This is a genomic window from Streptomyces sp. NPDC103540 (assembly GCF_055584445.1).
The window spans coordinates 1-206,798 of sequence record NZ_JBVJMA010000017.1 but is presented as its reverse complement, the minus strand read 5'-3'; the positions used below and the strand labels follow the sequence as shown (position 1 = coordinate 206,798).

Here is a 206,798-nt window from a genome sequence, read left to right as displayed (position 1 = left end):
GCCCGGGGCCCCCCGGGGGGGGGGGGGGCCGCCCCGCCGGGGGGGGGGGGCCCCCCCCCCCCCCCCCCCCCCCCCCCCCCGCGGGGGGGGGGGGCCCCCCCGCCGGGGCCCCCCCCCCCCGGCGGCTGTCGTCGCGGCACGGACCGTCCGGAGGACAGTGCGCGGGCGGCGCCGTTCCCACCATGGAGGAAACGGAGGAAATGGAGGAGGACGCCCGTCCCTCCCCCGTCCGGGGCCGGCCGTGCCGTCGCACGGCCGGCCCCGGACGCCTTCGCCCGTCTCCTCCTCTCCCCCTCCCCCTCCCCTCCCCCGAAGCCCGGAAAGGCACCGCCATGAGCCAGGAGCAGAGCCTGCTGCACCGCATCCTCGACCACTCCAGCCGCCCCGACCCGTACCCGCTCTACGCCGAGCTGCGCCGCACCCCGGTGTGGCACGAGGCCGGCGGCCCGTACGTCGTCAGCGGGTTCCGGGACATCGAACAGCTGCTGCACGATCCCCGCATCAGCTCCGACTCCCGCAACCTGTCGACGGATCCCGGGGATCCGCTGATCGAGGCGGTCGAGGCCGGCGGGGGCGGCGACACGGCCGGCGGCGCGAACGGCGACGGCTCCGGCATGCTCCCGCCCGGCTTCCTGCGCCTCGATCCGCCCGAGCACGACCGGCTGCGCCGGATGACCAACCGCCCCTTCGGCCCGCCGCACACCCCGCACAAGGTCCACGACATGCGCGCCGAACTCACCGCCGTCGTCGACGATCTGATCGACCACATCGGATCCGGGGCCGACACGGAAGAGGTCGACCTGGTCGGTGCCTTCGCCTACCCCTTCCCCGTCACCGTGATCTGTCGGCTGTTGGGCGTGCCCCGCGAGGACGAACCCCGCTTCCACGCGTGGGCCGAGGCCGTCGCGGCGAGCCTCGACCCCGACCCGGACGCGCCCGACCCGACCGCACGGCTGCGCGCCTCCCACGACGCCCGGACGGCGCTCGGCGGCTACCTCGCCGACCTCATCGAGGAGCGTCGGCGCCGTCCCCGCGAGGACATGCTCTCCCGGCTCGCGTCGGGCGACGGTCCGGACGGGGCGATGAGCACGATCGAGCTGCTCACCACCTCCGCGCTGCTCCTCGTCGCCGGCCACGAGACCACGGTCAACCTGATCGCGAACGGCATGCTCACCCTGCTGCGGCACCCGGAGGCCCTCGAACGGCTGCGGCAGGACCCCGGGTTCGCGGCTCCGCTGGTGGAGGAACTCCTGAGGTACGAGCCGCCCGTCCAGTTGCTGCCCCAGCGCACACCCATCGCCCCCGTCGAGGTGCGCGGCACGACCATCCCCCCGGGCGCCTCGATCTGGCTGGTGCTCGCCGCCGGCAATCGGGACCCGGAGCGGTTCACCGACCCGGAGCGCTTCGACCCGGACCGGCCGGACCTGACGCACCTGGGACTGGGCAGCGGCATCCACAGCTGCTTCGGGGCTCCGCTGGCCCGGCTGGAGACGCAGATCGCGCTGAGTCGGCTCGCGGCCCGGCTGGAGCGGCCCCGCCTGCTCGCGGACCCGCCGCCCTACCGTCGCAACGCGGTGCTGCGCGGCCCGCGCGCCCTGCCCGTCGCCCTCGCCGGGGTACGCCCCTGAGCGCCCCCGTCACCGGATCCGGCCGTACCCGAGGGCCGTGCGGGCCTCCCGCCCGTGCGGCCCTCGCGCGTGCGCGAACCCCCTCGGCCGGCGGGCGGAGGGGGTCGAAGGGGCTCGGGGCGGTCGGTGGGGCGCCGTCAGGCCGCGCTCCGGACGGCGGGCTCGGACGGCAGCGCCGCCGGCCGCTCCAGGGCCTCGCGTACGGCGTGCTCCAGGGCCTTCGGCGTGTCGTCCGGGGCCGTCACCCAGCGCCGGACGACGTGGCCGTCGGGCCGGACCAGCACGGCCCCGGTGGGGCCGATGCCGTAGCGGTCGGGGAAGGTGCCGTCCGGATCGCGCAGCGCGTCGCGCGGACCGCCGATCCGGTACGCGCGCAGGCGGACACCGAGTCCGGCCGCCGCCCGCGCCCCGGCGGGCGTCCAGGGCCCCCCGCGCGCTCCCGCGAGCAGGGTGAACCCGGTCCCGAAGAGGTCCAGGACCGACACCCGTCGGTCGCCGCGGGTCAGCCACAGGTGCGGGGCGCGGCTGCCGGGGCGGCCCGTGGGGCGGTACGGGTCCTCGCAGGGGCCGGCGTCCGGGCCGCCCCCGGGGTCGGGGTAGAGGTAGCCGAGCTGGAGGGTCTCGGGGGGCAGCGCCTCGGGCAGCCCGCGGGCGGTCGCGAGGACGTGCCACAGCGTGTGGGCGGCCACGCGGGTGCGCTCCACGTCGTAGGAGTCGAGGAGCGAGTCGTCCGCTTCGCCGCGCAGGACGGCGGCGAGTTTCCAGGCGAGGTTGTGGGCGTCCTGGATCCCGGTGTTGCCGCCGAGGCCGCCGATCACGGGCATGGTGTGGGCGGCGTCGCCCAGCAGCATGACGCGGCCCTCGCGGAACCGTTCGGCCACCACCGCGGAGGCCCCCCAGCGCAGCACGCTGAGCACGTCGGGTGCCAGGTCGGGCATTCCGGTGATCCGGTGCAGCCGGTCGCGGGCGAGGCGGCCGAGCTCCTCGTCGTCCGCCCCGGCGCCGATCGGGGCGTCGGGGATGCCGTGCTCCCACAGCGGTGCCCGGGGCACGCCGCGGGCGAAGAGGACCTCGCTGTCGGGGAACACGACGGCGGTGGGGCGCCGGCCGCGCAGCGCGGGGTCGAGGTCGGCGGCGAACACGGTGCTGAGGAAGCGCGGTTCGCCGCGGCGGCCGTGCAGCGCGATGCCGAGGGCCTCCCGTACGGGGCTGCGCGTGCCGTCGGCGGCCAGGAGGTAGGCGCAGCGGACGGTGCGGGTGTGGCCGGTGGCGCGGTCGAGGATCCGGGCGGTGACTCCGTACGGGTCCTGCTCGAAGGCGTCGAGTTCGTGGCCGAAGAGGACGCGCGCGCCCCGGTCGCGGGCCTCGGCCAGCAGGATCGGTTCGAGGCGGTTCTGGTCGCAGAGCCGACTGCCGGCGGGGCTGATGGGCAGGGTCGGGTCACCGGGCGGGCCGAGCAGGGTGTACGCGTCGTCGGTCAGGGCCCGCGCCCCGAACCAGCCGCTCGGGCGGCGGCTCACGGCGTCGACGGCGGGCTCCAGGCCGACGGAGCGGAGCACCTCGCCCGAGCGGGCGGTGAGGACCCGCGAGCGGGGATGGGCGCCGATGCCGGAGCGGCGTTCCACCACCAGGCAGCGCACCCCCTGGTGGGCGAGCAGCACGGCGGCCGACAGGCCGCTGAGGCTTCCGCCGACCACGAGCACGGGCACGCGCACGGGCTCGTGCACCGGCTCGGGTGCGGGGTCGCCCGCGTCGTGGGGGGTCGGGCCGGAGCGCGTCGTCGTGTCCATGTCGAGGGGCGGCTCAGCGGCCGATGGAGGCCGTCGCGAGGGCGAGGTCGATGCGCTGCTCGCGGGCCCGTTCGGCGGCCCGGGCGGAGGTGGGGGGCGTGTTCATCAGGGCGCGGCAGACGCAGAAGCAGAACCGGCCGCCCTCGCGGCGCGTGCCGTGGCCGCCGAGTTCGGTCAGGGCGAGCCATTCGCGTTCCGCCGGGGCCGGGGTGGTCGTGTGCGCGTGCTCGTGGTGCTTGCTCATGGGTTCGTCCCTCTCCTGCGTCGGTCGTCGCCGGCACGGGCCCGGACGGGGGCATGCGTGCGTCCGGGGCTCCGGGCCGGGTGGTGCGGGGGGCCGCACCACCCCTCCACTGGACCCCGCGCGGGCCCTCGCCGGTGTCCTCCGACCGGCCGATCCGCGGGACGAGGGCCGTGGAGAACGCGAGGGAAGGGGAGACGCGAGGGAAGGGCGGCGCGAGGGAGGGCCGGGGGCAGGACGGGAGGCGGGGCAAGGGGCCGGCGGGGAAGGCCGGTAGGCGGCGGGCGGCCGGCGGCGGGCGGCGCGCCGACGGTCGCGCGTCGTCCCCCCGATGGACCGACCGCAGGACGAGGAGGCCCCGGCCCCTTCCCTACGGTGGCCGCAGGAGGCCGTACGAACACCGGCCCGCAGCGTGAGAGGACCCCTCCATGACCACCGCACCCTCGGGTTCCGTCCCGGTCACCGCGACCGCCGCCACCGCCGTGCCGGTGACCGGCCTGCCGTACCTCGGTTCGGGGATCGGCTACCGCACCGAGATCAAGGACGCGATCACCTCCCCGGCGAGCCGCGTCGACTGGCTCGAAGTGATCACCGAGCACTACCTGTTCGCGCCGCCCGACGTCCGTGACGTGCTGCACCGCCTGCGCCGCCGCTTCCGGATCGTGCCGCACGGACTGGAGTTGTCGATCGGGGCTCCGCGCGAGCCCTCCCCGCGTTACCTGGACGCGCTGGCGCGGCTCGTCGACGAGATCGACGCGCCCTGGTTCAGCGACCACCTGTGCTTCACGCGGGCCGCGGGCGTCGCCCTCGGCACCCTGACCCCGCTGCCCCGGACCCGGGAGATCGCCCGTGAGGTGGGGCAGCGCGCGCGGCGGGTGCAGGCTGCGGTGGGCAGGCCCCTGATCCTGGAGAACGTCACGTACTACATCGATCTGCTGTCGCCGTTGTCGGAGGCGCAGTTCATCGCCGAGGTGATGGAGCACTGCGAGTGCGGGCTGCTGCTGGACCTGACGAACCTGGACATCAACGCGCGCAACCACGGCTACTCGGCGCACGAGTTCCTCGACACGATCCCGGTGGAGCGCGTCGTACAGGTGCACCTGGCGGGCGGGACCGGCGGGGAGGACGACCGCATGGACCTGGACACGCACAGCGAGCCGGTGCCGCCCGCGGTCTGGGAGCTGCTGGAGGAGCTGGTGGACAGGGCGCCGGTGCGCGCCACGCTGCTGGAGCGCGACCAGAACTTCCCCGAGGACTTCGGCGAGCTCCAGGCCGAACTCGACCACGCCCGGCGCGTCCTGGACGGCGTCCGGCCCGCGCGGACGGGGGTGCGGTGATGGGCCTGCGCGAGGCCTTCGCCTCCGTCATCGCCTCCCCCGGCACGCTGGTGCCGGTGCTGCGCGCGCGTCCCGGCGAGGTCCAGGCCCGGTTCGGGCTGTCCGACGCGGAGCTGGCGGTGTTGGCCGGCGTCGACGGGGACAGCTACGCGTTCATGGCCGAGGAGAGCGGCGCGAAGCGCCGGATCCACCTCTCGGTCGGCATCCCCCGTACGGTGGGTGAACTGACGGAGCATCATCCCGAAGTGCTCGACGCGTTCCTGACGACGACGACCCTCGCCGAGGACGCCGACGACCCGATGGGGATCGTGCGGGCCTGCGGGCGTCTGCTGGCCTTCGTCGGGCTGCCGCCCGCCGTCGCCGACTTCGGCCGGTTCGAGCTCGACCAGTACCTGTTGCTGAACGACTCCGTGGCTGCGGAGGCCTGTCGCCCGGGTCCCTTCGCACGGCTGCCCGCGCGGTTCCCGCGGGTCGCGGAGCCCGCGCTGGTGCTGTCCGCGGCGGTGCGGGTGGCGACGTACGGGCACGACGTGACCGACCCCGGGGCGCCGGGCCGTCTCCCCCGCGAGGAGGTGACCGTCCTGCTCCAGCGGGCGTGGGACGCGCCGCTGCGGGCGTACCGGATCGGGGCCGGCACCGGGCTCCTGCTGGCCCGCTGCGACGGCACCCGCACGGGACGCGAGGCCGCCCGCGCCGCGGACCTTCCCGAGGCCGACGCCCTGGACCTGCTGGAACGGCTGGTGGGCGCCGACATCGTGCGGACGGCGCCCGCAATCGTCCACCAGGGTCGTCCGACCGCATGACAGGGCCTCGCGGCCCCGCCTGCTGTCCTGGAGTACGGCCCTTCGGCCGAACGACCCACCCACTCCCCCGAGGAGGGACACCATGAACAGCCCGTACCCCGACCCCCTCGCCGGCGCCTTCGCCCCGGCCCTTTCCCTGACGCCGCTGCCGGACGTGGTCGCGGCCCGCCGGTCCGGCCCGCCGCGGGACTTCAACTGCTTCTGCGTCTTCTGCACCCAGGCGGCCGACCCGTCCGTGGCCCGTCCCCCGCGCGCGGCGGCCGGTCGATCCCCCCGGTGACCCGAGCCGCACCCGGGTCCCGCGGCCCCGACCTCGCGACGGGGGCCCGCACGGAGCGGTGGACGCCGCGCGGTCGCGCCCCGCGCGCGTGAGCCCGGCGGACCACCGCTCCGCCACGCCCCGGTACCTCGCGCGGCGGGGGCCCGGAAAACCGCCGGCGGCCGTCGCGGCCGCCGTCCTATCGTCGGGGACGATGGACATCACCTTCCGGAAGCTGCCGGGAAATCAGCACGAGATCACGGTCACCCGTCTACGCGGCCCCGCCGTACGGCTGCCCGCGCAGCCCACCGGTCCGACGATCCCGCACGACCTCGCCCACGCCGCCGTCGAGGAGGCGCTCGGCATCACGGACGGCTTCTGGGGCGCGACGGCGGCCGGTGCCACCTTCCAGGGGTTCGAGACGATCGAGCCCGGACGCCACCGCCGGTCGGGGCTCAAGGTGCTGCGCCGCGGGGGCGACGCGGTGCTGGCCGCGGAGATGGCGGTCAACTGGGCCTACCGGGCCTGGTCCGGACTTCCCGTCACGGGGCGCGGCGTGGGCCGACCGCCCCTCGACGAGGCCGCCCTGGTGCGTGCCCGCGCCGCCTTGGACGCGGCGGCGACCCGCTGGGAGGCGCTGCCCGAGGACTCCTCACTCACCTGGCACTGGCGGGACTGAGGCTCCGCCCCGCGCAGCCCCACGAGGCGACGGCCCGCGACGCCCCGCGCCGGTCCCCCACCGACCTCACCCCGGACGTCACTCCCGGTGACACCGGCGGTCGAACGCCCCCGGCTTGATGAGAACATGATGACTCCACCACAGCAGTGCGAAAGGGGAGGTCATGGCCTGGGGCCCGGCGACGTACGAGGTGAAGTACCAGGGGACCACGCCCCGGGTGCTGCGCACGGAGAGCAACGGCGCGCACAGCGGCGCTGGTTGGGCGACCCGTGACGCGCCCGGCCCCGACGACGCCCGCTACCCCGAGGCCCGTACCTTCCGCCTCCTGGACGACGCCGGCGTCCCCTTCGTCCACGTGCGCACCGAGCACCCCGGCTCGCGGGGCTCCGGGCAGCCGGCCGTCTACCGCGTCGACGACCACCACGGCGCCCCGTTGGGCCGCGTCACCTACCGGCGGCGGCCCTCCTTCCGCGTCCGCCGGGCGCGGTGGACGCTGGAACCGGTCCAGGGGCCGCACCTGCGCGGCCACCGGGGCCGCCTGGTGTGGTGGGCCGTGTGGTGGCCGACGGGTCTGGTGCTGAGCTGGGTGTGCTCGATCGCCGCCTTCATGGCCGAGGACGACGCGGGCTTCCGTCCGCCCCGCCGGGTCACCTGGCGCGACGCCTCGGGCCGGACCCGGCTGGTGTTCCGGGGCATGTCCGACCGCTACGAGGTGCGGGCCGGGGACACCGATCCCCGGCTGATCAGCGCGCTCGTGGCATTGCACCAGTCCTTCGACCCGTCCGAGGACGCCGGGGCCTTTGGCTGGTACCACGTCTGACCCCGCCCGTTCGGGGCCGGTCGCGGCGGGCCCCGTCGCGGTCGGCGTCGCGGCCCCCTCGCGGTCGCCCGCGGTCGCCCGCGGTCGGCGTCAGGGTGTACTCCGCCGCCGGCCCGTGCGTGCCTCCGGATCGGGACGTCGTGGCGGCCTAGCGTGGCCGCAGACGATCCCGCCGGACCGCCGGCGGGCTCCGGTTCCCTGGAGGCACCCATGACCACGCCGTCCGACCTCGCCGAACTCACCGGCACCTACGTCCTCGACCCCGCCCACACCCGGATCGGCTTCATCGCCCGCCACGCCATGGTGACCAAGGTCCGCGGCGCGTTCCACCGGTTCGACGGGACGGCCCGGCTGGACGGCTCCGACCCGGCCCGCTCCACGGGACGGGTGGTGATCAAGGCCGAGAGCATCGACACCGGCGTCGAACAGCGCGATCAGCACCTGCGCACCAACGACTTCCTCGACGTGCCGAACTTCCCCGACATCACCTTCGAGACCACCGGCATCGAGGTCCTCTCCGACAGCGAGTACCGCGTGACCGGCGACCTCACCATCAAGGACACCACCCGCCCGGTCGCCATCGACTTCGAGTACACCGGGACCGCCGTCGACCCCTTCGGCAACCGGCGCGTCGGCCTGGAGGGGTCGGTGTCCATCTCCCGCAAGGACTACGGCGTGACCTGGAACGCCGCCCTCGAAGGCGGCGGGGTGCTCGTCGGCGACAAGGTCGTCCTGGAGTTCGACGTCTCCGCCATCAAGCAGGACTGAGCGCCCGCGAGCCCGGCGAGCGGCCCGCCGGCCCGTTCCCTCCCCCGCGTCCGCCCGCCCGTACGCGACTTCACCCCGCGTCGGCGGTGCCTCCCTCGGGCTCGGCGCCCCGCTCGGTCGCCGGGGCGTGCGCTTCCGGTGCGGCGGGCACGCCGGAGGAGGGCAGCAGCTGCGGGATGCCGTCGACGATCGGGTAGCTGCGGCGCAGGCGCGGGTTGTAGAGCGCGCTCCCGGCCTCGTCGAGGATCAGCGGCCCCTTGTCGAGGGGGCAGGCGAGGATCTTCAGCAGCGGGCTGTCGGGCTTCATGACCGGGTTCCTTCGGAGGAGGGGTGGGCGGGAGCGGCCGCGTCGTGGCGCGGCAGGGTGAGCAGGACGGTCAGGGCGAGCGCGATGCCGCCCAGCCGCAGCAGCAGCCGCGCCGGATCGGCGGGCAGCGGTTCGTCGAAGGCGATCGTGCCGCTGACGACGGCGAAGACGCAGGCCACCGTCGAGCACACCGGCACGATGAGGGAGGCCCGGCAGCGTTGCAGGGCGGTCTGCGACAGCACCAGTCCGGTGGCCCCCGTCAGCAGGAGCAGGTACGGGTGGGGGGTGGTGAGCAGGGCGGGGGCGGAGCCCAGCAGGTCGGAGGTGTCCAGGCGGCCCGAGACCCCCTTGATGGCGAGGGAGCTGACCCCGTAGATCAGGCCGACGGCGACCGCGTAGGACACTCCGGTGGTGGGTTGGCGGTGGCGGCGGCGGGCGCGCCGTTCGGCGGCGGCGTAGAGCGCGAGTCCGGCGGCGACGGACGGTACGCACAGGGCCAGCAGGGTGCCCGTGGGCGCGCTGCGGCTGACGTCCTCGCCGGCCCCGTAGAGGGAGGTGACGACCATGGCCAGTGCCACGCCGATGACGGCCAGCGCGCGCCGTTCGCGGCCGGAGGCCCGTTCGCCGAGCACCGCCGACGAGAGCACCAGCAGGAAGACCAGCCCGGACAGGAACAGGCCCTGGGCGGCGACGAGGGGCAGGGTGCGGTAGACGGCCAGTTGGGCGGCGAAGCCCAGGGCCAGCGCGGTGGCGCCGCAGATCCACAGGGGTCGGCCGGCCAGCAGGAGCAGGGCCCGGCCGGGGCGGGCGACGCTCAGCGGCGGCATGCCGGCGAGCGCCCGCTTCTCCAGGACGAAGCCGGTGCTGTACAGGAGGTTCGCCACCAGGGCGGCGACCACGCCCCACACCACGGGTTACGCCTTTCTCGCGTGGACGAGGAGGATGGAGGCGAGGGAGGGCCGTGCGCAGGCCATCCGGTCCAGCGGGCGGAGCGGGCGCGGGACGCCGTGGAACGGCGCGCCGGCGAGGGCCACCACCTCGAAGCCGGAGGCCGCCACGAACTCGCGCAGGGCGCGGGCCGTGTAGAGCCGCAGGTGACCGACGACCTCGGTGCCCGGTCGGCCGTGGATGCGGCGCAGGCTCACCTCGGAGAACACGGGCTGGACTCCGGCGAGGAGCAGGGCGCGGTTGTACCAGGCGGCGAGGTTGGGCGTCGAGAGCATCAGGTGTCCGCCGGGCCGCAGGACCCGGTGGAGTTCGTCGAGGGCGCCGTCGGGGTCGACGAGGTGCTCGACGACCTCGCTGAACAGCACGGCGTCGGCGCTCGCGGCGGCGAACGGCAGCCCGTCGCCGGTGAGTTCGCCGCGGACGACCTGGGTCAGGCGCGGCGCCGCCCGGCGCAGGGCGTCCTGGGACCAGTCGATGCCCACGACGTGGTGTCCGCCGAGCACGCGGGCCGCGATGGCGCCTGCCGAGCCGTCGCCGCAGCCCACGTCGAGTACGGTCGCGGGCGGCCGGTCGGGCCCGACGGGGCCGAGCGCGGCGGCCAGCATCCGGGCCTGGCGCAGGGTGCGGGCGTGCCCCGAGGCGACGGGGACGGCGGGGTTCTCGTAGAAGTCGCGCAGTCCCGGCGGGCGCCGGTCCGGGGAGGGGACCGGGTCGCGGGGCGAGGTGCCGGCGACCGCGGCGTCGGAGGCCGATGGGGTCATGACGACCTCTCGTGGTGGTCCTGGGCGGAGCGGGCTCCGTCCGTGGTCGGTTCCGGGCGGCGTGCGTCGTGCCGTCGCGGCTCGCCCGGGGTGAGGGAGGCCGCCGCCATCGACTCCTCGAACAGGCGCAGCAGGTCCGCGCCGGAGGCGTCGGCGAGAAGCGCCCGTGACCAGCGCAGCGCGACGTGCAGGCGCCCGCCGGTGGAGGCCGCCGCGACGCTCAGCCCGCGCGGCATGCGCGCGGGCGCGGAGAACCAGACGGCGCTCGCCCTGCCGGCGTCGCCGAAGTCCAGCGCGTACGGCACGCGTCCGACGTTGGTGACCAGCGCCGTCGACGTCCAGGACGCGGCGGCCCGTCGGGCGCCCCGGGTGAGGGCGCCCCGTACGCCGACGGGCAGCAGCGGCGCGGTCAGCAGGTCCGCCCCGGCGCCCATCGGGGAGCCGGGGTCGGCCGTCAGGGCGCGGGTGCGGCGGGCGGTGGCGCGCAGCAGCCGCTCCAGGGCCGCCGGGTCCGGCCGCTCGCCGGTGAGCAGCCGTGTGTCGCGGGGGTCCTCGGCGGTCATGGGCACCTCGACGAGCCGGGTTCCGTTGCCCATCGGCATCCCGGTGCCGCGCGGGCGGTCGTCGACGGGCACGGTGAGGCGTACGGGGCCCGCCGGCCGGCCGTGCGCGAGGTTCCAGCGGCCGATCATCAGGGTCACGGCGACCAGCAGCCGGTCGTTGACGGTCCAGGGCTGCGGGGTTCCGGTCGGCGCCGCGCGCGGCGGAACGGGCAGGTCCGCCAGCAGCATGCCGTTGCCCACCGCGCGGGCGCGCGCCGGCGCGGGGCGGGAGTCCGGTGCGACGCGTACGGGCCGAGTGCGTACGGTCCGGCCCGTTCCCCCGGTCGTGCCGCGCACCGGCCGCGCGGGGGCCGGTCGCGACCGTCCGGGTATCCGGACGGCCGCGAGGCCGGCGTACCGTTCGGCGGTGGTGGCGAGGATGCGCAGGCCCGACGGCGCGTCGAGGGCGGTGTGGTGCAGGGTCAGCAGCAGTACGGTCCCGGCGGGCGCGGGCGGCTCCGCCCGTCCCGACCCGTCCCCACCGTTCCCGGCGTCCGCGCCGGCCCCGCCGTCCCCAGCGGCCCCGCCGTCCGCGCCGGTCGTCTCGACGACGTCCAGGCGGATCGGCGGGGACAGCGCGAGCGACGGGCAGTCCGTCAGGGCGCGGGCCCGGGCGCGGGCCAGGGCCTCGGGGCCGCGCCCGGTGAAGCTCACCGGTTCGCCGTCGGGTTCGCCGGTCTGCTCCCATGCGAGGGTCCGGTGCAGGCTGCGGCCGGGCACCTCCCGCACCAGGGCGCGGGGGTGCGTCAGCAGCGCCTGCCGGAAGGCGGCGCGCAGCCGTGCGGGGTCCACCCGTCCGGGCAGGTGGACCTCGATGTGCACGGTTTCCGGCTCGTCGGCGTCGAGGCAGTGCCGTGACACCTCGTCGACGGTCGGGAAGGGGATCCGGGCCCCGCCGGGAGGGGTCGTCGACCCTCTCCCGGCGGTGGTCCAGGGTCCGATCACGCGGCGCCACCGCCGTCCGGCTTGCGCAGGGAGGTGCGGGGCGCGCCCCCGTCGCCGGTGCCGGCAGGTCCGGCAGGTCCGGCCGTCACCACCGGTCCGGCCTCCGGCGCCTCGGCGGCGTCGTCGTCGCGCGGCCCGGGGGCGTCGTGCGGCGCGTCGTCCTCGGACGCGGGCCTCAGGGGGGTGACCAGCGCGGCGGAGAGCGCCACCAGTGCGAGCACCTGGGCGAGGCCGCTGTAGGAGCCCTGCGCGGCGGCGATCGGCTCGCCGGCGCCGACGGCCGCGACCAGGCCGGCTCCGGCCATCGCCACCGCCGCGGTCGGTACGAGCGCGGCGGGTCGGAAGCGGGCCGCGACGGCGAGCACGGGCACGACCAGGGCGAGCGGTCCCGCGACCACGGCGACGACCGCGGTCAGGGCCAACGTCCCGAGCAGCAGCCCGGGGGCCGCCGGTTCGGGCAGCCGGTCGTCCGTCCCGTCGTCCTGTCGGCGACGGCCCACGAAGGCCAGGGCCACCAGGGCGAGGAGGGCGAGCGCACCGACGATCAGCCCGGCCCGGTAGGTGCCGGAGGGTTCGAACTCCATGGTCACCGTGCCGGACTTGCCGGCCGGGATCACCCAGGCCTGCTGCCAGCCGTCCAGGCGGACCGACTCCAGTTCCGTACCGCCGAGGGTGGCCTTCCAGCCGTCGTTGGCGTTCTCGAAGGTCCGCAGGTACGCGGCCCCGCCGGAGCCCGCCGACACCTTGACGGTCCGCCGGTCGTCGCTCCAGTCGGCGACGGTGGCCTCGCGGCCGGCCGCTCCGGCGAGCGGCTGCGCGGTGCCCCGGGTGAGCCTGACGTCGGTGATCGCCAGCGGGCCGGCGTCGGCCGCCTCCAGTTCGATCTCGCCGGCCGGGAGGGCCACGGTGCCGTCGGCCTCGTCGCCCGCGCACAGGGTCACGGTGACGGGGCGCCGGTCGACGAGGTCGGTGACCAGTCCGGAGGCCTTCGTCTTGTGCAGGACGCCGCCGAGGGCGAGGTCCGGTCCCTGGCCGCACTCCAGCGAGAAGCGGGCGGAGGGATCCGGGCGGGGCACCCGCAGGTCGGCCAGGGCGGGAACGTGGACCTCGCTGAGCCCGACGGGCAGTTGCAGGCGCGCGTTCGCCACCGGGTTGTGGACGGTGAGCGGTGCGACCCGGCTGATGGTGATGTCGAGCCGGTCCGTCTCGATCTCCGGGAAGCGGACCCGTCCGTTCTCGTCCACGTCGGCCACCGCGGCGCCGTGCGGAGAGGAGATCGTCACCTGTTCGGGCCGGGTGGAGACCCCGCCCGCCGACACCAGGACGACCTCGTCGATCTTCCTCATCCCGGACCAGGCGAGGTGGACCACCGGGCGGTCGCCCGCGATCCAGGCGGTCGTCAGATCGCCGTCGACCAGGTTGCGGGCGCCGAGCAGGGTGGCGCTGCTGCCGGTGGAGTCCACCGTGGCCCGCAGCCGGTTCTCGGGACCGGGAGCGGCGCGGTCGAGCAGCTTGTCCAGGGCGTCGCCGGGCAGGGCGACGGCTCCCGCCGACACCGTGTACTCGCCCGCTTCCCCGGTGGTGAGCCTGCGGTGCAGTCCCGCCTCGGTGGAGGCCGGCGAGAGGCCGCCCACGTCGAGGCCGCGGTGTACGGAGTACACGCTCGTCGGCGCTTGGGTGCGTTCCGCGTCGGCGGGCAGCGCCAGCAGGCGCGTCACCTGGACGCCCGGGATCGACACCTCGGAGAAGCCGGCCCCGGAGAGGCCCACACTGGCCTGTTGCGCCGCGAGGATGGTGATCTTCATCCAGGAGGCCTGGCCGGAGGGGGCCTTGACGGTCTGCGGCCGGCCGTTGGTCTGCAGGGGGCTGTCGGCCGTCCCGCGGTCGGTCTCGACGCGCACCTGTGTGGGCGCCGCGCGCATGGCCTCGCCCGGCAGGGGCGTCAGTTGGATGGAGGCGGGGACGTCGGTGGGCCGGGCGAACTCGACCTTGAGCCACTGTCCGGCCGGCTCGCCGGCGCTGCCCTCGGCCCAGGCCGTGGCGGGGTTGCCGTCGAAGGCGTTCACCGGGTCGTACTGCGGCAGGTGGAACAGCCAGTTGCCGCTGGTGGAGGCCGTCACGGCCTTGGCGCCGCGCAGGACGGCGGTCGTCTGGTGGTCGCTCCCCGCGTTGGGCAGGATCTGCTTGGGCTCCTCGCCCGGGTTCTGCAGGCTGCCGGAGTGGTTGCGCTCGTTCGCGGTGTACGTGTACGAGGTGTTGTTGTTGACCAGGCCGAAGCGGGTGTCGGCGCGGCGCAGTCCGTCCGCGACGGCCTTCACCGGTGCCGTGAGGCCCTTGGGGAGCGGGTCCCCGGCCAGTACCGCCGGGCGGTCCGTCATCGAGGGGTCGGCGGAGAGCTGGAGCAGCGACTCGGGACCGCCGCTGAGCACGGCCGTGTCGGCCACGGCCGAGACGGCGACCCGGTCGGGCCGCGCGACGCGGTCCTGCGGCCGGTAGATCTCCACGGACTGGAGCCGCGGGTACAGCGCCGTCAGTTGGAGCGGGGTGTCGGGGGCGATGCGCCCACCGGTCACCAGCGGCCCGAACCCGGTGACCTTGCGGTAGCCGGAGGCCTCCAGGGTCCGCTTCACGGTCTGCGGCGGGACCCAGCCGATCTGGTCGGGGTCGAGGTCGTTGCGCACGACCACCTCGTGCATGCCGGCCCGCGCCAGGTACGCCTGGAGGCCGGGGACCTCGGCGCCGGACAGCAGCGCCTGCTCGACGGCGTCCGTCATGCGGCGTGCTCCGGGAGTGCCGAAGGGCACGAAGTCCCGCTGCGCCCAGGGGGTGTCGGCCAGCACGTCGAAGGGCTGGTCGATGGAGGAGCCCCAGGTGTAGATGCCGTGCGCCGTCGCGGGGACGACCAGGGCCCGGCTGTGCGGGGCGTTGTCCGCGAGCCAGTCGGCGGCCTTCGCCCAGTGGGAGGGCAGTTTGGTGAAGGCGCCCGGCTGCAGGACGGTGCCGTTGACGTACGGGAGCGCCAGACCGGGCAGCACGACCACCGCGGCGACCGCGGGTACCCAGCGGCGCCCGCGCAGGGCGTGGGAGCCCCTGCTCACGGACAGGACGGCCGTCAGGTGGGCCAGGCCGAGGGCGAGGGCGAGGGCGAGTCCGGGCTGGAACTTGTAGACGTTGCGGAACGGCTTCAACGGCCCGTCCAGCCAGCCCTGTACGACCCCGTGGAAGGGTCCGCCGAAGGCACCGCCGTAGCCGGCGAGCGTGATGAGGACGACGGCCAGGACCGTCAGCAGCAGCCAGCGGCGCTCCGGGAGGTCGCGCCGGGCCAGGCCGGCGAGCCCCAGCGCGGCGGCGAACGCCGAGCCCAGGACGGCGACGACGGAGGTGGCGACGGTCCAGCCGGCGGGCAGCCAGGCCTCGCCGAAGTTCAGGTACGCCACCCAGTTGCCGGCGCCGCGCAGCAGCTCGGTCGCGGACATGGTGGCGGTGGTGGTGTCGGCCTGCTCGACGTACGGCATGAAGTCCTCGCCGTACACGCCGAGCAGCAGCAGCGGAACCACCCACCAGACGGTGGCCAGCACGACGCCCGGGATCCACCAGCCCAGCAGGGCGCGGCGGCGCGGGCCGGCGGGGCGGCTGAGCAGGTACAGGCCGACGGGCAGCAGCGCGGCCAGGGTGGAGGCGGCGTTCACCCCTCCCATGAAGGGGATCAGGAGTGCCGAACGCGCGGCGGCCTTGCGGGGGCTGTGGGCCGCGGACATCAGGGGCAGCAGCACCCAGGGCAGCAGGGCGCCGGGCAGCGCGGCGGCGGACGTCGATCCGACGACGATGGTGAAGGTGGGCCACAGGGCGTAGACGACCGCCGCGAGGACGCGGGAGGCGGGCGTGCCCACGCGCAGCCGCTCGGCGAGCCTGAGCGCTCCCCAGAAGGCGGCGGTCACGATCAGGGACAGCCAGAGCCGCTCGGCGAGCCAGATCGGCACGTGGAGCAGGTCCATGAGCGCGTAGTAGGGAAGGGCCGGGAAGGCGTATCCGACGTACTGGTTGGCTATGCCTCCGAGACCCACGTTGCCGTTCCACAGCGAACCGAGGTCGCCGATGAAGCGCCAGGGGTCGAGGGCGACGCCGAGTTTCGTCTCGAACGTCATCTTCCCCGGTGACACGGCGAGGAACGCCGCCAGCACGACGGCCCAGAAGCCGAACAGCAGGCGTCGTCCGCGCGGCTCGCCGGACGCCTCCGACGGCGTCGGGCCGGGCTGCGGCGCCCGGGTGGGCGCCTGGACCGCAGTGGTCATTTACCGTTCCTCGCTTCGCATGCTCATGGGCTTCGCCTGAGAATCAGCAGCAGATTCCAGGTGGCGATCTCGCGGAGTCCGGGCACCCGGGTGATCGTGCTCGCGAAGAACGGCCAGTAACGCGATCGGGCCGTGACGACCTGGACGTCGTCGCGGCCGCGGACGTGCCGCAGGGTGGGACCGATGTGGACGGCGAAGAGGTTCTCGCCGAGGGTGTGCTTGGCCTCGTGCCCGGTGCGCCGCTTGTAGCGCGCGCGGGCCCGGTCGGCGCCGAGGTAGTGCCACGGGGCGGTCTCGTGACCGCCCCAGGGGGAGAGCCAGTTGGTGAAGGACAGGTAGATCAGTCCGCCGGGGCGGGTGACCCGGGCCATCTCGCTGATGAACGTCTGCGGGTCCGCGACGTGCTCCAGCACGTTGGACGAGAAGCACACGTCCGCCGCGCCGTCGGCGAGCGGCAGCAGGTAGCCGTCCGCGAGCACCGCGTCCTCGGGGGGACGGCCGCGGGAGCCCAGCTCCCTCGGGTCGGGCTCGAAGAGGTAGCTGTGCGCGCCGCGCCGGCGGAACTCCTCGGTGAAGTGGCCGCTGCCTCCGCCGATGTCGACGACGATCTTGCCGGGCAGGTCGACGTGGCGCGCCACCTGCGCGACGGAGTCGCGGGCCAGCATCGTGTAGCAGCGCTCGGGGTCGGTGGGCTCGCGCATGAACGCCCGGAAGAGGGCGGCCGAACGCCTCAGCGACGGATCCTTGAACCCGCGTTCGGTGACCTCAGCCATGACCGCCCTTGCCTGGTGCCCGTCCCTGCGTGGCGGCGCGGGCCGCGGCCTCGGCGGCGACCGCCTGGAACTGACGGACCGTCGCGCTCCAGCGGAAGTTCGCGGCCCGTCGGGCGGCGGCCCGCCCCATGGCCGCGCGCCGCTCGCCGCTGAGGGCCAGGGCGCACCAGGCGGCGGCGAAGGAGCTCTCGCCCTTGGCGAGCACCCCGGTCTCCCCGTCCACGACGGAGTCGCACAGGCCGGGGATGTCGAAGCCGATCGCGGGGGTGGCGCGGGCGGCCACCTCGGTGACGACGAGCCCCCAGCCCTCGACGAGCGAGGGGTGCAGCAGGAGCCACGCCTCGCACATCAGCCGGTGCTTCTCGGCGTCCGAGACCCGTCCGGCGAAGGTCACACCGGGGCCGGCCATGGCCTCCAGCCGGCCCCGCTCGGGGCCGTCGCCCACGATGACCAGCCGGCCGCCGGTGACGGGGCGCACCCGTTCCCACAGCCGGAGGAGCAGGTCGATGCGCTTGTACTCCACGAGTCGGCCGACGGCCAGGAACAGCGGTTCCTTCGCCTCGGGCAGCAGGGGGCCGGGTTCCTCGACGCCGTTGTTGACGATCCTGATGCGGTCCGCGGCCACGCCGATGCCGCGCAGCTCGGCGGCGGTCGACTCGGAGACGGCCACCATGAGGTTGTCGCGGTGGGTGCCCGACAGCGCCCAGTGCTCCAGCCTGCGTCCGAGCCGGGCCGCCGGGCCCGGGTACCGCATCTGCCACAGATCGGTGTGCACGTGGTTGACCAGGCACAACGTCGGTCCGCGGTGCCACAGCGGCGCCAGGTACGGCATGCCGTTGCACACCTCCACCAGCAGGTCGCAGTCGCCGACCTCGCGGGCGAAGGTCGCCTTGGCCCGCAGGAAGTGACCCGCGTCGCCTCCTGCGGAGACCACCCGGTAGTCGCGTGCGGCGGCCGGACCGCCGCACACCAGGGTGACCTCGTGGCCGCCGGCGGTGAGGCCGTCGGCGATGCGGTCGATGAGCAGTTCCGAACCGCCGGCGGCCGGGTTGGCCAGGTCACGACGGGCGAGGAAGGTGATCTTGTGCGGCAGGGGCGGTACGGGCGCCGCGGGCGGTACGGGCGGTGCGACGTGCGGGTCCGCGGTGAGGGGTACGGCGCCGTGGGCGCCGGTGCGGGTGCGAGCGGGGACGGGACAGGAGTCCGTCTGGCCGGGGGCCAGGGCGGACGCGCGCTGGGGCATAGAGGTGCTCCAACTCGGCGGCTGCGGGAGGCAGGCGGGTGAGGGATGGCCGGGCTTCCGGGGATGAAGCGCTGGGCTGGCTCGGTGTGCGGTCACTGCGGGGTGATGCGGGTGCTGGGGGTACTGCGGGTGATGCCGGGCGATGCGGGTGCTGGGGGTACTGCGGGTGATGCGGGTCGTGCGGGTGACGGGGACGATGCGGACGCAGGTGCTGCGCGTGCGGGTGTTGCGGGTGGTGTCGTACTGCCGGTCCGCGGTGCGTGCGCACCGCGGGTAGTTGCGTACTGCGCGCTACGTGCCGCGTACCGCGGGTGCCGGGGTGCCGCGGCGCCGCCGGTCGGGCGGCTCCGCCGGTAACACGGTGCTTACCGCGGGGTAACCTCAGTGTTCGTATCGCGATTGGTTCCGGCTACTCACCGGGGTGACAACTTCGACTCCTCGGCGAGCCCGGTTTTTGTCATCCGGCTGAGTGTCCGGGCCGACGGCCCCGAACCAGCAGGACGACGCCGGCGACGATCAGCACTCCGCCCGCGATCCCGCCCACGAGCGGCACGGTCTCGCCGAGCAGCTCCAGCTGGCCGCTGCCCTCACCGGCCAGCTTGACCTGCTCGCGCCGGGTCTCCTCGCTGAACTCCAGCCGTTCGCTGGAGAGCAGCGTGACCGCGTCGGTCTGCGAACCGGGGGCCCGCAGCGTTTTCGTCGGCGCGAGAGCCGCGTTGATGATCCGGCCGGTGCGCGGGTCCGCGGTCAGCTCGATCCGAGTGTTCGAATACCACTCCTCGGCCGCCACCTGACCGGGGTTCGAGCTGCCCACCAGGACGCCCGGCACCAGGCGGGTGCCCGTCGCGGTGGCCTTGACGGAGCCGACGAAGCGGTAGCCCTCGTGCCCGTCCACCGTGACGACCCGGTCGAACTCCAGCGGCACCGTGGCGCCCAGGCTGCTGTCCCACCAGGTGTAGCCGCGCTTCTCCACGTCGAACGGGAACTTCAGGTACGCCTCGCCCTCGAACCGGGGCTTCTCCTCGCAGCAGTGCACCGGGAGGTTCGTCCTGCGGTCGGTCACCCAGCGCTCGGTGGTCCACTGGAGGGATTTGCGCGGGTCGGCCAGGGGGAGCGACGTCGGCGTGTCGATCTGGGTGGAAACGTCCCAGACCGCGTTTCCGCTGCGCTCGCTGCCGGCGACGTCTCCCACCACCCGACGGGTGATCGTGAGCTGCTGGTCCTTGAGCGTGGCCACGGAGCCGGTGTCGAAATAGCTGCCCTTGCCCTCGAAGACCGTCATGGAGACGGTGTCCGTCGGGGTGCGCTTGGCGCGCGGCTCCACGTACCAGGCGAAGAGTTGGCCGAGGACCAGCAGAAAGACACCGGCACCCAGCAGGATCAGGGACAGGGGTGATGCGGAACGACGCATGCGGGTACTCCGATACGGACGCGAGGTGCGGGAGTTCGGGGCGGTGCGGGAACGGCCGCGCGTACGGATCACAACCCGTCCGGGGCGATAAGCGACTTACCCGGTGGTAACACTGCCGTGAACGGCGAAGCTAGGTGGAGCTTGACCACCTGTCAATGCGCCTCGCATACTGACCGCGCCGGACCGGGCCGGCGCGCTGGGTGACAGACCTCATCGACTGAGAGGCCGATCATCCTCATGTCCAGACTGCTCGCCGCCCTCCTGACCTGCGTCGTCGCCACCGCTCTGGCGACGGGCGCCGCGTTCGCCGTCGTCGCCGCCCTCGACGCCACACCCCCGCAGCAGAACGTGCCGCTCGTCACATTCCCCGACCCGCCCGTCCCCGGACCCTCGGGATCCAAGGGGCCGGGCGAGGGCTAGACCACGCCCTCGGGACCGGCCGGCCCGCGTGCGGGCGGGCCGACGCACTCTTTTCGACCGGAAGTCCAGGAGCGGTGGTTTGGAAGCCTCGTCAGCATGGCGCGACGTACCTCGGCAACGGATCCAGCGGTTCGCCGGCCGCGCTCTGGAGGAGGTCCCCAGGCTGGCGCAGGACATCCTCGCCGCGATCCGGCGGGAGTACCCGAGCCTGGTGTTCATCGACGACGACTCCGGGGAGCCGAAGGCCCTGGTGGCGATCCGGCACGCGCTGGAGCAGTTCGTCGAGCAGATGACCCGGGGCTCGGACCGTCCGAGCGCCCTTCCGGAGATGTTCCGGGACTTCGGACGCGGCGAGGTCGCGCACGGGCGCAGCCTCGACTCCCTCCAGGGGATCTACCGGTTGGGCGTGCGCCTGTCCTGGCGGCGGATGGCGGAGATCGGCCGGGAGGCCGAGATCCCCTCCCTGGCCATGTACGAGCTCGCCGAGTACGCCTTCGAGTACCTCGACGTGATGGTGGCCCAGTCGGTGCGCGGCTACGCCGAGGCCATCGCCCGCCAGGCCGGGGAGCGGCTGCGCCTGCAGCGTCTGCTCATCGACCTGCTGCTGTCCGAGCACCGCTCGGACCGGTCGGCCTTCCTCGCCGACCGGGCGGCCGACGTGGGCTGGCAGCTGCCCGAGCGGGTGGCCGTGGCCGTACTGCTCCGCCCGACCGTGGAGGCGGTCGCCCCCGCCGTGGGCGACGAGGTGCTGCTCGACATGGAGGGCGAGCGACCGCGCCTGGTCGTGCCGGAGCCGGACGCTCCGGGGCGTGCGGAGCTGCTGCACCGGGCCGTCACCGGGTGGTCCGGCGCGATCGGCCCCTCGGTTCCGGTCGCGGAGGCCGCCGCGTCGCTGCGGTGGGCGGAGACCGCCGTACGCATGATCGAGCAGGGCGTCCTGCCGCGCGGGCGGCTCCTGCACAGCGCCGAACACGTCGAGGCCCTGGTCCTGTTGCCGGCGGGCGAGCTGGTGGACGACCTCGCCCGGCGGCGGCTGGCCAGGCTGGACGAGTCGGGCGGACCCGCGCACGCGCAGCGGCTCGCCGAGACGCTGCTGGCCTGGTTGGAGACGCGCGGGGGCGCGCCGGAGGTGGCCGAGCGGCTCGGCGTCCACCCGCAGACCGTGCGCTACCGGCTGCGGCAGCTCCGTGAGCTGTGGGGCGACGACCTGGACGACCCGGACCGCCGCTTCGAACTGGAGCTGGTGCTCCGGCTCCGGCGGCTGCGCGGGGACATCGCCCCCGCCCCCGGCTGATCCCGCGCGCCGGGCGGGCCGTCGCGCCGGTCGGCGGGGCCGGCGGGGCCGGCGGGTCGGCGGGTCGGCGGGTCGGCCCTTGTGTCACCTCGGCCCCCCGGGGCATAGGCGGGAACATCCATGCCGCCGACCACCACCGAGGGGATATGAACAGCGCACTTCTCCTGCCCACCGTCCTCGCGGGCTCGATCCTGCTCACCGTCCTGGCCGGGTGGGTCGCCGACCGGCTGTTGCGCCGGGCCGCCGCACGGCACCCCGAGACACCGCTCTGGGACCTGCTGCGCCCATGTCGTCGAGCCCTGCAGATCGTCCTGTTCGCCGCGCTCCTGCGGGGCGCCCACCGCTACGCCACGGCGCCGTTGCTCCAGGACGACGCGGCCGCCGTGGGCCACGTCCTGTCGCTGGTCCTCATCGGGGTGGGCGCCTGGCTGACCGTGGGGGTGGCCTCGGCCGTGGTCGAGGCCGCGTACGCCCGCTATGCCACCGGCACCCGCGACCCCGCCCGGGTGCGCCGGGTCCGCACCCAGGTGACGCTGATCATGCGCGTCGTCACGGTCCTCGTGGGCCTCCTCGCGGCCTCCGCGATGCTCCTGACCTTCCCGAGCTTCCGCGCGCTCGGCACCTCCGTGCTCGCGTCGGCGGGGATCCTCGGCATCGTGGCCGGCGTGGCGGCCCAGTCCACCCTCGGCAACCTCTTCGCCGGCTTCCAGATCGCCTTCGGCGACCTGGTGCGCATCGGGGACACGGTCGTCGTCGCGGGCGAATGGGGCGTGGTCGAGGAGATCACCCTCACCTACCTCGCCGTGCGCACCTGGGACGAACGCCGGATCACCATGCCCGTCTCGTACTTCACCACGCGCCCCTTCGAGAACTGGTCGCGCGGCGGCGTCCAGATGACCGGCACCGTCTTCCTCCACTGCGACCACAGCACGCCCGTCGACCTCGTGCGCGACAAGGTGTTCGAGGTCCTGCACGACTGCCCGGCCTGGGACGGACGCGGGTGGGACGTCGCCGTCACGGACACCACCACCTCGACCCTCGTGGTGCGGGTCATCGTCACGGCCAAGGACGCGGACGACCTGTGGACGGTGCGCTGCTCGGTACGGGAGCGCCTGGTCGCCTGGCTCGCGGAGAAGCACCCGGACGCCCTGCCCCGCGTGATCGTCGATCCCGCGCCGGCGGTCCGACGTTGAGCCGGACCGCCGTCGCGCGCGTCCTTCCTCCGGCTGTCAGGGGCCGATCTCGAACTTCGGCGCCTTGAGGTCCTTCAGGCAGGCGGTGTCCGGGGCCTCGGGGTCGTTGAAGAAGGAACGGGTGATGGACTGGGCGCACCGGGAGGTCGCGAAGACGACGTGGGGTTCGTAGGGGATCGTCACGACGGTGGCCCGGGGCAGGGTCTCGGCCACGTACGCGCCGTTGGTCGCCGCCGTCTGGGCGTCGAAGGCGCCCGACAGGGCGAGGGTGGGGATGTCGCTGCGCGTCACGTCGCGGATGGAGCGGGGCGCGGCGGGGACGTTCCAGACCTCGCAGTCGGGGCGCAGTGAGGTCAGCAGGGGGGCCTGGGCCTGGACCGACGGGGGGAACTCGGGGAAGGCGTCCCGGCCGCCGCGCAGTGCTTCGGCCTCGGTCTCGTACGGGGTCCACTCGCTGCAGAAGACGCCGTAGACCAGTCCGTGCGACAGCCGGCCGATGGCCTGGGGGCTGTACTTGCCGGACGCCCACTGCTCGGCGATCCGTTGGGGTCTGCCGTGGGCCAGTTCGTCGAGGGCGCGGGGCACCTGGGGGGCCACGTGCGTGGCGGCGGTCATCCAGTTGACCAGGGCGCCGCCGTCGAGGACGACCTTCACGCGCTTCCCGCTGTCGGGGAGGGTGACGGTGGTGGTGACCGGTTTGGCCTCCAGGTCTCGGACGAGCCGTGTGAAGGTGGCCGACAGGTTCGGGTAGCGGCGGTCGCACTCGGGCTGCCGGGCGCAGGCCTTGAACAGGCCGTCGAAGCCCTGTTCGGCCGCCTTCCACGTGATGGCGGAACCTCCGGTGGAAGGCGGCAGGATGCCGTCGATGCCCACGGCGCGGATGCCCTCGGGGTGCAGGCGCATGTAGACGAGCGCCAGTTGCGTGCCGTAGGAGATGCCGAAGACGTTCCATTCCTTCAGGCCCAGTGTCCTGCGCAGGTCCGCGAGGTCGGCGGCGCTCTCGATGTCGTTGTAGGCGCTGAGGTCGGCGCCGCTCGCGGCCAGTTTGTCGCGGCAGGCCTTGGTGGCCTCGACGTGCAGGCGTTCGGTGGACGGCGCGCCGTAGACGAGGCCGGTCGCGCGCGCGTTGAACTCGTCGATCCCGGGGCAGGTGAGCGCCGGGTCGGCGGAGTAGGTGCCGCGCTGCGACATGAGGATCAGGTCGCGGTCGCGGTTCAGGCCGCCGTCGACGGCCATCTTGGCCTCCCCCACGGCGTCGTCGCCGGGTCCGCCGGCGAGCCATACGACGGGGTCGGGTTTCGGCTCGTCCGCCACCGCCGGGATGATCGCGACGCCGAGGGTGATGTCGCGGCCGCCCGGGGCGGTGCGGTTCTCGGGCACGGTGAGGGTGCCGCAGCGGGCCCCTTCGAGTTCGGGGACCGGGTCCGCGGTCCTCGGGCAGGGGCCGGGCCGGAAGCGGGCGTCGCCCACGGTGCGGGCGACCGTCCCGGTCTCTCCCGCCGGTGTCTCCTCCCGCGCGCTCGCGGAGGTCGCGAGCAGCCCGGTGAGGAGGATCCCGGTCGTCGCCGCGGCCGATCCGGTGCGCAGGCGTCGTACGTGCGACCGTGCCATCTGTCCTCCCGCTCGATTCCGAACTCGATTCGGGGTCACTTCGGGGTCACTTCGGGGTGATCGTGAAGGGCTCCCACTTCAGGTCGGCGACGCAGCCGGTGTCCGGCGCGGTCGGACGGGCGAGGAAGGAGGCCAGCACCTTCTGGGCGCAGGGCGACTGCGGGACCACCCAGTGCCCGATGCCGGGGAACCGTAGCGTGGTCGCGCGGGGCAGCATGCGGGCGGTCTTCTGGGCCCAGCTCGCTCCGGTCTTCATGTCGAACGTCCCGTTGAGGAAGAGGACGGGCACCGAGCCGGTGGGGGCGACCCGCTGCTCGGCGGTGCGGTCGGGGACGTTCCAGATCCGGCACACCTGTTCCTGGAAGGCCAGTTGGGGCGCCTGGGCCTGGACCTGTCGCGGCCAGTCGGGGAAGGCGCGGCGGCCCGCGTCCAGGACGTCGGACGCGGAGTGGCCCGGTACCCATTCCGCGCACACCACCGAATTCGTCAGCCCGTGGGCGCTCTCGCCGACGTTCTGGTGCGCGCCGGCGGCACGGGCCCGGGCGAAGCGCTCCGGGCGTCCGCGGGCGAGTTCGTCGATCGCGGCGGGCACCTCGGCGAAGGGGATCGCCTTGGCGACGAGCAGGTTGACCAGGGCGCCGCCGTCGAGGACGACCTTGACGGGCGCCCCGCCCCCGGGCGGCGTGACGTCCAGGGTGAGCGGCCGCTCCTCCAGCTTGCGGACCTGCTCGTTCAGGGTGCGTTCGAGGTCCGGGTAGCGCGCGTGGCAGGTCGGCTCGGCGGCGCACGCCCGGTAGAGGTTGTCGAGGCCCTCGCGGGCTCCGGCCCAGGCGAAGGGCAGGGAGACGGACTGCGCGGGGGCGATCGAGTCGACCGCCACCGCGCGGATCCCCCGAGGGTGCAGGCGCAGGTAGGTGAGGGCCAGGTTGCTGCCGTACGAGTGGCCGTAGACGTTCCACTGCCCGATGCCCAGTGCGGTGCGCAGGTCGGCGAAGTCGGCCGCGTTCTCGGTGCTGTTGTAGGCGGCGAGGTCGACGCCGGCGGCCGTCAGGCGGTCGTGGCACCGCTTCGCGGCGGCGAGCATGAGCCGCTCCGTCTCGGGTGCGTAGGACGGGAGCCCCACGGACTCGGCGTAGAAGCGGTCGAGTTCAGGGCAGGCGAGGCCGGGTTGGTCGTAGCGGTTGCCGCGCTGGGCCATGACGATGAGGTCGCGGTCGCGGTTCAGCCCGGAGGAGACCAGGTACGGGATATCGTCGAAGGTCTCTCCGCCGGGGCCGCCGGCCATGAACACCACCGGGTCCGGGGCGGGTTCGGCCGCTTCGGACGGGATGACCGCGACGGCCAGCCGGATCGTCCGCCCGTCGGGGCGGGCCCTGTTCTCCGGGACCTCCAGGTATCCGCACCGGGCGGTGGCGAGCGCCTCGATCGGCGCGGGCGTCTTCGGGCAGGGGCCGGGGACGAAACGTGAGGTCGGCAAGCCCGTGGTCGAAAGGCCCGGGGCGGCGGAGCCCGAAGTGGCGAGCGCGGCGGTCCCGGCCGCTGTGGCACCGGCGCCGCCCGCACCGGCGTCCCGCGGCGCGGCTTGCGCCGGCGCGGGGCCCAAGGCCGCCACGAGGGCCAGTACGGCCCCGGCGGCGGGCGCCACGAGGGGGAAGCGGTGCTCTGCCATGTGATCCCGATCCTCTGTCGGCAGCCACGGCCGTACCGCCGGGCGATGCCGCCACGGTGGTGTCGGCGCAACGCACACCATCGACGTTACTCGCCGTCCCGAAGAGGTGCACGCGGCGGCCCGGGGCGGCGGGCCCGGGGCCGCAGGAGGCGTCGCGTTGCGCCCGTGTTGCAGGTTCGTGGCCATCGCGTCCCCGAGGTTCCCGCAGGTGGCGGGGTGGTCCTACGGTCCGTCGGGAATCGCGACCAAGGAGTGTCCCGCCATGCCCGTCGACCTGTCGGACGAGAGCCAGTACGACCGTGCGCGCCTGCGCCAGTGGGCGCGCGGCCGCGCCCGCTCCGCCGGAGTGGACCGCCGTGACCTGCTGCGGTTGTTCGCGGCGGGGGCGGCGGCCGGCCCGCTGGGGTTCGCCGCCGCCGGATCCGCCGCGGCGGCGCACCCTGGCACGGCCGCCGTGCCCGCGGCGCCGGCGGCGCCCGGGATCGTGAAACCGCTGCCGCCCGAGCTGTTCACCGCGCGCGGCACCAACGCCGAGACCAACTTCGCCGCGTTGCGCGGGACCGGACACCTCACTCCGGTGGACCGGTTCTTCGTGCGCAACCACACCGTCACCCCCCGCCTGACCGCCGCGGACTGGCGGCTGAACGTGTGGGGCGACGCCCTGGCGGGCGGCCCGGTCGCGTTCTCGTACGACCGGCTGCGCTCCCTGCCGGCCGTCGAACGCACCCTGTTCATCGAGTGCGCGGGGAACGGCCGGAGCTTCTACACCACCCAGCAGGGCCAGACGGTCACCGGTACGGCCTGGACGCTCGGTGCGATCGGCGTGGCCCGCTGGCGCGGCGCGCGCCTGTCGGACGTGTTGCGGCGGGCCGGGGTGACCCGCCGCGCGGTGGACGTGCTGCCCCGGGGCCTGGACGACGAGGTGGTCACCAACGGGGTGAACCTCGGGCGGGTCCGCCGTCCCCTGCCCGTCGCGAAGGCCCTGGACGACGTGATCCTCGCGTACGAGATGAACGGCGAGCCGCTGCCGGCCGACCACGGCGGCCCGGTCCGGATCGTGGTCGCCGACTGGATCGGCATCTCCAGCGTCAAGTGGGTCGGCGACATCGAGGTCAGCGCGCAGGCACTGTACACGCCGTGGAACACCGACCTCTACCGGCTGTTCGGCCCCGAACAGCCGCCCCAGGGCAGTGCCCCGCTGACGCGGCAGACCCTCAAGAGCGCCTTCGAGCTCCCGTCGGGCGCGACCCTGCCGGTCCACCGCACCCGGCTGCTGACCGGCCGCTCCTGGTCGGGCGCGGCCCCCGTGCACCGGGTGGAGGTGAGCACCGACGGCGGGGCGCGCTGGCGGCGGGCCCGCCTGCACGACACGCCGCGCCGGGGTTCCTGGGTGCGCTGGTCGCTGCCGTGGACCCCGCGGGCCACGGGCCCGACCGCGCTGCTGGCCCGGGCGACGGACGCCACGGGCCGTACGCAGCCGGCCACGGCCGCCCACAACACCCAGGGCTACCTGTTCGACGCGGTGGTCCGTCATCCGGTGACGGTGGTGTGAGCGGGGTGGGCCGGGGTTCCGGATGGCCGTACCGGCCGGGCCGCGCGGGTGACTTTCGGCCCCGGTTGGCCCAGGCCGGTCCGGCGTGGCGGCCGCACGGCGTGCAGTGCCGGTCGAGGGTGGACGGATCGTCCGCAACTCGCTGTGGGACGCCATCGTCGGGAGTGTGAGTCATGTTCCGTTTCCTGCCCGTCCTGCCCGTCCTGCCCGCTGCGCTCGCCCTGACCGGGGCGCTCGCCGCTCCCGCCGTCGCCGCCCCGGCCGACCCGAGGCCGATCACCTCTCCCTACGTCCAGGCCGCGGCGGACGTCACCGCCTCCGGCGCGCTGAGGCGGGCCAAGAACATCGACTGGGTGCGTCACGTCAACACCGGCCGGTACTGCGTGAACGTCAGTGAGGAGGTCAACCTGGCGTTCAGCGTGGTCCACGTCGAACTGCCCAATTCCAACCGCCGCAGCTTCAGCACGGACCCCAACTCCGTCTGCGGCCCCGACTCGGTCACCGTCTTCACGTACGACCTGAACGGCAACTACGTGGACAACCCCTTCACGGTCACCGTGTTCTGACCCCGTCCCACCGGGCCGCGCGGCCCGGGACCTCCCGCGGCCCGGCGTTCCCCCGCACAGGGGGGCGCCGGGCCGCGGGCGCGCGGCGGGGGCGGTCCGCGAAACGACCTCCCATCCGCGCGCACGTCGGCTACGAAGAAGTCCTCGGACCCACCCCGTGGTTCAGGCCGTACCGCCGACGAAGGACTCACATGCGATGGACATCCCGCCCCCGACAGGTCGTCCCGGAACGGCGCTCCGGCTGGTCGCCGCAGGCGGTGCCCGCCCGGTGAACCGACCCCTGCCCCTCGGCTCCCCCGGCCCGGCCGGCCGGCCCGATCTCGCCGAGGCCATGCACCGGGTCGCCCACGGCGACAAGGAGGCCTTCTCCCGGCTGTACGACGCCCTCGCTCCCCTGGTGTTCGGCATCGTGATGAAGGTCGTGCGCGACCGCGCGCAGTCCGAGGAGGTCGCCCAGGAGGTGATGATCGACCTGTGGCGGCAGGCCGCCCGCTACCGGCCCGAGGCCGGCAGCGTCACGACGTGGGCGGCGACGATCGCCCACCGGCGGGCGGTGGACCGGGTCCGCTCGGCGCAGGCCGCCACGGACCGCGAGCACGCCTCTGCCGCCCGCGAGCACACCACCGGATTCGACGAGGTCGCCGAGCAGGTCGAGACCCGTCTGGAGGGTGAGCAGGTACGCCGCTGCCTGCGCGGCCTGACCGAGATCCAACGCCAGGCCGTGACCCTGGCCTACTACCGGGGACTGACCTACCGTGAGGTCGCCGAGTCCCTGCGCATCCCGCTCCCGACCGTCAAGACGCGCATGCGCGACGGACTCATCCGGCTCCGCGACTGCATGGGGGTGACCGCATGAACCCGCACGACACCGACCTCCACACCCTCACGGCCGCGTACGCGCTGGACGCGCTCGAAGGCGCCGACCGCGAGGCCTTCGACGGCCACCTGGGCGACTGCGCGGACTGCCGCCTGGACGTCGAGGAGTTCCGGGCCACCGCCGCGCGGCTCGCCGCGGCGACGGCCCGGACACCCCCGGCCGCCATGAGACGGCGGACCCTGTCCGCGATCGACGGCGTACGTCAACTCCCCCCGCGGGTGGCGGTCCCCGCCGCCGCCGAACGCCTCGGCGTCCTGCGCCGGCGCGGCGCGGGCCCGCTCCTGCTGGCCGCCGCCGTGGCCGCCGCGGCCTGCTTCGCGGGCCTGGCCGCCTGGCAGTACCAGCAGGGCGAGCGGTCGGCCGAGCGGGCGGGCCGGGCCGAGCGGCGGCTCGACGCGGTGACCGCCGTCCTCGCCGCCCCGGACGCCCGCACCACGCACGGCAGGGCCACCAACGGGGCGCTGACGACCGTCGTCACCTCGGAGGTCGGGGGCGGGGCCGTCTTCGCCGCCACCGGCCTGCCCGCCCCCGCGCCGGGGAAGACCTACCAGCTGTGGCTGGGCGACGCGGGCGGGATGCGTCCGGCGGGATTCGTCCACGGGGACGGCACCGTCCTGCTCGACGGCGACCTCGGCGGCGCCACCGCGGTCGGCCTCACCCTCGAACCCACCGGCGGCTCGCCCCGGCCCACCACCACTCCCCTGCTGCTCATGACCCTGCCCGCCTGAGCGGTCGGGGTCGCGGTCACCCGGTCACGGGCGGGCGAGGGCCCGGCACCGGTCGGGAAGCCGTACGGTCCCGGGACGGTGCTCGAAGGTGTCCATGACGAGCCACTCGTCCAGTTCGGGGTCGAAGAGGTTCTGGACCCCGAACTGGAGCACCTGCCAGAAGGTCTCCGGGTTCTCCTCGTCGACGTAGATGTCACCGAGGGCCAGCGGCAGGCGGGGGTGATTGCCCGGGGGCAGCCGCGGGAGGACCACACCCACCCTCCAGTGGTGCACCTGCCGCTGTACGTGGGCGTGTCGCAGGGTCTCGCGCCCGACGAACCGGGATCCCGCGAGGATCCGGTTCAGGGACTCCAGGTCGAAGTCCGGGATGCTCGAACAGTCGTGCTCGTACAGGCCGGGCCACTTGTAGGTCAGGGTGTAGAGCGTTCCGCGGTGGATCAGGTTGGTGAACCAGATCGGGTACTGGGGACCCCCGGCGGTCATCTGGCTGTCGCCGTCGCGCCCCTCCCAGGTGAACGGCACGGTGATGTCCAGGTCCCGGACGATCCACTCGCCCTTGCCGCGGAAGTCGCGGGGCAGGCGGGGCGGGGCCGGCGTCGGGGTGGCGTCCCGGCGCTCGGCCACCGTCGCGAAGGAGGTGGTCGCCTCGGCGCCGGCCCCGTGACCCGAGGGGGGTGGAGCGGCCAGGACCAGGGCGACCGCCCCGGCGAGTGCGGCGGACGTGACCGTCCTGCGCGTGCCATTCCAACCCATGGTCCTCCTCGACCGGCGCGAAAGGCGCCGTCACGGCGCCGGGTGGGTCACCGCGATGCGGGGACAGCCGTCCCCGGAATCGTCGATTCCGAAACGTCGGTGGCGACGGCGCGGGCCCGGGCCAGCAGGTGCCTCTTGTCCGGCTTGCCGGCGTCCGTCAGCGGCAGGGCGTCGACGAACTCGACGGTCGCGGGCTCGTACATGGCCCCCTTCCGTTCCCTTACGAGGGCGCGCAGTTCCTCCTCCCCCACCCGGCCGCCCGGCGTGCGGACCACGACCGCGTGGACGCGTTCCACGCGGTGGGCGTCCGGGACCCCGAGCACCGCGCTCTGTCGGACCCCCGGGTGCGAGTTGAGCACGTCTTCGAGTTCGACCGTGTACACGTGACCGCCGACCACCACGATCATGTCCTTCAGCCGGTCCACGATGGTGAGGTAGCCGGCCGCGTCGACGAAGCCGATGTCGCCGGTGTGCAGCCATCCGTCGCGCAGCACCTCGGCGGTCAGCTCGGGCTGCTTCCAGTACCCCTCCATCACGTGGGGGGAGCGTACGCAGATCTCCCCGTGACCTCCGGTGGGCAGGCTCCGGCCGGCGGCGTCCCGGATGGATATCTCCACGCCGTCCAGGGCCCTTCCGGCGGTGCGCAGCAGCTCGGGGCGGAGCGGGTCGTGGTCCTCGGGGGTGAGCATGCTGATGCCGCCGGCTTCGTTCTGGCCGTAGAACTGGTTCAGCACCGGCCCGAAGCGCCGCACGGCCGCCGCGAGGCGGGACGGGGAGGAGGCGCAGCCGCCGTAGGTGAGCACGCGCAGGCTGGAGGTGTCGGTGCGGTCGACGTCGGGGTGGTCCATCAGCCGGTAGAGGAGGGGCGGCAGGAGGAACATGTGGGTGACGCGTTCGCGCTCGACGGCGCCGAGGACCGGGCCCGCCTCGAACCCGTCCAGCAGGACGACGGTGCCGCCGCGCCCCAGGGTGGTGTCCGCCACGATTCCGGCCGCGTGCGCGAGGGTGGTGCACACCAGGGCCCGGACGTCCTCCTCCTCGGACCAGTCGGGTCCGATCGACGTCCACTGCGCGAAGGTCGTGCAGATGGCCTTGGGGTGGCCGGTGGTCCCGCCGGTGTGCCGGATGGTGCAGACGTCACCCGGTCGTGCCGCGCCCGGCAGTACGTCGGCGGACTGTTCGGCGGCGAGCCGTACCAGGTCCGACGCGGCGTCAGGAGCCGTCCCGCGGCCCGGGTCGGTGTCCGCTCCGGCGTCCGGCCCGAGATCGGCTCCGAGGAAGAGCACGTGGTCGAGGGGGACCCGGCGGGCCAGTTCCGCGGCGCGCTCGCGGTGGGCGGGGTCGACGATCAGGGCCCGGGTCTCGACGTCCCGGAGGATGTCGGCGTGCACCTCGGCCGAAAGGCCGGCGTAGAGGTGGTTCACGGCGCAGCCGAGCAGGCCGGCGGCGTAGCGCGCCGCGATGGTCTCGGGGAGGTTCCCGGCGAGGAGCGTCACCGTGTGGCCGCGCTCGATCCCCCGGGCGCGCAGGGCGCGGGCCATGGCGTGGACGAGGCCGCGTAAGGCGCCCGCGCTCACGCGCCGGTCGCGGTACACCAGGGCCTCACGGTCCGGGTCCTTCGCCAGGGCGTCGAGGATCTCCTCGACGTGGCTGCGGAAGTGTGCGGTGGTGGCGTCCATACCGACCCCTATTGGTTGACTTGGGCAACGACTGGGGAGGTTAGCCCCGATGATCCACACGCCCAAATCGGGCGCCGTCATCCGGCCAACGCCCGCACCGACCGCCCGCGCCCCCCGACCGGGCCCCCGCCCCGGGCCGCTCCGGGGTTCCCCCGACTGGCCCCGTGCGCGGGGCCGGCGTTCCATCGAAGGACGGGGCCGGTGCGTGTGACCGGAACCTGACGCGGCTCGCGCGGTCACGTCCGTTCGCTCTCCACGGCAGGAGGCCGCCATGCTCCTCGCGACCCGAGCGACCCGAGCGACCCGAGCGGGAAGGCCGCCGCGCCCGACGCGCCCTGCGGGCCCGGTGGGCCCGACCGCCGGCCCGGACCCGACATGACCGCGCACCCGGGACCCGCCCGGTCCCGCTCCCGTTCCCGCACCCGTTCCCGCACGGTGGGCCTGTGCACCGCCGCGCTCGTCGCCACGGCCCTGCCGGCCGGCGGCGCGACAGGCGACGCGTGGGCGGCGGCCCCCGGCGCCGGCGCCCGGGCCGCGTCCGCGACGTGCGCCGCCTCCCCCACGCCCACGGGCGGCGAGGCGAAGCGGATCCTGGACATCGCCGAGGACACCCGCAGGGAACTGGACCTGAAGGCCGTCGTCCTACGGGTCACCCGCGACGGGAAGGAAGTCCTCACGGCGGCGCTCGGCGAGTCGATGTCGGGGGTCCCGACCACCGCGGACATGCACTTCCGGGCCGGTTCGGTGGCCATCGTCTACATGGGCATCGCGGCGCTGCGGCTCGTCGAGCAGGGCAAGGCCTCCCTCGACGAGCCGATCTCGCGCTGGCTGCCCGACGCCCCGCACGCCGACCGGATCACCCTGCGGATGCTCGGCAGCAGCACCTCCGGGCTGCGCGACTACGTACCGGACCCGAAGTTCCTCGCGGCCCTGTACGCCGACCCGTTCCGCCCGTGGACACCCGACGAGCTGGTGGCGATCTCGGCCTCCCACCCCCTGCTCTACCCGCCGGGGACGAGCTGGAGCTACTCCCACGCGAACTTCGTCCTGCTCGGGCAGGCCCTGGAGAAGATCTCCGGGATGCCGCTGGCCGAGCTGCTCCAACAGCAGATCATGGGGCCCGCGGGGCTGGGCGACACCCGCAACGGCACCACCCCCGAGATCGAGGAACCCGTCCTGCACTCCTACGACACCGAGCGCGGCCCGTACGAGGAGTCCACGTACTGGAACCCCTCCTGGACCACCGCCCCCGGCGCCGTGCTCAACACCCACGTCTGCGACCTCGCCCGCTCCGCGGAGGCCGTCGGCACGGGCGAGCTGCTCTCCGCGGCGGCCTTCCGGACCCAGCTGGACCCCGGCACCGTCGGCCTCGGCGGCGACACCCCCGGCTGCTCGGCCCGGGACTGCTTCAAGCAGCTGCCCGCGCGGCACTTCGGGTACGGGGTGATCGTCCAGAACGGGTGGATCCAGTCGAACCCGTCCTTCGCGGGCTACGCCGCGATCCAGGCCTACCTGCCGTCCGAGCGGCTGGCCCTGGCCGTCTCCACGACGACGGGGCCGAAGGCGCCCGCGTACAACACGGCGCAGACCATCGCGGGCCGCATCGCCGAGGCCCTCGCCCCCGGCCACGACCTGAGCGGAGCGGGGCCGGCCGAGCCGGAACGGAAGTCCTGACGCGCTCAGACACCGTCCGCGGGGCGCGCCCCCCGGTGGACGACGAGCGGGTGCGGGTCCGCGAGGACGCGTTCCGCGAGACCGCCGCGCACGGCGGCGGCGGCCGAACTCCCGGGCTTGCGGGCGGCCTGGTCCCGGAAGCAGGCCAGGAACTCCCGCGCGAGGCCCTCGCGCGGGTGACGGGCCAGGACCTCCGCGCGGAAGGCGTCGGTGAAGTCCTCCGCGTTGCGCCCCGAGATGTCCACGCCGGTCGCCCGCTCCAGCAGGTGGCCCTCCGGGTCCAGGTCCACGTCGACCGCGTCCCACATGTGCCGCACGATGACCTCGGAGAGCCTGCGGCGGCGCTCCGCCGGCCAGCCCGCGCCGGCGGCGAACACCCAGGCCACGTGCCCGCCCGCCTCGTCGAAGGCCACGGTGTGGCTGTCGAACTCCGGGGTCAGACCGAGGTCGTGGAGCAGCGCGGCCACGTACAGCAGCTCGGCGTCGTAGGCGATGCCCCGGGCGTCGGCGTACGCGCAGGCCCACACGTAGGACCGTACGGAGTGGTTGAGGAGGGCCGGGGTGCAGTAGGCGGTGGCCACTTCGAGCGCGGCGGCGCAGGCGGCCGTGTCGGGTGCGGCGGGGACGGTCGGCGCCTCGCCGGAAGGAGGGAAGGTCATGGGGCGAGTATGCCGACCGCCCCGTCCGTCGTGATCACCGGGCGTCCGGCGGCCCTTGCGCGCCCACCGCGCGGTCCAGGGCCGCCGAGACCGCGGTCACGAGCCGCTCGCCCGCGCGGTCGACGCTGCCGTTCTGCGCGCTGATCTGGGCACCCTCCAGGAGGAAGGTGAGCTCGGCCGAGACCTCGTCGGGCGCGTGGGCACCGGCCCGCTCGCACATGGCCGTGAGGCGTCCGCGCTGGGCGGCCTTGTGGTTCTCGATCAGCCGCCGGGCCGGATGGCCGGGGTCGCCCAGGCCCGCGACGGAGTTGACGAAGGGGCAGCCCCTGCGGGTGATGTCCGGCAGCCCGTCGGCGACGAAGCGCGCCACGGCGAGCACCTGGGCCCGGCCGTCGTCCGGGTGTTCGACCTCGATCCGGTCGAAGGCGCTCACGTAGCCCGCCGCGACGATCCGCAGCCACTCCTCGATGAGGGCGTCCTTGGTGGCGAAGTGCCGGTAGAGGGCCATCTTCGTGGTCCGCGCCCGCTCGGCGATGGCCTGGACGCCGACGGCCCTGACGCCCTCGCTCAGGAAGAGCTCCTCGGCCGCGTCGAGGATGCGCTCGCGCGGGGGGAGCCGGGCGACCCGAGAATCCCGGCCCGGCCTCGGGGGGCTGCTCGTCATCGTGGGCCTCGCTTCGTTCGGGGTGGCGGGGGCGCCTCTGCCGATCATGCTACGTTACCGACCACCCCCAAGCGATACCGATCGGTATCGCACGGGACCGATCGGGAACGCAGGTGGAGCGCCGTGGAACCACACGAATACGCCCAGTACGACGCCGTGGGGCTGGCCGGACTCCTCGCCCGGGGCGAGGTGACGACGGCGGAGGTCGTCGGTGCGGCCGAGGCCGCACTGGCCGCCGTGAATCCGCGGATCAACGCCGTCGTGGAGAGCTGGCCCGCCGAGGACGACCCGGTCCCGGGCAGCACCCCCCTCGCGGGCGTGCCGTTCCTCATCAAGGACCTGGCCGTCACCATGCGGGGCAAACGCGTCGAGTGGGGCAGCCGACTCGCCGCCGGCAACGTGGCGCGGGAGGACTCCTTCCTGATGCGGCGGTTCCGCCGCGCCGGGCTGGTGACGATCGGCCGCACCGCCACGCCCGAGTTCGCCTACAGCACCACCACCGAGCCGCTCCTGTACGGGGCCACGCGCAACCCCTGGGACCCCTCCCGGACGGCGGGCGGCTCCAGCGGCGGATCGGCCGCTGCCGTCGCCGCCGGCGTCACCCCCCTCGCGCACGCCACCGACGCGGCCGGATCGATACGGGTACCGGCCGCCTCCACCGGACTGTTCGGGCTCAAGCCCACCCGCGGGCGGGTCTCCCTGGGGCCGGACGCCGACGAGGTGTTCAACGGACTCGCGGTGCACGGCGGGCTCAGCCGCACCGTGCGGGACAGCGCCGCCCTGCTCGACCTGATCCAGGGCCCGGAGACCGGCGATCCCTACTTCGCGGAGCGCCCCCGCCGTCCGTACACCGAGGAGATCACCCGTGAACCCGGCAGGCTGCGCGTCGGCCTGCTCACCACCCCCTGGAACGGGCGCGCCGTGGATCCGGCCGTGACCGGGGCCGCCCTCGCCGCCGCCCGGCTCCTGGAGTCCCTCGGCCACCGGGTGGAGGTGACCGACCTCGATCTCGGGGTCGGCTGGGAGGAGTTCGTCACCGCCAACGCCCGTTTGTGGTCCGCGAACCTGGCGACGTGGATCGACGGCCTCGCCGCGGCCCTCGGCCGGCCCGTGGACGAGTCCACCGTCGAGCCCGAGATGCTCGCGAGCCGCGCGTGGGGGCTGAAGGTGAGCGGCACCGAGTTCGTGCACGCCCTCGACGTGCGCAACCGCGTCGCCCGCGCGATCGGCGCCCACTTCACGACCCGGGACCTGGTGCTGACCCCCACCCTCCCCGAGCCGCCGTTGCCGCTCGGCTCCTACGGCCACGGCGCGGAGGGCGCCGACGGGCGGGCCTGGGCGGAGCACCTCTTCCACCGCTCGCCGTTCACCGCCGCCTTCAACGTGGCCGGCACGCCCGCGATGTCGGTTCCCCTCGCGTGCGACGCGGGCACCGGCCTGCCGATCGGTGTCCAGTTCGCAGCCGGCTACGGCCGCGAGGACCTGCTGTTCCGGCTCGCCGCCCAACTGGAGGAGGCCGCGCCCTGGGCGGGGCGCCGGCCCCCCGTGTGGGCGGGGGCGGCCCGGTCCGCGTGATGCCCGCCGCCGGTCCGACCCCCGTGCGGGGCGGCCCGGTGGGTGCGGGAGGATACGGCGTCGGGTGCGGGGCGACGGAACCCGCCGAGAGCGGTGGAGGGGTGGCCGTGGGGCATACGAGCGCCTATCCGGTCTACCGGAGTTCGGGCGGGGACGTGGCGGCGGTGCTCGACGTGGCCGTCGCGCTGGTCGGGTGCGGGGAGCTCCGCGAGGGGGCGACCGTCGACCTGGACGCGGAGCTGCTCGGGGTCGAGGACGTCGTCACCGCACGGGAGGCGTTCCCCCGGGGCCTGTTCGTCGGGGGCGGCGAGTTCCTGCGCGGGCACGCCCTGCCCGACGACGAGGCGCTGCTGACCCGTCTCCTGCCGATGATGCTGTCCGTCGTGGAACCGGTGGAGGGCGACCTCCTCGACCGGGCTCCCCGCGTACTGCGCCGGGCGGCGTGGGCGCAGGTCACGTGGATGGCGCTGGACTGGCCGGCGGAGCCGGGGTGCGACCTCCCCCCGGAATGCTCGGACACCGGGGTCCAGGCCTGCTTCTCCGGTGACGCCGCCCACGGTCCCGCTCCGGGCGACACCGTGTACGTCCACGTCCGGCCCCACGACCAGCGCCGCGCCCGCCTGCTCGCCCGCCGGATCGGGCACCGCGTCGTCGGACCGCCGGAGTACGGCTGGTAGGTCGTGTCCTGCGGACCAGGTCGGATCACACCGCGCGCCCGACCCGATCCGGAGGAAACGGCCGGGCCCCGGCCGCGCGGTGCGCGCGTCCGGGACCCGGCCGTTCAGGCGCTCAGGCGCTCAGGCGTTCAGGCGTTCAGGCGTTCAGGGGCGCCTCCGCCTTGAGCATGCCGCGCAGCGCCTCGCGGAACTCCCCGGTGTCCGCCTCACCGTGTACGGCCACGGCGTGCTGGACGGCGGCCTCCATGACCTCGTCCTCCTCGCCCGTGAGCGTCAGGGTGCACCCGATCTCGCTGGGGTACTCCCTGCAGTCCATGACCTTGCGCATGACGTGCCTCCCGGTGTCGCGAAGGCTGCCGGCGTCACCGCCGGGCGGCGCCCGGTGGGCGGGCGGGGGCAGGGCCTACGGGTTCACCCCCCACGATCCTCCGTTCTCCGCCGGGACGGAAGCCGGCGGCCCCGCGCCGTGCGTCGGCGGCGGTCGGTTCCCGGCCGCGTCACCCGCAGGGACGCGACCAGGCCGCGCCCCGCGAGAGGGCCGGCCGACCCGTCACCCGGTGGACCTGGTGCCGTCGAAGGAGTACGGCAGGTTCGACTCGGCCGCCACGGACACCGCGCCCGAGGCGCCGGCGGAAACCTTGAGCACGGTCAGGCTCATGATCCGCTGGGTGTGCGAGGCCCACGGGATGCCGGTCGTGCCGGCCCAGCCGCTGCTCGTGAAGGTCGTCGGCCGTCCCGGGGCCGACTCGGTGTACACCTTGCTGACGGCGGTGCAGGCCACCAGCGCGCCGCCGTCCTCGGTGCGCCAGACGGGACCGTGCGGGGCGCGGTTCACGTCGATCCCGAAGTCGATCCTGCCGCCCTTGCCCAGGCCCTTGCGCAGGCCCGCCAGGCCCTCCGCGGCGGCCGTCTTCCGCTCGGTGACGTCCTCGGCCCACTTCACGCCGCCCGCACCGGCGTCGGTGTGCAGGTAGTCGCCGTACCGGCCGCAGACCCCGGCCGGGTCGGCGGCCAGTGCGGCGGTGTCACCGCCGGTGACCGCCCGCCCGTCGGGCCCGACCGCGACTTCGGGCAGGGCCGTCGCCTCGGGAGCGCGGGCGACGAGGGTGGCCCGCCAGGGCTCGCCCTGCTTCGACTGGTGGAAGAGCGACCAGCGCAGCACGGGCTTCTTCGCGGCGTCGCCGACGGTGTAGCCCTGGACCTCGTGGGCGCCGAGGATCCACCGTTCGCCGCCGTCCTCGCCGCCGCTGGTCCACGTGTGCACCGCGGGGTCCGTCCTGGGGGCGTCGGCGGGCCTGGCCTCCCGGTCGGTTCCGTACTTCCGGCTCGTCTCGACGACGGCGAGCTGCTGTTCCAGCAGCGGGCCCGCGGTGTGCGCCTTCCAGTACTCGGCGTCGAAGTTGTCCGCCTCGACCTTCAGCGTGAGGTCCTTGACGACGGCCCGCGCCTCCTCCGCGGAGAGCGGGGGCGCCTTGACCGGGGCGGGCACGGGCGCGGCGGAGGTCGCCGGGCCCGCGGAGGGCTTCGCCTTCGCGTCGGCGGCCCCCTCGGCGTCGGCGCCGGCGCAACCGGCCGTGGCGGTGAGTGCGAGCAGGACGGCCAAGGCCGCCGCGGCGGAGTGCTTCATCGGAGATCCCCCCAGGGAAACGGTGTCGGAGGAACCTGATGATGCACGATGCCTCCGGCACCCCCGCGGCCGCCCTCCCCACCCCGTGAACTGCGAGAACGCGTCCGGCCGGGTCGACTCAGCAGGCGGGGGACGATCCCTTCTGACCCTTGAGGTCGCGGTTGTAGAGCCACCCGGTGGCGTTCGTTCCCTCCACGCGCACGAACGTCCACTGGTTGCCGTACGAGTTGACGATGTAGCACTGGTACCAGAGCTTGGTGCCGTTCTTGACGAGGGCGCCCTTGGTGCACTGCTGGTAGGGCGCGGCCAGCAGGTGGTGGTCGCCGGAGATGTAGCCGTAGGTCCCCGGCTTCGGGTCTCGGTGCGTCCAGCCCGCGCAGCCCGTCGGTGTGGGGCTCGGACCGCTCGGCGGGGCCGAGGAGCCCTTCGCGGAGGGCGAGGCCGAGGCGGAGGGCTTCTTCGAGGCGGAGGCGGACGGCGCCGGCCGGGACCCGGAGGCGGAGGGCGAGGGCGAGGGCGTCGGGGCGGTCGCGTCCGGTCGTCCGCCCGGCGCCGGGGAGTCCGCGGGTGTCGGCTTCGCCGCCCGCGCCCGCTCCTCGCCGCCGCCCGAGGTCACGGCGTAGGTGACGCCTCCGGCGACGAGTACGGCGACGACCGCGACGGCGATCGCGCCGCGGCGCCGGTGCCGCACCCGGTCCGCGCCCTCGGACGCGGTCCCCGTCGCCGTGAGCGGTCCGCCGGGCGGAGGGCCGTACGGAGTGAACCCGGGCGGGGGCAGGGGGGAGCCGGGGGCGTAGGGCTGCTGCGGAAACGATTCGCCGGCCGGGTCGAACCCGGCCGGGGGCGGGGGCCCGAAGCCGGGCACGGGCGCCGGCGCGGGTGCCGGCACCGGCGCGGCGGCGGGGAGCGGCGACGCGGCCGGGGCCGGCGACGCGGCCGGCGGGGTGGCCGGGGTGGCGGAAGCCGCCGGCGGGGTGACCTCGCCGCCCGCCGCGACCCGCTCCAGCATCGCCCGGGCCCGCTCGGCGGTGGGCCGGTCCTCCGGGGCCTTGGCCATCAGCGCCCGCAGCACCGGGGCGAGCGGCCCCGCGCGGCGGGGTTCGGGCAGCGGGTCGCCGACGATCGCCGACAGCGTCGACCACACGGAGGTCCGGCGGAACGGCGAGGCGCCCTCGACCGCCGCGTACAGGGTCATCCCGAGCGACCAGATGTCCGAGGCCGGGCCGGGTTCCCTGCCCTGGGCCCGCTCGGGCGGCAGGTAGTCCAGCGAGCCGACGAGTTCACCGCTGCGGGTCAGCTTCGCCATCGCCTCGTCGTCGGACGAGGCGATGCTGGCGATGCCGAAGTCGGTGAGCACGACCCGCCCTCCGCGCTCCAGCAGCACGTTGCCCGGCTTCACGTCCCGGTGCAGGACGCCCGCCCGGTGCGCGGCGTCGAGGGCGTCCATCAGCTTGGCGCCGATGGCGGCGGCCTCGTGCGGGTCCAGCGGGCCGCGTTCCGTGACCACCTCGTCGAGCGAGGGCCCGTCGACCAGTTCCATGACGATGACGGGCAGTCCCTGCTCGTGCGTCACGTCGTGGACGGTGACCACGCCGGCGTGCCGGATGCGGGCGGCGGCCTGCGCCTCGCGCTCCATCCGGGAACGCAGATCGGCCAGTTCGGCGGGGCCGGCGTCGGTGTAGGCCCGCAGCACCTTCACGGCGACCTCGCGCGCGAGCAGTTCGTCGACGGCCCGCGCGACCACGCCCATACCGCCCCGGCCCACCACGGAGGTCACCCGGTAGCGTCCGCCGAGCACCTTCCCGACCAGGTCCCCGTCGTTCGCTTCCCCCGCTTGACCCGCTGGCACCACGTGCTCCGTTCCACGACCGATCGTCCGTCTCGACGCTTTGACGGGGCACTAGCGTAGATGCACCGGTCACGGGCGGTTCGCGCGGCCGTCCGTCCGCCCCGGCCGGGCGCCCTCGACCGGCCCGCGCACGCCCCGCTCCGCGACGTCTTACGCACCGGCGGCCGGGCGTCGATGATGGTCGGGCCGGTCGGGCGACCGGTCTCGACGCAGGAGCGTGGAATGACGCCACCGGAGAACGCGGCGGACGGGCTCGGCATCGAACCCGGCATGACCGTCATGGAGTCGGGCCACGACGACGACGTGGACGACGGCGTCCGCGCCGACGTGGTCGCGCGCGCCGGGCGGGGACTCGTCGCGGACGACCACGAGGGTCGGGTGGACGCCGTCCTGATGTGGTGGCGGCTCGGCGACGGCGACCTGGCCGCCGAACTGGGTGACCTGCGCGGGGCGTTGGCGCAGGGCGCGGTGGTGTGGGTCCTCACGGCCCGGGCCCGTCACGTCGGGCACGTACCGCCGTCCGAGATCGCCGACGCGGCGCGGGAGGCCGGGTTGCGGCCCTCACCGCCCGTCGACACGGGCGCCTGGCTCGCCACCGGCTGCCGGCGGACGGACGCGTAGCGCGGCACGGCAGCGCGGCGGCGCGGGCGGCCCGGCGCGGCAACACGGCAGGTGGGCGGCGGCACCGCGTAGGCGGCACCGCGTAGGCGGCACCGCGCGGCGCGCCCGCCGATCCCCGGCGGGCGCGACACGCCCGGTGGGGGTGAACCGCGCGTGCGCCGACCGGACCCGGGTGCGCGCGGCGCGAAGCCGGGGGGCCGGGCGGCTGCTAGGCAGACGGTCCCGGCAGGCGCACCCGCCGGGACCACCGCCCGCCGCCCACCCGGGAGACCTCCGTGCCCACCACCCGCGCCCCCGCCGCCTCCGTACGCCGCCTCCGCTCCGGGCTCTGCGCCGCCCTCGCCGCCGCCGCGCTCGGGGCGCTGCCGCCCCCCGCGCAGGCGGCCGGCGCGGATCCCGACCCCGGCGGGACGGGTACGCATCGGGACGCGCGCCTCCAGCGGCAGCTGGACCGGCTCGTGGCCCAGGAGGACGGGCCTCCCGGGGTGATCGCCGTCCTCACCCGGGACGACCGGACGCGGGTCTACACCGCCGGCGTCGGGGACGTGGCCACCGGTCGCCCGCCGCGCCTCGACGACCACATGCGCGTCGCCAGCATCGCCAAGGCGTACAGCGGCGCCGTCGCGCTCCGGCTCGTCGACCGGGGGGCCCTGTCCCTCGACGACACCATCGGCGAGGTCCTGCCGGCCCAGCCCGCCGCGTGGCACGCGGTGACCCTGCGTCAGCTCCTCCGGCACACCAGCGGCCTGCCCGACTACTCGGCCGACCCCGAGTTCCTGCGGATCCTCCAGGCGGACCCCCGTCACGTCTTCGATCCGCGCGCGCTCCTCGGCTTCGTCGCGGACGACGCCCTGCTGTTCCGGCCCGGCAGCCTGTACGAGTACTCCAACTCGGACAACATCGCCGTCGCGCTGATGGCCGAGGCCGCCACGGGCCGCCGCTACGAGGACCTCCTCAAGGAGCTCGTGTACCGCCCGCTCGGGCTGAGCCGGACCAGCCTGCCCCTGGGTTACCGGCTGCCGCGTCCGTACCTGCACGGCTACGACGTCGTCCCGCCGGCCGAGCCCGAGGACATCAGCGAGGTGCTGGGCGCCTCCGGGGTGTGGGCCTCGGGCGGGATCGTGTCCACTCCCGCGGAGTTGGGAGCGTTCGTCCGCGCCTACGGCGGTCCCGCGCTGCTGACGGAGAAGACCCGCAAGGAGCAGCTGACCTTCCGTCCCGGCGACTCCTCGGAGCCCGCGGGTCCCGGGACGAACTCCGCCGGGCTCGCGATCTTCCGGTACACCACCCGCTGCGGCGTGCTGTACGGCCACACCGGGAACTTCCCCGGCTACACGCAGCTCGCCGCCACCACCCCCGACGGAACCCGTTCCCTGACCTTCTCCATCAACACCCAGACGAGCAAGGGCAACAAGCCCGCCCTGCTCGCCCGGCTCCGCACGGTCCAGGAGGACTTCGCCTGCGCGCTGCTCAAGGACCACTGATCCCCGGCCCCGGCCCCGGTCGTGCCGGGGCCGGTGCCGGGCCGGGCCGGGCCGGGCCGGCGGACCGTGCGCGCCGACCGGGACGCGGGGCCGGCGCCGGTTCACGCGGTCGGCTCGACCCAGGGCTTCCAGACCTCCTCGTTGCGCTCCACCCACCGCTTGGCGGCCTCCCTCGGCGTGAGCTTCTGCTCGGCGATCATCAGCGAGACCTCGTTCTGCTGTTCCTTGGTCCAGTGGAACCTCTTGAGGAAGCCGGCCGCCTCGCCGCCCGCGTCCGCGAAGCGCGTGTTCAGGTATTTGCGCAGCGGCGTGTGCGGGTAGGCGCAGGCCACCTTCTGCGGATCGTCGGCGCAGCCCTCCGTGTACGCGGGGAGCTTGACCTCGGTCATGGGGACGCGCCGGAAGAGCCACTGCGGCTCGTACCAGTAGGTGAGGAAGGGTTTGCGTTCCTTGTCGAACTGCTTGATCTGGGTGATCTGGGCCGCCTCGGAGCCGGCGAAGACCACTTCGAAGTCCAGGCCCAGGTTCTTCACCAGCGCCTTGTCGTTGGTGACGTACGAGGGCGAACCGTCCATGAGCTGACCCCTGCCGCGGCTCTCGGGGGTGCGCAGCAGGTCGGCGTACTTGTCGAGGTTCTTCCAGTCGGTGACGTCGGGGTGGGCCTCGGCGAACCAGGTGGGCACGAACCAGCCGATGTGGCCGGTCACCCCGAGCTCCCCGCCGGGGGTGATGGTCTTCTTGCCCCGGACGTAGCGCTCCTCCTGCTCGGGGTGGCCCCAGTCCTCCAGGATCGCGTCGACGCGGCCCTGGCTGAGGGCGTCCCAGGCGGGGACCTCGTCGACCTGGACGGTGTCCACCCGGTAGCCCAGTTCGTGTTCGAGGAGGTATCCGGCGACGGCGGTGTTCGCCTGGGCGCCGACCCACGACTGGACGGAGAGCGTCACGGTCTTCGCGCCCTGGGCCGCGGCGTACGGGGACGCCTGGCGGGTCATGTCCGCGGCTCCGCAGCCGGTGAGGACGGCGAGCGCCGTGGCGGCGGCGAGGGCGGTGGGGCCCCTGCGGCGGCGCGGGGCGCGCCGTTCGTGGGGTGCGCGCATGTCAGGCCTCCTTCGCGGGCTGGGTGAGGCGGTCGAGGAGCAGGCCGAGGCAGACGATCGCGGCGCCGGCGACCAGGCCGGTGGCGAGGTCTCCCTGGGCGAGGCCGAGGACGACGTCGTAGCCGAGGGCTCCGCCGCCGACGAGGCCGCCGATGATGACGACGGACAGGACGAGGACCACGGCCTGGTTAACGGCCAGCAGCAGCGCGGGCCGGGCGAGGGGCAGTTGGACCTGGCGCAGCAGCTGCGAGCGGGTCGCGCCGAGCGAGCGGGCGGATTCCACGGCGGTCGGGTTCACCTCGCGCAGGCCCTGGGCGGTGATCCGGACGACGGCGGGCAGCGCGTAGACGACGGCGGCCGCGGCGGCGGGTGCGCGGCCCACGCCGAAGAGGGCCACCACGGGGATGAGGTAGACGAACTGCGGCAGGGTCTGGCAGACGTCGAGGACGGGCCGCAGCAGTCGTTCGGCGCGGGCGCTGCGGGCGGCGCCCACGGCGATGGAGAAGCCGAGCACGAGCGTGAGGGCCACGGCGGCCAGCACCTGGGAGAGCGTGTCGAGGGAGGCGTCCCACACCCCGAGCACTCCCACCACGCCGAGGGCGAGTACGGCGGTCAGGGCGGTGCCCCGGGTGCCCGCGCGCAGGGCGAGGGCGAACGCCACGAGCAGCAGCAGCCACCAGGGGGTGGCCTGGAGCGCGCCGCGCAGCGGGTCGAGGATCCAGCCGGTGAAGCGGGCGGCCCAGTCGGCGGTGCCGCCGACGAGGGGTACGCCGGAGTAGAGGTGGTCGGTCATCCAGGCGACGGCCGCGTTCACCGGGTCGGCCGGGGAGACGGTCCAGGACTCGGGCCACAGGGTGGAGCCTGCGATGCGGCCGGCGACGGCGGCGGCCACGGCCGGGAGGAGGGTCAGCAGGCGTCCGTACCAGCCGCAGAACACCCGGCGGATCAGGGAGCGTTCGTTGACGGGCACGGGGTCGCCGATCCGTCGGCCGGCGGCGTCGGCGGTGCGGTCCAGCACGATCGCGAGGAGCACGATGGGGATGCCGGCGGTGAGGGCGGCGCCGACGTCCACGGAGGCGAGGGCCTGGTAGACGCGGTCGCCGAGGCCGCCGGCGCCGATGACGGAGGCGATGACGGCCATGGACAGGCCCGTCATGACGGCCTGGTTGACGCCGAGCAGGAGCTGTCGGCGCGCGAGCGGGAGGCGGGCGGTCAGCAGGCGCTGGCGGCCGGTGGCGCCGAGGGAGGCGGCGGCCTCCAGGACGCCGGCGTCGGCCTCGCGCAGACCGAGGGCGGTCAGGCGGGCCATGGGCGGGGCGGCGTAGACGACGGTGGCGAGGACGGCCGCGGGCACGCCGATGCCGAAGACCAGCACCATCGGCAGCAGGTACGCGAAGGCGGGCAGGATCTGCATGGTGTCGAGTACGGGGCGCAGTGCGCGGTCCGCGCGCGGCGAGAGGCCCGCGGCGAGGCCGAGGAGCGCGCCGAGCACGACGGAGGCGCCGACGGCGACGACCATCAGGGCGAGGGTCTGCATGGTCGGCACCCACATGCCGAGCAGTCCGCAGGCGGCGAAGGCGGCGGCGCAGGTCAGGGCGAGCCGGACCCCGGCGAGGCGCCAGGCGACGAGCGCGGCCAGGGTGGTGACGCCGGTCCAGCCGGCGGCCAGGAGGAGCAGGTAGACGGCGCGGACGGACACCACGACGGCGTTGCTGACGTGGCCGAAGAAGTGGAGGAACAGCGGGTGGCTGTCCCGGTGGTCGATGATCCAGTCGCCGACGCGGTCGAGGGGGCCGGACAGGTCGACGGAGAGGGCCGCGGGCCAGCCGCCGGCGCCCGGGAAGGCCAGGGCGAGGGGGACCAGCAGGGCGGCGGCGACGGCCCACGCCAGGAGGGCGTGCCGGCGGGCGGCGAGGGCGCGGGGGATCCGGGCCGCGCGGGGGCGGTCCTGCGGGGCGGGCGGGGCGGCGCGGGGGCCGCGGTCACCGGCGGGCCGTGCGGAGGTCCGCGCGCCGGGCGGGGACGCCGTGGCGGCGCGCGCGCCGCGTTGTGCGTGGGTCGGGGTCGCGGTCATGCGCGCCACCTCCGGGATTCGGGGACGGGGGACGCGGGGCGGGCCGGGCGGCTCATGCCGCGGCCCCCCGTCCGGCGCCGGCCGGGAGTCCGGCGACGACGGCCAGCAGTGCCGCGTGGTCCACGATGCCGAGGCAGCGGCCGCGGTCGACGACGCGGGCCGGGCCGCCGGTGCGGGCGACGGCCTGGATGGCCTCGACGACGGTGGTGGTGGGGCCCAGCGCGGGCCCCCGTTCGGCCTCGTCGGCGACGGCGGGGCGCATCGCGTTGCGGACGGTGAGGACCTGTTCGCGGGGGACGTCGCGGACGAAGTCCCGTACGTAGTCGTCGGCGGGTGAGCCGACGATCTCCTCGGGCGTGCCGAGCTGGACGACGCGGCCGTCGCGCATCAGCGCGATGCGGTCGCCGAGGCGCAGGGCTTCGGCGAGGTCGTGGGTGATGAAGACCATCGTGCGGCCCTCCTCGTGGTGGAGGCGGGCGACCTCCTCCTGCATCTCGCGGCGGATGAGGGGGTCGAGGGCGCTGAACGGCTCGTCGAAGAGGAGGACCTCGGGGTCGCAGGCCAGGGCGCGGGCGAGGCCCACGCGCTGCTGCTGGCCGCCCGAGAGCTGGCCGGGCCGGCGGTGTTCCAGGCCTTCGAGGCCGACCTTGGCGACGAGTTCGGCGGCCCGGGCGCGGCGGTCGTCGCGTCCCATGCCCTGGATCTCCAGCCCGTAGGCGACGTTGTCGAGGACGGTGCGGTGCGGGAGCAGGCCGAAGTGCTGGAAGACCATGGCCACGCGGTTGCGGCGCAGGGCGCGCAGGCGGGTGGCGTCCATGGCGAGGACGTCCTCGCCGTCGATGCTCAGGCTCCCGACGGTGGGCTCGATGAGGCGGGTGAGGCAGCGGACGAGGGTGGACTTGCCGGAGCCGGACAGGCCCATGACGACGAAGACCTCGCCCTTGCGGACGTCGAAGGTGACGTCGCGGACGGCCGCCGTGCAGCCGGTGCGCTCGCGCAGCTCGGCGGCGGACAGGTCGGCGTCGGCGGATCCGGGGACCTTCGCGGCCGCCTTGGCGGGGCCGAAGACCTTCCAGAGGCCGTTCACGGAGAAGACGGGGGACGCCTCGGACGTGGCCGTGGACGTGGCCGTGGATGCGGCGGCGGCCGTGGTCCCGGCGGGGCGGGGTGCGGCGGGCGGGGTGTTCATCGGGCGCCGCCTTCCCGCACGAGCAGTTCGGCTGCCTTCTCGCCGACCATGAGCACTCCGATCATCGGGTTGACGGCGGGCATCGTCGGGAAGACGGAGGCGTCCGCGATGCGGATGCCCTGGAGCCCGCGGACCCTGAGGTCCGGGCCGACGACGGCCGCGGGGTCGTCGGCCGCTCCCATGCGGCAGGTGCCGGCCGGGTGGTAGACGGTGTGGGCGACGGAGCGGGCGTAGGCGCCGAGTTCCTCGTCGCCGGTGATCTCCGGGCCCGGGCACACCTCGCGGACCAGCCAGTCGGACAGGGGCCGGGTGGCGGCGATCTTCCGGGCGAGCTTGATGCCGTCCACCAGGGTCCGGCCGTCGTAGTCGTCCTCGTCCGTGAAGTAGCGGAAGTCCAGGGCCGGTTTCACCTCGAGGTCCGCACTGGTCAGGTAGAGGCGACCGCGGCTGCGGGGCTTGGGGATGTTGGGGGTCATCGACACGCCGTGCGCGGGGCGTTCGTAGCCGATGCGCTCGGGGTTGTCCGTGAAGGGCACCTGGTAGAAGTGGAACATCAGGTCGGGCCCCGGCGACTTCGGGTCGCGGCGGACGAACAGGCCCGCGTCGCTGTCCATCGCGGAGTTCTCCGGTATCGGGCCGTCGGTCTCCCAGACGATCACCGACTCGGGGTGGTCGAGCAGGTTCTCCCCCACCCCGGGCAGGTCGTGCACCGGGGGGATGCCGAGGGCCTCCAGGTCCGCGCGCGGGCCGATGCCCGAGTGGAGCAGCAGGCGCGGGGTGTCGACGGCGCCGGCGCAGACGAGCACCTCGCGGCGGGCGGTGATCAGGCGCTCCGTGCCGTCGGCGGCGCGTACGTGGACCCCGCGCGCGCGGGTTCCGTCGAGTTCCAGGCGGTAGGCCCAGGTCTCCAGGAGGATGTCGAGGTTGGGCCGTTCGTCCATGACGGGGTGCAGGTAGGCCACCGAGGCGGAGGAGCGCTTGTTGGTCTCGGGGTGGTAGGCGAGGTCGAAGAAGCCGACGCCCTCGTGGAAGGGCGCGCGGTTGAATCCCTCGACGCGCGGGACGTCAAGGGCGCGCCGCGCGGCGTCGACGAAGTCGCGCGCGACGGCGTTCCGGTCCTTCTCGTCGACCGGGACGATGTGGTTGAGGAGCCGGTCGAAGTACGGGTCCATGGCCCTCGCGTGCCAGCCCTCGGCTCCGGCGGCCTCCCACTCGTCCCAGTCGGACGGGAGCGGTTTGAAGGCGATGAGGGTGTTGTGCGAGGAGCAGCCTCCGAGGACACGGGCGCGGCTGTGGCGGATGTGGGAGTTGCCGCGGGGCTGTTCGGTGGTGGGGTAGTCGTAGTCGAGTTCGCCGCCGAGCAGGCCCATCCAGCGGCGCAGGGTGAGCACTTCGGGGCGGTCGACGTCGCTGGGGCCGCCCTCGATGACGGCGACGGTGACGTCCGGGTCCTCGGTCAGGCGGGAGGCGATCACCGATCCGGCGGTGCCGCCGCCGACGACGACGTAGTCGTACTCCGGCCCGGCGGGCGGCCGGACGATGCTCGCGGGGGTGGTCACGCGGACGCCCAGGGGGATGTTCGCGGGCGTGTCCGTGGGGGTGTCCGTGGGGGTGTCCGTGGGGATGTCCGTGGGCACGTTCGCCCGAGGGCCCGCCGGGTTGTTCGTGGGGGTGGTCATGCCGGTGCTCCTCTGTCAGCCCGCGAACCAGCGCACGGGGCGCGGGGCGAGGTTCTGGTACACGTGCTTGGACTCGCGGTACTCGGCCAGGCCCGACGGGCCCAGCTCGCGTCCGGTGCCGGACTTGCCGAAGCCGCCCCACTCCGCCTGCGGCAGGTAGGGGTGGAAGTCGTTGATCCAGACGGTGCCGTGGCGCAGCCGGCCCGCCACGCGGCGACCGCGCCCCGGGTCGGAGGTCCACACCGCGCCGGCGAGCCCGTACTCGGTGTCGTTGGCGAGCGCGACGGCCTCGGCCTCGGTGCGGAAGGTCTCGACGGTCAGGACCGGTCCGAAGACCTCCTCCCGTACGACGCGCATGCCGCGGTGGCAGCGGTCCAGGACGGTCGGGCGGTGGAAGAAGCCGGGGCCGTCCGGCCGTGCGCCGCCGGCGCGGAGCACGGCTCCCTCGGCGAGGGCGGAGGCCACGTACCGTTCGGTGCGCTCGCGCTGGGCGGCGGACACCATCGGGCCGCACTCGACGCCGGGGTCGGTGCCGCGGCCGAGGCGGATCCGGTCGGCGCGGCGGGCGAGTTCGGCGACGAACCGCTCGGCGACGCCTTCCTCGACGATGAGGCGGGAGCCGGCGGAACAGACCTGGCCGCTGTGCATGAAGGCCGCGTTGAGGGCCTGGTCGACGGCGGTGTCGAAGCCCTCCTCGTCGGCGCAGGCGTCGGCGAAGACGATGTTAGGGTTCTTCCCGCCGAGTTCGAGGGCGACCTTCTTGACGGAGTCGGCCGCCGCGCGCATCACCTTCGTGCCGCTGACGAGGCCTCCGGTGAAGGAGACGAGGTCCACGTCGGGGTGTTCGGCGAGGCGGGCGCCGACGGGGTCGCCGGGGCCGGTGACCAGGTTCGCCACGCCGGCGGGCAGTCCGGCCTCGGCCAGCAGCTCGACGAGGGCCACCGTGGACAGCGGGGTGAGTTCGCTCGGCTTGAGCACGAAGGTGTTGCCCGCGGCCAGGGCCGGCGCGATCTTCCAGGAGGCCTGGAGGAGCGGGTAGTTCCACGGGGTGATCAGGGCGCAGACCCCGACGGGCTCGTGGACGACGACGCTGTGCACGTCGGGGGTGCCGGCGTCGATGACGCGGCCGGCGCTCTCGCCGGCGACGAGGTCGGCGAAGTAGCGGAAGGCGTCGGCGACGCAGTCGACGTCGACGCGGCCCTCTTCGAGGGTCTTGCCGGCGTCGCGGCTCTCCAGCAGTCCGAGGCGTTCGCGGTCGCGCAGCAGGAGGTCGGCGGTCCGGCGCAGCAGTGCGGCCCGCTCCAGGACGGGGGTCCGGGGCCACTGGCCGCCGTCGAAGGCGGCGCGGGCGGCGCCGACGGCGGCGTCGGTGTCGGCGACGTGACCCTCGGCGACGAGCGCCAGGACCGTGGCGTCCGCGGGGTCGAGGACCTCTCGGGTGGCCCCTGACACCGCCGAACGCCAGGTTCCGGCGATGTGGATGGTCTTCTGCTCGGACACGACGCGCTGTACCTCCGGTGCGGGCGCCGCGGCCGACCCGCGGCGGTGTGGTGCCCGCTTGCCCGGAGGTCCGGAAGCCATGCCCCGATCGTCACTCGAAGTGACCGGTGTCACTCTGCGCGTCGGTGCGTGCGGCGGGTTCCGGGGCGTCCCGGAGCCCGCCGTACGCGGCCCGTCCCGGTGGCCGTCAGCCGGTCGGGAGGCCGAGTCCGTAGTAGGTGACGTGGTAGCCGTCCACGTACGAGGCCTCGCCGCCGATGATCAGGTCGGTCGGTTCGGCGACCCCGGCGGCCTTCGCCGTCGCCACGAGCATCTCCGCGAGGGCCCGGCCCTTCGGCTCGCCGGGGCCGCCCGCGTCCACGCGCCACACCGGATCGTCGTCGTCGAAGATCGACGCGGTCCCCGGGTGTTCTGCGACCGTGCCCCAGCCGAGGGCGGCGGCGTCCACCTCGTCCCGGGCGAAGCAGGCGATGGCCAGGCGGTCGCCGCACACCACGTCGAAGAGGAGCGGTGCGCTGCGGCCGTCACGGCCGTAGAGCGGCATGGCGATCCTGATGCCGAGGGCGGTGGTCTCGGTGGGCAGCGCGTCCAGGAAGTCCGCCAGCGACCGGGTGAGCGTCTCCCAGCTGCGGGCGGTCCAGCCGCCGGGGAAGCCGAGGCCGGCGTTGGCCGCGTCCCGGTTGCTCCCGAAGAAGCCGCCGATCGAGTGCTCCTCGCCGACCCCCTGGCGCCAGAACCAGTCCTCGGCCGGGTCGGTGGGCTGGAGGACCAGCTCCGGTCCCGTCCTGCCGGCGCGCAGTTCCAGGGTGTCGGGCGTGCCGCGCCAGCGGACGAAGGGCGTGCCCCAGGGCTGTCCGCTGTCGAAGAAGGGGCCGAGGTCCCCGTGCGAGCCGATGACGGACGGCCTGCCCAGTGCCTCGGTCACCTCCTCGCGGGCGGCGCGGAAGGCCGCGGCCTGCGCGGCGGCGTCCGGTGCGACGAGCGCCACCGGCACCGCGAGTTCCACGTACGACTCTCCGTCGACGTGGCGTTCCTCGTAGGTGCCGACCGGGCGCAGACGGGCATCGCCCGCGGGCCGGCCGGTGATCAGGACGGGACGGTCCGGTGTCCCCCGCCAGGCCCAACCGAGCGCGGCCGCGAGGGCCTTGACGCCCTCGGGCGACCAGCCGCCGCTGTCGGCCGCGAGGAGCCGGCGGGCGAGGTCGGCGGTGGACTGCTGCGTGGTGCTTCCCCGTTGTTCGTTCATCGGGTCATCGTGCCCCACCGCGGAGGTCGCGGTTCCGCTGGGGTGGAGGTCAACACCGCGCGGGAGTCGGGCCACTGGGACCGGTGGGATCGGCCGGGGGCGGCGGGACCGGTGAGACCGGTCAAACCGGCCGGGAGCGAGACGTCCGGGATCGCGGATTGGTTCATTCGGTCGATCGTGTCATTCAACACAATCACTAGACATTGTCGGGTGACAAAGTCACTTGTACCTTGAAAGGGACCGAAGGAAGCGGAACGAAAGGCACGCCATGACCCAGCCGTCCGTCCTCACCCGGCCGATCCCCGAGCGCTCGTCCCTGCCCCTGTTCGGCCACGCCCTCTCGCTCCCGAAGGGATTCGACGCGACCCTGCACCTCATGAAGGAGGTCAAGGAGCTCGGTCCGCTCTACCGGCTGCGCGTCTTCGGGTCCGAGGTCGTGATCGTGGGCGGCCTGGACCTGGTGGCGGAGCTGTCGGACGAGTCCCGCTTCCGCAAAAACGTGCACGCCGACCTCGTGGAGATCCGCCGGTTCGCCGGGGACGGCCTGTTCACCGCCTTCTCCCACGAGGAGAACTGGCGCAAGGCGCACGACATCCTCATGCCGGCGTTCTCGCTGGGCGCCATGCGCGACTACCACCCGACGATGCTCGGGGTCGCGCGGTCGCTGATCGGCAAGTGGGACCGGGCCGCCGGCCGGGAGGGCGTGGACGTCGCGGAGGACATGACGCGCCTGACCTTCGACACCATCGGGCTGTGCGGTTTCGGCTACGACTTCGAGTCCTTCCGGCGCGACGAGGCGCACCCGTTCGTCGAGGCCATGGGCCGGGCCCTCGCGTTCACCCAGGACACGACCGAGTCCCTGCCGGGCACGGACTGGCTCAGGCCCGGGCGCACGGAGCGGTTCGGCCGGGACGTCGCGGTGATGACCGACCTCGTCGACGAGGTCATCCGGCAGCGCAGGCTCTCCGGCGACACCCGCACCGACGACCTCCTGGGCCGGATGCTGCACACCCCCGACGCCCGCACGGGCCTGCCGCTGGACGACGTGAACATCCGCAACCAGGTCATCACCTTCCTCATCGCCGGGCACGAGACGACCAGCGGCGCCCTGTCCTTCGCGCTCTACCACCTGACCAAGCACCCGGAGGTACTCGCGCGGGCCCAGGCCGAGGTCGACGCGCTGTGGGGGGACGAGGAGAGCCCGGACCCCGGGTACGGGGACGTCGGCAGGCTCACCTACATCCGCCAGGTGCTCAACGAGAGCCTCCGCCTGTGGCCGACCGCGCCGGCCTACGCGGTGGAGCCGCTGGAGGACACCGTCATCGGAGGCCGGTACGCCGTCCGCAAGGGCGAGACGCTGATGATCCTGACCCCCGCCCTGCACCGCGACCCCGCCTGGGGCGAGAACGTCGAGCTGTTCGACCCCGAGCGCTTCACCCCGGAAGCGGAAGACCGGCGCCCGGTCCACCTCTTCAAGCCGTTCGGGAGCGGCGAACGAGCCTGCATAGGCCGCCAGTTCGCCCTCCACGAGGCCACGCTCCTGCTCGGCCTCCTGGTGCACCGCTACCGGTTCGTCGACCACACCGACTACCGGCTGACGATCAAGCAGACGCTCACCCTCAAGCCCGACGCCTTCTCCCTCACACCGGTCCGGCGCACCACCGGGGAACGCCGCCGACCCCCCGTCGCGGCGGTCGGGACACCGGCCGGGCTCCACGGACAGGCCGGGCAGGAGGCGCTCGTGGCGCGGCGGGCCCCCGGCACCACCCTGACCGTGCTGCACGGGTCCAACCTCGGGACGTCCGCCGGTATCGCCCGCGACCTGGCCGCGGAGGGCGCCGACCGGGGCTTCGCCCCGACCGTGGCCTCCCTCGACGACCTCGCCGGCCGGCTGGACCCCGCAGGCGGTCCGCTGGTGATCGTGGCCGCCTCCTACAACGGACGGCCCACCGACGACGCCGCCGCGTTCGTCGCGTGGCTGGAGGGCCTGGAGCCCGGCTCGCTCACCGGCCTCCCGTACGCCGTCCTCGGCGTCGGCGACCGCAACTGGGCCGCCACCTACCAGCGGATCCCCACCCTCCTCGACGAGCGCCTCGCGGCGGCCGGCGCCGTGCCCCTGCTCGAACGCGGCGCCGCCGACGCCTCCGGCGACTTCGCCGGCGCCGTCGACCGCTGGACGGCGGACCTGTGGACCACCCTGCTCGCACGGTACGGCGAGGACTCGGTCGCCGCGTCCCCGGCGCCCGTCGAGCCCGACGCGGACCAGGCGCTGTACGCGCTGGAGGACGCCCCCGCATCGGTGCGCGACGGCCTCGCCGCGCGGCACGGCGTCCGGCCGATGGAGGTCCTCGAAGCGTACGAACTCGTCGACACCGCGCACGAACTCGGCCGCTCCAAGCGCTTCCTGCGGCTGCGGCTGCCCGAGGGCGTCACCTACCGCACGGGCGACCACCTGGCCGTCCTGCCGCGCAATCCCGAGGCCCTGGTCCGCCGGGTCGCCGACCGGTTCGGCCTCGACCTCGACCGCACCGTCCGCCTGCGGGCCCTGCGCCACAGCCGCGGCGCCCTGCCCGTCGACCGGCCGCTGACCCTGCGCCGCCTCCTCACCGACTTCGTGGAACTGCAGGACGCCGCCACCCCCGAGCAGGTGGCCGTACTCGCCGGGCACACCGCCTGCCCGCCCGAGAAGCGGCCCCTGGACGCCCTCGCCGCCGCCGACCCCGAGGACTTCCGCGAGCGGGTGACCTCACGGGGCCTCGGCGTGCTGGACCTGCTGGAGCGCCACCGCGCCTGCGAGCTGCCGTTCGAGCGTTTCCTGGAGATGCTGCCGGTGCTGCGCCCCCGCCACTACTCCATCTCCTCCTCCGCGAGCGCCCGACCCGGGGAGGTGGACCTGATGGTGTCCCTCCTGTCCGCCCCGCACCGCGCGGGCGAGGGCACCTTCCGCGGCATCGCCTCGGACCACCTGGGGCGCGCCCAGGCCGGTGACGTGGTCCAGGCCCGCGTCCTGCCGTGCGGCGAGGCCTTCCGCCTGCCCGAGGACCCGTCCGCACCGGTGATCCTGGTCAGCGCGGGCACCGGTCTCGCGCCCTTCCGCGGCGCGGTCCTCGACCGCCTGCACGCCGGCTCGACCGGGACCCTGTTGTGCTACTTCGGCTGCGACCACCCCGAGGTCGACTACCTGCACCGCCGGGAGTTCGAGGCGGCCGAGGAGGCCGGGGCCGTCAGCATGCGCCCGACCTTCATGCACGCCCCCGCCGACGGGGTCCGCTTCGTCCAGGACCGCATCCTGCGGGAGGCCGAGGAGGTCTGGGCGGCCCTGGAGGCGGGCGGCGGCGTCCGCGTCTGCGGTGACGGCCGGCGGATGGCGCCCGCGGTGCGGGAGGCGTTCACGGCGATCCACCGCGAGCGGACGGGCGCGGGCGAGGAGGCGGCGGCCGCCTGGCTCGCCGGCCTGATCGAGTCCGGCCGCTACGTCGAGGACGTGTGGGCCGGCTGAGTCCCCGATCTCGCGTCGGGTCACGACGGCGGCCACGGGTGCGCGGGCACCCGTGGCCGCTTCGGCGTGCGCTTCGGCGCGCGCGGGGTCGTCAGTCGATCGGGCTGGCCGTCAGGTCCAGCCGGCCGCCGGCGAGCGCCACCGTCGCGGCGACCAGCACCCTGAGGTCGACGCGCTCGGTCGCCTCCTCCGGGGCGTACAGGCGCTGCATCGTCAGGCCGTCGAAGCCGTTCAGGAAGAAGCGGGCGACCAGGTCCGCGGGCTGGGCGAGGACGTATCCCGTGCGGGCGGCCGTCTCGGTCATGATGCGTTCGGTGATCTCGTTGACCTGCCGGTGGTGCGACCTGCGTGCCTCGTCGAGGGCGGGCGTGCGCACCGCGAGCAGGGTCAGCTCCGTGAGCAACCGGTAGCCGGCCGACTCCTCCTCGACCGTGCGCCACAGGGCGCCGGCCAGCGCGGCGATCGTCTCCTCGAAGCCCGCGCCCTGCGGCGCGGCCCGCTCGACCTGCGCGATCAGGTCCCCGGTGAGCTGCTCCATGACCGCCCGGTACAGGTCCTCCTTCGTACCGAAGGTGTAGTGGACCGTCGCCTGGGCGACGCCGAGTTCCGAGGCGATGGCGCGCGTGCTGCCCGCGGCGACCCCCTCCCGCGTCATGAGGGCGATGGCCGCATTGATCAGCTGGGGGCGGCGCTCGGCCGCGGAAACGTGAGCCATTCGGCCACTATACCGACTTGGTCGGTGGACCAAGTCGGTGAAACAGCACGTGGGAGCGGGCGGAGCCGGGGCCGACCCACGCCTCGTCGCGGGGGGTGCCGGCGCCGCGCGTCCGCGAGCACCTCGTCGAGCGGGATCGACCCGTCGGGCCCCGGCCGCGCCTCCCGCGTCCCGCCCGACGACAGGGCCGCGGCGGAGGCCGGACGCCGGCCCGTCGGCGCGACGCGGGCTCGGCGTCGGGCCGGACACCACGTCAACCGCCCGTGCACGGGAGCCGTTTCGGAGGGTTTCGGCCGGCCCCGCGCGAGGCCCCGTGGCCCGGACGGTCGCCGGCCGCCAGACTGGGCGACGTGAGGATTGCCGTCATGACAGCGGGATCGCGCGGGGACGTCGCCCCGTACACGGGCCTGGGCGCCGGCCTGGCCCGGGCCGGACACGAGGTCACCCTGGTGACCCACGAGGCCTTCGCACCGCTCCTGGTCGGGTCGGGGGTGCGTTTCGCGAGCCTTCCCGGCGACCCGAAGGCCGAGTTGCACTCGACGCGCGGTCGCGGGCTGCACCGCAGCCGCAGCGGGAGCGCGAAGCTGCTGAGGGCCGTCGCCCTGGCGCGGCGCATCGCGCCCGAGATGACGGACCCGCTGGTCCGCGCGGCACGCGACGCGGACGTCGTACTGGCCTCCGGCAGCATCGCGCCCCTGGCCTGCGTCATCGCCGAGGGCCTCGGCCGGCCCAGCATGGGGTTGTTCCTGCAACCCCTGCACGCGACCCGCGCCTTCCCGCCCCCGATGCTCGGCACCCGCTCGCTGGGCCCGCTGGGCAACCGGCTCGGCGGGCACGCCGTCGGCGCGGCCGTCGACCGCGTCTTCACCGGCGCCGCGCGCACCCTGGCCTCCGAGCACCGACTCGCCCCCGTCCGCCTGCCCTTCGCCCGACGCGCCCGCGAGCGGCGGGGCTGGCCCGTGTGGCACGGCTTCAGCGAGCTCGTGGTGCCGCGCCCCCACGACTGGCGGCCGGGGCTGCGGATCTCCGGGTACTGGTGGCCCCACGACGGGGTCGACCGGCTCCCGTCGGAGCTGGAGGACTTCCTCGCCGCCGGTCCGGCCCCGGTCTACGTGGGCCTCGGGAGCGCCACGACGCCCGATCCGCGGCGGGTCAGCGACCACGTCGTCGCCGCCCTGCGCGCCGCCGGCCTGCGCGGGGTGATCCAGCGGGGGTGGGCGGGGCTCTCCGCCGACGGCGACGACATGATCACCGTCGGCGACGTCCCGCACTCCGCGCTCTTCCCCCGCATGGCGGCCGTCGTCCACCACGCCGGCGCCGGCACGACGGGGGCGACCCTGCGCGCGGGCGTGCCCTGCGTGCCCGTACCGGTGCAGTTCGACGCCCGCTTCTGGGCGTCCCGCCTCGTGGCGCTGGGCACCGCCCCCGGCGCGCTCCCCCTGCCCCGGCTCGACGCGGACACCCTCGCCCCCCTGCTCCGACGGGCCGTCACCGACGCCTCCCACCGCGAGCGCGCCCGGCACCTCGCCCGACGGCTGGCCGAGGAGGACGGCGTCGCCCCCATCGCCGCCGCGCTCGAACGCCTGGACCACCCCTGAGCGCGCGGGCCGGACCGGCCCGCCGCCCGACCGGCACGCCCTCGCGAGCGCACCCGGGGCTCGCTGTACGGTGGGGCGATGCGATATGGGTTGAAACGTCGGGATTTCCTCCTCGTCGCGGCCATGGCGGCGGTGACCGGCTGCGATGCCGCCGGGAACCGGCCCGCGCATCGTTCGACAGCCTCCCCGAAGGCCTCCGGCTCCCCCGCCCGGCTGTCGATCCCACCCCTGTTGGAACCCACAGCGGACGCCGACGGGGTCAAGGTGTTCCGGTTGACGATGCGCAAGGGGCGGACGGAGTTCCTGGCCGGTCGTCCCGCGCCGACGTGGGGGTTCAACGGCGCATACCTCGGCCCGACGTTGCGCGCCTCGCGCGGGGACAGGGTCAGAGTGGAGGTCGTCAACGGGATCGGCGAGGACACCACCGTCCACTGGCACGGGCTGAGGGTGCCCGCGGAGATGGACGGCGGCCCGCACCGGATCATCGGGCCCGGAGCCACCTGGAGTCCGCACTGGACGGTGGACCAACCCGCCGCGACCGCCTGGTACCACCCGCACCCGCACGGGTTCACGGCCCAGCACGTGTACCGCGGCCTGGCGGGGATGTTCCTGCTGGACGACCCCGAGGCCCGGGCGTCGGGGCTGCCGAAGGACTACGGGGTCGACGACTTCCCGCTCATCGTCCAGGACAAGGTCATCAACGCCGACGGCACCCTGTCGGAGGAGCGGCTCGACGAGGGACGGTTCTTCCTCGGCGACACGGCCCTCGTCAACGGCACCCGCAACCCCACCCTGGAGGTGGGCACGACCCGGGTGCGGCTGCGGCTCCTCAACGCCTCCAACGCCCGCCTGTTCCACATCGGCTTCGCCGACGGGCGCACGTTCCACGTGGTCGGCGGTGACGTCGGCCTGCTGCCGGCGCCGGTCCCGGTCACCCGCGTGTCCCTCAGCCCGGCCGAGCGGGCCGAGGTCGTCGTCGCCTTCAGCCCCGGCGAGAGCGTCGTACTGCGCGGCTTCGGCGGCGTCGACGAGATCGACCGCGGCGACTTCGACCTCCTCACCCTCACCGCCGCGCGGGAACTCGCCCCCTCACCCGCGCTGCCGGACCGACTGCCCTCGACGCCGCCCATCGAGGTCCCCGCCGACGCGCGGGTGCGCCGCTTCGCGTTGGACGGGACCGACGAGATCAACGGCCTCGACTTCGCGATGGACCGCGTCGACGAGGTCGTACCGGCCGGCGCGCGCGAGATCTGGGAGGTCACGGCCTCGCACTACGCGCACAACTTCCACATCCACGAGGTCGCGTTCCGGGTCCTGGACATCGACGGCCGACAGCCCCCCGCCTGGTACCAGTCGCACAAGGACACCGTCTTCCTGCCGGCGAAGTCCACCGCCCGCCTCGCCGTGGAGTTCGGCCGCTTCACGGATCCGACGTCGCCCTACATGTACCACTGCCACATCCTGCGCCACGAGGACAAGGGGATGATGGGCCAGTTCGTCATCGTCGAGCCCGGCACGGAGTCGACGGTCCCGCGCACCCTCCCGACCGCAGCGGCCCACGCCCACGCCGACTCCGACGGGTGATCTCCGCCCGGGGCCGGCGGCGTCCGGCCCTCGAAACGGGGTGGTCCGGGCGACCGGTCCTTGCCATGATCGCCCGATGACCGATGACCAGCGCACACACCCCTCCACGGTGGCCGACGACCGCACGTCGCTCACCTCGTTCCTCGACTACCAGCGCGAGACCCTGGCCATGAAGTGCGCGGGGCTGACCGGCGAGCAGCTGAAACGCAGGGCCGTCCCGACCACGGCACTGACCCTCCTCGGTCTGGTCCGCCACGCGGCCTCGGTCGAGCGGGGGTGGTTCCGCGCCACCGTGAACGGCGAGGACGTCGGGCCCCTTTGGCCCGGCCTCGTCGACGGGACGTACGCCGAGTTCGACGTCGAGGACGCCGACGTGGACGAGGCCTTCGCGGCCTGGCGCGAGGAGTGCGCCCGCGCCCGCGTCGTCACCGCCTCCTTCGCCTCCCTCGACGACACCGTCGAGTTCCGCGGCGAGACGATCTCGCTGCGCTACGTCCTCACGCACATGATCGAGGAGTACGCGCGGCACAACGGCCACGCCGACCTGCTGCGCGAGGCCCTCGACGGAACCGTCGGCGAGTAGCCGGGGCGCGCCCGGCACGCCCCTCCGCGGGCCGGCCCCGCCTCTCCTCACTCCCAGCGCAACCGCCCCGCGTCGTCCACGGCGGGGGCGTGGCCGTCGAGGGGCCGGCCCGCTTCGAGGGAACCGGCGATCCCCTCCAGCAGCAGCGGAAGGGAGGTCCAGGCCTCGTGCGCGACGCGCCGGACGCCCTCCACGGGCTCGACCCGGTGGACCCGGCCCCGGTCGATCCCGCGGCGGTGGTCCAGCACGAGGCTTCCCCCGCCGACCTCCCGGCCGAGGGGGATCAACCCCGGGTGCCCGTACAGGACGAAGCTGGATCCGATCGTCAGGAGGTCGTCCTCCGCCCGCGCTTCCTCCTCCTTCGACAGGTGCCGGTCGAAGTAGGGCGACATGTGCCGCCAGTCCTGCGCGATCTCGCGGGCGCCGCGCGGCACGTAGGAGCCCGGGAACAGTTCGGACCGGCCGTCGAGGACACCGTCGTGCCGCAGCAGCGACGCGACCAGGGGTCTCGGCAGCGGCCCGCCGACGACGCGTTCGACCGCGGCGACGTCCACCGGATCGGCGGGCGGCGCGAGGGCCGCGCGGGTGGCTGGCGCGTGCTCGGCCAGCCAGTTCTCGATGCGTGTCCAGGAGTCGTTCACCGCTGCGGTCATGGAACGGGATCCTGCCGGCCGCCACCGACATCCCCCGGCGGGGGCCCGGCCGGTCCGGACAGGGTGAACCCGCTGTAGCCGGCCTTCGCGACGGTGTCGCACTCCCGCCGGTAGCGGTCCAGGCCGCCCGCGTAGGCCAGGAACACCCGTGGTTTCCCGGGCACGTTGGCCCCGTTGTACCAGGAGGCGACGTCCCGGTAGAGCGTCCCGTCGGCGACGGAGGCGACGTGTTCTCCCCAGGCCTGCTCGGCGTCCGCGGTGGCGTCGATCTCGGTGTGGGCGTGGTCGCGCATGTGGGCGATGCAGTCGGTGATCCACTCCACGTGCTGCTCGATGGCGACCACCGCGTTGCTCAGCACGGAAGGGCTGAGCGGGCCGAGCACGGTGAACAGGTTGGGGAAACCGGCCGTCAGCAGACCCAGGTGGTTGCGCGGGCCGTCCGCCCACCGGTCCCGGAGGGTGGTGCCCCCCTTGCCCACGATGTCGACGGCGATCTGCGAGCCGGTCATCGCGTCGAAGCCGGTGGCGTGGACGATGACGTCGACGGCGTGCTCGCGGCCGGAGGTCCTGACGCCGCGCGGTGTGATCTCCCGGATCGGGTCCCGCGCGAGGTCCACGACGTCGACGTGCGGCCGGTTGTAGGTGGCGTAGTAGTCGGTGTCCAGGCACGGGCGTTTGGTGCCGTACGGGAATCCGCGCGGGGTGAGCGTCGCCGCCGTCTCCGGGTCGGTGACGATCGCCCGGATCTTGGAGCGGACGAAGTCGGCGACCGTCTCGTTGGCGCGCGGGTCGACGAGGATGTCCGTGTACGTCCGCAGCAGTCCGCTGAGCAGCCCCGATTCCCAGCCCTGTTCGTAGGCCTCGTGGCGCTCGGCCTCCGTCGCCGCCAGGGCGGACCCGGTGGGCGGGTCGAAGACCGTGCCTCCCCTGGAGGCGCGTTGGGCCGTGCGGAACCGCGGGTAGTCGGCCTTGAGGGCGGCGAGTTCCGCCGCCGACAGGGGGCGGTTGTGGGCGGGCAGCGCGTACACGGCGGTGCGCTGGAAGACCGTGAGGGACGCCGCCCGTTCGGCGAGCAGCGGGATGGCCTGGACGGCGGAGCAGCCCGTGCCGATCACGGCGACGCGCCGGCCGGTGAGGTCCACGTCCTCGTGCGGCCAGTCGGCGGTGTGCAGGGAGCGGCCCCCGAAGGTGGCGGCACCCGGGATGTCCGGTTCCTTGACGGCCGACATGCAGCCGGTGGCGAGGACGAGGAACCGGGTCCGCACCCTCTCCCCCGTGTCGGTGGTGACCTCCCAGGTGTGTGCGACCTCGTCGTACACCGCGCGGTCGACCCGGGTCCGCAGGCTGATGTGCTCGCGCAGCGCGAAGCGGTCGGCGACGTGCCGCAGGTAGCGCAGGAGCTCGGGCTGTGTCGCGTAGCGCTCGCTCCACTCCCATTCCTGGTCCAGTTCCGGGGAGAAGGAGTAGGAGTAGGAGGTGCTCTCGATGTCGCAGCGCGCGCCCGGGTAGCGGTTGCGGAACCAGGTGCCGCCGATGTCGTCGCAGGCCTCGAAGACCCGAGCGTTCAGGCCCAGTTCGCGCAGGCGGTGGAGCTGGTAGAGGCCGGAGAAGCCCGCCCCGACCACGACCGCGTCGAGCGGTGTGGCGGCGGAGGGGGGCCGGTGGGGGCGGGGCATGCCGTGCTCCTGGTGGCTTCGGGGCGTGCGCGGGGTCCGTGCCGTGTCGGGTGCTTCGTCCCGGACGTGTCGTCTCAGGCGGGTCGTCCGGGGGCGGGCGCCGAGGGGGTGAGGGCGGAGATCTCCGGCAGGCTCATCCCCATCTGCTCGTTGAGGAAGCGGACGATGGTCCAGTGCGGCAGGGCGGCCTCGTCGAAGGGGCCGAAGGCCGCGGTGTAGAGGGGGATCCAGCGCAGGGCCTCCTCGACGGACCTCTCGCGGCCGCGGCCGGCGCCGCTCCCGTCCCCGTCCCCGTCCCCGTCCTGGTAGTCGCCGTAGGCGATGCTGCGGTGGTGGATGAAGCGCCGGCCGGGCAGGCGCTCCTCGCACAGTTCCCGGTACTCGCGGGTCTGGAGGATGAGGAAGTGCCAGATCTCGTCGATCTCCTGCTCCACGGGCAGGAACAGGCCGGCGAGCCGGTCGGGGTGGCGGGAGACCAGGTAGAGGTAGCGCAGGCATTCGCGTACCTGGTGCTCGACGTGGTCGCGTTCGTACGGGGTCTTGGCGGTGAAGTACCCGACGGTCTCCTCGTACAGGGCCGTGCCGAGCAGGTCGACGGCGGTGGTGGCGTGGGGTGCTTGTGCTGCGGAGGCGCTCATGGGCTGGTTCCTGTCCGGGCCGGAGGGGCGGTGGGCGGGGGCCGTCAGCCGGCGCTCCGGAGCCAGGCGTACTTGCCGGAGCGGCCGATCGGCAGGTGGGTGCGGTGGGCGGGCGCGCAGGGACGGCCCGTGAGGTCCTGGACGGCGGCGGCGAGCCGGGCCGTGCGGGCCGGGTCGAGCGGGACGTCGTCGAACGTCACGTACGCGAGGGTGGTGGCGCCCCCGTCGGGGCCCCCGTCGGCGGCCTCGTTGCCGGCTCCGTCGCCGGCCTCGGTGCCGGGCGGCGGCGTCGGGCCGAGGCGGTACAGGAACACCCGCTCGCTGATCGCCGCGATGCGGGCGTCGAGGTCGGCCTGGGCGACGGGACCGTACGGGGTGTCCAGGAGTTCCTTCTCCCGGCCGCAGAAGGCGGTGATCCGCCCGGGGTCGGTGGTGCCGTCGGAGGTGCGCACGCAGTCCCCGGAGCGGTAGCGGACCAGGGGCATGAAGGGGTTGCGCAGGCTGGTGACGATGAGGCTGTGGATGCCGCTGCCCGGGGCGACCGGGATGAGTTCGACGCTCATGTCCTCCAGGTGGGGCCGGTAGCGGCCGGTGTGCGGGTCGCTGGAGTAGAGGTAGCCCAGTTCGGTGCTGCCGAAGAGGTCCACGACAGGGCAGTCGAAGCGGTCGCGCAGGAGGGCGCGGACGTTGAGCGGGGTGTACTCGTAGGCGTGGACGATGCTTTGGGGCCGGGGGAACTCGTCCCACAGGTTCCAGGCGTCGACCTTCCGGACCAGGTGGGCGAGGTGGTAGCCCGAGCAGTCCAGGTGGTAGGTGCGGGTGGGGTGGGCGTCGGCCACCGCGCGGATCTCGGCGAGCATCGCCCGTACCTCGATCGGGGTCCAGTCGGCCGGGTCGAGGGTCCGGTTGAGGTAGAGCGTGCGGTCGTCCAGCCAGCGCTCCCCGGCCGTGGCCCCCGGTTTCGCGGCGTTGACCCGGGCGACGTGCTCGGTGGCGAGCACGGTGGTCAGGGAGATGCGCTTGCCGTGCGCCTCCCAGGTGGCGCGCAGGTCGGGGTGTTCGCTCCACAGCCGGTAGTAGGAGCGGAGCAGGAAGTAGGGCGGCCGGATCAGCTGCATCCGGGCGTGGTTGGTGCCGGTCGACAGGACGAACTCGGCCTCTCCGGAGGCGAGGGCCTCGGCCAGGTGGGGGGTCATCCAGTTGTCGGGGAAACCACGGGCGATCTCGGGCTTCTCCAGGATCGGGAAGTCGCCTCGGGCGACGCTCTCGCGGTAGAGCGGGATGTCGCGCACCCGGTCCACGACGTGGGGGCTGGGCAACGGGCTCATCGGGGCCTCCGTGGGTCGCGGGGCGGGCGGGGGCGACCGCCGCCGTGCGCGGACGGCGACGGTCCCCCGTGCGGGTGGGGGTGGATCAGGAGATGCAGCCGGTCTTGCCGGCGACGCTGATACAACCCTCCTTCGGGGTGGCGCTGATGCAGCCGTCCTTGGCGCCCTGCGCCGAGTTCGCGGCGACCCACTTGGCCCAGACGGCGTCCTGGGTCATGTGCTCGATGAGCCGGTCCATGGTGGTCCTCCTCGCATGCCGGGGATCTGGAACGCGGGCGCCGAGATCCCCCCTCGGCAGCCCGCCCACCGAAGGTAAAGAGTCGTTCAATCGCATGTCAACGAAGGGTCAAATCGATTGGCGTGAAGTGATCGCGTTGATCATTCGGAATCGCCGTTCACAGCGCTCCCGACGGCCTGACGAAAGTCTCGAATTCGGTGTGTCGGGCGAGGTCCGCTCGACCGGGGACGAACGCGCGAGGGGAGGGAACCCCGGCGGGGCCGGCGGGCCCTGGTGGGGCAGACACGGCGGCCGTCCGTGTGACAGGCTGAGGGCGTGATCGTCAGGGTGAGTGAGGCACGTGTCCGTCCCGAACGGTTCGAGGAGTTCCACGAGTTGATCGTCGCCGCGGTGCGCAAATTCCCCGATCTGCACCCCGGGCTGGTCGACCACGAGGTGCTGATCGCACCGCCCGACTCGCTCGTGTACGTCAGCCGTTGGCGCGGCGAGGAGGACCTCGTCGGCTACGCCGGCGAGCACTGGCGGGAGCGGCCCGTGGTACTGCCGGGCGAGGAGGAGTACCTCCTCGGGCCCTTGGTGGTCCGCCACTTCACGCGCGCGCCGTTGGCCTGACCGCCTTCGGCCGGAAGGCGGATCAGGCGGTGGGGGCGATGCCGGTCATCAGGTCGATCAGCGCCGGCAGCCCGCCGTCCTTCATGGCGCGACGCTGACGGTCCGCGGGGGTCCCCTCCCTCAGCAGGCGGTGCACGAGGGCGTCCACCTCCCGGAGGTCGCCGGCCTCCTCCAGGGCCGGCGTGATGTGGTGGACGAGGGCGCCCAGCACGTCGCCGCTGCTGCGGCGCCGGCCGGCCGGGTCGATGAGCTCGCCGTTCAGGCCGTGACGGGCCGCGTGCCAGTTCGCGGCCCGCGCCATCTCGGGCGGGCACGCGGCGGCCGGCGACGTACCGGCCTCCTCCTCGGCGAGCGCGGTGGCCACGAGGGCCCGGACGACTCCGGCGAACATCACGGCGTCGTCGGCCCGGAGCTGCACGTCCGGGCAACGCACCTCGATCGTCGGGTAGCGGTCGGACAGGCGTGCCTGCCAGTAGACCTGTCCCCTGTCGACGATCACCCCGGAGGCCACCAGCGCCTCCACGCGCCGCTCGTAGTCCGCGTACCCCGCGAAATGCGGCGGCGGACCGCTGACGGGCCACCGCCCGAAGACGATCGTGCGCCAACTGGCGAACCCGGTGTCCCGACCGTCCCACAGGGGCGAGTTCGCCGACATGGCCAGCAGGGTGGGCAGCCACGCCCGGATCCGGTTGAGCACCGCGACTCCGCTCTCCGGATCGGGTATCCCGACGTGGACGTGCATCCCGCAGATCAGTTGCTCGTCCACCAGCTGCCGGGCCTCGCCCTCCATCCTCAGGTAGCGGGGCGTACGGGTGACGGGCACGGGCAGCGTCCCGCGCACGGGCGCCGCACCCGTCGCCGCGATCCGGCAGCCGTTGGCATCGGCCGCCGAGGCCAGCGCGTGACGCAGCCTGAGCAGGTGCCCGCCGACCTCGTCGAGGTCGCCGCACACGGGAGTGGCCACCTCGATCTGCGCCTGGAGCAGCTCGTCCTGAATCTCCCCCTGCTCCGCCACGGGTCCCAGACCGGCGGTGCGGCGTACGTCCTCCACCCGGGGGGTCGGCTCGGCGGTGACCGGGTCGACCAGGAGGTACTCCTCTTCGACCCCGCAGGTGATCACGCCCCCACGGCCATCCGCACCCGTGGTCGCGTCCACACCCGTACCCGTACCCGTGCTCGTGCTCGTGCTCGTCTTGATCACCCCGACCGGGCTCAGAGGTCCAGCATGACGGCGTAGGCGAGGAAGAAGAGCGCGCAGGCGAAGGCCACCAGGCAGATCAGCACGAGGGGGCCCATGCCCCAGCCGCGCGAGAGGGGGCGGTACGGGCCCGCGCCGGAACCGGTGCTCGACTCGCCGGGCGGGGTCTCGCCCGGCGGTACGCCGCCGTACGGCCGGGTCGCCGTGCGACGCGGGTCCGGGGCCGGGTTCGGGGCCGGAACGTGTGCGGACATGTCTGCCTCCTCACCACGCGGGTCGGTGCCCGCCTGTCGGCGGGTCGGCCCAGGGCTGTCCGGCGCCTACCCGCCGCCCGGCCACCCACTCCTCGCGGCGCGGCGCGGTCGGCGGGGCCACCCGGGTGACCCGCGCCCATCCCACGGCCCCGTGCCGTCGCACGGCGGCACGGCGGTACGAGGATGGGCGGGTCGTTTCCCCCTCCCCGGCTGGAGTCTTTCCGTGCTCGAACGCAAGCAGCTCAAGGGCCGTACGCGGATCACGTTCGTCCTCCCCGCGGAATCCCCGCACGGGCCCGTCAGCGTCGTCGGGGACTTCAACCACTGGAACCCGGCCGCCCACCCGCTGGAGCCGCGCGGGGACGGCACCCGTGCCGCGACCATCGCCCTGCCCGCCCACAGCGCGTTCTCCTTCCGCTACCTCGGGGCCGGCGACCACTGGTTCGACGACGAGCACGCCGACGGCCACGACGGCGCCAACGGCCGCGTCCACACCTGACGCCGCCCGGGGCCCGCGGGGGCGGGACTCACCCGGCCACGGCCCCGCCGGCGCCGGCCGCCCCCGTCCCGGGGTCGACGGCGGACCCCTCCATGCGGCGCTGGTCCTCCTCGCTCCAGGCCCGGGTGTCACGCGGCCGGACGTAGGGTTCCGCGTCCGCGGGCATCCCCGCGGCGATGGCCCGCTGTCGGCTCAGTTCCGCGTCGAATTCCAGGCCCAGGAGGATCGCCAGGTTCGTGATCCACAACCAGACGAGGAAGACGATCACGCCCGCGAGGGTGCCGTACGTCTTGTTGTAGGAGCCGAAGTTCGCGGCGTAGAAGGCGAATCCGGCGGAGGCGATCATCCAGATCAGCAGGGCCAGCAGGCTGCCCGGTGTCACCCAGGAGAAGCCCCGGCCCTTGGCGTTCGGCGCGGCCCAGTACAACAGCGCGATCATGATCGTGACGAGGAGGACCAGGACGGGCCATTTCGCGACGGACCACACCGTCAGCGCGGTGTCGCCCATCCCCAGGACGGCGCCGGCCCGGCGTGCCAGCGCTCCGCTGAAGACCACGATCAGCGCGCCGCCGCAGGCGAGGAGCATCAGCGCGAGGGTGAGCGCCAGGCGCAGCGGCAGCACCTTCCACAGGGGGCGGCCCTCGGGGACGTCGTAGACGGCGTTCGAGGCGCGGATGAACGCGCCGATGTAGCCCGAGGCGGACCACACCGCGACGACCAACGCCACGGCCGCCACGACGGATCCGACGCCCGCGTTGCCCTGGAGCTGCTCCACCGCGCCGGTGACCACGTCCCGGGTGGCGCCGGGCGTCAGGCCGCGCAGTTCGTCCAGAAGGCGTCGCACGGTCGATTCCCCCGTGACGCCCAGCAGCGAGACCAGCACCAGCAGGGCGGGGAAGATCGCCAGCACGCCGTAGTACGTCAGTGCCGCGGCGCGATCGGCCAGTTCGTCGTCGCCGACCTCCTTCAGGGTGCCGAGCAGCACCTCCTTCCAGGACCGTGCGGGCAGTTCGGTGGGGCGCCGCGGTGCTCGTTCCCCGATCCCCTCGTCGGGGCCCGTCGCGGCCTGTCGGTCGCCGGCCCCCCGCTCGGGTTCGCCGCCGTGGCCTGGATGCGCAGTCTGCTTCATGCCCTGCGGTTGTCCACGACCGCGCGACTCATGTCCCGGGGCTCGATGACGGAATCGTCGAAGGTGTCGGCGCCGGGAAGACGATGGCGTGCGGCGATCAGGGCCGCGTGGACGTCCGTGGTGCCCGTCGCGACGCACAGGGCCCGGGCGACGTCCGCCATCTCGGCCCGTACGGGCGAGGCGCCGTCACCTTCCGCCAGGACGGCCAGGGCCCAGTAGCGATCGACGAGACCGGGCAGCACCGCCGGGTGAGCCATCAGCATGGACGAGTCCTCTCCTCAGTGATCATTCCCTGGATGGCCGTGCGGGTACCCGGTCGCCCGCCGTCCAATCGGTCGCGGGAACGCCTGATCGGAAAGATCCTCCGGTTCTCCCTCGCGCCCGGGGCCGAGACGTACCGGTCGGCGGGGCGACGGGGCCCCGGCGGGGGCACGCGGGTGTCGTGCGGCGGGCGCTCTCAGACACGGCCGCCGGTGAGTCGGGAGAGGGGACCGCGGCGGCGCAGTCCGGCGCGCCGGCCGAGGGCGTACGCGGCGGTGACGACGGCCGCGGTGACGGTCACCGCCCCGGCCGTGACGGCCTTGCGGGCCCCGATCGCGCTCCACATCCAGCCGGTCTTCCCGACGGAGCCCCGGACGGCCTCGGTCGCGGCGGCGGTCTTCTCCGCGAACGGGGCCGGCAGGGCGGCCAGTACCCCGACCGGTCCGCACGTCGTCTCCGCCGCGGTGCTCGTGCCCTCGCCTGCGGCGCGGGCGTTGCTGAACTTCTCCGATTCGCTCATGTCCCGCGTGTGACCGCGAGGACGTCCCGCAAACCCGCATCGGGGCCGCCGACCGGGTCCGGGAGGGGATCTTGGGTCCGGCGACCAGTCGCCGTCGGCGGTCGTGTGGACCACCGCGGTTCCGGCCGTTCGGGGTGGACGGGGCCGGCGGGGCGGCCGGCGCCGTTCGGGGTGGACGGGGCCGGCGGGGCGGCCGGCGCGGTGGGGTAACGTCCGGCCCATGACGGACGAAGGCGGGACGCGGGCGGCGTCCGAGGCGGAGCGCAAGGCCGCCGCGGGGGTGCGACTGGTGGAGGACCTGGTCGCCCGGGTGCCCTGGTTCGAGGAGACGTACGAGTGGCACGTCGACAACGAACACGAGGTGCTCGACCACCTGTTCTTCTGGGAGGTGGTCAAGGAGACGGTGTCTTCGTACCTGGGAGAGGGCGAGGCGGACGGCCCCGACTGGCGGCGGGTCCTCGACTTCCTGGAGGAGGAGACCCGGCGCCGCGTGCCCGGCGCGATCGAGGTGATCGTGACGTCCTTCATCTACATCCTCCCCTACGAGGGGCAGCCCGGGTACGGGATCGAGGCGCACCTCGGGCCCGAGATGATGCGGACGTACCGGGCCCTGCGCCCCTGGTACGGGGCCGACGCGCCCGGCGACACGGACCCGCCGGAACCCGCCGCGTAACCCCGGGCGGGGTGCGGGAAGGTCAGTCCCCGAACGCGCGGGCGCGGCGCAGCGGCGACAGCAACAACGGCACCACGGCGCACAGTTCGGCGACCGCTCCGACCCACAGGGCGGCCCGTGCGCCGGCGTACCGGCCGAGCAGGGCGCCGGCGAGGGCTCCGATCGGCATGGCGCCCCACATCACGAAGCGGACCGTGGCGGTGACCCGTCCCAGCAGTTCGGGCGGGCACAGCCGCTGCCGCAGGGTGACCGCGCCGATCCTGAAGGGCATGAAGGCGGCCCAGCCGAGCCCCTGAAGGGCCACGGCCACCGCGAGGCGCCAGTCGGCCTCGAAGCAGGGCACGGCCGCCAGCCACAGCAGCCCGCTCAGCAGGACGGACGCGCACATCGCCGGTCCCGCGCCGAGGCGGGCGGCGACGCGCGCGGTGAGCAGGCCGCCGAGGAGGCCCCCGAGCGCCTCGGCCGTGAACACCAGGCCGCACAGCAGCGGCGACAGGCCGAGTTCACCGGCGAGCAGCACCATCAGCATGGCCGCGCCGATCGTGCCGCACAGGTTCGAGACGGTGCCGGCGAGGGTGACGGCCCGCAGCGCCGGGTGCCCGAAGACGAAGCGCAGGCCCGCCGCGATCTCCGTACGGAGATCCGCCGTGGCCGGGGCGCCGGCCTCGGCATCGGCCTTGGCCTTGGCCTCGGCCTTGGCCTCGGTGGGGGCGTCGGTGCGGCGGATACGGGTGAGCAGCAGCGCGGAGGCCACGTAGCCGAGCGCGTCGAACGCGAGGGCGAAGGGCGCCGCCACCACCGCGAGCAGCGCTCCGCCCACGCCGGGGCCGGCGGCCTGGACGAGGCTCCGGGTGGCTTCGAGTCGGACGTTCGCGGCCTCCAGCGCGTCGCCGTCGACCAGTCGGGGCAGCAGGCTCTGGGCTGCGACGTCGGAGAACACGGTGCAGAAGGAGAGGCCGAAGGCGACCGCGTACAGCTGGGGCAGCGTCAGGACGTCGAGCAGGGCGGCGACCGGGAGCGAAGCGAGCAGGGCCGCCCGGCCGAGGTCTCCCGCGATCATCACGCGGCGGTGCCGCGAGCGGTCCACCCAGGCGCCGGCGGGCAGCCCGAAGAGGAGGAACGCCAGGTACTCGAAGGTCACCAGCAGACCGGCCTGGAAGGGTGTGGCGTGCAGGGTGCCGATGGCGAGGAGCGGGAGGGCGAGCAGGGTGACCGCGGTGCCGGCCTGGCTCACGGTGTCGGCGGCCCACAGGGCGCGGAAGTCGGACGCGGTGGTGGCACGATCCGTGTCGACGATTGCGGCGGTGCCAGCGGCAGCGGGGTGAAAGGGCGTCATGGCCGTGAGATCACCAGGCGGCGGCGTGCGCGACCATTGATTTAGCCTGAGCCGAAAGGTCATGCGGGGCGGGTGCGGCGAGAGGCGGGGCGGGATCATGGGCGCGGTGCGGTTGGGGGCGGACGACCTGGCGAACGTGAGGTTCGCTATCTCCCCGCTGTGGGAGACGGTGGCGGGGCTGCGGGCGGCGACGGATCCGGGTCGGCACGCGGTGCACCTGCCGTGGATCAAGCAGGCCCTGGCGGCCGGCGGTCCGCCGCCCGCACCGGGGTTCGGCATCGGGCTGAACCTGGACGCCGTACCGCCCCCGCGCTGCCCGCTGGCCGGTATCGAGGAGGAACTGGCCGCCGTGACGACGGTGTCCGGCGGGATCGTCGACACCGCCGCCGACACCGACCACGAGGAGGCCGACGGCGACGGGCGCACCGACGTGGTGCTGCGCTGGTGGCGGATCGCGGTGCGGCCCCACTGGCCGCGCGTCCGCGCCGTCCTGGAGGCCGACATCGCCTACCGGACCCGCCAGTTGGCCGAGGACGGCATCGGGGAGGTGCTCACCCGGCTGCACCCGGCCCTGACCTGGACGGGGAACCGGCTCGTCTCGGCCGACCTGCCGGCCGGGGGGCCGCCCCCGGGCGGGGCCGGGGTGACGCTGGTGCCGTCCGCCTTCGCCGACCGCTGCCGGCTGGTGCCCGGGCGGGGCACCGTGCCGCCGTGCGTGATCTACCCGGCCCGGGGGGTGGGCACGTTGTGGGAGCGCGGCGCCCGCCCCGGCGACGGCCTGGCCCGTCTGCTCGGCCGCAGCAGGGCGGGCCTGCTGGCGGAGGTCGCCGCACCGGCCACCACCACGCAACTGGCCGCCCGCACGGGGCTGAGCCCGGGCGCGGTGTCGCAGCACCTCGCGGTGCTCCGGGACGCCGGCCTCGTCACCGGCCACCGCTACGGCCGCGAGGTCCACTACGTCGCCGGCGACCTCGGACGCGCCCTCCTCGGCGACACCGCCGACCCGCTCCCGGCCGGCTGAGGCCTCCGGAGCGAGCGTCGGCGGAAGGAGGCCCGCGCTCCCAGGGCTGCGGGCCTCGCCCGGGTTCGCCCGGCTGCGCGGGCCTCTGGCCGCGCTGGTGCGCGACTGAGCCGAGGAGGGCGTGGGGCCGCCTCGTGCGCGGGGGTGGCCCCTTCGCCGTCGGACGCGGTCACACAAGCGCGTCACGGGCCTCAACAGCCCCGGGTCACGGGCCCGCGTGGTCTCCACCGCCCCTTTCCACGCCGCGTGTTGCTCGCGTGCTGCGGGAACGTGAACTGCGTGAACAAGCCGTGGCCGGCGGTGGAGGAAGGGGCCGCGGCGCACCGGCAGCGGCTAGCGTCCCTCTCGGAGCCGTTCCGAGGAGCCACCGCGACGCGGGACCGGGCACCGGACGCCGGGCCGCACCATCGGCCGCGGTCGTGTCGGCTGCCGTTCACCGCGGTCGGTGCCCGCGCCGAATCCGCCCCGAGCCGCACCACCCGGCACCCGTGACGCCGCCGGTTCCGGGCGCGCCACGCGTGCCCGCGGCTCGCCCCCAGCAGCGCGCAGTGCTTCCCGGCTGCGCCGTCCCCCGATTTCACCCCCGAGGATCCTGATGCCGTTCTCCCTGCCCACGGGCGGGCGCCTCGCCGTGCTCGCCTGCTCCCTCGTCGTGGCCCTCGGCGCCGCCGGCCTCGCGGGATCGCCGGCCTCGGCCGACCCGGCCTCCCCGTTCGGGCCGCAGCCGCCGCAGAACCCGGTCACCGCGGCCAACGGCGCGGCCACCATGCACGGTGACAGCGCCTCCAGCGGCACCACGCCCTACCCGGGTCCCGGCACGGCCGCCGTCGACTACTCCCGTACCGCCCTGGCCTCGGCCTGCCCCACGGTGCTCGTGGGCGGCGACGGCTACGTGATCGCCCTGTGCACCACCATCTTCGGGCAGACGCCGACCGTCCACCTGCTCGATCCCGCCACCGGAGCCGACCTGGCCTCGCTGGCCCTGCCCAAGGGCAGTCTGTTCGGCGGGGTCTACGCCTACCTCGACCACACCGACCGCCTGGTCGTCGTGGACGGGAACGACAACCTGGTCCGCGTCGGCCACCACCGCACCGGCTCCGGTGGCGGCTGGAGCCTGCGGATCGACCAGTCCACCCCCCTGGGCAACGCGGTGCCCGCCGGCGACAACATCGTCGGCCTGACCCCCGCCTGGGACGGCAGGGTCTGGTTCGCCACCAGTGGCGGCGTGATCGGGACCGTCGACACCGGCACCGGGGCGGTCCGCAGCATCAGCACCGGTGAGGGCGTCCAGAACAGCATCTCCACGGTCCCCGGCCGGACCGCCGTCGCCACCGACCACGCCCTGTACCTGCTGTCCGCCGGACCCGACGGCACCCCCGTCGTGGACTGGCGGGCCCCCTACGACCGCGGGCCGGCCCGCAAGCCCGGCCAGCTCAGCTGGGGCACCGGCACCACGCCCAGCTTCTTCGGCCCCGGTGACGGAACCGAGTACGTCACCATCGTCGACAACGCGGCCCCGCACGGGAACCTGCTCGTCTACCGGGCGGCCGGCGGACCGGAGCCGATCTGCCGGGTCCCCGTGCTGACCCAGCACGCCCGCAGCGGCACCGAGGACGCCGTCATCGCCTCCGGCCGCAGCGTCTTCGTCACCAACACCTACGGCTACGCCTATCCGGCCCTGCCCGCGGGCGCTCCCGCCAGTCAGCCCTCGTCCGCGAACTTCGACGGCGGCCTCAGCCGGATCGACGTCGACGCGCGGGGAACGGGCTGCTCGGTGGTGTGGAACAGTCCGGTGAAGTCCGCCGCGCTGCCCCGACTCTCCCTGGCCGACGGGAAGATCTACACCGTCTCCGTGACGGGGCCCACCGGCAGCGCCGGCCTCAACACCTTCGCCCAGTACCACCACTCCGTCATCGACCCGGCCACCGGGGCGCAGCTGAACAAGTCCTTCCTGGGCATCGGGCTGGTCTACAACCCGCTCCAGATGCGGGGTACGGCCGCTCCGGACGGCACCCTCTACCAGGGCACCGAGACCGGGGTGGTCCGCATCTCCAGGCGCTGACCGGGGACCGTCGCCGGATCGGGGCGGTTTGCCCGAAAGCGCTGGTGCGCCGCGTCCCGCCTGTGGTTACCTGAGCGCATGACCGTACTCGTGACCCGTCGCCACGTCGACTACGTGCGTGTCACGACCACGGGTTGTCCCGTCACCGCCTGACGCGGCGCCGCGCGGCATCGCCCCGCGCCACCCACCGAGCCCACCGGGCCCCTCGCGTACTCGTCGTACGCGGCCGCGTCGTACCCCTCGCGTCGTCCCGGGCCGGCTCTCCCGTGCCCGTCCGGGGCCCGCACCCGCACCGCCGTACCGCGCTCGCGCGTACCGGTGGCCACCCGCCGTTCCACGCTCCGCGCTCCGCCCTCCGCCCTCACCTCCGAGGAGTCCCATGAGCCTGCCCATCGACGCCGTCACCGCCGGGCACACCCCCGACGACGAGCCCGCCCGGTCTCACCCCGCGGCCTGGTCCTTCGAGACCCGGCAGCTCCACGCGGGCACCACCCCCGATCCGACCACCGGTGCCCGGGCGGTCCCGATCTACCAGACGACCTCGTTCGTCTTCCGCGACACGCGGCACGCCTCCGACCTGTTCTCCCTCGCCGAGCCCGGCAACATCTACACCCGCATCCACAACCCCACCCAGGACGCCCTGGAGCAGCGCGTCGCCGCCCTCGAAGGCGGCCTGTCCGCCGTCGCCCTGGCCTCGGGGCAGGCCGCCGAGACCCTCGCCATCCTGAACCTGGCCTCGGCCGGCGACCACATCGTCTCCAGCGCCTCCCTCTACGGCGGCACGTACAACCTGTTCCACCACACCCTCCCGAAGTTCGGCATCGAGGTGTCGTTCGTCGAGGACCCCGACGACCTCGACGCCTGGCGGGCCGCCGTACGGCCGCACACCAAGGCCCTGTTCGCGGAGACCCTCGGCAACCCGCGCGGCAACGTCCTCGACGTCCGGGGGGTCGCCGACGTCGCGCACGCGGCCGGCCTGCCGCTCGTCGTCGACAACACCGTGCCCACCCCGTACCTGCTGCGCCCCATCGAGCACGGCGCGGACGTCGTCGTCCACTCGGCCACCAAGTTCCTCGGCGGACACGGAACCACGATCGGCGGCGTGGTCGTCGACGCGGGCACCTTCGACTTCGGCGCGCACCCCGAGCGCTTCCCCGACTTCACCGAGCCCGACCCCAGTTACCACGGCCTGCGCTACTGGCCCGCCCTGGGAGCGGGCGCGTACGCCGTCAAGCTGCGGGTACAACTGCTGCGCGACCTGGGCCCCGCCATCGCCCCGCACTCGGCGTTCCTGCTCCTCCAGGGCGTGGAGACCCTGAGCCTGCGCCTGGAGCGGCACTCGGCGAACGCCCAGGCGTTGGCGGAGTGGCTCGAACAGCGCGACGAGGTCGCGGCGGTGCACTACCCCGGCCTGCCGTCCAACCGCTGGTACGAGGCGGGCCGGCGCTATCTGCCGCGCGGCGCGGGCGCCGTGCTCTCCTTCGAGTTGCGCGGTGGTGTGGAGGCGGGCCGGCGGTTCGTGGACGGGCTGGAACTGTTCAGCCACCTCGCGAACATCGGGGACGTGCGCAGCCTCGTCATCCACCCGGCGTCCACCACCCACAGCCAGCTCGACGAGGCGCAGCTCGCCGCCACCGGCACCACGCCGGGGCTGGTGCGGCTGTCGGTCGGCATCGAGAACCTCGCCGACCTGAGGGCCGACCTGGAGGCGGGCTTCCGCGCCGCGAAGGAGGCGTCCTGAACCCCGCCCCCACCTCGCCGGCCGACGCGGTCCCCCTTCCGGCCACCGGTGCGTGGCGGGAGGGGGACCCGTCGGGGCGTCGCCGGTGGCACCGGCGCGAGCGTCCGCTGGCGTTGGAGACGGGTGGTGTGCTGCCCCGGCTGCGGCTGGCGTTCGAGACGTGGGGGCGGCTCGCACCCGACCGTTCGAACGCGGTCCTCGTCCTGCACGCGCTGACCGGCGACAGCCACGTGGCGGGCGCCGCCGAGCCCGGTCATCCGACCCCGGGATGGTGGGACGCGCTGGTGGGGCCGGGGCGGGCGCTGGACACCGACCGGTGGTTCGTCGTGGCGCCGAACGTCCTGGGCGGCTGCCAGGGAAGCACGGGGCCCGCCTCCACGGGCCCCGGGGGTCGCCCCTGGGGCGGCGCCTTCCCCCGTCTGACGCAGCGCGACCAGGTGCGCGCCGAGGTCGGGCTCGCCGACGCGCTCGGCATCGGGCGGTGGGCCCTGGTGGTCGGGGGGTCCATGGGCGGGATGCGGGCGTTGGAGTGGGCGGTCGGCGAACCGGGGCGGGTGGCCGCGTTGTTGCTGTTGGCGTGCCCGGCCGCGGCGAGCGCGGAACAGATCGCCTGGGCCACGTCGCAGGTCCACGCGATCCGCGCCGACCCCCTGTGGCAGGGCGGCGACTACCACGACGGCGGACCCGGTCGGGGCCCCCACGCCGGGCTGGGCATCGCCCGCCGCATGGCGCACATCACCTACCGGTCGGCCGGGGAGCTCCAGACGCGCTTCGGCCACGCGGCCCAGGAGGGGGAACAGCCCCTGCTCGGCGGCCGGTACCGCGTCGAGTCCTACCTCGACCACCAGGCCGACAAGCTCGTGCGACGCTTCGACGCGGCCAGTTACGTCGCCCTGGCGGAGGCGATGAACACCCACGACGTCGGGCGGGGTCGCGGCGGTCGTCACGCGGCTCTCGGCGGGGTGCTCGCGCGGACGGTGGTGGCCGGTGTGGACTCCGACCGTCTCTATCCGCTCGCGCAGCAGGAGGAGTTGGCGGACGGCATCCCCTCCGCCGACCGGGTGCGGGTGGTCCGCTCGCCCTACGGGCACGACGGATTCCTGTTGGAGACGGATCAGGTCGGCGCGCTGGTGCGGGAGCTCCTCGACACCGCGCCGCGCTCGCCGCGGGCCCGCGCCGGCCCGTAGGGGGCGGCGGGCGGGCGGGCGTCGTGGCGGCGGCCCTCACGGGGCCGCTGCCACGCGCACGTCACGTCACGGCGTTCAGACGTTGGCGCAGACGTTGCCGGCCGCCGGGTTCAGCGCCCCGATCACGTTCACGGAGTTGCCGCAGACGTTGATCGGGATGTGCACCGGCACCTGGACCACGTTCCCCGACAGGACACCCGGCGAACCCACCGCCAGACCGTTCGCCCCCGCGTCGGCCACGGCGGCACCCGCACCACCCAGGACCACACCCGCGGCCACACAGGCGGCGACGACCATCGCGCGAACCTTCATGCTGATCTCCCAACGTGAGACGGAAACGAAACGACCCGCACATCCCACCGCACCCACCCCGCCCACCCCCGACATTCACCTGATGGTGGGCGAAGCGTCAGGCCGGATCGCGCAGTCCCGACAGCAGCCGGTCGAGCGCCTGCTCCGCGGCCCGCGCGTCGCCGCCCCGCGCGATCCACAGGGCGGTCTCGTTCATCGCCCCCGACAGCAGTCGGGCCAGCGGTTCCACCGGCTGGTCGGGGATGGTCCCGGCCGCGACGAGCGCCGTCAGGGCTTCGGCGAGGTGCCGGGCGGAGGACTCCTCGTCCAGGGCCCGCCACTCGTCCCAGCCCAGTACGGTCGGCGCGTCCAGCAGCAGGATCCGTCGCACCGCGGGGTCGGTCCCGGCGGCCAGGAAGGCCCGGCAGCCCGCCCGCAGCTGCTCCCAGAGGTCCTCGTACCGCTCGGCCTCGGCCGCCACCCGTTCGCCCAGCTCCCGCTGCACCTCGGCGACCACGGCGCGGAACAGTCCCGCCTTGCTGTCGAAGTGGTGGTAGGCGGCTCCCTTGGTGACCCCCGTGGCCCGTGCCACCTCGGCCAGCACCACGTGGTGGTACCCGTCGGCCGCGAACCTCCGCCGCCCTTCGGCCAGGAGGGCCTGTCGTGTGGCCGCTCGCTGCTCCGCCCGGATTCCGGTCATCGGACGCACCGCCCTTTCCATTTCGCGTACCGGGGGTATGCTAGCCCCATGGTTCGCATACCCAGGGTATGCGAGATACGTGAAATGGATCCGAAGGGCTCCGTCATGACGAACGAACGCACCGCCTCCCCCGCCGCCGCGCCCGCGCCCGCGAACCGTCTCGGCGGCTTCTACCCGGTGCTCGCCACCCGGGACGTGGCGGCCTCCCGCGACTTCTACACCCGCCACCTCGGCTTCGAGACCACCTTCGAGGCCGACTGGTACGTCAGCCTGCGCCGCCCCGACGCCCCCGCGTACGAGCTGGCCCTCCTCGACCCCACCCACCCGTCCGTCCCCGAGGGTCACCGCACCGCGCTCCGGGGCGGCCTGCTGCTGAACTTCGAGGTGGACGACGTGGACGCCGAGCACCGGCGCCTCGTGACGGAGGCCGGGCTGCCCGAGGTACTGCCCCTGCGCACCGAGGAGTTCGGCCAACGCCACTTCATCGTCGCCGCCCCCGACGGCGTACTGATCGACGTCATCACCGTCATCCCGCCCGGCGAGGAGTACGCCGACCTGTACACCGGCGCCTGAACCGCGCCCGCACGCGCGGTGGTTCAGCGGCGCCGGCGGTGGAGTTCGAGGGCGGCCACGACGGCCACGCCGAGGGTGAGGTGCATGACCGTCAGGGCCGCGACGGTGCCGCCGTCGGCCCCGGAGGACAGCGGGCCCGCGACCGACAGCAACGCCAGTCCGCCGCCCACGTACTGCGCGATCCGCAGGAAGACCGGCTTCCACAGGGCCAGCAGCAGGGCCGCGCCCATCCCGACGACGAGCGGGACCACGGAGGCACCGAGCACTCCCCCGACCGTGATCGGGTGCTCCGTACCGGCGTCGTCGATGACGAGCGAGGCGCCGGACAGCGCGGCGACCGCGAGGACGACCAGGTTGACCGCGGCGGCGCCGACCGCGCCGCCGACCAGGACCTTCCACCAGGCCGCCCCGGTACGGGCCTTCGCCCCTCCGGCGGCACCGGCGCGGACGGAACGGGAAGCGGAGCGGGAGGCGGAACGGGAAGCGGTGCTGCTCGACATGGGGTTTCCTCCGACGTGTGGGTGGCGCGCCGCCGAGTGGCCGGCGGCACGAGGAAACCCTCGGACCTGAACCACGCTTGAGGTCAACCCCGCTCGACCCGTCCTCGACCGGTCCACTTCGGTCGGGGCACGTTTGACCCGCGAGAAAGCGCGCAGACGGCTGTTGACACCGAACCGGTCGAACGGAGTGGGAGACGCATCGTGGGCATCATCGCGTGGATCATCATCGGGCTGCTGGCCGGCCTCATCGCCAAGGCGCTCATGCCGGGCAGGGACCCGGGCGGCATCATCATCACCACGCTCATCGGCATCGCGGGCGGCCTGCTCGGCGGTTGGCTGGGCAAGGTCCTCTTCGGCATCGACTCCATCGACGGGTTCTTCGACCTGTCCACGTGGATCGCCGCCATCATCGGCTCCGTGATCCTGCTGGCCGTCTACCGCCTCGTCACGGGCAATCGCTCCCGCCGACACGCCTGACCCGGCTCCGGACACCACACCCCGAACACCGAGCGGCGGCCACCGGACGACATCTCCGGTGGCCGCCGCTCTGCGCGACCCCCGCCGGTCCCCGCGGCCGCCGGCGCTTCCGCGCCACGCCGCGCCACGCCGATCAGCCGGAAGTCGAGTTCCGGTCGCCGGGAGTCGGCGTTAGGGTCGACGGGACGGCACGCCGAAGACCGGTGGTGCGGCCCGGGACGAGGGAGCGGGGAGTGGACACGCTCTTCTTCAGCAGCGGGAACCTGGAAGAGACCGAGGCGTTCCTGTCGGCGGCGTACACACCGATGAGGATCGGCGGCAGGCCCGAGGAGTCCCGGGCGCGGATCGTGCGCCGCAGCGCCGACGGCCTCATGGTGGACCGGCTGGCCTTCGACTACACGATGGCCTACGACGCCGGCTGCCTGAACCGGGTGTGCCTGCTCACCATGCACCGGGGCACCTGCGCGGACACCACCGACGGGCAGGAGAACGTCTTCGGGCCCGGCGAGACCTTCATGATCGCCCCGCACGACCGCCCGTACCGGGGCGAGGTCCGCGCCGCCCACTACACGATCACGATGTTCGACCCGGCGCTGCTCATTGAAGTGGCCTCCACCGGCGCCGGGTTCCGCGGCCCGGTCGAGATCACCGGGCAACGGGCGATCGACCGGGCCGCCAACGCGCGACTGGGCGCGGCCGTCGCCTACCTGCGCGACCACGTCCTCACGGACGCCGGGATCGACGCCGGCCCCCTGGTGGCCGCGAGCGCCGCCCGCCATCTGGCGGCCGTCGCCCTGTCCGCGCTGCCGAACACCACCCTGGGCGACGACCCGCGGCGCACGGACAGCCGCGACGCCACCAACGACACCCTGCGCAGGGCCATGGCCTTCGTCGAGGCGAACGCGCACCGCGACATCGGCCTGGCCCAGATCGCCGCGGCCGTGCCCGTCACCCCGAGGGCCGTGCAGTACGCCTTCGCCCGCCACGCCAACACGACGCCCCTGGGCTACCTCAGACAGGTGCGCCTGGCCCGCGCCCACGAGGAGCTGCGCCGGGCCCAGGCGGGCACCACCGTCGCGGGGATCGCCCGACGCTGGGGCTTCGCCCACCAGGGCCGCTTCGCCGACGCCTACCGCCGCCGGTACGGGCAATCCCCCTCCGCGACCCTGCGCGGCTGAGCCGACGGCCTCAGGCGGGTACGGAGGGATCCGGTCCGCCGTGCGCGGCACGGACCGAGGGGGCCAGGGTGAAGAGGGTCAACGCGCCCGTGATCTCCAGCAGTCGGCGCAGTTGCGCGGGCAGGGGGCCCACCAGGACCAGCTCCCCGGCGGTGCGGAGCCCCAGCAGGCAGTTGAGGAAGGCGGAGTCCGCGAAGGTCACTTCCCTGACGTCCACCACGAGGCGACCCGCGCCCGCGCGGTCGCGGACCGCCGCCGCCACCCCGGTGAGGTCGGGGACCGTGTCCTGGTCGAACTCCCCCGTGCAGTGGATCACGTACGCTCCCGCCGAGACGGCGTCGAGTCGGACGGGCACTGGCCTTCTCCTCTGTCGCACGGGCGGGCACGCGTGCTCGCCCCGCGCGGCGCCGCGGGTCGAGGGCGTCCTCCCAGCGAAACACGGCGGGCCCGACGGGGGGAGGGCGCCGGGCCGGATGTTCGTTCACGGCGCCGGCCGCCCTCGGCGGCCCGCCGGCCGGACGACCGCCGCGCGGCCCCGCGTCCGAGCGGGATTCCCCACCCCGCACCGGCCCGTCGCGGCGTGGCCGGCGTCCCGCACGTTGCGTTTCGCGGACGATGGGCATCACCCGCCCGGAGGCTCCCCGGCGAGGCGGTGTGGACCGCGCTGCGGGAGGCGGCGGCTACGGCTTGCGCTCCTCCTCGCCGTCGCCGTCGGCGGCGCCGCGGGTGCCGATGTTCCCGTAGCCCTTCATCTCGTGCGGGGACAGCCGCTCGCCGTGACCGGGGAACTCGTCGGCCGCCGGCTCTCGGCGCTCCTCGACGTGTTCGTGCCGTACGGGGGCGGGGCGACGCGGCGCGGCGTCGGACGGTCGCCGGTCCGCCCGGCGCCGGATGCCCCACCAGACGGCAGCGATGAGCAGCACGACGACCACGAGGCCCACGACGAGGAGGAATCCCGCGCCGGCGGCTCCGGCGGCGAGCGGCGGGGAGAGCGCGTCCATGGGTGTCCGCCCTTCTGGTGGTGTTCGGGGTGTTCGGCACCTGCCCCCTCAGGCGGGGCGGAAACGGGGGCGGTCGGGCCCCGCCCGGGCGCCGGCGGGCGTCGTGCCGGGCGGTGGCCTCGTACCGCCGGTGGCGCGGGCCGTCAGTGCCGTCGTGGCGCCGGGCCGTCAGCGCCGTCGGGCCCGCCGGTGGTCGGCCCGCGTGCTCCCGTCCGTCCCGCCGAGACCGCCCGGCAGGATCTCCTTGGCCTTGGCGACGGCGAAACCCCAGCCCTGGGCCACGGTCGGCCTGCCGGGCACCGCGACCTCCTCCGGGTTGGTGAGCACGTCGAGCAGGACCGGTCCCGGTGTGTCGAGGGCGCGCCGTACGCCGTCCACGAGGTCCGCGGGGTCGACGACCCGGATCCCGGTGATCCCCATCGCGGTGGCGAGCGCCGCGAAATCCGGGTTGTCGAGCTCCGTCCCGAATTCCGGCAGTCCCGACTGTTCCTGCTCCAGTTTGACCATGCCCAGACGGCGGTTGTCGAAGACGACCAGCTTCACCGGCAGCCGGTAGGTCCTGATCGTCATGAGGTCGCCGAGCAGCATGCTCAAGCCGCCGTCCCCGCAGAACGCGACGATCTGCCGTTCCGGTGCCCAGAGTTGGGCCCCGATGGCCTGGGGCATGGCGTTCGCCATCGAGCCGAGGTTGTACGAGCCGATCAGGCGTCGGGTTCCGCGCATGGTGACGAACCGGGAGAGCCAGACCGTGGCCATACCCGTGTCGGAGATGAAGACGGCGTCGTCGGCCGCGTGGGCGTCGACCGCGGCCGCCAGTGCCTCGGGGCGGATCTCGTGGTCGCGGTTGTCGAGCGCGGCCCTCAGCTTCCCCGTGAGGCGGTGTTCGGGGTCCGGCTCGGCCAACCGCGCCTGCCCGGCCCGCCAGGCGGCGAACCGCTCGCGGGCGTCGTCCAGGTGCGCTCGGTCCGCGATGGGCTCCAGCAGCGGCAGCAGGGCGCTCAGGGTGGCGCCGACGTCGCCGGCCAGTCCCACGTCGACGGGGGTGCGGCGGCCGAGGTGCTCCTCGCGGGCGTCGATCTGGACGACGCGGGTGTCCTCGGGGTACCAGTCCCGGTACGGGAAGTCGGTGCCCAGCATGAGAAGGGCCTCACCCCGGTCGAGGGCGTGGACGGCGGCCGGGTTCCCGATGAGGCCGGTCTGTCCCACCTGGAAGTCGTTGTCGTCCTCGAAGCCCTCCTTGGCCTTCAGTGTGAGCACCATCGGCGCCGCGAGCAGCTCCGCCGTGCGCAGGACCTCCGTACGGGCGTCGCGGGCCCCTCGACCGACGAGCAGCGTCACGCGGGAGGCGGCGTTCAGCAGCTCGGCGGCCCGCGCGAGGGATGCGTCGTCGGGGCGGGAGACGGGGCGGTCGAGGGCGAAGCGCGTCGGCCGGTCGTCGGTCGTCTCCCGGTCGCCCATGTCCCCCGGCACGGTCAGGACGGCGACGCCTCCCAGGGTGACGGCGGCTCGCACCGCGCTCTCCAGGGCGCGCGGCATCTGGTCCGGGGAGGTGACGGTGGCCCGGTGGACGGCCACGTCGCGGAAGAGCAGGTCGTTGTCGACCTCCTGGAAGTAGTCGCTGCCGATCTCGGCCAGCGGGACCTGTCCGCAGATCGCGAGGACGGGGGCACGGCTCTTGGCCGCGTCGTACAGACCGTTCAGGAGGTGCACGGAGCCGGGGCCGACCGTGCCCATGCACACGCCGAGGGTGCCGGAGAGCTGCGCGCGGGCCCCCGCGGCGAAGGCGGCGGCCTCTTCGTGCCGGCAGGCGACCCAGTCCAGGCCCTCGGTCGTGCGGATGGCTTCGGTGAGCGGGTTCAAGGCGTCTCCGACGACGCCGAAGACGTGCCGGACGTCGAGCTCGCGCAGTGCGTCGACGATGACGCGGGCGACGGTGCGTGCCATGGGAAGCCCTTCGTTGTGGGGTGCGGATCGCGGGACGCGGGATGTGGGGTGCGGGTGCGCCCGGTGGCCCGGGTCGGCGCCTGAACCCCGTGCCCCGGGCGTGGGGCGGGCGTCAGAGCGCGGAGCGGGAGAGGGACTGGGCGCCGCGCAGGGCGACGTCGCCCGCCGCCTCGACGACCGGGGCGGCCGGCGCGGGCGCCGTCGTGAGGGTCCAGGCGCACAGGCCGGCCCAGGTCAGCGCCACGCCCGCGGCCTTGGACCGGGCCGCGGCCCCGGGCAGTGCGAGCCCGAAGACCAGGGTGTCGCCGAGGTCGACGGCGGTCCGGGCCAGGACCACCGTGGGGAGGGCCGGCGCGGGCACCACGACCATCGCCGCCCCGATCACCGCGTCCCTGACTCCCAGGGCCCGCGTGAGCAGCACCGTCGGCGCGTCCTCGGCGAGCCCGCACGGCCGGGTCAACAGTCGGGGGCGCCAGGCGATCGCCGCCCCGTACCCGAGCGTGGCCACCCCCAGGATCCTTGCCATCGCGGTCCTCATGTCCCACCACTCCCGTTCCGCTCGTCCCGGCCCGGCGGGATCGGCCGGGCCGTCACGGGGCGCCTGCCCCGCGTGCGCCGGGCCACGCGTGCGCGGGCGGGGCGGGCTCAGCCGTTCCCGCCGCCGGAGCGCGCCGGGGCGGCCTGCCAGGGCGCGGGGGCGGCGGTGTCGGTCCAGGCGGCCAGGGCCTCGCCGTCGACGCAGCGGATGTCGCAGGTCCGGGCGTACTCCAGGGCGGGGGCGGTGAAGGAGCTGGTGGTGACGACGACGGCCACGTCGGCCTCGTGCACGGCGAAGCAGGTTCCGCCGAAGCGTTGCAGGTCCTGCGAGCCCACCCGGTGGTGCGGGGCGTAGTGCTTGCACTGCAGGACGACGCGGAGCCCGTCCGGGGTGGTGGCGATGACGTCGGCGCCGAGGTCGCCCGCGCCCCCGACCACTTCGACCGAGGTGCAGCCGTCCCGCGCGCAGAGCGCGGCGACCGTGTGCTCGAAGCCGTCGGCGTCCACCGCGGCGTGGTCCAGCGCGTCCGCGCCCACCTCGGGCGGTTCCACCCCGTGCGGGAGCGGCGTGCCGGGCCCCGGGCCGTCGTGGACGGGCACGGGGGCGCGTCGGCGCACGGGCGCCACGCTCCAGCGGGCGCCCGCGACGGCGAGCGTCAGGACGGCCGCCATCACGAGCGGCAGCACCGCGACGCGCAACCCGTCGGCCGCGCCGACGACCTTGACGAAGACGGCCGTCCCGCCCACCGCCGTACCCACGAGGCCCACGGCGAGCAGCACGTCCCGCCCGATCGGCGCGCCGCGGCGCACGGCGCCGTCGTCGTCGTTGCCCACGATCCTCGTAGCCACCGCGTCACCCTCCCCTTCGTCGCCCCGCGCCCCGGCGCGTCAGGGTGTCCTGGCGGCTCGTGTCGGGTGCGGAGATCGACGGGCCGCCTGCCCCCGTTGGGCATGTCCATGCACGTCGAGAGGGGCGTCACCACTCCGGCCCCGGCGCGGGACCGGGCCGGAGCCCGTCGGGGGCCGACCCCGGACGCCCTACAGTGGACAGCCCGGCGGAACACCGGACCGGGACCGGCGACGCGAGGAGCGCGGAGCACCCATGAGCGACCACCGGCCCACCGGCGGAGCCCGCCGCGGCCGTGCGCACGGGGCCCCCGGCGGCCCGCCGGACACCCTGTTCGACCTCGAAGACCTCGCAGACCTCGAAGACCCGGAGGGCCGCGAGAGCCGGCGCCCCGCGCGGGCGGCGGCCGGCCCGTCGTTCCGCGACTCGCCCGCCGCCCGGCGGCTGCTCTCCGTACGGGAGATCCACGCCGAACCGGCGGCCGCCGCGTCGCCGCGCGGCCGGCAGGTCCTCGCGCGCTTCCCCGACGCCCGCGTCATCGACGTGGACTCGCACTGGCGGATCCCGGAGCTGCACGGCAACGAGGGCAACCTCGAACGTTGGGTGCGGATCAAGAGCGAGGTCCTCGTCCTCGGCGAGAAGAAGACCCTCACGACCCGGCCGAACGGCAGATCGGCCGACTGGATCGCTCCGGGGCCCGCCAACGGCTGCGCGATGGCCTGCGCCTACTGCTACGTCCCGCGACGCAAGGGCTACGCCAACCCGATCACCGTCTTCACCAACATCGAGCGGATCCTCGCCCACCTCGACCGGCACATCGCACGCCAGGGGCCCAAGCGGGAGGCGAACCAGTGCGACCCGCACGCCTGGGTGTACGACATCGGCGAGAACGGCGACTGCTCCGTGGACGCCCTCGTCAGCGACAACGTCGCCGACCTGGTGCAGGCCTTCGCCCGCCGCCCCACCGCCAAGGCCTCCTTCGCCACCAAGTTCGTCAACCCCGACCTGCTGCTCCTCGATCCGCGCGGACGCACCCGGGTGCGGTTCTCGGTGATGCCGCCCGGTGACGCGCGCCTGCTCGACCTGCGCACCAGCCCCGTGGAACAGCGCGTCGAGGCCGCGGCCTCCTTCGTCGAGGCCGGCTACGAGGTGCACTTCAACCTCTCCCCCGTCGTCATCCGGCCGGGTTGGGAGGCCGACTGGGGGCTGCTCCTCCAGCGGATGGACGACGTCCTGCCCCGTGCGGTCAAGGCGCAGGCGGCGGCGGAGGTGATCATGCTGACGCACAACCGCGACCTGCACGCGTTGAACCTCGCCTGGCACCCCCGGGCCGAGGACGCCCTGTGGCGCCCCGACATCCAGCAGGCCAAGCGCTCCGAGAACGGCAGTTGGAACGTCCGTTACCGCAACGCGGAGAAGGCCGCGGCCGTCGAGTCCGTGCGGGCGCTGGTGGCGGCGCACGCCCCCTGGCTGCGGATCCGCTACGCGTTCTGAGGCGGCCTCGGTGGCGAGGGGTTGACCGGCGCGCCAGAGGGCAGGATGAGCGTACGAACAGCCTGGTCGGGCGGAGTCCTCCGCGGGCCCGTGATGAGGTGCGTGTGGTCCCGCCCGATGTGCGCGGCCCCACCGCGCGCTTGCCGGCCGGCTCCGCACCGCCCCCACGGAGACGACCGCGAGGGGCTCCCGCAGCGAAGGCGGTCACGACATGCGCCTGCTCGACTTCGTGGTCGACGTCGACGCCACCACGCACCCCGACCGGATCGTCGTCTCCGTCGTCGGCGACCTCGACGTGTACACCTGCGGCCCCCTCGCCGACGCCCTGGACGGGATCCGTCCGCGCGGGGGGATCCTCAGCCTGGACCTGTCGGCGGTCCCGTTCCTGGGGACGGCCGCCCTCCACGTGCTGTTGGCGTTGCGCCGTCGCGCCATCGACGACGGCTGGACCCTGGAGCTGACCGGGGTGCCCGACCAGGCCCGGCGCGTCCTGGACCTCACGGACACCCGCCACCTCTTCACCCTCCTGTCCTGACGCCCGCCGACGGGTCGCCGCCCGGCCCTCGAACCGGCTGCTGTCGTCGGCTCGTTGTCGGTGCCCGTGTCTAGGGTGGCGCCATGGAGATCACGCAGCGGACCCTGATGGAGGCCTGGCGGCGCAAGGCCGCCGGACACGCCCTGCTCGACGGCATAGAGCCACCCACCGTGGTGTTCTCGGACGACGAGCTGGAGGAGTGGATCGAGCGCACCGAGGAGACGGAGGACGGCGGCCTGTGTCTGCTGCCGGCGCAGGACGGCACGGTGTACGGCCATCTCGCGCCCCACGGTGAGGTCTCCACCGTGCGCGGTCTCGACCAGGCCCTGTACCTGATGGTGGAGGCGTCGTTGCGTGGGCGCGGTGGCGCTCCGGCGGACGTGGCCGAGGCCCTGGAGTCGGTCGATCCGGCGTGGGGCCGACGCTTCCGCGGCGGCGGCCTCGACGACCCGGGCACGGTGGAGGCCTGCGGGCGCGACCCGTTGGACGGGCTCGCGTGGTTGGCCCGGTCGTGGCGCGAGCAGGACCCGTACACGACGCTGGCGTTCCACCGCGCGGCTCCGGGCCGGACCGTCGACCCCGAGCGGCTGGCCCTCCTCTACGGGGCCGACCCCGCGCAGATCGCGGCCGGTACGCGGCTGGAGGACCTGCGGGCCGTGGACGGCGGCCGGGCCCACCTGGACCGCCAGTGGAGGAGCTGCTGCTACGGGCAGGCGGGTGGCTGGACGTTCCTGCTGTACCACGACACCCCACCGGGCGCCTTCGCCGACAAGGAGGCGTACGCGGCCCTGGGCGTCGAGGAGAGCGTGTGGCTGAGCGCCACCTCGGCGAAGGCCATCTACACCTTCGACTACGTCAGCGATGGCCGCCGCGTCGACGACGGCCTGGGCATCCTCGAACTCATCCGGTACGAGTACGGCCACGCCCCCTTCCCGCGGGGCGGCGAACTGGACTTCCTCAACCGGGCCCTGCGGCGGGCCGAGTTGGACCACCCCGAACTGTCGGACACGTACGCGCTGTTCTTCCATGCCCTGGAGGATTCCCTCGGCCTGAGCCTGCCGCGCCGGGACTTTACCGAAGGGGAGGTACGGGCCGCGTACTGGGCCGGGACCTTGCCCCGGGGGTAGGTCACCGTCGGCCGCCGAACGCGCGTGAGCGCGGCCTGCCGGGGAGGAAGCCGGGGCCGCGCTCACGTGTCACACGGGGAACCGTCGGGGGGTCCCCGGTGTGCCGCCGGGGCCGGTTCAGGCGTTGACGCAGGTGTTGCCGAAGGCCGGGTTCAGCAGGGCGATGACGTTGACGGTGTTGCCGCAGACGTTGACGGGCACGTGGACCGGAACCTGGACGACGTTCCCGGAGGCGACACCCGGCGAGCCGATGGCCGCGCCCTGGGCACCGGCGTCGGCGGAGGCCATGCCGGCACCACCGAGCAGGATGGCGCCGGTGGCGGTGATGACGGCCGTGGTCTTCTTCACTGGGTCTCCTTCAGGATGTACGTCTGTACGTGGATCGAGAGCGGGCGTCGATCGTGGGCCCGGCATGTGGGCCCACGACGGACACTCGTCCCCTCCAACGGACCCGCGGGGCCCCCGGACACGCTGTTCAACCCATTCGGGTGCCGGGCGTACGCCGCGCCCGCCGGGAGGCGGGGCCCCGCCTCGGGTTCACATGACGACGGCGTCGACTTCCACCTCGACCAGCCAGGCCGGGTCGATGAAGCGGGACACCTCGACGAAGGTGGTCACGGGGCGGACGGAGGCGAAGCGTTCGCCGTGCGCCCGGGCCGCTTCCTTCCACCGGGTCACGTCGGTGAGCATGACGCGCGTCCGTATGACGTCGTCCAACGAGGCGCCCGCCGCCTCCAACGCGCGTTCGGCGATGTCCAGGCAGCGGACCGTCTGCGCGTACACGTCGCCCGGCCCCACGGTGGAGCCGTCCTCCGCGATGGGGGCGGTACCGGCGACGGCCACCTGGTCTCCGCGCCGTACCGCGCGCGAGAAGCCGATCTGTGGTTCCAGGGGGGAACCCGAGCCGATGGTCTGTCGAATGCGTTCCATCCGATCATGCTCGCAGACCGGTTCGGGCGGTGGCCTAAATTCCGTCGGCGCCGCGGCCGAGCTCGCCGCCGGTGAACGCGTCCACCACCAGCAGGACCAGGAGGACCACGCCGCCGAGCGAGCAGAACAGCAGGAAGGAGCCGAGCACCACGTTCAGCAGGCGCAGGTACGGGGCCTGCGGCACCAGCACGTCCGCGGGATCTCCCGGGTCGTAGGCGACCGTGACGTACGGGCCGGCCTCGCCGTGCACGAAGCCCCGGTAGGTGCCCGTACCGTCCACGTACACGTACGCGCCCCTCGTCGCGGCGGCCGTGGCGATCACGGTGACGCCGTGCCGGTGCAGCCACCGCTCGCGCAGCCACCGGCGGACCGTGTACACCCCGACTCCGAAGCTCAGCCAGGTGATGCCGCCGATCGGGACCATCATGATGACCGACGCCCCGGTGCCCGTCAGGCCGGCCGCCACGGTCGCGGCGACGAGCGTGACGAGGAACGCGAGCATGCCCCACAGGAACCTTCGCACGAACCTCCGGTGCCAGGTCGGGGCGAGGGAGCGGACGACGGTCAGGGCGGCGCCGTCGACCTCGCCGTCCTCCCGGTCCGGGAGCAGCGCGTTCAGCCCGTCGGCGAAGACGGTGGCGGCGGCCTCGCTGACGTCGTCCACCCGGTAGACGGTCGGGGCGACCCCGTGCGGGGCGCGCAGTTCGATCGTCAGCGTCCGTCCCGCGGCGCGCACCCGTGCGATGGCGTCGGGCACGAAGGTGACCTGCTCTCCCGGGCGGTCCAGGACGAGTGCGTCGTGTTCGGCGGTGAGCACGGCGCCGCCGCGGCCCTTGAGGACGGGCAGGGAGGAGGGGGTGATCGACATGGGCATGATCGTATTGCGGGTTCTCCGCCACGTCAGCCCTTCGCGTCAGGGGTTCCCGTGCCGGGTGGTGCCCCGCGGCCCGGAGCCCTCGGGCGGTGGCGGGCCGCGGGGGCGTTCAGAGGCGTACGAGGGATGCGGGCGTGAGGTCGGACAGGGTCGGGTAGCCGTCCACGGCCATGATCAGGTCGGCTTCCGCGAGCAGCGAGCGCAGGACGTGGACGATGCCGTCGGCACCGCCGAGGGCGAGTCCGTAGGCGTACGGGCGGCCGACGCCGACGGCGGTGGCGCCGAGGGCCAGTGCCTTGATCACGTCGGCGCCGCTGCGGACGCCCGAGTCGAACAGCACGGGCAGGCCGTCGGCGGCCTCGACCACGCCGGGCAGCGCCTCCAGGGCGGGCAGGCCGCCGTTGGCCTGGCGGCCGCCGTGGTTGGAGCAGTAGACGCCGTCGACGCCGCCGTCCCTGGCGCGGCGTACGTCCTCGGGGTGGCACAGGCCCTTGAGGATGATCGGCAGGTCGGTGAGCGAGCGCAGCCACGGCAGGTCGTCCCAGGTCAGCGGGTTGCCGAAGACGCTCACCCACTCCAGGACCGCCGCCCCGGGGTCCTCCTCGGGGGCCTTGGCCAGCCGGGCGCGGAAGACCGGGTCGGTGAGGTAGTTGGCGAGGCAGTGGCCGCGCAGCTGCGGGAAGTTGCCCGCGGCCAGGTCGCGGGGACGCCAGCCGGTGACCCAGGTGTCGAGCGTGACGACGATGCCCTTGAACCCGGCGGTCTCGGCGCGGTGGACGAGACTGGCGGCCAGGTCGCGGTCGGTGGGGGTGTAGAGCTGGAAGAAGCCCGGGGTGTCGCCGAACTCCGCGGCGACCCGCTCCAGGGGATCGACGGTGAGGGTGGAGGCCACCATGGGCACGCCCGTACGGGCGGCGGCGCGGGCGGTGGCGAGGTCGCCGTGACCGTCCTGGGCGCAGAGCCCGATGACGCCGACGGGGGCCATGAACAGGGGCGCGGGCAGGGTGTGGCCGAAGAGGTCGACCGACAGGTCCCTGCGGGCGGCGCCGACCATCATCCGGGGGTACAGGCCCCACCGCTCGAAGGCGCGGACGTTGGCGCGCTGCGTGTGTTCGTCGCCGGCGCCGCCCGCGACGTAGGAACGGACCGACGGCGGAAGGGCGGCCAGGGCCCGTTCCTCCAGCTCCTCGTGCGTCATGGGCAGCGTGGGCAGGACACCGCCCAGGCCGCCCAGGTAGATCTCGTTCTGGTAGTCACCGAACCGATGGACCGTCATGTGGTGCCTTCCTGTGAGGGGTGCCGGGTCAGGCAGGTCGAACAGGTGGCTTGGCCGTGGTGGTCCGACCCTACGGTGCGCGGTGCGTCCCGGCCCCGGTGTGCCGGGACACGGGAGGTCCGCCTTTCGGGACCGGCCGGCGGACGCGCTTGCTACGGTGATCACGTGACGGCTTGCGCGGAATGCGGTTTCGCCTACGACGAAGACCTCGCGCCCACGGTCCCGGCGCTCGCCCGGACCCTCGGGGGCGCCTACGCGGAGCTCCTGCGGGCGGAGCCGGACGCCTTGCGGCGGCGCCCTGCGCCCGAGGTGTGGGCGCCCCTCGAATACGCCTGCCACGTGCGGGACGTGCTGCTCGTCCAGCGGGAACGGGTCCTGGCCGCGCGCCGCCACCGGACGCCCGTCGCCGAGCCCATGGGGCGCGACGAGCGGGTCGAACACGACGGGTACCTCGACCAGCGGCCCGCCGACGTGGCCCGACAACTCCAGGACGCGGCGATGCTGTTCGCGGGCACCCTGGAGCGGCTGTCGCCCGCCGACTGGGAGCGCACGCTGATCTACACCTGGCCCGAGCGCGAGGAGCGCTCCCTGCGCTGGCTCGCCGTGCACACCCTGCACGAACTGCGCCACCACCTGCGCGACATCGAGGGCCCGTCGGGTCAGCTCCGGTCCGCGGCCCGGTCGGCGACCTGAACCGACAGCAGGCGCAGCGCGTCCGCCGAGGTGGTGTCCCGGGGGGTGTAGACCTCCAGCCGGTGGTCGGGGCTGTCGGGCTGGAGCCACACCTGGTAGTCGACGTCGACGTCGCCGACGGTCGGGTGCCGCAGGCTCATCGCCCCCGCCGTGCAGTCCGCGACGTCGCCCTTGGCCCACAGCTTCGCGAAGTCCTGGCTACGCATGGCGAGTTCGCCGATCAGCTCGGCCAGGCGGGCGTCGGTGGGGTGGCGGCCCGCGGTGAGTCGGAGGTAGGCCACGTGGACGCGGGCGAGTTCGTCCCAGTTGCGGTGGAGGTCCCGGGTGAGCGGGTCGAGGAAGAACATCCTCGGTACGGACGGCCGTCGGGCGGGGTCGTGGGGCGCTTCGAAGTCGACGTGCTCCGCGACGAGGGCGTGTCCGGTGCGGTTCCAGGCCAGTACGTCGCCCCGCCGGCCGAGCACCACGGCCGGCGTGCCGTCCCCCAGGGACTCCAGGAGCGAGAGCACCCGCCGGTGCGGCCTTTCCGGGCGGGGGCGCGTGAGCGGTGAACCGGCGCGCTGTCGGGCGAGGTTGTGCAGGTGGGCCTTCTCGGCGGGATCGAGCCGCAGCACGTTCGCCAGCGCGTCGAGGACCTGCCCGGAGGCGGTGCCGGGCTGCCCCTGCTCCAGGCGGGTGTAGTAGCCGGCGCTCACGCCGGCGAGCTGGGCGAGTTCCTCGCGGCGCAGGCCCGGTACGCGGCGGGCGGTGCCGTAGGTGCGCAGTCCGACGTCGGCGGGCGTGACGCGGTGGCGGCGGGTCTTGAGGTAGGCCCCGAGGCTCTCCAGTTCCATGCCGTCGAGCGTAGCCGGCGCGGCGCGTTCCCGGGTGTCCCCGTCAGGTGTACCCATGACGCGGGGATGGCCGGCGGGCGGGCGCCCCCGCACCGTCGGAGGCATGAACACCTCTCCCCTCCCTCCCCCGCCCGGCCTGCGGTCGTGGCTCGGCCTGTCGGTGGTCCTCGGTCCGGTCCTGCTGGTCGCGATGGACGGCTCGGTCCTCTTCCTGGCGACGACCGACATCGCCGAGGCCCTGTCGCCCACCGCCGACCAGGCGTTGTGGATCCTGGACGTCTACGGGTTCGCCGTCGGCTCCCTGCTCATCGCGTTCGGGAGCATCGGCGACCGGTTCGGGCGGCTGCGGCTGCTGATGGCCGGCGCGGCGCTGTTCGGCGTCGCGTCGGTGGGTGCGGCGTTCGCCCCCGGGCCGCAGGCGTTGATCCTCTTCAGGGCCCTGATGGGCGTGGCGGGCGCCACGCTGCTGCCGTCGGCGTTGGCGGTGCTCAGCGGGCTGTTCGCCGATCCGCGCCTGCGGGCGCGGGCGATCGGGATCTTCGCGGCCGGTTTCGCGGCGGGTTTCGCCATCGGCCCGTTCGTCGGCGGTCAGTTGCTCGGCCGCTTCTGGTGGGGCTCGGTCTTCCTGATCAATCTCCCGGTCGTCGCGCTCTTCCTGGTGCTGGCCCCGGTCCTGCTGCGCGAGGTGCCGACGACCCGGACCGGCCGCGTCGACGCCCTGAGCGTCCTCCTGTCCGCCGCGGGCGTCCTGGCGACCGTGCACGCCGTCAAACAGGCCGCCGCGCAGGGGCTCTCGACGGTCCCGGTGGTCACCGGCATCGGCGGCGTCCTCGTCCTGGGGTGGTTCGTACGGCGGCAGTCGCACCTGGAACAGCCGCTGATCGACTTCGGCCTCTTCCGCGACCGGGTCTTCTCGATCGCCGCCGTCACCGGACTCCTGCCCCTGGCCGCGTGGTCGGCGACGGCCTACCTCGGCGGCGTCCACCTGCGGTCCGTGCTCGGGCTGACGGTCCGGGACGCGGCCCTGGTCGCGCTCCCGGGCGCGGCCGTGCTCACCGTCACCTGCGTCGTCACGCCGGCCCTGGTCGCGCGTACCGGCGTCCGGGCGGCGTTCCTCGCCTGCCACTTCCTCATCGCCGCGGGCGTGCTCCTGCTCCTGCTCACCACCGTCTCCGGTGGCCTGGGTTGGTACGTGGCCTCCACCGTCGTCGCCGGCGTCGGCTACGGCGTCTCCTTCAGCGTCGTCGCCGACACCGTCGTGGCCGCCGTTCCCCCGGAGCGCGCCGGATCCGCGGCGGCGCTCGCCGAGACCGGCAACGAGATCGGCAACGCCCTCGGGATCGCGCTCCTCGGCTCGCTGGCCGCCGTGGTCTTCCGGCTCCAGGGCCCCGATGTCGCCGCCACCCTCAACGAGACCTTGCGGACACCCGGTCTCGCGGCCCCGGTCGCCGAGGACGCGAAGGCGGCCTTCGTCAGCGGTCTGCACCTCGCCGCCGCCGTCGCGGGCGGCGTCCACGTCGTGCTCGGCGCCTTCGCGCTGCGCTACCTGCCGGGGCGGCGCGCCGCCACGGCGGAGGAGGCCCGTACCGAGGAGGCCCCCGTCGAGGGGCGCGGCGTGCGATGACCCGCGGATCCGCACGCGGGCGGCCGTACGACGGCCGGCACCGCCCGTCGTGGCCGGCTCAGTCCTCGGGGGAGGCGGACGGGCGACGCAGCTCGCAGAGGGCGACGGCGATCTTCACCCCGGTCGAGATCGTCAGGGCCTGGAGGAACGGCATGCCCATGAGCCACAGGGCCACCATCATGATCGTGAGCACCATGAACGCGGGCAGCAGGTTCGTCCCCCGGACCACGGTCCGCAGATGCTCCGCGACGCCCCGCCGCCGGTCCGCCCTTCCGGTCGGGTGCCCGGTGACGTGCGCCTCCTCGGCCTGTGACATCGGCTGCCGCCCTTCCTCGTCCTCGTCTCCGGCCGCAAGCCTCGGGTCCGCGTGCCCGGACGGCCACCGCCGGCGCCTCCGCCGCCTCCGTCCGGGGGACGGTTTCACCCGACCGGACACCTCAGATGCGATGGACCGGGGCGGAGGTCTGCGTCCAGTGCCAGTTGACGGGCGTCCACCGCTTCTTCAGGACGGTACGCCGCCCCGCGTAGGCGCGGAGCGCCTCCCGCACGGCGGTCGCGAGCCCGGTGAGGTCCTCGGGGGCCGGTATCCGGAGGATCAGGTGCTGCTTGGTGTGGACCAGCAACAGATCGCCGTAGGGGGCGCAGGCTGCGAGGGTGAAGTGGGTCAGCGGCTTGAAGGCCTTGTCGCCGGTGTCCAGCCTGGCGCGCAGCACCCCGGCCCGGTTCCAGGCGTAGAGGCCGTGGCGGTTGAGGTGGAAGGCGTGGCCGCGGTGCGCGTCGGCGGCGAGGGCGAAGCAGTGGCCGGTGAAGGGCGAGTCCCGCCACGGGTGCATGCCCTGGAGCCGTCCGGTCATCCTGCCCCGGTCGTCGACGAGGGCGAAGACGAACGGTTGGCTCCGGCTGCCGCCGCGGAAGGTCTCGGCGTAGAAGGGCACGACGAACAGGTCGTCGGCCAGCGGGACCGGCCGACCCAGATGCGAACGCTCCCAGTTCGACAGGGGGTCCTCGTCGGCCACCAGCTCGGTCAGCGCGGGCCGGGGCCGGTTCGCCCGCCCGATGGGCGCGCCCCCGTACACGGCGTGCTCCCGCACGTCGACGTCGCCCTGGTGCGCGGGCTCCGGGTCGAGCGAGGCGATGGCCCTGATCGTCGGCTTCGAGGTGGCGGTCAGGGGGCCGTCGGCCACGCCGACGAGGTTGGTGAGGACGTTGCCGTACCTCCACACGCCGTACTCGGCGACGGTGCACAGCAGTCGGCCCGAGGGGGTGACGGCGAGGGAGGAGGCGAAGGCGTCGCCCGGGAGCAACTCCCGGTAGGGCCGGCGGTCCTTGGCGTCGTAGGCGGCGAGGACGCGGCTCAGGTCGGGGGCGACCAGGGTGGTGTTGTCGGGGCCGGTGCTCACCGCGAGGACGCCGTCCGGCAGGACGCACAGGCTCATGTCGCCGCCGTCGATCACCGCCGAGGGCTCGCCGGAGCCGTCCGAACGGAACACGGCGCTCGCCATGATCTCGCCGTCGGGGGCGTAGCGGGTGATGACGCGGTACCCGAAGCTCGCCTTCGCCGGATCCTGTTCGTCGTCGCCCACCCCGTGGGCGTGGCGGTACGTGGCGTACAGCGCGTACACCTCGCCGTTCCGGGCGCCGGTGACGTCCTGGGCCTGGACGCCCCAGCCGAGGGAGTAGGGCGCGCCGAGGTCCATGCGGTGGTGGTCCACCAGGGTGCCCGGCAGGGCCAGCGGATAGGTTCGTATCATGCCCCTCATCCTGGGTCATGGCACGGACACCCGATCCCCGTGGGCCCGAGCGGTGGCCCGGTGACCTGTCGGTCTGTTGACCTGTCGGCCTAGCGGACGTCGACGACGGAGCCCACGCCCAGCAGCAGCGCGGCGCCCAACGCCACGAGCGCCCACGTCCTCAGACCGCCCGAGTCGAGCGAACGGGCGGGCTGCGGCGCGACCTTGCCCCGCGGGTCGTGGACGACGGCGAGGTCGTCGCCCACGGCACCGAGCCTGGAGTTCCTGCCGTTCAGTGCGGACGGTCCGCCGGGCGGGCAGTCGAGCCGGTGGTCGTAGTACGTGTTCGTCGTGGTGGTCGTGTGCCCCTGTGCGTCGGTGGACGTGCTCGTCTCCACCCGGCGGTCGACACCCCGCACGACGCACACCACCTCCACCCCCCGGTCCTCCAGTACGGCGTGCTCCACGTGACCGGAGACCAGGAAGACCCCGGCGAGGGTGGCGAGCCCCGCCAGATGGGAGGCGAACGCGTCGTTGCCCAGCCCGAAGAGGAACACCACCACCCCGAGCCCGGCGGCCACCAGGATGCCGGTGAGGGCCCAGCCGGAGGAGAGCGTGCCGAGGGCCCGTCCCCGGGCACAGGCATAGGACAGCCCGCCCGCCACCGCGGGCAACGCCACGGCCCCGAGCAGGGCCGTCACGCTCCGCACCCGGATCCCGCCACCCCGCCCCGCCATGACTCCAGGGAACCGCTCGGGCGGCGTCGCGTAAAGGGGGCGTGGGGGGCGCGTACGGGGACGCGTCCGTTCCCCCGCCCCCTGCCCCGGCCATGGCGCCGGCACCTGCCGGAGGCCGCGGTGTGGACCGCCGTGGCCCTGGCGGCCGGTGCGGCCCTGTGGGCCCCGTCCGACACCGATCCCGACCTCAGTCCGCTCTCCCTCACCATCAGCGACTTCGCCGCGCTCGATCGCGGCGGGCCCGTCGATGCCTCGATGGCCCTGCTGGGGGTGGTCTCCCTGGTGCTGCTCGGGGCGGCGCGGCGGCGGCTCGACGCCGCGCGGGGGTTGCCGTCCGTCCTGTTGGCGCTGTGGGGCCTGGGGCTCCTGGTGGCCGCCGCCGTGCCCACGGATCCCCTCGTCACGGACCTCGGCGGACCGGCGTACGTGCATCGGTACGCGTCCGTCCTCGCCTTCCTCGCGCTGCCGGCCGCCGGGCTGCTCCTGGCCCGACGGCTCGGCGTCGACCCGGGCGCGGTGGGGACGGCGCGGCTGCTGCGCGGCCTGTCGTGGGCCGCGCTGATCGGGGCGGCGGTCATGGCGTACCTCGCGGGACCGGGGCACCGGGAGCTGATCGGCCTGGTCGAACGCCTGCTGCTCGGCTGCGAGGTGGTGCTCCTGAGCGTGCTCGCCCGCCCCGTGGTCCGCGCCGGCGCCGGCCGCGGACCCGGTGCGGGGTGACTCCGGCCTCCGCGCCCCTGGCCCCCGCGCCCCCTGACCCCCTCGCCCCCTGACCCCCTCGCCCCCTGACCCCCTCGCTCCCTCGCCCCCTCGCTCCCGGGTGCCTACGTGACCTGCCGTGCCCGCGGCGTGGCCGCCGCGGGCGTGAGCCGCGTGAGGACGAGCAGGGCCTCGACGAGCTCCTCGGCGGGCGCTCCGGTCGCCAGCCGGCGCAACTGCCGGCCGAAGACCAGGTCCACCGCGACGCCGGCCAGTCGTTCGGCGTCCGGTACCCCGAGTCGCGTCAGGATGCGGCCCGCCAACAGGTCGTAGGCCGCGAAGCCTTCGGCCGCGGCGGCCCGCAGGCGTTCGTCCCGGCCGGCCTCCACGTACAGCTCGAAGGGGGCGATGTGCCGGCTGTCGAAGACGTTGCCGCCCGCCACCCCCGCGACCGCCTCGGCGGCCTGCCCGATGTCGAAGTCCTCGTCGGAGCAGGCGTCGGCGAGCGCGGTGAAGTGGCGGGTCTCCTCGGCCACGAAGTGGAGCAGGCTCTCGCGCAGCAACGCGTGCTGGGTGGCGAAGTGGTAGGTGACGGAGCCGAGCGAGACGCCGGCCTCCTTGGCGATCCGCCGGTTCGTGACGGCGGCGATGCCGTCCTGACCGATGATCCGCAGGACGGCGTCGATGATGTTCCGGCGGGTTTCGGATGCGGGTGCCATGGCCGCATTCTGCCCCATCGCGGCGGTGAACCTCGGTTGTGGGTGCGGAAGTTGACTGGTCGGTGCTGTGGACAGCCGGCGCGGCCGTCCCTACTGTTCGTTCGAACGAACAGTAGGCGGCCGCCGTACGGGAGTCATCATGGAGATATCCGGATCGCACGTTCTGCTCACCGGGGCCACCGGGGGCATCGGCGCCGCCCTGGCGGCGCGACTGGCGGGGGAACGGGCCCGGCTGACGCTGACGGGCCGCCGCGAGGAGCTCCTCAAGGCCGCGGCGGACACGTACGGCGCCCGGACCGTGGTCGCCGACCTCGCCGTCCGGGGCGATGTCGTCCGGCTCGCGGAGGCCTGCGCCGACACGGACCTCCTCGTCGCGAACGCGGCCCTGCCCGCCAGCGGCGACCTGCTGGACTACACCGGGGAACAGCTCGACCGGGCCCTCGACGTCAACCTGCGCGCGCCCCTGCTCCTCACGCGGCTGCTCGCGGAGCGCATGGTGGACCGCGGTCGCGGGCACATCGTGCTGGTGGGTTCGATCTCCGGCAAGGCGGCGACGAGGTCGACGTCCCTCTACAACGCCACGAAGTTCGGGCTGCGCGGTTTCGCCCTCGCCCTGCGCCAGGAGCTGCGCGGGACGGGGGTGGGGCTCTCGCTCGTCCAGCCCGGGTTCGTCCGGGACGCCGGGATGTTCGCCGACACCGGCGCCGCCCCGCCGAACGGCATGCGGACGGTGACCCCCCGCCAGGTCGCCGACGGCGTCGTACGGGCCGTCCGCCGCGACCTGTGCGAGGTGAACGTGGCCCCGCTGGAGCTCCGGCTGCTCAGCGCCGTCGCCGGCCAGTTCCCGGCGTTCGCGGAACGGGTCCAGGCCCGGGCGAACGTGGGCGGCCCGGTACGGCAGATCGTCGAGGCGCAGCGCTCGCGCCGCTGACCCGACACCCGGGACCCGCGCGGCGGCGGTACGCGCCATCCGGCACTCGGCACGGACGCCGAGGCCCTGGCCCCGCGCTCCCTTCGCACCGCGCTGCGCGAGCGCGCCGCCGCGATGGCCGCCCGCTACGCGGATCCGCCCCGCGACGGGGCCGATCCGGCCGTGTGACGGTAGGGTCCGGAACGGACGGCGACGGAGCGCGGAACGCGGGCCGGGCTCGCGGCAGGGGACGGGGACGGCATGGGGAGCGGGCACGAGCCGTACGGGGCACCCTTCGACCCTCCGTCCGGGCCGCCGCCGGCGCTGCGCACGCGCGCGTTGACCCGTGAGGTCGCGCGGGCACGGCGGCTGCTGACCGAGGGCCGGTGGCGCCCCACCCCCGAGGACGCGAACGCGGCGGCGGCCGTCATGGCCCGCCTCACCGCCCCGCTCCCGAACCGGCACGGGGCGCACGCCCGGACGGTGGCCACGGACCGGGACCGCCGGCTCCAACGCCTCCTGCGCACCACCGTGCGCCACCTCGACGCGGGCGCCGTCAGCCCGCCCGCGACCGCCCTCCTGGCCGCCGTGGCCCGCGCCTTCCTGCCGTGGCACGCCGCCCCGAACCCGCCGGCCGCGGCGGCGGCCCCGCGGTACGGGGACCCGGCCGTGCCGCCGACGGCCGCGGGCGAGGCGCTCCTCCCCGATCTGATCGCCGTGTTCACCCTGTTCTCCCCGTACGCCCTGTCGGCCTCGGTCCGTCCTTCGGGTCCACCGCCCGGGACCGCCCCGTACGCTCCCCCGGTCGAGCCCTGGCGGGTCGTCCACGCGGGCCGTTTCCGTCGTTACGGCCGCCCCTCGTCCGGGGTGTGGACGGCCGAGAGCGTGCGCTGCCGGGCCTGCGGGCACCGGGACGGCCCGTGGACGGTGAGCTGCGACTGGCGCCTGATCGCGTTGGGTTGCCCGTGTGGGGCGGTCACCCGGGACCACGGTCTCGCCCTCTCCGAGGTCTGGCTCCTCCTTCCGGACGGGTGAGCGGGTCCCGGCTCCCTACGCCGGGATCGGGTGGTCGTCGTAGCCCTCGGCCCCGTGGACGTGCATCAGGAACTCGGGGCGGAGTTCGTCCAGCGGCGCACCGGTGCGCAGTCGTTCCACCGGGTCGGGGTTGGCGACGAAGCCGCGGCCCAGGGCCCGGCGGGCACCGGGACTACCCCGAGCGGCCCGTCGACCGGGTCATGAGGGTGAGGGCTCCGGCGCGGGGTCCGGGCACGGGGCCGGCCCGTCCCGCGACGCGCTCCCCCGGTGTGGGGTCGCGTCGCGGGACGGGCCGGCCGTGGGGTTGTCCACCCGTTACGGGATGACCTTCAGCAGCTTGTTCGCCGTGCCCGCGGAGGGGTTGGTCACGGCCCCCGCCGTGGCCGCGGCCGTCAGCGCCGCCGCGGTCTGGGCCGGGGTCGAGGACGGGTGCCCGCCCAGGTAGACGGCCGCGGCGCCCGCGACGTGCGGGGTGGCCATGGACGTACCGGAGATGGTCTTGGTGCCGCCGTCGCTGTCGTTCCAGGCCGAGGTGATGTCGGAGCCGGGCGCGTACAGGTCCACCACGGAACCGAAGTTGGAGAACGAGGACTGGCCGTCGTCGATCGTGCTGGACGCGACCGTGATCGCCTCGGGGACGCGGGCGGGCGAGCCCTGCCCGGCGTCGCTCGACTCGTTGCCGGCCGCGACGGCGAAGGTGACGCCGGAGGCGATCGACCGGCGGACGGCCTCGTCGAGGGCCTCGTCCGCGCCGCCGCCGAGGCTCATGTTGGCCACGGAGGGACCCGAGTGGTTCTCGGTGACCCAGTCGATGCCGGCGACCACCTGGTCGGTGCTGCCCGAGCCGTTGTCGTCGAGGACCCGCACCGCGACGAGCTTCGCCTTCTTGGCCACGCCGTGGGCGGTGCCCGCGACGGTGCCGGCGACGTGCGTGCCGTGGCCGTTGCCGTCGTCGGCGCTGTCGTCGTTGTCCACGGCGTCGAAGCCGTGGGTGGCCCGCCCGCCGAAGTCCTCGTGGGTCACGCGTATGCCGGTGTCGATGACGTACGCCGTCACCCCCTCACCGGCTCCGTCCGGGTACGCGTACTTCTTGTCCCCCTCCTTCGCGGTCTGGTCGATCCGGTCCAGCCCCCAGGACGGCGGATTGGGCTGGGTGGCCTTGATGGTGAACTTCTTGTTCTGCACGACCTTGCCGACGGCCGGGTCGGCCGCGAGCCGCTTGGCCTCGGTCTCGCTCAGGCCCGTGGCCGAGAAGCCGTTGACCCGGGAGCCGTAGGTGCGTTGCAGTTCGCCACCGTACTTGTCGGCGAGCTTCTTCTTGTCGGCGGATCCGTCGAGGATGACGACGTAACTGCCCTCGATCGCGCCGGGTGCGCCCAGTCCGTAGACGGTGCCCTCGGCCGGTGTGGCCGCTCCCGCGAAGGGGGTGGCGAACAGGGCCACGGCCGCCGTGGTGGCGACTCCGGTGGCGATGGCCGCGTACCGGAAACCGCGCGAACGCTTGTGAGTTGACATGCGGAGGGATCTCCTCGTGGTGACGTGTGGGGCGTCGAACCTTCTGGAGAACCCTGTTCCGATTGACAGGAGCAAATCAAGCTCGACCCCGCCCTCCGGAGATATTCAACAAGGTTTCTGAAACAGTCCCCCGCATTGCCTTCACTCTGCACACATCTCCTCCCGAACTTCCGTACGAACGGTCCACGTCGAGCCCGAGCGCGCGAGGGAGTGACATCGAGGTCGGCCGACCCGGCGGCGGTCACGGGCTCCGTCGGTGGCGGCAGTAGTGTTCGAGGGGCGCGGCGCGCCGGCTGTGAAGCGGCGGCGACGGGGCCGCGCACCCCTTCGTGGAAAGGAAGTACCCGTGACGCGCAGCGCGCTTCTGGTGGGCGCCACCGGCCTGGTGGGCGGGCAGTTGCTCGCCCGGTTGCTCCGCAACCCGCTCTACGACCGGGTGACGGTCCTGGCCCGTCGTCCGCTCTCCGTGTCACACCCCGGGCTCGACGCCCGCGTCGTCGACTTCGACGCGCTCGGGCCGGACGACGTCCCCGCGGTGGACGACGTGTACGGGGCGCTCGGCTCGACCATCCGCAAGGCCGGCTCGCAGGAGACGTTCCGCCGGATCGACCAGCACTACACCGTCGAGGTCGCCCGGCTCGCGCGCGCGGCGGGCGCCCGGCGGCTCGCGGTCGTCTCCTCCCAGGGTGCGAACCCCGCGTCCCGCGCCTTCTACCTGCGGGTCAAGGGGGACATGGAGGAGCAGGTCGCCGCCCTCGGCTACCCGCGGGTGGAGATCTTCCGACCGTCCTTCATCCTCGGGCCGCGCGAGGAGCGCCGGGCCGGCGAGAAGGTGGGCATGGTCGCGGCCTCGCTGTTGGCCCCGGCCATGCTCGGCCCGGTGCGGCCGTACCGGCCGGTCCACGCGGGCCGACTGGCCTCCGCGATGATCACCGCGCTGACCATCCGCCCCGAGGGCGAGGGCACGGGCACCGCGATCTCCACCTACGACGACTTCGTACGGCTGACCGTCCCCGGCGAGTGAACACGCGCGGCGGGTGAACGGGCGCGGCGGGTGAACGGGCGTGGCGGGTGAGCGGGCCGCGGCCGGTGAGCGGGCCGCGGCCCTGATCCACCCGGTGGAAGGAGAACCGTTTCCCGGCCCCCCTCAGGGGTGACCGCAGGCGCGGCGGCGCCTGCGGTCGGGGTCGGGCGGGGCGAGGATCGCCGCGTTGGGTATCCCGGCCATCGCGTCCCTGGGGGCGACTGTGACTCAGATCCGGATTGCCACGTTCAACCTCGAGAACTTCGACGAGACCCCTCCCGGCGCCCGGCCCTCGCTGGCCGAGCGCATCACCCTGATGAAGCCGCAGATCGAGCGGCTGCGCGCGGACATCGCCTGCTTCCAGGAGGTCCACGGGCAAGAGCGTCCCGGCCAACAGCGGGCGCTGCTCGCGCTGAAGGAGCTGCTGGCGGGCACCAACCTCCACGGCGCCTCCCTGACCAGCACCAAACCCGCCGGCGACGCGGTCTTCGACGTCCGCAACATCGTCATCGCCACCCATCTGACGGTGCTGACGCACCAGCAGCTGAAGAACGACCTGGTCATCGAGCCCCGCTACCAGCGGCTCACCGCCACGCCCCCCGACCTCTCCCCGGTCCCGATCGGCATCGAGCGACCCGTCCTCCACGCGCAGATCGACATCGGCCCCGCGGTGCCGGGAGGGGTGCTGCACGTCATCGCCGTGCACCTGAAGTCCAAGCTCCCCAGCGACATCCCCGGCCAGATCACCGACCCGATCCGCGGGATCTGGCGGAGCGCCGACGGCTGGGCCGAGGGCAGCTTCCTGTCGTCGATGAAACGGATGAGCCAGGCCCTGGAGGTGCGGCGGCTCGTGGACCGGATCCTCGACGCCGACCCCGACGCCCGGATCGTCGTCGCCGGCGACTTCAACGCGGAGCCCGGAGAGGTCCCGGTCGAGGCGATCTGCGGCAACGTCGAGGAGAACAACAACCGTGACCTCGCGACCCGCGTACTGGTGCCGATCGAGCACACCATCCCGAAGGAGGCCCGCTACACCTTCATCCACCACGGGCGCGGGACGATGATCGACCACATGCTCGTCACGCGCAACCTCCTCGCCCACTACCGCGGCTCGGAGATCCACAACGAGATCCTGCACGACGACTCCATCGCCTTCGCCACGGACGACAAGTACCCGGAGTCCGACCACGCGCCCGTCGTCGCGACGTTCGACTTCGGCTGACGGGACGGGAGGTCGGGGGGTCGGTCCGGGCGCTTCGGATCCGGACCGGTCCCCTCCCCGCCACGCACGCGGCCCGGGGGCCTCCGCCTAGAGGAAGTTGTTCGGCCAGATCATGGTGCGCCACATGTGGGCCACGGGCGAGCCGTCGAAGCCCAAGCCCTCGGCGGGCTGGCGGAAGTGACGTCCCACCACGTCCTCGAACTCCTCGAACTCGACTTCCGCGTCGGGGTCGAAGGTGTACACGTCGTTGAGGGTGACCATGCGGGCGGACATGTACCAGCGGTGTCGACGGGCTTCGAGGTAGGCGGCCCGGGTGTGGGCGGGCGGGCGGTACTCCGCCCCGAAGAAGTCCTCGTACGCCTGCGGGTAGCCGTAGCCCACGGTCTCGTCGGGGAAGTAGCGCAGAACCTCGTGCTGCCGGATGGCCCAGGCCACCTCCTCGTCGACGTACGGGCCCACGAGCTGCGCTCCCCAGTGGCCGTGATGGCTGCGCAGCAGCCCGGCCACGGAGATGTCGTGCAGCAGGCAGGCCAGCACCACCTTCTCGCCCATCCCCTGGGCGCGGGCCCTGCCCGCGCTCTGCAGCATGTGCCGCGTCGTGAAGGGGTCGAGGGCGAGGCGCAGTCGGAAGAAGTCGGCGAGGGTGGGGCGTTCGGGCATCGGAGGAAGCGTGTGGTTGTCACCCATCATGAAGACCTGACCCGGTCCGCGCGTGGACAGCCACCGGTCGCCGGGCAGGTGATCGTCAGTGCCGAGGGTCGCGGCTGCCGGCGGACAGATGACGCGGACGTGGTTGTGCTGGCCGTGGGACACACGTCGCCTTTCTGATCGGATGCCTCCGGTTCGGGCACCAGGGCTCCGATCCCACCAGGGAGATCAACACCGGCCGCGCCGCGTTCACCCGGACGGCGGAGCGTGCGGGGGAAAAACACCCGGCTCAGTGAGCCGGCGCTCGGTACCGGTGCGCCGGCGCGGGGCTCGCGGCTCCGGCGCGGGCCGAACCGTCCCTCGCGCCGGGCCGGTTCACCGCCGCCTGCCGTCGCCGCCCGCAATCGCCTGGCGGCGGGGAGCTCGCCCGTGGCAGGCTGATGATCATGGACAGTGACGATGATCCGGCCCGACTCGTCGAGCGGGCGAGACGTTTCGCCGCCGCGCGCTTCCCCGATGCCCTGAGCGTGGTCCTCGCGGGGTCCGTGGTCGCCGGGCGCGCCACGGCCGGCAGCGACCTGGACCTCGCCGTGTTGATCGCGGACGGTGGTGAGACCCGCCGGGAGACGCTCCGTCACGAGGGCCGGCTGGTCGAGCTGTTCGTGCACACGCGGTCCGGCCTCGACCGGCTCTACGCCTCCGACGCGGACTCCCGCCGCGCCGTCATGCAGCACATGTACGCCGACGGGCTGGTTCTCGCCGAGCGGGACGGCGCGGGCACCCGTCTCAAGCGGCGCGCCGAGGAAGCACTCCGCCAGGGCCCTGCCGCCCTGTCCCCCGCCGAGGTCGAGAACCGCCGGTACGCGCTCACCGACGCCCTGGACGACCTCGCCGACGCCGCGGACGTCGTCGAACGCCTCACCGTGGCCGGCGTCGTCCTCGGCATCGCCTCCGACCTCCTCTTCGACCACCACCGGGCCTGGGCGGGCGCCGGCAAGTGGCTGCCCCGCCGCCTGTCGCGGGCCGACCCGGTGCTCGGCGGGGCGCTCCTCGACGGCTACCGGCGCCTGTGCGAGAGCGGGGAACCGAAGCGACTCTCCGACGCCGCCACGGAGATCCTCACTCAGGTGGGCGGCCCCCTCCGCGAGGGCTACGCCCGCACCTTGGACACCGCTCCGTCGATTCCGGGCGGCACGCCGCCGACCCGTCCGCCGCGCCGGTAGCGTGCCCGGGACGAGGGTGGGGGGCGAACGGACGCGGCTCGTGGTCCTCCGGGGCGACTCGGCGTCGGGCACGTCCTCGGTGGCGGCGGGGATCCGCGACCGGTTCGGTCGGGGTGTGGCCCTGGTCGGCCAGGACGGCCGGCGGCGGGGGCGTGCCGAGGGAGCGTGACCTGACCGGCGGCGCCCACGTCGGGCTGCTCGGCGACGGCCGACCGACGGCCCCGGGCGGTGGTCCCACCGGCTCCCGGACGCGAAAAAGGTCCCGCCCCCTTCCGGAGGGAAGGGGGCGGGACCGGTGGAGCGCTGGGCAGGCCTTGCACCTGCATCCCCCCACAGGAAGTGGGGTGCCTTTCCTTGGACCACCAACGCGGGGCCGGCCACCCTCGGGGCGGCGAGCTCAAGATCCATCCTATGTCATGATCCGACCGGTCACGAACCGACGGGGCGTCCGACGACAGGTCCGGCGGTGAGTTCGACGGTGGACACGACCCGGACCACCGCCGGAGCCGCGGGGGCGGACGCGAACCCGAAACGCACCGGAGGCAGGACGGGCGCGAGCGCGCCGAGGTCGACGCCCTCGTAGGAGGCCTCGGCCGCGACGATCGGCCACAGGTCGAGGGCGGCGTACCACTGGCGGCATCCGGGCCGCGAACTGCCGCGCGTCCGTGCGCCGGTCATCAGGCGCGCGGGGGCGTCGGCGAGCGCCGCCCACGAGGGCCGCCGGGCAAGGGTGCGCGGAACGGCGCGCAACGCGAGGCCGAGGGGGCCCCGGCGGCCGACCCGGAAACCCAGGTGGAGCGGCCCCGCCCCGACCTCCCACAGCGGGCCCCGCCGACGCACCGCCACGGGGACGACGCGGACCTCGTCGAAGTGGTAGACGCCCGCGATGTAGCGGGCCGTGGCGGCGGTGGGGGCCAGGAGCAGGCGCCCGCCGTCGGCGCGCTCCAGCATCACGTCGCCGAACGCCCCGAAGGGGGACCCCGGCCAGTGGCCGACGACCACGCGCGTACCGGAGGCGGTGCCGAGGGCCGAGATCCAGCCGTCGAAGACCTGCCGTTCCCTTCTGCGGTCGGGCACGTGGAGCGGCTCCTCACGGGTGGGATCCGACACGGACGAGGGTCGGCGCATCTTACGGCGCCGGCGGGTCGGTCGGGCCCGTCGGCGGGCGGTGTCGGCGGGTCGTGTCGACGGGAAGGGTTGCGCGGCTAGCCACGAACCAGTGGGGTGTACTGGCGGTACACCCCACTGGTGTGTACCGTGAGTACATGAGCCCGTTGCCACGATTCTTCCGCCTTCCGGCCGAGCGACAGCGAGCGATCCTGGACGTCGCGCGCGCCCACTTCGCCGAGCACGGCCCCGAAGCCGCCTCGTACAACAAGATCATCGAAGCCGCCGGCTTCTCGAAGACGGCCGCGTACCAGTACTTCGACGGCCGCGACGACCTCCTCACCGCCGTCCTCGACGACGTCCTCGACCGCCTCCTCGGCCTCCTCGGCCCCTGGACCCCCGCCTCCGACGAGGCCGCGTTCTGGGCCCGACTGGAGGCCGGCGCCGGCGCCCTCGCCGCGCACCTGCACACCCACCCCGACGATCTGGCCCTCGCGGGCGCGGCCGTCGAACGGGGCCGGCCGGGCACCTGGACCGGCTGGTTCACCACCCTGGTCGAGGACGGCCGCAGGCTCGGGTTCATCCGCCGCGACGTCGACCCGGGCCTCCTGGCCGCGGCGACCGCGGCCGTGATGCGGGCCGCCGACGCCTGGGCGCTGGCCGCCCTGCGCGAGGCACCGGGCGCGGAGGACACGGGGGACGCGGGGGAAGCGCCCGCCGCCCCGGCCCCGGACCACGCCCAGGTGTGGAGCCTGCTGCGCGGCCTGTGGAGCCCGCGACCGGACGGGGGAGGCCCGGATGCGCACTGACCTGCGGATCGACTGGGAGATACCGGCCACGCCCCCGGGCCTGGCGGGCCGCCTCGAACGGTTCATGGGGCCCGGCAAGTCCCGCGCCGAGTCGGCCGTGGAACTCGCGGGCGCGGGCGGCTGCGCGCTGCTGCTCGCCGCCGGCGTGTGGTCCACGGGCGCCCACCGCGACTGGTCCGGGATCCAGACGCTGGTCGTCGTCCTCATCGGCCTCGACCTGCTCGGCGGCATCCTCACCAACGCGACCAACGCCGCCAAACGCTGGTACCACCGGCAGGGCGAGGGCGTCCGCCGGGCCCGTCTGACGTTCGTCGGCGCGCACGTGCTGCACCTCGCCGCCATGGGCCTCGTCGTGCTCGGCGGGGACTGGGGCTGGGTGCTGGGCCAGACCGCGGTGCTGGCGGTCGGCGCCGTCACCGTGGAGTACGCACCCGTCCACCTGACGCGCCCGGTCGCCATGGCGGTGTTCACGGCCGCCACCCTGATCGGCCTGTTCTGGCTGACGGTGCCCGCGGCGCTCGCCTGGTTCGCCCCGCTGTTCTTCCTCAAGCTCCTGGTCTGCCACCTGGTGCCCGAGGCCCCACTGACACCCGGGGCCCCGCCGACACCCGAGGTCCCGCCGGCGTACGGGGCTCCCCTGGAGCGGCGCGGCGATGGCTGAGCGGCGTACGGGCCCGATCGGACCCGCGAGCTTCGACGACCACCCCGCGCCGGCGCGCTGCGCCGAGGTCCTGTCCGAGGCCTTCGCCCGGGAGCCCGCCACCGTGTGGATCACCGGCGGCTCGGCGCGGGCCCGCCGGGCGTGGTTCGACGCCACCCTGCGCACACAGGCCGGTCTGCCGGGCGCCCGTCGGCACCTGCTGCTGGACGGCGGGGGTCTGCCCATGGCCGCCGCCGTCCTCACCCCACCCGGCGCCGCGCCCCGCGCGCCGGCCCTGCTCGCCTGGAGCGGTGCCACGTTGACCCATTGCGGGCCGCGGGCCCTGTCCCGGACCCTGCGCTACGTCCGCGCCACCGAACCCGAGGCGCCGCCGGGCGCCTGGACGCTGGAGTTCGTCGGCGTACGGCCCGCCCTGGCCGGTCGCGGCGCCGGAAGACTCCTCCTGGACCACGTCCTCGCCGGCGCCCCCGCGCCCGGCGGCGTCTTCCTCACCACCGCCGACGCCGCGAACGTCGCCCTCTACCGGCGCTTCGGCTTCACCACCCTGCGCACCGTGGCCGTCGGCCCGGTGGAGACCACCGCGATGTGGCGGCCCGCCCCGACCTCCGCGCCCTGACCCGCGCGCGGTGGGACGGTCCGACCGGAGGCGATTCGTCATTTAAGATTCAAGACGGCCTCGGGGCCGTGACTCGTCGCCGTGTGCGGCGACCGCGGAACGGTCAGGCCGGCCGGGCGAGGAGAACGGCCTGGGTCAGGGCCTTGGTCCGACGGGGACCACATGACAGTGGATCATGAAGATCCCGGGGAATCGCGTGACCGCCGGGGGGCGTCTCGGTGGTATGGGGCGCCCAGCCCAGCCGCCCACGAACAGAAGATCCCCAGGGAGAAGTGAGGTATGTCAGTGATCTGCGTCGGAGGCATGATCGGCATCGGCAAGACGACCGTCGCCGAGCTGCTCGCCAAGGAGCTGGGCAGCGAGGTCTTCTACGAGAGCGTGGAAGAGAACCCGATCCTCCCGCTCTTCTACACGGCGAGCCCCGAGGAGATCCAGGCCAAGCGCTACCCCTTCCTGCTCCAGCTCTACTTCCTCCAGACCCGGTTCGCCTCGATCAAGGAGGCGTACAAGGAGGGCGACAACGTCCTCGACCGGTCGATCTACGAAGACTGGTACTTCGCCAAGGTCAACCACGACCTCGGCCGGATCAGCTCCCTCGAAATGCAGGTGTACGAGGGGCTGCTGGGCGAGATGATGCGCGAGATCGACGGCCTGCCGTACCGCAAGGCCCCCGACCTCATGGTCTACCTCAAGGCCGACTTCGACACGGTGCTGCACCGCATCGGGCTGCGGGGTCGTGACTTCGAGCAGGACGAGAGCCTCGTCGAGTACTACCGGACCCTGTGGTCCGGCTACGACGACTGGGTGCACAAGCACTATTCGGCCAGCGAGGTCCTCGTCATCGACATGAACCACACCGACGTGGTCAACAACCCCGAGGACGCCGCCCGCGTGGCGCGGGAGGTCAAGGAGGCCCTGGCGGAGGTCGAGCGCCGCCGCGGCTGAACCCCTCCGGCCGGCCACCACCACGGAAGGTCCCCGCCGTCACGGCGGGGACCTTTCGACGTCCACGGCGGCCGGCTACTGCATCAGCGCCGCGTGGGGATGCTCCGGGTCCGCCGGGCAGACGTAGAGCTGCTTCTTGTGACCGCCGCCGATCTGGACCGCCGTGGGTCGGTGCGCCTCGGGGAAGCCCCTCGTGGTGGGGGTCTCGGCGGCCGCCCGGTCCTCGTAGGGGATCCAGGTGCGGTTGCCGCCGTCCCATTCGAAGCTGTCGATGGTCAGCAGCGGTTCCATCCTGGTCGTGCAGGCGGCGCAGAAGCGGGGATCGGGGTCGGTGTAGCCCCACGGGGCCCAGCCTCCGACCTTCCAGCCGGGGGCGACCGACAGCACGCTCCCGTAGAACGACTCCGGGTAGGGCTCGTAGGAGGCGTCCAGGCCGGGCCCGGCGTCCCGCCATCTGTTCCAGTCCCCCAACCGCAGCCTCAGGTCCACGTCCAGCTCCAGGGAGTCGGGGTACTCGGTGACCTCCTCCGGCGCGAGCAGGCACGGCTCGGGCACGTACTCGGCGCACTCCACGACGGGCGGCTCGGGCGGGCAGGCCAGGACCTCGGTGACCTCCGCCGCGGACCGCCAGAACAGCGCGGCCTTCGGCATGTACGTCACCTCGGGGTGCTCGAAGGGGCACCACAGCACCTGGAGCAGATCGACGCCGGCCCGCCGGGGCGTTCGCAGCGCGGGGACGTCGCGCACGTAGAACTGGGCCAGGGGCAGCAGGGGTACCGGGGCGTCGCTCACCTCGACGTCCCAGTCGATCCCTTCGAGGATCGCCCTCTCCCGCGCCGTGTGGTCGCCGGCGCGGGGGTCGTCGGGGTTCAGCGCCGCGCGCGTCAGGGCGCGCCGACCCACCCGTACCGCGTCCAGCCAGTCGGACCCGCCGTCGTGCGGGGCGTCGCAGTGCGGCCACGGCTCGTCGGCGGGCCACAGCAGCGGCCCGCCGATCGAACTGTCCCGCGGTGACGGCGCTCCGGGGCGGGGGTGCAGGCGGGTGGCCGTGCGCGCCAGCGGGGCCAGTTCGGGAAAGACCGCGGTGACGTCGACCGGCCGCGGCGGGGTGGTACGGGTGTGGTTCATGGCGGCGGTGCCTTCCGTGTGGCGGTGGGCGGCGTCGGTTCCGAGCCGGGACGGGACCCGCCCGCCGACTCCTGAAGGGGGTGGAGTCGACGGGCGGGAGCGGGGGGACGGCCGTACGTCAGAGCGTGGCGGCCAGGGCGACGGAGCCGAGCGGGGTGGCGGGGATGGCCGCCATCGTGGGCACGGTGACGGGGGTCGTGAAGATGGCCCCGGCGGTGTTGCGGACGGTGTTCACCACGCGGTTGTCGGTGGTGGTGAAGGCGATCTCGAGGTCGTGGTCGACGCCGGCGGCGCCCACCGACTTCACGGTGATGTTGCCGAGGTGGGAGGTCAGCTCCTTGAAGGGCGCCCAGGTGCCGTTGTCGTGGCGACCCGCGTGGTACTGGCGGGTGCCGTTGTCGGTGGCGATCACGATGTGGGCGGTGCCGCCCAGACCGCCCAGGGCGACGGAGCTGATCGGACCGGTGGCGCCGGCGGCCTGGGCGACGTCGCCCCAGGCGCTCCAGTGACCGGTGGTGTTGCGGATGGTGTGGTAGGCCTTGCCGCCGCTGACGGCGACGACCTGCAACCGACCGCCGGTGTTGGCCGTGGCGATCGAGGTCACGCCGTCGAGGGGGCTGCTCACGGAGGCGACGTCGCCGAAGGGGGCCCAGGTTCCGTCGGCGCGGCGCACGGTGTGGAAGACCTTGCCGTTGGAGACGGCCAGCAGCTGCATCTCGCTGCCGGTGGAGACGGCTGACAGCTGGGTGACGTTGGGGAGCGCGCCGGCCACCTCGCCGACGTCGCCGAACCGCGTCCAGGTGCCGTCCGGCTTGCGGATGGTGTGGTGGATGCGACCGCTTTCGCCGAGGGCCACCACGTGGGTCTCGCCGTTGATCCCGGCGACGGTGGAGGTGCGGATGGGGCCGATGTCGCCGGCCTTGAACCGGACGTCCGTGAAGCGGGTCCACGATCCGTCGGCCAGCTTGATGCCCTGGTAGACGGAGTTGCCCGCCTGGACGACGGCCTCGGTCTTCCAGCCCTCGGTGGCCGAGCGGACCTCCGCGGCCCATGCCCGCAGGTCGTCGGCGCGCGCGGAGATGGCCCCGGTGCGGGTCTCGGTGGCCGGAGTCGCGAAACAACCACCCTGCCAAGAGCGGCTGTTGATGCCGACGACGCGTCCGTCGCCGTTGAACAGCGGGCCACCGGTGTCACCCTTGCAGATGGCGTCGGTGCCCTTGCCCGTGAGGGTGATGGTGCCCGCGTCGACCGCGTTGGCGATGAAGGTGCCCGTGTGGAGCCTGTCGGGGACCCAGTCGGCCTTGGTCCGGCCGTAACCGGCCGCGGTCAGCTCGGCGTCGACCGCGGGGGCGTCCTGGGCGATCCTGGCCCACGGGAGGCCGGTGGCGGCGCCGGACAGGCGACCCAGGGTCAGGTCGCGGTCGGAGCGGGTCACGAGCTCGACGACGTCGAGGGTCCGCCCGTCGGCGAGGGTCACCACGGACTTCAGCGCCGGCTTGCCGCTCGGGACGGCCGTACCGGGGGTGCCCGCGAAGCAACTGGCGGCGGTGATGATCCAGTTGTCGTCGAGCAGGGCCCCGGTGCAGCCGCGGGAGTTGGTCTCGTCGCCGACGACCAGCTTCACGATGGCCTTGTTCGTGAACTTGTCGGGGGCCTCGGGGCCGGTGAGCGCGAGGGCCGGTGAGGCCGAGACCAGGCCTGCGACGACCGCGGTGGCGGAGAGCAGGCCGACGATCCGCGCCGGGCGCGAACGGGGTGCGTGCATGGTTCTTCCTTCGGTGACGTGAAAGGTTCGTGGGGAGCGATCGACGGCCTGCCTGACCCGCGTCCGGCGGCCGTGCCCGTCGGTGGCTCCGGCCGATCCCGGCCGGGAGCCGAGGCGGGCTACTTCGCGGTGCGGATCTCCATGAGCATGAAGTCCCGACCGTGCTCACCGGCGGTCTCACCGACGGAGGTCCAGGAGTTCTTCTTGACCTCCCACGTCTTCTCCTCCGTGCCGAACTGCATGTCGACCTTGGCGGAGTACTCGTTGCCCTTGACGAGGTAGACGGCCGGGATCTCCAGGGCCAGGTAGCCGCTGGTACCGGTCACCCGGAAGCAGATCCGCTCCTCCGGACGGTCCGTCGACTGCGAACGCGTCCAGATCTCCATGAGGTTGGTCCCGCTCGCGCAGTCGGCGAGGAGGATGTGGCCGTCACCCCGCTTGAGGGTGATCTGCCGCTCGGCGAGGATCTTGTCGGCGTTCGGGTAGCCGAAGTCCTCGATGGCGTAGCCCGGTCCCTCCTCGGCGACGCCCTTCATCGCCACCGCGTCCGCGGCCGCCCCGCCCGTGCCGGTGACCGCCAGCCACGCCAGCGATCCGGCCACCGTCGCCGCGGCCGCCGTGCGAACGAGCTTGTTGCGCGCCTTCATCCCTACCCCAGTCCTCAGTTCGGGCGACTGCCCGGAAGATGTCATTCGAATGCGAAAGGTCATGTCCAGCCGACAGGAGATGCGTCAACGACGGACCGCCTCTCCCCGGGGCCCTGACTTCCTCCGGATCCTAACCCCACATCCGGATCCGAAATCAAGCCCACAAAAAGCGAGATGAGGGAAAGTCGGTACCCCCTCACCGCAATTTCACGGCACCCGGATCAACCCCTGTCGGGCGCCCCGCACGGGTGCCGCTGGATCCTCACGGACCTCCGCGCTCACGCGGCACCCTCCGACACGACCCTGTGACGAGAGACCCAGATCACATCGACGCGAGCGAACAGCCCGTTGGATATGCCCACTTCGCGTCCGGTATGACCGACTCGAACAAGGGCCGGTGTCGACAATCGAGGGCGTCGACCCACCGGGTATCAACGATCGTTGATGAGTCATCATCTACCGTCTAGCCAAAAGCGCTTGTTCCGCGTAAGGTCACACTGCGCGCCTCTCGGACCTCGCCATGCGCTGCGCGGTCCGGCAATTGAAACGCGACTCACACCTTGCCGCCCTGGCCCCGCCCCATTCATTTGCGGTGCGCCATGCGCCGATAGCAAAGGACCGTTTTGGACACCATTTATTGGAGTAGGCGGCGCATTCTCGGCGCCATCGCGGCCACCACGGCCGTGGTCACCACCTCCAGCCTCGTTCTCAACCCGACGGCCGCCTGGGCCGACACGCCTCCCGCCGACGCCGATCCGTTCTTCCTGCCGGACACCGACCGCGCGAAGGTCGTCAAGGCATGGGTGCTGGGCGGTACGGCCGTTCGTGCCGCCGCCGCCGTCGCGCTGGCCGGCTCCGACGCCGATGTGCGGGACTTCCTCACCGTCAAGCTCGCGTCGGAGACCGCGGTGGACGACCGCGCCGCGCTCCTCGGCAGCCTCCCGACGGTCGGCAGGGGAACCCGCAAAGCCGTCACCGCGGCCCTCAGCGGACCCGACTCGGACGTCTCCGCCTTCCTCCAGGGCGGCTTCGAGGCCGCCAATCTGGAGGACCTGCGGGTGGCCGCGGCCACGGTGATGCACAGCGGTGGCAGGGCCATGAACAGGGCGGCCAACGCCGCCATCAACGACGGTTCGAAGGCCGCGCTGGAGAAGTTCCTGACCACGGGCCGGTTCGCGGCACGGCTGGAGGACATGCGCGTCGAGGCGGCCAAGTTGCTGTCCCTGGCCGGCCCCGAGGTCCAGAAGTACGCCGACAGGGCCATCTCCGGAACGGAGTTCGACCTCGATTGGTTCCTGAACACGGGCCAGCACATCGCGCGTGCCCGGGATCAGGAGCGCTCCCGGATCGAGGAGCTCGTCGCCGTCGCCACGCGCGAGGGCCAGACGGCCGAGGCGAAGACGAAGGAGGCCGAGGAGGCCTGTGCCCGGGCCGTGGAAGCCGCGGCCAAGGCCAAGGAGGCCGCCGAGACCGCCGAGGCCGAGGCCCGAGCGGCGGAGAACGACGTCGTGAAGGCCGCCCGCGCCGCCCGGAAGGCCGCCGAGGCCTCGAAGGGCGCGTCCGACGCGGCCCGCATGGCCACCAACGCCGCCAACGCCGCGATTCTGGCCTCCCGTCGCGCCTCCAACGCCGCCATGGCGGCGAGCCAGGCAGCGGCCGCAGCGGGCCGGGACGCCACCCGGGCGTTCAACGCGGCCGAGGCCGCGTCCCGGGACGAGAAGCTGTCCGGCAGGGCGAAGGACGCCGCCGCCATCTGCCGCGCCAGCGCCGCATTCGCGTTCGCCACGGCGGACATGGCCGACATCGCCGCCAACGCCGCACAGGCCTGCGCCGACGTCGGTTGGAAGGCCGCCTCGTCGGCACGCCAGGCCGCCGCCACCGCGGAGTCCGCCATGCGATCGGCGAACCAGTGGGCCGGTGTTTCCGAGGCCGAGGCCGCGGAAGCCGTTCGGCAGGCGCGGATCGCCCAGACGAACGCCCAGATCGCGACGAACGCCGCCGGAACCGCCCAGGTCCTCGCGAGCAACGCGGCGGCCGCGGCCCGCAACGCCCGCGACGCCGCGCGCAGCGCCGCCGCCCATGCCCTGAAGGCCGCCGAGGCTGCCGAATGGGCCGTCACGTACGCCGGCCAGGCACTCGACCACGCCAACAAGGCGACCGAGTTCGCCAACGAGGCCACCAAGGCGGCCGACGCGGCCACGGCGGCGGTCGCCGAGGCGATCAAGGTCGAGAAGGCCGCGCGCGAGGCCGAGCAGCAGCGTCTCGACCACGAGACGGCCCGCGCGGTCGCGGAGATGCGTCTGCTCTCCGAGGTCGAGAACCTGGAGAAGTCACACCGCGCGGCCAAGCGCGACCAGGCCGAGAAGACGTCACAGGCGACGAAGGACCTCATCACGCAGGCCGAGACGGCGTTGCGCGCGGGCAACGGGGCCGCGGCCGCCGCGGCGGGACGCAAGGCGGCCGTCGCCGTGATGGACTCCTACGGCATCTGGTCCCGGCAGGCCGCCCAGTTCGCCCTCGCGGGCACGGACGCCGACGTCCACGTGTGGATCGACACCGACCGACTGCTCGCGGAGCGGCAGGACGACCGGGAGACCGCCGTTCACCTCGCCCGCGTGTCACCCTCCGCCGTCGGGTTCGCCGCGACGGAGGCCTTGCGCAGCGGTGACGCCGGTGCCGTGTCGACGTTCCTGCGGACCGGCGCCATCCGCGCGGCGGCCGCGCCCAACCGCGTCACGATCGCCCGCGTCCTCGGGGACAACCCCGGCCGTGCGGTGACCGCGGCGGCCAACGCGGCGCTGAACTCCGGTACCCCCGAGGCGATGCACGAGTTCCTCTTCGTCACGCTCCAGAAGGCACAGCGTGAGGACGACGCGGTGAGCACCGCCACCCTCCTGCACGACGCCGGGCCCTACACCAAGGCCCACGCCCAGGCGGTGCTCGAAGGTCCGTCGTGGGTGCGGAGGAAGTTCATCGCGTCCGTCCAATACCAGACCGCTCAGCTCGACCACGACTTCGCGACCCACGTCGCCGCCATGCAGGGTGCCATCGCGGCCGCCGCGAAGATCGCCGACAAGGCGCAGGAGGACGCCGCGCGCGCCCAGGAAGCGGCCGCCACCGCCCGCAAGGCGAGCACGGAAGCGGGGATCTGGGCGGGCAAGGCGGTGGCGGCCTCCCTGCGGGCCGACACGTCCGCCAAGCAGGCGGACGCCTACGCGGACCAGGCGGAGGAGTCCGCCCGCAAGGCCCGGGCGTCGGCCGATCAAGCGAAGAAGGCGGCCGCCACCGCCCGCGTCGCCGCCCGGTCGGCGAACTTCTCAGCCAACAACGCGCTGAACTCCGCCCGCAGTGCGCGCGCGTCCGCCGACGCCGCCAAGAAGTCGGCCACCGCGGCGCGCGCCTCCGCGATCCAGGCCGGCAGGAACGCGGCGGACGCGGCCGGTTCCGCCGGCGAGGCCCGTCTGGAGGCGAAGCTCAAGCGGGAGGCCGAGAACCGGAGCGCGGCGGAGAGCGCCGCGAACGAGATGTTGGCCGCCGAGAACTCCAAGACGAGCACGATCGACAAGCCCGAGAACGATAAGGTCCTCGGCGTCTCGAAGACGACGTGGCAGGGGTGGTCCGACTGGACCCACGAGCAGGCCTTCTACTGGGGAGTGGGAGCCTTCGAGGCCGGCGTCCTCAGTGTCGCCGTCATACCCACTCCCGCCGCGCCGGCCGCGCCCGTCATGGCGATCCTGGCGGGCGGCATGAGCGCCACGACCGTCGTCCTCGACGTCACGAGCGCGGCCACCGCGGGCATGGGGTACGGATTCGGGAGCGAGAGGTTCCGGACCTCCGCCTCGGTCGCGGTACTGAGCGTCGCGACCTACGGAGCCGCGGGAACGTTCGCCAAGATCCCCGGAGTCTCGCACGCCGTGGGTGAGCTCACCAAGGCGGCTTCCGACGGGTGGGGTGCGATCGTCAACCGCATCACCGGGGCCCACTGAGGCACTGGGTCTCGGCCCGTCCGAACGGTCCCGGGGGACGGCTGTCCCGCCGTCCCCCGGGGCGTCCGCCCCGGTGTCAGTGGAGGCCGACGCTCTCGACGAGGACCCGGTGGTCCGAGGCGGGGGTGTCGGTCACCGTGCACCAGCGCGGGCCCTCGCTGCTGAAGAGGTAGTCGAGCTTCGCGGGGGTCGGGTTGTACGTCGGTCGTCCGACGCGTGCCGTGCCGCTCTGGTCGCACTCCCGGTAGCCGGGAGTGCCCGGTCCGGTGGAGTAGAGGTTCTCGGGCCAGGCGGCCTTCCCGCCCGTCGGGTCCTCCGGGGGACGGGAGTTGAAGTCCCCGCCGAACACCACGCGGGGGAAGGTCCGTACGACGTCCCTGATCTGCGCGTACTGCTCGTCGCGCAGGTCCTGCGTGGGGTCGTGGGGGTTGGCGCCGACGCGTGTCGCGTGCACGCTGCACAGGCGGACGTCGCGCAGGGTGGCGGTGGCGCACTGGAAGGGGGTCTGCTGGCCCTGCTCCGGCTGGACGACCGGGTACTTCCGGGCGTCCGTCAGCGCGCCCCTGGCGACGATGGCCGTGCCGACGCGGTCGGCGCGGCCGCCGTCGTCCTCCCCGCAGCGGCTCTTCCACGTACGGCGTTCACCGCCCACGAACTGGGCCCACTCGTACTGCTCGAAGCTCTTGCTCCAGCCCGGTCCCAGCCGGGTCATCAGCAGCGCGAGGTCGTCCTCGCAGACCTCTTGGAGCAGTACGGCCTCGACGCGGTTGCGCGCGACCTGGTCGGTGACCACCTTCACCTTCATCTCGGGGGTGACCGCGAGGTCGCACTTGTACGTCGCCCGGCGGGGGCCGCACATGTTCCACGACATGACCTGCAGGGTGTCGGGGAAGTCCTCGACGGCGTAGGGCATGGCGTCGTCCGTGCCGGCTGCGGTGACCGCGGCCGGCTGGGCCGCGAGGGCCGTCGCCCCCGCTCCGGCGAGTCCGAGGCCCGCTGCCAGGGCGATCAGGGTCCGGCGCGCGCGGGTGTGGCGTTTGCGTGTCATGGGCTTCCTTCGAAAAGCTCGATGCGGCCCGCCCACCCTAGTTCAATCACCGTTGACGGAGAATCAACAATGGTTGATTACCGGGCCGCGAGCGGATAGCGTCGGCCTGACCGGAACGCGGAACCACCCGTGCCGGCATTCCGGAAGGTGCAGGACGTTACCGCCGGGACGTTCTTCCCGACGGGAACCGGAATCGGCGGGGGCTCCACGGGGGTGGGCCCCCGCCGCTCCCGGAGCGGCCGGGGACGTCGTCCCTCCCTCGCCGAAGACACCGAAGACACCGAAGGCACCGAAGGGCGGCCGTTCGCATGGCAGGCGCGTCGCACAGGCAGGACGGATCGATCGGGCCGATCACGACGCATCCGTCGCGCGCTTCCTCGGGCAGGTCAGGCCCGTGCGCGCTCCCGCTCTCCCGTCCACCGCCACGGGCCCCGGCCGCGTGCGACCGCCAGGGCCCGGGAGATCGACACGAGGAGGTCGCGGTCCCCCGCCTCCGCAGCGCGGACGGCCGCCGTCGCGAGGACGCCTTCCCGCGCGTTCGGCGGTACCTGGCGGGTGCGGGCGTCGACCGCCGCCGTGAACATGGCCGCGAGGCCCGCCGCCACCGCCTCGCACTCCCCCGCCCCGCGCGCCAGGCCCTCCCGGTGGGCGCGCTCACGTAGGGAGTCCGAGCAGTGGACGCCCAGTTCGAGCATCCAGTCGTGGATGGTGGTGAGCCGGTAGAGCAGCACCTGCTCGGGTCCCGCGTACCACGAGGGCGGCAGGAACATCCTGCCTCCGCGGGTCGGGCCGGAGCGGCGGACCAGGTTCCACAGCGGGCGCAGGGCGGCCAGGGAGCGCAGCGGCTGCCAGACCCGGTCGATCAGCCCGGGTCCGTACGCCGGCACGAGGAGGCCGACACCGATCATCATCCCGCTGGCCGAGATGAACTGCGGCAGGCCCTCGTTCAGCGCGTCCCAGTTCCTGCCGGTCCAACGGGCGACGATCGAGGTCAGCTTGAACAGGCCGAAGATGACGTTTCCCATCGCCCCGAGCACCAGCACGAGCAGGCCGACGCGCAGGGACTTGTCGGCCGCCGTCCGCGGACCGGGGGTGGCGGCTGCCTTCCTCCCGATGTCGAGCATCCAGTTCCAGCACAGCGCTGTCGTCGCGGCGCCGGCGGCGACGTAGGCGAGCAGGTAGAGCACGAGCAGTTCGCCCACGAACGGAGTGGTCGCGTAGTAGGTGTCGAAGTCCCACGGCCGCTCCACAGGGGTGTCGCCCAGGACGAAGAGTCCCACCAGGGCGACGATCACCGTGGCGCAGCCGACCTTCCAGCGCCGTACGCGCCGGCGCGTGCGGGCCGATTCGGTCGCGTCCGCCCGCCAGAGGTCCAAGAGCACCAGGGAAGCGCAGGAATACGCCGTCATGAGGCAGTGGACGAGGAGGGCGGAGAGGTTGCTGACGCCCGTGATGCGGTTGACCGCGGCGACGGTGGGCGGGGCCGAGAGGAGGAACGCGGCACAGGGCAGGGCCAGCAGGGCGTTCACCGCCCTGACCGTCGGATTGCGCCACCCCCTCAGGAGGGCCGGCAGCTTCACGAACAGGGCCAGGCCCAGCACGGCGGCGGGAACGTAGTAGTTGACGCCGTCTCGCATCGTCAGCGTCCCAGGGCCGCCCTGATGCGGCCGACCAGCGCGTCGGGCGGTGTGCTGCTGCGCGCGCCCTGGAGGAAGGGCAGGAACTTCGCGGCCAGCAGCCGTCCGAACCTCTCGGCCCGGCGCTCCTCCTCCAGGTCGTAGTCGGTACGCGCGCTGATGTGCGCCACCGCCTCCTCCAGGTCCCACCGGTCGCCGAGCATGCGGGCCGCGGCGGCGACGGCCCGATCGGTTCCCTTCGCACCGTGGGCGCCGAGGCTCGCCTCCTTGCGGTGCCACAACTCGTGTCCGAGTATCACCATCTGGTGGAGCGGCAGGGTGTTCTTCTCCACGGCGACCACCTCGTGGTCGCCCAGGTCGAGCCACAACCCGCTGACGGTCTCAGGGGGGAACGCCTCCAGCATGAGGCGCACCTCACGTCCACCGGTCTCCGTCAGGTGGGCGCAGATCGCGCGCATCACCTCGTGCGGGCTCTGCGTGACCGGTCGCATCGCTCCCGCGAACAGTTCATCGCGATGACGCTTCATCGTGCGGGATATGACGATTTCGTCCCACATTTCTTCCCCACCCAGACGCATGCTTGGCCCGCACGGCACTCCTTCTGACCCCCGTCAGCCGTGCGCGGCATTCTGTCAGTTCATATCACTGACACGCGCATCGGTGGTGCGACACTCCCATGGAGACGGGTTCGAGGGAAGTCGACGCGCCGGGTGGCAGGAAGGCGAGGTGGGGGCCGGTACGGGCGTACGCCCGTACCGGCCGGGGCTATGCGCCCGCGCCGGGCGGGTTCTCGCGTGCGCGCTCCTCGCGCGAGCGGCGGGCGATGGACTCGATGAGGGCGATGATGGGCTGCGCGGTGTCGTCCGGCACGTCGGCCAAGGCGCGCGCGGCATAGGCGACGACGCCGAGATCGGAGCCCTGGGTGCCGTCGGCTCCGGCGCTGCGGAGGCGGCGGATGTCCTCGTCCTGGCGCGCCACCGTCCGTTCCAGGAGGTCCTTGTGGATCAGCTGGAGCACCCGGTCGAGGGCCTCGGCCGGCTCGGCGACGAGGAACTCGATGCTCTCCCCGAAGAATCCCGCGATGCCGGCGGCGTGGTCGAGGTTGGGGGCCTTGCCGGTCTTGATCATCTTGTCGAGCCACTGGGCGCTCGTGCCCGCGCCGGCCGCGATCTCGGCCAGCGAGTACGCGCGCCGGCCGCCGTCGGGCGCGGAGCGCAGGCGCGTACGGCGCAGGAAGACGATCCGGGACACCACGCGGCGGTGGCGCTCCTCCGTCGCGTCCGCCCCGTCATCGCCCGTCCGGGGCAGCGGCTCGCCGTCCAGCAGGGCCCGCACGTGCTCGACGGGCAGCCCCGAGGCGTAGGAGAGGCCGCCTTCGCCCTCCACGCGCAGCACGTCTCGGCTTTCGAGGCCGGCACCGTCGAGCAGGGCCGTGATCCTCCGCGCGGTCCTCATCGGGTCCGCGACGATCCCCTCGCTCATGCCCCTCCCCCTCTCGATGCCGACGTGCGCCGACGAAATGGTCAATGGTTGAACGTCTCACAGTAGCCATGCCCCAACGGCACCAGCAACCAAAGATGACATACGTCAGCTCAAATTGATGATCGGGGCCAATCGGCCCCTGCCCTCCCCGCCCTCCCGATAACCGGTGATATCCACGCGCATCATGCGAAACCTCTCCGCATGACGCCACCGTCCCGCCCTTATGGATACGGCGAACCGGGCATACTCGTCCCGGAGTTCCGGGTGTTCCCCCAGGCGCGCTCCACCGCGCCCCCGATCGCGGGGTACCGGCCGTCCACCACCGATACGCAGGCCCGCGGGTCCGTGTCGGATGCCGTCCGTCATCTGTCATCGACTCGACTCCCCTTCGGGTCGTCGCCCTCGGGGCGTCGTCACCCTCGGGGCAAGGAGATGGAAAGTGCGTTTCTCGCGTTCGCGTGTCACACCCGTGGCGATAGCCGTCGGAGCCGGTGGGGTGGTGGGTGTGCTCGGCGCCCTCGCGGCCAAGTTCGACGGTCCCCTCCCCCACGTCCTGAACCTCGTCTTCGCCGGCGGTTGGTCCTGGGCCTGCCTCGCCTTCCTGATCGGCTTCTCGCGCCGTTCGAAGATCGAGGCCTCCTGGCTGGCCCCCGCGGCGCTGCTCGTCGGCGTGGTGGTCTACTACGCGCTCAAGGCCCTGAGCCCCGTGGCACCCATCGGGGTCCACGTCACCGGCGAAGTGACCGCGACGGTGTCCTGGGCGGGGATCGTGTTCTGGGGAATGGCGGCCCTGCTGTTCGGCGCGCCGGTGGGACTGTGCGGGAACCTGGCGCGCGATCCCGGCATCGCGGGCCTGCCGTTCCGGCTCCTGATCCCGCTGGTCGCCTACCTCGAGACCTCCTGGCGCGCGGAGGGCGAGGGCGCCACCGCGGGGCGGTTCGCGGAGCTGACCTGGCAGACGATCGGCGTCCTCGCCGCCGTGTCCGCCGTCGCGATCGTCGTTCACACGGTGTGGAAGTGGAGCCGGCGCCTCAGGACCACCACCGGCCGCCCCTGACCGACACGCCCGCCCGATCCCGCCCCGTGGGGCCGGGGCACGTGCGCGGCGCCTCGACCCCTCGGACGCACGGCTCCGAGGCGGCCGGGGAGGCCCCGCCCGTCCACCGGGTGGTGGACGGGCGGGCGGTGCCTCGCGGGGTTCAGCCCAGGGCCGCGGCGGTGGGGCGGGGGCGACGGTCGGTCGGGCCCCCGCCCTCGCGGAGGAGTGAGTCGGCGAGCTCGCCGGAGCGCTCGCCGGGGGCGGTGCGGGACGGGGCCGCGCCGCAGAACTCCGCTTCGATGACATCGACGTAGAGCGAACCGTTCGAAAGCCAGTCCCCGTTGACGTTGAAGGTCAGCTGGTGGTTCCCGTCCCGGGTTCCGACCATCGCGGACAGCGAGCCGTTCGTCCGTCCGCTCTTGCCGACGACCTGCACGCCGCAGGACAGGGTCGCGAACTCCACGCCGAGCCCGAACCCGAACCCGTCGCCCGCCGGCACCTCGTCGAGCATCTGCCTCATCTGCGCGGGAGGCAGCAGTTCGCCGCGCATCAGGGCGCGTTGGAAGCGGTTGAGGTCCGCGCCCGTGGAGATGACGTCGCCGGCGGCGCCGAGCCAGGTCATGTTCTGTTCGGTCGCGTCGTGGATCGGGGCGTCGGGCTCGGTGCGGTGGAGGCGGGAGTAGCCGACGGGGTGCGGTGCGGGCATCCGCGGCGAGGTGCCGGGGAAGGAGGTCTCGCGCAGCTTCAACGGGCGCAGGACGCGCCGCGTGACCTCGTCGGCGTACGTGCGGCCGGTCGCCCTCTCGATGACCATGCCGGCGATGACGAAGTTGGTGTTCGAGTACGACGGCGTCCGCTCGGGCCCGGGTCGCGCCGGGTGGCGCAGGGCGATCGCGACGAGTTCCTCGGGGGTGTGGGTGTCGTGGCGGTGCTCGGGGAAGCCGGGGCCGGCCGCGTCGTGGATGAAGGCGGGGTCGTCGGTGTAGTTGGCGATCCCGCTGGTGTGGTTGAGCAGTTGGCGCAGGGTGACCGTGGTGCCGTCGTGGCCGTTCCCGCGCAGCAGGCCGGGCAGCCACCTCTCCACGGTGTCGTCCATGCGCAGTCTTCCCTCGGCCTCCAGTTGCAGGAGGACCGTCGCGATGAACGTCTTGGTGATGCTGGCGCCGCGGAAGTGGTCGCCGGCCGAGCGCGCGCGGCCGGTGGTCGTGTCGGCGTGGCCGGCCGCGGCGAACCACCGGGCCCTGCCGTCCTGGGTGTGCGCGGCGACCCCGGGCAGGCCGCCCTCCTCCACGAGGGCCCTCAGGGCCGCGCGGGTCGCGTCGTGCCCGCGTCCCGCGCCCCCGGATTCGGCGGCGGGGGCGGACGCGGGGGCGGTGGCGGACGCGGGGGCGGCGTTCGCGGTCGGCGTGAGCAGGGCCGCGCCGACGGCGGCGGCCAGGGTCAGCGCGAGCGGGGCGGTGCGTAAGGACCGCTGCTTCATGGGTGGGGCCTCCGGGCACTGTCGGGGGCACCGATCGTGCCCCTGTACCCGGTGAGACTCCCGACGGGCGACCGGGGTTGATCGACAGATCCACACCGCCGCTCCCGTCCTGATCCCGCGTCGGAGGCGCGGGAGCGGGGTCAGAGCGCGGTGAGGAAGGACCGGACCGCGTCGTGGACGCCCTCGGGGTCGCGGAGCTGGAGGAAGTGGTCGGCGTCCAGGGCGGCGTACGTGGTGTGCGGACGGCGGGCGGTCATGTCGGCGGCGTGTTCCGCGGTGAGGACCTGGCTGGACGTGCCGTGCAGGAGGAGGGCGGGGCAGTCGGTGGCGAGCCACGGCCGCCAGTGGTCGCCGTGGACGGCGTTCTCGGAGGTGACGGTGTCCTGCGGGTGGAACGGCAGGCGCCAACCGCCCTGCGGCAGCGGGCGCGGCCCGCCGCCGAGCATCGGGGCCACGGGGCCGAGGGCGGCCACGAGTTCCTCGCGCGTCCCGGCCGTGTACGGCAGGGCGAGGACGAAGGACAGCGGGCTCACGTCCGCGGCGGGGATGTGGGCGGCGGTGTCGAGGTCGATCAACGCGTCCACCCGCTCGGGGAGTTCGGCCGCCAGGTGGATGGCGTTGACCGCGCCGAGGGAGTGGCCCAGCACGGCGAACCGGTCCAGTCCCAGGTGGTCGACGAGGGCGCGGAGGTCGGCCACGTAGCCGGCCCGGGTGTACTCGGGGGCGCGGTCGGAGTCGCCGTGGCCTCGCTGGTCGGGGGCGATGACCCGCCACGCGGGGCCGAGGGCGTCGGCCAGGGCGGTGAAGGAGGCGCCCTCGGAAAGGTGGCCGTGCAGGGCGAGCAGCGGGCGTCCGGCGCCGCCGAAGTCCAGGTAGGACAGGGCGCGCCCGTCGATGTCCAGGGTGACGCGGGCGGGTCGGGTGGTCTGCGCGGGGGTGGTGGACGCGGCGTTCATGGCGGACTCCTCGTGGGTCGACGGGGCGGTCGGCCGGGTCGGCCGCGCCCACACCGGAAACATACACACGTATATGACGGTTGTTCAATACGGTTGTATAGATCGAGGGTCGCGGGAGTTCACGGCCCCACCCCCGGAGTGGCGGCGGCACCTCAGCGCGCGTTGCGTTCCGCGGCGGCGTGCCACCAGCCGGGCGGGCTCTGGCCGGTGACCTCGGAGCTCGGTTGGTCGGGATGGAGGCCGAGCCGACGGAGGGCCTCGGAGTCGACCCGGACGGTGAACCAGCCGCGCCAGTGACCGTCCGGGCCGACGCCGCAGGCCAGGTCGAACTGGACCTCGTGCGGGGCGAAGGGCATCCAGTCGATGCCCCGCTCACGCAGTCAAGCCCGCGCGGCGGCCATCGGGTGCGGGCGGCCGGAGGCGTTCTCGTAGCCGGCGATGGTCGTCCAGTCGCGCGTCGCGGGAGTGCTCATGACGGCCATGATGCCCGTTCGGCGGCGCACGGTGTGCGCGAAGCGCGTGCCGCGCGCGATCCACCGGGTCAGCCGGGTCAACCGGGTCAGCCGGGTCAACCGCCGGCGCGTTCGGCCAGGGTGTGGGCCACCAGGGCGTTGGCGTGCCCGTGACCGAGTCCGTGGTCGGCCTTGAGCCAGGCGACGAGTTCCATGTGCCTGGTCAGGGGCGACGCGCGGATCAGGTCCTTCCACTCCTCGATCGGCCGGCCGTACTTCTGCTCGATCGACGGGAAGTAGCTCGCGGGGCCCTTCGGCTGTGCGGTCATGGCGGATCGTCCTGTCTGTCGGGGTGTCGGTGTCCGTCGGCCTGCGGAAAGCGCGGGACGTGCGCGTGCGGGTCGGGGCGGGTCCAGGAGGAGAACTGGACGGTACAGTACCCAACAAGAAACTGGACTGTCCAGTACTGCCAGTCGGCCATGTTCCACGGAAGCCCGCAGCACACCCCGGCCGATCCGGAGGACTACGCGCGGGCGGCGTCCGCGCCTTCCTCGCCGCCTACCGCTGACCCCGTACGAGGCCCACGCCGCCGCGCCACGCCTCGCCGCGCGTCCGCCGGTGCGGCCGCTCGACGGGGGCGCGGGGACGACGGAGGATGGGACCGTGATGACGGTCCTGGTGGTCGGCGTACCCGAAGGCGAGGAACTGGAGCTGCTCCAGTCGCGGATCCAGCGCAACCCTCACTTCCGGGTCATCTCCCACGCCCACGGCTCGGAGGTGGCCCTGGCGCACGCCCGCGTGCTGCTGCCCGACATCACCCTGCTGTCACTGGCGGGCGGCCTCGGCGACGACGCCGCGGCGCGGGCCGTCTTCGACGGTGTGCGCGCCCTGGACCCGCCGAGCGGGGTGGTGCTGCACGCGCGGGCCACGGCGGCGCACGTCGCGCTGACCGACCTGGCGGTCGACGGGGCGGTCCACGTCGTCCGCGCGGGCGACGAGGAGGGGCTGATGCGCGCCCTGCGGACGATCGGGCTGCGCAGGGCCACCTGCGATCCGGACGAGATGCCCTGATCCCCGACCGCCGCCGGGCCACGGCCGGTGACGGACCGGAACGCTCGACGGCCCGAGCCAAGATCATCGGGTAGTAGGATCGCCCCGCAACACGACGCGAAGGGGAGTTCATGGCGCGGGTTGCGGTGATCGGCGGGGGAATCGGCGGGCTCGGGACGGCGCTCATGGCGGCGCGACGGGGCCACGCGGTCACGTTGTTCGAGCAGGACGCGCGGCAGGCCGGGGACGACCTGGAGCGGGACTTCTTCCACTGGCCCCGGCCGCGGACCCCGCAGGCCGTCCAACCCCATTCGTTCCTCGCCCCGGTGCGCACCGTGCTGCGCGAGGAGGCGCCCGACGTCCACGCCGACCTGCTGGCGCGCGGGGCCCGCGAGTACCACGACTTCGACTGGTTCGAGCGGCGTCCGCCGCACCGGGACGGCGACGAGGACCTGGTGACCCTGCGCACCCGCCGCATCGTGCTGGAGGCCGCGTTGGCCTCTGCCGTGCGCCGCGAACGCACCCTGGAGGTGCGTCGGGGGGACCGCGTGGACGGGCTCGTCCTCGCCGAGGGCCGTCCTCCCCGGGTGACCGGGGTGCGGGTGGGCGCGCGGACGTACCCGGCGGACCTCGTCGTCGACGCCGCGGGGCGCCGTTCGCCGGTTCCCGCCTGGCTGATCGCGGCAGGCTGTCGCCCGCCGGTGGTGGAAAGCCACCGCGCCGGGATCGCCTACCTGTGCCGCTGGTACCGGCTGCGCGCCGACGGCCCCCGCGACCCCGGGCGGGTGAAGACGGGCTCGGCGGCGCCGTTCGCGCTCGCCGGGGTCTTCCCGTCCGACAACGACGTCTTCGCGGTGCACCTGGTGCTCTCCACGGCCGATCCGACGCGCGGCGCCCTCCTCGACCCCGCCGTGTTCGAGGCCGCCGCACGCTCCTTCCCCGCCAGTGCCGCCTGGCTCGACCTGGCCCCCGAACCGCTCTCGGGCGTACTGGCGATGGCCGGGCTGGACAACCGTTGGACCTCGCTCCGCGACGGCGAGGGACCCGTCGTCACCGGGTTGGTCAACGCCGGGGACAGCATCCTGCACACCAACCCCACCCTGGGCCACGGAGCGGCCCTCGGGCTGCGCGCCGCACGGCACGTCGCCGCGCACGTCGAGGAGATCGCCGCGGATCCGGACGCGTACCACGCCTGGGCGGAACAGGCCCTGCGACCGTGGTTCGACGCACAGGTGAAGGCCGATCAGGGCAACGAGCGGCGCCTCGCCGAGAGCGCGGCGCTGCCCGCGGACCGGCGGGCCGCGGCCCTCGGTGCCTGCGCCTTCGACGATCCGGTCGTCATGAGGGCGCGGGCCCTGGTGCGCCACCTCGTGCTCCCGGCCGACGAGGCCTACGGCACCGAGGAGGTCGACCGCCACGTCACCGCATGGTTGGCCGACCACCCGGAGTTCACGCCGACGCACGACGGACCGACGCGTGATCAGTGGGAGGCGCTCGTCGCCGCGGCGTCCACCCCCGTGGTGTCCGTCCCCGTGGTGTCCGTCCCCGTGGCGTCCGTCCCAAGCCGCAGGACGTCACCGCGTTCCAGCGCCGTGTAGAGGGCTCCGTCCGGGCCGAAGGCCAGGCCGTGGGGCTCGCAGTCGGGCGCGGGCAGCGGGTACCGCGTCAGTTCTCCGGCGACGGTGAGCCGCGACACGTGGGAGGCGGCCCATTCCGTGAACCACAGGGCCCCGTCCGGGCCGGTGGTGATGGCGTGCGGCCGGCATCCGGGGTCGGGCAGCGGGAAGCCCGCGGTCTCTCCCGATGTCGTGATCCGGCCGATCCGGCCCGCGCCGATCTCCGTGAACCACAGGGCGCCGTCCGGCCCGGCGGTGATCCCGACCGGTCCGGCGGGCGGGTCGGGCAGGGGGTGGACGGTGACCTCGCCCGAGGTCGTGATCCGGCCGATGGCGTGGGCCTGGTTGAGGGTGAACCACAGGGCCCCGTCACCGCCCGTCGTGATCATGGAGGGGTAGGAGCCGGCCGGTACCGGGAGCGCGAACTCGCGGACGGAGCCGTCCGGTTCCATCCGGCCGATCCGGTCGGCGTTCAGCTCGGTGAACCACAGGGCGCCGTCCGGCCCGGTGGTGATGCCGTACGGTCCGCCGCCGGCCGTGGGGAGGGGGTACGAGCTCGTGGTGCCGTCGGTGGTGATCCGGCCGACGCGGTGGTCCCGCATGCGGGTGAACCAGAGCGCTCCGTCGGGGCCGGCGGTGATCTGCGCGGGTCCGCAGTCCGCCGAGTCGAGGGGGAACTCGGTGACGGCGGTCGGCCCGTCGGGGTCCAGGCGGGCGATCCGCCCGGTGTGGACGAGGGTGCACCACAGGGCGCCGTCGGGCCCGGTGGTGAGGGCGTACGGGCCGGAGGCGGGGTCGGCCACGGGGAAGGACCGGTAGGTGGTGGGCTCGGGAAACGGGTCGCGGGGCACGGTGTCCTTTCGGCGGTGCGGGAGGGAGGTGGTCAGGCCGCGGCCGGCGCGTGCCGGTCCGCCGGTACGAGGTCCAGCCGGCTCGCCCGCCACCGCGAGCGCAGCATGCGGTCGTGGCTGACGACGACCACCGCGCCGGGGAAGCCGGCGAGCGCGGCCTCCAGTTCCTCCACCAGCGCGGGGCCGAGGTGGTTGGTGGGCTCGTCCAGGAGCAGGACGTCGTACGGTTCGCTCAGCAGCCGGGCCAGGGCCAGGCGCTGTCGCTGCCCGGCGGACAGCGCGCCCACCGGAAGGTGCGTCCGGTCGGCTGCGAACAGGCCCAGGGAGAGCAGCTGTTCGGCGTGCTCCTCGGGGTCGCCGGGGCGGCCGTGTCCGAAGGCGGCCAGGAGGCTGCGGTCCGCGGGGCCGTGGTCGGGCGACTGGCTCAGCCGGCCGATCCGGCCGCGGCGTACGAGCAGGCCTCGGTTCGGGGTCCCGGGCCGCGGGCCCTCGTCGGCGAGGATCCCCAGCAGGGTGCTCTTGCCGGCCCCGTTGGGCCCGCCGACCAGCAGCCGGTCCCCGGCGCGGAGGGTCAGGTCTACCGGCGCCAGGCGTCCGGGGACCTCCAGGGCGGTGGCCGACACCAGCGTTCCCCGGGTCCGGCCCGCCCGGGGGGTGGTGGTGAAGCGCAGCGGTTCGGGCGGTGCGGGGACGGGGTGGGCGAGCAGGCGCTCCAGTCGTTCCCCGGCTTGGCGGACGCGTCCGGCGACGGATTGTTGGACCCGCCCGGCCGCCCGGTCGTAGGCCATCTTGTTGCCGTCCTTGCGGGCCCGGCCCGGAGCCACCCTGCGGGCGCTGCCGGCCGCGCGCTCGCGCAGGGCCTCGGCCTCCTCCCGCCAGGCGGCGTGCGCCTCGGCGCGGCGCAGGCGGGCGGCGGCGCGTTCCGTCAGGTATCCGGCGTAGCCGTTGCCGTAGCGCACGACCCGGTGGGTGTCGCCGTCCACCTCCAGCAGGGTGTCGGCGACGCGTTCGAGGAAGACCCGGTCGTGGGAGACGGTGACCGTGGTGCCCGTGCGGGCGCGCAGGTGTTCTTCGAGCCACCGCGAGGCTTCGTGGTCGAGGTGGTTGGTGGGTTCGTCCAGCAGCAGTACCTCGGGCGCGGCGGCGAGCAGGGCCGCGAGCCGCAGCCGGACGCGTTCGCCGCCCGAGAGGGCGTCGACGGTGCGTCGGCGGGGGACGCGGACCAGGCCGAGTCCGTGCAGGGCGCGCTCGACGCGCGCGTCGGCCTCGTAGCCGCCGCGGAGTTCGTAGCCGGTCCGCAGATCGGCGTAGGCGGTGAGCAGGGCGGGGTCGGTCTCGGCGGCGCCTTCGGCCATGCGCTGTTCGAGCCTTCGCAACTCGGCTTCCATCGAGCGGAGTTCTGCGAGGGCGCGGTCGATGACCTCCTGGACGGTCAACCGTCCGGGCAGTTCCTCCTCCTGGGCGAGGTAGCCGATGCCGCCGTCGGCGCGGGCGATGATCCGCCCCCGGTCCGGGTGTTCGGCGCCGGCGAGCAGGCGGAGCAGGGTCGACTTGCCGGAGCCGTTCTCCCCGACGATGCCGATGCGGCCGCCGGGCGGGAGGGCGCAGGTGACGGAGTCGAGGACGAGCCGGCCGTCGTAGGCCTTGGTGACGTCAAGCGCGGTGAGCTGTGCGGTGGTCGCGGTCATACGGGAACTCCTGGAGGGCGGCGCGGGCGGCGGGTGCGGGGAGGGGGGCGCGGGCGGCGGACGGAACGCGGAGGAACATCGGGAACTCCTTATAGCGACGAATGTTGCGTTAAGATGGTGCCATGATCATGACGCCGGACGCAAGCGATCCTTCGAGCCGACCCGCCGAACCCGACCCCGGACCCGACCGCGCCCACGCCCCCGCCCCCGGCTCCGGCTCCGGCTCCGGCTCCGACCGTCGATCGCACTCCGCGACCGCCCCTGACGGACCCGCCGGCCCCCGGCGTCGGACCGGAGGGCGCAGCGCCCGCGTCCGCGCACAGGTCCTGGCGGCCGTCGGAGAGGTCCTGGTGTCCGACGGGTACGACGCGCTCACCGTGGACGTCGTCGCCGAACGCGCCGGGGTGCACCGCACCACCGTCTACCGGCGCTGGCGCGACGTCGGCGGGCTGCTGGCCGACGTACTCGACGCGGCGGCCGACGACACCTGGGAGCCCGCGGACACCGGGTCCCTGGAGGGCGACCTCACCGCCCTCAACCTGGAGGTCTACGAGGCCCTGGACCCCGGCCGCGCCGAGCCGGCGGCCGGCCTCACCACGGCCCTGATCGCCGCGTCGTTCCGCTCCGCCGAGGCCGCCGGCGCGCTGACCCGCTTCTGGGAGGACCGCTACGCCCGCTGCGCACCGGTCGTCGTCAGGGCGGTGGGACGCGGTGAACTCCCCGGCGGTACGGACGCGCGGTCCCTGCTGGTGGCCGCCACGGCCCCGCTCTACCAGGAACTGCTCCTGTTGCGCTCCTCCCCCGACCCCGGCCTGCCGCGTCGGGCGGCGCGCGCCGCCGGGGCCGCGGGCGCGGCGGGGGTCTTCGCGGCGGGCGTCCTCGCCGAGGGCTCTCAGGCCCCGCCGCGGCCCTGAACGGGACGACCTCCGCCGGCCGGGCCGCGCGCACCCGTCCCAACTCCCGGGATCCACGGGCCGAATGCTCGACGCACGACCGCCCCGCCTGCGACGATGCGCCCATGACGCAGATCATCAAGGGGGGCAATCTGCCCGTGCCCGGCGGTCCCGTGCGGGTCGCCGTCGTCCGTGGCGCGACCGGGCCCGGCGTGCCCGAGATCGAGACGGCGGCACTGCTGCTGGACGACAGCGGCAAGGTGAGGGACCGCAGCGACCTGGTCTTCTACAACCAGCGCGCGCACTCCACCGGGGCCGTACGGCTCCTGGGCAACGCCCGGGGCGAGGACGGACGCACGGCGGACTGGCTGGAGATCGACCCGGGGCGGGTCGAGCCGGAGGTGGACCGCGTCCTCATCGCGGCGTCCTGCGAGGGCGGCACCTTCGGGGAGGTGCCGGGGCTGTACGTGGAGGCGATCAGCACGGCCACCGGCGAGCGGCTGGTGGTGTACTCCGTCGACGACGATGACGCGACGACCGAGACGGCGTACGTGCTGGGCGAGTTCTACCGCCGGGACGGGGGCTGGAAGTTCCGGGCGGTCGGACAGGGTTACGACTCCGGGCTGCCGGGGTTGGCCGCGGACTACGGGTTCACGGTGGAGCAGGACGATGAAGAGCCCGAGGTCGAGGAGCCCGAGGTCGTGGGGGCCGGAGCCCCGCCGCCGGCGCCCGCGCTGCCCGAAGCGCCTCCGCCCGCGCCGCCGTTGCCCGGGGAGGCGGCGCCGCACCCGGTGGCACCGCACGCGATGGCACCGCACCCGGCGGAACCGCACCCGGTGGAGCCGGCCGCAGGCATCGACCTGCCCGCCGGAACCCCCGTCTCCAAGACCGGCGCTCCCCTGCTGGGCACCCTCACCCGACGGATCAACCACCTCCCCACCGACTTCGGACCGGACTTCCCCTCCGTCTCGTACGAGGGCAAGGGGGAGGACATCGTCCGGTTCGACGCCCCCATACCCGCCGGATTCGTGGTGGTCGAGGTGTCCCGGGTGGGGGAAAGCCTGATCGACGTCACGGCGCTCGACCACCGCAACCGCGACAAGTCCCCCTCGGTGATCCACAGTTGGATGGAGGACTTCACCGGGCGCGGCATCGTCGACCACGACGGGAACGGCCCGCTGCGGCTGCGGGTCAAGGCCCGGGGCGAGTGGCGGATCACCCTCGGCTCGGTGGCGGTGCTGCGCGACCTCTCCGAGCGCCTCGAAGGCGTCGGCCCGGAGGTCCTGGCGTACTCCGGGCCCGCCGTCGACCTCGCCATCAGGCACCGCAACAGCCGCGACGACGCCTGGTTCCGGCTGGAGGGCATCCGGCGCAGCGCCTCGCGCCGGCAGCTGTACACCGGGTACAGGTCGGGGCGGAGCACGGTGGCGCTGACCCGGGGCGCGCGACTGCTGGTGATCGCGTGCGACAGCCCCTGGTCCATCACCCCGCGCGAGGTCACCCCGCACCACAACCGCAGGGAAGGCGAGGTGCCCCCCTTCTGGAAGCGGCTGCGCTGAGCGGAGCCGCCGCGGTGGCGCCGGACCGTGCGGGCCGGTTCGCGCGGCCCGGCGCCACGGGCGGACTCAGTGCGTGGGGAGGTCCTCCGGGCCGTGGACGCGTACGCCGCCGACGTACGTCTGCACGGTGCGCACCGCGTGCAGGTCGGCGGGGGCGACGGCGAAGGGGTCCCGGTCGAGGACCGCGAGGTCGGCGAGCCGGCCGACCGCGAGGACACCGGCGTCGTCCTGGTGGTTCACCCAGGCGGATCCGGCCGTGTACGCGACGAGGGCGTCGGTGAGGGCGAGGCGTTGCTCGGGCAGGAACGGGGGGCGCAGGTCGGGTTCGCCCAGTTCCTCGGCCCACACCTGGCGGTTGACGGCGACGTGGATGCCGTGCCACGGGTCCGGGCTGGAGACGAACCAGTCACTGCCCGCCGCGAGCACCGCGCCGGCGGCGTGCAGGGCGCCGAACGGGTACTGGCGCCGGCCGCGTTCCGCACCGAGGAAGGGCAGGGTGAGTTCGTCCATGGCGGGCTCGTGGGCGGCCCACAGCGGCTGCATGTTGGCGGCGGCGCGCAGGGTGCGAAAGCGCGGGATGTCGTCGGGGTGCACCACCTGGAGGTGGGCCAGGTGGTGGCGCAGGCCCGTGTGGCCGTGTGCCTCGACGGCCGCTTCCAGGGAGTTCAGGGCCTCGCGGACGGCCCTGTCGCCGAGGGCGTGGAAGTGGATCTGCAAGCCGTGGCCGTCGAGGGCTGTCACGGCTTCGCGCAGCAGGGCCGGGTCGACCATGGAGATCCCGGCGTTGTCCCCCGGGCAGCCGCAGGAATCGAGGTAGGGCTCCAGCATGGCGGCGGAGAAGTTCTCCACGACGCCGTCCTGCATGATCTTGACGCTGCCCGCGGTGAAGCGCCTTCCCCGGGCCGCCTTCTCGCGGCGGGCGAGCAGGGAGTCGATCTGTTCGAGGCCCTGGTCACGTTCCCACCAGAGCGCTCCGCGCACACGGGCGGTCAGGGAGCCGTCCGCGTCGCAGGCGAGGTAGGTGTCGAGCGGGTCGGGGAATCCGGCGTAGGCGCCGACGAGCGCGTCCTGCCAGCCGGTGATGCCGAGCGAGTGCAGCAGCTCCTGGGCGGCGAGGAGCCCGGCGCGGGCCTCGGCGGCCGAAGGCGGGGGTACGAGCGCGCCGACCAGCGTCATGGCGCCCTCGTGCAGGACGCCGGTGGGTTCGCCCGCGGCGTCGCGCTCGACGCGGCCGTCCGCGGGGTCGGGCGTGTGCCGGTCTATCCCGGCCAGGGCGAGGGCGCGGGTGTTGACCCAGGCGGAGTGTCCGTCGCGTACGGGGAAGTAGGCGGGCCGGTCGGGGAGGATGTCGTCGAGCCGGTCGCGGTGGGGCAGTCCGCCGGGGAAGGCGTCGAAGGACCAGCCGCTGCCCTGGATCCACGTGGCATCGGGCCGGGCCGCGGCGTGGGCGGCGATGGTGGCCCGGTAGTCCCGGTCGGTGCGACCCGCGCTCAGGTCGCACCCGAGCATCCCGATCCCGGCGATCACCGGGTGGACGTGCGCGTCGGTGAACCCCGGCTGCACGAAACGGCCGCCGAGGTCGACCACCTCGGTGCGGGGGCCGATGTGCGCGCGGACCTCCCGGTCGGTGCCGAGGTCGGTGATCCGGCCGCCGGTGACGGCCAGGGCCGATGCCCGGTGGCGCGCCGGGGAGGCGGTCCAGACGGTGCCGTTGAGGAGTACGAGGTCTGCGTGCTGCATGTGAGTGGGCTCCGGTGGGTGACGGTGGGGTGGGTGTCGGCGCTGTGACGGCGGCGCGGGGGCGGTAGGGGGCGGGCGCTTCGACGTCCGCCCCCGGTGCGTGGTGTGGTGTTCAGCCCCCGGCGGCGGCCGGGGCGGGTGTGGGGTCGGGCTCCGGGGCGAGGGGGGCCGGCGGCCGGGTGAAGTAGGCGGCGCGGCGCCGGAATCGGGTCCACAGGGCGGCGGGGACGCCCAGGGCGACCACGGTGAGGGGCAGCGCGGTCAGGAAGCGTCCGTTCTCGGCGTCGAAGGCCAGGTGGTCCACCGAGGTCCACTGTTGCCAGGCCACCAGAGCGCCGAGCAGCAGCAGGGCGGTGCCGCCGAGCAGGGGCAGCAGTCCGACGACGAGCGCGTCCCGGATGCGGCCGCGCAGTTCGTGGCGGAAGGTGACCGCGCAGGCGATGCCGCCGACCCCGTACATCAGGGAGACCAGGATGCCGACGGAGTTGACGACGGCGACGACCACCTCGGAGAGCGAGCCGACCGCGAGTCCCGCGAGGGACACGCCGACGGCGAGGGCGGCGATGCGCAGGGTGGAGGTGGCCGGGGTCCCCCACGCGGGGTGGAGCCGGGTCCAGCCGGCGCCCAGGACGCCGTCGCGCCCCATGGCGAGGGTGAGTCGGGCTCCGGCGATGACGCTGGACTGCATGCAGGCGACGGTGGCGAGGAGCATCGCGGCGAGGGCGGCGACCGCGCCGCCCGTCCCGTAGAAGGTGCGGGCCAGTTCGGTGACGCCGGACAGCGGGTCGGCGAGCTGTTCGGGTCTCAGCGCGTGCAGGAAGCCGGTGGCGGAGAAGAGGAAGAAGCCGGTGGTGACCAGGATCGCGATGATGCCGGCGCGGCCCGGGGAGCGGGCGGAGGTCGACTCCTCGACGACGGAGAAGGCGCTCTCCCAGCCCCAGAACATGTACGCCGCCATCACGGTCGCCCTGAGGAGGGTGAGGGTGTCGGGGAAGGCGAGGGGCGAGAACCACGCGGCGGAGACGGGGGCGGCGTCGCCCCGGGCGAAGGCGGTGATCACGATGACGGTGACCACGAGCGCGGAGACCCCGAGCAGGAGGCTCTGGACGGCGGTGGCTCCCCTGACCCCGCGCAGGGCGCTGAGCACGATCAGCGCGCTCCACACCAGACCGGTGACGGTGACGGCGACGGGGTCGTCCGGCGGGACGGCCCGGACGCCGGCCTCGGCGAGGAGGCCGAGGGTGAACTGCCCGGTGAGCTGGCCCGCGTAGGACAGGAACAGGATGTTCGTGGCGACCGAGGTCCATCCGGTGAGGTAGCCGGTCCACGGGCCGAGCGCCCGGCGCACCCAGACGTAGGCCGTCCCGCAGTTGGGATCGCGTGCGGCGAGGCGGGCGTAGCCGCCGGAGACGGCCAGGATGGGCAGGGCCGCGAGCAGGAAGGCGGCGGGCATCGCGGTGCCGGCGAGCGCGGCGAGGAAGGCGAGGCCGATGCCGACGCTGACGGTGGGGCTGATGTTGGCCAGCGCGATGACGACGCCGTGCCGGGTGCTGAGGGTCTTCTGGAACGTGGCGGCGGGCGCGGCCCCGTCGGCGGGTCTTCCCTGGTCCATGAGCAGCACTCCTCGGTTCTGGGTGCCCCGCAGACAACCGCTCGCCGCACTATTTTGTCAACGGTGTGGGAAAAACATTTCGGGTCGGCCTCCGGGGCTTGCGGAGCCGCCGTCCGGCCTGGTCTGATCACCCCATGGCAGCACGAGGCAGAGGCCGTCCCCCCAAAGTCGAACTGGACCTGCGGATCATCGTGGACGCCGCCCTCGCGCTCACCGACGACGAGGGCCCGACCGCGCTCAGCGTGCGCCGGCTCGCCGCAAGACTCGGGGTCGATCCCTCCGCCCTGTACCGCCACGTCAGGGACAAGGACGAACTCCACCTGGCCCTGGCCGACCGCCTCTTCGAGGAGACCCTGACGGGGTTTCGGCCCGCGCGGGACTGGCGGCGGACGCTGCGCGACCTCGCGCTGCGCACGCGCGAGGTCGCCCTGCGCCATCCCGGAGCGGCGGTCCTGGCCACCTACCGCACCACCCGGCGCCCCGCCGAGATGCGGATCGTGGAGCACATCCTCGCGGCCTTCGGCCGGGCCGGCTGCTCCCCCGCTCTGGCCGCCGTCCTGCACCGGGTCTACGGGGACTTCGCCCTGGCCTGGGCCGGGATGGACGCGGCGTTCGAGACCCTGGACGGGGCCGCCCGGACGGGTGACGAGCAGGCCTGGACCCGCGAGTACCCGGCGGCCGACCCCGTCGCCTTCCCGGCCATCGCCCGCAGCGTGTCCCACATGGCCGCGCTGGACGGGACGACGGTCTTCCTGGCCGCGCTGGACACCCTGCTGGACGGGCTCGCGGCGCGGATCGCGGCGGAGGCCCGGGCGGGGTCCGGGGCCGCGGCGGGATCCGGGGCCGCGATCGTTTCCGACGGCGGCCGGGTGGCCCCGTAGGGCGCCGCTTTTCGGACAGACGTGACGCCGGGGGCCCGGGGCCCGGTGGCGGGCCGCCGTTCGGGGCATCCGCGTCGGTGGCTGCGACCCCGCAGACCGGACGACCCGTCAACACAGGGAGGAAGCGCCATGCTGATCACGGTCACCCGCTCCGGAGGCTTCACCGGCCACCAGAAGCTCCGCGCGCTCGACACCGCGGGCCGCGCGGACGCGGCGGCGCTGGAGGCACTCGCACAGCGCGCCGTCGCCCCCGCGGCCGACGGCTACCACTACCGGATCACCGTCGACGACGAGGTGCTCGACCTCCGGGACCCCGCCCTCACCGACGCCCAACGGGCCCTGATCCGCACCGTCCTCGACGAAGGCGCCTGACCGCACCGGACCGCACCGGACCGCGCCGCATCACGCCCGACTCCGCGCCCGCTCCGGCCGGGCGCGGAGTCGGGATCGATTGTCAGTGGTGGGTGAGAAGGTGGGAACATCCAAGCGGAAACAGGGGGATGTTCATGTCCGGTAGCCAGAATTTCATCAATCACGTCGCGCTCGTCCTGGACGCGAGTTCCTCGATGTCGCACCTGAACGGAAAGGTCGTGGAGGTCGCGGACCAGCAGATCGAATATCTGGCCCGCCGCTCCCGGGAATTGGACCAGGAAACCCGCGTCACCGTCTACGTCTTCGCCGACACGGTGGAATGCGTCATCTACGACAAGGACGTGCTGCGCATGCCGTCCCTCAGGCAGCTGTACCGGGTCGGCGGGATGACGGCGCTGCTGGCGGCCACCCTGAAGTCGCAGCGGGAGCTCGCGCAGACGGCGCAACTGTACGGCGACCACAGCTTCCTGACGTTCGTGCTGACCGACGGGCAGGAGAACGCAAGTCACCGCTGCCCGGACGCGCCGGCCACGGACCCGCGCGCGCTGGTGCGGGCGGTGGCCGAGATGATCGCGACGCAGGAGGACAACTGGACGCTCGCCGTCCTCGTGCCGGACCAGATGGGCAAGCGCGAGGCCACCCAGTTCGGTTTCCCGAAGGACAACATCGCCATCTGGGACGCCACCAGCACCCGGGGTCTCGAAGAGGCCGGTCAGGTCATCAAGGAAGCCACCGAGAAATTCATGGTGGGCCGCACCAAGGGAATCCGCGGATCGCGCGCCGTGTTCTCCACCGGCGCACAGGCGGTCAACAGCGAAACCATCAAGGCGGCGGGCCTCACGCCCGTGAATCCGTCGGAATACCGACTGGTTCCCGTCACGCGCGAGGCGGCCATTCGCGAATGGGTCGTCGAGAGCGGGAACACATTCCGCAACGGTGGCGCCTTCTACCAGCTCGGCAAGTCGGAGAAGATCCAGGCCCGGAAGCAGATCGCGGTGTTGGAGAAGAAGACGGACCGGGTGTACACCGGCCCGGAAGCGCGCGCCCTGCTCGGTCTGCCGGACGCGGAGGTCCGCGTCAAGCCGGACCACAACGACGAGTTCACGATCTTCGTGCAGAGCACGAGCGTGAACCGCAAGCTCCTCCCGAACACGCGGGTCCTGCTGATGGTCTGAGTCCGACGGGCCGCGCTCTCGCCGTAGGATCCGTGAATCCTTTTCGCCGTCCCCCGCCTCTTGTACCCGAACCGGACGCGCAGGCGTCGGTCGATACGAGGAGGAACGAAGCATGACGGTCGCGATCATCGCCGTGGTCGGTGCCCTGTTGGTCTGCGTCTGCACCGTGACGCTGCTCAAGCGCAGGGGCCGGGGCCGTGGTTGATCCGCACAGGTCACCCACCACGACGATCCGCCGGATACGGGCAGGGAGCATGAACCGAAGCCACCGTTGGCCGGACGAGCAGCTGATCAAGGCGGCTCAGGACGGCAACATCACCTCGCTGACCACCGTGGTCATGGAGTCGCAACCCCATGTGCGCAAGTTCGCGCTGTCGTTGTGCGCCACGCCGCAGGACGCGGAGGACGCCGCGCAGGAAGCGCTGATCATCCTCTACCGGAAGATCGGTACGCTCCGCGCCTCCGGCGCCCTGGCCTCCTGGATGTTCCGCATCGTGCGCAACGAATGCCTGCGGCACCTCAGGCTGCTCGCCTCGGGGCCGGTCGTGGGGGAACCGGAGGGCGAGACCGCGCCCTCGGCGGAGAGTTCGGTCCTGCGGCGGCTGGAGGCCGAGCGGGTCGCCGTCGCGGTCGGCGCCCTGCCCCGCGACCAACGACAGGTGCTGATCATGAGGGACATCCAGGGGTATCCGGGGCGTCTGGTCGCCCGCTCGCTCGGTCTGAGCGACGCGGCCATGAAGTCCAGGTTGCACCGGGCCCGGGCGGCGCTGCGGCAGGCCCTCGCGGCGGGCGACGGCGCGACCGAAGGGGGGACGGCGGCATGAGGACCCTCACGCAAGGGGCCGGCAAGGCCGCGGAACCGGGCGCTTCGCTGCGGACGGGATCCCAGTTCGCCAGCGCCTCCGTCCCGCGCCACCTGGTGCGCGGCGCCCTCGGCTTCGGGCTCCTGATCGGCTCGATCGCCCTGGTGCCCTTCGCCGGACCCGCCACGCTGGTGGCCGCACCGCTCGGTTTCGTCGCCCTCCGCGGCTGCCCGACCTGCTGGGTGATCGGCCTCGTGCAGACCGTCTCCCGGGGCCGTCTGGAACGCAGCTGTGAGGACGGGGTGTGCACCCTGACGCGTCCGGTCGCCGCCGGCGGCGCGCCTCCCGCTTAGGGCGACCGCCGTCCGCCGTCCGACCACGCCGGGACCGTCCTCCCCCACGGGGGTGGGGAGGGACGCTCCCGCTCCCGTGGGGCGGCGGACAGCGGATGCGGGGGCGAACGGCCGATGGAACCATGGGAGGGGACCACGGGACGGGACCACGGAATGGGCTGCGGACCCCCTCGGGGGAAGTGAGCGACCATGATGCGAAGCCTCACTCGGAAGATCCTGTCGGCCACGGTCGCCACGATCGTGCCGCTCGGCGCCCTCACCGCGCTCGCCGTGACCGCGGCCGGCCCGGCGCAGGGGGCACAGCGGGCGCCGGGGGCCGTGCCCGCCGCCAGTTGCGCGGTGTCCGGGGGGTCACAGGGCCGGATCGGGCTGTCGGGCAGCGGCTTCTACCCCGGTGAGAAGATCTTCGTGCTGTACGCGGGCCCGCAGGGCGAGCGGACCGCCGCGGTCGTCGACGCGCACGAGAACGGCACCTTCGAGGTGGCCGGTCTCCCGAAGGACCACAGCTACAGCCTCCACTCCGTCTACCGGGGCGACTACCGCCGGACGCCGTGCCCGAAGGCCGTCTCGGACGGGGACCCGGCGCTGAGCTGAACCCCCGCGGCCCCGGGCGCGGGGGTGTCGGTGGACAGCTCCTCCAGGCGGCGCAGCCGCTCGTGGGTCTCCTCGTCGAGGGGTGCGTAGGTCACCATCCGGGGGCCGCTCGCCGGGCCCAGCCACAGGCTGGTGTGTTCCAGGTGCAGCAGGCCGACGTACGGGTTGCGGATGTACTTCGACCGGGCGCCCGGCCCGACGACCTCGTGGCGGGCCCACACCTCACGGAACTCGGGCGAGGCCGCCTCCAGCCGGGCCAGGAGGGTCTTCCACGCCGGCTCCGCCAGGTGCTCGGCCATCGCCGCCCGGAACTTGGCCGCCATCGTCCGCAGCGCGCCCGGCAGGTCCACCAGGGCGGCCCGCCAGCCGGGGTCCGTGAAGGCGAGCCACATGATGTTGCGGTCCTCGGGCGGGGTCTTGGCCAGGTCTCCCAGGAGGCGTCCGTACGTGGCGTTGTGCGCCAGGATGTCGTAGCGGCTGTTCTGCACGCAGGCGGGCATCGGACCCAACCGGTCCAGCATCGCCCGGACGCCCGCGGTGATGCTCGGGCACAGCGTGTTCGGGGCCGGGTCCAGGCTGCCGGCCAGCGCGAACAGGTGCGCCCGCTCGCTGCCGTCGAGCAGCAGCGCCCGCGCGACGGCGTCGAGCACCTGGGCCGACACGGTGATGTCGCGCGCCTGTTCCAGCCACGTGTACCAGGTGACCCCGACGCAGGACAGCTGCGCGACCTCCTCGCGGCGCAGGCCCGGCGTGCGTCGGCGCGGACCGCGCACCAGCCCGACCTGCTCGGGGGTGATGCGCTCGCGGCGGCTGCGCAGGAAGTCGGCGAGCTCGTGCCGGCGGACGTCGCTTCCGGGGGCCACAGTGGTCATGGGACCAGCCTGCCGCACCGTCGATCCTGTTGCCAGGTGGTGCCGGTACCAGGATCGGCAGGCTCTGGTACCCGTCTGGCGGGGGGCGCACCGTCGAAGGGTGACCGATACATCCACCGCATCGCCCCGCACCCCCTCCCCTTCGGCGCCCGGCGCCGCCGGCCCGCACGTCCCCCGGGCCGGCGGCGCGGGCCCGGGGACGCCCCTGGGCGCCCTCGGGCTGTTCACCGTGCTGCTGGGGGCCGCGCTGCCCCTGATCGACTTCTTCATCGTGAACGTCGCACTGCCGTCCATCGAGCGCGACCTCGCCGCCGGCCCGGCCCTGCTGGAACTGGTCGTCGGCGGTTACGGCGTCGCGTACGCCGTCCTGCTCGTGCTCGGGGGGCGCGTCGGCGACACCCTCGGTCGGCGCCGGCTCTTCCTCGTCGGCATGGCCGCCTTCGGCGTCACCTCGCTCGCCTGCGGTCTGGCCCCGACCGGCTGGACCCTCGTCGCCGCCCGCGTGGCCCAGGGCGCGGCCTCGGCGCTGATGCTGCCGCAGGTCCTCGCGACCATCCAGGCCACCACCGAGGGGCCGCGTCGCGCCCGTGCCATGAGCCTGTACGGGGCCACCGCGGGCCTGTCCATGGTCGCGGGGCAGATCCTCGGCGGGGTGCTGGTCGCCGCCGACGTCGCCGGGACCGGCTGGCGCGCGGTGTTCCTGGTCAACGTCCCGGTGGTGGTCCTCGGGTTGGTGCTCGGCGTGCGCGCGGTGCCGGAGACCCGGTCGGCCCGCCCGGCCGCCGTGGACGTCCCGGGCACGCTGCTGCTCGCGCTGTCGCTGGTCTCGTTGCTGCTGCCGCTGACGGAGGGGCGGGCCGCCGGGTGGCCTGCCTGGACCTGGTTCTCGCTGGCCTGCTTCCCGCTCGCGGCGGTGTCCTTCTCCGTCGTCGAGCGGCGGGCGGACCGGCGCGGCCGGACCCCGCTGGTGCCGCCGAGCCTGCTGGGGCTCGTTTCCCTGCGGCGCGGTCTCGCCGTGGTGCTGCCGTTCTCCGTCGGGTTCAGCGGGTTCATGTTCGTCCTGGCGATCGTCTTCCAGCGGGAGTTGCGGATGGGGCCCGTCGCGGCCGGGCTCGCGCTGGTCCCGATGGCCGTGGCCTTCTTCGGCGCCTCCCTGGCCGGTCCGCGTCTGGTCGGCCGCTACGGTACCCGCGTGGTGACCGCCGGTGGCGTGCTCCAGGCCGCCGGCATCGCGCTCCTGCTCGTCACGCTGCGGTACGGTCCGCAGCAGCCGGGGCCGGCCGTCCTCGCCCCCGGGGTGGCCCTGGCGGGTCTGGGGCAGGGGCTGCAACTTCCCGTGCTGATGAGGCTGATGCTGTCGGACGTGCCCGCCGACCGGGCCGGTGTGGGCGGCGGCGTCATGATCACCGCCCAGCAGTCGGCGTTGGCGCTGGGCGTCGCCACCCTCGGCAGCCTGTTCCTCGCCCTGGCCCCGGCTGTGGGGCCGCGCGACGCGGTGAGCGTGACGCTGCTGGCGCAGCTCGCCCTGATCGCGCTCACGGTGCTGCTCAGCCTGCGCCTGCCGCGCATGCGCTGACCGTCGCGTCCGCGGCGGCGGCGCACCCCCGGGGTCGGTGCCCCGGGGGTGCGCCGCCGCGAACGGGTCTCCCCGCGGTCCGGCGGTCCGGCCGTCCGGGGCGGTGTCGTGAGGGGCGGTCAGCCGGTGGTGTGCCAGGCGGTCGTCAGCCCGTCCAGCCACGCGGGCGGCAGCTCCGCCGCGTCCCATTCCTCCCGCAGCTCCGCCGGCGCGGCGGCGAGCCGCTCCAGCACCGCGATGCCGGCGGCGGAGTGGAGCAGCGAGTAGCGGCCGTGCATCGTGATGGCGCTGCCCGGCCCGTAGGTCGCGAACAGCCGTTCCAGTCGGGCGTGGTGGGCGGTGGTGAACTCCGTCAGCCGGGTGGCGTACCCGGCCCGTCGGCGCGGGCCCATCGTGGCGAGCACGGCGACGAGCACCTCGCCCGTCACCTCCGGGTCCAGCTCCGAGACGGCCGCGAACGACAGGTACAGGGGGGACAGCGCCACCTGGGCCCGTTCCACCTCGACGCGGCCCACCGGCGGGTGCTCCCCCGCCCGGGAGGCGGGACCCTCCTCCCCGACGGCCCCGACGAGGGTCCGCTCGGCGATGACGCCCAGCCGCTCCAGGAGGTCCTCCTCGCCGTCGAGGCGGCCCGCCGCGTACTCCTCGCCCTTGTCCTTCCACCCCGCGCCGCGGTCGCGCTCGCTCAGCTCCTCGTGCGCGAGGGCCAGCACCCCCGCCTCGACGAGCCCGATGAGTTGGCTCGCGTCATCGGCGTGGACGCCCGACCGGGCCAGGAGCTGGAGCAGCGTCGCCCTCGCATTGTCGACACTGACCTCGTCCGGCCACTGCCGTCCCTCCTCGGCGGCGCTCATCGGGCCCTCCTCCTCGCTCGGGTGGTGCGGTGCGTACAACAGAGATCAATCTCCCCTCGACCGGTCAACGCCCGGCAACCGGTTTCCGCTCCCGGTGGCGCGGACCGGGCGGTCGCACCGGTCTCGGCCACCGTGTCCAGACCTACGGCGGCCATCTTCACACCTCCGACGGACCCCGTGGGGCCGGCCCCCCGCAGACCGCCCCGATGGGCGCGGGCCGGGCGCAGCGGCGGTGGCGCCACCGCCGGCCACCGGTGCACCGGAGGCTCGCTCAAGGCCGGCCGAACTCGGCCTCCAGGAGGTCGGTGAAGATGCCGACGGGGTCTTCCCAAGGTCCTGTCGCCCAGTCGGCGTTGACGTTCACCGCGAGCAGGTGCGTGCCCTCGCGCGTGCCGTAGACGTACGACCAGGAGCCGAACAGTGCGCCGCCCATGCCCCAGAGGGCGGTGCCGGAGGGCAGGATCAGGCGGGAGACTCCGAGACCGTAGGCGGCGCCCGGAAGCCAGTCCACCGTCGGGACGGTGGTGAACATCTCGCGCTGTAGCTCCGGCGGGAGGAGGCGCCCCGCGAGCAGTGCCGCGAGGAACCGGTCGAGGTCGGAGACGGTGGAGATCATCCCGCCCGCCGCCCAGTAGGGACTGGTCTCCAGTTCCGTGACGTCGTGGACCGTGGCGTCCGGGTCGGGTGAGAACAGTCTGGTGTAGTGGCTCGCGTGGGGCTCGGGCAGCAGCGGGTCGGCGCCGAGCAGCAGGGAGGTTCCCGTCAGGCCGAGCGGGCGGGCGAGACGGTCGGTGATCTCCTCGGCGAGCGTCCGGCCGGTCACCCGCTCGACGATCATCCCGGCGAGCACGTAGTTGGTGTTGGAGTACGCCCAGCCCGTCCCCGCCGGGAAGTCGGCCGGATGCGACACGGCGATCTCCACGAGTTCCGCGGGCGTGTAGCTTTCCCGCCTGCTCAGTGCCGGCTGGTCACCGGTGTGGCTGAACACTCCGCTCGTGTGATCGAGGAGCTGTCGGACGGTGATCGTGCCGCCGTCGTGACCGTTGCCGGTGACCACGCCCGGCAGCCATCGCTCCACCGTGTCCTCCAGGGCCAGTCGGCCTTCGCCCACCAGTTGCAGGATCACGGTGGCGGTGAAGGTCTTGGTGATGCTGCCGATCCGGAACCGGTCCTCGTGCCCACGCGCCCGCCGGGTCCGGGTGTCGCCGACCCCCGCCGTACCGAACCACTGCCCGCCGCCGTCACGGACGTGAACGAGGATTCCCGGCACTCCCCCTTCCCCCACCGCCCGGTCGAGCACGCGGCGGACGGCGTCGCGGCTTCCTCGGGTGACGTGCGCCGCCGACGTGGTCTCCTCCATGTGAACCCCCCGGGATCAGGTTTTCGCGATACCTGAAAGCTACGCCGCACAGCCCTCCGCGGAACCGGCGCGAGCCCTGGAACCGGCGGGAATCGGGGAGGTCCCCGGATCTTGTAGCGTTGCCGGTGACGGCTAACGCAACGCACCGGCCCCGGCCACGTCGAGCCGGCTCGCGGGACCCGAGCGGGGGCGGAGATGGGCGGCGGGAGACTCACCGCGAAGGAGCGCGGGGACATCGAGGCGGGACTGGCCGAGGACTTGCCGTACGCCGCGATCGCCCGGCGACTGGGGCGGCCGACCTCGACCGTCAGCAGGGAGGTCGCCCGCCACGGTGGCCCGGGCGGCTACCGCGCGGAACACGCCGACCGGGCCAGTTCCTGGCGGCGGCGCAACCGGCCGCCACGGCCGGCGGCGCCACCGGCCGCCGACGCCGACGCCGAGGCCGTGCACGGGCGGGACCCCGACGCCGTCCGCGCCTTCACGGACGCCTTCGCGACCCTGATGACCGCGGCCGGGTTGCCCCGCACGGCCGCCAGGGTGCTGGCCTGCCTGGTCACCACCCCCTCCGGCGCGCGGACCGCCGCGGAACTCGCCGGGCGTCTGGGGGTCAGCCCGGCCTCGGTGTCCAAGGCCGTGGGATACCTCGAAGGGCTCGACGTCCTCACCCGCGCCCACGAGCCCGGCCGTCGCCGCGCACACCACGTCATCGACGACGAGGTCTGGCTCCGCCTCTGGTCGGCGAGCGCCCGGAAGAACGCCGCCTGGGCCGACACCGCCCGAGCGGGCGCCGATCTGTTCGGCCCCGGCAACGCGGCGGGCGCACGACTCGAGGCGATGCGGCGGTTCTTCGCCGGAGTCCACCGGGACATGACCGACCCCTCGGCAGGCACCGCCCTCGACGACGCGATGACCGTGCTCACCGCCCTCCTCCACGCGGCCCGGCCCCTCGCCGGCGGCGAACTCGCCACCGCACTCGGCTGGCCACCGGCACGCGTCGCCACCGCCGTGGAAGCCGCCGAGCACCACCCGGAGGCCTGCGGACCACTCGTCCTTCGGCGCACCCCGGCCGGCGCGCACCTGGTCACGGCCCGGCAGGACCGGCTCACTCCGGCCCAGCGCAGGGCTCTCGCCCGGCGCTCCGACGATCCGAAAGACACGGCCTAGCGGGGGGCGGTGTCGTCGGCCGGGAAGGCGGGGCCGTGGCCCGGGACGATGGTGTCGGCGGTGGCCAGGACCCGCAGTCGGGAGTTCCGCAGGACGTCGTGGTCGGGGGCCACCGGGTCGTCGACGGGGCCGTTGGGGCGCCACCAGAGGTCGCCGACGAAGGCGGTGACGCCGTCCTCGGTGCCGACGAGCAGGGTGATGTCCTCGGCGCTGTGGCCGGGGGTGCGGATGAGCTTGAGGGAGGGGGTGAGTTCGTGGCCCTCCGCGTCGCGGTCGGTCCACTGGTCGTCGCGGTAGACGGCCTTGTGGTCGTGGACGCGGGCCCGGCCGAAGAGACCGACGTTCATGGTGTTGTCGGGGTGGTGGTGGCTGAGGATCACGTCGGTGATGTCGTCGGGTCCCAGCCCCAGTTCGGCCAGGGGGCCCAGGATCCGGTCGCGACCGGCGACCATGCCCGGGTCGACGATCACGTGGTGCTCGCCGTCGGTGACGTAGGAGACCGTGGCGGCGACGCCGGGTCCGGTGGAGAGGGTGTAGCCGGTGGTCAGGATCGTGTACTGGGCGCTGCGGCCGAGCGGTGCGTCTGTCATGCCCTGAAGACTGCCGGCGCGGCCGGGGGCGTACGAGTGGCCGTGCTGCCACCGATCGCGGGATTCGTGCCAACCTCGCCGGCGGGGGTCAGGTGCCCGCCGCCAGCACCTCGACGCCCGGCCCGGAGAGGTCCGCCAGGGCCGCCCGGCGGCCCGAGACGGCCAGCAGGAGGGAGAGCGCGGGGCCCGTCACCGCCGGCCCGTCCCCGATCGCAAGGTCGGTATCGGCGCCGGTGCCTGTGCCGGTGTCCGTGGCCGTGAGGCGGACCCGCGCGACCAGCTCCTTGGCCCCGCCGAAGGAGGCGGGGGTGCGCGTCTGGAGCCGCAGCGCCCTGACGACGGCGTCCGGCGGGTAGCGGCGGGTCAGACCGAGGGGCCTGCGGATGTCCTCCCCGTGGACGATCTCCTCGACGAGGCGGCTGTCGAGGGGTGCCGGGGGCGTCGACGTCCGCCCCGCGACCCGCCGCAGGCGTTCGAGGGTCTCCCCCGGGCCGTTCCCGCGTTGGCGTGCCACGCCGCGCGCGTTCTGCCGGTCGAAGTCGAAGCCGGCCCGGGCCAGCCCGACGACGAATCCGAGGCGGGTGGTCCGGGCCGTGTCGACCAGGTGGGCGGCGACGTCGTGGACGGTCCACCCCTCGCACAGCGACGGCGTCCTCCACTGCTCTTCGTCGAGGCGGGCCAGATCTTCGATCAGGGCCGCACGTTCCGCGTGCACCACGCGCCAGACGTCTTCCATCACGGCCTCCCTTCGTCGTGCCCAGTGTCGCCCCCCGCACCGACGTTCCGGGCGGGCTCCGCACCGGCGTGGCGGACGGGCGGACGCGGCCGGGGCCGTCTGGCATCCTGGCGCCGTGCAGCCTCCCGTGCCCGTGACGCCCGACGCGCCCGCCCGCATAGGCGCCCCGCTCCTGACGCAGGAGTGGCTCGACCTGACCTTCGTCCACTGGGCCGTCGACCCGGCCGTCGTGGCCCCGCTCCTGCCGGCCGGCACCGTGCCCGACACCCACGACGGGGTCACCTACGTCGGTCTGGTGGCCTTCCGCATGCACCGGGTCGGGTGGCTGCGCCTGCCCGGCGTGCCCTACCTCGGTTCGTTCCCCGAGACCAACGTGCGGCTGTACTCGGTCGACGCCCACGGGCGGCGCGGCGTCGTGTTCCGCTCGATGGACGCCTCCCGGCTGTTGCCCGTCGTGATGGGGCGCGCCTGTTTCCGGCTGCCGTACGTCTGGTCGCGGATGAGCGTGCGCTCGCACGGCGACACGGTCCGCTACGTGAGTTCCCGCCGCGGGCCAGGCCCGCGCGGGGCCCACAGCCGCATCACCGTGGTCAGGGGTGCGCGGATCGAGGAACCCACCGAGCTGGAGCACTTCCTCACCGCACGCTGGGGCATGCACAACGCCTTACTCGGCAGGGCGGCGTACCTCCCCAACGACCATCCGCGCTGGCCCCTGTACCGCGCCGAGCTGCTCACGTGCGAGGAGGACCTGATCGCCGCCGCCGGTCTGCCGGCCCCGCAGGGGGCGCCGGTCAGCGTCCTGTACTCGCCCGGTGTCCCGGTCCGCCTGGGGCGCCCCTCGTCCGCGGGTCGCTGAACCCGGCGGGGGGCGGTCTGCTCGAACTCCCGGGCGACGGGACCGTTTTCGTGTCGTGGGCCGGGGTACCCGCGTGGGACACGACCACGAACGTGGAGGCGACACTTATGCGCGGCATCGGCGGTTGCATCGCCCTGATCGTGGTGGGGGCCATCCTCACCTTCGCGAGCGACTGGAAGATGGAGAGCGTCAACCTCGACCTGGTCGGTCTCATCATGATGGCGGCCGGCTCCGTCGGCCTCGGGGTGTACGCGAGCGTCCTCAAGCGCCGTCGCACCGCGGGGGTCCTGCCCGTGGTGGACGGCCGCGACCGCGACGGCATCTGAGACTGCCTAGCGTTCCCAGAGCCCGGCCAGGTGGGCGTCGAGCACGTCGTGCGCCGCCCCGGGAGTCAGGTGGCCGATGAGGACGTGCGCGGTGAGGCCGTCGGCGAGGGCGAGGAGGGTGCGGGCCTCACGGCGCGCGTCGAGGGGCGCGCCGTCGGCCCGGCCCTCGCCGGCTTCCGCGACGAGGCGGGTGAACGCCTCTTCCAGGGAGGCGTAGTCGGCCCGCAGCGTGGCGGCGAGCGGCTCGCTGACGGCCGCCTGCGCGACGAAGGCGAGCCAGACCCGGGCCTCGGCGCGGTGTTCCTCGCGCAGGAGGGCGACCTCGGTCGCCGCGTGGCCCAGGGCGGTGCCGGCGGAGCGGTCCCGGCCGCCGCCGACGCGGGCCCGGGCGCGTTCGGTGATCCGCTCGCCGATGTGCCCGAGCGCGAAGACGAGCATCTCCTCCTTGGTGCGGAAGCACCGTTGCACGGCGCCCATCGACACCTGTGCGCGGGCGGCGACGTCGCGGAGGGTCACGCCCTCCAGCCCGCGCTCGTCGGCGAGTCGGCAGACGGCCTCGGCGATGAGGCGGCGTCTCCTCTCGTGGTCCACCAGCCTGGGCACGCCCGTCGTCTCCTCCCTCGCGGCGTCGCGCCGCACGGCGCATTTTATCCGATGCGCTCGCATCGATTCCAGCGGTACGGTACCGATGCAAGCGCATCGATACGTGTCCTTGCGCGAACGAACGACGACTGACGAGCGATGAGTGAGGAATCCGTGCAGGACGCCCTGTGGAAGATGTCGGCCGCCGCCCAGGCGGAGGCCGTACGCGGCGGAGAGGTCTCGGCCGTCGAACTGGTCGACAGCCACCTGGCCCGGATCGGCGAGGTGAACCCGCTGGTCAACGCGGTCACGCAGCTCATGGCGGAGCGCGCCCGCGCGGAGGCGGAGCGCACGGACCGACGGCGGGCCGCCGGCGGGGCGTTGGGGCCGCTCGCGGGCGTGCCCTTCACGGTGAAGGAGTCCACCCCCGTCGAGGGGGTGGCGACCACGTTCGGCACGCCGCGCTTCCGCGACCTGGTGGCGCGGGCCGACGCGCCCCCGGTGGCGCGGCTGCGCGCCGCCGGCGGGATCCCCGTGGGGCACACCAACGTCCCCACCCTGATCCTGGCGGGGATGCACACGCGCAGCGAACTGTTCGGCGACACCCTCAACCCGTGGGACGCGGGCCGGACCCCCGGCGGCTCCAGTGGTGGTGACGCGGTGGCCGTGGCCACGGGCATGGCCCCGCTCGGGCTCGGCAACGACTCCGGCGGGTCGGTGCGGATCCCGGCCCAGTTCTGCGGCGTGGCCGGGCTGAAGCCGACCACCGGCCGTTTCCCCGCCGACCACCGCGTCCTCGGTCCGGACGACCCGGGCCCGGCCTCGCAGATGCTGGTCACGGACGGCCCGTTGGCACGGAGCGTGGGCGACCTCCGGCTGGCGTACGAGGTGCTGGCGGGCACCGATCCGCGGGACCCCCGGGCGGTGCCGGTGCCCCCGTACGGCGAGCCGCTCGGCGGGCGGATCAAGGTCGCGGTCGTGACGGACCCGGGCGGGCACGGCGTCCACCCCTCGGTCCGCGCGGCCGTGGCGGCGGCGGCCGACGCGCTGGGCGACGCCGGGTACGACGTGCGCGAGGTGGCGGACGTACCGCGGCTGGACGAGGCCCTCGACGCCTACGGCCGGATCACCGTGACGGAGTTCGCCCCGTCCTGGCCGGCGGTGCGGACGCTGCTCGGCGAGGGCGGGGACCGCTACATCGCGATGGCGATGGAGAAGACCCCGCCCGCGACCGCCGCCGAGCTCGTGTCACTGATGGGCACCTGGTTGAACATCCGGCGCTCGTGGGCCGGGTTCCTGGACGAGTACCCGCTGCTGCTGGGTCCGGTGTTCACCGAGCCGCCGGTGGAGCCCGGGCTGGAGTCGCGCGACCGGGCGGGCCGGGACCGGGTGGCGTCGGGCATGCGGCTGTGCACCGTGACGAGTTTCGTGGGCGTCCCCGCCGTGGCGGTGCCGACCGGGCCGGCCGACGGACTCCCCTGCGGGGTGCAGGTGGTCGGGCGGGCCTTCCGGGAGGACCTGTGCCTGGACGCCGCCCAGGCCATCGAGGACCGGCTCGGGGTCCTCACGCCCGTCGACCCGCGCGCGGGGACCGCCGGCGGTAGCGGGGCGTGAGGGTCCGCCCCGGGGCCTCGGGCCCCGGGGCGCGGTCAGCCGATGGTCCGCTGCTCGTGGACGTCGCAGTCGGTGTAGACGGGCGGCCGGGTCATCAGCGTCGACAGGTGGCGGGCGAGTTCGCCCGTCTCGGGGGCGTCGCTGTTGGCCATGGCGCTCTCGTGGGAGTCGAACTCGACCACGGCGAGGTAGCGGTTCGGGTTGGCCCGGTCGTTCAGGAGGGTGCGGGCCACGGGGGCGCCGGTGCGGCCCTGGGCGCGGACCCGTTCCTCGTACGCGCGCAGGGCGTCGCGTACCTCGTCGATGCGTTCGGTCTCGAAGTCGATGATCTGTGCGAACCTCATGGTTCCGCTTCCTCCTCGCGCCGGACGGCCCCGCGGGCGGTGACCCGCGGGTGGGGACCCGCGCGGTCAGCAAACACCGCGGCGCTCTTCCCCTTCGGCTCACACGCCGGCGGGAGCGGGGATTCCACGGGTTCGGAGGACCTACGGGGGGACGAGGAGGCGGACGGAACGGCTGTCACGCGGTGCCGCGGTGCGCGGCGCGTGAGAGCGGGGGGTGTCAGAAGGCGTAGACGGCGTTGCCGTTCAGGGTCGCGGACATCGCGCACGCGTTGGAGAAGGTGTGCTTCCACGAGACGTGGCTGCCGCGCCAGACGCCGTCGGCGGTGACCGTGACGGGGTCGTAGTGCATCGGGCAGGCCCGGTCCGGGTTCGGCTCGGCCAGCAGGCGGTTGAACTCGCCGCCGGTGGCGTTGAGCGCGTCGCACGCGGCCCGGGGGGCGGGGTGCGTACCGGTGGCGGTGTAGGCGCAGCTGAGGACGGTGGCCCGCAGGACCGTGCCCGTGGCGGCGTCGTCGCCCTGGGTGACGGCGAACACCATGGCGGAGGGGGCGTACAGGCTCGCGGGAGCGGCTTCCGCCACGCCCGTGGCGCCGGCGAAGCAGAGGAGAGCGGCGGCGGAGACGGTGGCTAAGCGGTGACGCACGGGAAGACCCACTTTCGATTCGAAGGTTCCTTCCGGCGCTGCGGCTTCTTTGCAGCGCCGAACCGAGGTTGAGCCTGCCAGGTACGAAGGTTCACCGCACATCGGCGGTCGATTTACGGACACCCCGTTCGGATATCGGAGATCCGGAGGGCGTTCGCCCAGCTCCCGGCGCGTACCGGCAGGTCCGCGCCCCCCGGGAGGCGGGCGCGACCGCCGCCGCCACGTCGACTCCCGCACCCGCCGCCCAGGTGGCGGCCCCCTCCCGTTCACCGGACGGCTTCCCAGGGTGACCGGATCAATGCGGTGCGTACCCTTCGACACCGGGCCCTGCCGACGGACGGTGGGCTTGCGGTCGTGGGTCGGCGTCGCGGGCTCCTCGCCCCGTTCGACGCCGACCTCACCGCGGCGCGGGCCGGCGTACGGTGATCACCGCAGGTCTCGGCCGGTCGGCTCACGGCTCACGGCTCACGGCTCAGCCGTCGACCGCCGTGCGGAGCCGGTCGACCATCGTACGGATGACGGCGGCCTGTTCCCGGGCCAGGTAGAAGTGCCCTCCGGTGAAGACGCGCAGGTCGAACGGGCCCGTGGTGTGCTCGGCCCAGGCCGCCGCCTCGGGGACGGTGACCTTCGGGTCGTCGTCGCCGACCATCGCGACCAGGGGGCAGGTCAGGGGCTCCGCCGGTGCGGGGGCGTAGGTCTCCGCCGCCCGGTAGTCGGCCCGGATGGCCGGGAGGATCATCCGGAGCAGCTCCTCGTCGCCGAGCAGTTGCGTGTCGGTGCCGCTGAGGCTCTTGACCTCCTCGACGATGCCGCGGTCGTCCCGCAGGTGGACGGTCTCGCGCCGGTGGGCCGAGGGGGCCCGTCGGCCGGAGGCGAACAGGGCCGCCGGCGCGTCGCCCCGCTCCCGCTCGAAGCGGCGGGCGACCTCGAAGGCGACGGAGGCGCCCATGCTGTGGCCGAAGAGGGCGAGCGGCCGGTCCGCCCAGGGCAGCAGTGCCGTGAAGACCCCGTCGGCGAGCTCCTCGACGGTGTCGACGAGCGGCTCGGAGCGGCGGTCCTGGCGGCCCGGGTACTGGACGCACAGCACGTCGACGAAGTCCGGCACGGCCCGCGCGACGGGAGCGTAGAAGCTCGCGGAGCCGCCCGCGTGCGGCAGGCACACCAGCCGGACGGCGCTGTCCGGGCGCGGTCGGAAGCGGCGGATCCACAGGGTGTCTTCGGTGGTGGTGGAGGGGTTCACGGGGCTGACCGTTGCCTTTCGGAGGAGGGGGAGGAAGGACGGAGGGGAGGCTCGGGAGCAGGGGTCGGGGATGGGCAGGGGTCAGGGGAGCTTGAGGATCCACTCGTCGACGGCGGTCGCCGTGGTGTGCGCGTGGCGCTCCATCAGCGTGTAGTGGTTTCCGGGGACTTCGACGACCGTCCCGGCGTGCTCGGGGGCCGGCGGCCGGTCGTCGGCGCCCTCCTCGCCGCCCGTCATGGGGTCGTCCGCGCGGACGACCAGGGTGGGGGCCCCGACCTCCGGTGCGTCCCAGTCCTCGAACAGGGACAGGTAGCCGCCCATCGCGGTGAGCTGGGTGCCGGGCGCGGAGACGAAGTCGAAGCGCTCCGCCTGCTCGCGCACCACCGCGGCCTGGAACCGGTCGGCCATGCCCTGCCCGCGGCTGAAGCTGTCGAGCATCACGACGCCCTCGACGGGACGGCCCAGTTCCTCCAGCCGGCGGGCCACCGCGTGCGCCACCCAGCCACCCGAGGAGTAGCCGACGAGCACCACCGGTTCCCCGCCCGCGCACGCCTCGACGGCCGCGACGTGCACCGCCACGAGCGCCTCGACGTCGCGCGGCAGTGCCTCGCCCGGGGCGAAACCCGGCTCGGGCAGGCCCCAGACGGTGCGCCGGCCGCCGAACGCGGCGGCGAACCGGGCGTACTGGTGCACCCCGGAGGGGGCCATGTACGGGCCGAAGCAGACCAGGTGGGGGCCTTCGGCGGGCTCGCCGTGGGCCAGCCGGACCGGGACGGTCCGGTGTCCGGCGGCCGACGTCGCGTCGAAGTCCGGGCGCAGTCGGGCGACGGCCCTGACCATCTCGATGGCCTCGGCGAGGCGGCCCTGTTCGCCGGCCGTCCGGTAGAGGTCGACGATGAGCCCGTCCTCCCGGCCCTCCGCGCCGCCGCCGGCGTCGCCCGCGCCGGGGGCGCCGGCGGTCGAGGGCCGCCCGAGGAGACCGACGATCCGGGCGGTGACGGCGGCGGGGGTGGCCTCGTCGAAGACCAGGGTGGTGGGCAGCCGGAGGCCGGTGGCCCGACCGAGCCGCTTGGCCAGGCGGACGGCGGTCAGCGAGTCGAAGCCCAGCTCCAGGAAGACGTGGTCCTCGCGCACCGCGTCCGGGGACGGGTGCCCGAGCACGGCCGCGGCCTCGGCCCGTACGAACTCCAGCGTCGCGGAGGCGTGTTCGGCCTCCGGCAGCCCGGCGAGCCGGCGGACCAGGAGGGGTTCGCCGTCGGACGGGTCGTCCCGGCCGGCGTCCTCGGTCGCCCGCGGGCGGCGCACCTCGGGCAGGTCCCCGATCAGCGGGCTGGGCCGGGCCGCGGTGAAGGCGGGCGCGAAGCGGGTCCAGTCCACGTCGGCGACGACCACGTGGTGGTCGGCGCGGCCGACGGCGCGCCACAGGGCCCGCACGGCGAGGTCGGGGTCCATGGGGGCGAGGCCGCGCGGGCGCAGCCGTTCCTCGGCCGCCCGGTCGACCATGCCCCCGCCGGCCCAGGCGCCCCAGGCGACGGAGGTGGCGGCCAGGCCGCGGGCCCGACGGTCCTCGGCGAGGGCGTCCGCGAAGGCGTTGGCCGCCGCGTACCCGGCCTGGGCGCCGCTGCCCCAGGCGGCGGCGCCGGAGGAGAACAGCACGAAGGCGTCGAGTGCGCGGTCGGCGAGCAGTTCGTCCAGGTGGGCGGCGCCCGCCGCCTTCGCCCCCATGAGGGCGGCGAAGTCGGCGACGGTGGTGTCCGCGAGCAGGGCGGGAGTCCCGATGCCCGCCGCGTGCACGACGGCGGTCAGCGGCGGCAGGTCGGCGAGCGAGTCCAGGAGCGCGGCCACCTGCGTCCGGTCGGCCACGTCGCAGGCGGTGACGGTGACGGTGACGCCCGACGCCTCCAGTTCGGCGGCCAGTTCGCGGGCGCCCTCGGCTTCGGGGCCCCGACGGCCGGCGAGCACCAGGTGCTCGGCGCCGCCGGCGGCCAGCCGGCGGGCCACCAGGCCTCCGATGTGGCCGGTCCCGCCGGTCACCAGGACGGTGCCGCGCGGCTGCCAGCCGGGCCCGGAGGGTGCCTCGCCGGCGGGCGCGCGGAGCATCCTGCGGACGAGGTGGCCTTCGGCGCGGATCGCGATCTGGTCCTCGCCGCCCGCGCCGGACAGCGCCGCGACCAGCCGGCGTCCGGTCCGCCCGTCGGTGGCACGCACGTCGGCGGGCAGGTCCACGAGGCCGCCCCAGCGGTTCGGGTGCTCCAGGGCGGCGACCCGGCCGAGCGCCGCCACCGGGGCCTGGCGCACCGCGTGGAGGCGGTCGTCGGGCCCGGTGGAGACCGCGCCCCGCGTCACGCACCACAGGGGGGCGTCGATGCCCGCGTCGCCGAGCGCCTGGACGAGGAGCAGGGTCGTGGCGAGGCCGAGGGGGACGGCGGGGTGCCCGGGGTGCGCCGTCTCGTCGAGGGCGAGCAGCGACAGCACGCCGCTCGCGCCGCGTCCGGCCGCGCGCAGCAGGTCGGTGAGGGCCGGCCGGTCCTCGTCGCCCGCCAGGTCCAGGCGTACGATCCGCGCGCCGTGCGCGGCGAGGGAGTCCAGGGCGAGTTCGACCGCCGGGTCCTGCCGCCCGCACGGCGGGACGACGACCGTCCAGGTGCCGGTGAGGGCGGGGGGCGTCCGGTCGGGCACCGGCTTCCAGTCGATCCGGTAGCGCCAGGCGTCCGTCGCGGCCTCGTCGCGGCGGTCCCGGTGCCAGGCGTGCAGGGCCGGGAGCGCCGCGCGCAGCGTGGCGTCCTCGTCGAGGCGCAGCTCCTCGGTGAGGGCGGTCAGGTCCTCGCGTTCGACGGCGTCCCAGAACCCGGCGTCCGCGGCGGTCGCGGAGGACGCGGGCGCGTCCGCCGTGGTCGGGTCGGCGTTGTCGAGCCAGTACCGCTGCCGCTGGAAGGGGTAGGTGGGCAGTTCGGCGGGGCGCGGTTCGCCTCCGCCGAGGACCGTCCTCCAGTCGACGGGGACGCCGTGCGCGTGCGCCTCGCCGAGTGCGGTCAGGAAGCGGCGGGGGCCGCTCTCGGTGCGGGTCAGGGTGGACAGGACCGCGGTGGCGGCTCCGTCGGGGCGGGCGTCGTCGACGGTGTCCTGGAGCCCGTAGACGAGCACCGGGTGCGGGCTGATCTCGATGAAGACGCGGTGTCCGGCGGCCAGGAGGCCTCGGGTGGCGGACTCGAAGCGGACGGTTCCGCGCAGGTTGCGGTACCAGTAGGCGGCGTCGGGCGGGCCGTCGAGGGGTTCGCCGGTCACCGTCGAGTGGAACGGGACCTCGGGGGTGCTCGGCGTGAGCCCGGCCAGTTCCGCGGCGAGGTCCTCGCGCAGGGCCTCGACCTGGGCGCTGTGCGAGGCGAGGTCCACCCGGACGCGTTTGGCCCGCACTCCCTCGGCGGCGCAGGCTTCGAGGAGTTCGGCCAGCGCCTGCGGGTCGCCGGAGACGACCACGGTGCGCGGCCCGTTGACGGCGGCCACGCTCAGCCGGCCCTGCCAGCGGGTCAGCCGGGCGGTGGTCTCGGTCTCCGACGCAGCGACGGAGACCATTCCGCCGCGCCCCGAGAGGCGTACGAGGAGGGCGCTGCGGCGTGCCACGAGCCGGGCGCCGTCGGCCAGGGTGAGGGCCCCGGCGACCACGGCCGCCGCGATCTCGCCCTGGGAGTGGCCGACGACGGCCGCCGGGCGGACCCCGGCGGCGCGCCACAGTTCGGCGAGCGCCACCATCACCGCCCACAGCGCGGGTTGCACGACGTCCGGCGCCACGGGCGGCGGGGCGCCCTCGGCTCCGCGCAGGACGTCCTCCAGGGACCAGTCCACGTACGGGGCCAGGGCCCGGCCGCAGGCGGCGATCCGGTCGCGGAAGACGGGCGAGGTGTCGAGGAGTTCGACGGCCATGCCCGCCCACTGGGATCCCTGGCCGGGGAAGACGAACACGGGTCGGTGCGCGGTGGCGGCCGTCCCCCGGACCGCCGAGGCGTCGGCGTCGGCGGTCGCGAGGGCTTCGAGGGCGGCGGCCAGTTCGTCGCCGTCCTCGCCGACGACGACGGCGCGTTCCGCGAAGGGGGTGCGGGTGGTGGCGAGGGCGTACGCGACGTCGCGCGGGCGGGCGTGGCCGCGGCGCAGGAGCGCGGCGAGGCGTCCGGCCTGCGCCTCCAGGGCGGGGCCGGTCCGGGCCGACAGGAGCAGCGCGGTGGCCCGCGAGTCGAAGGGCCGCGGTGTCGGGGCGCCGCCGTCGGAGGCGTCGGAGGCGTCGGGGCCTCCGGCGTCGGGGGCGGTGTCGGGGCGCGGGGCCTCCTCGATGATCACGTGGGCGTTGGTGCCGCTCATCCCGAAGGACGACACCCCGGCCCGGCGGGGCCGGCGGCCGTCCGCCTCCCAGGCGACCGGCTCGGTGAGCAGCCGGACGGCGCCCGCGCTCCAGTCCACGTGCGGGGTCGGCTCGTCGGCGTGCAGGGTCCTGGGCAGCAGGCCGTGGCGCAGCGCCTGCACCATCTTGATGATGCCGCCCGCCCCGGCGGCGGCCTGCGTGTGCCCGATGTTGGACTTGAGGGAGCCCAGCCACAGCGGCCGGTCCCCCTCGCGTTCGCGCCCGTACGTCTCCAGCAGCGCGGACGCTTCGATGGGGTCGCCGAGTCGGGTGCCCGTACCGTGCCCCTCGACCGCGTCGACGTCGGCGGCGCTCAGCCCGGCGTCCGCGAGGGCCTGGCGGATGACGAGCCGCTGGGCCCGGCCGCTGGGCGCGGTGAGCCCGTTGGAGGCGCCGTCCTGGTTGACGGCGCTGCCGCGGACGAGCGCGAGGACGGGGTGCCCGTTGCGGCGGGCGTCGGACAGCCGCTCCAGCAGCAGCATGCCGACGCCCTCGCCCCAGCCGGTGCCGTCGGCGTCGGCGGAGTACGCCTTGCAGCGGCCGTCGGCGGCGAGCGCGCGCTGCCGGCTGAACTCGACGAAGGCCCCCGAGCCGGACATCACGGTGACGCCGCCCGCCAGGGCCATCCCGCACTCGCCCCGGCGCAGCGCCCCGGCCGCCATGTGCAGGGCGACCAGCGAGGAGGAGCAGGCCGTGTCCACGGTGACGGCCGGTCCTTCGAGGCCGAGGGTGTAGGCGACGCGCCCGGAGGCGACACTGGCGGCGTTTCCGGTGCCGAGGTAGCCCTCGACGTCGGCGGGGACGGCCAGGCCGCGCCGGACGTAGTCCTGGTATCCGGATCCGACGAACACGCCGGTGCTGCTGCCGCGCAGGGTCGCCGGGTCGATGCCGGCGCGTTCGAAGGCCTCCCACGAGGTCTCCAGCAGCAGTCGCTGCTGCGGGTCCATCGCGATCGCCTCGCGGGGCGAGATGCCGAAGAACGCGGCGTCGAAGTCGGCCAGGTCGTACAGGAACCCGCCGGCCCGTGCGTAGGTCGTGCCCGGGTGGTCGGGGTCCGGATGGTAGAGGGAGTCCAGGTCCCAGCCGCGGTCGTCGGGGAACGCGGACATCGCGTCCGTGCCCTCCTCGACCAGCCTCCACAGGTCGTCGGGCGAGTGGACGCCGCCCGGGTAGCGGCAGCTCATGGCGACGATCGCGATCGGTTCGTCGTCCGCGCCCGTGCGTCCCGCCGCGCGCGGGTCGCCCTCCGCGTCGTCGGTGCCGAGGAGTTCGACAAGCAGCCGGCCCGCCAGGTCGAGCGCGGACGGGTGGTCGAAGACCAGGGTCGTGGGCAGCGTCAGGCCGGTGGCCGTCGCCAGCCGGTTGCGCAGTTCGACGGCCGTGAGCGAGTCGAAGCCCAGGTCGCGGAAGGCCCGCCCGGGCTCGACGGCCTCTGGGCCCGGGTGCCCGAGCACGGCGGCGGCCTCGGCCCGTACGAGTTCCAGGAGCGTACGGTCGCGATCGGCCGGGTCCGCCGCGGCGAGGGTGCGGCGCAGGGCCGTGGCGGTGTCGGCGGCCCCCTCGGGGTGTGCGTCGCGGCCGGTGGCGTCCCGGACCTCGGGGAGGTCGCCGAGGAGCGGGCTGGGGCGGCCGACGGTGAAGGTCGGGGCGAACCGGGCCCAGTCCACGTCGGCGACGGTCACCGTGGTCGCGCCCCGGCCCACCGCCCGGTCCAGGGCGGCGACGGCGACGTCGGCGGCCAGCGGTTCCAGGCCGCGCCGGCGCAGGCCGTCGGCGATGCCGTGGCCGGCGGCCATGCCCGCGTCGGCCCACGGCCCCCAGGCGACGGCGGTGGCCGCCAGTCCGCGCGCCCGGCGGGCGGCGGCGAGCGCGTCGAGCTGGGCGTTGGCGGCGCTGTAGGCGGCCTGGCCGCCCGCGCCCCACACGCCGGCGATGGACGAGAACAGCACGAAGGCGTCGAGCGCCCCTCCCCCGTCGGCGTGCTCGCGCAGGAGCGCGTCGAGGTGGACGGCGCCCGCCGCCTTCGCGGCCAGGACGGCGTCGAAGGCGGCCGGATCGGTGTCGGCCAGCGCCGCCGGGGTGTCGACGCCCGCGGCGTGCACCACGGCGGTGAGCGGACCGTACGCGCCCGCCCCGCCCCGTGCGTCCGGTGCGTCAGGTGCGTCCGTCAGGTCCGCGAGCAGTCGGGCCACCGCGTCGCGGTCGGACACGTCGCAGGCGGTGACGGTCACGCGGGCACCCATCGCCTCCAGTTCGGCGGCCAGTTCCCCGGCGCCCTCGGCGGCGGGACCCCGGCGACCGGCCAGGACGAGGTGTTCGGCTCCGCGACGGGCGAGGAGCCGGGCGACGTGGGCGCCGAGCGCACCGGTGCCCCCGGTGATCAGTACGGTCCCCCGGGGCTCCCACCGGGCGTCGGACCGGGCCTCGCCGCCGGCCGTGCGCGCGAGGCGCCGGGCGAGGACGCCGTCCGCGCGCAGGGCGAGCTGGTCCTCCGGGCCGGAGCCGGCGAGGACGCCGACGAGCCGGGCCAACGCGCCGGTGTCGCAGTCCCGGGGCAGGTCGACGAGGCCGCCCCACCGCGCGGGGTGCTCCAGCGCGGCGACCCGACCCAGACCCCAGATCTGCGCCTGGGCGGGGGCGGGGGGCGGGTCGTCGTCGGCCGGCGTGGACACCGCGCCGCGGGTGGCGCACCACAGGGGTGCCCCGACGCCCGCGTCGCCGAGGGCCTGGATCAGGGTGAGGGTGCCCGCGGCGCCGGCGGCGAGGGCGGCCAGACCCGCGACCGGCCGTTCGTCCAGGGCGAGCAGCGAGACGACGGCGCGGGGGGCGGCTTCGGCCACGATCCCGCGCAGCCGGGCGGTCAGCGTCTCGCGGTCCGCGTCGGCGTCGACGGTCAGTGCGGTGGTGCGGGCGCCGAGGGCGGCGAGGGCGTCCGCGAGCCCCGCGGCGATGTGCCCGGCGTCGGGGTCCGCCCCTTCGGCGGGCACCACCAGCAGCCAGTGCCCTTCGGCGGCGTTGGCCTCCTGGGCGGGGACCCGCCGCCACGTGACGTCGTACGTGTGGTCCTCGGGCCCCGGCCGGCCGCGGCCGGTGGGTGCGGCGGCCCGGAGCCAGTACTCCTCGCGTTGGAAGGCGTAGGTGGGCAGGTCGACCCGGCGGGCGCCCCGGCCGGCGAACACGGCCTCCCAGTCGACGGGGGCGCCGTGGACGTGGAGGCGGGCGAGCGCGGTGGTGAGGGCGACCTCCTCGGGGCGGTCCGCGCGCAGGGCGGGGATCGCGGCCCGTCCGGTGTCGAGGACGCCTTGGGCGAGGGCGGTCAGGACGCCGTCGGGGCCGATCTCCAGGAAGGTCTCGACCCCTTCGCCGACGAGGTGGTCGACGGCGTCGGCGAAACGCACGGCCTCGCGGACGTGGCGCACCCAGTAGTCCGCCGAGGCGAACTCCTCGAACGGTACGGGGCGTCCGGTGAGCGTGGAGACGATCGGCAGCCGGGGGGCCGCGAAGGAGACGCCTTCCACGACGACCCGGAACGCGTCGAGCATGGGGTCCATGAGCGGGGAGTGGAAGGCGTGCGAGACGGCGAGCGGCTTCGTCTTGCGGCCCTCGGCCGCCAGCCGGTCGACGACGGCCGCGACCGCGTCCGCCTCACCCGAAACCACCACCGACGTCGGCCCGTTGACGGCCGCGATACCCGCCCGATCCTCGAAACCGGCCAGGAGGGCCCGTACCTCCGCCTCCGAGGCCTGGACGGCGACCATCACGCCGCCTTCCGGCAACCCCTGCATCAGGCGACCCCGCGCGGCCACCAGACGGGCCGCGTCCTCCAGCGACAACACCCCCGCCACATGCGCCGCCGCGAACTCACCCACCGAATGCCCGGCCAGGAAGTCCGGCCGCACCCCCCACGACTCGACGAGCCGGTACAACGCCACCTCGACGGCGAAGAGGGCCGGCTGCGCGAACGCGGTGCGGTTCAGCAACTCCTCGTCCTCACCGAACACCACCTCCTTCAGGGGCCGACCGAGCCGCCCGTCCAGCTCGACGCACACCTCGTCGAAGGCGGCGGCGAACACCGGGAAGGCGGCATACAACTCCCGCCCCATACCCAGCCGCTGACTGCCCTGCCCCGAGAACAGGAACGCGGTTCCGGCCTCGCGACCGCTCACCCCCTCGACCACCTGCGCGGCGGGTGTCCCCTGGGCCACCGCCCTTACGCCGGCGACGAGTTCGGGGAGTTCGGTGCCGATGACGGCGGCGCGGTGCTCCAACGTGGCGCGCGATCCGGCCAGGGAATGGGCGACGTCCAGGGGGCTGACGTCGTCCAGCCCCAGGACGTGCGTCAGCAGGCGCTCGGCCTGTTCGCGCAGGGCGGTGCCGTTGCGGCCCGAGAGGGTCCAGGCCACGGGCAGGGGTGCGGCGGCCGGGGCGGCCGGGGTCGGCCCGTCGGGTCGTTCCTCGGGGGCGGGGGCCGGCGGGGCCTCCTCGATGATCGTGTGCGCGTTGGTGCCGCTCACGCCGAACGAGGACACGGCGGCCCGGCGCAGGCGACCGTCGCCGGTCCACACCACGGGCTCGGTGAGGATGCGTACGGCGCCGGAGGACCAGTCGACGTGCGGGGTCGCCTCCTGCGCGTGCAGGGTCCGCGGCAACACCCCGTGCCGCATCGCCTCCACCATCTTGATCACACCACCCACGCCCGCAGCCGCCTGCGTGTGCCCGATGTTCGACTTCAACGACCCCAACCACAGGGGCCGATCAACCGGACGATCCTGCCCATAGGTCGCCAACAACGCCTGCGCCTCGATCGGATCACCGAGCCGCGTCCCCGTCCCGTGCGCCTCCACCACGTCCACATCCAGCGCCGACAGTCCCGCGTCCACCAACGCCCGCTCGATCACCCGCTCCTGAGCCGGACCGTTTGGCGCCGTCAGACCGTTCGACGCACCGTCCTGGTTCACCGCCGACCCCCGCACCACCGCCAACACCGGGTGGCCGAGACGCCGGGCGTCCGACAACCGCTCCACCAGCAACATCCCGACACCCTCACCCCACCCCGTGCCGTCGGCACCCGCCGCGAACGACTTGCAGCGGCCGTCGGCGGCCAGTCCCCGCTGCCGGCTGAACTCGGTGAACATGCCGGTGGCCGCCATGACGGCGGCGCCGCCGGCCAGGGCCATCGAGCATTCGCCCCGGCGCAGGGCCTGGACCGCCAGGTGCAGCGCCACGAGCGAGGAGGAACAGGCCGTGTCGACGGTCAGGGAGGGGCCTTCGAGGCCGAAGGTGTAGGAGAGCCGGCCGGAGGCGACGCTGGGGGCGGTGCCGGTGAGGAGGAACCCCTCCAGCTCCTCCCTGGTGTCGCCGCCGCCCGCGTAACCCTGGTAGGCGAGTCCGACGAACACTCCCGTTCGGGAGCCCTTGACGGAGGTGGGGGCGATGCCGGCGCGTTCGAAGGCCTCCCAGGCGACCTCCAGGAGCAGCCGCTGCTGCGGGTCTGTCGCCAGGGCCTCGCGGGGGGACATCCCGAAGAGGTCGGGATCGAAGCGGCCGGCTTCGTGCAGGAACCCGCCCTCACGGGTGTAGCACGTGCCGGGGACCTCGGGGTCGGGGTCGTAGAGCCCCTCCAGGTCCCAGCCGCGGTTGGTGGGGAAGCCCGTGACGGCGTCGGAGCCGCTCTCGACCAGCTTCCAGAGGGCTTCGGGGCTGTCCGCCCGCCCCGGGTAGCGGCAGCTCGTCGCCACGATGGCGATCGGCTCCTGGTCCTTCGCCTCGACCTCGTGCAGGCGGCGTCGGGTCTGCTTGAGGTCCGCCGTCACGCGCTTGAGGTAGTCCAGCAGCTTCTGTTCGTTCGTGCCGCTCGCGCCGGCGCTCTCGTTGCTCTCGTTCGCGCTGTCGTTCGCGTTGTCGTTCTGCATGTCTCTTTCACCCGCCGGGAAGTGTCAGGAGGAGTGGTGCGGTGGTGCGGCCGCGTTGGTGTGCACCGTGCTCACGGGGCTGCTCAGGAGCCGTCGAGTTCCTGGTCGACGAGGGCGAAGATGTCGTCGACGGTCGCGTCCCGGAGCTGTTCGTCGGAGGAGGCGGGGGTCCGCCCGGGTGACGTGTCGCCCGCTCGACCTTCGGGCGTCGCGCTCTCGTCGAACGCCGACAGCAGGCCCAGCAGCCGGGTCCTGATCCGGGACCGCACCGCTTCGTCGTCCGCTCCCAAGCCGCCGAGTCCGGCGAGGACGCCCTCCAGTCGTTCCAGTTCCCCGAAGACCGTCAGGGCCGACGGGGCGGCCGCCCGCTCGGGCACGAGGTCGAGCCGGATGCGGGCGACGAGCGCGGCGGGGGTGGGGCAGTCGAAGACGAGGGTGGCCGGGAGTCGCAGGCCGGTGGCGGAGGCCAGCCGGTTGCGCAGCTCGACCGAGGTGAGCGAGTCGAAGCCGAGCAGCTTGAACTCCCGGTTGCGGTCGACCTCGCGCGGGTCCTCGATGCCGAGCACGGCGGCCACCCGGGTGCGTACCAGGTCGAGCAGGACCGCGTCGCGTTCGGGCTCGGACAGCCGGACGAGCCGGTCGCGCAGGGCGTCGGCGCCGCCCGCCGTGTCGGACTCGCGGACCGTACGGCGTACGGCCGGCCGGACGAGACCGCGCAGGATCGCCGGCACGGGCCGTCGCTCACCCCCCTGCGGCTCGCCGGCCTTCCGCCGCGGGGTGTCGAAGCGCACCGGTACGGCGACGGCGTGTTCTCCGGTCCGGGCCGCGTCGAACAGTGCGAGGCCCTCCGCCGGGTCGAAGGGGACCAGCCCGGAGCGGGTCATCCGGTCGCGCGCGGCCCCCTCCAGGCCCGAGGCCATGCCGCCGTCGGCCCAGGGGCCCCAGGCGATGGCGGTGGCGGGCAGTCCGGCGGCCGCGCGGCGCTGGGCGAGCGCGTCGAGGAAGGCGTTGGCCGCCGCGTAGTTGCCCTGCCCCGCACTGCCGAGGGTCGCCGCCACGGAGGAGAACAGGACGAAGGCCGACAGGTCCGTGTGCCGGGTCAGTTCGTGCAGGTGGAGCGCGGCGTCCACCTTGGGGCGCAGGACCGCGTCCAGCCGGTCCGGGGTGAGCGAGGCGACGACTCCGTCGTCCAGGACGCCGGCGGCGTGGACCACGGCGGTCAGCGGGCGTTCGGCGGGGACGGCCGCCAGCACCGCGGCCAGGGCGTCGCGGTCGGCCGCGTCGCAGGCTTCCATGGTCACGGTCGCCGCGCCCGCGGCGAGCAGGTCGTCACGCAGCCGGCTCGCCCCCTCGGCGGCGGGGCCTCGCCGGCCGATGAGCAGCAGGTGCCGTGCCCCGTGTTCGGCCACCAGGTGGCGGGCGACGAGCCCGCCCAGGGCCCCGGTGGCGCCCGTGACGAGCACGGTGCCCGCCGGGTCGGGCTCGGTCGGGACCGTCAGCACGAGTTTGCCGATGTGCCGGGCCTGGCTCAGGTGGCGCAGCGCGGCGGGCGCCTGTCGTACGTCCCAGCAGGTGCGGGGCAGCGGCCTGAGCCTGCCGGCCTCGAACAGGGCCACCAGCTCGCGGAGCATGACGCCGATCCGGCCGGGGCCCGCTTCGATGGTGTCGAAGGCCGTGTAGCGGGCGCCCCGGTGCTCGCGGGCGACGGCGTCGGGGTCGCGGACGTCCGTCTTGCCCATCTCCAGGAAGCGGCCCCCGTCGGCCAGGGTCCGCAGGGAGGCGTCGGCGTAGGCGCCGGCGAGGGAGTTGAGGACGACGTCCATCCCGTGCCCCCCGGTGGCGTCCCGGAAGCGCCGCTCGAAGTCGAGGTCGCGCGAGGAGGCGAGGTGGTCCGGGTGCAGACCGGTCGCCCGCAGGGCCGCCCATTTGCCGGGCCCGGCGGTGCCGTGGACCTCGGCGCCGAGGTGACGGGCCAGCTGGGTCGCGGCCATGCCGACGCCGCCCGCCGCGGAGTGCACCAGCAGCGTCTGTCCGGCCCGCAGGTCCGCCAGGTCGACGAGGGCGTAGTAGGCGGTCAGGAACACGATCGGTACCGAGGCGGCCTCGGCGAACGTCCACTTCTCGGGCATCCGCGCCACCATGCGGTGGTCGGCGACGGCGAGCGGGCCGAACGCCTCGGGGATCATGCCGAACACCCTGTCCCCCACCGCGAGGCCGGTGGTGCCCGGCCCGGTCTCGACCACGACACCGGCGCCCTCGCTGCCGAGCGTGGCGCCGCCCGGGTACATGCCGAGCGCGATCAGGGCGTCGCGGAAGTTGACGCCGGCGGCGCGCACCGCGATGCGGACCTGGCCGGCGCCGAGCGGGGCCGCCGCGGCGGGGTTCGCGGTCAGGGCGAGGTCGTCGAGGGTGCCGGCGGCTCCGGCGGTGGCGCCCGTGGTGAGCCGCCAGTGCGTCGTACCGGGGGTGGGCCGCAGCCCGTCCGCGGGCGTGCGGCGGGCGAGCCGGGGGACGTACGCCGTGCCGCCGCGCAGGGCCAGCTGCGGTTCACCGGTCGCCAGCGCGGCGGACAGCACCCGCGCGGACGGCCCGGGACCGCCCGGCGCCTCGGGCTCCGCGAAGCCGTCGGGGGCCGAGGTTCCGTCGGGGTCCACGAGGTCCACGAGCACGAGGCGTTCGGGGTTCTCCGACTGCGCGGACCGTACGAGGCCCCAGAGCGCGGCCTGGGCCGGGTCGGTGACCGTGGAACCCGCCTCGGGGGCGACGGCACCCCGGGTGAGGAGCACCAGCCGCGAGCCGGCGGTGCGGTCGTCACCGAGCCAGGTCCGCAGGAGCGCGAGGCCCTCCCCGACCACGGCGCGGACCTCCTCGGCGGCGCCGTCGGCGGCCGAGCCCGCGCCCTGCGGCGCCGGCACCAGGACGGTCTCGGGGAAGGGTGCCGCGTCGGCCTCCGCGTCGGCCGGGCGGGCGAGGAGGGCGAGCAGGCCCGCGTGGTCCTCGACGCGTACGGGGTGCGGGGTGTCCGGGGCGTCCGTCCCGGCGAGCGGGAGGACCGGCCAGTCCATCCGGTACAGGGTGTCGGGGTGTTCGACCCGACCGGCCTCGGACAGCCGGTCGGAGGTCACCGTCCGCAGCGCGAGGGACTCGACGGAGGCGACCGGCCGGCCCGTGCCGTCGGCTGCGAGCAGGGACACCGTGTCCGGGGCGGTCGAGGTCAGCCGCACCCGCAGGGCCCGCGCGCCGGTCGCGTCGAGTCGTACGCCGTTCCAGGCGAACGGGACCCGCCCCTCGCCGGTGTCGGGCAGGAGCCCGCCCAGGCCGACCGCGTGCAGGGCGGAGTCGAGGAGCGCCGGATGGACGCCGAAGCCGTCCACGGCGGTGTCCGGCGGCAGCGCGACCTCGGCGAACACCTGCCCTTCGCGGCGCCACAGCGCGCGCAGCCCCCGGAACAGCGGGCCGTATCCGAATCCGAGCTCCGCCAGCCTCTCGTAGTACCCCTCGATCGGGACGGCCCGGGCGCCTGCCGGCGGCCACTGCGCCAGCTCCTCCCCCTCGCCGGGCGTCCGGGGTTCGGGGGCGAGCAGCCCCACCGCGTGGGTCGACCAGGGCTCGTCGGGGGTGTCGACGTCCGGCCGCGAGTGGATGCGTACGGTACGGCGGCCCTCGTCGTCGGGACCGGTCACGGCGACCTGGATCCGCAGCCCGCCCCGGGCCGGCAGGACCAGCGGGGCCTGGAGGGTCAGTTCCTCCACCCGGCCGCAACCCGTCTCGTCGGCGGCCCGGACGGCGAGGTCGAGCAATGCCGTGCCGGGTACCGGTACCACCCCCATGACCTGGTGTTCCGTCAGCCAGGGCTGTGCGGTCGTCGAGAGCCTGCCGGTGAGTACGACCCCCTCGCCGTCGGCGAGGGCGACGGCGGCCCCGAGCAGCGGGTGCTCGGCGGAGCGCAGCCCGGCGCTCGTGAGGTCCCCGGTGGCGGGCCCGGCGTCGAGCCAGTGACGGGTGCGCTGGAAGGCGTAGGTGGGCAGGTCGACGCGGCGCGCTCCCCGGCCGGCGAAGACCGTCTGCCAGTCGACGCCCGCGCCGTGGACGTGAAGCCGGGCCAGGGCCGTCGCGACGGCCTCCTCCTCGGCCCGGTCCGTACGCAGGACCGGGATCACGACCTCGTCGCCGCCCAGGCAGTCCTGGGCCAACGCGCTCAACACACCACCCGGACCGACCTCCAGGAACGTGTCCACCCCTTCGTCGGCGAGGGCGCTCACGGCGTCGGCGAAGCGGACGGCCTCACGGACGTGCCGCACCCAGTAGTCGGGGGTGCCGAACTCCTCGGCAGGGACGATCCGCCCCGTGAGCGTGGAGACGATCGGCAACGTCGGCGTACCGAACGTCACCCCTGCCACGATCTGCCGGAACTCCTCCAACATCGGGTCCATGAGCGGGGAGTGGAAGGCGTGCGAGACCGTCAGCGCCTTCATCTTCCGGCCGCTCGGGGAAAGCCGGTCGACCACGGTCGCGACGGCTTCGTCGCCACCCGAGATCACCACCGACGTGGGCCCGTTGACGGCGGCGATCCCCACCCGGTCCTCGAAACCGGCCAGGAGGTCCCGTACTTCCTCCTCCGAGGCCTGGACGGCGACCATCACTCCCCCGGCGGGCAACCCCTGCATCAGACGACCCCGCGCGGCCACCAGACGGGCCGCGTCCTCCAGCGACAACACCCCCGCCACATGCGCGACCGCGAACTCCCCCACCGAATGCCCCGCCAGGACATCGGGCCGCACACCCCACGACTCCAACAGGCGGAACAGAGCCACCTCGACCGCGAAGAGGGCAGGCTGCGCGAACTCCGTCCGCTCCAGCGCTTCCGCGTCGGCACCGAACACCACCTCACGCAGCGCACGATCCAGATGCGCGTCGACATACGCGCACACCGCGTCGAAGGCATCCGCGAACACCGGGAAGGCCGCATACAACTCCCGCCCCATCCCCAGCCGCTGACTGCCCTGCCCCGAGAAGAGGAACGCCACCTTGCGGTCCGTGGAAGCGGTGGCACGCGCTGTCGTGGGCGTCGCTTCGGCATCCCCGTTCGCCAGTGCGCGCAGCGCGGGCAGGAAGTCCTCCCGTCGGGTGCCGACCACAGCGGCCCGGTGCTCCAGCGCGGCGCGGGAGGTGGCCATGGTCAGGGCCACGTCGACCGGTTCGAGGCCGGGATGGGCCTCGACGTGCGCCAGGAGGCGTTCGGCCTGCCCACGGAGGGCTTCCGGGCCGCTACCGGACACGAGCCACGGGACCGGGGCAGGGGCCGGGGACGGGTTCGGGGACGGGGACGGGTTCGGGGACGGGGGCTGCTCGATGATGACGTGGGCGTTGGTGCCGCTCACGCCGAAGGAGGAGACGCCCGCACGGCGGACGTGCCGCTCGTCGGCGCTCCAGTCGACGGCTCCGGTCAGCAGCTCGACGGAGCCGGCCGACCAGTCGACGTGCGGGGTCGGCTCGTCCACGTGCAGCGTCCGGGGCAACACCCCGTGCCGCATCGCCTGCACCATCTTGATGATCCCGCCCACGCCGGCAGCCGCCTGCGTGTGGCCGATGTTCGACTTCAACGACCCCAACCACAGGGGCCGATCAGCCGGACGATCCTGCCCGTACGTCGCCAACAACGCCTGCGCCTCGATCGGGTCACCGAGCGTGGTCCCCGTGCCGTGCGCCTCGACCGCGTCCACGTCGGCCGCCGACAGACCGGCCTGCGCGAGCGCCTGCCGGATCACCCGCTGCTGCGCCGGACCGTTCGGCGCCGTCAAACCGTTCGACGCACCATCCTGATTCACCGCCGACCCACGCACCACCGCCAACACCCGGTGCCCGTTGCGGCGCGCGTCCGACAGCCGCTCCACCAGCAGCATGCCCACACCCTCGCCCCAGCCCGTACCGTCCGCCGCGGCCGCGAACGGCTTGCACCGACCGTCCGCCGCCAGCCCGCGCTGCCGACTGAACTCGATGAACGCGTGGGGGCTGGACATCACGGTCACGCCGCCGGCCAGAGCGAGGTCGCACTCGCCTCGCCGCAGGGCCTGGGCGGCGAGGTGCAGGGCGACCAGCGAGGACGAGCAGGCCGTGTCGACCGTCAGCGTCGGCCCCTCCAGGCCGAAGGAGTACGCGATGCGGCCCGAGACCACGCTGCCGGAGCTACCGGTGCCGATGTAACCCTCCAGGTCCTGCGGGACGCTCAGCAGACGTGCCGCGTAGTCCTGGTAGCCGGAGCCGATGAAGACGCCCGTGGCGGTGCCGCGCAGTGCGGTGGGGTCGAGACCGGCCCGTTCGAACGCCTCCCAGGAGGTCTCCAACAGCAGGCGTTGTTGGGGGTCCATGGCCAGGGCCTCGCGCCGCGAGATGCCGAAGAACCCCGGGTCGAAGTCGGCGACGTCGTACAGGAAGCCGCCGTTCTCCGTGTACGTGGTGCCGGGCCGGTCGGGGTCCGGGTCGTAGAGGGATTCCAGGTCCCAGCCCCGGTCGGTGGGGAAGGCGCCGATCGCGTCACGGCCGTCCGCGACGAGGGACCACAGCTCCTCGGGGGTGCGTACGCCGCCCGGGTAGCGGCAGCTCATGGCGACGATGGCGATGGGGTCCTCGTCGCCGTCGGACGCACGGCGGGCCTGTTTCGGCGGGAGGGGATCGGCGGAGGTGCCCGCGGTGGCGGCCGTCAGTTCGGCCACGAGGTGTGCGGCGAGGGCGTTCGGGGAGGGGTGGTCGAAGACGAGGGTGGCCGGGAGGTGGACTCCGGTGGCGGAGCCGAGCCGGTTGCGCAGCTCGACGGCGGTCAGCGAGTCGAAGCCCACCTCGCGGAACGCGCGGTCGGCCGCGACGGCCTCCGTGTCCTGGTGCCCGAGGACCGCCGCGGCCTCGCGCCGTACGAGGGCGAGGACCGCCCGGGTCCGCTCGGTGCCGGTCAGCGTCGCGATCCGGTGGGCGAGCCCGCCCGGCTCGCCGGCGCCCTCGCCCGGCGCCCGGTCCTCCTCGGCGGCGGGTGCCGCGGCCGCCTCGGGGATCGCGCGCAGCAGGGGGCTCGGACGGAGCAGCGTGAAGGAGCGTGCGAAGCGGTCCCATACGACGTCGGCCACGGTGACGGTGGTCTCGTCACGGCCGACGGCCGTGCGCAGCGCCGTGATCGCCGCCTCCGGGGCGAGGGCGGGCAGGCCGCGTCGGTGGAGGCGTTCCTCGGCGGCGCCGTCCTCGACCATTCCGCCGCCGGCCCACGGCCCCCAGGCCACCGCGGTGGCGGTGAGTCCGCGGGCCCTGCGGTGTTCGGCGAGGGCGTCGAGGGAGGCGTTGGCCACGGCGTAGGCCGCCTGCCCGGCGGCGCCCCACACCCCGGAGATCGACGAGAAGAGGACGAAGGCGTCCAGGGGGTGGTCCCCGAGCAGGTCGTCCAGGTGCCGGGCGCCCGCCGTCTTGGCGGCGAGGACCTCGGCGAACGCGCCCGGTGTGGTGTCGGCGAGCATCCCGGGGGTTCCGACGCCGGCCGCGTGCACGACCGCGGTCGGCGGGTGTTCCGGGGGGAGGCCGTCGAGCAGTCGGGCCAGTGCGGCGCGGTCCGCGACGTCGCAGGCCGCGATGGTGACCCGGGCACCGAGGCCCTCCAGTTCGGCGCGCAGGGTTTCGGCTCCGGCGGCCTCGGGCCCGCGTCGGCTCGTCAGCACCAGGTGGTCCGCGCCCGCGCCGGCCGCCCAGCGGGCGACGTGGGCGCCCAGGGCTCCGGTGCCCCCGGTGATCAGGACGGTGCCGTGGGGCTGCCAGGCGGCGGCCTCGGCGGGCGTCGCGGCCGGGTGCGACGGGGCGCGCAGGAGGCGGCGTACGAAGGTCCCGGAGGCGCGTACGGCCAACTGGTCCTCGTCCCCGTGGGCGCCGGTGAGCGCGGCCGTGAAGCGGCGGGCGGCGCGGGCGTCCAGCACCTCGGGGAGGTCGATCAGCCCACCCCACCGTCGGGGGTGTTCCAGCGCGGCGGTGCGGCCGAGGGCCCAGACCTGCGCCTGGCCGGGTTCGCGGAGCGGGTCGGAGGGGGCCGTGGAGACGGCGCCCCGGGTCACGGACCACAAGGGCGCGTCGATGCCGGCGTCGCCGAGGGCCTGGATCAGGGTCAGGGTCGCGGCGAGCCCTTCGGACAGCGCGGGGTGCGCCGCGTGCGGCCGAGCGTCGAGGGCCGCCGGTGAGAGGACTCCGTCGACGGTGGCGTCGGTCAGCTCCGCGCGCAGCCGGTCGGCGAGCTCCCGCCGGTCGGTGCCGGGCTCGACGTGCAGCAGGCGTACGTCCGCCCCGTGCTCGCGCAGGGCCCCCAACGCGGCGCCGGTCCAGGGGTCGTCCGTCAGGCGGGCGGGTACGACCGCCGCCCAGGTGCCGGCCGGGCGCGTGGGATCGGGGGCGGTGGCCGGCGCGGGCCGCCAGCCGACGCGGTAGCGCCGGCCGTCCGCCGTGGTGTGCTCGCGGTGGGTGCGGCGCCACAGGGACAGCGCGGGCAGGACCGAGCTGAGGGGGGCGTCGTCGCTCAGGTCGAGCCGTTGCGCGAACTCCGCGAGGTCGGCGCGTTCCACGGAGTCCCAGAACCGGGCTTCCGTCGGGTCGGCGCCCTCGGCGGGGGCGGGGGGACGGGGGGCGAAGGCGGTCGACTCCAGCCAGTAGCGGCGGCGTTGGAAGGCGTAGGTGGGCAGGTCGCACGGGGTGGACGGGTCGGCGGCCGGGGCGCCGGTCGGGGCGATCGGGACGCCGTGGACGTGGAGCCGTGCCAGCGCGGAGGCCACGGCCGGCTCCTCGGGGCGGTCCGCCCGCAGCAGTGGCACGGCCACCGCCTCCCGCTGATCGAGGAGTTCCTGGGTGGCGGCGGTCAGTACGCCGCCGGGGCCGATCTCGACGAACGCCGTCACTCCGGCGTCCGCGAGGGTCCGCACCGCGTCCGCGAACCGCACCGCCGCGCGGACCTGGCCCACCCAGTGGTCGGCGTCGGCCGGTTCGTCGGCCGTCACCGGGCGTCCGGTGGCGGTCGACACCATGGCGATGGTCGGCTCGGCGAAGGCCACCCGTCCGGTGATCTCCCGGAACGTTTCGAGCATGGGTTCCATCAGCGGGGAGTGGAAGGCGTGGGAGACGGCGAGCGGCTTCGTCCTGCGGCCTTCGACGGCCAGTTTCCCGGCCACGACCGCGACCGCCTCCGCCTCGCCCGAAACCACCACCGAGGAAGGCCCGTTGACGGCGGCGATGCCCACCCGGTCCTCGAAACCGGCCAGGAGGTCCCGTACTTCCTCCTCCGAGGCCTGGACGGCGACCATCACTCCCCCGGCGGGCAGCTCCTGCATCAGACGACCCCGCGCGGCCACCAGACGGGCCGCGTCCTCCAGCGACAACACCCCCGCCACGTGCGCCGCGGCGAACTCCCCCACCGAATGCCCCGCCACCACGTCCGGCCGCACGCCCCACGACTCGACGAGCCGGAACAAGGCCACCTCGATCGCGAAGAGGGCCGGCTGGGCGAACGCGGTGCGGTTCAGCGGCTCCTCGTCCTCACCGAACACCACCTCCTTCAGGGGCCGCTCCAGGTGCCGGTCCAGCTCGACGCACACCGCGTCGAAGGCGTCCGCGAACACCGGGAAGGCGGCGTACGACTCCCGCCCCATCCCGAGCCGCTGGCTCCCCTGCCCCGAGAACAGGAAGGCGACCTTGGTCTTCCGCACCGCCGTGCCCTCGGCGACCGCGGTCGTCGGCTCGTGACGGGCGAAGGCCTCCAGCCCGGCGAGGAGTTCCTCGCGGTCGCCCCCCACCACGGTCGCGCGGTGCGGCAGCGCCGCGCGGGTCGTCGCGAGCGCGTGACCGATGGCGGCGGCCGGGGTCGACGGGTTTTCCCGTACGTACGTCAACAGGCGCCGGGCCTGGTCGGGCAGCGCCCCGGGGGTGCGGGCCGACAGCGGCCACAGGACCGGTGGCCGCGGCTGCGGGACGGCGGACGCGGGGGTGGGGGATTCGGCGGGCGGCGGCGGGGTGGTCTCGGGGGCCGACTCTTCCAGGACGACGTGGGCGTTGGTGCCGCTCACTCCGAACGACGACACGCCGGCCCGGCGCGGCCCCTCCCCTCGCGGCCACGCGACGGCCTCCGTGAGCAGCCGGACGGCGCCCGACGTCCAGTCCACGTGCGGCGACGGCTCGTCGACGTGCAGGGTCGCGGGGAGCACCCCGTGGCGCATGGCCATCACCATCTTGATGACGCCGGCGACGCCCGCCGCGGCCTGGGTGTGGCCGATGTTCGACTTGAGCGCGCCGAGCAGCAGGGGGCGTGCGTTCGGGCGGTCCTGGCCGTACGTGGCGAGCAGGGCCTGGGCCTCGATCGGGTCACCGAGGACGGTTCCGGTGCCGTGGGCCTCGACGGCGTCGACGTCGCTCCCGGTGAGGCCGGCGTCGGTGAGGGCCTGCCGGATCACCTTGCGCTGGGCGGGGCCGCTGGGGGCGGTGAGGCCGTTGGAGGCGCCGTCCTGGTTGATGGCGCTGCCCCGCACCACGGCCAGGACGCGGTGGCCGTTGCGGCGGGCGTCGGAGAGCCGCTCGACGAGCAGCATGCCGACGCCCTCGCTCCACCCGGTGCCGTCGGCGGCGGCCGAGAACGGCTTGCAGCGGCCGTCGGCGGCCAGTCCCCGCTGCCGGCTGAACTCCATGAAGGCGCCCGGTGTGGACATGACGGTCACCCCGCTGACCAGGGCGAGGGTGCACTCGCCCTTGCGGAGCGCCTGGGCGGCGAGGTGCAGGGCCACGAGCGACGAGGAGCACGCCGTGTCGACCGTGACCGCGGGCCCCTCCAGGCCGAAGGTGTAGGCCAGCCGGCCGGAGAGGACGGCGGCGGCGTTGCCCGTGCCGAGGTGGCCGTCGAAGTCCTCCGGGGAGGTGGACAGTCGGGCGTAGTCCTGGCCGTTGGTGCCGGCGAACACTCCGGTGCGGGTGCCGCGCAGTGCGGCCGGGTCGATGCCGGCGCGCTCGAAGGCCTCCCAGGCGGTCTCCAACAGCAGGCGCTGCTGCGGATCCATCATCAGTGCCTCGCGCGGGGAGATCCCGAAGAACTCCGCGTCGAACTCGGCGGCCCCGTCGAGGAATCCGCCGTGGCGGACGTAGCAGGTGCCCGCGTGGTCCGGGTCGGGGTCGTACAGCGCGTCCAGGTCCCAGCCCCGGTCGGCCGGGAAGCCGGAGATCGCGTCGCCGCCCTCGGCGAGCAGCCGCCACAGGTCCTCGGGCGAGGCGATGCCTCCGGGGAAGCGGCAGCTCATCGCGACGATGGCGATGGGTTCCCGGGTGTCGGCCGTCAGCTTGCGGTTCTGCCGGCGCAGCCGTTCGGTCTCCTGGAGGGAGGCCCGCAGCGCCTGAACGATCTTGTCGTTCGATGTGGTCATCATGTGCTCCGTGTTCAGGGCCGTGGATCAGGCTTCGCTGTCGCCCAGCGCCAGTTCGATGAGGTGGTCGAGGTCCATCTCCGCGATGGCGGAGTCGGCGTCCGAGTCGCTCCCGCGGTCCGGGGCGTCCTGCGGGGACGTCGTCGTCGCGTCGGCCGGTCGCGCCAGGCCCAGGAGGGCGTCCAGGAGCCCGGCTTCCCGCAGGCGGGACGGTGGGATCGACGCGAGGGCCGCGCGTACGCGGGCGTCCTCGGACGAGCCGTCCGGGCCGGCGGCGGTGGTGGCCCGTCCGGGCAGCAGGTCGTCGAGCAGCCGGTCGGTGAGGGCGCTCGGGGTGGGGTGGTCGAACACCATCGTCGTCGGGAGTCGCAGTCCGGTCGCGGAGCCGACGCGGTTGCGGAGTTCGACCGCGGTGAGGGAGTCGAAGCCGAGTTCCCGGAAGGCCCGGTCGGGCTCGATCGCGTCGGTGCGCGGGTAGCCCAGCACTGTGGCGGCCTCCTCGCGCACCAGGTCCAGCAGGACGTCGTACCCGTCCTGCGGGGAGAGCCCGGACAGCCTCCGCGCGAGGTCCGCGGCGGCGGGTGCGGTGGACGGTTCTCCGTCGGTGTCCGCGCCGTGGCCGGCCAGTGCAGCCCGCGCCTCGGGCAGGTCGCCGAGGAGCGCGCTCGGCCGTCCGATCGTGAACGCGGGCGCGAACGTCGGCCAGTCGACGTCGGCCACCACCACGGCCGTCTCGTCCCGGTCCATGGCGCGTTGCAGGGCCGCGACGGCCAACTCCGGTGAGATCGAGGGCAGTCCGCTGCGCCGGAGGTACGCGTCGGCCCCGTGGTCGGCGGCCATTCCGCCCTCGGCCCAGGGGCCCCAGGCGACGGATGTCGCGGCCAGCCCCCTGGCCCGGCGGTGCTGGGCCAGCACGTCGAGGAAGGCGTTGCCGGCGCTGTAGCCCGCCTGGCTGCCGCTGCCCCACACTCCGGAAACGGACGAGAACAGGATGAACGCGTCGAGCGCGCGGTCGGCGAGCAGTTCGTCGAGGTGGACCGCCCCGGCCACCTTGGCCGCGAGGACGGCGGCCAGGTCCTCGGGCCCGGTGTCCGCGAGCGGGGCGAACTGGGGCAGTCCCGCCGCGTGCACGACCGCGGTGAGGGGGGCGGGGTCGGCGGCCAGCTCGTCCAGCAGGGCGGCCAGTGCCGTCCGGTCGCTGACGTCGCAGGCGGCGACCGTGACCCTGGCGCCCGTCAGCCTGAGCTCGGCGGCGAGTTCCCGCACGCCTTCGGCGGCTTCGCCCCGCCTGCCGGTGAGGACCAGGTGCTCGGCACCGCGGCGGGCCAGCCAGCGGGCGGCATGCCCACCGAGCGAGCCCGTACCGCCGGTGATCAGTACGGTGCCGTGCGAGGTCCAGCCGGTGTCACCGCTGCCGGTTGGGGTGTCGGTGTCGACGTCGCTGCCGGTGCGGATCCCGCTGCCGGTGCCGGTGCCGGCTTCACGGGGCATGCGGGCCAGCCGGCGGACCGACACGCCGGCGGCGCGCACCGCGATCTGGTCCTCCCCACCGGATCCGCCGAGCACGTCGGCCAGCCGGGCGAGCGCCCGCTCGTCCCCCGCACCGGGGGCGGGAAGGTCGACCAGGCCGCCCCAGCGGCGCGGGGCCTCCAGCGCGACAGCCCGCCCCAGACCCCACACGAGGCCCTGGAGCGGTCGCGTGACCGGTTGGGAGTCGCCGGTGGCCACGGCCCCGCGGGTGACGCACCACAGGGGCGCCTCCACGTCGAGCACGCCCAGGGCGCGCACCAACGCGACGGTGGTGGTGAATCCGACCGGCAGCCCCGCGTGGACGGGGTGGGCCCGCTCATCGCACGCCAGCAGGGACAGGACACCGGCCACGGGTCCGCCTCCCCCGACCCCCGCCTCCCGGAGGAGGCCGGCGATCGTGTCCCGGTCGGCCGCGGGGCCGACGACGGTGACGACCGCGGGTTCGGCGCCCCGGCCGCGCAGCGCAAGGACGTAAGGGGTGGCGGCCTCGGCATCGGTGGTCACGATCAGCCAGGTCCCCGACAGCGCGCCGGAGGGCGACTCGGTCATCGGCCGCCACACCGCCCGGTAGCGCCAGTCGTCCAGGGTGGAACGCGTACGGCTCTCCCGCCGCCAGGTGGCCAGCGCGCCGAACACCGAGTCCGCGGACGCCTCCGCCCCCACCCCCAACCGCTCGGCCAGGGTCTCGGTCCGGCCGCTCTCGACGGCTTCCCAGAACTCCGCTTCGGCCGCGTCCGTGCTCGCGTCACCGGAACCACCGGCCGCGACCGGTGCGGGGGCGGGCCGGAGCCAGTAGTGGTCGCGCTGGAAGGCGTAGGTGGGCAGGTCGACGCGGCGGGCTCCCCGGCCGGCGAAGACCGTCTGCCAGTCGACGGCCGCGCCGTGGACGTGGAGCCGGGCCAGGGCCGTCGCGACGGCCTCCTCCTCGGCCCGGTCCGTACGCAGGACCGGGATCACGACCTCGCCGCCGCCCAGGCAGTCCTGGGCCAACGCGCTCAACACACCACCCGGACCGACCTCCAGGAACGTGTCCACCCCTTCGTCGGCGAGGGCGCTCACGGCGCCGGCGAAGCGGACGGCCTCACGGACGTGCCGCACCCAGTAGTCGGGGGTGCCGAACTCCTCGGCAGGGACGATCCGCCCCGTGAGCGTGGAGACGATCGGCAACGTCGGCGTACCGAACGTCACCCCTGCCACGATCTGCCGGAACTCCTCCAACATCGGGTCCATCAGCGGGGAGTGGAAGGCGTGGGACACGGCGAGCGGCTTCGTCTTGCGGCCCTCGGCGGTCAGCTTCCCGGCCACGACCGCGACCGCGTCCGCCTCGCCCGAAACCACCACCGAGGTGGCCCCGTTGACGGCGGCGATGCCCACCCGGTCCTCGAAACCGGCCAGCAGCGCCCGTACTTCCTCCTCCGAGGCCTGGACGGCGACCATCACTCCCCCGGCCGGCAATCCCTGCATCAGACGACCCCGCGCGGCCACCAGACGGGCCGCGTCCTCCAGCGACAACACCCCCGCCACGTGCGCGGCGGAGAACTCACCCACCGAATGCCCGGCCACCACGTCCGGCCGCACACCCCACGACTCCAACAGGCGGAACAACGCCACCTCGACCGCGAACAACGCCGGCTGCGCGAACTCGGTCCGCTCCAACAGCCCGGCCTCAGCACCGAACACCACCTCACGCAACGGACGGTCCAGATGCGCGTCGACATACGCGCACACCGCGTCGAAGGCGTCCGCGAACACCGGGAAGGCCGCGTACAGCTCCCGCCCCATCCCCAGCCGCTGACTGCCCTGCCCCGAGAACAGGAAGGCCGTGCGTCCCCCGGACGCGCCCGCGATGCCCCGTACGAGGTCGGCCGCCGATTCCCCCTTGCTCAGGGCGTCGAGTCCGGCGACGAGCTCTCCCCTGGTCCGGCCGAGCACGACCGCACGGTGGGGCATGGCGGTGCGGGTCCCGGCGAGGGAGAACGCGAGGTCCACCGGTGTGAGGTCGGGGTGGGTACGCGTGTGGACGAGGAGGTTCCCCGCCTGTTCGCGCAGGGCCGCCAGGTCCTTGCCGGACACCACCCAGGGCAGGTACGGCTCCCCGGCGTCCTGGGCCGCGGGGGCCGGGGCGGCGGGGGCCGGCGGGGCCTCCTCGATGACGGTGTGGGCGTTGGTGCCGCTCACGCCGAAGGAGGAGACGGCCGCGCGACGCGGCCGACCGTTCGCCGTCCACGTCACGGGCTCGGTGAGCAGCCGTACGGCGCCGGCGGACCAGTCGACGTGCGGGGTCGGTTCGTCCACGTGGAGCGTCGCGGGCAGCAGGCCGTGCCGGAGGGCCATGACGGTCTTGATGACGCTCGCCACGCCGGAGGCCGCCTGGGTGTGGCCGATGTTCGACTTGAGCGAGCCCAGCCACAGGGGCCGGTCCGCGGGCCGGTCCCGCCCGTACGTGGCCAGCAGCGCCTGTGCCTCGATCGGGTCGCCCAGCGCGGTGCCGGTGCCGTGCGCCTCGACGGCGTCCACGTCGAGGGTCGACAGGCCGGCGTCGGCCAGCGCCTGGCGGATGACCCGCTGTTGGGCGGGACCGTTCGGGGCGGTCAGGCCGTTGGAGGCCCCGTCCTGGTTGACGGCGCTGCCCCGTACGACGGCCAGCACCGGATGCCCGTTGCGCCGGGCGTCGGAGAGCCGCTCGACCAGGAGCATGCCGACTCCCTCGCCCCAGCCGGTGCCGTCCGCCGCGCCGGCGAAGGGCTTGCAGCGGCCGTCGGCGGCCAGTCCGCGCTGCCGGCTGAACTCGACGAAGGCGTTGGGGCCGGCCATCACGGCGGCACCGCCGACCAGGGCCAGGGCGCATTCGCCCCGGCGCAGTGCCTGCGTGGCCAGGTGCAGGGCGACCAGCGAGGACGAGCACGCCGTGTCGACGGTCATCGCGGGGCCCTCCAGCCCGAGCGAGTAGGCGATCCGTCCTGACATGACGCTGCCGGCGGCGCCGGTGAGGAGGTGGCCTTCGACGCCGTCGGGCAGCTCGCCCGGCGAGGCGCCGTAGCCCTGGTAGCCGGAGCCGATGAACACGCCGGTGGCTGTGCCGCGCAGCGACGAGGGCACGAGGCGGGCCCGTTCCAGGGCTTCCCAGGCCGCTTCCAGGAGCAGGCGCTGCTGCGGGTCCATGGCGAGGGCCTCGCGCGGCGAGATCCCGAAGAAGGCCGGGTCGAAGCGGCCGGCGTCGTAGAGGAAGGCGCCCCGGTCGACGTAGGTGGTGCCGGGGTGTTCGGGGTCCGGGTGGTACAGGGAGTCGAGGTTCCATCCGCGGTCGGCGGGGAAGGTCGACACGGCGTCGACTCCGTCCACGAGCAGCTGCCACAGCCGTTCGGGCGTGTCGGCGCCGCCCGGGAAGCGGCAGCTCATGGCGACGATCGCGATCGGTTCGTCGGTCTCCGGCCGGTCGGTGCCGGCCGGGTGCGGGTGGTCGGCGGACGTGGCGCCGGCCGTGTGGCCGGCGAGTTCGGAGGCCAGGAAGGCGGCCAGGGCCGTCGCGTTGGGGTGGTCGAAGACGAGGGTGGCGGGCAGGCTCAGCCCGGTGGCACGGGCCAGTCGGTTGCGCAGTTCGACTCCGGTGAGGGAGTCGAAGCCGAGGTCCTTGAAGGGCCGGTCCTCGGCCACCGCCTCCGCGCCGGTGTGGCCGAGGGCCTGGGCCACCTCGTCCCGCACGAGGTCCAGGAGGACCCGCCGGTGCTCGGCTGCCGGGAGGGCGTCGAGCGTGGCGGTGAGGGTGGGCCGGCCGGCGCCGTCGGGCGGGCCTGCGGGTCCGGGGGTGCCGTCGGGCGCCGCGAGCGCCTTGCGGGCCTCGGGGAGGTCGGCGAACAGTGCGGCGGGCCGGGCGATGGTGAAGGCGGGGGCGAACCGGTCCCAGCCGATGTCCGCGACGACGATGGAGGTCTCGTCGTGGTCCAGGGCCCGCTGGAGCGCCGCCACCGCGAGGTCCGGGGACATCGCGGGCAGTCCGCGCCGGCGCAGGTGCGCTTCCGCCTCGTCGTCTCCGGCCATGCCGCCGTCGGCCCAGGGGCCCCAGGCGACGGCCGTGGCGGTGAGGCCGCGGGCGCGGCGCGCCTCGGCGAGTGCGTCGAGGTGGGCGTTGGCGGCGGCGTAGGCGGCCTGGTTTCCGCTGCCCCAGGTCGCCGCGACCGACGAGAACAGGACGAAGGCGTCCAGGGGCCGGTCGCCCAGCAGCTCGTCGAGGTGTGCCGCTCCCGCGGTCTTGGCCGCGACGACCGCCGACAGGTCGGTCGGGGTCAGGGTGTCGGTGGGGGTGAACTGGGGGGTGCCGGCCGCGTGGACGACCGTCCGCAGGGGGTGTCGTTCCTCCGGCAGCGACTTCAGGAGGTCGGCGACCTGCTCGCGGTCGGACACGTCGCAGGCCACGACGGTGGCCCCGGCCCCCAGCCGCTCGATCTCGGCGACGAGTTCGCGGGCTCCGGGGGCTTCGGGGCCCCGCCGGCCGGCCAGGACGATGTGTTCGGCGCCGCCGCGCGCCATGTGGCGTGCCACGTGGGCGCCGAGGGCGCCGGTTCCCCCGGTGATCAGTACGGTGCCGCGCGGCTGCCGTCCGGCGGCGCGGGCTGCGGTGTCGGACGTGGCGTCGGCGGGGGCCCGGCCCAGGCGGCGGGCGAAGACGCCGGACGGCCGGATCGCGATCTGGTCCTCGCCGCCGGCGGCCCCGGCGGACGCGGTGGGTGTGGTGGGTGTGGTGGGTGTGGTGGGTGTGGTGGGTGCGGACAGTACGGACGTCAGGCGGCGGGCCGCCCGCTCGTCGAGTTCGCCACCGGGCAGGTCCACGAGGCCGCCCCAGCGGTCGGGGTGTTCCAGGGCCACCGAGCGGCCGAGTCCCCAGACCATGGCCTGGCGCGGGCTCGTCAGGGCGTCCGCGCGCCCGACCGTGACCGCTCCCCTGGTGAGGCACCAGAGCGGGGCGGTCACCTCCGCTTCGCCCAGGGCCTGGACGAGGAGGGTGGTCAGGGCCAGGCCGGTGGGCAGCCTCGGGTGGGCTGGGTGGGGTTCCTCGGCGAGCGCCAGCAGGGACAGGACGCCGGCCGGGGCCGTCTCGGCGTACGCCTGGCGCAGGCGGGCGGCGAGTTCGGCGCGGTCCGCGTCGCCCCGTACGACCAGGGGTACGACGTCGGCGCCGTGGCGGGACAGGGCGCCGACGACCTCGGCGGCCGTGCGGGCGGCCTGCCCGCCCTCGGTGCCTGTGGGGCCTGCGGTGTCTTGCGGAACGACGATCAGCCAGGTGCCGGCCGGCTCGGTGGTGTCCCGGTGGATGAGCGGCTTCCAGGTGACGCGGTAGCGCCAGGTGTCGACGACGGAGCGGTCCCGCCGGCGGCGGTGCCACTGGGACAGCGCGGGAAGTACGGAGCTGAGCGGGGAGTCCCCGGTGACCTCCAGCCGCTCGGCCAGGGCGGCGAGGTCCTGGTTCTCGACGACGTCCCAGAACGCGGCCTCCGTCGGGTCCGCCGCCCCCGCTCCCGAGTCCTGCGGGTCGGTGGGCAGCAGCCAGTACGGCCGGTGCCGGAAGGCGTAGGTGGGCAGGTCGACGCGGCGCGCTCCCCGGCCGGCGAAGACCGTCTGCCAGTCGACGCCCGCGCCGTGGACGTGGAGCCGGGCCAGGGCCGTCGCGACGGCCTCCTCCTCGGCCCGGTCCGTACGCAAGACCGGGATCACGACCTCATCGCCCTCCAGGCAGTCCTGGGCCAACGCGCTCAACACACCACCCGGACCGACCTCCAGGAACGTGTCCACGCCCTCCCCGACGAGGGCGCTCACGGCGTCCGCGAAACGAACCGCCTCACGGACGTGCCGCACCCAGTACTCGACGGAGCGGAACTCCTCCTCCGACACCGGGCACCCCGTGAGCGTGGAGACGATCGGCAACGTCGGCGTACCGAACCTCACCCCTGCCACGATCTGCCGGAACGCGTCGAGCATGGGGTCCATGAGCGGGGAGTGGAAGGCGTGGGAGACGGCGAGCGGCTTCGTCTTGCGGCCCTCGGCCGCCAGACGGTCGACCACGGTCGCGACCGCGTCCGCCTCACCCGAAACCACCACCGACGTCGGCCCGTTGACGGCGGCGATCCCCACCCGGTCCTCGAAACCGGCCAGCAACGCCCGTACTTCCTCCTCCGAGGCCTGGACGGCGACCATCACTCCCCCGGCGGGCAACCCCTGCATCAACCGGCCCCGCGCGGCCACCAGACGGGCCGCGTCCTCCAAGGACAGCACCCCCGCCACATACGCGACCGCGAACTCACCCACCGAATGCCCCACCAGGACATCGGGCCGCACACCCCACGACTCCAACAGGCGGAACAGAGCCACCTCGACCGCGAACAACGCCGGCTGAACGAACTCCGTCCGCTCCAACAGCCCGGCCTCAGCACCGAACACCACCTCACGCAGGGGCCGATCCAGGTGCCGGTCCAGCTCGGCGCAGGCCTCGTCGAAGGCCCGGGCGAAGGCCGGTCGGGCCGCGTACAGCTCGCGCCCCATGCCGAGCCGCTGGCTGCCCTGCCCGGAGAACAGGAACGCGGTGCGGCGCCCGCCGGCGGGTGCCGTGCCCGTCGCCGTTCGCGGGCCCGGGGTCTCGCCGTGTGCGAGCTCGGCCAGTGCCCGCAGCAGGTCGTCGCCGTCGGTGCCGGTGATCGCGGCGCGGTACGGGAAGGAGGTGCGGGTGGTGGCCAGGGAGAACGCGATGTCCGTCGCGTCGAAGGGCCGGTCGGTCCCGGCCTGGGACCGGGTGTGGGCGAGGAGCCGTTCCGCTTGGGCGCGCAGTCCTTCCTCGTCCTTCGCGGAGAGCAGCCAGGTGACGGGCGCCCGTTCGGTCGTCGTTTCGGCCGGTGCTTCGGCAGCGGCTTCGACCTGGGCTTCGACTGGGGCTTCGACCTCGACTTCGGCCGGTGCCTGTTCGACGATGACGTGCGCGTTGGTGCCGCTGACTCCGAACGAGGACACGCCCGCCCGACGGGGGCGGTCCGGTGCCGCCCACTCCCGCGGTTCGGTCAGCAGTCGGACCGCACCCGCGGACCAGTCCACGTGCGGTGACGGCTCGTCGACGTGCAGGGTCGCGGGGAGCACCCCGTGGCGCATCGCCATGACCATCTTGATGACGCCGGCGACGCCCGCCGCCGCCTGGGTGTGCCCGATGTTGGATTTGACGGTGCCCAACCACAGGGGCCGGTCGGCGGGCCGGTCCTGCCCGTACGTGGCCAGCAGGGCCTGCGCCTCGATCGGGTCGCCGAGCGTGGTGCCCGTGCCGTGCGCCTCCACGGCGTCGACCTCGCCGGCCGTGAGACCCGCGTCGGCCAGGGCCTGGCGGACCACGCGCTGTTGCGCGGGCCCGTTGGGGGCGGTGAGTCCGTTCGAGGCACCGTCCTGGTTGATGGCGGAGCCGCGTACGACGGCCAGCACCCGGTGCCCGTTGCGCCGTGCGTCGGAGAGCCGTTCCACCAGCAGCATGCCGGCGCCCTCGGCGAGGCCGGTGCCGTCGGCGGAGGCGGCGAAGGCGCGGCAGCGGGCGTCGGGGGACAGCCCGCGCTGCCGGCTGAAGCCGATCAGCGCACCGGGGGTGGACATGACGGTGACGCCGCCGGCGAGGGCCAGGTCGCATTCGCCCCGGCGCAGGGACTGCGCGGCCAGGTGGAGTGCGACGAGGGAGGAGGAGCAGGCCGTGTCGACGGTGACGGCCGGTCCTTCCAGGCCGAAGGTGTAGGCGACGCGGCCCGAGACGACCGAGGCGGAGTTGGCGGTGAGGAGGTGTCCTTCCGTGTCCCGTGTCTCGTGGTGGGACAGGCCGACGGCGTAGTCCTGGCCGTTGGTGCCGGCGAACACTCCGGTGCGGCTGCCGCGCAGCAGGGCCGGGTCGATGCCGGCGCGTTCGAAGGCCTCCCAGGAGGTTTCCAGGAGCAGTCGCTGCTGGGGGTCCATGGCGAGGGCCTCGCGCGGCGAGATCCCGAAGAACTCGGGGTCGAAGTCTCCGGCGTCGTGCAGGAAGCCGCCTTCCCTGACGTAGCTGGTGCCCGGATGGTCGGGGTCCGGGTGGTAGAGGGAGTCGAGGTCCCAGCCGCGGTTGGCGGGCAGGGCGGTGACGGCGTCGGTGCCGTCCGCGAGGAGGTCCCACAGGTCTTCGGGGCTGCGGACCTCGCCGGGCAGTCGGCAGGTCATGGCGACGATGGCGATGGGCTCGTCGTCGCCGGTGACGGTGGCGGCGGTGGCGGTGGCGGTGCGGCCTGTGGTGGCGGGGGCCGGTGCGGTGCCGGTGCCGGGTATCCGTTCGAGGAGGTGGTCGGTGAGGGCGGCGGGGGTGGGGTGGTCGAAGACGGTGGTCGCGGGGAGGCGTACGCCGGTGGCGGTGGCGAGGCGGTTGCGGAGTTCCATCGCGGCGAGGGAGTCGAAGCCCAGGGAGCGGAAGGCCCGCCCGGGGTCGACGGCCTCGGGGGTGGAGTGGCCGAGTACGGCGGCGACCTGGCCGCGTACGAGCGCGAGCAGGGCGTCGGCGCGGCGGGTGGGCGGGAGGGCGACCAGACGGGCGAGCTCGGCGGGGAGGGCTCCGGGGCCGGTGCCGGACCGGGCGGAGCGTCGGGAGGGGGTGCGGACCAGGCCGCGCAGGAGGGGCGCCACGGGGGTGGTCGCCGCCTGGGCGCGCAGGGCGGCGAGGTCGAGGCGTACGGGGGCCAGGGTCGCGTCGTCCAGGGTGCGGGCGGTGTCGAGGAGGCGCAGGCCGTCCTCCGCGTCGAGCGGGAGGAGGCCGGCGCGGGCCATGCGGCGCAGGTCTCCGTCCTCCAGTCGGGTCTGGTCGCCGCGTTCGTCCCAGACGCCCCAGGCGAGCGCGGACGCGGGCAGGCCCTGGGAGCGGCGCAGGTGGGCGAGGGAGTCGAGGAAGGCGTTGCCGGCCGCGTAGGCGCCCTGTCCGGCGCCGCCGAGCGTGCCGGCGAGGGAGGAGAAGAGGACGAAGGCGGAGAGGTCGAGGTGTCGGGTCAGTTCGTGGAGGTGGAGTGCGGCGTCGACCTTGGGGCGCATGACCCGGTCGAGGTCGTCCGGGGTGAGGTGGTCGACGAGTCCGCCGGCGACCACGGCCGCGGCGTGGACGACGGCGGTCAGGGGCCGGTCGTCGGGGAGGCCGGCGAGGAGGGCGGCCAGGGCGTCGCGGTCGGCGGTGTCGCAGGCGGCGAGGGTGACGGTGGCGCCGAGTGCGGCGAGTTCGTCGCGGAGTTCGGTCGCGCCCTCGGCGTCGGGGCCGCGGCGACTGGTGAGGAGGACGTGGCGGACGCCGTGGGTGGTGATGAAGTGGGCGGCGACGAGCCTGCCGAGGGCGCCGGTGCCGCCGGTGACGAGTACGGTGCCCCGCGGGTCGATCGCGGGTGTGCCGGTGGACGTGGTGCCGTCGGGCGGGGCTGCGGCGGCGTGCGGTGCGACGGGGACGCGGGCGAGGCGCGGTACCGACACGCGGCCCGCGCGCAGGGCCAGTTGGGGTTCGCCGGAGGCGACGGCCGCGGCGACGCGGCCCAGTGACTCGGGGCGGCCGTCGGTGTCGGCGAGGACCAGCCGGCCCGGATGTTCGGCCTGGGCCGAGCGGATCAGGCCCCACACGGGGGCGTGTTCGGGCCGGGTGGGCCGTACCCGCGCCCCTTCCTCGTCCTCGGCGGGGACCGCGACGGCGTCCCGGGTGAGGACGACGAGTCGGGAGGCGGCGAGGCGTTCCTCGGCCGGCCAGGCCTGGACGAGGGCCAGCACGTCCCGCGTGAGGGCCCGCACGGCGTCGGCGTCGGGTTCCGCCCCGGCGGCGGACGCGGGGAGGACGGCGGCCACCACGTCGGGGACGGGCGCGCCGGCGGCGAGGGCTCCGGCCAGGGCGGCCAGGTCGGGGTGCGTGTCGGGGTGGAGGCCGGCGGCGCGCAGGCCGGCGGCGGCCTCCCGCGTGTCGTGCGGGTCGGTCCCGGGGCCGGCGCCGATGACGGCCCAGTGCCCGGCGCCGGCGGGTGTGGTGTCCGCGAGCGGGAGCGCCGGCCAGTCCACGCGGTAGAGGTGTTCGTGGTGGTCGGTGAGCGCGGCCCGCAGGTGTTCCTCGCGGACCTCGCGGAAGGTGAGCGTGCCGATGGTCGCCACGGGCCGCCCGCTGTCGTCCCAGGCGGTGAGGGCGACGGCCTCGGTGCCGACGGGGGTCAGGCGGACCCGCAGCCGGGTGGCTCCGGTGGCGTGCAGGCGTACGTCCTCCCAGGCGAAGGCCATCCGGCCGGTGCCCATGTCGCCGAGCGGGCCGAACCCGACGCCGTGCAGGGCCGCGTCGAGGAGGGCGGGGTGGAGGCCGTACCGGCCGGTTTCGGGGTGCTCGGCGCTCTCGTCGGGGAGGGCCACCTCGGCGAACACCTCGTCCCCCAGGCGCCAGGCGGCGCGCAGGCCCTGGAAGAGGGGGCCGTAGGAGAAGGAGCGCGCGGCGAGCCCGGCGTAGAAGCCGTCGAGGTCGACGGGGCTCGCCCCGGCGGGCGGCCAGGGCGCCGGGGCGGGCTCCGCCTCGGCGGGCCGGGGCGCGGGGGTGGACGTCAGGACGCCGGTGGCGTGGCAGGTCCAGTCGTCCTCGGGGGCCGCGGTGTCGGGCCGGGAGTGGATGGAGAGCGGCCGGTCGCCGGCCGCGTCGGCCGGGCCGACCGCGACCTGCACGACGGCGCCGCCGTGTTCGGGCAGCACCAGCGGTGCCTGGAGGGTGAGTTCGGCCAGCTCGTCGCAGCCGACGTGGTCACCGGCGCGGACCGCGAGTTCCACGAACGCCGTTCCCGGCAGGAGGGCCGCGCCCAGCACGACGTGGTCGGCGAGCCAGGGATGGGTGGGGTGGGCGAGCCGTCCGGTCAGCAGCAGCCCGTCGGAGTCCGCGAGGGAGACGACGGCCCCCAGCAGGGGGTGGTCCGAGGAGGCGAGACCGAGGCCGGCGGCGTCGGCGGCGGTGTGCGGGGCGTCGAGCCAGTAGCGCTCGTGCCGGAAGGCGTAGGTGGGCAGGGGGATCCGGCGGGCGCCCGTGTCGGCGAAGACGGCCGTCCAATCGAGGGTGACGCCGTGCGCGTGGGCCTCGGCGGCCGAGCGCAGGAACCGGCCGACGTCCCCTTCGTCGCGGCGCAGCGTCCCCAGGGTGACGGCGTCGCCGCCGAGGTCGTCCAGGGTCTCCTGGATGCCGATCGTGAGGACCGGGTGCGCGCTGACCTCGACGAGGGCGTCGTGGCCGTCCCGGACGAGGGCGCGGGTGACGTCCTCGAAGCGTACGGTCCGGCGCAGGCTGCGGTACCAGTACTCGGCGTCGAGCCCGTCGGTGTCGACGACGGTCCCGGTGACGGTGGAGTAGAACGGTACGTCGCACACCCGGGGGGTGATGTCGGCCAGGGCGTCGAGGACCCGGTCGCGTACGGCTTCGACGTGCGCGGAGTGGGAGGCGTAGTCCACGGCGATCAGTCGGGCCCGGACGTCGTCGGCGTGGAGGGCGTCGCGCAGTTCGGTGAGTGCCTCGGAGTCGCCGGAGACGACGAGGGAGGTCGGACTGTTCACGGCGGCGACCGACAGCCGGTCGCCCCAGGGGGCCATGAGGGGGGTCAGTCGCTGCGGCGGCAGCGCGACCGACAGCATGCCGCCGCGCCCGGACAGCGCGGTCAGGGCCTGGCTGCGCAGGGCCACGACCTTCGCGGCGTCCTCCAGGCTGAGGGCTCCGACGACGCAGGCGGCGGCGATCTCGCCCTGGCTGTGGCCGGCGACCGCCGCGGGGTGCACGCCGTAGGAGCGCCACAGCTCGGCGAGCGAGACCATGACGGCGAACAGAACGGGCTGGACGACGTCGACCCGGTCGAAGCCGGGGGCGTCGGGCGCGCCGCGCAGGACGTCCGTCAGGGACCAGTCGACGTGGGGGGCGAGGGCGTCCTCGCACTGGCGGATGCGTTCGCGGAATACGGGTGCGGTGTCGAGGAGTTCGACGGCCATGCCCGCCCACTGGGATCCCTGGCCGGGGAAGACGAACGCGACCTGGCGGGGGTCCGCGGCGGTGCCGCGGACCAGGGCGGTGCCGGCCGTGTCGGGGGCGTCGTCGGCCAGCGCCGCCAGGGCCCGGTCCAGGCCGTCGCGGTCCGCCGCGAGCAGCACGGCCCGGTGGGGGAAGGCGGTACGGGTCGTGGCGAGGGAGTGGGCGATGTCGACGGCGCCGGGGGCGGTGTAGGTGCCGCGTCCGGTGTCGGTGTCGGTGTCGGTGGGCGGCGTGGCGAGGTGGGAACGGAGCCGGGCGGCCTGCGCGGTGAGGGCGGCGGGGGTCTTGCCCGACACGACCCACGGGATGAGGGGCAGGGCGGGGGCGGCCCGCCCGGCGGAGGCGGCCTCGACGGGGGTGTCACCGGCGGCGGTGTCCGTGGCGGCGGTGTCCGTGGTGGGGGTGTCCTCCGCGGCCTCCGGCCCTCCGGAAGCGGCGGCGAGGTGTTGTTCGATGACGACGTGCGCGTTGGTACCGCTGACGCCGAAGGCGGAGACACCGGCGCGCCGGGGCCGGCCGGTCTCGGGCCACGCGGTGTTCTCCGTGACCAGGCGGACGCTGCCGTCCGACCAGTCGACGTGCGGGGTCGCCTCGTCGGCGTGCAGGGTCCGGGGCAGGATCCCGTGGCGCAGGGCCTGCACCGCCTTGATGACGCCCGCGACACCGGCCGCGGCCTGGGTGTGCCCGAGGTTGGACTTGACGGAGCCGAGCCACAAGGGTCGCTCCGCGGGCCGCTCCCGGCCGTAGGAGGCGATGAGCGCCTGCGCCTCGATCGGGTCGCCGAGCGTGGTGCCGGTGCCGTGGGCCTCGACGAGGTCCACGTCGGAGGGGGACAGCAGGCCGTTGGCCAGGGCCTGGTGGATGACGCGCTGCTGGGCGGGGCCGTTGGGGGCGGTCAGCCCGTTGCTGGCCCCGTCCTGGTTGACGGCGGAGCCGCGTACGACGGCCAGCACCGGGTGTCCGAGCCTGAGGGCGTCGGAGAGCCGCTCGACGAGGAGCATGCCGACGCCCTCGGACCAGCCGGTGCCGTCCGCCGAGGCGGAGAACGCCCGGCAGCGGCCGTCGGGGGACAGCCCGCGCTGCCGGCTGAACTCGACGAACGTCGTCGGCGCCGCCATCACGGTGACCCCGCCGGCGAGGGCGAGGTCGCACTCGCCCTGGCGCAGGGCCTGTACGGCGAGGTGGAGCGCCACCAGGGAGGAGGAGCAGGCGGTGTCGACGGTGACGGCCGGGCCCTCCAGGCCCAGGGTGTAGGCGATGCGGCCGGAGACGACGCTGCCGGTGTTGCCCGTGCTCACGTACCCCTCGACGCCCTCGGGCATCGAGGGGAGCCGGGAGACGTAGTCGTGGTACATGACTCCGGCGAACACCCCGGTGCGGGTGCCGCGCAGGGACGTCGGGTCCATCTCGGCCCGCTCGACGGCCTCCCAGGAGGCTTCGAGGACGAGCCGTTGCTGGGGGTCCATGGCGAGGGCCTCGCGGGGGCCGATCCCGAAGAACGCGGGGTCGAACGCGGCGGCGTCGTGGAGGAATCCGCCTTCCCGCGCGTAGGTCGTGCCGGGGTGGGCGGGATCGGGGTCGTAGAGCGCGTCGAGGTCCCAGCCGCGGTCGGTGGGGAACCCGGAGATGGCGTCGGTGCCCGAGACCACGAGGTCCCACAGGCCTTCGGGGGTCGTGACGCCGCCGGGGAAGCGGCAGCTCATGCCCACGATCGCGATCGGTTCGTGGTTCTTGCCCTCGGCCTCGCGCAGTCGCCGGCGCGCGTGCCGCAGATCGACGGTGGCACGCTTGAGGTAGTCGCGGAGTTTGGTCACGTCTGTCGTCATCTGGATTCTGTTCCTCAACGCGAAGGGATGTCGTGCCGGTCGATCAGTCGGTGCCGAGTTCGCCGTCGAGCAGGTCGAACAGCTCCTCGTCGGAGGCCTCTTCGACCTCGATCGCGGTGGTGTCGCCGCCCGGCCCGCCGGTGCCGGCGCCGTCCTCCCGCCACTTCGCGAGCAGGACCTCCAGCCGCAGCGCGGCCGTGGCGCGCGCGGCCCGGTCGTACGGGGGCCGGGCGAACGCGGCTTCCAGTCGGTCGATCTCGGCGAGCGGCGAGCGGGCCGTCGGGCCGCCGTCGCCGGTGGGCAGGGCGGTGGCGAGGTGCTCGGCGAGGGCCGCCGGGGTGGGGTGGTCGAACAGGAGGCCGGCCGGGAGGCGCAGTCCGGTGGCCGCGCCGAGGTGGTTGCGCAGTTCCACGGCGGTGAGGGAGTCGAAGCCGAGGTCGCGGAACGCCTGCGCGGCGCCGACCGCTTCGACGGAGGCGTGGCCCAGCACGGCGGCGACCCGGGCCCGGACGAGGCCGAGGAGGATCCGCAGGCGCTTCTCCTCCGATGCCCCCGCCAGCTGCCCGGCCAGTACGGAGGCCCCGGCCCCGGGGGTCGGCTCCTGGTGGGCGGGCGTACGGACGAGGCCGCGCAGCAGGGCGGGGGGCGGCAGGGTCGCGGCGCGGCGGCGCAGGGCGGGCAGGTTCAGCCGTACGGGCAGGAGCACGGCGTCGGCCGCACCGGCCGCGGTTTCCGCCTCCGGCGCCGGCTCCGGCTCCGGATCGGTGGTGGCGAACGCCGCGCCGGCCCGCGCGGTCGCGGCGTCGAAGAGGGCGAGGCCCTCCTCCGGGGACAGCGGTGTCACGCCCGCCCGGGAGATCCGGGCGAGGGCGCCCGCGCCGGCCTCGCCGAGCATCCCGTGCCCGCCCTCCGCGTCCGCCCAGGGACCCCAGGCCAACGACACGGCGGGCAGTCCGGCCGCCCGACGGGACTGCGCGAGGGCGTCCAGACAGGCGTTGGCCGCGGCGTAGCCGGCCTGGCCCGCGTTGCCGAACGTACCGGCGAGCGAGGAGAACAGGACGAACGCCGACAGGTCGCGGTCCCGGGTCAGTTCGTGCAGGTGGAACGCCGCGTCCACCTTGGGTCGCAGTACGCGGTCCAGCCGGTCGGCGGTCAGCGATGCGACGAGGCCGTCGTCGAGGACACCGGCGGCGTGCACCACACCGGTCAGCGGGTGCGCGGCGGGGATCGCGTCGAGTACGGCCGCCAGGGCGGCGCGGTCGGCCACGTCGCAGGCCGGCGTGGAGACCCGGGCGCCCAGCGCCGTCAGTTCGGCCACGAGGGCGGGCATGCCCTCGGCCGCGGCTCCCCGACGGCCGGCCAGCACGAGGTGCCGTACGCCGTGAGCGGAGACCAGGTGCCGGGCCACGAGCCGCCCCAGAGCGCCCGTCCCGCCGGTCACCAGGACGGTGCCCGCCGAATCCGGGACCGGGCCCGGTCCGGCGGGGGCCGGCGTGCCGGTCGTCGCGGTGTCGGCGGCCCGGTCCAGTCGCGGGACGAACGTCCGCCCGCCCCGGACGGCGCACTGCGGTTCGCCGGTGGCGAGGGCCGTCTCCAGCCCGGCCGCGAGCAGCGCCTCGCCGTCCGCGTCTTCGTCCCCGTACTCGTCCACGTCGACGAGGACGAGGCGGTCGGGGTGCTCGGCCTGGACCGCCCTGACCAGGCCCCAGACGGCGGCCCGGGCCGGATCCGGCCGGGCCGCGTCACCCGCGCCGACCCGGACGGCGTCGCGGGTCACCAGGACGAGACGTCGCCCGTCCTCCTCCCCGGCCGGGAGCGCCGCCAGCCACTCCTGTACGCGTTCCAGGGCGCGGCCGGTCGCGGACCGTACCGCTTCGGCGGCGTTCGCGGACCCGTCGGCACCGGCCTCGTCCAGCCTCACGATCCGGTCGGCGCCCGACGGCCGGGGCGTGGTGGTCGGGAGCGCCGGCAGCTCGGTCCAGACGACGCGGAACAGCGCGTCCTGGAACCGCCCGGCCCGCGCCGCCGCGAGCTGCCGGGCGGAGACCGGCCGCAGGACGAGCGCGTCGACGGACGCGACGGTCCTGCCGGCGGCATCGGCGGCCGACAGCGACACGGCGTCGGGTCCGGCGGGCGTCAACCGGACCCGCAGGGCCGCCGGCCCTCCGTCGGCGGTCCCGGAAGCGGGGTACACCGTCACCCCGCTCCACGAGAACGGAACCCGCGGCTGATCCGGTCCGGATCCGGTGTCGGTGTCGGTGCCAGCGCCGATCTCGGTGCCGGTGTCGGTGCCGCCCAGCAGGTCGGCGTCGAGGGCGACGGCGTGCAGCGCCGCGTCCAGCAGCGCGGGATGCAGACCGAACCCGGCGACGTCGGTCCCGTCGGGGAGTTCCACCTCCACGAACAGGGAGTCGCCGCGGGTCCACGCGGCGCGGACGCCGCGGAAGAGCGGACCGTATTCGAGCCCCAGGCCGGCCATCCGTTCGTAGAGGGAGGCCGGGGACCCGCCGTCGACGGCGACCGCCTGTGCCGGTGGCCACGCGAGGAGTCCGGGAGCGTCGGCGTCGTCAGCCGCCGGGCCCTCGGTGGAGGAGGCGACCGACAGGGTTCCGACGGCGTGGCTCGCCCACGGCGCGTCGGACGGTCCGTCGAGGGGACGGGAGTGGATCTCCAGGTGGCGGCGACCGTCACCGTCGGGCGCCGCCACCCGCACCTGCACCCGCACGGCGCCGTCCTCGGGGACGACGAGCGGGGCCCCGAGGGTCAGTTCGTCCAGCCGGTCGCATCCCACGGCCTCGTCGCGGGCGGCGTACAGGGCCAGGTCCAGGAGGGCCGTACCGGGGAGCAGTACGGTGCCCAGCACCACGTGGTCGGCGAGCCAGGGGTGCGTGGCGAGCGACAGCCGCCCGGTGAGTACGAGCCCTTCACCGTCGGCGAGCGGGACGGAGGCACCGAGCAGGGGGTGCTGTACGGCGGCCAGTCCTGCGGCCGTGACGTCACCCGGAGCGGGGGCCGCCGAGAGCCAGTAGCGGGTGCGTTGGAAGGCGTAGGTGGGCAGGTCCACGCGCTCGGCACCGCGCCCGGCGAAGACGGCCTCCCAGTCGACGGGGGTGCCGTGGACGTGGAGGTGGGCGAGCGCGGCACTGACCGCGGCCCCCTCGGGCCGGTCCGTCCGCAGGAGGGGGACGGTGAGCGCCTGCCCGTCCAGCACCTCCTGGGTCATGGCGGTCAGCGCGCCGCCCGGGCCGATCTCCAGGTACGCGCCCACGCCCCGCGCGGCCAGGGAGCGGACCGCGTCGGCGAAGCGGACGGTCTCGCGGACGTGCCGCACCCAGTAGTCGGGGGTGCGGAACCCCTCCGCCGACAGGGGCTCCCCCGTGAGCGTGGAGACGATGGGCAGCGTCGGCGTACCGAAGGTCATGCCGGCCGCGATCTGCCGGAACTCCTCCAACATCGGGTCCATGAGCGGGGAGTGGAAGGCGTGCGAGACGGCGAGCGGCTTCGTCTTGCGGCCGTCGGCCGCCAGACGGTCGACGACGGCCGCGACCGCCTCCGCCTCACCCGAAACCACCACCGACGTCGGCCCGTTGACGGCAGCGATACCCGCCCGATCCTCGAAACCGGCCAGGAGGGCCCGTACTTCATCCTCCGAGGCCTGGACGGCGACCATCACGCCGCCTTCCGGCAACCCCTGCATCAGGCGACCCCGCGCGGCCACCAGACGGGCCGCGTCCTCCAGCGACAACACCCCCGCCACGTGCGCGACCGCGAACTCACCCACCGAATGCCCGGCCAGGAAGTCCGGCCGCACCCCCCACGACTCGACGAGCCGGTACAACGCCACCTCGACGGCGAAGAGGGCCGGCTGCGCGAAGACCGTCCGGTTCAACAGCTCCGCGTCCCCACCGAACACCACCTCACGCAACGGACGCTCCAGATGGACATCCACCTGCGCGCACACCGCGTCGAAGGCATCCGCGAACACCGGGAAGGTCGCATACAACTCCCGCCCCATGCCCAGCCGTTGACTGCCCTGCCCCGAGAAGAGGAACGCGCGCTTGACGGCCGGCGCGGCGGCCTCCGCCCCGACCACGGCCGGTGACGGGTCGCCGTTCGCCAGGGCCGCCAGGCCCTCCAGGGCGCCGGCCGGGTCGGGGGCGATCACGGCCGCGCGGTGCTCCAGGGCCGTGCGGCTCGTGGCCAGGGAGTAGGCGATGTCGGTCGCCGCGCGGCCTCCGTCGCGCCCTTCCACGCGTGCGCGGGCGTGGGGCAGCAGGGTGCGCGCCTGTGCGCGCAGCGCGTCGGGGCTCTTGGCGGAGAGCACCCACGGAGCCGGCGGCGGGGGTGCGAGGGAGGGGCGCGTCCCGCTGTCGGGCCCGTCCGTGCTCGGTGCCTGTTCCAGGACGACGTGGGCGTTGGTTCCGCTGAAGCCGAACGAGGAGACCGCCGCGCGACGAGCTGCGCTCCCGTCCGGCCAGTCGACCGGCTCGGTGAGGAGGCGTACGGCGCCGGAGGACCAGTCGACGTGCGGGGTCGCCTCGTCCACGTGCAAGGTCCGCGGCAACACCCCGTGCCGCATCGCCTCCACCATCTTGATCACACCACCCACGCCCGCAGCCGCCTGCGTGTGCCCGATGTTCGACTTCAACGACCCCAACCACAAAGGCCGATCAACCGGACGATCCTGCCCATAGGTCGCCAACAACGCCTGCGCCTCGATCGGATCACCGAGCCGCGTCCCCGTACCGTGCGCCTCCACCACGTCCACATCCAGCGCCGACAGTCCCGCGTCCACCAACGCCCGCTCGATCACCCGCTCCTGAGCCGGACCGTTCGGCGCCGTCAGACCGTTCGACGCGCCGTCCTGGTTCACCGCCGATCCCCGTACGACGGCCAACACCGGGTGGCCGAGACGTCGGGCGTCCGACAACCGCTCCACCAGCAACATCCCCACGCCCTCGCTCCACCCCGTGCCGTCGGCACCCGCGGAGAAGGGCTTGCAGCGGCCGTCGGCCGCCAGGCCTCGTTGCCGGCTGAACTCCACGAAGGCGCCGGGGCCGGCCATCACGGTCACACCGCCGGCGAGAGCCATCGAGCATTCGCCCCGGCGCAGGGCCTGGACCGCCAGGTGCAGCGCCACGAGCGAGGAGGAACAGGCCGTGTCGACGGTCAGGGAGGGGCCTTCGAGGCCGAAGGTGTAGGAGAGCCGGCCGGAGATGACGCTGCCCGAGTTGCCCGTGCCGAGGAACCCCTCGACTCCTTCGGGGACGGTGCGCAGCGAGGAGGCGTAGTCGTGGTACATGACGCCCGTGAACACGCCGGTGTCGCTCCCGCGCAGCGCGGCCGGGTCGATGCCGGCGCGTTCGAAGGCCTCCCAGGAGGTTTCCAGGAGCAGCCTCTGCTGGGGGTCCATGGCGAGGGCCTCGCGCGGCGAGATCCCGAAGAACGCCGCGTCGAACTCGGCCGCGTCGTAGAGGAACCCGCCCTTGAGGGTGGCGCTGGATCCGGTGCCGGTCGCGGAGAGGGGGCCGAGGTCCCAGCCGCGGTCGTCGGGGAAGTCGGAGATGGCGTCTTCCCCCGCCGCGAGCAGCTTCCAGAGGTCTTCGGGCGAGCGCACGGCGCCCGGGTAGCGGCAGCTCATGGCGACGATCGCGACGGGTTCCTCGGTCGCGGCGGCTCGCCCGTCGGGTGTGGCGGTCGTGGGGGCGGCGCCGGTCGGGCGGGCGCCGGCCAGTCGGTGGAGCAGGTGGTGCGCGAGCGCGTCGGGGGTGGGGTGGTCGAAGACCAGCCCGGCGGGCAGGCGCAGGCCGGTCGTGGAGGCGAGGCGGTTGCGGAGCTCGACGGCGGTGAGGGAGTCGAAGCCGAGTTCGCGGAACGCCTGGTCCGCTCGGACGGATTCGGGGCGGTCGTGGCCCAGTACGGAGGCCGCGTGCGTACGGACGAGCTCGCCGAGGAGGTCGGCCCGTGCCGGCTCGGGCAGGCCCCGCAACCGTTCGGTCAGGGCGGACAGGGCGCCGTCGGGGGCCGGTGGCGCGCCCGCTTCGGCGCGGCGGCGTACGGGCGCGGGGACCAGGTCGCGCAGCAGTGCCGGCAGGGTGCCGGCGCGGGCCCGCGCGCGCAGGGCGGGCAGGTCCCAGTGGGCGGGTACGAGTACGGGTTCGGTGGACTTCAGGGCGCGGTCGAGGAGTTCGAGGCCCTGCCGCGTCTCCAGCGCGAGGAGTCCGGAGCGGCCGATGCGCCGGTGGTCGGCTTCGGCGAGGGTGGCGGTCAGGTCGCTGGTACGGGCCCACAGGCCCCAGGCCAGGGAGGTACCGGGCAGGCCCGCGGCGCGGCGGGCGTGGGCCAGTGCGTCCAGGGCGGCGTTGGCGGCGGCGTAGTTGCCCTGGCCGGCGTTGCCGAAGACACCGGCGGCCGACGAGAACAGCACGAAGGCCGACAGATCCGTGTGCCGGGTCAGTTCGTCGAGGTGCAGGGCCCCTTCCACCTTGGGCGCGAACACCCGCCGCACGCGCTCGGGGGTGAGGGCCAACACCACGCCGTCGTCGGTCACGCCCGCCGCGTGCACCACGCCCGTCAGGGGGTGTTCGGCCGGGATCGCCTCCAGCAGGCGGGCGAGCGCCTCCCGGTCGGCGACGTCGCAGGCCGCGGTGTCCACGACGGCGCCCAGTGCGGCCAGTTCGGCCGTAAACTCCTCGGCTCCGTCGGCGGTGGGGCCCCGGCGGCTCGCCAGGAGGAGGTGGCGGACGCCGTGCGCGGTGACGAGGTGCCGCGCGACCTCCCGCCCGAGCGTGCCGGACGCGCCGGTCACCAGGACCGTGCCGTGCGCCGGGAACACCCGCTCGGGGGCGTCGGGGTCGGCCTCGGCGCGCTCGTCGGCGCGTACCAGGCGCGGTACGAGGAGGGCTCCCCCGCGGACCGCCAGCTGCGGCTCGTCGGTGGCGGCGGCGGCCGGGAGCGCCGCCGGGTCGTCGTCCTCGACGTCGACGAGGACGAAACGGCCGGGGTTCTCGGCCTGGGCCGACCGCACCAGCCCCCATACGGCGGCCTGCGCGGGGTCCGGGGCGGTCGCCGGGTCGGCGGAGACGGCGCCACGGGTGACGATCAGCAGCCGCGAGGCGGCGCGGCGCGGGTCCGCGAGCCACTCCCGCACCAGGGACAGGGCTGCCTGGGCGGCCGTACCGGGCCGGGTCGCGGCGTCGCCGTCCGCACCGGCGTCCGCGTCCGCGGTGTCCGGGGTGCGCAGCGTCACGGCCACCACGTCGGGGACGGCGTCGCCGTCGGGGCCGAGCGCGTGAAGGGAGTCGAGGGAGTCGAGCCGGACGATGCGTACGGCCGGGAAGCCGGCGGCCTCGGCGGCCGGGACGGTGTCCGGCGCGGTCCACTCCAGGCGGAACAGCCCGCCGCCGTTGCCGTCGGCCGCGGCGGAGAGCTGCCGCGCCGTCACGGGGCGCAGGAGCAGCGACTCGACGGTCAGGACCGGCCGGCCGGTGTCATCGCCGAGGTACAGGGAGACGGCGCCGTCGCCGGCCCCGGCCGGGGTGATCCGCAGGCGCAGTGCGGTGGCTCCGGTGGCGTGGAGGGTGACGCCGTTCCACGCGAAGGGGATCCGGGGGCCGTCGCCCGACACGGGCGCGCCGGTCAGTCCCACGGCGTGGAGGGCGGCGTCGAACAGGGCGGGGTGCAGCCCGAAGCCGGTGGCCTCGGTTCCCTCGGGCAGGGCGACCTCGGCGAAGACCTCTTCGCCGCGCAGCCACCCGGACCGGACGCCGCGGAACAGCGGCCCGTACTCCAGGCCGAGGCCGGCCATGCGGTCGTAGAGGGAGTCGGTGTCGATCGGTGCGGCCCCGGTCGGCGGCCACGCGGTGCTCGCGAGGCCCGGTACCGCCTCCGGGACGGTGCCGGACGACAGGAGTCCGGTCGCGTGGCAGGTCCAGGTGTCCGCCCCGAGGGCGTCGTCCGGTCGCGAGTACAGGCGTACGGCGCGCCGGCCGGCCGGGTCCGTACCGTCCACGACGACCTGGAGCTGTACGGCGTCCCGGTCGGGGAGCACGAGCGGGGCCTCCAGGGCCAGTTCCTCGATCCGGCCGCAGCCCACCTGGTCGCCGGCCCGGATCGCCAGCTCGACCAGTGCGGTGCCGGGCAGGAGCGCGGTGCCCATCACGTGGTGGTCGGCGAGCCAGGGGTGCGTGCCGAGGGACACCCTCCCCGTCATCAGCACGCCTCCGCCGTCGGCCGGGGTGACGACGGCGCCGAGCAGCGGGTGGTCGGCCGGCCGCAGGCCCGCGCCGGTGAGGTCCCCGGTGGCGGGCCGGGTCGCGAGCCAGTAGTTCTCGCGCTGGAAGGCGTAGGTGGGCAGGTCGACGCGGTGGGCGCCGCGACCGGCGAAGACGGCCTCCCAGTCGACGGTGGCGCCGTGGACGTGGAGGTGGGCGAGGGCGGTGGTGAGCGAGACGTCCTCGGCCCGGTCCGTGCGCAGGGCCGGGACCACGAGCCCGGCGCCGCCACCATGACCGTTGCCATCGCCATAGCCGTCGCCGTCGCCGTCGCCGTCGATCAGGCTTCGGGTCAGGGCGGTCAGGACACCACCGGGGCCCACCTCCAGGAAGGTGTCCACGCCCTGGTCGGCCAGGGAGGCGACGGCGTCGGCGAAGCGGACGGCCTCGCGGGCGTGCCGCACCCAGTGGTCGGCCGCGCGCAGCTCCTCCCCGGAGACCGGGCCGCCGGTGAGGGTGGAGACGATCGGGATGGCGGGTGGGCGGAAGGACACGCCGTCGACGGCGTCGCGGAACGCGTCCAGCATCGGATCCATCAGCGGGGAGTGGAAGGCGTGCGAGACCGACAGCGCCTTGCTCTTGCGGCCTTGTGCGGTGAGCCGCTCGACCATCCCGGCGACGGCGTCCGCGTCGCCCGAGACCACGACCGACGTGGGCCCGTTCACGGCGGCGATGCCCGCTCGGGCCTCGACGCCGACCAGCAGCGCCCGCGCTTCCTCCTCCGAGGCCTGGACGGCGACCATCACTCCCCCGGCCGGCAATCCCTGCATCAACCGGCCCCGCGCGGCCACCAATGCCGCCGCGTCCTCCAGCGACAACACCCCCGCCACGTGCGCGGCGGAGAACTCACCCACCGAATGCCCGGCCACCACGTCCGGCCGCACACCCCACGACTCCAACAGGCGGAACAACGCCACCTCGACCGCGAACAACGCCGGCTGCGCGAACTCGGTCCGCTCCAACAGCCCGGCGTCGCCGCCGAACACCACTTCGTACAGGGGGAGTTCGAGGTGGCCGTCCAGTTCGCCGCCGATCTTGTCGAAGGCTTCGGCGAACGCCGGGAAGGCTCCGTACAGCTCCCGCCCCATGCCGAGCCGCTGACTGCCCTGCCCCGAGAACAGGAACGCCACCGTCCGACGGGGGGTGGCCACTGCGGTGGCCATGCCCGCGCCGCCGCCCGCGGTGGTCTCGCCGCCGGCCAGTGACGTGAGGGCGCGGTGCAGTTCCCGCCGGTCCGACGCGACGATCGCCGCGCGGTGGTCGAGGGCGGCGCGGGTCGTCGCCGTGGAGAAGCCGAGGTCGGACAGCGACTGTTCCGGATGGGTCTCGCAGTGGAGCAGGAGGCGGCCGGCCTGCTCGCGCAGTGCGGTTTCGTCCTTGCCGGAGAGCAGTACGGGAGTGGCGGCGGGCGAGGGAAGCTCCGCGGGTGCCCGCCCGGCGTCGGGCGTGCCGGGTTCCGCTCGCGGGGGTTCCTCCAGGAGGACGTGGGCGTTGGTTCCGCTGAATCCGAACGAGGAGACGGCCGCCCGTCGGGTTCGGTCGGACGACGTCCACGTCACGGGCTCGGTGAGGAGGCGGACGTCTCCCGCAGACCAGTCGACGTGCGGGGTCGGCTCGTCCACGTGCAGCGTCCGCGGCAACACGCCGTGCCGCATCGCCTGCACCATCTTGATGATCCCGCCCACGCCGGCGGCCGCCTGCGTGTGCCCGATGTTCGACTTCAACGACCCCAACCACAACGGCCGACCAGCCGGACGATCCTGCCCGTACGTCGCCAGCAACGCCTGCGCCTCGATCGGATCACCCAGCGTCGTGCCCGTCCCGTGCGCCTCGACCGCGTCCACGTCACCACCGGACAGTCGGGCGTCCGCCAACGCCTGCCGGATCACCCGCTGCTGCGCCGGACCGTTCGGCGCCGTCAAACCGTTCGACGCACCGTCCTGATTCACCGCCGACCCACGCACCACCGCCAACACCCGGTGCCCGTTGCGACGCGCGTCCGAGAGCCGCTCCACCAGCAGCACACCCACGCCCTCGGACCAGCCCGTACCGTCCGCCGCGGCCGCGAACGGCTTGCACCGACCATCGGCCGCCAGCCCGCGCTGCCGACTGAAGTCCACGAAGGACGTCGGGGTGAGCATGGCGGTGACACCGCCCGCGAGGGCCAGGTCGCATTCGCCCTGCCGCAGGGCCCTGACGGCAAGGTGCAGGGCGACCAACGACGAGGAGCAGGCGGTGTCCACGGTCACCGCGGGCCCTTCGAGACCGAAGGTGTAGGAGACCCGACCGGAGACGACGCTCGCCGCGCTCCCGGTGCCGATGTAGCCGTCGACGTCCTCCACCGCGTGCTGGAGCACCGACGTGTGGTCGTGGTACATCACGCCGGTGAACACACCGGTGCGGCTGCCCTTGAGGGAGGTCGGGTCGATGCCGGCCCGTTCGAACGCCTCCCAGCAGGACTCCAGCAGGATGCGTTGCTGGGGGTCCATGGTCAGGGCCTCGCGGGGCGATATCTCGAAGAGGCCGGCGTCGAAGAGGCCGATCCCGTCGAGGAAGCCGCCTTCCCTGACGTGGCTGGTGCCGCGCCGGTCGGGGTCGGGGTCGTAGAGCCCGTCGAGGTCCCAACCGCGGTCCGTGGGGAAGCCCGTGACGGCGTCCCCGCCGTCGGCCAGGAACTCCCAGAGACCTTCGGGGGTCGTGATGCCTCCGGGGAACCGGCAGCTCATCGCGACGATGGCGATCGGCTCGTGCTGGGCCGCGTCGACGTCCCGCAGCCGCTCGCGGGCCTCGTGGAGGTCCGCCGATACCCGCTTGAGGAAGTAGCGGAGCTTCTCCTCGTTGTTCTTCGCCTGAAGGTCAGTCACCTGGGGTCACCTTTTGCTTCGAGCCTGTGGGGCCGGTGTTCGGCAGTGGGTCGTGGGTGTGGGGCGGATCTCGGACCACGGATCTCGGATTCAGGAGATCCCGAATTCCTTGCCGATGAACTCGAACATCTCGTCGTCCGTGGCGGAGTGGAGTTCGTCCGCGACTTCGGCGGGGGCCGCCGGGGCGCCGTCCGCGTCCGCTCCTCCTCCGTCGCCGGCGGTGGTCCATCGGTCGAGCAGGTGGCGCAGGCGTGCCGTGACGGCGTCGCGGGCGTCCTCGCCGGTCGTGGAGGTGCTTCCCAGGGCCGTGCCGAGGCGGTCGAGTTCGGCGAGCAGCGCGTGGACGTCCCCGTCGGCCGGGGCCGTCTCGGCCTTGAGGTACTCGACCAGGTCGGCGGGGGTGGGGTAGTCGAAGACGAGCGTCGGGGGCAGTCGCAGTCCGGTGTCCTCGCCCAGCCGGTTGCGCAGCTCCACCGCGGTCAGCGAGTCGAAGCCCAGGTCCCGCAGTGCCTGGCCCGGCCGCACCGCCTGGGGTGACGCGAGGTCCAGAACCGCCGCGACGTGCTCGCACACCAGGTCGAGCAGCAGCTTGCGCCGCTCGGGGTCGGAGAGGCCGCTCAGTCGGGCCGCCAGTCCCCCGCCGCCGGCCCCGGGGGGTGTGGACGTGGCGCCCCGGGCCGTTCCCGTACCCGCTCCCCCGATCGTCGCGGCGGCGGAGCGCCGGGCCGGAACCCCGACGAGGGGGGTGAGCAGGGCGGGCAGCGAGCCCGCGGCGGCCCGTTCCCGTAGGGCCGGCCGGTTCAGGCGTACCGGGACCAGGACGCCGCGCGGGTGCGCGGTCGCGGCGTCGAAGAGGTCGAGGGCCTCCTCGGTGGTCAGGGGCGACACCCCGCCACGGGCCATGCGGGCGCGGTCCGCGTCGGTCAACCCGGCGGTGATGCCGCTGCCTTCGGCCCACAGTCCCCATGCCAGGGACAGGGCGGGCAGTCCTGCCGCGCGGCGCTGTTGGGCGAGAGCGTCCAGGAAGGCGTTGGCGGCGGCGTAGTTGCCCTGGCCTGCCGCGCCGAAGACACCGGCCGCGGAGGAGAACAGGACGAAGGCGGAGAGTTCCGTCCCGCGGGTGAGTTCGTCCAGGTGCAGGGCCCCGTCGACCTTGGGGCGGAACACCCGGTCGATCCGTTCCGGGGTGAGTCCGGTGACGACGCCGTCGTCCGTCACCCCGGCCGTGTGGACCACGCCCGTCAGCGGTGCGTCCTCGGGGACCGCGGCCAGTACGTCGGCCAGTGCCCGGCGGTCGGCGACGTCGCAGGCGGCCAGGGTGACCCGTACGCCCCGCGCCGTGAGTTCCGCCTCCAGTTCGGCCATGCCCTCGGCTCCGCCGCCGCGGCGGCTGACGAGCAGCAGGTTCCGTACGCCGTGCCGGTCCGCCAGGTGGCGGGCGACGTGCCGGCCCAGCACGCCCGACGCGCCCGTCACCAGGACGGTTCCGTCGGAGGTGAACGCGGGCCGCGCCGGCGCGGTGTCCACCGGCTTCTCGGTGCGTGCCAGCCGGGGGACGAGGACCGCTCCGCCGCGCACGGCGAACTGTTCCTCTCCCGAGGCCAGCAGGGCGGGCAGCATCCGGACGGAGGCGGGGTCGCGGTCGATGTCGACGAGGACGAACCGGCCCGGGTTCTCCGACTGCGCCGAGCGCACCAGGCCCCAGATCGCGGCCTGGGCCGGGTCGATCTCCTTGTCCCGGTCCTCCTCGTCGCGGTCCTGGGCGACGACCGCGTTGGCCGTGAGGACGACCAGTCGGGCGTCGGAGCGCCGCTCGTCGGCCTGCCAGTGCCGGAGCAGTTCGAGCGCCCGGTACGTCGTCTCGTGGGCGTGTGCCACCGGGTGGTCGCCGTCCGGGTGGACGTCGACGGACGCGAGGACGACCGCCGGCGGTGCCGTCACGCCGTGGAGGTCCGCGCGGAAGGCCACGTCCAGGCCGGAGCCGTCCAGGGCGGCGCGCAGACCGTCGTCGCCGCCGATCAGCAGCCACGGCTCCGCCGGGCCCGTCGGGGCGTGGGCGGCCACGGGCAGGGCGGTCCATTCGACGTGGTGGAGCCGGTCCGGTCCGCCGCGTCCCCGACCGGCACGGGCGAGGTGCTCCGCCGAGACCGGTCGCAGGACCAGGGAGTCGACGGAGGCCACCGGGTGGCCGGAGTCGTCGGTGACCAGCAGGGCCACCGCGTCGGCGCCGGCGGGTTCGATCCTCACGCGGAGGGCGGTGGCTCCGGTGGCGTACAGGGTCACGCCGCTCCAGGCGAACGGCACGCGCCCCTGACCGGAGTCGGGCAGCAGGCCGCCCAGGCCGATGGCGTGCAGGGCGGAGTCGAGGAGCGCGGGGTGGATCCCGAAGCCCGTCACCGCCGTCTCCACGGGCAGCCGGACCTCGGCGAAGACCGTGTCGCCCCGCTTCCACAGGCCGTGCAGGCCCTGGAACACCGGCCCGTATCCGAAGCCGAGGTCGGTCAGCCGTGCGTAGGCGTCGGAGACGTCGAGGGGCTCGGCCCCGGGCGCGGGCCAGTCGACCGGGTGGTGCGGCGGCGCCGTCCGCCCGTGGACGGCCGCGGAGACGACACCGGTCGCGTGGCAGGTCCACGGCTCGCCGGGCTCGGCCGTCTCGGGGCGGGAGTGGACGGCGACCGTGCGGTGCCCGGTCGCGTCCGGGCCGCCGACGGCGACCTGGAGCCGTACGGCCCCGTCCTCGGGCACGACGAGGGGCGTGCCGAGCGTCAGCTCGTCCACGCGGTCGCAGCCCACCTCGTCGGCGGCGCGGAGCGCGAGGTCGACCAGGGCGGTGCCGGGCAGCAGGGTCGTGTCCATCACGGTGTGGTCGACGAGCCAAGGGTGGGTGGTCGCGGACAGCCGCCCGGTCAGCAGGGCCCCGTCTCCGTCGGCGAGGGCGACGGCGGCCCCCAGGAAGGGGTGCTCGGCCGCCACGAGGCCCGCGGCGGCGACATCGGCGGAGGGGGTGCCCGGTTCGAGCCAGTAGCGGCGGTGGTGGAAGGCGTACGTGGGCAGGTCCACGCGCCGCCCGGTGCCGCCGCGCCCGGCGAGGAAGGCCGACCGGTCGACGGGCGTGCCGTGGACGTGGAGGTGGGCGAGGGCGGTGGTGACGGCGAGGTCCTCGGCCCGGTCGGTGCGCAGCAGCGGGACGGCGACCGCGTCCCGGTCCGGGGAATCCTGTGCGAGGGCGGTCAGGACCCCACCGGGGCCGATCTCCAGGAAGGTGCGCACGCCGCTCGCGGCGAGGGAGTCGAGGGCGTCGGCGAAGCGGACGGCTTCCCGCACGTGGCGCACCCAGTACTCCGGCGTACGGAAGTCCTCGTCCGAGAGCGGACGGCCGGTGAGGGTGGAGACGATCGGCAGGGTCGGCGTGCCGAAGGTCATGCCTGCCGCGATCTGTCGGAACTCCTCCGCCATCGGGTCCATGAGCGGGGAGTGGAAGGCGTGGGAGACGGTCAGCGCCTTCGTCCTTCGGCCGTCGGCCGCCAGCCGGTCGACGACGGACGCGACCGCGTCCGACCCGCCCGACACCACGACCGCCGTGGGCCCGTTGACGGCCGCGATACCGACCCGGTCCTCGACGCCGACCAGCAGTGCCCGAACCTCCTCCTCCGAGGCCTGGACGGCGACCATCACCCCGCCGGCCGGGAGCGCCTGCATCAGACGACCCCGCGCGGCCACCAGACGGGCCGCGTCCTCCAGGGACAGCACCCCCGCCACATGCGCGGCGGCGAACTCGCCCACCGAATGCCCGGCGAGGAAGTCCGGCCGCACCCCCCACGACTCCACCAGCCGGAACAACGCCACCTCGACCGCGAACAACGCCGGCTGCGCGAACGCGGTGCGGTTCAGCAACTCCGCGTCCTCACCGAACACCACCTCACGCAACGGACGCTCCAGATGGACGTCCAGCTGCGCGCACACCGCGTCGAAGGCATCCGCGAACACCGGGAATGCCGCGTACAAGTCCCGCCCCATGCCCAGGCGTTGGCTGCCCTGCCCGGAGAACAGGAACGCGGTCCGCCCCTCGGCCGCAGGCGTGCCGGGTTCCACCTCGCCCCTCGTGACGCCGGACGCCGTGCGGCCTTCGGCGATCGCCGCCAAGCCCTCCAGCAGGGATTCGCGTTCGGTGCCCACGACGGCGGCTCGGCGTTCCATCGACGTACGCGTGACGGCCAGCGACCGCCCGATGTCGGCGAGGTCGAGGTGCGGGTGCTCCGTGACGTGCGAGGCGAGGCGTCGTGCCTGTTCCCTCAGCGACACCTCGTCCTTGGCGGACAGGAGCCACGGCACCACGCCGGGCTCCCGGTCGCTCGGGGCGGCAGGGGCGGGTTCGGGGTCCGCGACGTGTTCCAGCACGACGTGGGCGTTGGTTCCGCTGACGCCGAAGGAGGACACGCCCGCCCGTCGCGGCCTACCGTCCGCCTCCTCCCACTCCTGGGGTTCGGTCAACAGCCGGACCGCGCCGGCCGACCAGTCGACGTGCGGGGTCGGCTCGTCCACGTGCAGCGTCCGCGGCAGGACACCGTGGCGCATCGCCTGCACCATCTTGATCACACCACCCACACCCGCGGCGGCCTGCGTGTGGCCGATGTTCGACTTGAGCGACCCCAACCACAGGGGCCGATCCACCGGCCGGTCCTGCCCGTACGTCGCCAGCAACGCCTGCGCCTCGATCGGATCACCGAGCGTCGTGCCCGTGCCGTGGGCCTCGACCGCGTCCACGTCGGCCGCCGACAGACCGGCCTGCGCGAGCGCCTGCCGGATCACCCGCTGCTGCGCCGGACCGTTCGGCGCCGTCAAACCGTTCGACGCACCGTCCTGATTCACCGCGGATCCCCGTACGACGGCCAGCACTTGGTGCCCGTTGCGGCGCGCGTCCGAGAGGCGTTCCACGAGCAGCATGCCCACGCCCTCGGACCAGCCCGTGCCATCGGCCGACGCGGAGAACGCCTTGCACCGGCCATCCGCCGCCAACCCGCGCTGCCGGCTGAACTCCACGAAGGTGCTCGGTGTGGCCATGACGGTGACACCGCCCACCAGCGCCATCGTGCACTCGCCCTGGCGCAGGGCCTGCGCCGCCAGATGCAGGGCGACCAGCGAGGACGAGCACGCCGTGTCGACGGTCACCGCCGGCCCCTCCAGGCCGAACGTGTACGAGAGCCGGCCGGAGGCGACACTGCCGGAGGTGCCCATTCCGAGGTGGCCTTCGAGCCCTTCGGGTATCGATCCGCCGAGCTGGGAGCCGTAGTCGTGGTACATGACGCCCGCGAACACACCGGTACGCGAACCCCGCACCGTCACCGGATCGATCCCCGCCCGCTCGAACACCTCCCACGA

The 206,798-nt window shown here is 74.5% G+C and carries 151 protein-coding genes and 3 pseudogenes; 67 read left to right on the top strand and 87 right to left on the bottom strand.

Going from position 1 to position 206,798, the window contains the following annotated elements:
* Window positions 1–332 precede the first annotated feature (332 nt).
* Window positions 333–1,628, top strand: a complete 1,296-nt coding sequence (locus tag ACZ6ZI_RS33280) for a cytochrome P450 (protein WP_469527217.1) — start codon at window positions 333–335, stop codon at window positions 1,626–1,628.
* Window positions 1,629–1,765: 137 nt separating this feature from the next.
* On the opposite strand, the gene ACZ6ZI_RS33275 is transcribed toward ACZ6ZI_RS33280, so the two are convergent.
* Both ACZ6ZI_RS33275 and ACZ6ZI_RS33270 read right to left on the bottom strand, forming a co-directional pair.
* Window positions 1,766–3,418 (bottom strand): FAD-dependent monooxygenase, encoded by a 1,653-nt coding sequence (locus ACZ6ZI_RS33275; protein WP_469527216.1) that lies wholly within the window; start codon window positions 3,416–3,418, stop codon window positions 1,766–1,768.
* Between the two features lie 13 nt (window positions 3,419–3,431).
* The gene (locus ACZ6ZI_RS33270) at window positions 3,432–3,662 is read right to left on the bottom strand and encodes a hypothetical protein (protein ID WP_469527215.1); all 231 of its coding nucleotides are present in this window, start codon (window positions 3,660–3,662) and stop codon (window positions 3,432–3,434) included.
* 425 nt (window positions 3,663–4,087) lie between these two features.
* Here ACZ6ZI_RS33270 and ACZ6ZI_RS33265 point away from each other — a divergent pair, with 425 nt between their 5' ends.
* From ACZ6ZI_RS33265 to ACZ6ZI_RS33240, 6 genes are all read left to right on the top strand, one after another.
* Complete coding sequence (locus ACZ6ZI_RS33265) at window positions 4,088–4,996, top strand: MbnB/TglH/ChrH family RiPP precursor modification enzyme (RefSeq protein ID WP_469527212.1); 909 nt, start codon at window positions 4,088–4,090, stop codon at window positions 4,994–4,996.
* A complete protein-coding gene (locus tag ACZ6ZI_RS33260; protein ID WP_469527210.1) occupies window positions 4,996–5,799 on the top strand; it encodes a hypothetical protein in 804 nt (267 codons plus the stop codon). The genes ACZ6ZI_RS33265 and ACZ6ZI_RS33260 overlap by 1 nt, the downstream gene beginning before the upstream one ends.
* Window positions 5,800–5,881: 82 nt before the next feature.
* A complete protein-coding gene (locus tag ACZ6ZI_RS33255) occupies window positions 5,882–6,079 on the top strand; it encodes a hypothetical protein (protein ID WP_469527207.1) in 198 nt (65 codons plus the stop codon).
* Window positions 6,080–6,272: 193 nt separating this feature from the next.
* Window positions 6,273–6,737 carry a hypothetical protein gene (locus ACZ6ZI_RS33250; RefSeq protein WP_469527205.1) on the top strand — a complete coding sequence of 155 codons (465 nt, stop codon included), beginning with the start codon at window positions 6,273–6,275 and terminating at the stop codon, window positions 6,735–6,737.
* A 163-nt stretch (window positions 6,738–6,900) separates the two neighbouring features.
* Complete coding sequence (locus ACZ6ZI_RS33245; protein ID WP_469527204.1) at window positions 6,901–7,557, top strand: hypothetical protein; 657 nt, start codon at window positions 6,901–6,903, stop codon at window positions 7,555–7,557.
* A gap of 210 nt (window positions 7,558–7,767) precedes the next feature.
* The gene (locus tag ACZ6ZI_RS33240) at window positions 7,768–8,325 is read left to right on the top strand and encodes a YceI family protein (protein WP_469527202.1); all 558 of its coding nucleotides are present in this window, start codon (window positions 7,768–7,770) and stop codon (window positions 8,323–8,325) included.
* A gap of 70 nt (window positions 8,326–8,395) precedes the next feature.
* Here the strand turns inward: ACZ6ZI_RS33240 and ACZ6ZI_RS33235 are convergent, their stop codons facing one another.
* From ACZ6ZI_RS33235 to pgfA, 8 genes are all read right to left on the bottom strand, one after another.
* Window positions 8,396–8,632: a Trm112 family protein gene (locus ACZ6ZI_RS33235; RefSeq protein WP_469527200.1), complete on the bottom strand. Its 237-nt coding sequence runs from the start codon at window positions 8,630–8,632 to the stop codon at window positions 8,396–8,398.
* Entirely contained in the window at window positions 8,629–9,543 is a 915-nt protein-coding gene (locus tag ACZ6ZI_RS33230) for a DMT family transporter (protein WP_469527198.1), read from the bottom strand. Before ACZ6ZI_RS33230 ends, ACZ6ZI_RS33235 begins: the two co-directional genes overlap by 4 nt.
* 3 nt (window positions 9,544–9,546) lie before the next feature.
* Complete coding sequence (locus ACZ6ZI_RS33225; RefSeq protein WP_469527194.1) at window positions 9,547–10,341, bottom strand: class I SAM-dependent methyltransferase; 795 nt, start codon at window positions 10,339–10,341, stop codon at window positions 9,547–9,549.
* Window positions 10,338–11,888 carry a condensation protein gene (locus ACZ6ZI_RS33220; RefSeq protein WP_469527192.1) on the bottom strand — a complete coding sequence of 517 codons (1,551 nt, stop codon included), beginning with the start codon at window positions 11,886–11,888 and terminating at the stop codon, window positions 10,338–10,340. The genes ACZ6ZI_RS33225 and ACZ6ZI_RS33220 overlap by 4 nt, the downstream gene beginning before the upstream one ends.
* Window positions 11,885–16,180: an alpha-(1->3)-arabinofuranosyltransferase domain-containing protein gene (locus tag ACZ6ZI_RS33215; RefSeq protein ID WP_469527189.1), complete on the bottom strand. Its 4,296-nt coding sequence runs from the start codon at window positions 16,178–16,180 to the stop codon at window positions 11,885–11,887. Before ACZ6ZI_RS33215 ends, ACZ6ZI_RS33220 begins: the two co-directional genes overlap by 4 nt.
* Before the next feature lie 23 nt (window positions 16,181–16,203).
* Window positions 16,204–16,953, bottom strand: a complete 750-nt coding sequence (locus ACZ6ZI_RS33210; RefSeq protein WP_363058221.1) for a class I SAM-dependent methyltransferase — start codon at window positions 16,951–16,953, stop codon at window positions 16,204–16,206.
* On the bottom strand, window positions 16,946–18,196 hold the full coding sequence (locus ACZ6ZI_RS33205) for a glycosyltransferase family 4 protein (protein WP_469527187.1): 1,251 nt from the start codon (window positions 18,194–18,196) through the stop codon (window positions 16,946–16,948). The genes ACZ6ZI_RS33210 and ACZ6ZI_RS33205 overlap by 8 nt, the downstream gene beginning before the upstream one ends.
* Before the next feature lie 457 nt (window positions 18,197–18,653).
* Window positions 18,654–19,607, bottom strand: coding sequence for a cell envelope lipid trafficking protein PgfA (gene pgfA / locus ACZ6ZI_RS33200; RefSeq protein ID WP_469527186.1), 954 nt, complete (start codon window positions 19,605–19,607; stop codon window positions 18,654–18,656).
* Between the two features lie 237 nt (window positions 19,608–19,844).
* Between pgfA and ACZ6ZI_RS33195 the strand changes: the two genes are divergently transcribed.
* From ACZ6ZI_RS33195 to ACZ6ZI_RS33185, 3 genes are all read left to right on the top strand, one after another.
* Complete coding sequence (locus ACZ6ZI_RS33195) at window positions 19,845–20,027, top strand: hypothetical protein (protein WP_469527184.1); 183 nt, start codon at window positions 19,845–19,847, stop codon at window positions 20,025–20,027.
* Between the two features lie 79 nt (window positions 20,028–20,106).
* The gene (locus ACZ6ZI_RS33190; protein WP_469527181.1) at window positions 20,107–21,321 is read left to right on the top strand and encodes a PucR family transcriptional regulator; all 1,215 of its coding nucleotides are present in this window, start codon (window positions 20,107–20,109) and stop codon (window positions 21,319–21,321) included.
* A 146-nt stretch (window positions 21,322–21,467) separates the two neighbouring features.
* Window positions 21,468–22,514: a mechanosensitive ion channel family protein gene (locus ACZ6ZI_RS33185; RefSeq protein WP_469527179.1), complete on the top strand. Its 1,047-nt coding sequence runs from the start codon at window positions 21,468–21,470 to the stop codon at window positions 22,512–22,514.
* Between the two features lie 36 nt (window positions 22,515–22,550).
* On the opposite strand, the gene ACZ6ZI_RS33180 is transcribed toward ACZ6ZI_RS33185, so the two are convergent.
* Together ACZ6ZI_RS33180 and ACZ6ZI_RS33175 are read right to left on the bottom strand one after the other, a co-directional pair.
* On the bottom strand, window positions 22,551–24,125 hold the full coding sequence (locus ACZ6ZI_RS33180; RefSeq protein ID WP_469527177.1) for an alpha/beta fold hydrolase: 1,575 nt from the start codon (window positions 24,123–24,125) through the stop codon (window positions 22,551–22,553).
* A gap of 46 nt (window positions 24,126–24,171) precedes the next feature.
* Complete coding sequence (locus ACZ6ZI_RS33175; RefSeq protein WP_469527175.1) at window positions 24,172–25,794, bottom strand: alpha/beta fold hydrolase; 1,623 nt, start codon at window positions 25,792–25,794, stop codon at window positions 24,172–24,174.
* Window positions 25,795–26,056: 262 nt separating this feature from the next.
* Between ACZ6ZI_RS33175 and ACZ6ZI_RS33170 the strand changes: the two genes are divergently transcribed.
* From ACZ6ZI_RS33170 to ACZ6ZI_RS33155, 4 genes are all read left to right on the top strand, one after another.
* Window positions 26,057–27,346 carry a sulfite oxidase gene (locus tag ACZ6ZI_RS33170; protein WP_469527173.1) on the top strand — a complete coding sequence of 430 codons (1,290 nt, stop codon included), beginning with the start codon at window positions 26,057–26,059 and terminating at the stop codon, window positions 27,344–27,346.
* Window positions 27,347–27,519: 173 nt separating this feature from the next.
* Complete coding sequence (locus tag ACZ6ZI_RS33165; protein ID WP_469527171.1) at window positions 27,520–27,912, top strand: hypothetical protein; 393 nt, start codon at window positions 27,520–27,522, stop codon at window positions 27,910–27,912.
* Window positions 27,913–28,180: 268 nt separating this feature from the next.
* Window positions 28,181–28,768, top strand: a complete 588-nt coding sequence (gene sigK, locus ACZ6ZI_RS33160; RefSeq protein ID WP_469527169.1) for an ECF RNA polymerase sigma factor SigK — start codon at window positions 28,181–28,183, stop codon at window positions 28,766–28,768.
* Window positions 28,765–29,517 carry an anti-sigma factor gene (locus tag ACZ6ZI_RS33155; RefSeq protein ID WP_469527166.1) on the top strand — a complete coding sequence of 251 codons (753 nt, stop codon included), beginning with the start codon at window positions 28,765–28,767 and terminating at the stop codon, window positions 29,515–29,517. The genes sigK and ACZ6ZI_RS33155 overlap by 4 nt, the downstream gene beginning before the upstream one ends.
* Window positions 29,518–29,541: 24 nt before the next feature.
* Here ACZ6ZI_RS33155 and ACZ6ZI_RS33150 read toward each other — a convergent pair whose 3' ends face one another.
* The gene (locus tag ACZ6ZI_RS33150; protein ID WP_469527164.1) at window positions 29,542–30,270 is read right to left on the bottom strand and encodes a hypothetical protein; all 729 of its coding nucleotides are present in this window, start codon (window positions 30,268–30,270) and stop codon (window positions 29,542–29,544) included.
* 47 nt (window positions 30,271–30,317) lie between these two features.
* On the bottom strand, window positions 30,318–31,949 hold the full coding sequence (locus ACZ6ZI_RS33145; RefSeq protein ID WP_469527162.1) for an AMP-binding protein: 1,632 nt from the start codon (window positions 31,947–31,949) through the stop codon (window positions 30,318–30,320).
* A 375-nt stretch (window positions 31,950–32,324) separates the two neighbouring features.
* Between ACZ6ZI_RS33145 and ACZ6ZI_RS33140 the strand changes: the two genes are divergently transcribed.
* Window positions 32,325–33,623, top strand: a complete 1,299-nt coding sequence (locus tag ACZ6ZI_RS33140; protein ID WP_469527160.1) for a serine hydrolase domain-containing protein — start codon at window positions 32,325–32,327, stop codon at window positions 33,621–33,623.
* Between the two features lie 5 nt (window positions 33,624–33,628).
* Here ACZ6ZI_RS33140 and ACZ6ZI_RS33135 read toward each other — a convergent pair whose 3' ends face one another.
* Both ACZ6ZI_RS33135 and ACZ6ZI_RS33130 read right to left on the bottom strand, forming a co-directional pair.
* Window positions 33,629–34,282, bottom strand: coding sequence for an HD domain-containing protein (locus ACZ6ZI_RS33135; protein WP_469527159.1), 654 nt, complete (start codon window positions 34,280–34,282; stop codon window positions 33,629–33,631).
* A 34-nt stretch (window positions 34,283–34,316) separates the two neighbouring features.
* Window positions 34,317–34,946 carry a TetR/AcrR family transcriptional regulator gene (locus ACZ6ZI_RS33130; protein WP_469527157.1) on the bottom strand — a complete coding sequence of 210 codons (630 nt, stop codon included), beginning with the start codon at window positions 34,944–34,946 and terminating at the stop codon, window positions 34,317–34,319.
* A 123-nt stretch (window positions 34,947–35,069) separates the two neighbouring features.
* On the opposite strand from ACZ6ZI_RS33130, the gene ACZ6ZI_RS33125 reads away from it, so the two are divergent.
* Both ACZ6ZI_RS33125 and ACZ6ZI_RS33120 read left to right on the top strand, forming a co-directional pair.
* On the top strand, window positions 35,070–36,521 hold the full coding sequence (locus ACZ6ZI_RS33125; protein ID WP_469527154.1) for an amidase: 1,452 nt from the start codon (window positions 35,070–35,072) through the stop codon (window positions 36,519–36,521).
* Window positions 36,522–36,628: 107 nt separating this feature from the next.
* A complete protein-coding gene (locus tag ACZ6ZI_RS33120; protein ID WP_469527152.1) occupies window positions 36,629–37,198 on the top strand; it encodes a hypothetical protein in 570 nt (189 codons plus the stop codon).
* A gap of 136 nt (window positions 37,199–37,334) precedes the next feature.
* On the opposite strand, the gene ACZ6ZI_RS33115 is transcribed toward ACZ6ZI_RS33120, so the two are convergent.
* The 3 genes from ACZ6ZI_RS33115 to ACZ6ZI_RS33105 all read right to left on the bottom strand — a co-directional run bounded on the left by ACZ6ZI_RS33115 (window position 37,335) and on the right by ACZ6ZI_RS33105 (window position 40,674).
* Window positions 37,335–37,526 carry a DUF1059 domain-containing protein gene (locus ACZ6ZI_RS33115; RefSeq protein ID WP_363058257.1) on the bottom strand — a complete coding sequence of 64 codons (192 nt, stop codon included), beginning with the start codon at window positions 37,524–37,526 and terminating at the stop codon, window positions 37,335–37,337.
* Window positions 37,527–37,748: 222 nt separating this feature from the next.
* Window positions 37,749–38,825, bottom strand: a complete 1,077-nt coding sequence (locus tag ACZ6ZI_RS33110; protein ID WP_469527150.1) for a hypothetical protein — start codon at window positions 38,823–38,825, stop codon at window positions 37,749–37,751.
* 118 nt (window positions 38,826–38,943) lie between these two features.
* A complete protein-coding gene (locus ACZ6ZI_RS33105; protein WP_469527148.1) occupies window positions 38,944–40,674 on the bottom strand; it encodes a serine/threonine-protein kinase in 1,731 nt (576 codons plus the stop codon).
* A gap of 222 nt (window positions 40,675–40,896) precedes the next feature.
* Between ACZ6ZI_RS33105 and ACZ6ZI_RS33100 the strand changes: the two genes are divergently transcribed.
* Together ACZ6ZI_RS33100 and ACZ6ZI_RS33095 are read left to right on the top strand one after the other, a co-directional pair.
* Window positions 40,897–41,295 carry a DUF3052 family protein gene (locus ACZ6ZI_RS33100; RefSeq protein WP_469527146.1) on the top strand — a complete coding sequence of 133 codons (399 nt, stop codon included), beginning with the start codon at window positions 40,897–40,899 and terminating at the stop codon, window positions 41,293–41,295.
* Window positions 41,296–41,570: 275 nt separating this feature from the next.
* Window positions 41,571–42,779 carry a serine hydrolase domain-containing protein gene (locus tag ACZ6ZI_RS33095; RefSeq protein WP_469527143.1) on the top strand — a complete coding sequence of 403 codons (1,209 nt, stop codon included), beginning with the start codon at window positions 41,571–41,573 and terminating at the stop codon, window positions 42,777–42,779.
* A gap of 101 nt (window positions 42,780–42,880) precedes the next feature.
* Here ACZ6ZI_RS33095 and ACZ6ZI_RS33090 read toward each other — a convergent pair whose 3' ends face one another.
* From ACZ6ZI_RS33090 to ACZ6ZI_RS33065, 6 genes are all read right to left on the bottom strand, one after another.
* On the bottom strand, window positions 42,881–43,876 hold the full coding sequence (locus ACZ6ZI_RS33090) for an ABC transporter substrate-binding protein (protein WP_469527140.1): 996 nt from the start codon (window positions 43,874–43,876) through the stop codon (window positions 42,881–42,883).
* Between the two features lies 1 nt (window position 43,877).
* Window positions 43,878–45,950 (bottom strand): ABC transporter permease subunit, encoded by a 2,073-nt coding sequence (locus ACZ6ZI_RS33085; protein ID WP_469527138.1) that lies wholly within the window; start codon window positions 45,948–45,950, stop codon window positions 43,878–43,880.
* A gap of 52 nt (window positions 45,951–46,002) precedes the next feature.
* Complete coding sequence (locus ACZ6ZI_RS33080; RefSeq protein ID WP_469527136.1) at window positions 46,003–47,139, bottom strand: quaternary amine ABC transporter ATP-binding protein; 1,137 nt, start codon at window positions 47,137–47,139, stop codon at window positions 46,003–46,005.
* Entirely contained in the window at window positions 47,136–48,818 is a 1,683-nt protein-coding gene (locus ACZ6ZI_RS33075; RefSeq protein ID WP_469527134.1) for a GMC family oxidoreductase, read from the bottom strand. The genes ACZ6ZI_RS33080 and ACZ6ZI_RS33075 overlap by 4 nt, the downstream gene beginning before the upstream one ends.
* A gap of 15 nt (window positions 48,819–48,833) precedes the next feature.
* A complete protein-coding gene (locus ACZ6ZI_RS33070; RefSeq protein ID WP_469527131.1) occupies window positions 48,834–50,318 on the bottom strand; it encodes an aldehyde dehydrogenase family protein in 1,485 nt (494 codons plus the stop codon).
* A gap of 187 nt (window positions 50,319–50,505) precedes the next feature.
* A complete protein-coding gene (locus tag ACZ6ZI_RS33065) occupies window positions 50,506–51,564 on the bottom strand; it encodes a hypothetical protein (protein WP_469527128.1) in 1,059 nt (352 codons plus the stop codon).
* 268 nt (window positions 51,565–51,832) lie between these two features.
* Here ACZ6ZI_RS33065 and ACZ6ZI_RS33060 point away from each other — a divergent pair, with 268 nt between their 5' ends.
* The gene (locus ACZ6ZI_RS33060; RefSeq protein ID WP_469527126.1) at window positions 51,833–55,063 is read left to right on the top strand and encodes a bifunctional cytochrome P450/NADPH--P450 reductase; all 3,231 of its coding nucleotides are present in this window, start codon (window positions 51,833–51,835) and stop codon (window positions 55,061–55,063) included.
* 91 nt (window positions 55,064–55,154) lie between these two features.
* Here the strand turns inward: ACZ6ZI_RS33060 and ACZ6ZI_RS33055 are convergent, their stop codons facing one another.
* Complete coding sequence (locus tag ACZ6ZI_RS33055; protein WP_469527123.1) at window positions 55,155–55,778, bottom strand: TetR/AcrR family transcriptional regulator; 624 nt, start codon at window positions 55,776–55,778, stop codon at window positions 55,155–55,157.
* 365 nt (window positions 55,779–56,143) lie between these two features.
* Between ACZ6ZI_RS33055 and ACZ6ZI_RS33050 the strand changes: the two genes are divergently transcribed.
* The 3 genes from ACZ6ZI_RS33050 to ACZ6ZI_RS33040 all read left to right on the top strand — a co-directional run bounded on the left by ACZ6ZI_RS33050 (window position 56,144) and on the right by ACZ6ZI_RS33040 (window position 59,543).
* Window positions 56,144–57,376 (top strand): glycosyltransferase, encoded by a 1,233-nt coding sequence (locus tag ACZ6ZI_RS33050; RefSeq protein WP_469527121.1) that lies wholly within the window; start codon window positions 56,144–56,146, stop codon window positions 57,374–57,376.
* A 78-nt stretch (window positions 57,377–57,454) separates the two neighbouring features.
* Window positions 57,455–58,960 carry a multicopper oxidase family protein gene (locus tag ACZ6ZI_RS33045; RefSeq protein WP_469527119.1) on the top strand — a complete coding sequence of 502 codons (1,506 nt, stop codon included), beginning with the start codon at window positions 57,455–57,457 and terminating at the stop codon, window positions 58,958–58,960.
* A 76-nt stretch (window positions 58,961–59,036) separates the two neighbouring features.
* On the top strand, window positions 59,037–59,543 hold the full coding sequence (locus tag ACZ6ZI_RS33040) for a DinB family protein (protein WP_469527116.1): 507 nt from the start codon (window positions 59,037–59,039) through the stop codon (window positions 59,541–59,543).
* Window positions 59,544–59,590: 47 nt separating this feature from the next.
* Here ACZ6ZI_RS33040 and ACZ6ZI_RS33035 read toward each other — a convergent pair whose 3' ends face one another.
* The 5 genes from ACZ6ZI_RS33035 to ACZ6ZI_RS33015 form a co-directional block, all read right to left on the bottom strand.
* Complete coding sequence (locus tag ACZ6ZI_RS33035; protein ID WP_469527113.1) at window positions 59,591–60,196, bottom strand: SMI1/KNR4 family protein; 606 nt, start codon at window positions 60,194–60,196, stop codon at window positions 59,591–59,593.
* Entirely contained in the window at window positions 60,193–61,872 is a 1,680-nt protein-coding gene (locus tag ACZ6ZI_RS33030) for a flavin-containing monooxygenase (protein ID WP_469527111.1), read from the bottom strand. The genes ACZ6ZI_RS33035 and ACZ6ZI_RS33030 overlap by 4 nt, the downstream gene beginning before the upstream one ends.
* 74 nt (window positions 61,873–61,946) lie before the next feature.
* Complete coding sequence (locus ACZ6ZI_RS33025; RefSeq protein WP_469527109.1) at window positions 61,947–62,510, bottom strand: glycine-rich domain-containing protein; 564 nt, start codon at window positions 62,508–62,510, stop codon at window positions 61,947–61,949.
* A gap of 44 nt (window positions 62,511–62,554) precedes the next feature.
* Window positions 62,555–63,838, bottom strand: a complete 1,284-nt coding sequence (locus ACZ6ZI_RS33020; RefSeq protein ID WP_469527106.1) for a hypothetical protein — start codon at window positions 63,836–63,838, stop codon at window positions 62,555–62,557.
* A gap of 85 nt (window positions 63,839–63,923) precedes the next feature.
* On the bottom strand, window positions 63,924–64,076 hold the full coding sequence (locus ACZ6ZI_RS33015) for a hypothetical protein (protein WP_363058300.1): 153 nt from the start codon (window positions 64,074–64,076) through the stop codon (window positions 63,924–63,926).
* A 327-nt stretch (window positions 64,077–64,403) separates the two neighbouring features.
* Here ACZ6ZI_RS33015 and ACZ6ZI_RS33010 point away from each other — a divergent pair, with 327 nt between their 5' ends.
* Entirely contained in the window at window positions 64,404–64,688 is a 285-nt protein-coding gene (locus ACZ6ZI_RS33010) for an antibiotic biosynthesis monooxygenase (RefSeq protein ID WP_469527104.1), read from the top strand.
* Window positions 64,689–64,710: 22 nt separating this feature from the next.
* Here ACZ6ZI_RS33010 and ACZ6ZI_RS33005 read toward each other — a convergent pair whose 3' ends face one another.
* Both ACZ6ZI_RS33005 and ACZ6ZI_RS33000 read right to left on the bottom strand, forming a co-directional pair.
* Window positions 64,711–65,808 carry a carboxylate-amine ligase gene (locus ACZ6ZI_RS33005; protein WP_469527103.1) on the bottom strand — a complete coding sequence of 366 codons (1,098 nt, stop codon included), beginning with the start codon at window positions 65,806–65,808 and terminating at the stop codon, window positions 64,711–64,713.
* 92 nt (window positions 65,809–65,900) lie between these two features.
* Window positions 65,901–66,140, bottom strand: a complete 240-nt coding sequence (locus tag ACZ6ZI_RS33000) for a DUF6480 family protein (RefSeq protein ID WP_469527101.1) — start codon at window positions 66,138–66,140, stop codon at window positions 65,901–65,903.
* 223 nt (window positions 66,141–66,363) lie between these two features.
* Here ACZ6ZI_RS33000 and ACZ6ZI_RS32995 point away from each other — a divergent pair, with 223 nt between their 5' ends.
* Window positions 66,364–66,639, top strand: coding sequence for an isoamylase early set domain-containing protein (locus ACZ6ZI_RS32995; protein ID WP_469527099.1), 276 nt, complete (start codon window positions 66,364–66,366; stop codon window positions 66,637–66,639).
* Window positions 66,640–66,667: 28 nt separating this feature from the next.
* Here ACZ6ZI_RS32995 and ACZ6ZI_RS32990 read toward each other — a convergent pair whose 3' ends face one another.
* The 3 genes from ACZ6ZI_RS32990 to ACZ6ZI_RS32980 form a co-directional block, all read right to left on the bottom strand.
* Window positions 66,668–67,768, bottom strand: coding sequence for a YihY/virulence factor BrkB family protein (locus ACZ6ZI_RS32990; RefSeq protein ID WP_469527098.1), 1,101 nt, complete (start codon window positions 67,766–67,768; stop codon window positions 66,668–66,670).
* Window positions 67,765–68,031 carry a DUF5133 domain-containing protein gene (locus tag ACZ6ZI_RS32985; RefSeq protein ID WP_469527096.1) on the bottom strand — a complete coding sequence of 89 codons (267 nt, stop codon included), beginning with the start codon at window positions 68,029–68,031 and terminating at the stop codon, window positions 67,765–67,767. The genes ACZ6ZI_RS32990 and ACZ6ZI_RS32985 overlap by 4 nt, the downstream gene beginning before the upstream one ends.
* A 194-nt stretch (window positions 68,032–68,225) precedes the next feature.
* Complete coding sequence (locus ACZ6ZI_RS32980) at window positions 68,226–68,549, bottom strand: hypothetical protein (protein ID WP_469527094.1); 324 nt, start codon at window positions 68,547–68,549, stop codon at window positions 68,226–68,228.
* A gap of 220 nt (window positions 68,550–68,769) precedes the next feature.
* Here ACZ6ZI_RS32980 and ACZ6ZI_RS32975 point away from each other — a divergent pair, with 220 nt between their 5' ends.
* Window positions 68,770–69,222, top strand: coding sequence for a hypothetical protein (locus ACZ6ZI_RS32975; RefSeq protein ID WP_469527091.1), 453 nt, complete (start codon window positions 68,770–68,772; stop codon window positions 69,220–69,222).
* Window positions 69,223–69,244: 22 nt separating this feature from the next.
* Here the strand turns inward: ACZ6ZI_RS32975 and ACZ6ZI_RS32970 are convergent, their stop codons facing one another.
* On the bottom strand, window positions 69,245–70,558 hold the full coding sequence (locus ACZ6ZI_RS32970; RefSeq protein ID WP_469527087.1) for an MFS transporter: 1,314 nt from the start codon (window positions 70,556–70,558) through the stop codon (window positions 69,245–69,247).
* A gap of 136 nt (window positions 70,559–70,694) precedes the next feature.
* On the opposite strand from ACZ6ZI_RS32970, the gene ACZ6ZI_RS32965 reads away from it, so the two are divergent.
* From ACZ6ZI_RS32965 to metX, 4 genes are all read left to right on the top strand, one after another.
* Window positions 70,695–71,579 carry an ArsR/SmtB family transcription factor gene (locus ACZ6ZI_RS32965; RefSeq protein ID WP_469527085.1) on the top strand — a complete coding sequence of 295 codons (885 nt, stop codon included), beginning with the start codon at window positions 70,695–70,697 and terminating at the stop codon, window positions 71,577–71,579.
* 595 nt (window positions 71,580–72,174) lie between these two features.
* Window positions 72,175–73,641 carry a hypothetical protein gene (locus ACZ6ZI_RS32960; protein ID WP_469527083.1) on the top strand — a complete coding sequence of 489 codons (1,467 nt, stop codon included), beginning with the start codon at window positions 72,175–72,177 and terminating at the stop codon, window positions 73,639–73,641.
* A gap of 379 nt (window positions 73,642–74,020) precedes the next feature.
* Entirely contained in the window at window positions 74,021–75,382 is a 1,362-nt protein-coding gene (locus ACZ6ZI_RS32955) for a bifunctional o-acetylhomoserine/o-acetylserine sulfhydrylase (RefSeq protein ID WP_469527080.1), read from the top strand.
* Window positions 75,379–76,569 (top strand): homoserine O-acetyltransferase MetX, encoded by a 1,191-nt coding sequence (gene metX / locus ACZ6ZI_RS32950; RefSeq protein WP_469527226.1) that lies wholly within the window; start codon window positions 75,379–75,381, stop codon window positions 76,567–76,569. The genes ACZ6ZI_RS32955 and metX overlap by 4 nt, the downstream gene beginning before the upstream one ends.
* 75 nt (window positions 76,570–76,644) lie before the next feature.
* Here the strand turns inward: metX and ACZ6ZI_RS32945 are convergent, their stop codons facing one another.
* Window positions 76,645–76,866, bottom strand: a complete 222-nt coding sequence (locus ACZ6ZI_RS32945; protein ID WP_363058439.1) for a chaplin — start codon at window positions 76,864–76,866, stop codon at window positions 76,645–76,647.
* 112 nt (window positions 76,867–76,978) lie between these two features.
* Window positions 76,979–77,560 (bottom strand): TetR/AcrR family transcriptional regulator, encoded by a 582-nt coding sequence (locus ACZ6ZI_RS32940; RefSeq protein WP_469527079.1) that lies wholly within the window; start codon window positions 77,558–77,560, stop codon window positions 76,979–76,981.
* Window positions 77,561–77,665: 105 nt separating this feature from the next.
* Between ACZ6ZI_RS32940 and ACZ6ZI_RS32935 the strand changes: the two genes are divergently transcribed.
* Complete coding sequence (locus tag ACZ6ZI_RS32935) at window positions 77,666–78,133, top strand: VOC family protein (RefSeq protein WP_469527077.1); 468 nt, start codon at window positions 77,666–77,668, stop codon at window positions 78,131–78,133.
* A gap of 23 nt (window positions 78,134–78,156) precedes the next feature.
* On the opposite strand, the gene ACZ6ZI_RS32930 is transcribed toward ACZ6ZI_RS32935, so the two are convergent.
* A complete protein-coding gene (locus tag ACZ6ZI_RS32930) occupies window positions 78,157–78,633 on the bottom strand; it encodes a DUF6069 family protein (protein ID WP_469527075.1) in 477 nt (158 codons plus the stop codon).
* A 201-nt stretch (window positions 78,634–78,834) separates the two neighbouring features.
* Here ACZ6ZI_RS32930 and ACZ6ZI_RS32925 point away from each other — a divergent pair, with 201 nt between their 5' ends.
* Both ACZ6ZI_RS32925 and ACZ6ZI_RS32920 read left to right on the top strand, forming a co-directional pair.
* Window positions 78,835–79,110, top strand: coding sequence for a GlsB/YeaQ/YmgE family stress response membrane protein (locus tag ACZ6ZI_RS32925; protein WP_469527072.1), 276 nt, complete (start codon window positions 78,835–78,837; stop codon window positions 79,108–79,110).
* A gap of 233 nt (window positions 79,111–79,343) precedes the next feature.
* Window positions 79,344–80,288 (top strand): helix-turn-helix transcriptional regulator, encoded by a 945-nt coding sequence (locus ACZ6ZI_RS32920; protein WP_469527070.1) that lies wholly within the window; start codon window positions 79,344–79,346, stop codon window positions 80,286–80,288.
* A 10-nt stretch (window positions 80,289–80,298) separates the two neighbouring features.
* Here the strand turns inward: ACZ6ZI_RS32920 and ACZ6ZI_RS32915 are convergent, their stop codons facing one another.
* From ACZ6ZI_RS32915 to ACZ6ZI_RS32895, 5 genes are all read right to left on the bottom strand, one after another.
* Window positions 80,299–80,643 carry an STAS domain-containing protein gene (locus ACZ6ZI_RS32915; RefSeq protein WP_469527068.1) on the bottom strand — a complete coding sequence of 115 codons (345 nt, stop codon included), beginning with the start codon at window positions 80,641–80,643 and terminating at the stop codon, window positions 80,299–80,301.
* Between the two features lie 325 nt (window positions 80,644–80,968).
* Window positions 80,969–81,289 carry a DUF6479 family protein gene (locus ACZ6ZI_RS32910; RefSeq protein ID WP_469527065.1) on the bottom strand — a complete coding sequence of 107 codons (321 nt, stop codon included), beginning with the start codon at window positions 81,287–81,289 and terminating at the stop codon, window positions 80,969–80,971.
* A gap of 168 nt (window positions 81,290–81,457) precedes the next feature.
* On the bottom strand, window positions 81,458–83,233 hold the full coding sequence (locus tag ACZ6ZI_RS32905; RefSeq protein ID WP_469527062.1) for a thiamine pyrophosphate-dependent enzyme: 1,776 nt from the start codon (window positions 83,231–83,233) through the stop codon (window positions 81,458–81,460).
* A gap of 112 nt (window positions 83,234–83,345) precedes the next feature.
* Entirely contained in the window at window positions 83,346–83,771 is a 426-nt protein-coding gene (locus tag ACZ6ZI_RS32900; protein WP_469527060.1) for a hypothetical protein, read from the bottom strand.
* 107 nt (window positions 83,772–83,878) lie between these two features.
* On the bottom strand, window positions 83,879–84,619 hold the full coding sequence (locus ACZ6ZI_RS32895; RefSeq protein WP_469527058.1) for a restriction endonuclease: 741 nt from the start codon (window positions 84,617–84,619) through the stop codon (window positions 83,879–83,881).
* Between the two features lie 253 nt (window positions 84,620–84,872).
* Here ACZ6ZI_RS32895 and ACZ6ZI_RS32890 point away from each other — a divergent pair, with 253 nt between their 5' ends.
* From ACZ6ZI_RS32890 to ACZ6ZI_RS32880, 3 genes are all read left to right on the top strand, one after another.
* Window positions 84,873–86,111, top strand: coding sequence for a spore photoproduct lyase family protein (locus ACZ6ZI_RS32890; RefSeq protein ID WP_469527056.1), 1,239 nt, complete (start codon window positions 84,873–84,875; stop codon window positions 86,109–86,111).
* A 211-nt stretch (window positions 86,112–86,322) separates the two neighbouring features.
* The gene (locus ACZ6ZI_RS32885) at window positions 86,323–86,646 is read left to right on the top strand and encodes an STAS domain-containing protein (RefSeq protein WP_469527055.1); all 324 of its coding nucleotides are present in this window, start codon (window positions 86,323–86,325) and stop codon (window positions 86,644–86,646) included.
* An 83-nt stretch (window positions 86,647–86,729) separates the two neighbouring features.
* Window positions 86,730–87,773: a hypothetical protein gene (locus ACZ6ZI_RS32880; protein WP_469527051.1), complete on the top strand. Its 1,044-nt coding sequence runs from the start codon at window positions 86,730–86,732 to the stop codon at window positions 87,771–87,773.
* A 117-nt stretch (window positions 87,774–87,890) separates the two neighbouring features.
* Here ACZ6ZI_RS32880 and ACZ6ZI_RS32875 read toward each other — a convergent pair whose 3' ends face one another.
* The 4 genes from ACZ6ZI_RS32875 to ACZ6ZI_RS32860 form a co-directional block, all read right to left on the bottom strand.
* A complete protein-coding gene (locus tag ACZ6ZI_RS32875; protein WP_363058441.1) occupies window positions 87,891–88,061 on the bottom strand; it encodes a chaplin in 171 nt (56 codons plus the stop codon).
* A gap of 249 nt (window positions 88,062–88,310) precedes the next feature.
* On the bottom strand, window positions 88,311–88,703 hold the full coding sequence (locus ACZ6ZI_RS32870; RefSeq protein ID WP_363058344.1) for a RidA family protein: 393 nt from the start codon (window positions 88,701–88,703) through the stop codon (window positions 88,311–88,313).
* A gap of 34 nt (window positions 88,704–88,737) precedes the next feature.
* Entirely contained in the window at window positions 88,738–89,571 is an 834-nt protein-coding gene (locus ACZ6ZI_RS32865) for a hypothetical protein (RefSeq protein ID WP_469527048.1), read from the bottom strand.
* 115 nt (window positions 89,572–89,686) lie between these two features.
* Window positions 89,687–90,853, bottom strand: a complete 1,167-nt coding sequence (locus ACZ6ZI_RS32860; protein ID WP_469527047.1) for an alpha-hydroxy-acid oxidizing protein — start codon at window positions 90,851–90,853, stop codon at window positions 89,687–89,689.
* Between the two features lie 165 nt (window positions 90,854–91,018).
* Between ACZ6ZI_RS32860 and ACZ6ZI_RS32855 the strand changes: the two genes are divergently transcribed.
* Window positions 91,019–91,546 (top strand): DinB family protein, encoded by a 528-nt coding sequence (locus ACZ6ZI_RS32855; protein ID WP_469527045.1) that lies wholly within the window; start codon window positions 91,019–91,021, stop codon window positions 91,544–91,546.
* On the opposite strand, the gene ACZ6ZI_RS32850 is transcribed toward ACZ6ZI_RS32855, so the two are convergent.
* Window positions 91,513–92,379: a helix-turn-helix transcriptional regulator gene (locus ACZ6ZI_RS32850; RefSeq protein WP_469527044.1), complete on the bottom strand. Its 867-nt coding sequence runs from the start codon at window positions 92,377–92,379 to the stop codon at window positions 91,513–91,515. The two genes, ACZ6ZI_RS32855 and ACZ6ZI_RS32850, sit on opposite strands and share 34 nt — an antisense overlap.
* A 103-nt stretch (window positions 92,380–92,482) precedes the next feature.
* On the opposite strand from ACZ6ZI_RS32850, the gene ACZ6ZI_RS32845 reads away from it, so the two are divergent.
* On the top strand, window positions 92,483–94,003 hold the full coding sequence (locus ACZ6ZI_RS32845; RefSeq protein WP_469527043.1) for an MFS transporter: 1,521 nt from the start codon (window positions 92,483–92,485) through the stop codon (window positions 94,001–94,003).
* Between the two features lie 58 nt (window positions 94,004–94,061).
* On the opposite strand, the gene ACZ6ZI_RS32840 is transcribed toward ACZ6ZI_RS32845, so the two are convergent.
* The 3 genes from ACZ6ZI_RS32840 to ACZ6ZI_RS32830 all read right to left on the bottom strand — a co-directional run bounded on the left by ACZ6ZI_RS32840 (window position 94,062) and on the right by ACZ6ZI_RS32830 (window position 96,470).
* Complete coding sequence (locus ACZ6ZI_RS32840; RefSeq protein WP_469527042.1) at window positions 94,062–94,319, bottom strand: hypothetical protein; 258 nt, start codon at window positions 94,317–94,319, stop codon at window positions 94,062–94,064.
* Between the two features lie 121 nt (window positions 94,320–94,440).
* Window positions 94,441–95,754 (bottom strand): hypothetical protein, encoded by a 1,314-nt coding sequence (locus ACZ6ZI_RS32835; RefSeq protein WP_469527041.1) that lies wholly within the window; start codon window positions 95,752–95,754, stop codon window positions 94,441–94,443.
* A gap of 89 nt (window positions 95,755–95,843) precedes the next feature.
* The gene (locus ACZ6ZI_RS32830) at window positions 95,844–96,470 is read right to left on the bottom strand and encodes a hypothetical protein (protein WP_469527038.1); all 627 of its coding nucleotides are present in this window, start codon (window positions 96,468–96,470) and stop codon (window positions 95,844–95,846) included.
* Window positions 96,471–96,590: 120 nt separating this feature from the next.
* Between ACZ6ZI_RS32830 and ACZ6ZI_RS32825 the strand changes: the two genes are divergently transcribed.
* Window positions 96,591–97,190, top strand: coding sequence for a DUF998 domain-containing protein (locus tag ACZ6ZI_RS32825; protein WP_469527037.1), 600 nt, complete (start codon window positions 96,591–96,593; stop codon window positions 97,188–97,190).
* Window positions 97,191–97,294: 104 nt separating this feature from the next.
* Here ACZ6ZI_RS32825 and ACZ6ZI_RS32820 read toward each other — a convergent pair whose 3' ends face one another.
* Window positions 97,295–97,888 (bottom strand): TetR/AcrR family transcriptional regulator, encoded by a 594-nt coding sequence (locus tag ACZ6ZI_RS32820; protein ID WP_469527035.1) that lies wholly within the window; start codon window positions 97,886–97,888, stop codon window positions 97,295–97,297.
* Window positions 97,889–98,027: 139 nt separating this feature from the next.
* Here ACZ6ZI_RS32820 and ACZ6ZI_RS32815 point away from each other — a divergent pair, with 139 nt between their 5' ends.
* The 3 genes and pseudogenes from ACZ6ZI_RS32815 to ACZ6ZI_RS32805 all read left to right on the top strand — a co-directional run bounded on the left by ACZ6ZI_RS32815 (window position 98,028) and on the right by ACZ6ZI_RS32805 (window position 99,833).
* The gene (locus tag ACZ6ZI_RS32815) at window positions 98,028–98,819 is read left to right on the top strand and encodes an SDR family NAD(P)-dependent oxidoreductase (RefSeq protein ID WP_469527034.1); all 792 of its coding nucleotides are present in this window, start codon (window positions 98,028–98,030) and stop codon (window positions 98,817–98,819) included.
* A gap of 45 nt (window positions 98,820–98,864) precedes the next feature.
* Window positions 98,865–98,987: pseudogene (locus ACZ6ZI_RS32810) on the top strand (WCX domain-containing protein); the annotation flags it as partial.
* 72 nt (window positions 98,988–99,059) lie between these two features.
* On the top strand, window positions 99,060–99,833 hold the full coding sequence (locus tag ACZ6ZI_RS32805; protein ID WP_469527031.1) for a hypothetical protein: 774 nt from the start codon (window positions 99,060–99,062) through the stop codon (window positions 99,831–99,833).
* Window positions 99,834–100,148: 315 nt separating this feature from the next.
* Here ACZ6ZI_RS32805 and ACZ6ZI_RS32800 read toward each other — a convergent pair whose 3' ends face one another.
* The gene (locus tag ACZ6ZI_RS32800) at window positions 100,149–101,348 is read right to left on the bottom strand and encodes a S8 family peptidase (RefSeq protein WP_363058371.1); all 1,200 of its coding nucleotides are present in this window, start codon (window positions 101,346–101,348) and stop codon (window positions 100,149–100,151) included.
* A 346-nt stretch (window positions 101,349–101,694) separates the two neighbouring features.
* Between ACZ6ZI_RS32800 and ACZ6ZI_RS32795 the strand changes: the two genes are divergently transcribed.
* Complete coding sequence (locus ACZ6ZI_RS32795) at window positions 101,695–102,372, top strand: NAD(P)H-binding protein (protein ID WP_469527030.1); 678 nt, start codon at window positions 101,695–101,697, stop codon at window positions 102,370–102,372.
* A 223-nt stretch (window positions 102,373–102,595) separates the two neighbouring features.
* Window positions 102,596–103,594 carry an endonuclease/exonuclease/phosphatase family protein gene (locus ACZ6ZI_RS32790; protein ID WP_469527029.1) on the top strand — a complete coding sequence of 333 codons (999 nt, stop codon included), beginning with the start codon at window positions 102,596–102,598 and terminating at the stop codon, window positions 103,592–103,594.
* Between the two features lie 87 nt (window positions 103,595–103,681).
* Here ACZ6ZI_RS32790 and ACZ6ZI_RS32785 read toward each other — a convergent pair whose 3' ends face one another.
* The gene (locus ACZ6ZI_RS32785) at window positions 103,682–104,254 is read right to left on the bottom strand and encodes a hypothetical protein (RefSeq protein WP_469527028.1); all 573 of its coding nucleotides are present in this window, start codon (window positions 104,252–104,254) and stop codon (window positions 103,682–103,684) included.
* Between the two features lie 434 nt (window positions 104,255–104,688).
* Here ACZ6ZI_RS32785 and ACZ6ZI_RS32780 point away from each other — a divergent pair, with 434 nt between their 5' ends.
* Together ACZ6ZI_RS32780 and ACZ6ZI_RS32775 are read left to right on the top strand one after the other, a co-directional pair.
* The gene (locus tag ACZ6ZI_RS32780; protein ID WP_469527027.1) at window positions 104,689–105,465 is read left to right on the top strand and encodes a nucleotidyltransferase domain-containing protein; all 777 of its coding nucleotides are present in this window, start codon (window positions 104,689–104,691) and stop codon (window positions 105,463–105,465) included.
* A gap of 1 nt (window position 105,466) precedes the next feature.
* Window positions 105,467–105,665, top strand: a pseudogene (locus ACZ6ZI_RS32775) (kinase); the annotation flags it as partial.
* 229 nt (window positions 105,666–105,894) lie between these two features.
* Here ACZ6ZI_RS32775 and ACZ6ZI_RS32770 read toward each other — a convergent pair.
* Window positions 105,895–106,542: a hypothetical protein gene (locus ACZ6ZI_RS32770; RefSeq protein WP_469527025.1), complete on the bottom strand. Its 648-nt coding sequence runs from the start codon at window positions 106,540–106,542 to the stop codon at window positions 105,895–105,897.
* A 188-nt stretch (window positions 106,543–106,730) separates the two neighbouring features.
* On the opposite strand from ACZ6ZI_RS32770, the gene ACZ6ZI_RS32765 reads away from it, so the two are divergent.
* From ACZ6ZI_RS32765 to ACZ6ZI_RS32750, 4 genes are all read left to right on the top strand, one after another.
* Window positions 106,731–107,381, top strand: coding sequence for a TetR/AcrR family transcriptional regulator (locus tag ACZ6ZI_RS32765; protein ID WP_469527022.1), 651 nt, complete (start codon window positions 106,731–106,733; stop codon window positions 107,379–107,381).
* Complete coding sequence (locus ACZ6ZI_RS32760; protein ID WP_469527020.1) at window positions 107,371–108,042, top strand: hypothetical protein; 672 nt, start codon at window positions 107,371–107,373, stop codon at window positions 108,040–108,042. Before ACZ6ZI_RS32765 ends, ACZ6ZI_RS32760 begins: the two co-directional genes overlap by 11 nt.
* Window positions 108,035–108,658 carry a GNAT family N-acetyltransferase gene (locus ACZ6ZI_RS32755; protein WP_469527019.1) on the top strand — a complete coding sequence of 208 codons (624 nt, stop codon included), beginning with the start codon at window positions 108,035–108,037 and terminating at the stop codon, window positions 108,656–108,658. The genes ACZ6ZI_RS32760 and ACZ6ZI_RS32755 overlap by 8 nt, the downstream gene beginning before the upstream one ends.
* A 279-nt stretch (window positions 108,659–108,937) precedes the next feature.
* Window positions 108,938–109,603 carry a deoxynucleoside kinase gene (locus tag ACZ6ZI_RS32750; protein ID WP_363058387.1) on the top strand — a complete coding sequence of 222 codons (666 nt, stop codon included), beginning with the start codon at window positions 108,938–108,940 and terminating at the stop codon, window positions 109,601–109,603.
* Window positions 109,604–109,678: 75 nt separating this feature from the next.
* On the opposite strand, the gene ACZ6ZI_RS32745 is transcribed toward ACZ6ZI_RS32750, so the two are convergent.
* The 3 genes from ACZ6ZI_RS32745 to ACZ6ZI_RS32735 all read right to left on the bottom strand — a co-directional run bounded on the left by ACZ6ZI_RS32745 (window position 109,679) and on the right by ACZ6ZI_RS32735 (window position 113,143).
* On the bottom strand, window positions 109,679–110,731 hold the full coding sequence (locus ACZ6ZI_RS32745) for a hypothetical protein (RefSeq protein WP_469527015.1): 1,053 nt from the start codon (window positions 110,729–110,731) through the stop codon (window positions 109,679–109,681).
* A 118-nt stretch (window positions 110,732–110,849) separates the two neighbouring features.
* A complete protein-coding gene (locus ACZ6ZI_RS32740; protein ID WP_469527013.1) occupies window positions 110,850–112,496 on the bottom strand; it encodes a trypsin-like serine protease in 1,647 nt (548 codons plus the stop codon).
* A gap of 119 nt (window positions 112,497–112,615) precedes the next feature.
* On the bottom strand, window positions 112,616–113,143 hold the full coding sequence (locus tag ACZ6ZI_RS32735) for a hypothetical protein (protein WP_469527011.1): 528 nt from the start codon (window positions 113,141–113,143) through the stop codon (window positions 112,616–112,618).
* A gap of 623 nt (window positions 113,144–113,766) precedes the next feature.
* On the opposite strand from ACZ6ZI_RS32735, the gene ACZ6ZI_RS32730 reads away from it, so the two are divergent.
* On the top strand, window positions 113,767–117,129 hold the full coding sequence (locus tag ACZ6ZI_RS32730) for an ALF repeat-containing protein (protein ID WP_469527009.1): 3,363 nt from the start codon (window positions 113,767–113,769) through the stop codon (window positions 117,127–117,129).
* Between the two features lie 76 nt (window positions 117,130–117,205).
* Here ACZ6ZI_RS32730 and ACZ6ZI_RS32725 read toward each other — a convergent pair whose 3' ends face one another.
* From ACZ6ZI_RS32725 to ACZ6ZI_RS32710, 4 genes are all read right to left on the bottom strand, one after another.
* Window positions 117,206–118,177 carry an endonuclease/exonuclease/phosphatase family protein gene (locus tag ACZ6ZI_RS32725; RefSeq protein WP_469527007.1) on the bottom strand — a complete coding sequence of 324 codons (972 nt, stop codon included), beginning with the start codon at window positions 118,175–118,177 and terminating at the stop codon, window positions 117,206–117,208.
* 386 nt (window positions 118,178–118,563) lie between these two features.
* Window positions 118,564–119,814 (bottom strand): MAB_1171c family putative transporter, encoded by a 1,251-nt coding sequence (locus ACZ6ZI_RS32720; protein ID WP_469527005.1) that lies wholly within the window; start codon window positions 119,812–119,814, stop codon window positions 118,564–118,566.
* 2 nt (window positions 119,815–119,816) lie between these two features.
* The gene (locus ACZ6ZI_RS32715; RefSeq protein WP_469527003.1) at window positions 119,817–120,341 is read right to left on the bottom strand and encodes a toxin-antitoxin system, toxin component; all 525 of its coding nucleotides are present in this window, start codon (window positions 120,339–120,341) and stop codon (window positions 119,817–119,819) included.
* A gap of 238 nt (window positions 120,342–120,579) precedes the next feature.
* Window positions 120,580–121,296 carry a hypothetical protein gene (locus tag ACZ6ZI_RS32710; protein WP_469527002.1) on the bottom strand — a complete coding sequence of 239 codons (717 nt, stop codon included), beginning with the start codon at window positions 121,294–121,296 and terminating at the stop codon, window positions 120,580–120,582.
* Window positions 121,297–121,735: 439 nt separating this feature from the next.
* Between ACZ6ZI_RS32710 and ACZ6ZI_RS32705 the strand changes: the two genes are divergently transcribed.
* Window positions 121,736–122,353, top strand: a complete 618-nt coding sequence (locus ACZ6ZI_RS32705) for a hypothetical protein (protein ID WP_469527000.1) — start codon at window positions 121,736–121,738, stop codon at window positions 122,351–122,353.
* A gap of 142 nt (window positions 122,354–122,495) precedes the next feature.
* Here ACZ6ZI_RS32705 and ACZ6ZI_RS32700 read toward each other — a convergent pair whose 3' ends face one another.
* From ACZ6ZI_RS32700 to ACZ6ZI_RS32685, 4 genes are all read right to left on the bottom strand, one after another.
* A complete protein-coding gene (locus ACZ6ZI_RS32700) occupies window positions 122,496–123,815 on the bottom strand; it encodes a serine hydrolase domain-containing protein (protein WP_469526998.1) in 1,320 nt (439 codons plus the stop codon).
* Between the two features lie 140 nt (window positions 123,816–123,955).
* Window positions 123,956–124,771, bottom strand: coding sequence for an alpha/beta fold hydrolase (locus tag ACZ6ZI_RS32695; RefSeq protein WP_469526997.1), 816 nt, complete (start codon window positions 124,769–124,771; stop codon window positions 123,956–123,958).
* A gap of 152 nt (window positions 124,772–124,923) precedes the next feature.
* Window positions 124,924–125,127, bottom strand: coding sequence for a hypothetical protein (locus tag ACZ6ZI_RS32690; protein WP_469526996.1), 204 nt, complete (start codon window positions 125,125–125,127; stop codon window positions 124,924–124,926).
* Between the two features lie 212 nt (window positions 125,128–125,339).
* Window positions 125,340–125,552: a DUF4287 domain-containing protein gene (locus tag ACZ6ZI_RS32685; RefSeq protein WP_469526993.1), complete on the bottom strand. Its 213-nt coding sequence runs from the start codon at window positions 125,550–125,552 to the stop codon at window positions 125,340–125,342.
* Window positions 125,553–125,886: 334 nt separating this feature from the next.
* On the opposite strand from ACZ6ZI_RS32685, the gene ACZ6ZI_RS32680 reads away from it, so the two are divergent.
* On the top strand, window positions 125,887–126,294 hold the full coding sequence (locus tag ACZ6ZI_RS32680) for a hypothetical protein (RefSeq protein WP_469526991.1): 408 nt from the start codon (window positions 125,887–125,889) through the stop codon (window positions 126,292–126,294).
* A 110-nt stretch (window positions 126,295–126,404) separates the two neighbouring features.
* Window positions 126,405–127,871 carry an NAD(P)/FAD-dependent oxidoreductase gene (locus ACZ6ZI_RS32675; RefSeq protein ID WP_469526989.1) on the top strand — a complete coding sequence of 489 codons (1,467 nt, stop codon included), beginning with the start codon at window positions 126,405–126,407 and terminating at the stop codon, window positions 127,869–127,871.
* On the opposite strand, the gene ACZ6ZI_RS32670 is transcribed toward ACZ6ZI_RS32675, so the two are convergent.
* Entirely contained in the window at window positions 127,754–128,740 is a 987-nt protein-coding gene (locus tag ACZ6ZI_RS32670; protein ID WP_469526988.1) for a Vgb family protein, read from the bottom strand. The two genes, ACZ6ZI_RS32675 and ACZ6ZI_RS32670, sit on opposite strands and share 118 nt — an antisense overlap.
* Before the next feature lie 32 nt (window positions 128,741–128,772).
* The gene (locus tag ACZ6ZI_RS32665) at window positions 128,773–130,428 is read right to left on the bottom strand and encodes an ABC-F family ATP-binding cassette domain-containing protein (protein ID WP_469526985.1); all 1,656 of its coding nucleotides are present in this window, start codon (window positions 130,426–130,428) and stop codon (window positions 128,773–128,775) included.
* Window positions 130,429–130,550: 122 nt separating this feature from the next.
* Between ACZ6ZI_RS32665 and ACZ6ZI_RS32660 the strand changes: the two genes are divergently transcribed.
* Together ACZ6ZI_RS32660 and ACZ6ZI_RS32655 are read left to right on the top strand one after the other, a co-directional pair.
* A complete protein-coding gene (locus ACZ6ZI_RS32660) occupies window positions 130,551–131,342 on the top strand; it encodes a TetR/AcrR family transcriptional regulator (protein WP_469526984.1) in 792 nt (263 codons plus the stop codon).
* A gap of 104 nt (window positions 131,343–131,446) precedes the next feature.
* Window positions 131,447–132,880 carry a TerD family protein gene (locus ACZ6ZI_RS32655; RefSeq protein WP_469526982.1) on the top strand — a complete coding sequence of 478 codons (1,434 nt, stop codon included), beginning with the start codon at window positions 131,447–131,449 and terminating at the stop codon, window positions 132,878–132,880.
* Between the two features lie 66 nt (window positions 132,881–132,946).
* Here ACZ6ZI_RS32655 and ACZ6ZI_RS32650 read toward each other — a convergent pair whose 3' ends face one another.
* Window positions 132,947–134,620, bottom strand: coding sequence for an amidohydrolase (locus ACZ6ZI_RS32650; protein ID WP_469526979.1), 1,674 nt, complete (start codon window positions 134,618–134,620; stop codon window positions 132,947–132,949).
* 112 nt (window positions 134,621–134,732) lie between these two features.
* Entirely contained in the window at window positions 134,733–136,232 is a 1,500-nt protein-coding gene (locus ACZ6ZI_RS32645; protein WP_469526977.1) for an APC family permease, read from the bottom strand.
* Window positions 136,233–136,366: 134 nt separating this feature from the next.
* Between ACZ6ZI_RS32645 and ACZ6ZI_RS32640 the strand changes: the two genes are divergently transcribed.
* The 6 genes from ACZ6ZI_RS32640 (at window position 136,367) to ACZ6ZI_RS32615 (ending at window position 140,410) form a co-directional block, all read left to right on the top strand.
* On the top strand, window positions 136,367–137,113 hold the full coding sequence (locus ACZ6ZI_RS32640) for a TetR/AcrR family transcriptional regulator C-terminal domain-containing protein (RefSeq protein WP_469526976.1): 747 nt from the start codon (window positions 136,367–136,369) through the stop codon (window positions 137,111–137,113).
* A gap of 129 nt (window positions 137,114–137,242) precedes the next feature.
* The gene (locus tag ACZ6ZI_RS32635) at window positions 137,243–137,485 is read left to right on the top strand and encodes a protealysin inhibitor emfourin (RefSeq protein WP_469526974.1); all 243 of its coding nucleotides are present in this window, start codon (window positions 137,243–137,245) and stop codon (window positions 137,483–137,485) included.
* Between the two features lie 134 nt (window positions 137,486–137,619).
* Window positions 137,620–138,660: a vWA domain-containing protein gene (locus ACZ6ZI_RS32630; RefSeq protein ID WP_469526971.1), complete on the top strand. Its 1,041-nt coding sequence runs from the start codon at window positions 137,620–137,622 to the stop codon at window positions 138,658–138,660.
* A 254-nt stretch (window positions 138,661–138,914) separates the two neighbouring features.
* Window positions 138,915–139,484, top strand: a complete 570-nt coding sequence (locus ACZ6ZI_RS32625) for an RNA polymerase sigma factor (RefSeq protein ID WP_363058433.1) — start codon at window positions 138,915–138,917, stop codon at window positions 139,482–139,484.
* The gene (locus ACZ6ZI_RS32620) at window positions 139,481–139,816 is read left to right on the top strand and encodes a hypothetical protein (protein WP_469526970.1); all 336 of its coding nucleotides are present in this window, start codon (window positions 139,481–139,483) and stop codon (window positions 139,814–139,816) included. Before ACZ6ZI_RS32625 ends, ACZ6ZI_RS32620 begins: the two co-directional genes overlap by 4 nt.
* Before the next feature lie 189 nt (window positions 139,817–140,005).
* Entirely contained in the window at window positions 140,006–140,410 is a 405-nt protein-coding gene (locus tag ACZ6ZI_RS32615; protein ID WP_469526967.1) for a hypothetical protein, read from the top strand.
* Here the strand turns inward: ACZ6ZI_RS32615 and ACZ6ZI_RS32610 are convergent.
* Window positions 140,353–141,282 carry a helix-turn-helix transcriptional regulator gene (locus ACZ6ZI_RS32610; RefSeq protein WP_469526965.1) on the bottom strand — a complete coding sequence of 310 codons (930 nt, stop codon included), beginning with the start codon at window positions 141,280–141,282 and terminating at the stop codon, window positions 140,353–140,355. The two genes, ACZ6ZI_RS32615 and ACZ6ZI_RS32610, sit on opposite strands and share 58 nt — an antisense overlap.
* Before the next feature lie 100 nt (window positions 141,283–141,382).
* Between ACZ6ZI_RS32610 and ACZ6ZI_RS32605 the strand changes: the two genes are divergently transcribed.
* Entirely contained in the window at window positions 141,383–142,858 is a 1,476-nt protein-coding gene (locus ACZ6ZI_RS32605) for an MFS transporter (RefSeq protein ID WP_469526963.1), read from the top strand.
* A gap of 119 nt (window positions 142,859–142,977) precedes the next feature.
* Here ACZ6ZI_RS32605 and ACZ6ZI_RS32600 read toward each other — a convergent pair whose 3' ends face one another.
* A complete protein-coding gene (locus ACZ6ZI_RS32600) occupies window positions 142,978–143,712 on the bottom strand; it encodes a hypothetical protein (RefSeq protein ID WP_469526959.1) in 735 nt (244 codons plus the stop codon).
* A gap of 271 nt (window positions 143,713–143,983) precedes the next feature.
* Window positions 143,984–145,072 (bottom strand): serine hydrolase domain-containing protein, encoded by a 1,089-nt coding sequence (locus ACZ6ZI_RS32595; RefSeq protein ID WP_469526957.1) that lies wholly within the window; start codon window positions 145,070–145,072, stop codon window positions 143,984–143,986.
* A 195-nt stretch (window positions 145,073–145,267) separates the two neighbouring features.
* On the opposite strand from ACZ6ZI_RS32595, the gene ACZ6ZI_RS32590 reads away from it, so the two are divergent.
* Window positions 145,268–146,236, top strand: a complete 969-nt coding sequence (locus tag ACZ6ZI_RS32590) for a GbsR/MarR family transcriptional regulator (RefSeq protein ID WP_469526955.1) — start codon at window positions 145,268–145,270, stop codon at window positions 146,234–146,236.
* Here the strand turns inward: ACZ6ZI_RS32590 and ACZ6ZI_RS32585 are convergent.
* Complete coding sequence (locus tag ACZ6ZI_RS32585; RefSeq protein WP_469526953.1) at window positions 146,233–146,826, bottom strand: MBL fold metallo-hydrolase; 594 nt, start codon at window positions 146,824–146,826, stop codon at window positions 146,233–146,235. The genes ACZ6ZI_RS32590 and ACZ6ZI_RS32585 overlap by 4 nt on opposite strands.
* Before the next feature lie 88 nt (window positions 146,827–146,914).
* Window positions 146,915–147,562 carry a maleylpyruvate isomerase family mycothiol-dependent enzyme gene (locus ACZ6ZI_RS32580; protein WP_469526951.1) on the bottom strand — a complete coding sequence of 216 codons (648 nt, stop codon included), beginning with the start codon at window positions 147,560–147,562 and terminating at the stop codon, window positions 146,915–146,917.
* Between the two features lie 115 nt (window positions 147,563–147,677).
* Here ACZ6ZI_RS32580 and ACZ6ZI_RS32575 point away from each other — a divergent pair, with 115 nt between their 5' ends.
* Together ACZ6ZI_RS32575 and ACZ6ZI_RS32570 are read left to right on the top strand one after the other, a co-directional pair.
* A complete protein-coding gene (locus ACZ6ZI_RS32575; RefSeq protein WP_469526950.1) occupies window positions 147,678–148,418 on the top strand; it encodes a YqjF family protein in 741 nt (246 codons plus the stop codon).
* A 107-nt stretch (window positions 148,419–148,525) separates the two neighbouring features.
* Window positions 148,526–148,744: a hypothetical protein gene (locus ACZ6ZI_RS32570; RefSeq protein WP_363063548.1), complete on the top strand. Its 219-nt coding sequence runs from the start codon at window positions 148,526–148,528 to the stop codon at window positions 148,742–148,744.
* Between the two features lie 6 nt (window positions 148,745–148,750).
* Here the strand turns inward: ACZ6ZI_RS32570 and ACZ6ZI_RS32565 are convergent, their stop codons facing one another.
* A complete protein-coding gene (locus ACZ6ZI_RS32565; RefSeq protein ID WP_469526948.1) occupies window positions 148,751–149,347 on the bottom strand; it encodes a TetR/AcrR family transcriptional regulator in 597 nt (198 codons plus the stop codon).
* Window positions 149,348–149,485: 138 nt separating this feature from the next.
* Here ACZ6ZI_RS32565 and ACZ6ZI_RS32560 point away from each other — a divergent pair, with 138 nt between their 5' ends.
* On the top strand, window positions 149,486–150,940 hold the full coding sequence (locus ACZ6ZI_RS32560; RefSeq protein ID WP_469526945.1) for an amidase: 1,455 nt from the start codon (window positions 149,486–149,488) through the stop codon (window positions 150,938–150,940).
* Window positions 150,941–150,975: 35 nt separating this feature from the next.
* Here ACZ6ZI_RS32560 and ACZ6ZI_RS32555 read toward each other — a convergent pair whose 3' ends face one another.
* The 9 genes and pseudogenes from ACZ6ZI_RS32555 to ACZ6ZI_RS32515 all read right to left on the bottom strand — a co-directional run.
* On the bottom strand, window positions 150,976–151,284 hold the full coding sequence (locus ACZ6ZI_RS32555) for a hypothetical protein (protein WP_469526942.1): 309 nt from the start codon (window positions 151,282–151,284) through the stop codon (window positions 150,976–150,978).
* Between the two features lie 217 nt (window positions 151,285–151,501).
* Complete coding sequence (locus tag ACZ6ZI_RS32550; protein WP_363063541.1) at window positions 151,502–151,927, bottom strand: subtilase-type protease inhibitor; 426 nt, start codon at window positions 151,925–151,927, stop codon at window positions 151,502–151,504.
* A 472-nt stretch (window positions 151,928–152,399) separates the two neighbouring features.
* Entirely contained in the window at window positions 152,400–153,167 is a 768-nt protein-coding gene (locus ACZ6ZI_RS32545; RefSeq protein ID WP_469526941.1) for a thioesterase II family protein, read from the bottom strand.
* Window positions 153,168–153,248: 81 nt separating this feature from the next.
* Window positions 153,249–163,472, bottom strand: coding sequence for a type I polyketide synthase (locus tag ACZ6ZI_RS32540; protein ID WP_469526939.1), 10,224 nt, complete (start codon window positions 163,470–163,472; stop codon window positions 153,249–153,251).
* An 83-nt stretch (window positions 163,473–163,555) separates the two neighbouring features.
* Window positions 163,556–174,889, bottom strand: coding sequence for a type I polyketide synthase (locus tag ACZ6ZI_RS32535; RefSeq protein ID WP_469526937.1), 11,334 nt, complete (start codon window positions 174,887–174,889; stop codon window positions 163,556–163,558).
* Between the two features lie 27 nt (window positions 174,890–174,916).
* Window positions 174,917–190,270 (bottom strand): type I polyketide synthase, encoded by a 15,354-nt coding sequence (locus ACZ6ZI_RS32530; protein ID WP_469527220.1) that lies wholly within the window; start codon window positions 190,268–190,270, stop codon window positions 174,917–174,919.
* 55 nt (window positions 190,271–190,325) lie between these two features.
* Window positions 190,326–201,257 carry a type I polyketide synthase gene (locus ACZ6ZI_RS32525; RefSeq protein ID WP_469527218.1) on the bottom strand — a complete coding sequence of 3,644 codons (10,932 nt, stop codon included), beginning with the start codon at window positions 201,255–201,257 and terminating at the stop codon, window positions 190,326–190,328.
* A gap of 93 nt (window positions 201,258–201,350) precedes the next feature.
* Window positions 201,351–201,419: pseudogene (locus tag ACZ6ZI_RS32520) on the bottom strand (hypothetical protein); the annotation flags it as partial.
* A 90-nt stretch (window positions 201,420–201,509) separates the two neighbouring features.
* On the bottom strand, window positions 201,510–206,798 hold a 5,289-nt coding region (locus ACZ6ZI_RS32515; RefSeq protein ID WP_469526934.1), incomplete at its 5' end, for a type I polyketide synthase.

What these genes read in the sequence shown, in the direction of transcription:
- ACZ6ZI_RS33030 (WP_469527111.1), bottom strand. Translation starts at nt 61,872, where the DNA reads ATGCCCCGCCCCCACCGGCCCCCCTCCGCCGCCACACCGCTCGACGCG.
- ACZ6ZI_RS33235 (WP_469527200.1), bottom strand. Translation starts at nt 8,632, where the DNA reads ATGAAGCCCGACAGCCCGCTGCTGAAGATCCTCGCCTGCCCCCTCGAC.
- ACZ6ZI_RS32860 (WP_469527047.1), bottom strand. Translation starts at nt 90,853, where the DNA reads ATGACGGTCCATCGGTTCGGTGACTACCAGAACGAGATCTACCTGGGC.
- ACZ6ZI_RS33140 (WP_469527160.1), top strand. Translation starts at nt 32,325, where the DNA reads ATGACCGCGCACCCGGGACCCGCCCGGTCCCGCTCCCGTTCCCGCACC.
- ACZ6ZI_RS32625 (WP_363058433.1), top strand. Translation starts at nt 138,915, where the DNA reads ATGAACCGAAGCCACCGTTGGCCGGACGAGCAGCTGATCAAGGCGGCT.
- ACZ6ZI_RS32725 (WP_469527007.1), bottom strand. Translation starts at nt 118,177, where the DNA reads ATGACACGCAAACGCCACACCCGCGCGCGCCGGACCCTGATCGCCCTG.
- ACZ6ZI_RS32755 (WP_469527019.1), top strand. Translation starts at nt 108,035, where the DNA reads ATGGCTGAGCGGCGTACGGGCCCGATCGGACCCGCGAGCTTCGACGAC.
- ACZ6ZI_RS33085 (WP_469527138.1), bottom strand. Translation starts at nt 45,950, where the DNA reads ATGACCGCGACCCCGACCCACGCACAACGCGGCGCGCGCGCCGCCACG.
- ACZ6ZI_RS32590 (WP_469526955.1), top strand. Translation starts at nt 145,268, where the DNA reads ATGGGCGGCGGGAGACTCACCGCGAAGGAGCGCGGGGACATCGAGGCG.
- ACZ6ZI_RS32690 (WP_469526996.1), bottom strand. Translation starts at nt 125,127, where the DNA reads ATGCCCTTCGCCCCGCACGAGGTCCAGTTCGACCTGGCCTGCGGCGTC.
- ACZ6ZI_RS32880 (WP_469527051.1), top strand. Translation starts at nt 86,730, where the DNA reads ATGGAGATCACGCAGCGGACCCTGATGGAGGCCTGGCGGCGCAAGGCC.
- ACZ6ZI_RS33165 (WP_469527171.1), top strand. Translation starts at nt 27,520, where the DNA reads ATGTTCCGTTTCCTGCCCGTCCTGCCCGTCCTGCCCGCTGCGCTCGCC.
- ACZ6ZI_RS32930 (WP_469527075.1), bottom strand. Translation starts at nt 78,633, where the DNA reads ATGTCGAGCAGCACCGCTTCCCGTTCCGCCTCCCGCTCCGCTTCCCGT.
- ACZ6ZI_RS32695 (WP_469526997.1), bottom strand. Translation starts at nt 124,771, where the DNA reads ATGAACGCCGCGTCCACCACCCCCGCGCAGACCACCCGACCCGCCCGC.
- ACZ6ZI_RS32720 (WP_469527005.1), bottom strand. Translation starts at nt 119,814, where the DNA reads ATGCGAGACGGCGTCAACTACTACGTTCCCGCCGCCGTGCTGGGCCTG.
- ACZ6ZI_RS33015 (WP_363058300.1), bottom strand. Translation starts at nt 64,076, where the DNA reads ATGGACCGGCTCATCGAGCACATGACCCAGGACGCCGTCTGGGCCAAG.
- ACZ6ZI_RS32805 (WP_469527031.1), top strand. Translation starts at nt 99,060, where the DNA reads ATGGGGAGCGGGCACGAGCCGTACGGGGCACCCTTCGACCCTCCGTCC.
- ACZ6ZI_RS32685 (WP_469526993.1), bottom strand. Translation starts at nt 125,552, where the DNA reads ATGACCGCACAGCCGAAGGGCCCCGCGAGCTACTTCCCGTCGATCGAG.
- ACZ6ZI_RS33185 (WP_469527179.1), top strand. Translation starts at nt 21,468, where the DNA reads ATGAACAGCGCACTTCTCCTGCCCACCGTCCTCGCGGGCTCGATCCTG.
- ACZ6ZI_RS33075 (WP_469527134.1), bottom strand. Translation starts at nt 48,818, where the DNA reads ATGACCACCCCCACGAACAACCCGGCGGGCCCTCGGGCGAACGTGCCC.
- ACZ6ZI_RS32645 (WP_469526977.1), bottom strand. Translation starts at nt 136,232, where the DNA reads ATGGACCAGGGAAGACCCGCCGACGGGGCCGCGCCCGCCGCCACGTTC.
- ACZ6ZI_RS33250 (WP_469527205.1), top strand. Translation starts at nt 6,273, where the DNA reads ATGGACATCACCTTCCGGAAGCTGCCGGGAAATCAGCACGAGATCACG.
- ACZ6ZI_RS33260 (WP_469527210.1), top strand. Translation starts at nt 4,996, where the DNA reads ATGGGCCTGCGCGAGGCCTTCGCCTCCGTCATCGCCTCCCCCGGCACG.
- ACZ6ZI_RS32560 (WP_469526945.1), top strand. Translation starts at nt 149,486, where the DNA reads ATGAGTGAGGAATCCGTGCAGGACGCCCTGTGGAAGATGTCGGCCGCC.
- ACZ6ZI_RS33195 (WP_469527184.1), top strand. Translation starts at nt 19,845, where the DNA reads ATGTCCAGACTGCTCGCCGCCCTCCTGACCTGCGTCGTCGCCACCGCT.
- ACZ6ZI_RS33245 (WP_469527204.1), top strand. Translation starts at nt 6,901, where the DNA reads ATGGCCTGGGGCCCGGCGACGTACGAGGTGAAGTACCAGGGGACCACG.
- ACZ6ZI_RS32665 (WP_469526985.1), bottom strand. Translation starts at nt 130,428, where the DNA reads ATGACCGCGACCACCGCACAGCTCACCGCGCTTGACGTCACCAAGGCC.
- ACZ6ZI_RS32875 (WP_363058441.1), bottom strand. Translation starts at nt 88,061, where the DNA reads ATGGCCTCCGCCGACGCCGGTGCCCAGGGCGCGGCCATCGGCTCGCCG.
- ACZ6ZI_RS32760 (WP_469527020.1), top strand. Translation starts at nt 107,371, where the DNA reads ATGCGCACTGACCTGCGGATCGACTGGGAGATACCGGCCACGCCCCCG.
- ACZ6ZI_RS33000 (WP_469527101.1), bottom strand. Translation starts at nt 66,140, where the DNA reads ATGTCCGCACACGTTCCGGCCCCGAACCCGGCCCCGGACCCGCGTCGC.
- ACZ6ZI_RS32850 (WP_469527044.1), bottom strand. Translation starts at nt 92,379, where the DNA reads ATGGAACTGGAGAGCCTCGGGGCCTACCTCAAGACCCGCCGCCACCGC.
- ACZ6ZI_RS32675 (WP_469526989.1), top strand. Translation starts at nt 126,405, where the DNA reads ATGGCGCGGGTTGCGGTGATCGGCGGGGGAATCGGCGGGCTCGGGACG.
- ACZ6ZI_RS32535 (WP_469526937.1), bottom strand. Translation starts at nt 174,889, where the DNA reads ATGACCACATCGAACGACAAGATCGTTCAGGCGCTGCGGGCCTCCCTC.
- ACZ6ZI_RS32555 (WP_469526942.1), bottom strand. Translation starts at nt 151,284, where the DNA reads ATGAGGTTCGCACAGATCATCGACTTCGAGACCGAACGCATCGACGAG.
- ACZ6ZI_RS33045 (WP_469527119.1), top strand. Translation starts at nt 57,455, where the DNA reads ATGCGATATGGGTTGAAACGTCGGGATTTCCTCCTCGTCGCGGCCATG.
- ACZ6ZI_RS32840 (WP_469527042.1), bottom strand. Translation starts at nt 94,319, where the DNA reads ATGTCACAGGCCGAGGAGGCGCACGTCACCGGGCACCCGACCGGAAGG.
- ACZ6ZI_RS33155 (WP_469527166.1), top strand. Translation starts at nt 28,765, where the DNA reads ATGAACCCGCACGACACCGACCTCCACACCCTCACGGCCGCGTACGCG.
- ACZ6ZI_RS33240 (WP_469527202.1), top strand. Translation starts at nt 7,768, where the DNA reads ATGACCACGCCGTCCGACCTCGCCGAACTCACCGGCACCTACGTCCTC.
- ACZ6ZI_RS33180 (WP_469527177.1), bottom strand. Translation starts at nt 24,125, where the DNA reads ATGGCACGGTCGCACGTACGACGCCTGCGCACCGGATCGGCCGCGGCG.
- ACZ6ZI_RS32780 (WP_469527027.1), top strand. Translation starts at nt 104,689, where the DNA reads ATGGACAGTGACGATGATCCGGCCCGACTCGTCGAGCGGGCGAGACGT.
- ACZ6ZI_RS33270 (WP_469527215.1), bottom strand. Translation starts at nt 3,662, where the DNA reads ATGAGCAAGCACCACGAGCACGCGCACACGACCACCCCGGCCCCGGCG.
- ACZ6ZI_RS33055 (WP_469527123.1), bottom strand. Translation starts at nt 55,778, where the DNA reads ATGGCTCACGTTTCCGCGGCCGAGCGCCGCCCCCAGCTGATCAATGCG.
- ACZ6ZI_RS32960 (WP_469527083.1), top strand. Translation starts at nt 72,175, where the DNA reads ATGCCGTTCTCCCTGCCCACGGGCGGGCGCCTCGCCGTGCTCGCCTGC.
- ACZ6ZI_RS32865 (WP_469527048.1), bottom strand. Translation starts at nt 89,571, where the DNA reads ATGTCGATCACCCCCTCCTCCCTGCCCGTCCTCAAGGGCCGCGGCGGC.
- ACZ6ZI_RS32585 (WP_469526953.1), bottom strand. Translation starts at nt 146,826, where the DNA reads ATGACAGACGCACCGCTCGGCCGCAGCGCCCAGTACACGATCCTGACC.
- ACZ6ZI_RS33060 (WP_469527126.1), top strand. Translation starts at nt 51,833, where the DNA reads ATGACCCAGCCGTCCGTCCTCACCCGGCCGATCCCCGAGCGCTCGTCC.
- ACZ6ZI_RS33090 (WP_469527140.1), bottom strand. Translation starts at nt 43,876, where the DNA reads ATGCGCGCACCCCACGAACGGCGCGCCCCGCGCCGCCGCAGGGGCCCC.
- ACZ6ZI_RS32715 (WP_469527003.1), bottom strand. Translation starts at nt 120,341, where the DNA reads ATGAAGCGTCATCGCGATGAACTGTTCGCGGGAGCGATGCGACCGGTC.
- ACZ6ZI_RS33035 (WP_469527113.1), bottom strand. Translation starts at nt 60,196, where the DNA reads ATGACCGCAGCGGTGAACGACTCCTGGACACGCATCGAGAACTGGCTG.
- ACZ6ZI_RS33020 (WP_469527106.1), bottom strand. Translation starts at nt 63,838, where the DNA reads ATGAGCCCGTTGCCCAGCCCCCACGTCGTGGACCGGGTGCGCGACATC.
- ACZ6ZI_RS33080 (WP_469527136.1), bottom strand. Translation starts at nt 47,139, where the DNA reads ATGAACACCCCGCCCGCCGCACCCCGCCCCGCCGGGACCACGGCCGCC.
- ACZ6ZI_RS32660 (WP_469526984.1), top strand. Translation starts at nt 130,551, where the DNA reads ATGATCATGACGCCGGACGCAAGCGATCCTTCGAGCCGACCCGCCGAA.
- ACZ6ZI_RS32890 (WP_469527056.1), top strand. Translation starts at nt 84,873, where the DNA reads ATGAGCGACCACCGGCCCACCGGCGGAGCCCGCCGCGGCCGTGCGCAC.
- ACZ6ZI_RS32570 (WP_363063548.1), top strand. Translation starts at nt 148,526, where the DNA reads ATGCGCGGCATCGGCGGTTGCATCGCCCTGATCGTGGTGGGGGCCATC.
- ACZ6ZI_RS32630 (WP_469526971.1), top strand. Translation starts at nt 137,620, where the DNA reads ATGTCCGGTAGCCAGAATTTCATCAATCACGTCGCGCTCGTCCTGGAC.
- ACZ6ZI_RS33050 (WP_469527121.1), top strand. Translation starts at nt 56,144, where the DNA reads ATGACAGCGGGATCGCGCGGGGACGTCGCCCCGTACACGGGCCTGGGC.
- ACZ6ZI_RS33280 (WP_469527217.1), top strand. Translation starts at nt 333, where the DNA reads ATGAGCCAGGAGCAGAGCCTGCTGCACCGCATCCTCGACCACTCCAGC.
- ACZ6ZI_RS33150 (WP_469527164.1), bottom strand. Translation starts at nt 30,270, where the DNA reads ATGGGTTGGAATGGCACGCGCAGGACGGTCACGTCCGCCGCACTCGCC.
- ACZ6ZI_RS32650 (WP_469526979.1), bottom strand. Translation starts at nt 134,620, where the DNA reads ATGCAGCACGCAGACCTCGTACTCCTCAACGGCACCGTCTGGACCGCC.
- ACZ6ZI_RS32765 (WP_469527022.1), top strand. Translation starts at nt 106,731, where the DNA reads ATGAGCCCGTTGCCACGATTCTTCCGCCTTCCGGCCGAGCGACAGCGA.
- ACZ6ZI_RS32985 (WP_469527096.1), bottom strand. Translation starts at nt 68,031, where the DNA reads ATGCTGATGGCTCACCCGGCGGTGCTGCCCGGTCTCGTCGATCGCTAC.
- ACZ6ZI_RS32980 (WP_469527094.1), bottom strand. Translation starts at nt 68,549, where the DNA reads ATGAGCGAATCGGAGAAGTTCAGCAACGCCCGCGCCGCAGGCGAGGGC.
- ACZ6ZI_RS33215 (WP_469527189.1), bottom strand. Translation starts at nt 16,180, where the DNA reads ATGACCACTGCGGTCCAGGCGCCCACCCGGGCGCCGCAGCCCGGCCCG.
- ACZ6ZI_RS32595 (WP_469526957.1), bottom strand. Translation starts at nt 145,072, where the DNA reads ATGGAGGAGACCACGTCGGCGGCGCACGTCACCCGAGGAAGCCGCGAC.
- ACZ6ZI_RS32785 (WP_469527028.1), bottom strand. Translation starts at nt 104,254, where the DNA reads ATGCCCGAACGCCCCACCCTCGCCGACTTCTTCCGACTGCGCCTCGCC.
- ACZ6ZI_RS32750 (WP_363058387.1), top strand. Translation starts at nt 108,938, where the DNA reads ATGTCAGTGATCTGCGTCGGAGGCATGATCGGCATCGGCAAGACGACC.
- ACZ6ZI_RS33025 (WP_469527109.1), bottom strand. Translation starts at nt 62,510, where the DNA reads ATGAGCGCCTCCGCAGCACAAGCACCCCACGCCACCACCGCCGTCGAC.
- ACZ6ZI_RS32735 (WP_469527011.1), bottom strand. Translation starts at nt 113,143, where the DNA reads ATGAAGGCGCGCAACAAGCTCGTTCGCACGGCGGCCGCGGCGACGGTG.
- ACZ6ZI_RS32655 (WP_469526982.1), top strand. Translation starts at nt 131,447, where the DNA reads ATGACGCAGATCATCAAGGGGGGCAATCTGCCCGTGCCCGGCGGTCCC.
- ACZ6ZI_RS32910 (WP_469527065.1), bottom strand. Translation starts at nt 81,289, where the DNA reads ATGGACGCGCTCTCCCCGCCGCTCGCCGCCGGAGCCGCCGGCGCGGGA.
- ACZ6ZI_RS32940 (WP_469527079.1), bottom strand. Translation starts at nt 77,560, where the DNA reads ATGACCGGAATCCGGGCGGAGCAGCGAGCGGCCACACGACAGGCCCTC.
- ACZ6ZI_RS32640 (WP_469526976.1), top strand. Translation starts at nt 136,367, where the DNA reads ATGGCAGCACGAGGCAGAGGCCGTCCCCCCAAAGTCGAACTGGACCTG.
- ACZ6ZI_RS32970 (WP_469527087.1), bottom strand. Translation starts at nt 70,558, where the DNA reads ATGACGCCCTTTCACCCCGCTGCCGCTGGCACCGCCGCAATCGTCGAC.
- ACZ6ZI_RS33210 (WP_363058221.1), bottom strand. Translation starts at nt 16,953, where the DNA reads ATGGCTGAGGTCACCGAACGCGGGTTCAAGGATCCGTCGCTGAGGCGT.
- ACZ6ZI_RS33100 (WP_469527146.1), top strand. Translation starts at nt 40,897, where the DNA reads ATGACGCCACCGGAGAACGCGGCGGACGGGCTCGGCATCGAACCCGGC.
- ACZ6ZI_RS32830 (WP_469527038.1), bottom strand. Translation starts at nt 96,470, where the DNA reads ATGGCGGGGCGGGGTGGCGGGATCCGGGTGCGGAGCGTGACGGCCCTG.
- ACZ6ZI_RS33040 (WP_469527116.1), top strand. Translation starts at nt 59,037, where the DNA reads ATGACCGATGACCAGCGCACACACCCCTCCACGGTGGCCGACGACCGC.
- ACZ6ZI_RS33065 (WP_469527128.1), bottom strand. Translation starts at nt 51,564, where the DNA reads ATGAACGAACAACGGGGAAGCACCACGCAGCAGTCCACCGCCGACCTC.
- ACZ6ZI_RS32620 (WP_469526970.1), top strand. Translation starts at nt 139,481, where the DNA reads ATGAGGACCCTCACGCAAGGGGCCGGCAAGGCCGCGGAACCGGGCGCT.
- pgfA (WP_469527186.1), bottom strand. Translation starts at nt 19,607, where the DNA reads ATGCGTCGTTCCGCATCACCCCTGTCCCTGATCCTGCTGGGTGCCGGT.
- ACZ6ZI_RS33115 (WP_363058257.1), bottom strand. Translation starts at nt 37,526, where the DNA reads ATGCGCAAGGTCATGGACTGCAGGGAGTACCCCAGCGAGATCGGGTGC.
- ACZ6ZI_RS32945 (WP_363058439.1), bottom strand. Translation starts at nt 76,866, where the DNA reads ATGGTCGTCGCCGCCTGTGTGGCCGCGGGTGTGGTCCTGGGTGGTGCG.
- ACZ6ZI_RS32635 (WP_469526974.1), top strand. Translation starts at nt 137,243, where the DNA reads ATGCTGATCACGGTCACCCGCTCCGGAGGCTTCACCGGCCACCAGAAG.
- ACZ6ZI_RS33130 (WP_469527157.1), bottom strand. Translation starts at nt 34,946, where the DNA reads ATGACGAGCAGCCCCCCGAGGCCGGGCCGGGATTCTCGGGTCGCCCGG.
- ACZ6ZI_RS33275 (WP_469527216.1), bottom strand. Translation starts at nt 3,418, where the DNA reads ATGGACACGACGACGCGCTCCGGCCCGACCCCCCACGACGCGGGCGAC.
- ACZ6ZI_RS32610 (WP_469526965.1), bottom strand. Translation starts at nt 141,282, where the DNA reads ATGACCACTGTGGCCCCCGGAAGCGACGTCCGCCGGCACGAGCTCGCC.
- ACZ6ZI_RS32700 (WP_469526998.1), bottom strand. Translation starts at nt 123,815, where the DNA reads ATGAAGCAGCGGTCCTTACGCACCGCCCCGCTCGCGCTGACCCTGGCC.
- ACZ6ZI_RS32835 (WP_469527041.1), bottom strand. Translation starts at nt 95,754, where the DNA reads ATGATACGAACCTATCCGCTGGCCCTGCCGGGCACCCTGGTGGACCAC.
- ACZ6ZI_RS32710 (WP_469527002.1), bottom strand. Translation starts at nt 121,296, where the DNA reads ATGAGCGAGGGGATCGTCGCGGACCCGATGAGGACCGCGCGGAGGATC.
- ACZ6ZI_RS33175 (WP_469527175.1), bottom strand. Translation starts at nt 25,794, where the DNA reads ATGGCAGAGCACCGCTTCCCCCTCGTGGCGCCCGCCGCCGGGGCCGTA.
- ACZ6ZI_RS32615 (WP_469526967.1), top strand. Translation starts at nt 140,006, where the DNA reads ATGATGCGAAGCCTCACTCGGAAGATCCTGTCGGCCACGGTCGCCACG.
- ACZ6ZI_RS33145 (WP_469527162.1), bottom strand. Translation starts at nt 31,949, where the DNA reads ATGGACGCCACCACCGCACACTTCCGCAGCCACGTCGAGGAGATCCTC.
- ACZ6ZI_RS32885 (WP_469527055.1), top strand. Translation starts at nt 86,323, where the DNA reads ATGCGCCTGCTCGACTTCGTGGTCGACGTCGACGCCACCACGCACCCC.
- ACZ6ZI_RS32935 (WP_469527077.1), top strand. Translation starts at nt 77,666, where the DNA reads ATGACGAACGAACGCACCGCCTCCCCCGCCGCCGCGCCCGCGCCCGCG.
- ACZ6ZI_RS32845 (WP_469527043.1), top strand. Translation starts at nt 92,483, where the DNA reads ATGAACACCTCTCCCCTCCCTCCCCCGCCCGGCCTGCGGTCGTGGCTC.
- ACZ6ZI_RS33135 (WP_469527159.1), bottom strand. Translation starts at nt 34,282, where the DNA reads ATGACCTTCCCTCCTTCCGGCGAGGCGCCGACCGTCCCCGCCGCACCC.
- ACZ6ZI_RS32600 (WP_469526959.1), bottom strand. Translation starts at nt 143,712, where the DNA reads ATGAGCGCCGCCGAGGAGGGACGGCAGTGGCCGGACGAGGTCAGTGTC.
- ACZ6ZI_RS33255 (WP_469527207.1), top strand. Translation starts at nt 5,882, where the DNA reads ATGAACAGCCCGTACCCCGACCCCCTCGCCGGCGCCTTCGCCCCGGCC.
- ACZ6ZI_RS32905 (WP_469527062.1), bottom strand. Translation starts at nt 83,233, where the DNA reads ATGGCACGCACCGTCGCCCGCGTCATCGTCGACGCACTGCGCGAGCTC.
- ACZ6ZI_RS32990 (WP_469527098.1), bottom strand. Translation starts at nt 67,768, where the DNA reads ATGAAGCAGACTGCGCATCCAGGCCACGGCGGCGAACCCGAGCGGGGG.
- ACZ6ZI_RS32540 (WP_469526939.1), bottom strand. Translation starts at nt 163,472, where the DNA reads ATGCAGAACGACAACGCGAACGACAGCGCGAACGAGAGCAACGAGAGC.
- ACZ6ZI_RS32745 (WP_469527015.1), bottom strand. Translation starts at nt 110,731, where the DNA reads ATGAACCACACCCGTACCACCCCGCCGCGGCCGGTCGACGTCACCGCG.
- ACZ6ZI_RS32870 (WP_363058344.1), bottom strand. Translation starts at nt 88,703, where the DNA reads ATGGAACGCATTCGACAGACCATCGGCTCGGGTTCCCCCCTGGAACCA.
- ACZ6ZI_RS32975 (WP_469527091.1), top strand. Translation starts at nt 68,770, where the DNA reads ATGACGGACGAAGGCGGGACGCGGGCGGCGTCCGAGGCGGAGCGCAAG.
- ACZ6ZI_RS33265 (WP_469527212.1), top strand. Translation starts at nt 4,088, where the DNA reads ATGACCACCGCACCCTCGGGTTCCGTCCCGGTCACCGCGACCGCCGCC.
- ACZ6ZI_RS33205 (WP_469527187.1), bottom strand. Translation starts at nt 18,196, where the DNA reads ATGCCCCAGCGCGCGTCCGCCCTGGCCCCCGGCCAGACGGACTCCTGT.
- ACZ6ZI_RS33225 (WP_469527194.1), bottom strand. Translation starts at nt 10,341, where the DNA reads ATGACCCCATCGGCCTCCGACGCCGCGGTCGCCGGCACCTCGCCCCGC.
- ACZ6ZI_RS32955 (WP_469527080.1), top strand. Translation starts at nt 74,021, where the DNA reads ATGAGCCTGCCCATCGACGCCGTCACCGCCGGGCACACCCCCGACGAC.
- ACZ6ZI_RS32800 (WP_363058371.1), bottom strand. Translation starts at nt 101,348, where the DNA reads ATGTCAACTCACAAGCGTTCGCGCGGTTTCCGGTACGCGGCCATCGCC.
- ACZ6ZI_RS32740 (WP_469527013.1), bottom strand. Translation starts at nt 112,496, where the DNA reads ATGCACGCACCCCGTTCGCGCCCGGCGCGGATCGTCGGCCTGCTCTCC.
- ACZ6ZI_RS32900 (WP_469527060.1), bottom strand. Translation starts at nt 83,771, where the DNA reads ATGAGGACCGCGATGGCAAGGATCCTGGGGGTGGCCACGCTCGGGTAC.
- ACZ6ZI_RS33110 (WP_469527150.1), bottom strand. Translation starts at nt 38,825, where the DNA reads ATGAAGCACTCCGCCGCGGCGGCCTTGGCCGTCCTGCTCGCACTCACC.
- ACZ6ZI_RS32820 (WP_469527035.1), bottom strand. Translation starts at nt 97,888, where the DNA reads ATGGCACCCGCATCCGAAACCCGCCGGAACATCATCGACGCCGTCCTG.
- ACZ6ZI_RS33170 (WP_469527173.1), top strand. Translation starts at nt 26,057, where the DNA reads ATGCCCGTCGACCTGTCGGACGAGAGCCAGTACGACCGTGCGCGCCTG.
- ACZ6ZI_RS32815 (WP_469527034.1), top strand. Translation starts at nt 98,028, where the DNA reads ATGGAGATATCCGGATCGCACGTTCTGCTCACCGGGGCCACCGGGGGC.
- ACZ6ZI_RS32580 (WP_469526951.1), bottom strand. Translation starts at nt 147,562, where the DNA reads ATGGAAGACGTCTGGCGCGTGGTGCACGCGGAACGTGCGGCCCTGATC.